General features: G+C 64.6%; 176 protein-coding genes. 93 read left to right on the top strand and 83 right to left on the bottom strand.

The window, feature by feature from the left end:
* The first annotated feature begins 207 nt into the window (after positions 1-207).
* Positions 208-336, top strand: coding sequence for a hypothetical protein (locus tag BMF89_RS22565; RefSeq protein WP_290439659.1), 129 nt, complete (start codon positions 208-210; stop codon positions 334-336).
* Between the two features lie 39 nt (positions 337-375).
* Here the strand turns inward: BMF89_RS22565 and BMF89_RS01545 are convergent, their stop codons facing one another.
* The 3 genes from BMF89_RS01545 to BMF89_RS01535 all read right to left on the bottom strand — a co-directional run bounded on the left by BMF89_RS01545 (position 376) and on the right by BMF89_RS01535 (position 2455).
* A complete protein-coding gene (locus BMF89_RS01545) occupies positions 376-1287 on the bottom strand; it encodes a serine/threonine-protein kinase (protein WP_290439660.1) in 912 nt (303 codons plus the stop codon).
* 74 nt (positions 1288-1361) lie between these two features.
* Positions 1362-1865, bottom strand: coding sequence for a hypothetical protein (locus BMF89_RS01540; protein ID WP_078105316.1), 504 nt, complete (start codon positions 1863-1865; stop codon positions 1362-1364).
* An 89-nt stretch (positions 1866-1954) separates the two neighbouring features.
* Entirely contained in the window at positions 1955-2455 is a 501-nt protein-coding gene (locus BMF89_RS01535) for a MarR family transcriptional regulator (RefSeq protein ID WP_253190646.1), read from the bottom strand.
* Between the two features lie 263 nt (positions 2456-2718).
* On the opposite strand from BMF89_RS01535, the gene BMF89_RS01530 reads away from it, so the two are divergent.
* Complete coding sequence (locus BMF89_RS01530) at positions 2719-3339, top strand: heme-binding protein (RefSeq protein ID WP_366214751.1); 621 nt, start codon at positions 2719-2721, stop codon at positions 3337-3339.
* A gap of 126 nt (positions 3340-3465) precedes the next feature.
* Here the strand turns inward: BMF89_RS01530 and BMF89_RS01525 are convergent, their stop codons facing one another.
* Positions 3466-3819: a TraR/DksA C4-type zinc finger protein gene (locus BMF89_RS01525; RefSeq protein ID WP_078105315.1), complete on the bottom strand. Its 354-nt coding sequence runs from the start codon at positions 3817-3819 to the stop codon at positions 3466-3468.
* Positions 3820-4118: 299 nt separating this feature from the next.
* Positions 4119-5177 carry an LLM class flavin-dependent oxidoreductase gene (locus BMF89_RS01520; RefSeq protein ID WP_078105314.1) on the bottom strand — a complete coding sequence of 353 codons (1059 nt, stop codon included), beginning with the start codon at positions 5175-5177 and terminating at the stop codon, positions 4119-4121.
* A gap of 67 nt (positions 5178-5244) precedes the next feature.
* Between BMF89_RS01520 and BMF89_RS01515 the strand changes: the two genes are divergently transcribed.
* The gene (locus tag BMF89_RS01515) at positions 5245-5469 is read left to right on the top strand and encodes a hypothetical protein (RefSeq protein WP_139359497.1); all 225 of its coding nucleotides are present in this window, start codon (positions 5245-5247) and stop codon (positions 5467-5469) included.
* Positions 5470-6051: 582 nt separating this feature from the next.
* Here the strand turns inward: BMF89_RS01515 and BMF89_RS01510 are convergent.
* Positions 6052-6957 carry a LysR family transcriptional regulator gene (locus tag BMF89_RS01510; RefSeq protein ID WP_078105312.1) on the bottom strand — a complete coding sequence of 302 codons (906 nt, stop codon included), beginning with the start codon at positions 6955-6957 and terminating at the stop codon, positions 6052-6054.
* A gap of 161 nt (positions 6958-7118) precedes the next feature.
* Between BMF89_RS01510 and BMF89_RS01505 the strand changes: the two genes are divergently transcribed.
* The 18 genes from BMF89_RS01505 (at position 7119) to BMF89_RS01425 (ending at position 25516) form a co-directional block, all read left to right on the top strand.
* Positions 7119-8186 (top strand): putative sulfate exporter family transporter, encoded by a 1068-nt coding sequence (locus BMF89_RS01505; RefSeq protein WP_078105311.1) that lies wholly within the window; start codon positions 7119-7121, stop codon positions 8184-8186.
* 198 nt (positions 8187-8384) lie between these two features.
* Positions 8385-10079, top strand: a complete 1695-nt coding sequence (locus BMF89_RS01500; protein WP_078105310.1) for a SulP family inorganic anion transporter — start codon at positions 8385-8387, stop codon at positions 10077-10079.
* 93 nt (positions 10080-10172) lie between these two features.
* On the top strand, positions 10173-10538 hold the full coding sequence (locus BMF89_RS01495) for a PEP-utilizing enzyme (protein WP_078105309.1): 366 nt from the start codon (positions 10173-10175) through the stop codon (positions 10536-10538).
* Positions 10539-10790: 252 nt separating this feature from the next.
* On the top strand, positions 10791-11156 hold the full coding sequence (locus BMF89_RS01490; protein WP_139359496.1) for a hypothetical protein: 366 nt from the start codon (positions 10791-10793) through the stop codon (positions 11154-11156).
* An 11-nt stretch (positions 11157-11167) separates the two neighbouring features.
* Complete coding sequence (locus BMF89_RS01485; protein ID WP_139359495.1) at positions 11168-12079, top strand: V-type ATPase subunit; 912 nt, start codon at positions 11168-11170, stop codon at positions 12077-12079.
* On the top strand, positions 12066-13394 hold the full coding sequence (locus tag BMF89_RS01480; RefSeq protein ID WP_078105306.1) for a V-type ATPase 116kDa subunit family protein: 1329 nt from the start codon (positions 12066-12068) through the stop codon (positions 13392-13394). Before BMF89_RS01485 ends, BMF89_RS01480 begins: the two co-directional genes overlap by 14 nt.
* A complete protein-coding gene (locus BMF89_RS01475; RefSeq protein ID WP_078105305.1) occupies positions 13391-13834 on the top strand; it encodes an ATP synthase subunit C in 444 nt (147 codons plus the stop codon). The genes BMF89_RS01480 and BMF89_RS01475 overlap by 4 nt, the downstream gene beginning before the upstream one ends.
* Before the next feature lie 15 nt (positions 13835-13849).
* Positions 13850-14071 (top strand): V-type ATP synthase subunit F, encoded by a 222-nt coding sequence (locus BMF89_RS22685; RefSeq protein WP_078105304.1) that lies wholly within the window; start codon positions 13850-13852, stop codon positions 14069-14071.
* Entirely contained in the window at positions 14068-14589 is a 522-nt protein-coding gene (locus tag BMF89_RS01465) for a hypothetical protein (protein ID WP_078105303.1), read from the top strand. Before BMF89_RS22685 ends, BMF89_RS01465 begins: the two co-directional genes overlap by 4 nt.
* A 20-nt stretch (positions 14590-14609) precedes the next feature.
* Positions 14610-15953: a V-type ATP synthase subunit A gene (locus BMF89_RS01460; RefSeq protein ID WP_216353767.1), complete on the top strand. Its 1344-nt coding sequence runs from the start codon at positions 14610-14612 to the stop codon at positions 15951-15953.
* Positions 15954-15999: 46 nt separating this feature from the next.
* A complete protein-coding gene (locus tag BMF89_RS22120; RefSeq protein ID WP_216353766.1) occupies positions 16000-16308 on the top strand; it encodes a hypothetical protein in 309 nt (102 codons plus the stop codon).
* Positions 16305-17750: a V-type ATP synthase subunit B gene (locus BMF89_RS01455; RefSeq protein ID WP_078105302.1), complete on the top strand. Its 1446-nt coding sequence runs from the start codon at positions 16305-16307 to the stop codon at positions 17748-17750. Before BMF89_RS22120 ends, BMF89_RS01455 begins: the two co-directional genes overlap by 4 nt.
* Positions 17747-18394: a V-type ATP synthase subunit D gene (locus tag BMF89_RS01450; protein WP_078105301.1), complete on the top strand. Its 648-nt coding sequence runs from the start codon at positions 17747-17749 to the stop codon at positions 18392-18394. Before BMF89_RS01455 ends, BMF89_RS01450 begins: the two co-directional genes overlap by 4 nt.
* The gene (locus tag BMF89_RS01445) at positions 18382-18822 is read left to right on the top strand and encodes a universal stress protein (protein ID WP_078105300.1); all 441 of its coding nucleotides are present in this window, start codon (positions 18382-18384) and stop codon (positions 18820-18822) included. Before BMF89_RS01450 ends, BMF89_RS01445 begins: the two co-directional genes overlap by 13 nt.
* A 100-nt stretch (positions 18823-18922) precedes the next feature.
* Complete coding sequence (locus BMF89_RS01440; RefSeq protein ID WP_078105334.1) at positions 18923-19393, top strand: pyridoxamine 5'-phosphate oxidase family protein; 471 nt, start codon at positions 18923-18925, stop codon at positions 19391-19393.
* Positions 19390-21807 carry a phosphoenolpyruvate synthase gene (ppsA, locus tag BMF89_RS01435; protein ID WP_078105299.1) on the top strand — a complete coding sequence of 806 codons (2418 nt, stop codon included), beginning with the start codon at positions 19390-19392 and terminating at the stop codon, positions 21805-21807. Before BMF89_RS01440 ends, ppsA begins: the two co-directional genes overlap by 4 nt.
* A gap of 39 nt (positions 21808-21846) precedes the next feature.
* The gene (locus tag BMF89_RS01430; protein WP_078105298.1) at positions 21847-22293 is read left to right on the top strand and encodes a universal stress protein; all 447 of its coding nucleotides are present in this window, start codon (positions 21847-21849) and stop codon (positions 22291-22293) included.
* A 64-nt stretch (positions 22294-22357) separates the two neighbouring features.
* A complete protein-coding gene (locus BMF89_RS01425; protein ID WP_078105297.1) occupies positions 22358-25516 on the top strand; it encodes an HAD-IA family hydrolase in 3159 nt (1052 codons plus the stop codon).
* A gap of 208 nt (positions 25517-25724) precedes the next feature.
* Here BMF89_RS01425 and BMF89_RS01420 read toward each other — a convergent pair whose 3' ends face one another.
* On the bottom strand, positions 25725-26006 hold the full coding sequence (locus BMF89_RS01420; protein ID WP_078105296.1) for a DNA gyrase subunit A: 282 nt from the start codon (positions 26004-26006) through the stop codon (positions 25725-25727).
* A 334-nt stretch (positions 26007-26340) separates the two neighbouring features.
* On the opposite strand from BMF89_RS01420, the gene BMF89_RS01415 reads away from it, so the two are divergent.
* The 3 genes from BMF89_RS01415 to BMF89_RS01405 all read left to right on the top strand — a co-directional run bounded on the left by BMF89_RS01415 (position 26341) and on the right by BMF89_RS01405 (position 28732).
* Positions 26341-26865, top strand: a complete 525-nt coding sequence (locus tag BMF89_RS01415) for a flavodoxin domain-containing protein (protein ID WP_078105295.1) — start codon at positions 26341-26343, stop codon at positions 26863-26865.
* Positions 26866-26880: 15 nt separating this feature from the next.
* Positions 26881-27855 carry a 1-phosphofructokinase family hexose kinase gene (locus tag BMF89_RS01410; RefSeq protein WP_253190645.1) on the top strand — a complete coding sequence of 325 codons (975 nt, stop codon included), beginning with the start codon at positions 26881-26883 and terminating at the stop codon, positions 27853-27855.
* Positions 27856-27985: 130 nt separating this feature from the next.
* Complete coding sequence (locus tag BMF89_RS01405) at positions 27986-28732, top strand: glucose 1-dehydrogenase (RefSeq protein WP_078105293.1); 747 nt, start codon at positions 27986-27988, stop codon at positions 28730-28732.
* 61 nt (positions 28733-28793) lie between these two features.
* Here BMF89_RS01405 and pta read toward each other — a convergent pair whose 3' ends face one another.
* The 4 genes from pta to BMF89_RS01385 all read right to left on the bottom strand — a co-directional run bounded on the left by pta (position 28794) and on the right by BMF89_RS01385 (position 34115).
* Positions 28794-30890, bottom strand: a complete 2097-nt coding sequence (gene pta, locus BMF89_RS01400) for a phosphate acetyltransferase (protein WP_078105292.1) — start codon at positions 30888-30890, stop codon at positions 28794-28796.
* Positions 30891-30989: 99 nt separating this feature from the next.
* Positions 30990-32339, bottom strand: a complete 1350-nt coding sequence (locus BMF89_RS01395; RefSeq protein WP_078105333.1) for a phosphoribosyltransferase — start codon at positions 32337-32339, stop codon at positions 30990-30992.
* Between the two features lie 36 nt (positions 32340-32375).
* Positions 32376-33050: a BON domain-containing protein gene (locus BMF89_RS01390; protein WP_078105291.1), complete on the bottom strand. Its 675-nt coding sequence runs from the start codon at positions 33048-33050 to the stop codon at positions 32376-32378.
* A gap of 204 nt (positions 33051-33254) precedes the next feature.
* Complete coding sequence (locus tag BMF89_RS01385) at positions 33255-34115, bottom strand: universal stress protein (protein ID WP_078105290.1); 861 nt, start codon at positions 34113-34115, stop codon at positions 33255-33257.
* A 258-nt stretch (positions 34116-34373) separates the two neighbouring features.
* Between BMF89_RS01385 and BMF89_RS01380 the strand changes: the two genes are divergently transcribed.
* The gene (locus BMF89_RS01380; protein WP_078105332.1) at positions 34374-34844 is read left to right on the top strand and encodes a DUF805 domain-containing protein; all 471 of its coding nucleotides are present in this window, start codon (positions 34374-34376) and stop codon (positions 34842-34844) included.
* Here BMF89_RS01380 and BMF89_RS01375 read toward each other — a convergent pair.
* Genes BMF89_RS01375 through BMF89_RS01365 form a run of 3 tightly spaced genes read right to left on the bottom strand, consistent with a single transcriptional unit; the run spans position 34835 to position 37942 of the window.
* Positions 34835-35338, bottom strand: a complete 504-nt coding sequence (locus BMF89_RS01375) for a MarR family transcriptional regulator (RefSeq protein ID WP_078105289.1) — start codon at positions 35336-35338, stop codon at positions 34835-34837. The two genes, BMF89_RS01380 and BMF89_RS01375, sit on opposite strands and share 10 nt — an antisense overlap.
* Positions 35335-36957, bottom strand: coding sequence for a hypothetical protein (locus tag BMF89_RS01370; protein WP_253190644.1), 1623 nt, complete (start codon positions 36955-36957; stop codon positions 35335-35337). The genes BMF89_RS01375 and BMF89_RS01370 overlap by 4 nt, the downstream gene beginning before the upstream one ends.
* Before the next feature lies 1 nt (position 36958).
* Positions 36959-37942: an ABC transporter ATP-binding protein gene (locus BMF89_RS01365; RefSeq protein WP_078105331.1), complete on the bottom strand. Its 984-nt coding sequence runs from the start codon at positions 37940-37942 to the stop codon at positions 36959-36961.
* A 189-nt stretch (positions 37943-38131) separates the two neighbouring features.
* On the opposite strand from BMF89_RS01365, the gene BMF89_RS01360 reads away from it, so the two are divergent.
* The 9 genes from BMF89_RS01360 to BMF89_RS01320 are packed head-to-tail and all read left to right on the top strand — an operon-like array spanning position 38132 to position 45313.
* Entirely contained in the window at positions 38132-38416 is a 285-nt protein-coding gene (locus BMF89_RS01360) for a hypothetical protein (protein ID WP_078105287.1), read from the top strand.
* The gene (locus BMF89_RS01355; protein ID WP_078105286.1) at positions 38416-39351 is read left to right on the top strand and encodes an FAD:protein FMN transferase; all 936 of its coding nucleotides are present in this window, start codon (positions 38416-38418) and stop codon (positions 39349-39351) included. Before BMF89_RS01360 ends, BMF89_RS01355 begins: the two co-directional genes overlap by 1 nt.
* The gene (locus BMF89_RS01350) at positions 39348-39917 is read left to right on the top strand and encodes a ferric reductase-like transmembrane domain-containing protein (protein WP_078105285.1); all 570 of its coding nucleotides are present in this window, start codon (positions 39348-39350) and stop codon (positions 39915-39917) included. The genes BMF89_RS01355 and BMF89_RS01350 overlap by 4 nt, the downstream gene beginning before the upstream one ends.
* Entirely contained in the window at positions 39914-41137 is a 1224-nt protein-coding gene (locus BMF89_RS01345) for an NADH-ubiquinone oxidoreductase-F iron-sulfur binding region domain-containing protein (RefSeq protein WP_078105284.1), read from the top strand. The genes BMF89_RS01350 and BMF89_RS01345 overlap by 4 nt, the downstream gene beginning before the upstream one ends.
* The gene (locus BMF89_RS01340) at positions 41134-41349 is read left to right on the top strand and encodes a ferredoxin (protein ID WP_078105283.1); all 216 of its coding nucleotides are present in this window, start codon (positions 41134-41136) and stop codon (positions 41347-41349) included. Before BMF89_RS01345 ends, BMF89_RS01340 begins: the two co-directional genes overlap by 4 nt.
* Positions 41350-41386: 37 nt before the next feature.
* On the top strand, positions 41387-42058 hold the full coding sequence (locus BMF89_RS01335; protein ID WP_078105282.1) for a response regulator transcription factor: 672 nt from the start codon (positions 41387-41389) through the stop codon (positions 42056-42058).
* The gene (locus BMF89_RS01330; protein ID WP_078105281.1) at positions 42055-43347 is read left to right on the top strand and encodes a HAMP domain-containing sensor histidine kinase; all 1293 of its coding nucleotides are present in this window, start codon (positions 42055-42057) and stop codon (positions 43345-43347) included. The genes BMF89_RS01335 and BMF89_RS01330 overlap by 4 nt, the downstream gene beginning before the upstream one ends.
* A 59-nt stretch (positions 43348-43406) precedes the next feature.
* A complete protein-coding gene (locus BMF89_RS01325; protein WP_253190643.1) occupies positions 43407-44822 on the top strand; it encodes a ferredoxin reductase family protein in 1416 nt (471 codons plus the stop codon).
* On the top strand, positions 44819-45313 hold the full coding sequence (locus BMF89_RS01320) for an FMN-binding protein (protein ID WP_078105280.1): 495 nt from the start codon (positions 44819-44821) through the stop codon (positions 45311-45313). The genes BMF89_RS01325 and BMF89_RS01320 overlap by 4 nt, the downstream gene beginning before the upstream one ends.
* Before the next feature lie 12 nt (positions 45314-45325).
* Here the strand turns inward: BMF89_RS01320 and BMF89_RS01315 are convergent, their stop codons facing one another.
* Positions 45326-46279, bottom strand: coding sequence for a hypothetical protein (locus tag BMF89_RS01315; protein WP_253190642.1), 954 nt, complete (start codon positions 46277-46279; stop codon positions 45326-45328).
* The gene (locus tag BMF89_RS01310) at positions 46276-46977 is read right to left on the bottom strand and encodes a cytochrome b N-terminal domain-containing protein (RefSeq protein WP_078105279.1); all 702 of its coding nucleotides are present in this window, start codon (positions 46975-46977) and stop codon (positions 46276-46278) included. Before BMF89_RS01310 ends, BMF89_RS01315 begins: the two co-directional genes overlap by 4 nt.
* A gap of 355 nt (positions 46978-47332) precedes the next feature.
* On the opposite strand from BMF89_RS01310, the gene BMF89_RS01305 reads away from it, so the two are divergent.
* Positions 47333-47752 carry a pyridoxamine 5'-phosphate oxidase family protein gene (locus tag BMF89_RS01305; RefSeq protein WP_253190641.1) on the top strand — a complete coding sequence of 140 codons (420 nt, stop codon included), beginning with the start codon at positions 47333-47335 and terminating at the stop codon, positions 47750-47752.
* Positions 47753-47775: 23 nt separating this feature from the next.
* Here the strand turns inward: BMF89_RS01305 and BMF89_RS01300 are convergent, their stop codons facing one another.
* Entirely contained in the window at positions 47776-48657 is an 882-nt protein-coding gene (locus BMF89_RS01300; protein ID WP_078105277.1) for a universal stress protein, read from the bottom strand.
* A 61-nt stretch (positions 48658-48718) separates the two neighbouring features.
* Complete coding sequence (locus tag BMF89_RS01295) at positions 48719-49162, bottom strand: pyridoxamine 5'-phosphate oxidase family protein (protein ID WP_078105276.1); 444 nt, start codon at positions 49160-49162, stop codon at positions 48719-48721.
* 194 nt (positions 49163-49356) lie between these two features.
* Here BMF89_RS01295 and BMF89_RS01290 point away from each other — a divergent pair, with 194 nt between their 5' ends.
* Positions 49357-49605 (top strand): SHOCT domain-containing protein, encoded by a 249-nt coding sequence (locus BMF89_RS01290; RefSeq protein ID WP_139359494.1) that lies wholly within the window; start codon positions 49357-49359, stop codon positions 49603-49605.
* Between the two features lie 18 nt (positions 49606-49623).
* Here the strand turns inward: BMF89_RS01290 and BMF89_RS01285 are convergent, their stop codons facing one another.
* On the bottom strand, positions 49624-52032 hold the full coding sequence (locus BMF89_RS01285) for a phosphoketolase (RefSeq protein WP_078105275.1): 2409 nt from the start codon (positions 52030-52032) through the stop codon (positions 49624-49626).
* A gap of 251 nt (positions 52033-52283) precedes the next feature.
* Here BMF89_RS01285 and mgtA point away from each other — a divergent pair, with 251 nt between their 5' ends.
* Positions 52284-54971 carry a magnesium-translocating P-type ATPase gene (gene mgtA / locus BMF89_RS01280; protein ID WP_078105274.1) on the top strand — a complete coding sequence of 896 codons (2688 nt, stop codon included), beginning with the start codon at positions 52284-52286 and terminating at the stop codon, positions 54969-54971.
* Here mgtA and BMF89_RS01275 read toward each other — a convergent pair.
* A complete protein-coding gene (locus BMF89_RS01275; RefSeq protein WP_078105273.1) occupies positions 54958-56139 on the bottom strand; it encodes an acetate/propionate family kinase in 1182 nt (393 codons plus the stop codon). The two genes, mgtA and BMF89_RS01275, sit on opposite strands and share 14 nt — an antisense overlap.
* Positions 56140-56315: 176 nt before the next feature.
* On the opposite strand from BMF89_RS01275, the gene BMF89_RS01270 reads away from it, so the two are divergent.
* Positions 56316-57173, top strand: a complete 858-nt coding sequence (locus BMF89_RS01270) for a universal stress protein (protein WP_078105272.1) — start codon at positions 56316-56318, stop codon at positions 57171-57173.
* A 20-nt stretch (positions 57174-57193) separates the two neighbouring features.
* Here the strand turns inward: BMF89_RS01270 and BMF89_RS01265 are convergent, their stop codons facing one another.
* From BMF89_RS01265 to BMF89_RS01245, 5 genes are all read right to left on the bottom strand, one after another.
* Positions 57194-57652 (bottom strand): universal stress protein, encoded by a 459-nt coding sequence (locus BMF89_RS01265; RefSeq protein WP_078105271.1) that lies wholly within the window; start codon positions 57650-57652, stop codon positions 57194-57196.
* Between the two features lie 32 nt (positions 57653-57684).
* Complete coding sequence (locus BMF89_RS01260) at positions 57685-59586, bottom strand: heavy metal translocating P-type ATPase (RefSeq protein WP_078105270.1); 1902 nt, start codon at positions 59584-59586, stop codon at positions 57685-57687.
* Between the two features lie 55 nt (positions 59587-59641).
* Complete coding sequence (locus BMF89_RS01255) at positions 59642-60709, bottom strand: zinc-dependent alcohol dehydrogenase family protein (protein ID WP_078105269.1); 1068 nt, start codon at positions 60707-60709, stop codon at positions 59642-59644.
* Between the two features lie 62 nt (positions 60710-60771).
* Positions 60772-61236, bottom strand: a complete 465-nt coding sequence (locus tag BMF89_RS01250; RefSeq protein ID WP_078105268.1) for a pyridoxamine 5'-phosphate oxidase family protein — start codon at positions 61234-61236, stop codon at positions 60772-60774.
* Between the two features lie 63 nt (positions 61237-61299).
* Complete coding sequence (locus BMF89_RS01245; protein WP_078105267.1) at positions 61300-61770, bottom strand: pyridoxamine 5'-phosphate oxidase family protein; 471 nt, start codon at positions 61768-61770, stop codon at positions 61300-61302.
* A gap of 167 nt (positions 61771-61937) precedes the next feature.
* Here BMF89_RS01245 and BMF89_RS01240 point away from each other — a divergent pair, with 167 nt between their 5' ends.
* A complete protein-coding gene (locus BMF89_RS01240) occupies positions 61938-63656 on the top strand; it encodes a GAF domain-containing sensor histidine kinase (protein WP_078105266.1) in 1719 nt (572 codons plus the stop codon).
* Positions 63657-63677: 21 nt separating this feature from the next.
* Here BMF89_RS01240 and BMF89_RS01235 read toward each other — a convergent pair whose 3' ends face one another.
* Positions 63678-64376: a response regulator transcription factor gene (locus BMF89_RS01235; protein ID WP_078105327.1), complete on the bottom strand. Its 699-nt coding sequence runs from the start codon at positions 64374-64376 to the stop codon at positions 63678-63680.
* Positions 64377-64570: 194 nt separating this feature from the next.
* Here BMF89_RS01235 and BMF89_RS01230 point away from each other — a divergent pair, with 194 nt between their 5' ends.
* The 5 genes from BMF89_RS01230 to BMF89_RS22680 all read left to right on the top strand — a co-directional run bounded on the left by BMF89_RS01230 (position 64571) and on the right by BMF89_RS22680 (position 67828).
* On the top strand, positions 64571-65089 hold the full coding sequence (locus BMF89_RS01230) for a universal stress protein (protein WP_078105265.1): 519 nt from the start codon (positions 64571-64573) through the stop codon (positions 65087-65089).
* Complete coding sequence (locus BMF89_RS01225; RefSeq protein ID WP_078105264.1) at positions 65090-65452, top strand: SPW repeat protein; 363 nt, start codon at positions 65090-65092, stop codon at positions 65450-65452. It abuts the gene before it with no gap.
* Between the two features lie 72 nt (positions 65453-65524).
* Complete coding sequence (locus tag BMF89_RS01220; protein ID WP_078105263.1) at positions 65525-66910, top strand: MBL fold metallo-hydrolase; 1386 nt, start codon at positions 65525-65527, stop codon at positions 66908-66910.
* A 40-nt stretch (positions 66911-66950) separates the two neighbouring features.
* Positions 66951-67271 carry a DUF3040 domain-containing protein gene (locus BMF89_RS01215; protein WP_171983362.1) on the top strand — a complete coding sequence of 107 codons (321 nt, stop codon included), beginning with the start codon at positions 66951-66953 and terminating at the stop codon, positions 67269-67271.
* Positions 67272-67681: 410 nt separating this feature from the next.
* Positions 67682-67828, top strand: coding sequence for a universal stress protein (locus BMF89_RS22680; protein WP_366214753.1), 147 nt, complete (start codon positions 67682-67684; stop codon positions 67826-67828).
* A 37-nt stretch (positions 67829-67865) separates the two neighbouring features.
* Here BMF89_RS22680 and BMF89_RS01205 read toward each other — a convergent pair whose 3' ends face one another.
* The 7 genes from BMF89_RS01205 to BMF89_RS01175 form a co-directional block, all read right to left on the bottom strand.
* On the bottom strand, positions 67866-68309 hold the full coding sequence (locus tag BMF89_RS01205; RefSeq protein ID WP_078105261.1) for a pyridoxamine 5'-phosphate oxidase family protein: 444 nt from the start codon (positions 68307-68309) through the stop codon (positions 67866-67868).
* Between the two features lie 30 nt (positions 68310-68339).
* Positions 68340-68783, bottom strand: coding sequence for a universal stress protein (locus tag BMF89_RS01200; RefSeq protein ID WP_078105260.1), 444 nt, complete (start codon positions 68781-68783; stop codon positions 68340-68342).
* A gap of 139 nt (positions 68784-68922) precedes the next feature.
* Positions 68923-69345, bottom strand: coding sequence for an Hsp20/alpha crystallin family protein (locus BMF89_RS01195; RefSeq protein WP_078105259.1), 423 nt, complete (start codon positions 69343-69345; stop codon positions 68923-68925).
* 172 nt (positions 69346-69517) lie between these two features.
* Positions 69518-69946 (bottom strand): pyridoxamine 5'-phosphate oxidase family protein, encoded by a 429-nt coding sequence (locus BMF89_RS01190; protein WP_078105258.1) that lies wholly within the window; start codon positions 69944-69946, stop codon positions 69518-69520.
* Positions 69947-70061: 115 nt separating this feature from the next.
* The gene (locus tag BMF89_RS01185) at positions 70062-71063 is read right to left on the bottom strand and encodes an alcohol dehydrogenase (RefSeq protein WP_078105257.1); all 1002 of its coding nucleotides are present in this window, start codon (positions 71061-71063) and stop codon (positions 70062-70064) included.
* Positions 71064-71139: 76 nt separating this feature from the next.
* Complete coding sequence (locus tag BMF89_RS01180; protein WP_078105256.1) at positions 71140-71817, bottom strand: NAD(P)-binding domain-containing protein; 678 nt, start codon at positions 71815-71817, stop codon at positions 71140-71142.
* A gap of 83 nt (positions 71818-71900) precedes the next feature.
* A complete protein-coding gene (locus BMF89_RS01175) occupies positions 71901-72608 on the bottom strand; it encodes an NAD(P)-binding domain-containing protein (RefSeq protein WP_139359493.1) in 708 nt (235 codons plus the stop codon).
* Between the two features lie 253 nt (positions 72609-72861).
* On the opposite strand from BMF89_RS01175, the gene BMF89_RS01170 reads away from it, so the two are divergent.
* From BMF89_RS01170 to BMF89_RS01145, 6 genes are all read left to right on the top strand, one after another.
* Positions 72862-74556, top strand: a complete 1695-nt coding sequence (locus BMF89_RS01170; RefSeq protein ID WP_078105254.1) for an APC family permease — start codon at positions 72862-72864, stop codon at positions 74554-74556.
* 26 nt (positions 74557-74582) lie between these two features.
* Positions 74583-75134: a hypothetical protein gene (locus BMF89_RS01165; protein ID WP_139359492.1), complete on the top strand. Its 552-nt coding sequence runs from the start codon at positions 74583-74585 to the stop codon at positions 75132-75134.
* A 65-nt stretch (positions 75135-75199) separates the two neighbouring features.
* Positions 75200-76138, top strand: a complete 939-nt coding sequence (locus BMF89_RS01160) for a 5'-3' exonuclease (RefSeq protein WP_171983361.1) — start codon at positions 75200-75202, stop codon at positions 76136-76138.
* A 13-nt stretch (positions 76139-76151) separates the two neighbouring features.
* Entirely contained in the window at positions 76152-76670 is a 519-nt protein-coding gene (locus tag BMF89_RS01155) for an STAS/SEC14 domain-containing protein (protein WP_366214750.1), read from the top strand.
* Between the two features lie 39 nt (positions 76671-76709).
* Entirely contained in the window at positions 76710-78248 is a 1539-nt protein-coding gene (locus BMF89_RS01150) for an EAL domain-containing protein (RefSeq protein WP_078105251.1), read from the top strand.
* A 9-nt stretch (positions 78249-78257) separates the two neighbouring features.
* Positions 78258-79052, top strand: coding sequence for a class I SAM-dependent methyltransferase (locus tag BMF89_RS01145; RefSeq protein WP_078105250.1), 795 nt, complete (start codon positions 78258-78260; stop codon positions 79050-79052).
* A gap of 90 nt (positions 79053-79142) precedes the next feature.
* Here the strand turns inward: BMF89_RS01145 and BMF89_RS01140 are convergent, their stop codons facing one another.
* Positions 79143-79727 carry an XRE family transcriptional regulator gene (locus BMF89_RS01140; protein WP_078105249.1) on the bottom strand — a complete coding sequence of 195 codons (585 nt, stop codon included), beginning with the start codon at positions 79725-79727 and terminating at the stop codon, positions 79143-79145.
* Between the two features lie 122 nt (positions 79728-79849).
* On the opposite strand from BMF89_RS01140, the gene BMF89_RS01135 reads away from it, so the two are divergent.
* On the top strand, positions 79850-80911 hold the full coding sequence (locus BMF89_RS01135; protein WP_078105248.1) for an NAD(P)/FAD-dependent oxidoreductase: 1062 nt from the start codon (positions 79850-79852) through the stop codon (positions 80909-80911).
* 27 nt (positions 80912-80938) lie between these two features.
* Here BMF89_RS01135 and BMF89_RS01130 read toward each other — a convergent pair whose 3' ends face one another.
* On the bottom strand, positions 80939-81967 hold the full coding sequence (locus BMF89_RS01130; protein ID WP_078105247.1) for an aldo/keto reductase: 1029 nt from the start codon (positions 81965-81967) through the stop codon (positions 80939-80941).
* 37 nt (positions 81968-82004) lie between these two features.
* Positions 82005-82889: an aldo/keto reductase gene (locus BMF89_RS01125; protein WP_078105246.1), complete on the bottom strand. Its 885-nt coding sequence runs from the start codon at positions 82887-82889 to the stop codon at positions 82005-82007.
* Positions 82890-83102: 213 nt separating this feature from the next.
* Here BMF89_RS01125 and BMF89_RS01120 point away from each other — a divergent pair, with 213 nt between their 5' ends.
* On the top strand, positions 83103-83984 hold the full coding sequence (locus BMF89_RS01120) for a helix-turn-helix transcriptional regulator (protein WP_078105245.1): 882 nt from the start codon (positions 83103-83105) through the stop codon (positions 83982-83984).
* A 15-nt stretch (positions 83985-83999) separates the two neighbouring features.
* On the opposite strand, the gene BMF89_RS01115 is transcribed toward BMF89_RS01120, so the two are convergent.
* Complete coding sequence (locus BMF89_RS01115; RefSeq protein ID WP_078105244.1) at positions 84000-84302, bottom strand: helix-turn-helix transcriptional regulator; 303 nt, start codon at positions 84300-84302, stop codon at positions 84000-84002.
* Positions 84303-84345: 43 nt separating this feature from the next.
* Between BMF89_RS01115 and map the strand changes: the two genes are divergently transcribed.
* The 3 genes from map to BMF89_RS01100 all read left to right on the top strand — a co-directional run bounded on the left by map (position 84346) and on the right by BMF89_RS01100 (position 87067).
* Complete coding sequence (map, locus tag BMF89_RS01110) at positions 84346-85128, top strand: type I methionyl aminopeptidase (RefSeq protein WP_078105243.1); 783 nt, start codon at positions 84346-84348, stop codon at positions 85126-85128.
* A gap of 205 nt (positions 85129-85333) precedes the next feature.
* Positions 85334-85975, top strand: coding sequence for a VC0807 family protein (locus BMF89_RS01105; RefSeq protein WP_078105242.1), 642 nt, complete (start codon positions 85334-85336; stop codon positions 85973-85975).
* Positions 85976-86056: 81 nt separating this feature from the next.
* Positions 86057-87067 (top strand): LacI family DNA-binding transcriptional regulator, encoded by a 1011-nt coding sequence (locus tag BMF89_RS01100; RefSeq protein ID WP_078105241.1) that lies wholly within the window; start codon positions 86057-86059, stop codon positions 87065-87067.
* Between the two features lie 132 nt (positions 87068-87199).
* On the opposite strand, the gene BMF89_RS01095 is transcribed toward BMF89_RS01100, so the two are convergent.
* Positions 87200-87943, bottom strand: coding sequence for a hypothetical protein (locus tag BMF89_RS01095; RefSeq protein ID WP_078105240.1), 744 nt, complete (start codon positions 87941-87943; stop codon positions 87200-87202).
* Between the two features lie 938 nt (positions 87944-88881).
* Between BMF89_RS01095 and BMF89_RS01085 the strand changes: the two genes are divergently transcribed.
* The 3 genes from BMF89_RS01085 to BMF89_RS01075 all read left to right on the top strand — a co-directional run bounded on the left by BMF89_RS01085 (position 88882) and on the right by BMF89_RS01075 (position 91981).
* The gene (locus BMF89_RS01085; protein WP_139359491.1) at positions 88882-89388 is read left to right on the top strand and encodes a hypothetical protein; all 507 of its coding nucleotides are present in this window, start codon (positions 88882-88884) and stop codon (positions 89386-89388) included.
* A 236-nt stretch (positions 89389-89624) separates the two neighbouring features.
* Positions 89625-90392, top strand: a complete 768-nt coding sequence (locus BMF89_RS01080) for a glucose 1-dehydrogenase (protein WP_078105237.1) — start codon at positions 89625-89627, stop codon at positions 90390-90392.
* Complete coding sequence (locus BMF89_RS01075; RefSeq protein ID WP_078105236.1) at positions 90389-91981, top strand: GMC family oxidoreductase; 1593 nt, start codon at positions 90389-90391, stop codon at positions 91979-91981. Before BMF89_RS01080 ends, BMF89_RS01075 begins: the two co-directional genes overlap by 4 nt.
* On the opposite strand, the gene BMF89_RS01070 is transcribed toward BMF89_RS01075, so the two are convergent.
* The 4 genes from BMF89_RS01070 to BMF89_RS01060 are packed head-to-tail and all read right to left on the bottom strand — an operon-like array spanning position 91978 to position 95145.
* On the bottom strand, positions 91978-93168 hold the full coding sequence (locus BMF89_RS01070; protein ID WP_078105235.1) for a hypothetical protein: 1191 nt from the start codon (positions 93166-93168) through the stop codon (positions 91978-91980). The two genes, BMF89_RS01075 and BMF89_RS01070, sit on opposite strands and share 4 nt — an antisense overlap.
* 20 nt (positions 93169-93188) lie before the next feature.
* Complete coding sequence (locus tag BMF89_RS01065) at positions 93189-93698, bottom strand: aquaporin (RefSeq protein WP_078105234.1); 510 nt, start codon at positions 93696-93698, stop codon at positions 93189-93191.
* 41 nt (positions 93699-93739) lie between these two features.
* Positions 93740-93877, bottom strand: a complete 138-nt coding sequence (locus BMF89_RS21795; protein WP_171983359.1) for a hypothetical protein — start codon at positions 93875-93877, stop codon at positions 93740-93742.
* Positions 93874-95145: a phosphatidylserine decarboxylase family protein gene (locus BMF89_RS01060; protein WP_078105233.1), complete on the bottom strand. Its 1272-nt coding sequence runs from the start codon at positions 95143-95145 to the stop codon at positions 93874-93876. Before BMF89_RS01060 ends, BMF89_RS21795 begins: the two co-directional genes overlap by 4 nt.
* Before the next feature lie 95 nt (positions 95146-95240).
* On the opposite strand from BMF89_RS01060, the gene BMF89_RS01055 reads away from it, so the two are divergent.
* Positions 95241-96161 (top strand): DUF5996 family protein, encoded by a 921-nt coding sequence (locus BMF89_RS01055; protein WP_078105232.1) that lies wholly within the window; start codon positions 95241-95243, stop codon positions 96159-96161.
* Positions 96162-96251: 90 nt separating this feature from the next.
* Positions 96252-96599 carry a UBP-type zinc finger domain-containing protein gene (locus tag BMF89_RS01050; RefSeq protein ID WP_078105231.1) on the top strand — a complete coding sequence of 116 codons (348 nt, stop codon included), beginning with the start codon at positions 96252-96254 and terminating at the stop codon, positions 96597-96599.
* A gap of 142 nt (positions 96600-96741) precedes the next feature.
* On the opposite strand, the gene BMF89_RS01045 is transcribed toward BMF89_RS01050, so the two are convergent.
* Both BMF89_RS01045 and BMF89_RS01035 read right to left on the bottom strand, forming a co-directional pair.
* Positions 96742-97077, bottom strand: coding sequence for a hypothetical protein (locus BMF89_RS01045; RefSeq protein WP_078105230.1), 336 nt, complete (start codon positions 97075-97077; stop codon positions 96742-96744).
* Positions 97078-97763: 686 nt separating this feature from the next.
* Positions 97764-98882, bottom strand: coding sequence for an alanine racemase (locus tag BMF89_RS01035; protein ID WP_078105228.1), 1119 nt, complete (start codon positions 98880-98882; stop codon positions 97764-97766).
* Between the two features lie 219 nt (positions 98883-99101).
* Here BMF89_RS01035 and BMF89_RS22260 point away from each other — a divergent pair, with 219 nt between their 5' ends.
* Both BMF89_RS22260 and BMF89_RS22675 read left to right on the top strand, forming a co-directional pair.
* Positions 99102-99407, top strand: coding sequence for a hypothetical protein (locus BMF89_RS22260; protein ID WP_078105227.1), 306 nt, complete (start codon positions 99102-99104; stop codon positions 99405-99407).
* On the top strand, positions 99296-99745 hold the full coding sequence (locus tag BMF89_RS22675) for a GyrI-like domain-containing protein (RefSeq protein WP_366214752.1): 450 nt from the start codon (positions 99296-99298) through the stop codon (positions 99743-99745). Before BMF89_RS22260 ends, BMF89_RS22675 begins: the two co-directional genes overlap by 112 nt.
* A gap of 33 nt (positions 99746-99778) precedes the next feature.
* On the opposite strand, the gene BMF89_RS01025 is transcribed toward BMF89_RS22675, so the two are convergent.
* The gene (locus BMF89_RS01025) at positions 99779-100681 is read right to left on the bottom strand and encodes an alpha/beta hydrolase (protein WP_078105226.1); all 903 of its coding nucleotides are present in this window, start codon (positions 100679-100681) and stop codon (positions 99779-99781) included.
* 110 nt (positions 100682-100791) lie between these two features.
* Positions 100792-101487: a maleylpyruvate isomerase family mycothiol-dependent enzyme gene (locus BMF89_RS01020; protein WP_078105225.1), complete on the bottom strand. Its 696-nt coding sequence runs from the start codon at positions 101485-101487 to the stop codon at positions 100792-100794.
* 160 nt (positions 101488-101647) lie between these two features.
* On the opposite strand from BMF89_RS01020, the gene BMF89_RS01015 reads away from it, so the two are divergent.
* Positions 101648-102130, top strand: a complete 483-nt coding sequence (locus BMF89_RS01015) for a MarR family transcriptional regulator (protein WP_078105224.1) — start codon at positions 101648-101650, stop codon at positions 102128-102130.
* Between the two features lie 295 nt (positions 102131-102425).
* Here BMF89_RS01015 and BMF89_RS01010 read toward each other — a convergent pair whose 3' ends face one another.
* Together BMF89_RS01010 and BMF89_RS01005 are read right to left on the bottom strand one after the other, a co-directional pair.
* Positions 102426-102974, bottom strand: coding sequence for an NAD(P)H-dependent oxidoreductase (locus BMF89_RS01010; RefSeq protein WP_078105223.1), 549 nt, complete (start codon positions 102972-102974; stop codon positions 102426-102428).
* A 53-nt stretch (positions 102975-103027) separates the two neighbouring features.
* Positions 103028-103738, bottom strand: a complete 711-nt coding sequence (locus BMF89_RS01005; RefSeq protein ID WP_078105222.1) for an SDR family oxidoreductase — start codon at positions 103736-103738, stop codon at positions 103028-103030.
* A 142-nt stretch (positions 103739-103880) separates the two neighbouring features.
* On the opposite strand from BMF89_RS01005, the gene BMF89_RS01000 reads away from it, so the two are divergent.
* The gene (locus tag BMF89_RS01000; protein ID WP_253190640.1) at positions 103881-104459 is read left to right on the top strand and encodes a TetR family transcriptional regulator; all 579 of its coding nucleotides are present in this window, start codon (positions 103881-103883) and stop codon (positions 104457-104459) included.
* Between the two features lie 153 nt (positions 104460-104612).
* Here the strand turns inward: BMF89_RS01000 and BMF89_RS00995 are convergent, their stop codons facing one another.
* Entirely contained in the window at positions 104613-106013 is a 1401-nt protein-coding gene (locus tag BMF89_RS00995) for a glycosyltransferase 87 family protein (RefSeq protein WP_171983358.1), read from the bottom strand.
* Positions 106014-106124: 111 nt separating this feature from the next.
* On the opposite strand from BMF89_RS00995, the gene BMF89_RS00990 reads away from it, so the two are divergent.
* Positions 106125-107342: a molybdopterin-dependent oxidoreductase gene (locus tag BMF89_RS00990; RefSeq protein ID WP_253190639.1), complete on the top strand. Its 1218-nt coding sequence runs from the start codon at positions 106125-106127 to the stop codon at positions 107340-107342.
* The gene (locus tag BMF89_RS00985) at positions 107342-107854 is read left to right on the top strand and encodes a hypothetical protein (RefSeq protein WP_078105220.1); all 513 of its coding nucleotides are present in this window, start codon (positions 107342-107344) and stop codon (positions 107852-107854) included. The genes BMF89_RS00990 and BMF89_RS00985 overlap by 1 nt, the downstream gene beginning before the upstream one ends.
* Here BMF89_RS00985 and BMF89_RS00980 read toward each other — a convergent pair.
* The 8 genes from BMF89_RS00980 to BMF89_RS00945 form a co-directional block, all read right to left on the bottom strand.
* The gene (locus tag BMF89_RS00980) at positions 107815-108579 is read right to left on the bottom strand and encodes a class I SAM-dependent methyltransferase (RefSeq protein WP_171983357.1); all 765 of its coding nucleotides are present in this window, start codon (positions 108577-108579) and stop codon (positions 107815-107817) included. The genes BMF89_RS00985 and BMF89_RS00980 overlap by 40 nt on opposite strands.
* Positions 108576-109277: a DUF2064 domain-containing protein gene (locus BMF89_RS00975; protein ID WP_078105218.1), complete on the bottom strand. Its 702-nt coding sequence runs from the start codon at positions 109275-109277 to the stop codon at positions 108576-108578. The genes BMF89_RS00980 and BMF89_RS00975 overlap by 4 nt, the downstream gene beginning before the upstream one ends.
* Positions 109274-110083 (bottom strand): glycosyltransferase family 2 protein, encoded by an 810-nt coding sequence (locus BMF89_RS00970; protein WP_366214749.1) that lies wholly within the window; start codon positions 110081-110083, stop codon positions 109274-109276. The genes BMF89_RS00975 and BMF89_RS00970 overlap by 4 nt, the downstream gene beginning before the upstream one ends.
* Positions 110084-110157: 74 nt before the next feature.
* On the bottom strand, positions 110158-111222 hold the full coding sequence (locus tag BMF89_RS00965) for an NAD-dependent epimerase/dehydratase family protein (RefSeq protein ID WP_078105217.1): 1065 nt from the start codon (positions 111220-111222) through the stop codon (positions 110158-110160).
* Positions 111219-112184: an MTAP family purine nucleoside phosphorylase gene (locus BMF89_RS00960; RefSeq protein WP_078105216.1), complete on the bottom strand. Its 966-nt coding sequence runs from the start codon at positions 112182-112184 to the stop codon at positions 111219-111221. The genes BMF89_RS00965 and BMF89_RS00960 overlap by 4 nt, the downstream gene beginning before the upstream one ends.
* Before the next feature lie 81 nt (positions 112185-112265).
* Positions 112266-112613: a DUF6510 family protein gene (locus tag BMF89_RS00955; RefSeq protein WP_241708478.1), complete on the bottom strand. Its 348-nt coding sequence runs from the start codon at positions 112611-112613 to the stop codon at positions 112266-112268.
* On the bottom strand, positions 112610-113347 hold the full coding sequence (locus BMF89_RS00950; RefSeq protein ID WP_171983356.1) for a ferredoxin reductase: 738 nt from the start codon (positions 113345-113347) through the stop codon (positions 112610-112612). The genes BMF89_RS00955 and BMF89_RS00950 overlap by 4 nt, the downstream gene beginning before the upstream one ends.
* 10 nt (positions 113348-113357) lie before the next feature.
* On the bottom strand, positions 113358-113951 hold the full coding sequence (locus tag BMF89_RS00945) for a sulfite oxidase-like oxidoreductase (RefSeq protein WP_078105320.1): 594 nt from the start codon (positions 113949-113951) through the stop codon (positions 113358-113360).
* A gap of 188 nt (positions 113952-114139) precedes the next feature.
* Between BMF89_RS00945 and BMF89_RS00940 the strand changes: the two genes are divergently transcribed.
* Positions 114140-115495, top strand: a complete 1356-nt coding sequence (locus BMF89_RS00940; protein WP_078105215.1) for a glycogen debranching protein — start codon at positions 114140-114142, stop codon at positions 115493-115495.
* 17 nt (positions 115496-115512) lie between these two features.
* Here the strand turns inward: BMF89_RS00940 and BMF89_RS00935 are convergent, their stop codons facing one another.
* Both BMF89_RS00935 and BMF89_RS00930 read right to left on the bottom strand, forming a co-directional pair.
* Positions 115513-116586: a DNA polymerase IV gene (locus tag BMF89_RS00935; RefSeq protein ID WP_078105214.1), complete on the bottom strand. Its 1074-nt coding sequence runs from the start codon at positions 116584-116586 to the stop codon at positions 115513-115515.
* Positions 116587-116663: 77 nt separating this feature from the next.
* On the bottom strand, positions 116664-117035 hold the full coding sequence (locus tag BMF89_RS00930) for a hypothetical protein (protein ID WP_078105213.1): 372 nt from the start codon (positions 117033-117035) through the stop codon (positions 116664-116666).
* Positions 117036-117192: 157 nt separating this feature from the next.
* Between BMF89_RS00930 and BMF89_RS00925 the strand changes: the two genes are divergently transcribed.
* Entirely contained in the window at positions 117193-117828 is a 636-nt protein-coding gene (locus BMF89_RS00925) for a dihydrofolate reductase family protein (protein WP_078105212.1), read from the top strand.
* A gap of 21 nt (positions 117829-117849) precedes the next feature.
* A complete protein-coding gene (locus tag BMF89_RS00920) occupies positions 117850-118650 on the top strand; it encodes an NAD(P)H-binding protein (RefSeq protein WP_078105211.1) in 801 nt (266 codons plus the stop codon).
* A 10-nt stretch (positions 118651-118660) separates the two neighbouring features.
* Here the strand turns inward: BMF89_RS00920 and BMF89_RS00915 are convergent, their stop codons facing one another.
* Positions 118661-119398, bottom strand: a complete 738-nt coding sequence (locus BMF89_RS00915; RefSeq protein WP_078105210.1) for a hypothetical protein — start codon at positions 119396-119398, stop codon at positions 118661-118663.
* 194 nt (positions 119399-119592) lie between these two features.
* Between BMF89_RS00915 and BMF89_RS00910 the strand changes: the two genes are divergently transcribed.
* The 4 genes from BMF89_RS00910 to BMF89_RS00895 all read left to right on the top strand — a co-directional run bounded on the left by BMF89_RS00910 (position 119593) and on the right by BMF89_RS00895 (position 121318).
* On the top strand, positions 119593-119919 hold the full coding sequence (locus tag BMF89_RS00910) for a thioredoxin domain-containing protein (protein WP_078105209.1): 327 nt from the start codon (positions 119593-119595) through the stop codon (positions 119917-119919).
* A 62-nt stretch (positions 119920-119981) separates the two neighbouring features.
* On the top strand, positions 119982-120374 hold the full coding sequence (locus tag BMF89_RS00905) for a heavy metal-responsive transcriptional regulator (protein WP_078105208.1): 393 nt from the start codon (positions 119982-119984) through the stop codon (positions 120372-120374).
* 69 nt (positions 120375-120443) lie between these two features.
* Positions 120444-120914 (top strand): cupin domain-containing protein, encoded by a 471-nt coding sequence (locus BMF89_RS00900; protein ID WP_078105207.1) that lies wholly within the window; start codon positions 120444-120446, stop codon positions 120912-120914.
* Positions 120915-120928: 14 nt separating this feature from the next.
* The gene (locus tag BMF89_RS00895; protein ID WP_216353764.1) at positions 120929-121318 is read left to right on the top strand and encodes a carboxypeptidase-like regulatory domain-containing protein; all 390 of its coding nucleotides are present in this window, start codon (positions 120929-120931) and stop codon (positions 121316-121318) included.
* Positions 121319-121323: 5 nt separating this feature from the next.
* Here the strand turns inward: BMF89_RS00895 and arfB are convergent, their stop codons facing one another.
* Both arfB and BMF89_RS00885 read right to left on the bottom strand, forming a co-directional pair.
* Positions 121324-121746, bottom strand: a complete 423-nt coding sequence (arfB, locus tag BMF89_RS00890) for an alternative ribosome rescue aminoacyl-tRNA hydrolase ArfB (RefSeq protein WP_078105205.1) — start codon at positions 121744-121746, stop codon at positions 121324-121326.
* Between the two features lie 48 nt (positions 121747-121794).
* A complete protein-coding gene (locus BMF89_RS00885) occupies positions 121795-122379 on the bottom strand; it encodes an HhH-GPD-type base excision DNA repair protein (protein WP_078105204.1) in 585 nt (194 codons plus the stop codon).
* Between the two features lie 137 nt (positions 122380-122516).
* Here BMF89_RS00885 and BMF89_RS00880 point away from each other — a divergent pair, with 137 nt between their 5' ends.
* The 3 genes from BMF89_RS00880 to BMF89_RS00870 all read left to right on the top strand — a co-directional run bounded on the left by BMF89_RS00880 (position 122517) and on the right by BMF89_RS00870 (position 125145).
* Positions 122517-123389 (top strand): NAD(P)-dependent oxidoreductase, encoded by an 873-nt coding sequence (locus BMF89_RS00880; RefSeq protein WP_078105203.1) that lies wholly within the window; start codon positions 122517-122519, stop codon positions 123387-123389.
* Between the two features lie 8 nt (positions 123390-123397).
* Positions 123398-124429 (top strand): aldo/keto reductase, encoded by a 1032-nt coding sequence (locus BMF89_RS00875; RefSeq protein ID WP_078105202.1) that lies wholly within the window; start codon positions 123398-123400, stop codon positions 124427-124429.
* 71 nt (positions 124430-124500) lie between these two features.
* Entirely contained in the window at positions 124501-125145 is a 645-nt protein-coding gene (locus BMF89_RS00870; protein WP_078105201.1) for a hypothetical protein, read from the top strand.
* A 57-nt stretch (positions 125146-125202) separates the two neighbouring features.
* On the opposite strand, the gene BMF89_RS00865 is transcribed toward BMF89_RS00870, so the two are convergent.
* A complete protein-coding gene (locus tag BMF89_RS00865; RefSeq protein ID WP_253190638.1) occupies positions 125203-126084 on the bottom strand; it encodes a biosynthetic peptidoglycan transglycosylase in 882 nt (293 codons plus the stop codon).
* A 364-nt stretch (positions 126085-126448) separates the two neighbouring features.
* Here BMF89_RS00865 and BMF89_RS00860 point away from each other — a divergent pair, with 364 nt between their 5' ends.
* Complete coding sequence (locus BMF89_RS00860; protein ID WP_078105199.1) at positions 126449-127348, top strand: diacylglycerol kinase family protein; 900 nt, start codon at positions 126449-126451, stop codon at positions 127346-127348.
* A gap of 14 nt (positions 127349-127362) precedes the next feature.
* Here the strand turns inward: BMF89_RS00860 and BMF89_RS00855 are convergent, their stop codons facing one another.
* The 11 genes from BMF89_RS00855 to BMF89_RS00805 are packed head-to-tail and all read right to left on the bottom strand — an operon-like array spanning position 127363 to position 140436.
* Positions 127363-128598: a cytochrome P450 gene (locus tag BMF89_RS00855; protein WP_078105198.1), complete on the bottom strand. Its 1236-nt coding sequence runs from the start codon at positions 128596-128598 to the stop codon at positions 127363-127365.
* Positions 128595-130310 carry an FAD-dependent oxidoreductase gene (locus tag BMF89_RS00850; protein WP_078105197.1) on the bottom strand — a complete coding sequence of 572 codons (1716 nt, stop codon included), beginning with the start codon at positions 130308-130310 and terminating at the stop codon, positions 128595-128597. Before BMF89_RS00850 ends, BMF89_RS00855 begins: the two co-directional genes overlap by 4 nt.
* Positions 130311-130326: 16 nt before the next feature.
* The gene (locus BMF89_RS00845; RefSeq protein WP_078105196.1) at positions 130327-131427 is read right to left on the bottom strand and encodes an ABC transporter permease; all 1101 of its coding nucleotides are present in this window, start codon (positions 131425-131427) and stop codon (positions 130327-130329) included.
* Positions 131427-132536, bottom strand: coding sequence for an ABC transporter permease (locus BMF89_RS00840; protein ID WP_078105195.1), 1110 nt, complete (start codon positions 132534-132536; stop codon positions 131427-131429). Before BMF89_RS00840 ends, BMF89_RS00845 begins: the two co-directional genes overlap by 1 nt.
* The gene (locus BMF89_RS00835) at positions 132533-133471 is read right to left on the bottom strand and encodes an ATP-binding cassette domain-containing protein (protein ID WP_078105194.1); all 939 of its coding nucleotides are present in this window, start codon (positions 133469-133471) and stop codon (positions 132533-132535) included. The genes BMF89_RS00840 and BMF89_RS00835 overlap by 4 nt, the downstream gene beginning before the upstream one ends.
* Entirely contained in the window at positions 133464-134759 is a 1296-nt protein-coding gene (locus tag BMF89_RS00830; protein WP_078105193.1) for a VWA domain-containing protein, read from the bottom strand. The genes BMF89_RS00835 and BMF89_RS00830 overlap by 8 nt, the downstream gene beginning before the upstream one ends.
* Positions 134752-135699: a MoxR family ATPase gene (locus BMF89_RS00825; protein WP_078105192.1), complete on the bottom strand. Its 948-nt coding sequence runs from the start codon at positions 135697-135699 to the stop codon at positions 134752-134754. Before BMF89_RS00825 ends, BMF89_RS00830 begins: the two co-directional genes overlap by 8 nt.
* A complete protein-coding gene (locus BMF89_RS00820; protein ID WP_253190637.1) occupies positions 135683-136603 on the bottom strand; it encodes an XdhC family protein in 921 nt (306 codons plus the stop codon). The genes BMF89_RS00825 and BMF89_RS00820 overlap by 17 nt, the downstream gene beginning before the upstream one ends.
* A gap of 22 nt (positions 136604-136625) precedes the next feature.
* Positions 136626-139019, bottom strand: a complete 2394-nt coding sequence (locus BMF89_RS00815; RefSeq protein ID WP_078105190.1) for an aerobic carbon-monoxide dehydrogenase large subunit — start codon at positions 139017-139019, stop codon at positions 136626-136628.
* The gene (locus BMF89_RS00810) at positions 139016-139552 is read right to left on the bottom strand and encodes a (2Fe-2S)-binding protein (protein ID WP_078105189.1); all 537 of its coding nucleotides are present in this window, start codon (positions 139550-139552) and stop codon (positions 139016-139018) included. Before BMF89_RS00810 ends, BMF89_RS00815 begins: the two co-directional genes overlap by 4 nt.
* A gap of 5 nt (positions 139553-139557) precedes the next feature.
* Positions 139558-140436, bottom strand: a complete 879-nt coding sequence (locus BMF89_RS00805) for a xanthine dehydrogenase family protein subunit M (protein ID WP_078105188.1) — start codon at positions 140434-140436, stop codon at positions 139558-139560.
* 214 nt (positions 140437-140650) lie between these two features.
* Between BMF89_RS00805 and BMF89_RS00800 the strand changes: the two genes are divergently transcribed.
* The 5 genes from BMF89_RS00800 to BMF89_RS00780 all read left to right on the top strand — a co-directional run bounded on the left by BMF89_RS00800 (position 140651) and on the right by BMF89_RS00780 (position 144046).
* On the top strand, positions 140651-140977 hold the full coding sequence (locus tag BMF89_RS00800; protein WP_139359498.1) for a YciI family protein: 327 nt from the start codon (positions 140651-140653) through the stop codon (positions 140975-140977).
* 43 nt (positions 140978-141020) lie between these two features.
* Positions 141021-142361 (top strand): RNA polymerase sigma factor, encoded by a 1341-nt coding sequence (locus BMF89_RS00795; protein WP_253190636.1) that lies wholly within the window; start codon positions 141021-141023, stop codon positions 142359-142361.
* Positions 142358-142696: a YciI family protein gene (locus tag BMF89_RS00790; protein ID WP_078105185.1), complete on the top strand. Its 339-nt coding sequence runs from the start codon at positions 142358-142360 to the stop codon at positions 142694-142696. The genes BMF89_RS00795 and BMF89_RS00790 overlap by 4 nt, the downstream gene beginning before the upstream one ends.
* A gap of 78 nt (positions 142697-142774) precedes the next feature.
* The gene (locus BMF89_RS00785; RefSeq protein ID WP_078105184.1) at positions 142775-143380 is read left to right on the top strand and encodes a DUF1326 domain-containing protein; all 606 of its coding nucleotides are present in this window, start codon (positions 142775-142777) and stop codon (positions 143378-143380) included.
* 72 nt (positions 143381-143452) lie between these two features.
* The gene (locus BMF89_RS00780) at positions 143453-144046 is read left to right on the top strand and encodes a hypothetical protein (RefSeq protein ID WP_078105183.1); all 594 of its coding nucleotides are present in this window, start codon (positions 143453-143455) and stop codon (positions 144044-144046) included.
* Here BMF89_RS00780 and BMF89_RS00775 read toward each other — a convergent pair.
* The 6 genes from BMF89_RS00775 to BMF89_RS00750 all read right to left on the bottom strand — a co-directional run bounded on the left by BMF89_RS00775 (position 144036) and on the right by BMF89_RS00750 (position 150880).
* Positions 144036-145748 carry a CocE/NonD family hydrolase gene (locus BMF89_RS00775; protein ID WP_078105182.1) on the bottom strand — a complete coding sequence of 571 codons (1713 nt, stop codon included), beginning with the start codon at positions 145746-145748 and terminating at the stop codon, positions 144036-144038. The genes BMF89_RS00780 and BMF89_RS00775 overlap by 11 nt on opposite strands.
* Positions 145741-146709, bottom strand: a complete 969-nt coding sequence (locus BMF89_RS00770; protein ID WP_078105181.1) for an MBL fold metallo-hydrolase — start codon at positions 146707-146709, stop codon at positions 145741-145743. The genes BMF89_RS00775 and BMF89_RS00770 overlap by 8 nt, the downstream gene beginning before the upstream one ends.
* Positions 146706-147638 (bottom strand): alpha/beta hydrolase, encoded by a 933-nt coding sequence (locus tag BMF89_RS00765; protein ID WP_078105180.1) that lies wholly within the window; start codon positions 147636-147638, stop codon positions 146706-146708. The genes BMF89_RS00770 and BMF89_RS00765 overlap by 4 nt, the downstream gene beginning before the upstream one ends.
* Before the next feature lie 5 nt (positions 147639-147643).
* Positions 147644-148786, bottom strand: coding sequence for an NAD(P)/FAD-dependent oxidoreductase (locus tag BMF89_RS00760; protein WP_078105179.1), 1143 nt, complete (start codon positions 148784-148786; stop codon positions 147644-147646).
* A 78-nt stretch (positions 148787-148864) separates the two neighbouring features.
* On the bottom strand, positions 148865-149818 hold the full coding sequence (locus BMF89_RS00755; protein WP_078105178.1) for an aryldialkylphosphatase: 954 nt from the start codon (positions 149816-149818) through the stop codon (positions 148865-148867).
* A gap of 51 nt (positions 149819-149869) precedes the next feature.
* Positions 149870-150880 carry a phosphotriesterase gene (locus tag BMF89_RS00750; RefSeq protein ID WP_253190635.1) on the bottom strand — a complete coding sequence of 337 codons (1011 nt, stop codon included), beginning with the start codon at positions 150878-150880 and terminating at the stop codon, positions 149870-149872.
* A 218-nt stretch (positions 150881-151098) separates the two neighbouring features.
* On the opposite strand from BMF89_RS00750, the gene BMF89_RS00745 reads away from it, so the two are divergent.
* From BMF89_RS00745 to BMF89_RS00705, 9 genes are all read left to right on the top strand, one after another.
* Complete coding sequence (locus tag BMF89_RS00745; protein ID WP_078105177.1) at positions 151099-152820, top strand: MFS transporter; 1722 nt, start codon at positions 151099-151101, stop codon at positions 152818-152820.
* A 47-nt stretch (positions 152821-152867) separates the two neighbouring features.
* Positions 152868-154040 (top strand): cytochrome P450, encoded by a 1173-nt coding sequence (locus BMF89_RS00740; protein ID WP_078105176.1) that lies wholly within the window; start codon positions 152868-152870, stop codon positions 154038-154040.
* A complete protein-coding gene (locus tag BMF89_RS00735) occupies positions 154037-154231 on the top strand; it encodes a ferredoxin (RefSeq protein WP_078105175.1) in 195 nt (64 codons plus the stop codon). Before BMF89_RS00740 ends, BMF89_RS00735 begins: the two co-directional genes overlap by 4 nt.
* Positions 154228-155394, top strand: a complete 1167-nt coding sequence (locus tag BMF89_RS00730; protein ID WP_078105174.1) for an NAD(P)/FAD-dependent oxidoreductase — start codon at positions 154228-154230, stop codon at positions 155392-155394. Before BMF89_RS00735 ends, BMF89_RS00730 begins: the two co-directional genes overlap by 4 nt.
* Positions 155395-155767: 373 nt before the next feature.
* Positions 155768-156382, top strand: coding sequence for a TetR/AcrR family transcriptional regulator (locus tag BMF89_RS00725; protein ID WP_078105173.1), 615 nt, complete (start codon positions 155768-155770; stop codon positions 156380-156382).
* Between the two features lie 79 nt (positions 156383-156461).
* Positions 156462-156665, top strand: coding sequence for a hypothetical protein (locus BMF89_RS00720; RefSeq protein ID WP_078105172.1), 204 nt, complete (start codon positions 156462-156464; stop codon positions 156663-156665).
* Positions 156666-156765: 100 nt separating this feature from the next.
* On the top strand, positions 156766-157935 hold the full coding sequence (locus BMF89_RS00715; RefSeq protein ID WP_078105318.1) for a glutamate--cysteine ligase: 1170 nt from the start codon (positions 156766-156768) through the stop codon (positions 157933-157935).
* Positions 157936-157961: 26 nt separating this feature from the next.
* Entirely contained in the window at positions 157962-158402 is a 441-nt protein-coding gene (locus BMF89_RS00710) for a DUF1003 domain-containing protein (RefSeq protein WP_078105171.1), read from the top strand.
* 74 nt (positions 158403-158476) lie between these two features.
* A complete protein-coding gene (locus tag BMF89_RS00705; protein ID WP_253190634.1) occupies positions 158477-159586 on the top strand; it encodes an AI-2E family transporter in 1110 nt (369 codons plus the stop codon).
* A gap of 20 nt (positions 159587-159606) precedes the next feature.
* Here BMF89_RS00705 and BMF89_RS00700 read toward each other — a convergent pair whose 3' ends face one another.
* Positions 159607-160920 carry an alkaline phosphatase family protein gene (locus tag BMF89_RS00700; protein ID WP_216353762.1) on the bottom strand — a complete coding sequence of 438 codons (1314 nt, stop codon included), beginning with the start codon at positions 160918-160920 and terminating at the stop codon, positions 159607-159609.
* A 91-nt stretch (positions 160921-161011) separates the two neighbouring features.
* The gene (locus BMF89_RS00695; protein WP_078105317.1) at positions 161012-161596 is read right to left on the bottom strand and encodes a histidine phosphatase family protein; all 585 of its coding nucleotides are present in this window, start codon (positions 161594-161596) and stop codon (positions 161012-161014) included.
* Positions 161597-162057: 461 nt separating this feature from the next.
* On the opposite strand from BMF89_RS00695, the gene BMF89_RS00690 reads away from it, so the two are divergent.
* Positions 162058-163716 carry a phosphodiester glycosidase family protein gene (locus tag BMF89_RS00690; protein WP_078105168.1) on the top strand — a complete coding sequence of 553 codons (1659 nt, stop codon included), beginning with the start codon at positions 162058-162060 and terminating at the stop codon, positions 163714-163716.
* 10 nt (positions 163717-163726) lie between these two features.
* On the opposite strand, the gene BMF89_RS00685 is transcribed toward BMF89_RS00690, so the two are convergent.
* Positions 163727-164698 carry a magnesium transporter CorA family protein gene (locus BMF89_RS00685; RefSeq protein WP_078105167.1) on the bottom strand — a complete coding sequence of 324 codons (972 nt, stop codon included), beginning with the start codon at positions 164696-164698 and terminating at the stop codon, positions 163727-163729.
* Between the two features lie 145 nt (positions 164699-164843).
* Here BMF89_RS00685 and BMF89_RS00680 point away from each other — a divergent pair, with 145 nt between their 5' ends.
* Entirely contained in the window at positions 164844-165020 is a 177-nt protein-coding gene (locus BMF89_RS00680) for a CsbD family protein (protein WP_078105166.1), read from the top strand.
* Positions 165021-165167 lie beyond the last annotated feature (147 nt).

The raw sequence follows: 165167 nt of genomic DNA, 5'->3' as shown, positions 1-165167 counted from the left end.
CTGAACAACGCGAAGTTCGTTCCCGTGCCATCGAAAGTGGCACCCAACGGGTATGCGGATCCTGGCCAAACGTCCATTCGTGCTCCTATTGCTTGGTCAAACACGGAATCCGGCAGGAACCCACGCACCTGCTCGGATCTGACCCGAATGCGGCCGGTGAGGGCGCCTTCTGTCCAAATTGCTAAGCATACTTACCTTACACGGTGCGTGGATACTCCAGTCCGGGAACAGGCCGAACCCGTCATTCCGGCCGGCGACGTCCACTATCTCGGCCTGGTCCACCAGCGCGGCGACGATGCCTGCCAACGGGGTCGCGAGCCAGCCGCCTCTCTTTGACTCCCGGGGGCTTGATTGCTTTCGTGATTGCTCGTTCGATCAGGCCGGGATTGGTCCAGCCGGTGGTTCCATATGTCGTGCCTGTCTGGGCAGACGGAGCGGGTGGGTTCTGCGTGCCGGTGCCGGGTTGTTTGTGTCTGTGCCGGTGGCCTCGCTAAGGCGCAGGATGATTCCGGCGGCTTTCCTGGCTGAGGGCCGTTTGAGAGGGTCGGGGTTTGTCATGTCGAGCAGTACCCTGGCCCAGCGCCTAGGCACGGTGCCGGGAACACGGGGTTCGCGCAGGGTTCTGGCGACCATCGTTTCCAAAGGTGTTCCCGGGTAGGTTTTGGTGCCGGTGAGGCATTCAAGAGCGACTAGCCCGGTGGCGTAGATGTCGCTTGCCGTGGTCGGCGGGTGGCCGCGGGCCTCTTCCGGGCTCAGGTAGTGGGGTGTTCCGGCGGAAGGACACCGCGCGCGGCGTCTGCCGCTGGTCGCGATTCCGAAATCCGAGAGCTTCGCCGGGCCCGCCGTGTCGTTGCCGGATGAAGCACCGATGAGGATATTTCCGGGCTTAATGTCGTTGTGAATGATGCGTCTGAGGTGTACATGGGCCAGTCCTTCCAGGATGTCGGCCACCCATTTCGCGACGGTTGGGGGGCACAGCGGGCCATTCTTGATGATTGACCGCAGGTCCCCGCCAGCCATTAGCTCCATCACCAAGTAGTCACGCCCCTCCCTGCTGCCCTCGGCAAGCTGGTGACGACCGTGCCCGGTGACGCGCACAATATTTCGGTGCCGTAGCCGGCTGTGGAATTCGATCTCCCGCAGGAAAGGTTCTCCGCTGCGGGATCCCGCGGAACGGAATATCTTCAGCACCACAGAAGAGGCGTTCCAGGTATCAAAGGCCTCCAGGACGTCTGCTTCCGCTCCTCCGCCCAATGACCGACCAAGCCGGTAACGCCCGTCCCACAGGGAGGTCCGCGAAGAAAGCGCTGAGGATATTGCCGGGGGATATCTGGGTACCTGCTCTGCCGGCATCAGGACGTTCACCTCAGCAGGGTTTCGATCTTGGAACCGTTCAACCCGGACGCAAGCGACAGTTCCCCGTACTCCACCCCCGAACCACGAGCCTGGTGCACTGCATGTTCCAGTGCCGCCCGCGCTGCCTCCATCTGCAGCTCCAGCGTCTGGACCCTGGCTGATGCCGATAACACGGCACCCAACAGATCACCGATCTCGGCAAAAATCCGCAACCCGCACCCGCAAGTCCATTCCGGCCACTCGGGTTCCACCGATATCCAGGCCTGCGGCGGAGTTCCTCCTGCGAGACTAAGCGTCATGGCACTCCCGCAGTGAGACGGCCTGTCGACCACCGGCGTTCCGGCGCCGTGTCCGTGCCCACTGTGCCCGTGAACGGCGTATGCCTGATGGTCGAAACGGTCAGGGTCTTCGACCACCAGCGCGAGAACCTGATTGTCTGCCTCCGGCTGAGCCCCGATAGCCGGCGAATCCAGTTCGTCGCTGTCCGGGCTTTCCATAACTGCCGTCATAACAATCTCCTGGATAGTACATATAGCAAGTAGCTTGATGGACTATTTATAAGTGAGCTTACTAAGATTGTCCAGCCGGGGTCAGGAGCTTATTGGTCGATGGTGTCGACTGCTGTTTGCATGCGCCGTAGGAAGTCGATGATGACCCGGACTTCCCCGGCATCAAAGGAACGAGCCACTTCAATCATCCGGGAATGCATTCCACCCAAGGTGCTGCGCACTTCATGGTCGGATCCCGGGGTGGGGCGGAGGATCAGGGCCCGGCGATCGCTGGGATGGGGCTCGCGCCGGACATTTCCGGACGCCACGAGCCGGTCTGTCAGTGCCGTCATCGAAGCGGAGGTGACGCCCAGCCAGGCTGCCAGTTCCTTGGGGCTGACGGCACGCTCTTGGTGTTCGGCTTCGAGCAGGTACCTTAAGGCCAGTAAATCCGTCTCGCCCATCCCCATCGAGGTGCGGGTCCGTCGTCGCATCGCAGCCTCCGACGCCCGGTAGTCCCGGAGGGCGTTCAGCAGGTCAACCGGTCCCGGGTCGGCTTCTTCGGATTCGTACCAATAACCATCGTGAACCTTCCGCGTATCCCCGGCCACGTCATTCCCTTAAGTAGGTAGCTCGATCGTCTAACTATTTAATCGTACGACAAGCGTGTCACGGTCTTCTTGCTGCCGTTGGGGTTCTGGCTGGGATCGGCAGCCGACCGTTTGCGGTATCCCAGGGCAACCAGTCACGGCGAGGTGATATGAGCTGGCCGTGAAAGAGTCAGGGGTCCGACGGTTTGTTTCCCGATCGGCGCGGGTCGGATGAAGCCTCAGGGCAAGAAACCACCCGAATATTCACCACCCCTAGGAACCTCATGGCTTGGGCAACGCCGCCGGAGTACCGTGATGCCATGACGGCGCAGCAGCCCTATCAGATTGTGCGAAGCTACGACGATTTTGAGGTTCGAAAGTATCCCGAACACCTACTGGCCGAGGTCATTGTCAAAGGCACTTTCGAAGACTCCGGCAACCGTGCGTTCCGCTACCTGTTTTCCTATATCAGCGGAGAGAACCGCTCCAGGCAGAAAGTGGCGATGACAGCGCCGGTGGTTCAGGACGCAGCTTCAGAAAAGATCGCGATGACTGCCCCGGTCGTGCAGCAGGGAATCGAAAGGCAGCCGGGTGAGACAGGAGAGCAGAAATACCGGATTGCTTTTGTTCTGCCGGAAGGCTTCACTATCGAGAACGCACCGGGCCCCACTGACCCGAATGTGCACTTGCGGACAGTTCCCGAGAGCCTTGCAGCGGCAATCCGTTACAGCGGGCGCTGGAGCGCGGTGAGCTATCAGCGCCATCTTGAGAAGCTAAGAAGTGCTTTAAGGACGGCTGGACTCACCCCTGCCGGGACTCCGCGTTTCGCCCGGTTTGATCCACCGTTCAAGCCATGGTTCATGCGACGCAACGAGATAGTCATTGACCTGAAGACCCCTGCCTGAGCCGGTCAGGGAAATGCTCCGTGCGTTGATGTGGAGCACTCCTTGACCGAACTAAAATCGAGATATCGCATCCAAGCTGGCGCCCTACTTGAGCTACTCCGACGCCTCTGAAGTATTTGCCTTGGCTTAGCCCTGACCGGACGCGTGCTCTATGCAATACGGAGTCCAAGGCCTTGCCTCCAGGCGACCCTCCGCGATGGACTTGCCGCACACGGCGCACAGTCCGTAACTCCCGCTGGCAATCCGCAGCAAAGCGGCCTCGATCTGTTCCAGGCCCGCCCGGCTCTGCTCCATGAGTGCGGAAGCCTGGGAAAGTTCGAAGGCGATCGTGCTCCCTTCCGGATCGTGTTCGTCGTCGACGTTGGAGTCCTGCCTGGCGACGTTTACCGAAGTGATGTCCCCAAGGAGGGCTTTCAAGAGCGCAACTTTGCGGTCACGTTCCTCCTCAAGGAGTACTCGGAACCGCTTCGCATCGACCATGGGACGAAAGGCTACCGCACAGTTGAGCGCCTATGCTGGTTGTCGTAGTTCGGGTCCGTGGTGCCTAAGATCCAGCGCGGGGTGCCGGTGTGTGGGATCCGGTGCAGGGCAGGCGTTGTTTCATATCAACCATGCGGTGCGTCCCGGCGTCGTCTTCGTCTTTGGACAGTGGGAGATGGCGATTCTTCTTGAGCGGAGAGACCGTTGTGACGATCATTTTCGCTGGCATCCTTTCGCGACTCTGCAGCGCACACCCGCCCGGGAATGCTCAACGTGTGGTCGATTGCAGGCTGTGACGCCTACCGGGGGTCGCGCCGGGCTTCGGTTGGAGTCCATCCCAGGGCTGGACCGAGTTTGCCGGCGATGTCGGTGAGGATCTGGATGTAATCCTCGTGGTCGAAGCTGAAGGGCAGCGCAAACGCCACCTCGTCGACTTCCTGAAATCCTGCGTGTGCGTATAGCTGCTCGGCGATCTCGTCGCTGGTACCGATCAGATCGGCGGCGAACAGCATGCCCCTTGCCCCCTGCGGCGCCTGTGTGCGGGGGGTGCGTTCATCAACATACCGCTGGTATTTGTCCCGCTGACCCGGCGAAGCGGAATCAGTTGGGATCACCACCAGGCCCTGCGACACACGGGCCTGTCCGTGGGCCGGGGCTGACGTTTCAGCGGCTTCACGGAAGGCACGAATCTGCGACTGCTGGATTCGGGAAAAGTCCGGTTCTTGATCCGCTTCCGGAAAGATGACGCTGCTGGAGAGCAGATTGAAGCCGTTCGCCCCGGCCCAGACGGCCGACTTCCTGCTGGCCGCCCCATACCAAAGGCGGTCCCGGAGCCCGGCAGAGTGCGGCTCGACGCGGTTGGAGAATTCCTCGACAACACCCTGCCTGCCGGAAAAGTCCCGCACCTTTTCCCCCGCGATCAGACGGGCAAATCGGTTCAGGCGCCCGTAGCTGAAATCCTCCAGCTCGGAGGAATCCGGGTACAGCTCGTGCTTCACTGTGTCGTAGTGCATCGGTTCACCCACGCTCAGCCCCGGATTGATGCGTCCCCCGGCGAGCAGATCCACGGTGGCCAGGTCTTCGGCGAGGCGCAAGGGGTTTTCCCAGCCCAGCGGGGTTACAGCGGTTCCAAGCTCGATCCGTGAGGTGCGCTGGCTGGCGGCGGCCATCATTGCGATGGGGGAGGAGATTCCGAACTGCAGATGACGGTGCCGCAGCCAGGCACTGTCGAATCCTAGGCGTTCGCCAAGTTCGATGATCTGCAGGGTGGATTCGTGGCCCGAGGCGGGATCGGCCGGATCGAACAGGCCGATAGTGAGGAATCCAAGTTTGCGTAAGGGACGTGAGGTGTCGGGCATGGCTTCCTTCAGGATCGGATACGGCTGATTTCAGACTATGCGCCGGGTCCTGCGGGTTCTTCTGACAATGGGGGAGGTTACCCTTCGTGTCGGCTGTGGTGAGTGGTGCCACGTCGCCGGCGTCGAACGCCTGCCGGAGACGGAGCTCCCTTCACCGGGTGCCCGGGAAACGTCTTCGGACGGCAGTTGGACCTTCTGCCTCATGGTCGAAACGAAGCGCCAAATGGAGTTGGACCGGAACCGCATCGCGCACAGCGCCATTATCCACGTATCAAGCGGCGGCGACTGGTGAGCCTGGACGGATCAGCGAGTCCGTAAACGGCGAGTCGTATTGTTGTGCTCGGGAAGCGCAAGCCGAAAGTTTGCGCATGTTTTCCTTCGACATATCCGGGCATAACGAAGGAGATCCGGTGCGGAAAGATCGTAGGTCCGGCCGATTCGGGCTGTCGTCCATCCTGGTTGGCGTCGGCACTGTTCTCCGCGTAGGCGCATTCGGCTCCGCGATCACCGCAGGACCGGCACTGGGCGCGGTGAGGACCGCGACCGTGCCGGTGGGCGAGACGGTGATCGGATGGGTGTCCAGCCCGAGAGCTACTTCCAGTCAGCGGGCCGATCCTTGAGTCGGGGGATGCGTTGGTGCGATGGCCGTCCGGCGTCGAGGTCAACGAGCAACTTCCTTGAAACCCCGGCAGTCTCCTCGAGTGCCTGCTGCGAAATGCCGGGTTCCTGGCTCGCTGGAACCCGGTTCGAACCCACCTCGGGCACAGTGTTTTCGCAACAAGGGGCCGAGATCCTATCGCCGCCCTCGGACAGGCGCAGGTGTGCTCTGACTGCGGCGCAGCACGTGAAGGTTCCCGAGCGTTGTTTCCGAGGTCTAGTTTCGGGATGTTCTTGGGCCACGAACGAGCCGCACGAGCTCTGCTTCTGGACCTGATAGTTGACGGGGGCCGTTCCACACCGCACGCAGCGCCCGATGAAGGACAAGGTCCTGGACGGGGACGATCTTTAGTTCTCCGGTGTTTACTTGGTCTGCCACTGCAAGGGTGCTCATCACTGAAGGACCCATGCCGGCCAAAACGCTTGTACGGATGGCGGCCGCGCTGCCAAGTTCCAGCAAGGGAGCCGAACGCGGGTACTCGGCCAATGCGAGGTCAAGCGTGATCCGGGTGCCAGACCCCGGTTCGCGGACCAGCAATGATGTCGATGCCAGTTCAGCAATGGAGATCGGCTCCCGCCGTCGGGTCCACGGGTGTTTGGGGTGGACGACGACGACGAGTTCGTCGCGCGCCACGGTGAGGCTGTGCAGGGTGCGGGGGATCGTTGGGGATTCCACGAAGCCGATATCGCAGGCTCCGCTGGTCACATCCTCGAAAACCTGCGCGGAATTGTGGACAAGCAGGTGTATTCGCACTTCGGGGTGCAGCCTTCCAAAGGTGCCAAGCCAACCGGGTACCAGGTGCTCGGCGACAGTCATGCTTGCGGATACCGTCAGTGCGGTCCGTCTCTCGGCGCGCAGGGAATCGGTGGCCTGCAACATCTGCCGTGTTTCCGCAAGGATTCTTCGCGCCCAGTGGGCCACGACTGTGCCTTGGGGGGTGAGTGTGGAGCCTGTTGGACTGCGCTGCAGCAGGGTCATGCCCAGCTGGCGCTCCATCACCCTGATCGATCGGCTCGCGTTGGGTTGGGCAAGGCCCGCTTGCCGGCTGGCTGCGCTGAGGCTTCCGTAGTCATCCACGCCAACCACTAGTTCGAGCACGGTCAGATCGGGCCACTTTGCCATGCGCAAAGCATATAACAGGGAGGATAGTGATGCGATATTGATATATCGCTATGCCAAGAAGGCGGCTATCCCAGAACAAGATCCGGGCCGAGAATTGGGAGAGAGGAGGAGATCCAGCCAGGGCTTGGCGCACGCCGGCTCCGGGAGGATCGCAGACAAGCATGAGACTAGGCGTTGCCACACCCCTAAAGGACGCACGGCAGGGTGCGCTGCTTCCCCGGGGTTTGCGGTACAAATCGTTGCCCGGACTGGCGGCGTCCGCGGCCGCCGTCGTCGTCGCTTGGCTGATCCATTCGACCGTCCCGGTGATGCCATTCCTGACGGTGTCAGTGATTCTGGGAATTCTTTGTGCGAATCTCCCCGGGACCAGCGCGGCCGTGGAAGGAGTCCTGCAGCCCGGCCTGGTGTTCTCCGCCAAGCGGTTCATGCGGTGGGGGATTGTTCTGCTGGGGCTCAAACTAAGCCTTCTCGATGTGGCTGCGCTGGGCTGGAAGACGCTGGCGATCGTAGTTGGCATAGTCCTGCTGACCTTCATGGGAACGCTGCTCCTGGGCAAGGCGCTGAACCTTCCGGGCGATCAGCCCCTGCTTCTGGCCACGGGATTTTCCATCTGTGGGGCCTCCGCCATTGGTGCCATGAGCGGGGTCACCAAAACGGATCACCGCGACACCGTCATTCCAATCGCCCTCGTGACGCTGTGCGGAACGCTGGCGATCGCGGTCCTTCCCGCGCTCAAGGGTCCCCTTGGCTTGGATACTGTCCAATTCGGCTATTGGGTCGGAGCAAGCGTCCACGATGTGGGGCAGGTCGTGGCAACGGCGCAGACGGCGGGCCCGGCTTCCCTTGCCGTCGCGCTCATCGTCAAGCTCACCCGTGTGCTGATGCTTGCTCCGATGGTCACCGGAGCCGCCCTCGTGGGACGCTTCCGCCGCCGTCGGACGGCAAACGGCGCAGGGGATACCGGCATCAAGCTTCCTCCGCTGATTCCGTTCTTCGTGGCGGGGTTCATGGCGATGATCATTCTGCGGACGCTCGGGATCCTGCCGCCTGTTGTCCTGGAAGCTGCCGGCACGGTCCAGGACCTGCTGCTCGCAGCAGCCCTGTTCGGGCTTGGCGCATCAGTGCAGGTCCGGGCCCTGCTCCAGACCAGCGGCAGGGCCATCATGGCAGCGATGCTCTCCTGGGGTCTGATCGCAGCGCTGGCATTCGCCGGCGTGCACATCATCTAGGGCAGGCCGCCACCCAGCCGACGGCGAACAGCGGCATTGGCCCACGAGCTTGCAGCGTCCACACGTATGTCTGCTCCATGGAAGTGCCGATGTGATGATGTTCGGACCTGTCCATCGGCATGGGTTCTGCGTGCCGGTCGTCTTCGCAGCCACCGACCATGGATGGCGGGCAAGGCCATGATGCGACATGATCGGAATATGCGCCCATCCGGAACGTATCCATTCTGGGCGGTCCCGCCAGCCCTTCGCGGCTACAGGATCGAGTGGCTGCGCCACGATCTGGCGGCCGGCGCCGCTCTCTTCGCGATCTTGGTCCCTGCGGGAATGGCTTATGCCCAGGCGGCCGGTCTTCCACCGGTGAACGGTCTGTACGCGACGGTCGTGCCCTTGATTGTCTACGCAGTGTTCGGGCCATCGCGCGTGTTGGTGTTGGGGCCGGATTCCGCGCTTGCCCCTTTGATCGCTGCAGCCTTGGTTCCACTGGCCAGGGATAGCCAGCAGAAATCAGTTGCGCTGGCGGGCCTCCTGGCCATGCTGATCGGCGGCATTTTGCTGTTCGGGGCGGTGCTGAGGCTGGGAATCGTCACGGGACTGTTGTCGAAACCCATCCGGCTCGGCTATCTCAACGGCATCGCATTGCTGGTGGCCGTGTCCCAGCTTCCCACCTTCCTGGGGATCTCCGTGGACGGGGGAACCCCTTGGGAAAGACTCTTCGCCGCCGCGCCGAAGGTGTTTGCCGGGGAAGCCAATGTGACGGCACTGCTGCTCGGCGTGGTCTCGCTGGTGCTCATCTGGATTCCCCGCCGGCTCAAATGGAAGGTTCCGGGTGTGCTTGTTGCGGTTGTTGTGGCCTGCATGGCAGTTGCCCTGCTGGGACTCCACGGGCGTTTGCAGGTCACCGGCGCACTCCCTCGGGGGCTCCCTGCGCCGGCCCTGGGCGGAATTGGCTGGCCTGACGTGCTGGCGCTTTTGCCTGCCGCCGCCGCGATCGCCCTCATCGTCTTTGTTGATACCGGAACACTGTCCCAATCCCTGGCGGCCGCAGAAGGGAGCAAAGTATCCGGCAACCATGAAATGGCAGCCTTGGGTGCGGCGAACGCTGCCAGCGGGCTACTGGGCGGCTTCCCCGTGTCGGCCAGCACGTCCCGCACCCCGGTGGCAGTCGAGTCCGGCGCAAAGTCCCAGCTCACAGGGGTAGCAGGTGCAGTGCTGGTGCTCGGATTCATGCTCGTGGCGCCCGGCGTGACGGACTTCCTGCCCGCAGCAACCCTTGCAGCCATTGTCATCGCTGCCGCGGCAGGTATAGCCGACCCGGGTGGTGTGCGACGGCTTATCGGCATGAGCCGCAGCGAATCGTTGGTGATGCTCGCGGCATTTCTGGGGGTCACCACACTTGGCGTCCTCCTGGGCATCGCCGTTGCCATCGGCTTGGCCCTGTTGGACTTCCTGCGGCGAGCCTGGGACCCCTACCGCACTGAACTGGTGGACGTGCCCGGAGTGCCGGGATACCACGACGTGAGCCGTCATCCGGAAGGGGAACGCATCCCCGGTCTGTTGATCCTGCGCTTCGACGCACCGTTGTTCTTTGGCAACGGAGCCTTGCTGGGGTCATTCGTACGCAACGAACTGGACAAGGCGGCGGACGGCATAGAACGCGTGGTGCTGGCAGCAGAACCCGTGACGGGAATCGACACGACGGCACTGGACGAGTTGGTGGAGCTTGACGAATGGCTGAACCGGCGCGGCGTGGACTTGGTGTTCGCCGAGCTCAAAGGCCCGGTCAAAGACAAACTGCTGCAATACGGCATGGGCTCGCGTTTCTCCTCCGAACATTTCCACCCAACGGTGAGCGAAGCAGTGCGGGCGTTCCAACGCGGGAAGGGGGAGGCATAGTCGCCGTCGAGCGTTTACGGTGACATCTTCAGTCCGGACATTGGCTGCTCTCTGGCTGGATCCCGAAGGAAGTGGCTGATCTGCGGAGGGGTCATGGTGTACGGATTCGAGACCCAGAAGAGGAACATTGACGAGGGGCCGATCCTTCAGGGGTTCCCTGTTAGCCCCGGGCGAGTCACCGCCCCCGCAAGCGTGATCCTCACACCCGGGGACTTCGAGAAGATGATGCCGGACACCATCCTCGTCTGCCCCACGATCATTCCGGCCTGGACGCCTCTCCTCGCCCACGGGAAGGGTCTGGTCACGGACATCGGCGGAGTGGCCGCCCACGGCTCCATCGTCGCCCGGGAGTACGGCATCCCGGCCGTCCTGGGCACGGGCAACGGGAGGGAGCGGATAGTCAGCGGGCAGCGGGTGACCGTAGATGGAGTCGACGGGACAGTCACCTTAGCGGTATAGATACTGCGGCCTTGAGTGCTACCGAGGCGGTGCGGGCAACAGGGACCACGGTCCTGCCGCATCCACCGGGTAAACCGCGACAACCGCGCAGGAAAAGCCTGCCGGGAGGCATGTGCGGTTCATGTCAATCGACCGTGAGCGGGCCTAGACTGTGGCTCTGAGGACTTTTCCGAGGCAGGTGCCATGGCGCGATTGAGTTTTCTCGATAGATTCAGGCCGGCCGGCGCTCCCGGTCCGGCCGGTCCGACTGGCGTGCCCGCTGCTGATAACCAGGGACCGGCGGCAGAACTCGGCCCTGTGTTCGCCGCACTGGCGGGCGACGTCGCATCCTGCGTGGCACTCATTGACGGAGCACGCCTGGATGCGGACCGCGAAGTGGCCAAGGCCCGTGCCCAAGCCGCAGCGATCGTGTCCAAGGCCCGGCTTGAGGCCGGTGCCGAGCGCGCAAAATCCGCCGCGCAGGTTGAGCAGGCTGCGTCGCATCGGGACGCGCAGCTGCTGGAGCAGTCACGTCGGGAAGCCGCGGCATGTGGAGAAGCGGGCTTGGCGCGCATGCCTGCCGTTGTCGCCGAAGTCATTGACGCCTTGCTGGCTCCGCCGGGTGACGGACAAGAATGAAGGCGGATTGGGTGGCTGCGTCGGTGCGTGCCCGCTTGATGGCGACGCGCCGGGTAGGCGCCGGTGCCAGCAGGGAGCTTGCGGCGTGTCCGACCCTCGACGGCGCCCTGTCCTTGCTTGGCTCATCGAGCTACGCCGGCCGGCTCGCGGGAAAATCGGACCTCCGGGCCGCCGAACGGGCCGTCCACGAGACGGTCCTGTGGCAACTGCGGGTGATTGCCGGTTGGCTTCCTGCGTCCGGAACCGCACTTGCCCGGGGAGCCGCCGGGGCCTTTGAAATTGAAAACATCATGGCCTTGGCCAACCAACTTGCTGGTGGAGAAAAGGCACCGGATCCCTATCATTTGGGTGCCCTGGCAACCGCGTGGCTTCGCGTGCAATCGGCAAGGTCGAACGAAGAATTGGCCGCCATTCTGAGCGCCACCGCCTGGGGCGACGTGGGTGGTGCCGGTATGGGTGCGCTGAGGGACGCATTGACCGTCACCTGGATGCGGAGGTTGGCCGTGGTGGCACCTGCTGCACGGCCGTGGTGCGGCGCGGTGTGCGTCCTTCTGGCAGCCCGGATCTTGGCTGTTGACAGCGTGGCGTCGCCGGAAATGGTCCGTCGCCTGTTGCGGCCAGTCATCGGCCGCTCATGGGAATCGACCAAGAGCATCGCCGAGTTCACCTCCTCGCTTCCGCCGTCCTTGCGGGCGGCGGTCCGGGATATTGCCTCTCCGGAGGAGCTGTGGCGCGCCGAGGCCCGCGTACACGCCGCGGTGGAGCGGGACGGTTTCCAGCTGCTTCGTGGTCCGATGCCCGGTCCCGACGTCGTGCTCGGCGCCATTGCCGTCCTGTTCACCGATGGGTGGCGCGTGCGGGCAGCGCTGACCGCCGCCGCTGCGGGCGCCGGGTTGAGCGAGGTGCTCGATGAGGCGGCGTGAATCGGCGTCCCCCGTCCGTATGGAGCGGGTAGGCCTCGTGGTGCCCGAACAGGCCCGGCGAGGCATGCTCGTCGAAGTGGCACGCAGCGAACTCGTCGAACTGGACCTCCCGTATGTTCCGGGAAACAGCGCCGACGAACTGGAGAAGGCAGCAGAGGCCGCGATCGTATCCGGGCCCTTGGCGGCGCTGGTGGGCTGGATGCCCCGATCCGGGATTCCGGAACTCGGGGCAGCCCTTGCACGGATCGGAGCGGCGGTCGTGCCGCTGCCCAGGCCAAGGTGGCTTCAACCGCCCACAATGTTCGACGGCGGGAGCGGCACCACGCGGGTCTCACGGACCCTCGTGGATACTTACGGGACCGTGCCATATGAGGACCTGGATCCCTCGCGCCTCGCCGGAATTGCCTACGTTCTGATGTTCGGGATGATGTTCGGCGATGTGGGACACGGGGCGGTCCTGTTGGCCGCCGGTCTCGTGCTGCGCGGCGGTCGCGTCAAGAAGCTCGCCAAGCTGCAAAGAACCTGGCTTTTCGTGAGCGGCGCCGGGCTGGCGTCCATGGTCTTCGGAGCGCTGTATGGGGAGGCTTTCGGTCCCACAGGCCTGGTGCCCGTGCTGTGGCTGGAACCCTTGGCCAACCCGGTGCCTCTCCTGGTGGCAGCATTGTGTGTCGGAGCGTTCCTGCTTGCCGGCGCCTACGCCGTGGGCACCATCAACCGTGTCCGGGAGGGCGGCTGGGCATACGCCCTCTATGCGCGTTCCGGCGTGGCAGGCTCCCTGCTGTTCCTCGCCGTGGGGCTTCTCGTTTGGGGACTCGGCACCGGCACCGGGCTTCTCACCGCCGCGGCAGCGGTCATCGCGCTCGGCTCGCTGGTCTTCATCTTCATCGGTCTCTACGTTGAGGCCGGAGGAGGGGTCACCGCCGCCTTCCAGGCCGGCGTCGAGCTCGTTGACACTGTGATCCGGCTGGGCTCCAACCTCGTCTCCTTCGCCCGGCTCGCCGCCTTCGGGTTGACCCACGCTGCGCTTCTGACAGTGGTGTGGAATGGGACGACGGCGTTGTGGGCGCCGGATTGGCGCGCTGCCGCTGCGGTCCTGCTGTTTATTGTCGGCAATATCGTGACTTTTGCGCTCGAAGCGCTGGTGGCAGGAATCCAGGCCCTGCGCCTCGAATACTACGAACTGTTTTCACGAATCTTCCAGTCCGAGGGCCGCCCGTTCAAGCCCTGGTCGCCGGAACTCACCGCTGCCGGAATCCCCGGCACCGATAATCCAATTGTCCACTCCGGCACGCAGGCTGAAAGGCAACTCCCGTGAATCTTTGGTTCGGAACCGTTCCTGTCTTCCTCATCGCCGCAACAGGGGCCATCCTCCTGGTCAGACGCTGGCGAAAGTCCGCGTTCAAGGTACTTGCAGCCCTCAATGTCCTCGTGATGGGCGGATCCCTGATATTACTGCTCGGCGCATTGAATGCGCCGCCAGCGGCCGCTTCCGGTGGAGTTGTCCCGGCCCTCGCGGCGGCAGCAACCGACGCGCCCGCAGGCGCCGGCGGCTCCGCACTGATCGCGGCCGCGATCGCCGTCGCAGGCTCGTCAATCGGCGCAGCGTTTGCCGTTGCCTACACTGGATCGGCGGCCCTCGCCGCGATGAGTGAGCGCCCGGAAATCTTCGGTAGGGCCATGGTTGTGGTCGGACTCGCGGAAGGGATCGCCATCTACGGCCTCATCATCGCCATCATCCTCATCGGCAAGGCTTGAGTAAGGGACGCGGAGATGTTTGAATCCATTGCCGCGATCGGTGAACAGGCCCTGCTGAACGGGTTTCGTCTCGCTGGCGTCAGCGTTCTTGCCTGTTCCAGCGATGCGGAAACGCTCCGCGCCTGGCGGGCGCTTCCCACTAATACGGCTATCGTTATCCTGACTCCTGCGTCTGCGCACGCACTGGGTCCCCTCCTGGCTGATCCCCGATCACCCATGACCGTGGTGCTCCCATGACCGGGTTGGCGCCGGAATCCGACGCTGTGTTGCAGCCCGTGCGCGAGGCACTCCGTGCAGCGGCCGAGAAACAGGCCGCTGAGCTCCGCGACGATGCCCGCAGGCAGGTCAAAGCCCTGGTGGAAGCGGCAACGGCCGAAGCCGCAGCGATCCTCGCCGCGGCAGCCCAAGAGGGCGAGTCAGCCGCCCGTTCCGAGGCCGCGCTACGCTCGGCGCGGGTGCGCCGCGAAGCGCACGAGCTGGTCCTTGCGCAGCGCAATTCCCTCCGGCTGGAACTCCACCGCCGGGTGCGGGAGGCCGCGGTCGGGCTCACATCAGACCCTCGCTACGCGAAGTTGATGGCGCGGCTGACGGACCAGTGCCTCGAGCTGCTCGGTCGCGATGCTGTCGTGTCAGAAAGCCCTGAGGGCGGCGTCGTCGCCGAGGCGGGCTCACGCCGTCTGGATCTGTCGCTTCCCGTGCTGGCCGGGATGACCTTGGAATCCGACCCAGGGGCGCGTGCTCTGTGGACCCGGTAGCAGCCAGGAGGGATGGGACCGTGGTGCATGTCAGCGGGCCACTCGTTGAAATAGAAGGCGTTGGCGGGCTGTCCATGCTTGAGTTGATCGCCGTCGGTCCGCGGCGCATCAGCGCCGAAACGGTGGCCGTTTCCGGGACGCGGGCAACGCTGCAGGCGTATGAATACACCGGTGGGCTGAAGGCCGGCGACGTCGCAGTGCCTACCGGCGCCGAGCTTTCCGGACTGATGGGTCCCGGGCTACTTGGGCACGTGTTCGACGGGCTCATGCGCCCGTTGTCGTCGGCAGCGATGTGGCTGACACCTGAGCGTTCGGGATCAGGTGAAGACCCGACGGCGTTGGTCCGCGAATGGACCTTCAAACCTCAAAAGGTGGCTGGCACCTTTGTCAATTCCGGAGACGTCCTGGGTACTGTGCCGGACTCGGGGTCTGTGGAGCACCGTGTCCTGGTGCCGGCAGGCGTAGCGGGTCAGCTTGACTGGCTGGCGCCGGAGGGCCTGGTCCACCTGTTCGATACCGTAGCCGTGATTGCCGGCCACGAAGTGCCACTCGCCGAGCGGTGTCCGGTGCGTCGCCCGCGGCCTTTCAGGTCCAGGCAGACCGGCACGGTGCCGCTGCATACCGGCCAGCGGGTCCTGGATCTGATGTTTCCAGTGGCACGCGGGGCGGCAGCGGCGGTGCCGGGCGGATTTGGAACGGGCAAGACGATGATGTTGCAGCAGATCGCCAAGTGGAGCGATGCGGACGTCATTGTCTATGTGGGCTGCGGGGAGCGGGGCAACGAAATGGCCGACGTCCTCGAAGGACTCTCGCAGCTTGAGGACGGCCGGACAGGCGGGAAACTGATTGACCGCACCGTCATCATCGCCAACACCTCAAATATGCCCATGATGGCGCGTGAGGCGAGCATCTTCACCGGGATCACAGTCGCGGAATATTACCGTGATATGGGTTACGACGTCGTCGTCATCGCGGATTCGACCTCCCGCTGGGCAGAGGCATTGCGCGAATTCGCCAACCGTAACGGTGACCTTCCCGCGGAGGAGGGCTATCCCGCGAATCTCGCCTCGGAGCTGGCCTCTTTCTACGAGCGGGCCGGCCGGGTGACCACGCTAGGCGGGAAGACCGCATCCGTCACCGTGATCGGGGCTGTTTCCCCGCCGGGCGGCGACATGACCGAGCCGGTCACCACCGACTCCCAACGGTTTGTCCGTTCCTTGTGGATGTTGGACCGGGACCTGGCCTATTCGCGGCACTATCCGGCGGTGAGCTGGACCGGCTCTTTTGCCCGCGATGCGGAAGCCCTCGGAATGTGGCACACGGCAAACGGAGACCCGGGCCCGGGCCGCGGCGCTGCTGGCTGAGTCGGACAGGCTGGCCGAACTAGCGGAAATCATCGGGACTTCGTCCTTGCCTGGCCATGAACGGATGATCCTGCTGGGCGGTCGCCTGCTGCGGGACGGAGTGCTGATGCAGAATGCGCTAAGCGTCAACGATGGGTTCTGTTCCGCGGAGAAAGGTGCCGCTTTGCTGGACCTCGCGCTCGACGTCGTCGATGCCTGCCAGGGACTCGTGGAACGGGGAGTGGCAGCCACCACCATCGAGCAAGCCGATCTTGGTCGCGTTCTCCGTGCCCGGGAAGAAACCGGGCCTTCGGATGCGGCGGCCGTCAAAGCCCGAAACGCCGAGATGCTCAAGGCTTTGGATGGCCTGCAATGAACCATGCAAAAGCCACTGAATCGAACGACAACGGCTCGGCACCACCGACCAGTCGCTTCGCCGCGCAGATTTCACATGGGGACGTCAGGGAGCTTCGCGGACCATTGCTCGTTGCGGGCGGGATAGAAGGCGTCGGCTGGGATGAGTTTGCCACGATCGACATGGACGGTGGAGAGCAGCGACATGGTCTGGTCCTTGAGGTCGATCAGGACCTCGCCACGTTGCAGGTGCTCGAAAGTACCGACGGCATGTCGCTGGAAGGGATCCGGATCCGCTTTGAGGGCCGCCCTTTGCACATCGAGGTGGGAACGGACTGGCTCGGGCGTGTCTGCAATGGGCGCGGTGAACCGCTAGACGGCGGACCGCCCGTGACCGGCCCGGAACGCCTTCCCGTCAGCGGCTGGCCGCTGAACCCCGTTTACCGCGAACCGCCCCAGGAACCTGTGCTGACCGGTATTTCCGTCATCGACGGATTGACCACCTTGGTCAGGGGACAAAAACTCCCGATCTTCTCCGTACCCGGGCTACCGCACCTGACACTGGCCACCCAGATCGCTGCCCAGGCGGCCTCAAGCGGCCGGTCGTTCCGGGTGGTCTTCGCTGCCATGGGGTTGACCCATGCGGATATCGCTTATGTCCGGGATCGCCTGGAAAGTCGCTCTGCCGGCGGGGAGCTGGTTCTCTTGCTGAACGCGGCCGACGATCCGGTCATTGAGAGGATCCTCACGCCGCGCATCGCGCTGACCATCGCCGAACACCTCGCATACACCGAAGAATACGATGTTCTCGTCATTATGTCAGACATGACGAGTTACGCCGAAGCGGCTCGTGAGGTGTCCGCAGCGCGGCGGGAAATCCCGGCCCGCCGGGCATACCCCGGCTACCTTTACAGCGATCTCGCAACTCTCTACGAGCGTTGTGGCCGCGTCAAGGGCCACGATGGTTCGGTAACGATCATCCCCGTATTGACGATGCCGGGCGGCGACATTACCCACCCGGTCCCGGATCTGACCGGTTACATCACGGAGGGACAGATTGTCCTTTCGCCTGAAATAGCCGCACGCGGAATATACCCGCCTGTGGACGTCTTGTCCTCCCTTTCGCGGCTCATGCGCCACGGCGCCGGCAAGGACCGGACGCGCGAAGACCACCTCGACGTTGCAGCCCAGGTTCTTGCGGCCATGGCCCGGGCGCGGCAGGCCACCGAACTGGCTGAGCTGATCGGTGCGGCGGCGCTGAGTGAAACCGACCGCAGCTACATGAGGTACCAAACGCTGGTGGAAAACAGTGTCTTTAACCAAGGGCGCGACGAAGCGCGGTCCATGGACGACACCTTGGGCCGGGCCTGGGAGGCGCTGGCGGCGCTGCCGGAACAGGAGCTGACCATGGTGTCGACCGCCCTCCTGGAGAAATATCTTCCCCAACGGAACCACCGATCATGAATGCCATGGGTAGGGCCGCCAAGGTCCGCGTCGAGCGCCGGCTCGTGACAGCCCGCCACGGCGCCCGTCTTTTGGATCGAAAACAGCGCATTCTGGCGGAGGAACTCGAACGGCTCCAGCTTCGCGCCGACCTGACCCGCGCCGAGTGGGAACGGCTGGCGGGGGAAGCCGCGCTTTGGCTGCGCCGCTCCGCGGCCCTGGACGGAAGCGGGCAGATCGCGGCGGCTGCACCGCTGGAATCTGCCGGGGTCCAGCTGCGGTGGGCCATCACGATGGGGGTGCCGTACCCCGAAGATGCGGAGTGGCGGCACCCGGCGGCGCACCCGATGGGCGGGAGCTCGGCCCTTTCCTACACACGCGTCCTTCATCGCAGCGCGCTCGAAGCCGGCGTCCGCCTCGCCGCAGTCCAGCGTGCGGAAATGCTGCTGACTACGGAACTTGCCGTAACCAGGACCCGGCAACGCGCGGTTGAAAACCGCTGGATTCCGGAGCTGGAAAACGAACTGCTGGCCATCCGGCGGCGACTTGAGGCACAGGAACTTGAAGAGGCTCTGCGCCTACGCTGGGCCGCTGACCGTTCGGTTCCGAACAAGGACGGAACGGTCCGCGATTCCGGAGCGGGGAACGTGCCATGGGGGAAGTAATTCTGGTGGCAGTGAACGACTCACGGGCCGCATTCCGCGCCGCCGAGGTGGCGGTCGACTACGCCCGCCGGCTTGGCGCAAACCTGAGGGTTGTGACGGTGGCGGACGAAGGGGCGCTGGGAAAACAACAGGGCGGTTCGGATTCCACCGCGGGAGCGAGACATGCCGACGCGGCAGCCGAGGCCGCCTTCCGCCACGTCGCCGCGCTGGGAGCGGCGGCGGGAGTGCAAGTCTCCCTCGGCCATCGCTCCGGCCGCGTTGCGGCTGAAATCCTCGCCGAAGCCCGTGAAGTAGATGCGGCCCTGATAGTCGTCGCGCTGGTCGACCGTCCTGGTAGTTCAGCACCGTACATTGGAAGCCACACCTTGCGGGTCCTGGAATTCTCCAGCGTCCCCGTGATGGTGGTACCCCTGCGGCCCGGCCCCTGAGACAGGGCTGGCCGGTTTCAAAGAACCCGCGGCACTGGCAGGGATGAATGGGGTCCTTGTGCCCTGTTTCGCGTTGGACCGGATCCCTAGCATGGGCAGCATGACAAACAAAGACAATATCCCAGCAGCGGAAATCCTTGAGCCGCCGGAGTGCTGGAGGCTACTCGCGGAAACGTCGGTGGGACGTCTGGGACTCATCGTGGACGGGCATCCGGATGTCTTCCCAGTGAACTACCAAGTGGACAGCGAATCCCTGCTGTTCCGGACGGGATCCGGAACCAAGCAGGAAGCCCTTGACGCCGATGCCGCAGTCGCGTTGGAGGCTGACAGCGTGAGTGCCGAGTTCGGCATGGCGTGGAGTGTTGTGGTCAAGGGAAAGGCCCAGCGGGAGCCCGGAGCAGGGCAAGCACTCGATTCAATAAGGCGTGCGCTGTTCCCGTGGCAAGGCGTCGGGAAGGACTTTCTGATCAGAATCGTGCCGGAGTCGGTGACCGGCAGGAGATTCACGCTGACTCCGCCCATGAGATGGACGTCGCCCCTCAACGACACCACCCGCGCCGGAATCGAATGAACCCGGGCAGGGGTACCGTTGTGGACGCACGGACCGTGGTCTGGCTACAAGATGTCAGGGCCGCGGACGTGTCGGAAGTCGGGGGGAAAAATGCCTCGTCGGGCGAACTGATCCACGCCTTGACCGGCGAGGGAATACGGGTCCCCGACGGATTCGCGACGACAGCTGCCGCATTTCGGAGCTTTCTGGCATGGAACCAATTGGGGCCCAGGCTGTCCGGGGTCGCCTCGGATTATCAAGCGGGAAAGCTGAGCTTGAGAAGTGCGGGCGCGGCCATGCGAACCTTGGTACTTGGTGGAAAGATCCCCCCTGAACTTGAAGAAGGCATCCGGGCAAAGTACCAGGAACTCGCTGCCCGCACCGGCCGTGAGGAACCCGCCGTCGCGGTGAGAAGCAGCGCGACGGCGGAAGACCTCCCAGATGCGAGTTTCGCCGGGCAGCAGGAAACCTTCCTCAATGTCAGGGGTGAGCAGCAGGTGCTGGACGCTTGCCTGCGCTGCTACGCGTCGTTGTTCACCGATCGCGCCATAACGTACCGCGAGCTGATGAATTTTAGCGAATCCGGCGTGGCGCTTTCCGTCGGGGTCCAGCTCATGGTCCGGTCCGACATCGGGGCGTCAGGAGTCATGTTCTCGCTCGACACGGAAACCGGCTTTCCACGCGTAGCGGTGATCAGCGCGAACTGGGGACTCGGCGAAACAGTGGTCCAAGGCTCGGTCAATCCTGACAAATACGGCGTGTTCAAGCCGTTGCTCGCCTTCCCTGACTACTCACCGATCATCGAGAAGACCAAAGGCACCAAGCTGCGGAAGTTGGTCTACAGGCCAGGAAACGACGGCGGAACGGTCCTGGTGGACAACAGCGAATCCGAACAAGGGGCGTTTGTCCTGCAAGACCCGGACATCGTGCAGCTTGGGCGGTGGGCGGTCCAGATTGAGAACCACTATGGACGTCCGATGGACATGGAATGGGCCAAAGACGGAGAATCCGGCGAACTGTTCATTGTCCAAGCCAGGCCGGAGACCGTCCAGGCCCGCAAGAGCAGCGCAATCCTCGTCACACATCGCCTGACCCAACAGGGTCGCCTCCTGGTAGAAGGCGCAGCCATCGGGGACTCCATCTCCTCGGGACCAGCTTGTGTGATCAAGCAAGCCTCTGACATCGAGCGGTTCATCGACGGCTCCGTGCTCGTCACGGAGCAAACCGATCCTGACTGGATGCCGGTCATGAAACGGGCGCGGGCCATCATTACAGACCGTGGCGGGGCCACAAGCCATGCAGCTATTGTGAGCCGCGAACTCGGTATCACTGCCGTCGTCGGGACTTCCGACGCGACTTCCGTCATTGAGGATGGGCAATCCGTCACTGTGTCGTGCGCCGACGGGGACACTGGGCATGTCTATGACGGGATCTTGGCCAGCGCAACCGAGGAAATCGACCTCGGCACTCTTCCACCAACACGAACCGACGTCATGCTGACGATCGCGAGCCCCGCCGCGGCGTTCAAATGGTGGCGCTTGCCAGCACGGGGCATCGGACTGGCTCGAATGGAATTTGTCATCAACGACATGGTCCGGCTCCACCCGATGGCGTCAGTATTCCCTGAGCGGATCACCGATGCCGGGGAACGCCGCGCGATCACCGAGCTGGCGAACGGCTATGACAACCCTGCCGAGTATTTCGTGGTCACCCTTGCCCTCGGTCTTGCCAAGCTTGCCGCGCCGTTCCATCCGGCTCCGGTCATCGTGAGGTTGAGCGATTTCAAGACGAACGAATATGCGCATTTGATGGGAGGGTCCGTGTTCGAGCAAACGGAGGCGAATCCCATGATCGGCTTGCGGGGCGCGTCCCGCTACTATCATCCGCAGTACCGCCCGGGATTCGATCTTGAGTGCAGGGCAATCAAGCGGCTTCGCGCACATTGCGGGTTCATGAACGTCATGGTGATGGTGCCGTTCTGCCGGACGGTAGATGAAGCAGACCGGGTCTTGGCCGTGATGGCCGAGAATGGCCTGGTACGGGGAAAAGACGGGCTTCAGGTCTACATGATGTGCGAAATCCCGTCCAACGTCATCCTGGCTGAACAGTTTGCCCGCCGGTTCGACGGTTTCTCCATAGGTTCCAACGACTTGACCCAGCTGGTCCTGGGCGTTGATCGTGACTCCGCCCAACTGGCTGCACTGTTTGACGAACGGAACGAGGCCGTGATGACGATGATCAGGGACGTCATCCGCAAGGCCCACGCGTCCGGCATCAGGATAGGGATATGCGGGCAAGCTCCCAGTAACTTTCCGGAGTTCGCTGAGTTCCTCGTTGGTGAAGGAATTGATTCAATCTCACTCAACCCGGACAGCTTCCTCCGCACAGTCCCGCGCATTGCAACAGCTGAGGACCGGCTGCGCAAGAGTGACTGAGCCGTGGGGCGACAGCGAGGGAAGTGAAAGGAAAATGAGATGACCAGTAACGGTCCATTCATGATTGTGGTTGGCGTTGACGGTTCCATACATTCCCAAAAGGCACTTAAATGGGCTTTGGACGAGGCGGGCCGGCGCGACGGCGGGCTTCGCCTCATCACCGCCTGGAGCAAGCCGCCGATGTCCTGGTACCCGGCGGTGCTGGAAACGGCCGTCGGTGAGATCGTGGCCGAGGATTCCCCCGAACGGATTGCAGAGACGGTGCAGGCTGACGCACTGAGAACTGCTGCCGGTGAGGGCATATCGGCCACTGGGCAGGTCGTCCACAATGATTCAGCGGCGTCAGCCATACTCGACGCCGCCAAGGACGCGGATCTAATCATCGTCGGGTCCCGTGGGCACGGCGGGTTTCCGGGTCTGCACCTTGGTTCGGTCTCGACTCAGGTTATCAACCACGCACCGTGTCCTGTACTCGTCGTTCGCTGAGCCAAATCCCTCCCCGGGACCACTACCACCGGCTGCAAAGAGTGATGGTTGGCAGGGTTGGGCCATGACGGAGTCACCAACCGCCGCTGCCGCCTTGTCGCCTTTTGACGTCGTGATCTTTGATCTTGATGGCGTCGTCACAGACACGGCCTCCGTGCATGAGGCAGCTTGGCGGGACCTCTTCAACGCAGTATTGAAGGATGGCCGTATTCCGCCAGAGGTACGGAAGGAGCCTTTCAGCGGCATTGACTACCAGAAGTATCTCGACGGCAGGCAGCGGGAGGACGGAATAGTAGCTTTCCTGGCGTCCCGTGGGATCGAACTGCCGGCGGGTGACGTCTCGGACCCCGCTGCCGCATGGTCGGTCCACGGCCTTGCTGTGCGCAAGAACCAGTTGTTCAGAGAGAGGCTTGGAAACGAGGGCGTGGCGGTCTTTCCGGGGACCGTTGCTCTTCTTGAAAGGCTGCGCTCAGGACGGGTGCCCGTGGTTCTGGCAACGTCCAGCCGGAACGCGTCCGCTGTGCTGGCCGCTGCCGGGTTATCGAATGCTTTCGACCTGGTCATCGATGGTGCGGTTGCCGGCGAGTTGGGGCTTGCGGGCAAACCGGACCCGGCGTTGTTCCTTGAAGTCGTGCACCGGCTGGGAATCGCGCCTGCCCGCGCCGTCGTCATTGAAGATGCCGTTGCCGGCGTGGAGGCTGCGCATCAAGGGGGATTCGGGCTCGTCGTCGGCATAGACAGGACGCATGCCAGGAGGTCGGCGCTGGAGGCGGCGGGTGCCGACGTCGTGCTCGATGACGTGAGCGAGCTGGATCTGGGACGGGTTCTCACCGACCCGTGGCGCTTGGTCTACGAAGGCTACGATCCGGCCCACGAGGGCCACCGGGAAGCATTGACCACGCTCGGCAACGGGTACGTGGCCGTACGTGGGGCTGCCCCGGAGAGCCGGGGGAGCGAGATCCGCTATCCGGGCACGTACCTCGCCGGCGTCTACAACAGGTTGGTGAGTACCATCCAAGGCCAGGCGAGCGAAGACGAACATATGGTCAATCTTCCCAACTGGCTGGTCCTGGATGTCCGGCTGGATGGGACCGACTGGTGGACCCGGGGAGGCCTGAAGATCCGCCGGGAGCGGCGGGTGCTTGACCTGCTTCGGGCCACACTGCGGCGGGAAGTTCTCCTGGAAGCAGCTGAGGGGAGGCGGCTGGAACTGGTTCAGCGCCGGTTCGTATCGATGGCCCAACCTCACCTCATGGCGCTTGAGACAACCATCACAGCAAGGGGCTGGAGCGGGTCCGTGGGTATCCGCACCGGACTGGACACCGGCGTGTCCAACGAAAATGTCCCGGAGGACGCGCTCCTTTCCCACCATCACCTGCTCGTCCTGAAGGGGTCTGGGCCAGGGGAACCGATACCGGTGATCGAGGTAGAGACGAACCAAAGCCATATCAGGGTCGCGACCGCGCTACGTACCCAGGTTTCCGGGCTGGAGGGCAACGGAACGCCCAGTCAGCAAGCCGGAATGTACTATCGTTCGTTCGAGGTTGGGCTGACTGACGGGATGCCGCTTACGGTGATCAAGACGGCGGCAATTGTGAGCTCGCGCGACCGTGCCGTCTCCTCCCCGGCGTCTGGTGCGAGGTTGGTGCTGAGTGCCGCCGGGCAGGGCTTCGACGGCATGCTCGCCGAGCATGAGGCCGTGTGGGGAAGATTGCTGCATTTGTTCGTCGTCACCATTGACGGGAGCCTCCAGGTCCAACTGATCCTGAACCTCCACGTCTTCCACGTATTGCAGACTCTTAGCCCGCACACGGCTGAGCTGGATGCCGGTGTGCCAGCCCGCGGGCTGCACGGGGAAGGTTACCGCGGGCACATCTTCTGGGATGAGCTCTTCGTTCTGCCGTTGCTTACCTCACGGTTGCCCTCTGTTACCCGCTCTCTCATTGACTACCGCTGGCGGCGGCTGCCAGCCGCCCGGGAGGCGGCTGCCGCAGCGGGGTTCCGGGGTGCCCTGTTCCCGTGGCAAAGCGGCAGTGACGGCAGGGAAGAGACTCCGCGTTGGCTTTTCAGCCGAAGATCCGGCCGCTGGGTACCGGACTACTCCCATCTTCAGCGGCATGCCGGCCTGGCCGTGGCGTTCAATGCATGGCAGTACTTTCTGGCCACTCAGGACCGGGCATGGCTGTTGCATCGTGGCGCCGAGCTGGTTGTGGAAGTGGCGCGGCTCGTCGCCTCCATGGCCGAATACGACAGCGAGCAGGACCGCTTCCATCTTCGCGGAGTCATGGGTCCTGATGAGTACCATACGGGCTACCCGGACGACCCTGGCGGGGGATTGAACGACAATGCCTACACAAATGTCATGGCCGCTTGGGTCTGTGAACAGGCCCACGAGATCATGACGATGATTCACGGACACGACCTTGAGGAACTTCGCGGGCGTCTGTCGGTGGACTCGTCCGAGGTGGAAACCTGGCTCCACGTCAGCAAGAGGATATTCGTGCCGTTCGACGCTGAAGGGATCATCAGCCAGTTCGACGGTTACGAAGACTTGCAGGAGCTCGACTGGGAACATTACCGGACCAAGTACAAGAATATCGAACGCCTCGATTTGATCCTTGAAGCAGAGGGAGACAGCACGAACCGGTATCGGCTGGCCAAGCAGGCCGACGTGCTGATGCTCCTGTACCTGCTGGGGGAGCAGGAACTCATGCTGTTCCTCGCCCGGATGGGGTACTCAGTGAGTACGGATCAGCTCGCGGCGACGGTCGAGTATTACCTCGCGCGCACTGCCCACGGTTCCACCCTCAGCCGTGTGGCCCATGCCTCGGTGCTGGCAGCAATGGACCCGGACCGAGCCTGGAGCACCTTCAGGGAAGCGCTCACGGCTGACCTTGACGACACCCAGGGAGGCACCACGCACACAGGTATCCACCTTGGCGCCATGGCGGGGACGATCGACGTTATCCAGCGCAGCTTCGCCGGGTTGAGGATCACCAAGGATGCCCTCGTTTTCTCCCCGAAGATGCCTAATGGGATACGAGCCGTGTCCTTTCGCGTCCGCTACCGGGACCATTTGCTCGAAGTCAGCCTCGACCACAGCACGTTGACTGTCTCGGCCGCACCCGGAGACGCGGCCGGCGTCTGCATCCGGGTCGGTTCCGAGAGGGTCCTCTTAGCCGCCGGGGAGCTCCGGAAGTTCCTCCTGCCCGCACCGGCTTGACCAGGCGAAGAACGTTCTCGGGATTCAATCAGTTCGTCTCAATTTCGGCTTTTCACTGCTCAGCCGGGGTCAGCGTGCCCGATTCTGAAAGGTGGGGGGAGCCTTCAGCGGCCTTCACCGCAGAGTCCTAGGCTAGCTGATTGTGTCATCTGGCTGGATAATCTCGCAGCTCGGTGTTGCTGCAGGCTATTCCGCCAGCCTTAACGCCCTATGGCCCCCCGCCAGACGACAGGTTCGATCTGATTTCTTCCGCCTGAGCAGCAATAAGCCGGCGCCGTTCACGGGTGAACCCTTTGACTTGCATGTCCAGAATTGCCCGGCAGGACAATTCGTCCAGCTCCATCAGTTCCATCAGACGACGGATCGCTTCGTCTAGGTCCTCTGAATCCTCGACCACCTGGAAGACATCCTCCCGCCGGCCCATCGCCTTCACAAGGCCGTCCACCAATCTCAGCTTGTCCTCAGCATGCCTCCGCTGCTCCGCATTCATGCCGCGATCCTCCCATACACGAGTATTTCCGGAGGCGGGAACCGCCGAGGAGCCATCTGTGGGGAGTGGATCAGGGCAGCGGAGAACCGGAACTACCCCATGGACCTTAAGACTGAACGCATCCGGCCCACAAAACATCATGGCCGGTGTCTGCATCCGGGTCGGTTCCGAGAGGGTCCTCTTAGCCGCCGGGGAGCTCCGGAAGTTCCTCCTGCTCGCACCGGACGCCATGGCGGGCTGAAGCCTTGGCATTCGGAGGACCGGGAGGGCGTCGGCAATAGGCCGATGACTTTCGGCTCTGGCAGGGGCCCGTCATCAGGCCCAGTCTTGGAGCATGACCTACCTTGTTGCCTACGCAAGTGCCCTGGGGTCCACCCGGGAAGTAGCTCAACGTGTTGCTTCCCGCATGGAGGTTGCGCTCGGCGACGTCGAATGCCGGTCCGTGGAGGAGGTGGTGTTCGTCTCCCGCTATGAGGGCATTGTGGTCGGCAGCGCCATCCACAACCAGGCGTGGCTGCCCCCGGCTTTGCTGTTCCTCTCACGCCATGAACTTGAGTTGGCCAAGCGACCCGTCTGGGCCTTCAGCGTCGGGATGGCCGACGCGCTGCCAAAGCCGTTTCGTAAGCGCGGTGCAGCGATACAACAGGAGCGGCTCGGAAGAGTCCTGTCCAAGAGAGTCCCGCTTCGCGGACACAAGGTCTTTTCCGGTGTCTACAAGGCCAGGCAGATGCCGGCGCCGCTCCGATTGATGTTCCGGCTCGCCGGCGGCCGCTTCGGGGACCTGCGGGACTGGTCTGCCATTGACGCTTGGACGGATCAGATTATTGCCCGATTCGCAAAACCTCGTTCGCCCCTGTAAGGAATCGCTGCTCCTATGCTTGCTCTTATGGAAGCCCCCCAGCCAACGCGCGCGAAGCCGATTCTTACCCTCACGGTGAACCCGGCACTGGACGTCAGCACTTCGACTGAGCGGGTCTACAGCGGTCATAAGCTCCGGTGCGGCGGCAGCCGCCTCGACCCCGGTGGCGGGGGCATCAATGTTGCCAGGGTAATCCAACGGCTCGGGGGGAATGTCCTGGCTGTATACAGTGCAGGCGGACCCACCGGGGAAGCATACCGGCGGCTGATAGAAGCTGAGCGGATCCCTTCGGTGGTCATACCGGTCCAGGGGGACACCCGACAGAACTTCACCGTGGATGAGGATTCGACCGGGAACCAATTCCGTTTCGTACTCCAAGGCGCGGAGCTCAGCGAAGGGGAGTGGGGCACCTGCCTGGAAGTCGTTGCCCGGTCAGTTCCGGTTGGCGGATACGTGGTGGCCAGCGGCAGCTTGCCGCCCGGAGTTCCGGAGGACTTCTATGCCCGGATTGCCCGCCTCGTGCGGAAAGGCGATGCACGATGCGTTGTGGACAGCTCGGGGCCGGCCCTCTCCAAAGCACTTGCCGAGGGTGTTTTTCTCGTCAAACCCAGTCGGCGCGAGTTGGGCGAACATTTCGGAGCACTGCTTCAGAGTGAAGAAAGCCAGGTCGATGCCGCTTTGGCACTCGTTGCCGACGGATGTGCTGAATATGTTGCGTTGACCCTTGGCGACGCCGGAGCCGTGCTGGCTTCCAAAAAGGGCGTAACCCGTTTGCAGGCGCCGCCAGTGCAGGTGCTCAGCACCGTCGGAGCCGGTGACAGTTTCCTTGGAGCATTCGTGCTGCGGTTGGCGCAGGGGCGCCCTGTTGAGGCGGCCTTCAGCTCGGCTGTCGCGGCGGGAAGCGCGGCCGCGATGACCCCCGCTACGGAACTGTGCCACAGGCATGACGTCGAACGCCTGGAGAAGGAAGTCACTGCCGCAGCGGATTGATTCTGGTGACGGGCCTGTGACTTTCGGCCCTGTCGAGGACCGATGCGCGGGCCCAGTCTTAGATCAAAGCGATCAAGGGTTGAGCCTGAGCTTGCTTGGAGTCCTCGCCGTCACACTGAAGGAGCATCACATGGAACGGGTCATCGACAAGGTTGCGCTGGTCAGCGGAGGCGCACGCGGTATTGGAGCCGCTGTGGCGTCCCGGCTGCACGGTGAAGGTGCAAAAGTTGTCATCGGCGACATCCTGGACGAAGAGGGTAAGGAAACCGCGGAGCGCATGGGCTCGAGCGCGCTCTACGTCCATCTCGACGTGACCAGCCCGCAGGACTGGGAGGCAGCGGTGAGCGCCGCCGTCGAAACCTTCGGAGGCCTGAACATCCTGGTGAACAATGCCGGGATCGTGAACTTCGCCTCCATCGAGGACTACACCCTGGAGCAGTGGGACAACGTCATCGGCGTCAACCTGACCGGCACGTTCAAAGGAATCAAGGCCGCGATCCCGGCCCTGCGGCAGTCCAAGGGCGGGTCGATCATCAACATTTCCTCGATTGCCGGAATCCGGGGTTATGAGCAGATCCCCGGGTACACCGCCTCGAAGTTTGGCGTGCGTGGACTGACCAAGAGCGTCGCGCTGGATCTGGGGCGCCATGGCATCAGGGTGAACTCTGTCCATCCCGGAGTCATCTCCACCCCGATGACGGCCGACATGCCAATGGACATGAGCCACGTGGCGCTCAGCCGGATGGGTCATCCGGGGGAAGTCGCGGACCTCGTCCTGTACCTGGCTTCGAATGAGTCTTCGTTCGTCACCGGAGCCGAGTTCGTCATCGACGGCGGCGACACTGCAGGAACAGTCACCCCGCCTGAGGAAGGGTAGCCCTAACCGTGGCCGGACGAGCGTGCGCGTAGGCAGTGCCCCGGCGCGTTGACAGGCTGCGTCAAGCCTGGCCTCGTGCCAGGGGGTCGGCGACCTGGGACTGTACGGCAGTGATGGCAACAGTGTTGATGATGTCTTCCACCGTTGAACCCCTGGAGAGATCGTTTATCGGCTTGCGGAGGCCTTGCAGGATGGGCCCGACCGCGACCGCCCCCGACGACTGCTCAACAGCCTTGTACGTGTTGTTGCCGGTATTCAGGTCGGGGAAGATGAACACCGTCGCTTGGCCGGCAACGGTGGACGCGGGCAATTTGAAATTGGCAATTGCGGCATCCACGGCGGCGTCATATTGGATTGGGCCCTCAACGGGAAGCTCCGGCCGGGCTGTCTTGACCAAAGCGGTCGCGCGGCGCACCTTGTCCACCGCACCGCCTGTGCCCGAACCTCCGGTGGAGTAGGACAGCATGGCGACCCTGGGCTCCACGCCGAACTGCGCGGCGGTGTCTGCGGATGCAATCGCGATATCGGCAAGTTGCCACTCCGTCGGCTCAGGGATGACGGCACAGTCGCCATACACGAGGACGCGGTCGGGGAAGAGCATGAAGAACACCGATGACACCGTGCGCACACCATCCCGGGTTTTCACGAACTCCAGGGCCGGACGGATGGTATTCGCCGTGGTGTGGGAAGCTCCGGAAACCATCCCGTCCGCTTCGCCCAGTTGAACCATCATGGTGCCAAAATAGGCTCCCTCCAGCATGATTTCCCTCGCCCGGGCCAAGACCATTCCCTTGTGCGCCCGTAGTCGTTGGTATTCCGCTGCATAACGCTCGCGCAAGTTCGACGTTGCCGGATCCACAACAACCAGCCCGTCAAGGTCGATCCCCTGAGCTGCGGCCAACCCATCGACGGCGGCCTTGTTCCCCAGGATGATCAGTTCACAGACATCCCTCCGGTGCAGGAGCTCAGCGGCGCGGAGCACCCTGGCGTCTTCTCCCTCTGTCAGGACGATCCGCCGCTTCTGTACCCGGGCACGCTCGATGAGTTCGTGCAGAAAGCGCAAAGGCGTGACGGTGGTTGGCCTTGGCAAGGACAATCTTTCCAGGACTTCCCGCTCGTCAACGCAGCGCGCCCATGCGCCGAGTGCGGCCGCCACCTTGCGGTGCTGGCCGGCGTGTATTTCGCTGCGCACGCCGGCGGTCAAATGGGCCGCGGTGTACGTACCTTCTTCGCTGGTGAATACCGGAAACGGTGCATGGTTGAGCAGTGGACGGACATGGGCGTCCGCGTCCAACCCTTCGGTCAGGATCATGGCGCTCGGGGTGGGGAATTGGGGCGACAAGGCAGATGCCAAACAAGCAACCATCACATCTGCCCGGTCTCCGGGAACAATCACCAGGTCCCCTGTACCGAGCCCACTCAGGAAATTGCCTACGGTCATTGCGGCCACGGTGACCCGGCCGACGTCGCGGTCAAGCTCTGTGCTGCCGCCCGCGTGGCTCAAGCGAAGCGCAGCCGAAATGTCTCCCACCGTCGGGCGCGATATCTCTGCTATTTCCGGAATGACGTAGACAGGACGTCTGCTGACGCCCGGCCGCAATGCGGCATGAATGTCGCCGACCGTGCTGGCGTCGGCCCGGTTGACCATGACAGATAGAAGGGAGCAATGCATGGAAGCAAGCTCCTTGCGCGCCACATCGACGGCATCGGCAGTTTCTTCGGAAGACAGCCCCTTTGCGCCGACCACCGCCAGCACTGGCAATCCCAGATTGTTGGCAAGCCTGGCATTCAGGTCGAATTCAGCGGCCGCGTCGTGGCCCCTGAGGCCTGAGCCCTCGACGATCACCACGTCACACTGCTTCGCGATCTGGCCGTACGTCACGACGGCGTCCCCGAATATCTCGTCTCCTCGTCCAGCGCCCAACAAGCCAAGCGCCACGGGGAGTGTGATTCCACCCAGGCAAAGGGATGGATTGAGCCCATACATTTCCCGAATCAGGAGAATCATGGGATCGTGGCTGGCGTCGGGGCCTTCCACGATCGGTCGAAAGAAGCCGACCCTATCTGCATGCCGGTGCAGGGTGTCGGCCAGCCCAAGGCTCACCAACGATTTTCCGGACTCCGGTGTGACGGCACTGACGTAGATACCTGTGACCATGCGCTTTGCCCTCCGTCTGCCGCTGATTCGCCCTGTCGTGAGGATCGTCCGGATCTGAAGGATTGGCCAGTGCCAAAGGTCATGCGGAGGCGTGCCTTTTCAGAGCAGCCCACTGGGCGCGGACTCTGCGGCCCGGGCGGAAGGCCCGGGCGGGAGGAGATAGTGGACGAACCAGTGGGCTGCAAGTGACGCGGCGTGGTTGAGTGTTCCGGGTTCTTCGAAGAGGTGTGTGGCTCCGGGGATGATCTCCAAGCGGGTCGGGGAGCGCATCATGGCCATGGCCTGGCGGTTGAGGGCAAGGACCTGGGGATCGGCGCTTCCCACGATCAGGAGAGTCGGAGCGCTCACGGCGGCCAGACGCGGGCCGGCAAGGTCCGGGCGGCCGCCTCGTGAAACAATGGCGGCTATCCGCGCATCGGGTTCGGCCGCGGCCCAGAGCGCGGCAGCGGCGCCGGTGCTGGCGCCGAAATAACCGAGGCGGCTGGCCGAGGTGCCATCGTCGCCGCCTACCCAGAGGGTTGCTGCCGTGAGCCGTTGCGCGAGCAGGGCGATGTCGAAGACGTTCCCCCGGTTGACTTCCTCTGCGGGGGTCAGCAGATCCAAGAGGAGTGTGCCCAGTCCGGCGGCCTGGAGGACCGCTGCGACGAACCTGTTGCGGGGGCTGTGACGGCTGCTGCCGCTGCCGTGCGCGAACACGACGAGGCCGTCGCACCTGGCTGGCAGGTGCAGGGTTCCCTGGAGTCTGAGCGCACCGGAGGGGATTTCCACCTCTTCGTCGAAGCCGGCATGCTCCGTTTTCCCGAGGGAAGGCAGCCGCTGCTCTGCGGCGTCGAGCAGTTGCACGACTTCCTCGTCCCCGGTGGGGGCGAAGTCACGGTAATGGTAGCCGACGGCCTGGAAGTCCTGCGCCGGTACCAGGCAGACGACGTCGTCGGGCTCCGCCAGCGAGGACAGCAGCCGGGCGGGGGCCACCGGCACGGCGAGGATCACCCGTGCAGCGCCCAATTGCCGCGCAACCCGGCAGGCAACGCGCGCTGTCGACCCGGTAGCGCAGCCATCATCGACCACGATTGCCGCGCACCCGTGAAGGTCCCTTCGGGGCCGGCCCTGGCGGTACCTCACAACCCGGGACTCCAACAAATCACGCTCGCGACGTTCGACGGCGCTCAGGTCCTCTTGGGTGACCCCCGTGGCCTCTATGATGTGCGAGTCGAGCACGCGGGCGTTTCCTTCCCCGATGGCGCCCATTGCCAGTTCGGGTTGGAACGGCACGCCCAGCTTGCGCACCACAATGACGTCCAGCGGCGCGTCGAGCACTTTTGCCACTTCGAACGCGACCGGCACCCCGCCGCGGGGCAACCCCAGAACCACCACGTTCTGCCCCTTCCACGGGGCCAGTCGTTGTCCCAGTTTCCGCCCGGCATCCACCCGGTCCCGGAAGTCATGCATCACCATCACCAACCTGTCCGGACCTGCGCCCCTTATCTAGTCCGGGTGCACGTCAAGTTGGTTGTGGACGGCGCTCACGTGGGGTGAGGACCAGGCGGCTTTGCCCGCTGCTTTGCGTTCGTTCCAGCTCGCGACCCTGCCGGTGAGCGTCACTTCGGTCCCGTCGACCGCCACCACGATCCTGTCAGCATCCAGTGCCGCCTGCCGGCCGATGGCGTTCTTGACCCGGGTCTTGGTATCGAAGGCGGATGCGCGGCCCTTGAGAGTGATGAGGTTCTGCACCGACCGGACACCGCGGAGATGTTCGACGGCGTGGGCTGCTGCTTCGCGTTCGTAGTTCCAATCCACGTTCCCGGTCAGGGTGATGGCGTGGTTGCGGACTTCCACGGTGACCGTGCCCTCGGGTACCACCGCGTTTGCCCGGAGCGCACTGAGCGCGGCTTCGGCGATGTCAGTGTCGGTGGTCGGGCCGCCGAGGTAGTGGACGGTGAGTTCATCGGCGAGGGCCGTGACTCCCCGGACCCGTAGGGCCGCCTTCCTGGCCGCCAGCCGGGCCGAGTAGGTGGGAACCTCGCCCGTGAGGGTCACGGCTCCAGAGGTGGCAGCGACGCCGATGTGGGAGGCGTCAACCTCGGGTGTCCAGTCGAGCTCATTCAAGACGGCCTGCTGCAGATCATGGTCCGAGCGCGGCGCATTGGCGAAGGCGGTCATGATGGATCCTTGTCCGCTGCGGTTGATGGGTTCTCAGGCATGGCGCACACTCCTTCTGGCCGGTGGGTGTTTTCATTTCATCCCCAACGCCCGGGACCGGGTAGGGGCATAAGCCCCTACCCGGTCCCGGTGACCGGCGCGCGGCCCGTGCTGTGCTTTTGAAGCGGAAGCGGCTCGGCGGTTGGAAGTGACCGGGCTGGATGTTTAACCCGTGAGTTTTACCCGCCGCACCCGCGTAATGACGGTTGGGCAGGGCAGGGACCTGAGTACGGTGTGGGCAGTCGATCCCATGAGGAGGCGCTTGAAGCTCCCCTTTCCACGGCTTCCCAGCACCAGCATCGTGGCGTTGGCCGCGGCATCCGTGAGTGCTTCCGCCGGTTCGTTGTTGGACAACAGAACCTGGTGGACAACCATGTCGGGGTAGTTTTCGGCCAGACCGGCGACGGTCTCGGCGAGGACGATTCGTTCCTCTTCCAGGATGTCCTCGGCAACGTCGGCCGCCGGCATGGCGCGATGAATGAGCGGCGGCGCGGGGACGGCGTGAACCACTGTCAGCTCCTCGCCGACCCTGTCCGCTTCGGCGGCGGCGAAGGAAACCGCTTGCGTTGATTCTTCGGAACCGTCAGCGCCGACCACAATGCCGCGGCGCCCTGTCATGTCCTGTCCCCCGACCACTGCCACAGGGCACAGCGCGACGGCGGCGATCTGCAGCGCCCTATCAGCGACGGGCCCTCCGGGCCAGTTGTGCCCGGTTCCGATGACGACCATCGAGGCTCCTTTGGACTGCTTCCTGAGCGCCTGCCCGGGGCTACCGGAGAACAGCAAGGTCTTTACCTGGACCGATGGCTCCAATTCGCCTGCATATGCTGCGGTTTTGCTCAGCAGCTCGTTTGCTGCGGTTCTGACCACCTCGCCCGTACTAACTGATTCGTCGAGCCACCGAGTGTCGACCGCGTGAACCAGCAGCACCGGCAGTTTCCGTCGAGCCGCCCGGTCCATTGCCCAAGCCAGCGCGGCCCGGCTCGCCTGGGTGTCAACGACGCCGACAACGATTGGTTTTTTCATGACTCTGTCCGCCTCCATGAAATGTGGCTCCCTCATTCAGGGTGCTCTACGCACCATCTTCTGCTCATTTGGCCCAGCCCGGCAGGGCCGGAAGTCCCGCAGGAGGCGCGCTTGCCGGCACCGGGGCCAGGGATCGAACGCACCCGCGGATCCTAGGCGGTGTCACCTGTCCCAGGCGGGGCTTTGTGCCCTGTTCGGACAGGCGGGACACGGCCTAGCATTCCGGTGTCGAATAGTCTGCATGGAAGGGCTTGAATGATGTCCAGCTATCAGCCCCAGAATCTTCCCCCGGGTGCAGTCCCGCTTGAATTGCCTTACTACGGAGCCCCGCCGGTCGAGGCCGTTAAACGATTCTGGAAAAAGTACGCAATCTTCCACGGCCGCGCTAGCCGCAGTGAGTATTGGTGGTGGTTCCTCGCCTCTGCCATTGTCTCAGGGGTCATCAATGCGGCCGGTGCTACAGGAAACGGCAACACCGGCACCTCGACGGCCCTTGGCGGCCTGTGGTTCCTGGCGACGGTTGTGCCTTCACTTGCCTTGGGCGCACGGCGCCTCCACGACGCGAATCTTAGTGCGCTCTTCTTGTTGCTCGCTCTGGTTCCGGTGCTCGGATGGATTGCGCTGCTCGTGTTTGTGCTCCTGCCGGCCAATCCCAGGGGTCAGCGCTTCGACCGATGGGTGCAGGCATACCCGCCGAACCCTCCGCAGCCGTATCCGCCTCAGGCTTGAGGCCCAGGCGGAGTCGGAGCGGCCTGGACCTTGACCCGCATGTGCTCCCACTCATCGAGGAGTGCCGGCAGCCTGGTCATGAGGAACCGGTAGAAGGCGCCCATCTCGCTCACCCTCGTCCTCGCCGGCGATCCTTCCGGGAGGCTTGACGCTGTGGAGTCGGCGAGCTCAGCCAGGCGCTGGTACACGGGGTTCTGCCGCAGCGAGGCGACGTACCACGCGTTGGCGGGGAGGGCATATCGGTCGCGCCTGCTGCCAGGCTGCGAGACCCGGTGGACGAAACCGACAGTCTGCAAGTACCGCACGGCGCCGGATACCGCGGCGGCGCTCGCGCCCAGTATCTCGGAGAGCTCGGCCGCGGTCAGCGAGCCGTCGTCGGAGACTACAAGGGCCATAAGGGAACGGGCCGGCATCTTGGGGAATCCGGCGGCCGTGAGCACCGCGGCGGACGTCTCGGCGGCGTCGGGCATCCGGGCGATGCCGGAGTCTGTCATGCCGTGCCCACCTCCCGGCGGCGCGCAGCCGCAAGCGCGAGCGCCGTGACCACGGCGGCGATGCCGAGCATCCAGAAACCGCCGCTCCAGTCGGTTCCGGTGCTTGTGGTGACGGGGGTGTGGGTGAAGGGTGAAAGGTCCCGGATCCTCTGGTCGAGGCCGAGCATGCCACCGTAGACGCCGAGGACAACGCCGATGCCCAGGAGCGCCCAGCCGGCAGGGATGGTGGCCCGGGGCCAGACGACGAAGACTGCGGCGGGCAGGGCGAGGTAGATGAGTGCTGCCGGGAGCTGGTCGACGGCAGTTTGCCAGACCTCGCCTGCGGAGCCTGAGGTATCTCCGGACGCAACGAGGGAGGCCCATGCTCCGACGGCGGTGAACGCCATCACCAGCACCACCGAGACCGTGCCGAGTCCGAGGAAGCTGCCCAGCCAGCGCATCCGGCCCACGGATCCGGCCACGACGGGCTCGGCAGTTCCGGCTGCCTCTTCCTGGCGCAGGCGCAGGACGGCCTGGAGGCCGCACGCGGCGGCAAGGATCCCGGCTACCTCGAACAGGGCAGCGACGAGGAGCTGGGTCATGGATGTGCCCTGTGCCTCGATCATGCCGCGAAGCACGGCCGTGATTTGGGGGTTGGAGGTGATCGAGGACTGGATCGCGGCCCCGAGCGAGCCTGTGAGGAGGCCCGTGGCAAGGCCGCCGATGCACCAGCCGATGATCGCGCCCTCCTGGAGGCGCAGAGCGAGGGAGAAGCTCCCGCGCAGCCAGGGCCGGGCATTGGCGCGTCCGGATCGTCCGGCGAGTACGCTCGCACCGACGTCACGGCGGGCCATGAGGGCTACGACGACGGCGGTGCACGCCGCCCCAAGCGCAAGTGGCAGAAGCAGCGGCCACCATCGGTTGCCCGTGTAGGCGAAGGTCTGCTGGCCCCAGCCGATGGGGGAGACCCAACTGGGCCATGCCGCCGTCATGGTCATTCCGTCGGGACTGACGTGTCCGGTCGCGTCGCCGAAGCCGCGCAGCAGGTATGCGAGCATCACGAGCGCCGAAGAAATGCCGTTGGCTCCCCGCGATGTACTGAAGAACTCCGAGGCCAACAGACCCACGCCGAGGAAGGCGAAGCCCACGGCGCCCGTGGCGAGACCGGCCACAAGTGAACCCGCGGGGTCAAGCCCGCCGGCGATGAAGCCGAGAGCAGTGGCCATGGCGACGACCACATTGGCCACCATGGCGTGAAGGACGGTCGCCCCGAGGGGGGCCCACCGCCCTGCGGCGGTGGCGGAGACGATCTCGGCCCGGCCCGACTCCTCTTCGGCCCTGGTGTGGCGGACGGCCATGAACGTATTCATGAGTCCCGCAAGGAGGGCCAGGAACGCGAAAATCTCAAAGAACGTGAACGAATCGAGCGCCGGGCCGCGCGGGAGGCCGCGCAGCACGAGGATCGCGGGCGCCGCGGTCGCGAGCTGCAGCACCTGCGCGCGCGTAGCGTCGTCGCCGAAGGACTTCGCTATGGCCGCGACGGCGAGCAGTGCGAGCCCGCCGATCGAGAGGATCCAGACGATGATCTGCCAGCGGTCCCGGCGCAAGCGCTGCCGGTACAGGATCCACAGCGCGCCCATCTCAGGCTCCCGCCGCGGCGGCTCGATGGCGCCGGTGATGGGTGCCGCCGTCGTCCGCAATCTGCGGGACGGCCTGGGCGACGGTGTCGCCATAGTGGCGAAGGAACAGCTCTTCGAGCGACGGAGGCGCAACGAGCAGGCCTTTGACCCCGAGTGTACCGAGAAGGGGCAGCACCTCGTGGACACGGTCGGAATCGGCGCCGAACTTGACGCGCCCCTCAACCACGGTGAGGTCGTGGACCTGCGACAGTGCGGCGAGGGCATGGGTGTCCACGCTGTCCTGCGCGAAGGAGACCTCCGTGCGGGTGAGGTGGCGCAGCGCATCGAGCGTGCCGCCGTCGACGATCCGGCCGGCGCGGATGATGCTGACGCGGTCGGCGAGCTGCTCGACTTCGGAGAGGATGTGGCTTGAGAGCAGGACTGTCGCTCCGTTCTCGCGCACGATCCGACGGATTTCTCGAGTGAAGGCGGCCTCCATGAGCGGGTCAAGGCCGCTCGTCGGCTCGTCGAGGAGATACAACTCAGCGTCTATGACGAGGGCGGAGATGAGCGCGACCTTCTGGCGGTTTCCCTTCGAATACGCGCGGCCCTTCTTGCCCGGGTCGAAGTCGAAGAGTTCGCAGAGGTGATGCTTGCGCTCCTTGTAGGCGGCGTGGTCCACAGCGCCGTCGCGGAGGCGGGAGAGGAGGTCGATGGCCTCGCCGCCGGAGAGGTTGGGCCAGAGGCTCACGTCTCCCGGGATGCTCGCGACGCGCCGGTGGAGTTCGACGGCGTCTGCCCAGGGACGCATGCCCAGCACGCTTGCGCTGCCCGACGACGGCCGGGCCAGACCGAGGAGGATGCGTAGCGTGGTGGTTTTTCCCGCGCCGTTCGGCCCGAGGAAGCCGTGGATCTCGCCTTTGTGGACCTCGAGGTCGAGGCCGTCGAGCGCTTTGACGCGCCCGAAGTTCTTGTGCAAGTCGACAGTCTGGATGACGGTGTCCATGACCACAAACGTACGCAGTTTTCACAAAATCTTGAATGATCCAAAGGCCCTTGTTTTCCGGCGCGGTCTGTGCGTGGGGTTCAGCATTTCTACACAGCTTCTACACAGGAAACGCTTAGCCGAGGCCAACTCTGGCGCTCCTAGAATTAACACAGCGACATCGGTCAAGCACCAGCCAAGGAGGCTGCCATGAACTCCAGGGAAAGTGGCCACAGGATCGCCCGTCAAGTGACATCGTGGGTGGGTGCCGCGAGCGTGGCCGGCGCCGTGGTCGTCGGTGCGGCCGTCTCGGCTCCGGCCGCGGCAGGCAATACCTCTTCGGGCAATACCTCTTCCGGCGACACGTCTTCCGGCAATACGGGGCAGTCCACCACTCCAAACTATGGCTCGCGCCACCACTACTCATCCACCTCGCCGGTGCAGCCCCTCGGGCCCGGATCAACCGCCCCGCAGGGCCGATCGTCAGGATCCTGATGGTAACGGCGGCGCGGCGCTGGGAGCTATGGGGCACCGAGGCATGTGTCATCGTCACCGAGCCATCGATGCTTGACCGGGCCGTCGATCTATGTCGGGACGTCTGCCACGGCGTTGAGATGGCGTGCAGCCGTTTCCGCGACGATTCGGAACTCATGATCTTCGGCAGCCGGCTATCCGAGGGGCAGGAAATCAGCGACGTACTCGCGGCGATCGTCCGCAGCGCATTGGCTGCTGCGGAAATGACCGACGGGGATGTGGACCCGACAATCGGGAGCGCGCTGCTTGGACTCGGGTATGACCGCGACTTCGCCCTTCTCGACGTGCCCAGGAACCGGGCGGCGGAGCCGCAGGGATCAATTGCCGTGACAACAGTTGCCCCGGCCTGGATCCGCATAGGACTTGCCGGAAACAGGCTTGAAGTGCCCAAGGGCCTCATGCTTGACTTTGGTGCGATCGGCAAAGCCTTGGCGGCCGACTGGGCCGCGCAGCGGATTTCGTCAACGCTTGGCTGCGGTTCGATGGTGAGTCTGGGCGGCGATCTGGCCACCGCGGGGGAGGCGCCCCCGGAGGGGTGGGTGGTGCTGGTCCAGGATTTGCCGGACGATCCTTCCGGCTGCGTCCGCCTGAAATCCGGCTATGCGGTGGCCACATCGAGTACGCAAAAGCGCCGATGGAGCCATTCCGGCCGACAAGTCCACCACATCATCGACCCGCACACGGGATTGCCGGCGGAAGCCTTCTGGAGGACGGTGACGGTGGCGGCGAAAAGCTGCGCGGAAGCCAATACAATCTCCACCGCATGCGTAGTGCGGGGCCGCCGCGCGCCGTCGTGGTTGCGGGACTTAGGCGTGCCTGCCCGCTTGGTCGACAGTGCAGGCAGGGTATCCACTTGCGGTGGCTGGCCTCCAGACGAGATGGCGGGTCAATCATGAACACCGTATTCGATCAGGCTCTTTGGGCTGTGGGCCGAGGCTCCGGCGTCGTGGCCCTCGTGCTCCTGACACTTTCCGTCCTGCTGGGAATTGGCGTCCGCTCCGGGCGGGCTGTCGTGGGGATCCCGCGGTTTGCCGTCACGTTGGTGCACCGCAATGTCTCACTCTTTTCGCTCTTGTTTGTTGTGGTCCATGTTGTGTCCTTGCTCTTTGATCCATTCGCCCAACTGAGGCTGGTGGATTTCTTCGTTCCCTTCCTGGGCGCATATCAGCCGTTCTGGCTCGGACTTGGGACGATAGCCTTCGATCTCCTGATCGTCGTGACGATCACCGCTTTGCTTCGCAACAAGATCGGTCCCAGGACGTTCAAGGCCGTGCACTGGCTGGTCTATGCGATGTGGCCCGTTTCGGTGCTTCATGCCATCGGAAACGGTACGAACGGCCGCGAACCCTGGTTCCTCGTCCTTGCCGTGCTGTGCCTGCTGGCAGTGGGAGGGGCCATCGCGTGGAGGTTGCACGAAGACTTTGTCGAATACCGGAACGTGCGCAGCCAGGAAACCCGATGACGTCGGACCAGAGCACCATAAGCCGCCGGGACCATGTTGCCGGTCCGGCCGGCGCAACACGATTGTTTGCCGCCGGTTCAGCCGATTTGGCCAGCCACGAGGCTGCCTTTGGTCCGCTTCCGGCAATGGACCTGGCCCTGTTGATCGACGAACTGTTGCAGTCCGGGCTGGATGGCCGCGGAGGGGCAGGGTTTGCGGCTTGGCAAAAGTTGGCGTCGGTCCCCGCTGGTGGACGGCGGCCGGTCGTCGTCGCCAACGGCGCGGAAGGCGAACCGTTGAGCCAGAAGGACGCAGCCCTGCTGCACAACGCCCCCCATTTGGTGATCGACGGCATCCTGATCGCAGGCCGGAGCCTTGGCGCCAGGGAATTGCATTTGTATGCCGGCGCGAAGCAGCTGGTTCCCGTCGCCCGCGCTTTGGAAGAGCGCCGGGAGGCGCGTATACGCCTGCACGAAGCACCGGATACATTTATCTCCGGAGAAGCGGCCGCGGCTATCAGTGCTATTTCCGGGGGCCTGGCTATCCCGCGCGACCGAACAAAGCGCCTGAGCGACAGCGGACTGAATGGGCGGCCGACCCTGGTCCACAACGTGGAGACACTGGCGCACCTCGCCCTGATCGCCCGCTTCGGTTCTACGTGGTTCCGCGGCGTCGGAACCGGCTCTGCGCCCGGGTCCAGGCTCATCACCCTGTCCGGGAACTCGGCCGGACCAAGAGTCTACGAGATCCCGACCGGCGTGCACCTGACGGAGATCCTCCTGAGTACCGGTATCGAGCTGCCGTCTGTTCGCGCTGCTCTTGTGGGCGGGTACCACGGCACGTGGCTCGCCGCGGACCAGCTCGACGCACCGTTCTCAAAGGAAGGGCTGGCCCCTGTGGGTGCCAGGACAGGTGCGGGGATCGTCATGACGCTGGACTCCGGCTCCTGTGGCCTCGCGGCTACCGCTGACATTCTGGCCTACTTGTCCGGCCAGTCGGCGCGCCAGTGTGGTCCGTGCACCAACGGCCTTCCCGCGATCGCAAGGCTGTTCGCGCGCCTGGCTTACGGTGACACCAACGGGAAACTTCCGCAGGAGATCAGCCGGCTCGCTGTTCTCGTGACCGGCCGGGGCAGCTGCGCCCATCCGGACGGGACAGCACGGCTTGCCTCCAGTGCCCTGATGGCTTTTGCGGCCGACGTCGAAGCACACCTGCGCGGGCGATGCGAGGCGCTGCGATGACCGAGCGAAAGGTGTCGATGCACATCGACTGGACCCGTTGCGATGGCCGGGGCCTTTGCATCGAATTGCTTCCGGAACTGCTCACCCGCGACGATTGGGGATACCCGCTCGGCCGTGGCGGCTCCGATATCGCCATCCCCCGGAACCTGGAAGACGCGGCCCGGGACGCAGTGGCGCTGTGCCCGGTGCAAGCGCTCAGCCTGCACCAATGACGCCGTTGGCCCCAGCTCCGCCGCCTATACTCCGACTATGAATGAGATGAAGCCGCGCGTTCTTTTGGTCGAGGATGACGTGGAGCTTCGGGCGATGTTGGAGGAGTTGCTGCTTGGCGAGGGCTACGACGTGTCCAGCGCTTCGGATGGACAGAAAGGCCTCCACCTCGCGCTGACCGGGGAGTTCGACGTCCTGGTTCTAGACCGGGGCCTCCCGGTCATGGACGGGTTGAACCTGTTGACGAAACTGCGCAGGGAGGGCGTCGAGACGGCTGCGCTCATTTTGTCGGCATTGGGCAATCCTGCGGACAGGGTCGAGGGGCTCGACGCCGGTGCGGAGGACTACCTGTCGAAGCCGTTCGACGTCGAGGAACTTCTGGCCCGGCTGCGTGCCTTACGACGGCGGCATATCGCCGCCGCGACGACCCTGCGGATCAGTGGTGGTCATTTTGACCTTGAAGCGCGCAGCGTGACCCGCTCTGATGGTTCCGTCGTGGTGCTGTCCGAACGGGAAAGCGCCTTGCTGGAGGAGCTGGCACGCTGGCCGAACCGGGTCTTCGGGCGTGGCGAGATCCTTGAATACGTCTTCCCGAACGCCGAGGAGGCAGGGGTGGTCGATACGTATGTCCATTACCTCCGGCGGAAGCTGGGACGGGGGAGCGTGCGGACGGTTCATGGCGTCGGCTACAGGATCGGTACGCTCGCATGAAGGGCCAAGCCGAGGACGAACTGCAGCGTTCCTCCTGGCGACTGGCCCTGCAGACCGGAGCTTTGTTGGTGCTGCTTTTGGTGGCGATTGCCGGATCGGTACTTTTGATTGTCAGCACGAGCCAGGCCAGCGCAGCCCAACGCCTCCTGACCACCGCCACCGAGCACGTGGACTCGATCGTTGACGCCCCCGCCGGAACCTGGCTCGCGATCTCCAATCAGGGCGTGTTGACGGTGTCCCCGGGGATGCCCTCCGGGCTGCCGGACCTCAAGGCCATCGAGGCGGTCGCCGCCAGCGGAGACGCCGCCCAGGAGGACGTTTCCATAGCTGGCCGCCCGTACACCGTCCGGACCGCCGATTCCGGAAGCCGGGTAGTCCAAGCAGTGTTCGATCGCCACGAGAATCTGGAGGAATTGAATCGGCTGGGCCTGGCCCTGTTGTTGACTTGCGGCGGAGCGGTGGCGTTGGCGAGCCTTCTGGCGGTGTGGTTGGCCCGGCGAGCCATGCGGCCCATGGCCGAGGCCCTCGACCGGCAGCGGCGATTCGTCGCGGATGCAAGCCACGAACTGCGCACGCCGCTGACCTTGCTGAGTATGCGGGCGCAAATGCTGCGGCGCCGTGTGGCATCTTCTCCGCTCCAGGAACCGCCGGCAAGCATCGAGGCGGACGTGGATGCCATGGTTGAAGATTCGCGCTCACTGACCCGTCTGCTCGAAGACTTGCTCATCTCGGCGGATTCACGGAGGATCGAGCTCACGGAGATCGACGTCGTGGCACTGGCGGACGACGTCGTCGAGTCGTTTTCCGTCTCCGCCGCGCGTCGCGATGTCACGGTTGAACGAAGTGGACTAACCGGGCCGCAGGGAATCATTGCCGCTCCAACCGCGCTGCGCCGGCTTTTCGTGGCCCTGCTGGACAACGCCGTCCGTTTCGCCCGGGAAAGGGTGGACGTGGCGGTAACGGCAGACTCGAGGACCCTGGTCATCACGGTCCGCGATGACGGGCCCGGATTTGCCGACGATGTCCGGCCACGGGCCTTCGAGCGATTCGCAACCGCGCCGCCAGCCGACGCCGCTCCGGAGGACGGCGCCGCGGCGCGACACTACGGTCTCGGACTCGCCCTCGTGGCTGAAGTGGCCGCGCAGCACGGCGGCCGGGCGGAAATCGGTGCGCAACCGTCCGGAGCGGCCGTCGTGGTGCATCTGCCGATCCGAACGAACCGAGGGAACTCTCCAGCAGCCGGTTCCTGGTTACGCGCCTTTGTTTCCAGGGTTCGAAGAATGTTCTAAGAACCCGAACCTAGCATTGCGAGCATGAGCAGACCATGGGGCGCCAGCGGAGGTAGCAGATGACGGCCCGGGCCGGAGCGACGGACCGGACGACCACCCAGCGGCGGATGCCGCAACGGGCGCGTTATCTGCGGCGGGCACGCCTGGCGGACTTCTTGGAAACCATCGTCTGGTTGTCGGTCGCCCTCGTCCTGGCACTGTTCCTGGCGGACAGCGGACTGGTGGAGTTCAAGACCGTCCCGGGCGCCTTTACCGCCGTCGGCATCATTGCGGGGCTCGTAGGAACCGACCTGATGCTGATCCAACTCCTCCTTGCGGCGCGGCTCCCGGTCATTGACCGGGCTTTTGGCCACGACCGGGCCTTGTTGGTCCACCAGCGCTTGGGCAAGCCCGTCTTCTACCTCATTTCCTCACATGTGCTGCTGCTCTGGGTCGGCTACGCGCTGACGTCGCGATTGAACGTGTTTGCGGAAATATGGGACATGTTCATCTCGCTGCCCGACATGAAGGTCGCCTACCTGGGGTATGCGCTGTTAGCCATCGTCGCGATCACCTCATTGGTACTTGTCCGGCGGAAGTTTTCCTACGAGGCATGGCATGTTGTCCACTTCCTTGCATATGGCGCCGTTCTTGCGGCCCTACCGCACCAGTTCAGCACCGGGCAATTGTTCGCGGACGGAACCTGGGCGCGCTACTACTGGCTCACGCTCTACCTCGGGGTCGCGGCAGCTCTGCTGGTCTATCGGTTCATCATTCCCGTGTTGCGGACTCTGCGCCACGACCTTCGGGTGAGCAACATCTTCACCGAGGCGCCGGGCGTGTACTCCATCGAGATGACCGGACGATCGCTTGCGGACCTTCGGGTCCGCGGCGGCCAATTCTTCATCTGGCGCTTCTGGTCACGCGGGCTCTGGTGGCACGCCCACCCTTTCTCGCTCTCGGCGGCCCCCGGGGTCCTGCGCCTCAAAGTCACCGTTCGTGAGCTAGGAGGCGGAACCGCCGAATTGAGTGCGCTCCCGATCGGCACCAGGGTAAGCATCGAAGGACCCTACGGACTCTTCACAGACCGGGCCCGGACTACCCGGCGGGCTGTTGCCGTCGCGGCCGGCATCGGAATCACGCCTATCATCTCCTTGCTGGAGCAGGGCGACTTTGCTCCCGGCGAGATGACGGTGATCGTCAGGGCGCCGGACGAGAAGGGTCTGTACCTCTACCGCGAGCTCCAGAAACTGTGTGTCAAGAAATCTGCAACGCTCTACGTCCTGTTGGGGCGTCGGCCGAAAAGGGGCCACGACAGCTGGCTTCCGGCCCGCGAGGCCAGCCACCGCATGAGCCTGTCCACGATCGTCCCCCATGTGCGGGACGCCGACGTGTTCGTGTGCGGACCGAGCGACTGGACAGACCTGGTGGTTGAGGACGCAAGACGCGCGGGCGTGCCCCGGTTCCGCATCCACTACGAAAGGTTCAGCTGGTGAGGGCCCGTAGCGCCGTACTGGCCGGCCTCGCTTCCGCCGCCGTCCTCCTGATCGGGTGGCATGCCGGAAACCAAGCTGATTCCGCATCCAGCCGCACCACAACGAAGGCGGCCAATCCGCCGTCGGGCACCGGAACGCTTTCCGGGCCGGGCAGCCCGACGGCGGGAAGCACCAGCGCCGGTCCCGCGGGCCCGGTCGCTTCCGGTGCGAAAGATGGAACCTTCGACGGCAGCCAGATCCAGACCCGGTACGGCACGGTGCAAGTCCAGGCCGTGATATCCGGCGGCAAGATCGCCGACGTGGTACCGCTGCAGCTCACCGACGTCGGGTCCCTGTCCGGTGAAATCGACCAGCAGGCCGTGCCGATGCTCAAATCCGAGGTGCTATCGAGCCAATCAACAAACGTGGACACAGTGGGAGGGGCTACTTACACGAGCGAGGGCTACCTCAGCTCGTTGCAGGCGGCGCTCGACGCAGCGAACTTCAAGTGAACGCGCGCGGGACTAGCGGTGCTTGTAGTAGTCCCTCCAGATCAAGCGGTGCACGGGTATGCGGCGTGGCAAGGACCTGAGTCCGGGGATGAAGGGCACCAGGGTCAGGAGCAGCGTCAGGATCACCATGGAGAACACCACAAGGACATCGGCGTTCGGCGATGATTTGAACGGTTCCACTTGGTAGAGGGCGGAGAAGAGCCAAAGCCAAGACTGGCCGGGATAGTTCCCGGTTTCATTCATCATTCCCCACTGGTCGCCCGTCAGGTGCTGGGCGTCGGCGAGGCCAGGGAAGTAGGTACCGTCACCGAGGAACAGGATGCTGGCTTTGTAATCGGTGTTGTAGAAGGAGCCCTTTGCGCTCATTACCGGATCAAGTGCGCCTTGCTGCGCCATGGTCAGAAGTGCCCCGGTGAGGGCCGGTACGGGGCCGAAGTCGCCGGGACCCACTTTGGCCGGGTCGTTGTCCGGAGCCTTGCTGAGGGCGTCCGTGTAGGCGGCAGTCCACGCAGTGTGTTGAGCGTCGCTTGCCTTCGTCCATTCCTCGACCGCAGCCGGGGGTGTCGGAAGGGTCTGGAGGGGAGTGATGACGAAGTCGCTTGCGGTGTCGATCGGTAGCCGCACGCCCGAAAGGCTCTGAAGGTCGATAGGGCCGAGTTTTTGCGAGGCATCGGGCGTCGAATTGTAGGGCGGTCCATACCCTGCGGTATGGCTGGTACCGCCAAGTTCTGCGGTTGCCGTTGCCACGAAATCCGCGGGCTGGGCCTGGGCCCATGACTTGAGGGTCACGCTGGGGTCGTCCGGCGAGCTGAAGACTGCTGAGAGCCCAAGGACAAGCAGCCCGACAACCACCAGGCCGACAGCAAGTTCCTTGAACAGGTCGTATTCGCGCAACGTGCCGGTCCATGGCCTGCTGGCGATGTCATTTCGTGCACGCCATGACGTTGACCCTGGAGCCTTGCTCATTTCTTGTCCTCGCTGTCAGTGGCCGGGTTTGGCGCCGTCGATCGTAGCTGGGCATCGGATGCCGCGGCGTCCAACGGGGGCACCACGCCGTGCATCCGAACGAGAACAACGTGAAGGGCGACGACGACGGCGACCACCAGGGGAAGGAGCGTGATGTGCCACATGAGTAGCTGGCCTAGATCGGCGACGTTGAACCATGCACCTATGCCGACCGCGTTGAGGGCGTCTTTTGCCTGGAACGCAATCCACTGCGAATCGAAATTTGTTTGAAGGAGGTATCCGGTAAAGGCGGTGACAATCGAGACGACGAATGCGAGCATCCCGGTGATCCACGTCAGCACCCTGCCGCCCCGCCAGGCAGCCATCCAATATTTGCCCCAAAGGTGGATCACCATGAACATGAAGAACAGTTCAACGCTCCACAAATGGGTGCTGTTGATGAAACGGCCCAGGCCGGAGACGTGGAACCAGGTGGGTCCGTTCAACGCCAGTACGGCACCGGAACCGAGGATATAGACGAACGCTGCAACGGCGCCCATGCCGAAGACGTAAATCCAGGACGATACGTAGCTCGGCTGGCCTTCGGGAAGCAGCTTGTCCGGTGGCAGCCGGCGCAAGGCCCAGCCCCGGGCCTTTCCTGTCCAGGTGGAAAAGCGTGGCTCGTCGTCAGTCGGAACGGGCGCGCGGTCAACCCTCATTTTCGACTCCTTCGGCCTGGAAACGGAACCACCAGAGCGAGAATGAATAGCACGACCATAATCGCAATCACCATCAGATTGCCGAATTGGATGAGGAAGTCACCCCACTGGAAATAGATTCCGGGATCCGGCATTCCAGCATCCGACTGTTCTATTCCGAGCATCATGGCCTCTTTCGACGAAGGGCGTTCCTGAGGGTGAGAACCTGTCCTTAGAACGAAACGCTACAAGCTTGCTGGCCAACAGACACGGGTCCAAGGGCCCTATTGGATAGCGCGGGCGGCGTGCATGCTGGAATGGCTTGGTATGCCGCAATCGAAAGGACCGAACCATGTCACCGGATACCGCAAACCCCGTGGAGGTCCTGAACGAGGAAGAATGCTGGAATATCCTTTTGGGTGCGACGCTCGGGCGGTTGGCATTGAGCATCGCCAATGAACCCGAGATCTATCCGATCAATTTCGTTGCCCACGACCGAAAAATTCTCCTCCGGACCAATCCCGGGGAGAAGCTGTTCGCGCTCACGATCAACGACAAAGTTGCGTTCGAGACGGACGGGGTCGGTAGCGAATCGGTCTGGAGTGTGGTGGTTAAAGGCAGGGCGCGGCAATTGGAATCCGGTGCCGAGATAGAAGCCGCCGAGAGGATTCCGCGCCAACAATTGACCTCTACCAAGAAGCGGGTTTTCGTTGAGATCATCCCGACGTCCATCACCGGAAGGCGCATTCACCGGGGGCCGGAAAGTGACGAGCTGGCCCCTGGCGACTTGTACTGAACAGCACCTGTTCACAGGAGATCTCAGCTGGGCCGGCGCACAACCAGGACCGGGCAGCTGGCGTGATGAAGCACAGCGTGGGCGGCCGAACCGATGGTACCCCGAATGAGTCCGCGTCCTTTGGTCCCGACGACGATGATGGAGGCATCCTGAGCCTCCGCCAGAATCGTGCCCGGAATTGATGAGCCGATCGGAGAGCGTATCTGGAGATCAAGGCCCGGAACTGATTCTTGGGCATTCCGCGCCGCGGAGTCGAGAACCGCCTGGACGAGGAGATCTGCTTGGTCTTGAGTCGGGGTGCCCGTGTTTTGGAGATGGCGTGGAACCCAGTGTTCCTTCCGGACGTGCACCACTCGAAGGGCTGAACCCGCCAATGCAGCCAGGGTGCAGGCGTGCCGAAGCGGTAGTTCCCAGTCGTCGACGTCGACGCCGACGACTACCGGCCCGCCGGGGTGTTCTCCGCGGCGGATGACGGCAACCGGGCAATCGGCTGTTGCCGCGAGCTCCAGGCTGACGGAGCCGATCAGCAGTCCCTTGAATCCCCCTGCGCCCCGGGTGCCGGTAACGAGCAGCGCGGCACCGGAGGAGAGGGTCCTGAGGTGTTCGGCCGGCCATCCAAAGAGCAGCGTCGTTTTGACAGCCAATCCGGGAACCGTGTCATGGACCTGTTCCACGCCATCGGTCAGAATGTCCTCCGCAGCGATGTCCTCCGCCGCCCGTCGCAACCCGCTGCCTTCGACGCCCGGCATCGGACCGGGCTCGGGGGTCATTGCCGGCCACAGGGAACTGTGGACCAAGTGGAGTCTGCAGTTCCGCTGAGCCGCCTGGCGGGCAGCCCAGCGGACGGCCGGGACAGCCGCGGCGGACCCGTCGTACCCAACGATGATTTCTTCCGCGGTATCCATGGTCTCCTTGCCCGTGAGCGTGTATGAAACCGGAATGGCTCCGGGCTCACTTTCGATGGGCTCACTCCAGATGCACGTGGCGTCCGGTGACCCTGTGTGCCTGGATCCGGATAAAGAGGTTCCGTGCTCCACCGGCCCACGGCTCGGCCATGACCCTTCCCCATAGCCGGGTCAGCAGGTCCTGGTCCTCAACACGGGATGAGGCTCCACTGACCAGTACCGACCAACCTTCGGCCCGATCGGCACGTGAATCGTCTATTTGAAAGGACGACCCGAGCGACGGGACTGCCTCGGCGATGGATCCATCTCCCGCCGTACGGAAGTAAATGGACTGGCCGTCGACCAGGTAATTCACGGGGAGGATTACCACCCTGCCTTGCTCAACAAAGCCAAAGCGGCCGGTGGTGTTTGAACGCAGGAGATCCCAGCACTGTTCCTGGCTGAGTTCTTCCGCGACGTGCAGTCCGCCGTCAACGCGGCCTGCGTCCATGCTCGGGAGTGACATGCCTGCTCCTATATTCGATCGTCCGGGACACGATCGCGGGTATGAAGACCCGCAACTCCCTGCAGCCTATTGAGCGCCCTTCTCCTGCTGTAGGGCCGAAAGACCCGGCGGTGTGACTAAATGCCCTGTGGGAGGGATCAGAAACGGGCGACACTGGATGCAGGTACGCAATCGAATTCAAAGGGAGATTGGCCATGATGTGGGGATGGGGTGGAAACTTCGGCACCGGCGGCTGGATTGTCATGGGGCTGATGATGTTGTTGGTCTGGGGTGGCATTGCCACCTTGGTGGTCCTCCTGCTGCGGGGAAACCACTCGGTCGGACGGGGTTTCCAAGGGCCACCCGATGATTCCGAGCGTATCCTCAATGAGCGGTTCGCCCGGGGAGAGATCGACGAAACAGAACTCACGGTTCGCCGGGCTGCTCTCAGGCGCCGAGAATGACCGCCTCTCACACAGACGTCAGGGAACGGGCGGTGTCCAGACCCAGTCCCGGATTTCCGGGAGGTCTTCGAAGTGCTCCAGGATGTAGCGCGTGTGCGCATCCAGCTGCCTGCGGCAGAAGTCGACGAGTTCATCCGCGCCCATGACTTGCCGGTGAACACGGCGCAGCGCTTCGAGGACCAGGTGGTAGCGGCTCATCTTGTTCAGGACCACCATGTCGAAGGGGGTGGTGGTGGTGCCTTGTTCGTTATAGCCGCGGACGTGGAACCGCTCCGGGCGGGGTCTTCCATGCAGGAGTTGGTGCAGAGCCCGGGCGTAGCCGTGCCAGGCCATGATGACTTCTCCGTCTGCCGTGAACAGTTCTTCGAACTTCTCACCGGACAGGCCGTGGGGGTGGGTGTCCCGGGGCGGCAAAATCATGGCATCCATGACGTTGACAACGCGGACCACGAGTGCGGGCAGATGCTCTTGCAGCAACCAGGCTGCGGCCAGCGTCTCCTGGGTGGGGATGTCCCCCGCGCAGGCCAGGACGACGTCGGGCACTGCCCGGGCGCCGTCGGTTTGCTCGTTCCCGGCCCAAGACCAAATGGACGCTCCTGCCGCGGCATGGCGCCTTGCCTCCTCCAGGGTGAGGTACTGCGGGTGCGGCTGTTTGTCCACGACCACCAGATTGACGTAGTCCTTGCTGCGCAGGACGTGGTCGGCGGTGACGAGGAGGGTGTTAGCGTCCGGTGGCAGGTAGACGCGGGTGACCGTCCCTGACAGGGACAGCACCGTGTCGATCAGTCCGGGCCCCTGGTGGCTGAAGCCATTGTGGTCGTTGCGCCAGCAGGTGGAGGTCAGGAGAATGTTCAGGCTCGGCACGGGGGCATGCCATTCAAGTTCCCGCGCATGCTGGAGCCATTTGGCGTGTTGGACGGTCATCGACGCGCTGACCATCGCGAAGGCCTCATAACTAGCGAAGAGTCCATGGCGGCCCGTGAGGAGGTATCCCTCCAGCCAGCCCTGGCACAGGTGTTCGGAGAGGACTTCCATGACCCTGCCGCCCGGCGCGACATGGTCTTCGGCCAGGGCATGGTCGAAGGCCCTGGCCGGTTCCAGGAGGCAGCGGTCGGTGGCCTCGAAGACAGCCCCGAGCCGGTTGCTGTTGGTTTCGTCAGGGCAGAAGAGCCGGAACCGGGGATGGTCGGCCGTAGCGATGTAGATGTCCCGGAGCAGTTCACCCAGGGGCCTGGTGGTCTCGTGGATGCTCGATCCCCGCGGGGAAGCCGGCACCGCGTACCGTTCCAGCTCGGGGATCTCAAGGGCAGTCCCGGTCCCGCCCCGGCCTGCACGGGCTGCGCCCATGCGGAGGCTGCCCTCCGGAGCAAGCGCGGCCAATTCGGTGACGAACCGGCCTGTGTTGTCGAAGAGGGATTCCGGCCGGTACGAGCGCATCCAGGCCTCCAGCTGGGCCAGGTGTTCAGGATTCTCGCGGACGTTTGCCAAGGGCACTTGGTGCGAGCGAAAGGTTCCTTCGACGGGGACCCCGTCCACCACGGCTGGCCCGGTCCACCCTTTGGGCGTCCGCAGGATGATGGCAGGCCACGGCGCCGGGCCGTGCACGCCCTGGCTGCGGGCCGTGGATTGCAGTTCGCGGATGCTCCCATACGCCCCGTCCATCGCTGCGGCGAGGGCGCGATGGACAAATCGGGGATCGTCGCCGGAAACCGTCACCGGATCCCAGCCATGGGCCCTGAGCAGCGCCTCGACGTCCTCGTCAGATCTCCGGCCGAGAACGGTGGGGCCAGAGATCTTGTACCCGTTCAGGTGGAGTATCGGCAGCACGGCGCCGTCCCGGGCCGGATTGAGGAAGGATGGCGCTTTCCATGATGCTTCCAACGGGCCGGTCTCGGCTTCGCCATCGCCGATGACGCAAGCGACGATCAGCCCGGGGTTGTCCATGGCCGCGCCGGTGGCGTGCATCAAGGAGTAGCCAAGCTCGCCTCCCTCGTGGATGGAACCGGGAGTGGCCGGACCAACATGGCTCGCGATCCCGCCCGGCGTCGAAAACTGCCGGACAAGACGCCGGAGTCCTTGGAGGTCCATCCCCACCTTGGGATAGATCTCCGAGTAGGTTCCCTCCAGATAGAGGTTCGCGACGACGGCGGGACCGCCATGGCCCGGACCCGCAACGAAGAGGACCTCCGCTGAGGTCCGCCTGATGAGCCGGTTCAAGTGGGCATAGATCAACGACAATCCGGGGCTGGTTCCCCAGTGCCCAAGGAGCCGGGGCTTGATGTGGTGGGGGAGCAGCGGCTCCCGCAGCAGGGGGTTTTCCTGGAGGTAAATCTGGGCCACCGTAAGGTAATTGGCTGCGGACCAGTACCGGTTCAGTAGCTCGAAGTCCTCGCTCGACGCTTCCGTAACGGAGGTTCCGGTTTCCATGGGTTTGCCTCTTCCGGGGTCGACGGCGTGCCGAATGCACGCGTCTGTGGTGCCTGGGCTGTTCTGGTCTTCACGGTGTCAGATGCACGGCCGGGGCGGTTAGGGCCATAGGGCCCTAGGCTGCGCCGCTGTGGCAGTCTCCATGCAGACGGATCTCCTCTAGAGCACGCGCGGGCTCCAAGTACCTTTCCCAAAGCCTTACCCTTATCCCGGGGCGACTCCCTCAGTCGACGCATTCGAACGGATACGGCATGTCAGATATCAACGTCAAGGAACGGCACTCAATCCAGCTGCCGATCAACGAGGCCGCATGCCTTCCTCTCGACCAAGTGCTCGAACACCTCGGCTCCGACCCAACCGGCCTGCCAAACCAAGAAGCCGCCGCGCGCCTTGCAGAACTCGGCCCGAACGCCGTGCGGACCCACCGGGCCAACGGCTGGGCGGTGTTGGGGCGGCAGTTCGCCAGTCCCATCCTCATCCTGCTGATCATCACGGCCGGCCTGTCCCTGTTCCTGGGCGATGCCACCAATTCGATCGTGATCGGCGTGATCCTCCTGGTCAGCGTGGGCTTGGGCTTCACCAACGAATTCCGCGCCGAACGCGCCTCCGAAGCCCTGCACTCCCGCGTGACCCACCGCGCCACTGTGCTGCGCGACGGAACCACGCAGGACGTCAACGTCACCGGTCTGGTGCCCGGCGACGTCGTACACCTTAGTTTGGGCGCCATCATCCCCGCCGACATCCGCCTCCTCAGCACCAAGAACCTCCTCTGCGACGAAAGCATCCTGACGGGGGAGTCCCTGCCAGCCGGGAAGGATCCGGCTCCTGTGGCGCCCGGCTCGTCCCTGGGCGACCTCGCCTCCTGCATCTTCATGGGAACTGTCATCCAGTCCGGCGGCTGCACGGGCGTCGTGGTAGCGACCGGGGCCCGCGCCGAATTCGGCCGTATCGCGCTGGGCCTGGGAGAACGCCAGCCCCAGACCGAATTCCAGCTCGGGCTGAAGCGGTTCTCGTTCCTGCTTTTGCAGGTGGCTATCGGGCTCACCACGCTGATCTTCATCGCGAACCTGCTGCTGCAGCGCCCGCTCGTCGAGTCGCTGCTGTTCTCCCTCGCAATCGCCGTCGGCATCACGCCGCAGCTGCTGCCCGCCGTCGTGAGCACCAGCCTCGCTACCGGCACCCGCCAGCTGGCCCGGCGGAAAGTGTTGGTCAAACGACTGGTCTGCATCGAGGACCTGGGTGACATGGACATCCTGGTCACCGACAAAACCGGCACCCTCACTGAGGGACGCATCAGTTTCACCGGAGCGCTGCCCGCCTCACCGGAAGTGTCCGACGTCGAACTCGTCACCTTGGGTCTGCTGGCCACTGAAACCGACTATGCCGAGGCCAAGCAATCCACGGCCGGGCAGAACCCGCTCGACGCTGCACTGTGGGAAAGCACCGGGGCCGCAGCCTTTGATCCCGCCCGCTTCGAGCGCCTCGACCTGATCGACTTCGACCACCAGCGCCGCCGCACCAGCGTCCTCGTGCGGGAAGCCGGCGGCCCGGCACGTCTGGTTACCAAGGGCGCCCCGGAAGACGTCCTCGCCCTCTGCGGGCGGACGCCGCCGAATGTCCAGGCCATGCTGGATGAACAGTTCGACGCCGGATCGCGCGTCGTCGCGGTGGCTACCCGCCCCGCCGCGGGGCTGAGCAAGATCACGCCTCCCGACGAAAAGGACCTCGTCCTCGCAGGGTTCCTCGTTTTCCTCGATCGCCCCAAAGCGAACGCGAAAGAGTCACTCGAACGGCTGGCCACGCTGGGCATCTCCGTGAAAATCGCCACCGGAGACAACGCCAAAGTCGCCGAAAAAGTCTGTTCCGAGCTCGGCGTGATTTCCGGTGGAACGCTTGTCGGCGCGGACGTTGACGCTCTGTCCGATACCGAGCTGGCCGCCGCCGCCCGGCGAGCCACCATCTTTGCGCGTGTCTCGCCCGAACAGAAGGCGCGGATCATCACCCTGCTCCGCCAAAGCGGCGGAGCAGTGGGCTTCATGGGCGACGGCGTCAACGACGCCCTGGCCCTTCACAAAGCGGACATCGGGATCTCCGTGGACAGCGCCACGGACGTCGCCAAGGACGCTGCCGATGTGGTCCTTTTGGAAAAGGACCTGGGCGTCCTTGCCGAGGGCGTGATGGAGGGCCGGAGGATCTTCGCGAACACCATCAAATACGTGCTGATGGGAACGTCCAGCAACTTCGGCAATATGTTCAGTGCCGCCACGGCGTCGGTGGTGCTGAGTTTCCTGCCCATGCTGCCGGGGCAGATCCTGCTCAACAACCTGCTCTACGACAGCGGCCAATTGGCCATCCCGGGCGACCGCGTGGACAAGGAACAGCTGCTGGCACCCTCGCACTGGAACATCGCCTTCATCCGGCGCTTCATGTTCCTTTTCGGGCCGATCAGCTCAATCTTCGACTTTGCGACCTTCGCGCTGATGCTTTTTGTCTTCAACGCCGTCCCGGGGGAGTTCAGGGCGGGCTGGTTCATCGAATCCATCGCCACGCAGACACTCATCATTTTCGCCATCAGGACCCGGCGGGTCCCGTTCCTGCGAAGCCGTCCTTCCGTTGGCCTGCTGAGTGCATCCTTGGGCGTGGTGGCCGCGGGGATTTTCCTGCCACTGTCACCGCTGGCGGGCCTGTTGGGCTTCGATCCTTTGCCGGTGCCGTTCTTCCTCGCTCTGCTAGGGATGGTGGTCATCTACATGGTCATGGTGGAATTCGCCAAGAGCTTGTTCTTCTCCCGCGCCGCGCAGCAGTTGCCGGGCGTGCCGACGCGGATCCGGCGTCGGCCGGCTAGCCACCACATCTCCCGCCGCGCCGCCCGCTTCAGCGCACCGGTTGTCGCGGTTGTGCCAAGGCGTCCCGTGCGTCGGCGGCCTAAGGGTCAATAGCGGCGGCCCGTTGACACGCCGGATCATCCGAAAGAACGACGGCGGCTGTCGCCTCCGCGATAGCCCGTTCCTCGTCGCTCGGGACGACCAGGACAGGAAACCTTGATCCGTCGGTGCTGATGATGCGGACGCCGGTTTCGTCAGAGCGGTTCCTGACCTTGTCGATGAAGAGGCCGAGGGGTCCGAGCAGCGAGATGACCTGGGACCTGAACTCACCGGAATGTTCGCCGATACCGCCGGTGAAGACCAAGGCTCCGGCCCCGCCGACCACCATGTTGTAGGCCGCGATGTACTTGGCCAGCCGGTAAGCGGCCATGTCCGAGGCGAGGATCGCACGGGGATTCCCGTGCCGCACACCGTCCTGGATTGAGCGCATGTCGGCTGATCCGGTCAGGCCCAGCAGACCTGCTTGATGGTTGAGGAGGTCATCGATCTCGTCCGGTCCAAGGCCTCTGCGCTGCAACAGCGTGACAATGGACGGATCAAGATCACCGGACCGGGTACCCATGACCAACCCCTCCAGGGGGGTCATGCCCATGGATGTGTCCACGCTGCGGCCCTCCCGAACAGCGGTAACCGAGGCGCCGTTGCCAAGGTGCGCCACTACCGCATTCAACGAGCCCGGCGGGACCCCGAGATACGTCCCTGTATCGCGGCAAACCATCTCCACGGAGATCCCGTGGAAACCGTAGCGCCTGATCCCGTATTTCGTATGGAGCTCCTCCGGGACGGCGTACCGGGAGGCATGGTCGGGAATCGTACGGTGAAAGGCCGTGTCGAAAACGGCTACCTGCGGCGTGCTCGGCCAACGGGCGGACGCGGCACGCATGCACGCCACGCTTGCCGCGTTGTGGAGCGGCGCAAACTCACCCAGTTCCTGGATGGCATCCAGGACGGTCCGGGTAACGCAGACCGGAGAACTGAAGCGATCCCCGCCGTGGACCACCCTGAACCCGATTGCGTCTGGGCGTTCCCCCTCCGTTATGTCCCGGACGGCGGCATCGATCTCGTCGAACACGTTGCCAAGGAAGACGGGATCCAGCGTGCCCCCTTGCGTGCCGTCGATGGCCCGTTCCAGCAGGATCCCGGGCTTAACTTCAGATGTCCCGATTCGACGCAGGTGGTACTTCAAGGATGAGGAACCTGGATTCAATACAAGGATCAGCACGCCGATGTCCTTTCACGAAGACAGCGCGGTACCGGGCATTGGAACGCGATACCCCTCAGGGAACATAACCCGGAAACTGCGTGCGCTGGGAGGGTCTTCCGGCCCTTGCATGTCACCTTTGCAGCCGACGAAACTGGGGAGAGATTGCCGCTGGTTCCAGGAAGGCACGTGCGCTCGTGAAGAAGAATATTCTCGTTGGTGTCGACGGGTCCGCGGTCGGCAGTGCTGCCGTGGACTGGGCCGCCGAACGGGCCAGGGATCTGGGACTTCAGCTCAACCTGGTCCATGCCGTTCCTGAGCCATGGGCGTTCCCGGAGAAGGCTCTCCACGACGCCGCGACCGCACAAGCCAAGGACCTGCTGAAAGGCGAGGCAGCAGGGGTCACCGCGCGGTTTCCCTCCCTTGGGGTAGTTACGACGCTCAGTTCCGGAGAGCCCGCCGAGACCATGCGCAAGCTTTCTGCGGACGCGGAAATGGTCGTCGTGGGAACGGACAGGCGCCCCGGCAACCACGGCGAAGGATTTGGTTCCGTCAGCTTTCAGATCGCGGTCATCAGCCATTGCGCTGTCGCCATTGTGCCTGCGCGTTCAACGCGTGAGTCATCCGGCGTAGTGGTTGGTGTCGATGGCTCCCTGGACTCCGAGCTCGCCGTCGAGTGTGCCGCTGACGAGGCACAGCGGATGCGGCAGGAACTCGTGATCGTCCATGCTGGTAGCGGCCGTGATCCTGCCGCGTCAGGGAGACCGGGGCGCGGGACCGGGGCTGCAGAATCTGGGCTCGATGGGCACGCGCTGTTGTCCAAATCGGTCAAGGGCCTGGAGGAGCGGCACCCGGGTTTGGCCATACTCAAGATCCTGGACCTTGAGCGCGCGCCGGCGGAAGCGCTCCTGGACGCCGGTGCCCGTGCGCGGCTGCTGGTCATGGGCTGCAAAGGAAGAGGCGGTGCCCGCGTGCTGGTCGGCTCCGTGGCTCAGCACGTGCTACTCAATGTCCGGTGCCCGACGCTGATAACGCGTCCCGCCTTGCCAAAATAGCCGCCGGGCGTGCCGCGCCATCAGGTACTTTCAACCTCTTGGCCTACCAGCAGCACGGGGCACTGTGAGTGTGCCGCGCACGCCCGGCTCACGGAACCGATGGCCTGGCCCAGGAACCCGCCTACGCCGTGGCGGCCAACGATAAGGAGTTGGGCGTTCCGGCTCTCCTCGACAAGGACTTTGGCCGGTGCCCCGAACTTGACTGTGATGCTCAGGTTTCCGGGCCTCTCCGCAAAAGCCCGATCCAGCGCTTGTTCTACCAATTGCTTCGCGGATTCCTCCAATTCGCTCGTGAATTTGCTGATCCCTTGCTCCATGCGCGAAGAAAAAAAGAGATCCGGCATGCCGACACATGTGATGGCTTCAAGCGGCATGTCCAGCCGTTCAGTCATCCGCCCTGCCCATCGCAACGCTGCAGACGAGTACTCGGAGCCGTCCACTCCCACAATGATCCGATTCGACGATGGTTCTGTGTTCATTGCTCCACCCTGTCCGGCAGGCGGCTGGCAGGCTAGGGCCGAAAGTCACGGTCCAGTTTTCGGAGCTTCTCAAGGGGAACACGCCCCGTCGATTCGACCCCCGGCATCCGGCTATGCCCCAAGGCCCGGAGCGCATTCAGGATCGTCGCGAGATCGACCAACTCCTGCAGGAGAGCCCCGGCCACTGCCGGCACGAAGCCGTATGCCGCAGCCGCCATCAACCCCACGCTCAGGAGAATGCCTGTCCAGATGCTGGTGCGGGCGATGTGAATGGTGTGCCGGCCGATGTCGACGGCAGCGGCCACCTTGGATAGGTCATCGAGCATGATGACGACGTCGGCAGATTCGCTGGCCGCGGTTGCTCCCCGGGCACCCATTGCTACACCGACGTCGGACGCGGCGAGGACGGGTGCGTCGTTGACTCCATCGCCGACCATCAGGACCGGTCGATCGTTCAATTCGGCGACGGCGGCCACCTTGTCGGCAGGCAGGCAATCGGCCAGGATCCGTGTTATCCCGGCTTCGGCCGCAATATGTGACGCGGTGGAACGGGTATCACCGGTCAGGAGCATGGTTTCCCGCACGCCGAGCCGTCGCAGCGCGGCCAAGGTAGCCACCGCGTTTACCCGCAAAGGGTCGCTCATGATCAGCGTTCCGGCGAAGCGCCCGTCCACGCCGACGTAGATTCCAAGTTGTCCGCTGGCCACGTCTGCCTTTTCAAATCCGCTCGTCGCCGAGCCCACAAAGGCCGCTTTGCCGACCACCACGGTCTGGTTCCCGCAGACAGCCGTCACACCTTGGGTCGCATGCTCGCTGGCGCTGCTGACCGGAAGTAGCGGCAGGCCGCGGGATCGTGCTGCATCGATCACGGAGGCCGCCAGCACATGGGAGGAAGACTGTTCAGCGGACGCTGCGAGTTGCAGTATCCGAGCGGCGGATAGGTCTTGGGCGGCGGTTGGGGAGACCTGTATCGCGTGCAAGGCGGGACGGCCGTGGGTGAGTGTCCCGGTCTTGTCGAAGACAGCCGTCCTGACGCGGGCGAGCTGTTCGAGGGTGCCGGCATTCTTGATGATGATCCCCGAGCGGGCTGCCCTGCTGGTACCGGCAAGGAACGCCACAGGTGCTGCGATCAACAAGGGACACGGTGTCGCAACGACGAGCACCTGGGCAAACCGTTCTGGATCGGCACTGAAGTACCAAGCGATTCCGGCCAGCAGAAAGGCGAATATCGTGAAGGGAACGGCGTATCGGTCGGCAAGCCTGACGGTGGGGGCGCGGCTCGCCGCAGCTTCTTGGACGAGGGCCACGATCCGGCCGTATTGGGAATTCGCGGCGGTGGCGCTTGCAACCATGCGAATGGCTTCTTCGCCGTTGACGGCGCCGCTCAGCAGGGGGTCGCCGGTCTGGTGCTCAACCGGCAGGCTCTCGCCGGTCAGGGAGGACTCGTCGAAAGTCCCGGCGGGGGAGAGCAGGCGTCCGTCTACGGGAACGATTTCGGAGGGTTTGACCAACAGCGTGTCTCCGGCACGGACACTCCCTGCGGGAACCTCTTCCACAGGGTTGCCCGGGGTCTCGCGGTGCGCGGTCCGGGGAGCCCGCTCAAGGAGGGCTTTCAGCTCGTGCGTAGCCCGTCCGTGGGCAAATTCCTCCAGCGCGTCTCCCCCCGTGAGCATCAGCACGATGATGAGTGAAGCAATGTATTCGCCCACCACGAGCGTGCTGACGATCGCCGTTACGGCCAGCAGGTCGATGCCCCACCGTCCTCGGAACAGATCCCGCAGCATGGACACGGCACGGTATCCGGCCACGGCCAGGGCATAGATCGTCGCTGTAGTTTGTGCCGCGGCCGGCTGTCCGAGGCCCAGCACTAGCCCTACGCACGCTCCTGCGAGCATCGTGGCGGCTACCAGCGGAAAACGCCGGATTGTGTCCATCGGAACCGCCGCTCTTGGTTGCCTTTTCAGGGAAGGAGCTTCAGCCGGTGTTTGCCTACTGGTGGGATTCCCGGCTGAGAATGACCTTCAGTGCGTGTGTTTCAGCCGCCCTGGAGAAGGTGTCGTAGGCATCGATGATCTGTGCCAGGGCGAAGTGGTGCGTCGCGAATTTCTCGGCGGGGATCTTGTGCTGGGCCACCAGCCTCAGCAGCATCGGGGTCGTGTTGGTGTTGACGAGGCCCATACTGATGTTGATGTTGCGGATCCAAAGGTCCTGGAGGCGCAGTTCAACTGATTTCCCGTGCACGCCGATGTTGGCCACATTCCCGCCGGGGCGGACAAGGCGCAAGGCCATGTCGAAAGTATCCGGGATTCCGACTGCTTCGATGGCGACATCCACGCCTGCGCCGTCGGTGTAGGACATGACGTCGCTGATCCACGCTGGACCGGAGGGGTTTACGGCCCCTGTTGCGCCGAACTCCCGGGCCCGGGCAAGGCGCCCTTCGTCCGGATCGATGGCGATGATCGTGGCGGCGCCGTGGAGGCCTGATGTGGCTATCGCGGCGAGGCCGATGGGGCCCGCGCCGACCACGGCGACGACGTCGCCTGGCTTGATGCGACCGGCTTGGACTCCGATTTCAAACGCCGTGGGCAGGATGTCGGAGAGCATGACGGCTTGGTCGTCGGTGACACCTTGGGGCAGTTTGTAGAGCGAGTTATCCGCGTACGGGACACGCACGTACTCGGCTTGGGTGCCGTCAATGAGATGGCCGAAGATCCAGCCGGTTCCGGCTTGGCCCTCCTCCCCGGAGCAGTGCGAGTAGAGGCCCTTCTTGCAGTTGCCGCAGTGGCCGCAAGACTTGATGCAGGAAACGAGGACGCGGTCTCCGGTCCTGAACCCGGTGACGGAGGAACCTACTTCGGTGACCGTTCCGACACCCTCATGCCCGAGGACCCGTCCCTCCTGAACGGCCGGAACGTCGCCTTTGAGGATATGAAGGTCCGTCCCGCAGATTGTGGTGGTATCGATGCGGACGATGGCGTCGGTTGGATGGATGACGAGGGGGTCCGGAACGTCGGTCCACGACTTTTGTCCTGGTCCGCCATAGACGAGTGCTTTCATGATTGATCCATTCAAAGAGTGCAAGCGCGGTACCTTCAAGGGCACCGGGAATCGACGGCAAGTCAGTGGAAAAGCTCGGAGCGGGCATCCCACACGGGGGTATCCCAGATGTCGGGTCGGGTGGTCTTGAAACGTCGCCCGGTCAAAGCATCCAAGGTGAGGCGAACATAGTGGCTCTTGCTGCCCGGCTGCCACGGATCGAGGTGGAGGGCGTCGGCGGCTGACTTTTCCTCCCGGTCGACGATGAGGTGCGCCTGGCCGCGGACAACGACGCTCCAGGCCTTCCCGGAGCCCGCGTCGAAGCCGTCGATTTCCAGCGCGCAGGGGCCCCGCATCGAGCTCCAGAATTTCGTTCCGATCCCTGTCCGGAAGACGATGGAGGCGTGGTCCACGATGTAGTTCACCGGGAAGATGTCCGGATGATCCTCGACAATCACGGCCAGCCTGCCAACGGTTGCTTGGCCAAGCAACTCAAGGCATTCCTCAGGGTTCAGTCTTTCGATATCATCCGCTGATTGAGGGTTCATGAGCCTGACGCTACCGGCGGCTGTCCGGCGTCGTTAGGGGCTTTAGGCCCGCCGTGCACCCCATCATTCGAGTCCGGCACGGGTGGCGTCGTCCAGGGGACTCCACCAGGTCAGGGGAGGGGTGACAGTGAAGCGGCGCCCGGTAATCGACGTCGGGACGATGCGGACGAAGTGGTCTTTGCGGCCGGCCTGCCAAGGGAAGAGGAGCAGCCCGACCGTATCGAGCACCTCCTGGGTGAGCTTGATGGCAACAGCCTGCCCTTTCACGACCACGCTCCACGCCACCCCGGTGTCCGGGTTGACGCCGTCGGCCTCCAGCGCAACAGGTGTTTCGCCCAGGGCCGAGTGGAGCTTGGTTCCTTCTCCGGTGCGGAAGACGAGGGTGCCGTGGTCGACCTTGTAGTTGACCGGGAAGATGTCCGGATGATCTACGACCCACACTGCGAGGCGTCCCACGGAGACGCCGCGCAAGAGTTCCCAGCATTGTTGAGGTTGCAGGATCTCTGGCTCCGGTGTTGATGGCTTGTTCGTCATGTCGCAGAGGCTACGCCCTGGGATGAGCGGGAAACAGGGCACAAAGACCCTCGCCCCACGGTCATCTGGGCGAACACGGGACTCGGTAGTAGTCTGGCATCGGATGTGCCACTTGGCGCGACACGGGTACCTGCCCGGTGTGGGCAATACCGCTCGAAAGGCAGTAAATGAACGGCTCTACTCCAGATCCTGTGCGGGCCGATCGCCCGCACGTCCCGGGAATCCGGATCGAAGACCTGCTGAGGGACTTTCTGTCCAGGGCGGGAGAACTCCTCGAGGCCCAGGAGCACATGCGCGGACTGCTGGAAGCTGTTGTCGCGGTCGCCGAAGACTTGAGCCTTGAGGCTGTGCTGGACAGGGTGGTGACGTCGGCCTGCCGGTTGCTTCGCGCCCGCTACGGGGCCTTGGGGGTGATTGGCGAGGACAAGTCGCTTAGTCACTTCGTCACGGTCGGCATCGACGAGGACCTTGCCAGCCGTATCGGCCCGCTACCGACCGGGCATGGTGTCCTCGGCCTGCTGATCACGGAGCCTGCGCCTCTTCGCCTGCACGATCTTCACGAGCACCCCAAATCTTACGGATTCCCCGAGAACCATCCGCCCATGAAGTCCTTCCTCGGTGTCCCTGTGCGCGTTCGCGACGTCGTTTTCGGCAACCTCTATTTGACCGAAAAGGAAGGAGGCGGCGATTTCACTCCGGAAGATGAGGATCTTGCCGTCGCATTGGCCGCCGCCGCTGGTGTGGCCATCGAGAACGCACGCCTGTATGAGGATGCCCGCCGCCGCGCGTCCTGGCTTGAGGCCTGCATGGAAGTTACCGGCCGAATGCTAAGCGATGATCGAATGGCAGAGCCTAACGAGGTAACGCTGGACCTGATTGCGGACAAGGCATTGCGCGAGTCCGGGTCGCAGCTTGCCTTGATCCTGGTCCCGGACGGTGGGGTGGGTTCGTATGCCGTCGCAGGCGCTGCGGGAGCGGGCAGCGAAAGATTCGCCGGGAGCATCCTTCCCATGGATTCCGCGGAGATCAGGGAAGTCGCTGCGACCGGGAAACCAGCCTGCCTGGACGAATACGTCGACATCCTCGGGGGGCCTGCGGGCTTGTCGTTGGGAAAGCTCCTGGCGATCGATCTTAGCGCCCAAGGCGCCCACCATGGACTCCTGCTTCTGGTCCGTGCAAGCGGAACAGGACCATTCGCGAAGACCGATGTGGAGATGGGGGCCGTCTTCGGCTCCCACGTGGCCTTGGCCCTGGAGCTTGACCGAATCCACCGGCTCCGTGAGCAGCTGGTGGTCTTCACGGACCGGGACCGCATCGCGCGGGACCTGCACGACGTCGTCATCCAGCGTCTTTTCGCCGCGGGACTCAGTATCCAGAGTCTGCGGCGGTTTACGACAGGCGAACCCGCTTTGACCCGGATCGATGCGGTCACGGCGGAACTGGATGCGACTATCAGGGATCTCCGAAACACGATCTATTCCTTGCAAGCCAGTTCCGGTGAGCAGGGGTTGCTGAGCAGCCGGATATTGCAGGCTGTCCGCAACGCCACCCGGTCACTGCCATTCGCCCCGCACCTGACGCTCACCGGCGCGGTCGATTCGGTGTTCGACGACGGAACCGTCACCAACGCGCTCGCGGTCATCTCCGAGGGCCTCAGCAACGCGGTCCGCCACTCGGATGCGCACGCCATCAGCGTTTCAGTCTCATTGGAAGGAGGGATGCTGACCCTCATCATTGAAGACAACGGAAGAGGGTTCAGTGATCCCGTTCCCGGGAATGGTTTGGTGAACATGGAACAGCGCGCATTTGAGTTGGACGGCTCTTGCTCCATCAAGAGCGTGCCGGAGCAAGGAACCACGTTGGTGTGGTCGGTTCCGGCCCATTGAAGGGTCAGCGGCGTTGAGCCGTCAGCGGGTTGTTCCTTTGTCTGCCCCTGTACCGTGGGCAAGATACACAGCTGCCTGGGTGCGCCGCTCGAAGCCTAGTTTCGCCAGCATGGAGGACACATAGTTCTTTACCGTCTTTTCGGCGAGCAGCATCTGTTCCCCGATTTGCCGGTTCGTCATTCCCTGGCCGACGAGATCCAGAACCCGCCGTTCCTGGGGTGTCAGTGACGCGACTCTGGGATCAACGTGCCGGGGTTCCGTGAGCCCTTGGACGATCTTTGCCTTCACTCCTGCGTCGAACAAGGATTCGCCGCGGGCCGCCTGACGTAAGGCGCCCAGCAGATCGGTGCCGCCGATCTCTTTCAAGACATATCCTGCCGCGCCGGCAAGCACGGCTCCTCGCAGGGCTTGTTCGTCGTCGTAGCTGGTCAGTATCAGGCAATTCAGCGTGGGGTCAACGGAGCGCACTTCCCGGCAGACCTCGATGCCAGTGCCGTCGGGCAACCGGGCGTCCAGCACCGACACGTCCGGGTGCAACGCCGGAATCCGCCGGGCCGCCTCTTCCGCGGAACCGGACATGCCTACCACCACGAAGCCTTCGCTTTCCAACAGTTCCTCGAGTCCCCGGCGGACAAGCTCGTGATCATCAAGGACGTAGACCCGGATAGGCGGCGCCCCGGCGACTCCGTGGTCGCTTTGGGGTGGTACGGGGCGTTCCATGATCCTCCTGTCCGGCAGCTCAAGGCCGCGGTCCCGCCGGTTCCTCATGGTTGCCCGGCTATGTCATTGTTCACTGCCCACAACCCGTGAACAAGGGCCGAAGGACCCGGGGACGTTCCATGACCTTCGGCCCTGTTTGGCGGCGACTTTCCTGCCCATTCTTAGAGAAAGCGCAGGAAACGGAAGGGAATCCCATGACCACGCGATCCCGGCAGGACAAGATCATCGTCGGCGTCGACGGCTCTGACGCGTCCATCGAGGCCCTGCGCCAAGCCCACCATCTCGCGTCGGCGCTGGGAACCAGCGTCGAGGGCTGGATCTGTTGGGATTTCCCGGTGGGGCATGAGGCCTACGAAATGATGGGGACGGACGGATTCAGTCGCCAAGCATCAGAAATCCTTCGTGACGCCATGACCAGGGCCTTCGGTGCGGAACTGCCCGAAAACGTCCGGAGCAGGCTCGTCCTCGGCGCCGCCCGGCAGTCGCTCATCGACGCCAGTAGATTCGCCTCTTTTCTGGTCGTAGGCCGTCGCGGACACGGCGGCTTCAACGGACTGCTGCTGGGCTCCGTGAGCGCAGCCTGCGTCGCCCACGCCCACTGTCCCGTCCTTGTCGTCCATGCGCCTGAAGCCAAGGAGCATGCCGATCCCCGTTCCGGCGCTACCGGGGCGGCCACCCAGAAAGCAACAACCCATCAAAGGAGCACGATCTAGATGAAAAAGTGGACACGTTGGCAGGACTGGACGGTCATCGCTGCCGGCGCCTATGCCGCACTATCGGTCATGTGGACATCCCAGGGCGGATCGTCCACGGCCTTCATGGTGGTCGTCGGCGTTTTGCTCGTCGCCGCCGGAATCACCAACCTGGCCATGCCCGGGATGCCGGCTGCCGAATGGGCGCAAGCCCTTTTCGCAGTCGTCCTTCTCCTCGCGCCTTGGCTTGGCGGCTTCGCCTCCATGACAGGTGCCGCGTGGAGTGCATGGATTCCGGGCGCGGTCGCCCTCGTTGTCACGGCCCTGGCGATCAAGCCCAGCACGGAGGAATACCGACACCACCACGCGATGCCTGCCGCGTAACCGCGCAACTGCGAACCGGGCATCCGACTGCCGCCGGATGCCCGGTATCCGTCCAACTTGGAGGAGACCATCATGAACGGCAATCATCAGGCGCGCTTGCGGTTCCTGGGAGCGACGGACACTGTCACAGGCTCCCGCTACCTCATTGACTCCGGCGGCGTCCGCGTTTTGGTTGACTGCGGCCTCTTCCAAGGCTACAAACGCATCCGCGACCGCAACAGGATCCCCTTTCCCGTCCCGCCCGGGTCCATTGACGCGGTGCTCCTCACCCACGCGCATCTTGACCACACCGGATATGTTCCGGCGCTGGTCCGCGACGGCTTCACGGGGCCGGTCTACGCTACCCGCGGGACCAGTGAACTGTGCAAGCTGCTGCTACCGGACAGCGGCCACCTTCAGGAAGAGGAAGCGCGTTACGCCGACCACCGGGGTTCCTCGGTGCATGTTCCGGCTCTGCCTGTCTATACAGCGGCCGATGCGGTCAGGTCCTTGAATGCTTTCGAGCCCCGGGACTTTGATGCCCCGCTTGATCTTGGCGGTGGCATCGCTGCCACCTTCCTCCCGGCCGGACACATCCTTGGTGCAGCCCAGATCCACGTCGACGTTGACGGACGCTCCATCCACTTCACCGGAGACCTCGGCCGTGCCGACGATCCTCTCATGTTTCCTCCCCGGGAACTGGAGGCCGCGGACATTCTTGTCACTGAATCAACCTACGGCAACCGGAGCCACCCTGATGAGGACCCGGCGGCCGAGCTTGGCGCGGTCGTGTCCCGCGTTGCCAAACGTGGGGGAGTCATCATGATCGCCGCCTTCGCCGTCGGCCGCGCAGAAACCCTGATGCTCCATCTCTCCCGGCTCCGCCGCAGCGGACTCATTCCAGACATTCCGATCTACCTCAACAGTCCCATGGCCATCGATGCTTCCTACATGTACCGGCAGCACCCCGAGGAACACCGACTCCTCGTTGACGAGTTCGAAGACATGTACAAGCTGGCCACCATGACCCGCACCGCCGACGATTCCAGGCTTCTCAACCTGAGGGGTGGGCCCATGGTCATCATCTCCGCAAGTGGCATGCTCACCGGGGGAAGGATCCTTCACCACCTCGAGGCCTATGGTCCGGATCCGAAAAACGCGATCATCCTCAGCGGCTACCAGGCCGGAGGAACACGAGGCGCCGACCTTGCCGACGGAGCGAAGGAACTCAGAATCTACGGGCAGGACGTCCCCATCCAGGCCGAGGTCATACACATTGAAGGATTCTCAGCGCACGCCGACGCCGACGAAATCATCCGTTGGATGCACGCAGCGGACCAGGCACCGCAGATGACCTATATCACCCATGGCGAACCTGCCGCCTCCGATGCCTTGCGCCGCCGCATCAAACGTGAACTGGGCTGGAACGCCAGGGTTCCCGAACATCTCGAAGCAGTCCCGCTCGACAACCCGCTGTAGCACCGATAGTTTCCACCCACGCCGGCAAAGGAGGCCCGTGATGGCTCTCTCTGAATACGAAAAGAAGACCCTGGAACAGCTCGCCCAGGAACTGGAACGCGATGATCCGAAATTCGCGTCCAAGATGAGATCGATGACTGAGCCAGCTGCCGGGAGGCACGTGGCATCCGGCATCTTCACCGCACTCGTCGGATGCCTTGTCCTGCTGACGGGTGTCGCGGCCCGGGCCCCGGTTTTGGGAATCACGGGATTCATTATCATGGGCACCGGGGCGTACCTGGCCTCGAAGTGTATCGGTTCCCTGAGGTTCCGACGGCGTCCGAGTTCTTCTCCGTCGCTTGGACCCGCGGAGCTCGGGTAGTTCAGGTGGAACCATGAAAGAGCCAATAGTCGTCCGCATCAACGACACCGGATCCAACAAGGCCGCGACCGAGCTTCTGATCAAGGCCAAAGCCCATGCAGCCGGGGTGGAACCGACAGTTGATGTTCGAACCGTATTGATCTCGGGCACCGCAGGGTACGCCCTCCGCAAGAGATCCAAGAAAGCGTCCTTGGTGGTCATCGGCTCCGGGACCCATGTCAGGCCCGGAGGCCGGCTGACCGACCGCGCCCTGCAGATCGCTTCCGTAGCGCTCTGCCCTGTGGCTGTCATCGGAGAAGAGACGGAGAACTCCCGCCGCGGAGTCGTCGTCGGCGTGGACGGTTACCCGTTCTCGTGGTCCACAAAGTCCTGGCCACCGATCCACCGGCCCAGGCCCTCGCTGAAGCCGCATCGACAGCGAAGCTGCTGGTCCTCGGCAGCCGCGGCAGGGCGGACTAAAGCGTCTCCTGCTGGGCTCAACCGCCCATGCAGTCCTTGCCCAACTGGCGTGCCCCACCATCATCACCCGGATACGCCGGGTCAAGAACAGCAAATAGCGCGGACGCCGTCGACGCCTGGCGCCCGAACCCGGATTCAGGCCAGGTGCACGTGTCGGCCAGTCACTACCGCAGCGTGGATCCGGATGAAGTCATTCCTTGGGCCGCCTGCCCAGGGCTCTTCCATGACCTGTCCCCAAAGATAGGTCAGCAGGGCCGGCTCCTCCACGTGTGAGGAAGGACCGCTGACAAGGACCGACCACCCTTCGCTCCGGTCGGGCCGTGTCCCATCAATCTCGAACGATGAACTCAGGCGAGGCACGGCGTCGCCGATGGTACCGGCAGCGGAGGTGCGGAAGTAGATTGCCCGGCCGTGGACGAGGTAGCTGACGGGCAGGATCATCACTCTGTTCTTGTAGTTGAAGCCGAAGCGGCCTGTGTCCTGTGAGCACAGCAACTCCCAGCACCGCTCCTGGCTAAGCTCCTGCGTGACGTGCCGGGCACCGTCGAAGCGGGCCGGATCCATCTCGGGAAGGGACATTGGTTCTCCTCGGGAGTCTCCTCGCGCCGTTCAGCTCGCTTCCGGAGCATGGACAACAAGGACCGGGCAGTGGGCGTGGGCGACGCAGGCGGAACTCACCGATCCGAGCAAGAGCCCGCCAAATCCTCCGTGGCCACGCCTGCCGAGAACGATCATGTCGGCTTCCCGGCTAGCTTCAATGAGGGATTCCCGTGGGTGACCGCGGACAACGCGTGAGACGACGTAGTCCGGCAATTCGGGACCGAACACCTTCGCCAAGGATTCCTTGAGGACCTGGTTGGCACTTTCTTCGAAGTCGTCGATGCCCATGGCCACATAGCCGCCGTAGACCTGGGGGAACTCCCAGTAGGCCGTTGCTATCACTTGAGCTCCCAATGGCACGGCGAGGCTCTGAGCTTGCCTCAGCGCCTCGACGGAGGCTTCCGATCCGTCAACACCAACAACGATCCTGGCTGTGGATGCTTCCCCGCCCATGACTTTCCTCCCGCGATAAGGGTGAATCCGTACCCCGCTAGCGTGGCCCGGGGCTGCCGCGGCTTGTAGGGCCGAAAGTCACAGTCGGGATCCGCGCCAGCCGGAGGCACGGTCCGGCCCGGCGGCAGGACCGTGTGCCCTACTCCCGCGTAATCGGGATCTTGTGAGCCGGGGAGGATTGGACCCTCTCCGGAATCGGGGCCCTCACTTCGAGGACGCCGTCCTTGTATGAAGCGGAGACGTCGTCCTTTTGGACCGTATCCGGCACTGGCAGCCTGCGGACGAAGGAACCATAGCGAAATTCCGATCTGTAGCTGCCCTTGTCCTTTTGCTCCTTCTTCTCCTGCCGTTCAGCCCTTATTTCAAGAAACCCCTCCCCAAGCGTGATTTCAACATCCTTCTCGGGATCGATCCCCGGCAGTTCGGCGCGAACCACCAGGGTAGTGCCTTCAACCAACTGTTCGACCCGGATCCCGGATGCTGCCACGTCACCTTCGAAAAGCCGTTCGATCATTTCAATGGGTGAGCGGCGGTTATCGAACCACCTGATCAAGTCCGTCATGGCTGCCTCCTTGCTTCGATCCGGTCAGGCCGAAACCGGCCTGACTCTTCCAGAATGCGGAGCAGGGGGAGTAGATCCCAGAGTCTTTGGTCCCTTACGCCCCGCCTCCAGGTTCCCCGTGCGGTCAGGGAGGGGACGGTCGGATTCGGGGCAAGGAATCCCGCGGGTTCGATCACTCGGAGGGTGCGTTGATCACGAACCTTCGGCCGCTCAATTCCGCGGGCGTGACCCGGACCAGATGGTCTTTGGTGCCAGGTTCCCACGGAGACAGTTCCATTGCTGCGGACTCCTGAAGTTCGTCGGCTTTCGTGACGATCTCGGCATGACCTTTGACGATGACGCTCCAAGCGATGGTGCCATAGGTGTTGAAACCGTCGGCCTCCAAGGTGATCGTTTTCCCGGCCAGGACTGCGTCCAGTTTGGTCCCCGGGCCGGTCCGGAATATTACCGTCCCCTCGTCAGGCAGGAAATTGACGGGAAAGATCTCCGCGCTGTCTCCAATGACCACGCCAACCCTGGCGACGGAGGCGGAACGGAGGTATCTCCAGCACTCATGGACACTGAGTACTTCGGTATCGGGCCTCGACTCTGAATTCTCCATGTGGCTGAGCCTACAGATCCGGGCCAAGCGGCAATAGAGGAGTGGATCTTTGTGGCGCCACGATTGGCGCCCGTGTCGGGAATGGACACAGGCGCCAACAATGCGGGGGCCTTCGTTAGTCGTTGGTGAGGACGACGCGGAAGCGCGCCAATCCGGACATCATGCGGTCGAAGCCTTCGGCTGCCTTCTCCAGCGGGTAGGTCTCGATCATCGGGGTAACGCCGGTCAGCGCGGCGAAGTGGAGGGTGTCTTCGGAGTCTTTCGCGGTGCCGGAGGCGTGGCCGGCGACGGAGCTGCTGCCCATGACAAGGTCGGCGGCGCTGACGGCGAGGGGTTCGTGCGGGACTCCGACGACGACAAGCCGGCCCCGGGACGCAAGTCCAGGGATGGTGACCGACATGGCCTGGGCGTCGGTGACGGTGGCCAGGACAACCGTGGCGCCGCCGAGTCGCTTGAGTTCGGCCGCGACGTCGGTGGTGGTGCTGTCGATGTAGTGGTGTGCGCCGAGCTCTTTGGCGAATGATTCCTTTTCGGCGCCGCGGGCGATGGCAATGGTTTCGAAGCCCATCTTGGCGGCGAACTGTACGCCGAGGTGGCCCAGGCCGCCTAGGCCGAGGATGGCGACGCGGTCTCCGGGGCGGGCTCCGCTGTGGCGGAGTCCGTTGAAGGTGGTGACTCCCGCGCACATCAGCGGGGCGGCTTCGGCGAAGCTGAGCGCGTCGGGGATGAGGGCGAGGGCGTCGGCGGGGGCGACCAGGTATTCGGCGTAGCCGCCGTCAGAGCTCAGGCCGGTGACCTTTCCGACCGTGCATGCGATGAAGTCCCCGCGCTGGCAGGATTCGCATTCGAAGCATGCCCCGCCGAACCAGCCAACGCCCACGCGCTGGCCTTCAGTCCAGCGGGTGACGCCTTCGCCTACGGACTCCACGGTTCCGGCGACTTCGTGGCCCGGTGTCCGGGGGTAGGAGGAGGACATGCCCGCGGCCGCCATGGAGTCGCTGTGGCAGATGCCATTGGCAGCGACCTTGATCAGGACATGCCCGCGCGGGACCTCGGGAACATCGAGTTCGACGGTCTCAAGGGAGGTTCCGGGGTTGGCGAATTGAACAGCTTTCATAGTGATGGTCTCTTTCTTCGTCAGTGGTGTGGTCGGTCTCGCCCCTCGGGATTGAGGCGCGGTAGTGGTCTGGAGGTTAGCGGACGATCTTGAAGTTGAAGTCCGGTGTCCCAAGGGCGCCCCAGAGGCGGAGCCAGACGGGCAGGAGCATTTCGGTGCCGCGGGCGGTGGTGATGTCGCCGAGGTCGATGACGTCCTGGTGGCCGAAGCTTTTCAGGAGCCCGGTGACGGTGTCCTTGGCGTCGGCGTCGTTCCCGGAGACGAAGACCGTGCCGGCCTCGGTCAGCCGGTCCGGGTGGGTCATGAGGGCTGCGTTCATGGTGTTGAGGGCCTTGACCACCCGCGCGGCGGGAAAGGTGCGCTGGATCTGCTCGCCGAGGGAATCGGTGTCTTTCACGAACAGGGTAGGGGGCATACCGTTGCTGAAATCGAGGGGGTTGGCGATGTCCAGGATGATCTTGCCGTCGAGGTTCCCGGCCCCGGCCTGGGCCAGGACGTCCAGGGAAGCGCCGCCGTTCGTGGCGTTGACGATGATCTCGGCGCCGACGGCGGCATCGGCGAAGGCTGCCAGGGTGATGCCGGGGTTTTCCGCGGCCCAGGCCCCGAATAGTGCGGTGCCCATCGCGTCCGGCTCGGTGCGCGCCAAGGTGGCCTCGGGGTCACGGGTGCCGATGGTGACGGTATGGCCAAGTTCAGCGAGGCGGGCTGCGATGGTGCGGCCTACGGTGCCGGTTCCGAGGATGGCGGTCTTCATGGATGGATCTCCTTGTTCAGTACGGATGGTCCAGTACGGATTGGGGTACGGGAACCGGCTGCGGGAGGTGACTGCAGGAATGGTCAGCGGGTGAGGATTTTGAATCCGAGGTTGCGGCCGAACCCGGCTTCGAAGGCAAGGGTGAACCAGAGGGTGGCGAAGTCGTCGACGATTTTCGCTTTGTCGTTGTTTCCGACCCGAATCGGGCGCAGCCCGGTGGCCGCGATGAGGGCTTCGGCGACGGCTTGGGAGGGGCCCGCGGGCCCGCTGTAGAGGAGGTCGCCCGTTTCTTCACCGTAGCAAGGATCCTTGAAATTTTCCCAACCCAGGCTGTTGAACGCTCGGTACGCCGGGGCGGTGGGGGCGTGTTCGGCGATCAAATCAAGGCTGTTCATGGTCGGGGCGCCGAAGTTGTTGGTGGCGTCGATAACCACCTTGTCCGCCAGTTGCCGGCCGTAGGCGGGGATGGCTTCGACCATGGCGGCGCCGTTGATCGCCCACACGACGGCCTCGGAGGAGTCGATGGCTTCCTCGATGCTCGTAACGCGGGCTCCTGTGTGGCGGGCGTCCTCCAGGCCGTCCCGGCCCGGGTTGCGAGTACCGATGGTGGCCGTGTGGCCTGCTTCGGCCAGGCGGGTGGCGAGTGTCCTGCCGATGATGCCGGTGCCGATGACCGCGACGCGGATGCCGTTCATCTGGGATTCCTCCTTGTTCTGCTGAGTAAGCAGGGCGTCGGTCCGATGTGATGGATCGTTCTCAGATAGTTTGTGACGGAACGATCCGTCTGTCAAACTGGATGCAAGGCAACGGTGGACGAAGGTTCAGGGGGAGTGTGGTTTCCGTGGCACGCAGGAGTGGCGCGCTGCCGGGAACCCGGCTCGGGGCTCACTCCGACCGTCCGGCTTTTCCCCAGCTCAGAGTCCCTTCGGGAAATTTCGCGAGCACTTTAGCGAGTTTCCTCGCGGTGCCTCTTTCCAGTTCGCGGCGGCGTCGCTATCGTCAAAGGATCATGACTGTATGCGACCCTCCGAGGGAGTGGTTTGTATGGCAAGTGAGGTTGTCGTCAGGCCCGGCGAGGGGCGGTTGCATGCCCTGAAAAGGGTGGTCGGGTTCTGGGGATTGCTGTTTGTTTCCCTCGGTTCGATCATTGGGTCGGGCTGGTTGCTGGGTGCCCTCGGTGCGGCGCAAACTGCAGGTCCGGCGTCGATCATTTCCTGGTTGCTCGCGGCGGTCCTGCTGGTGGTTCTGGCCCTCATTCATGCCGACCTGGGGGCGGCCTATCCGGTGGCCGGCGGCACGGCGCGGTACCCGCACTACGCATTCGGTGCCCTTGCCGGATTCACCGCGGGGTGGGCCGGATACCTTCAGGCGGTCACGATCGCTCCCATCGAGGTAGAGGGGAGCATCACCTATCTTGCCAGCGCACCGTGGGCTTCGGGCATCAAGATGGTGAACCCTGACTCCACACTGACCCCCATCGGGTTGCTCATCGCAGTTCTCTCGCTGGCACTCTTCACGGTAATCAATCTCTTGGGCGCGAAGTGGCTCTCGGACAGCAACATCATTCTGGTGATCTGGAAGACCGCGGTTCCGGTCCTCACGATAGTCGTGCTCATCATCCTGACCTTCCACCCGGGGAACTTCAGCCAGGGGGCGGGTGGCTTCGCGCCGAACGGCATTCACGGGATTTTCGCCGCACTTCCGCTCGGGGTGGTGTTTGCGCTTCAAGGGTTCGAACAGGCCGCCCAGATGGCAGGCGAAGCCCGCAACCCCAAGAAGGATGTTGCGCGGGCGATCATCATCGCGATGTTCGTCGGCGCGGCGATCTACATCCTTCTGGAGGTGGCGTTCATCGGGGCCCTCAACCCTGGTGACATCGCTCATGATTGGAAGAACCCGGTGGGAGCCGGTTCATTCGGTCCTTACTACGCGCTGGCGATTGCCGCAGGAGCGGGATGGCTGGCCACCGTTCTTCTGATCGACGCGGTCATCTCTCCAGCCGGCACAGGCTTGGTCTACGTCGGAACCTCCGCACGGATTTCCTACGCGCTCGGCGAGGACGACGCCCTGCCCGGTTCGCTCACGAAGGTCAGCAAGCGCGGCGTTCCATTCGGATCCATCCTGCTGTCCTTCGTGGTGGGGATGATCGCCCTGCTGCCGTTCCCCAGTTGGCAGTCCCTGGTCGGGCTGGTCACCGACGCTACGGCCATCATGTACGCGTTCGCCCCGGTTTCCCTGGGTGCGCTGGTCCGCCAGCACTCAGGGCGCGATCACCCGTACCGGGTTCCGTGGCCGTCGATCCTGACTCCGTTTGGATTCGTCGCCGCCAACCTGATCATCTATTGGTCCGGGTTCGAGGCGATATGGAAGCTGCTGACAGCGATTCTCCTGGGCCGCATCATTTTCGAGATTGCGCTCCGCCGCTCCAAGTCCCTGCAGCAGCGCCGCGACATCGACTGGCGTGCCGCATCCTGGATCTGGCCGTGGCTGATCGGCATCCTTGTCATCGGGCTCCTGGGCCGCTACGGAAGTGGATCGCTCAACGTCCTGCCGGAGTGGATCGACATTCTCTTCGTGGTTGTCTTCAGCCTTATCATGTTCTACTACGCGGTCAGCCTCGCGATGAAGCCCGACGATATTGCGGCCGCCGTGGAGGAAGACGAATTTGAATTCGGATCCATCGACCTTCCGCTCACGCCCAAGGTGACGGGAACGTCGAAACCCTCAGATGAGGGGTGAATTGCCGCGGTTCTGTCGTCAAGCGCTTGGTCGCAGCCGTCACCACCATAGCCCGCGGCGAATCGATTACTTTCTCCGGAAGCGGCTACATCGCCGGCGAAACCATCAACATCACATTCCAGCGGACCGGCGGCAAGAAGGATTCGGATGGAGGGCGGCCAGCTCCGCCGAGCTTCAGCGTCAATGCCGACGGCACGGGCGCTTTCTCCACCACCATTACCTTCCCGGACGGCGGCAACTACATGATCAGTGCCGTCGGCGCCCGATCCGGCAACACGCGCTGGGCAGCTGTGGTGGTGAATTCCGGGAACGGCGGAAGCAACAACGACGGCGGCGGCAACCACGGCGGTGGCAATCGTGGCGGCGGCAACGGCAAGGGCAATTCCGGTCTGGCTGCTGTTTCCAGCATCACAGCCGCCGGCACCGTAAGCGGCGAGGCCAACAACGTTGCCGAGTCCAACCTCGTCCTGTGGTCGCTGGTCGGCGGAGGCACACTGGCCGCCACCGCAGCATCCGCAGCCGTGATTCGCCGCCGCGCCAAGAATACTGAAGCCAAGGCCTGGGCTCCAGGCAAGTAACACGTTTCAGTGGGCAGGCGGCGGGGCGGATCGCCGGATCGGGTTTGTTGATGCAAGGATCGGTTATGCTTCACCGCCTCATGCTCCTCGATACGGCCTCTCTGTACTTTCGGGCCTTCTTCGGCGTACCCGATTCGATCCGCCGGGCCGACGGTACGCCGGTGAACGCAGTTCGCGGCCTGCTCGACATGATCGCGAGGCTTGCCACCGATTATGGGGCGACGCATCTGGTGGCGTGCTGGGACGATGACTGGCGTCCGCAGTGGCGGGTGGACCTCATCCCGACGTACAAGTCGCATCGTGTCGCGGGGGCGGTAGAGGGCGCTCCCGACGTCGAAGTGGTGCCGGACGCGCTGCAGGTGCAGGTTCCGATGATCCGGCGGGTGCTCGGCCTCGCGGGCATCGCCGTTGTCGGGGCCGCGGGACATGAAGCCGACGACGTCATCGGCACCTATGCGAGCCACGCGAAGCTTCCTGTCGACGTCGTGACGGGAGACCGCGATCTGTTCCAAGTGGTCGACGACGCCCGCGAGGTGCGCGCCATCTACACGGCGAGAGGCATGAAGAACCTCGAGATCGTGACCGACGCCGTCGTCGTCGGCAAATATCGCGTGCTGCCCGGGCAGTACGCCGATTTCGCGACGCTGCGCGGCGACGCCTCCGATGGGCTGCCGGGCGTGGCCGGGATTGGCGAAAAGACGGCGGCCTCGTTGCTGGCGGCATACGGCACGCTCGACGCGTTGCTCGCTGCAGCGGCGGATCCCGGCAGCGGATTGGCGGCGCCGGTGAGGTCCAAACTCGCCGCGTCCGCAGACTATCTGGCGGTCGCGCCCGTTGTTGTGAACGTCGTGCGCGACCTCGCACTGCCCACCCTCGAAGAGGCGGGGGCGCGGTTGCGCCCGGTCGACGACGACTCGCGCCGTGAACTTGAGCGTCTGGCTACGGACTGGAATCTCGGCGGCTCGATGAAGCGATTGCTCGACGCTCTCGAACTCTGCCTGTGAGCGGGGGAGGGGCTTGAGGACAAACGCGCGGGAAAGCTACGCTGGCGGGGTCGGCGAAAGATCGGCCCCCGGCGTCGTTTCAAGGGAAGTCGGGAAGCTGGATTACTTTTTGGGAGTTGCCGAAGAGATCGGCGGCTGCCCGGGGGAGGACGTGAGCGTGGTACCGGAGACAGCGGACGGTGAAAAGTCCAGTGTCGTCTTGAGGGCCGACGGACTTCTCCACTTGCGCTGGGCGCCCGGGGTCGCCATTCAGGTTGACGACGCCCGCGAAGCCATGGCGAAAGTCAATGAGCTATGCCAGCAGGAGCAGCATCCAATGCTTGTGGACATGGCAGCAGTCGCTTCCGTAAGCCGGGAGGCCAGGGGCGTGTGGTCTATTCCCTGCGGCGCGTCGCGCATAGCTTTGTTGGGCACGTCGCCCGTGGACCGGGTCCTCGCGAACTTCTTCCTCGGAGTGCACGTCCCGCCTTGCCCGACTCGTTTCTTCACGTCGCGCAGTGAGGCCATGGACTGGCTTGATGCGGGTGCGTGAGCCGCGGATGTGCTTCCGGCTTCTGCACGCTGGGATCGCATGAGCTCGAAAAAGAGCGTTGAGGACCCGCGCCTGCAGCTGCTGGTTGATGGCGTTGTCCGATTGGCCGCGGGTGACCTGGAAGCACGCATTGAACCTTCGTCGCATCGTGACGACATTGATGCTGTCATCACCGGCGTCAACCTGCTTGCGGAGGAACTGGGCCACATCCATGCGGATCTGGAACAGCGCGTGGCCGCCCGCACAGCCATGTTGCGGCGAACGCAGGTCGAGCTGGAGCAGATGGCCAAGACGGATGCCCTCACCGGTCTTGCAAACAGGACGCTGCTCACCGAGCGGATCCAGGAAGCGGTCAGGTCCAGCGCGAACGGCGGAAAAGCTCCGGCCGTGTTGCTCCTGGATCTGGACTCCTTCAAAGCCATCAACGACATCCTGGGCCACAGCGCCGGTGACGCCGTGTTGGTGGAAGTTGCCAAGCGCCTCCGCTCCGCCGTCAGGGCTACGGACACGGTGGCCCGCCTGGGCGGGGATGAGTTTGCCATCCTCATTGCCGCGGCCACGGAAGCGGAGATTCTTCGAATTGCGCACCGCGCATCGGAGTACCTGCAGGACAGCATGTGCATCGGGATGGAAACGGTGTGGGCGATGGCAAGCATCGGCGTGTGCATCGGTGCGCCGGGGTGTCGGGCTGAGGAGCTGATGCGCGATGCCGATATTGCGATGTATCAGGCCAAGGCGCGGGGCCGCAACAATGTCCAGCTCTTCCACCCGGACATGCTCGACGCCGTTCAGGAACGGTCGCGAATAACCGCCGAACTACGCACTGCCGTTGCCGGAGAGGAGCTGGCGCTGCTGTATCAACCGGTGGTCGAATTGGCCTCCGGCCGCGTCATCGGCGTCGAAGCCCTCGTCCGATGGCACCACCCTGTCCGCGGAACCATCATGCCGGGCAGCTTCATTGGCATCGCAGAAGAAACCGGCTTGATCTTTGAGCTGGGACGGTGGGTGCTGCATGAAGGTATTGCCCAAATGGTGCGCTGGAGCCAAACAGATCCGGACCTGCCAGACTATTGCCTGCACATCAATCTTTCTGCCGCTGAATTGCTTCGGACAGACCTGCTGGACGACATCAGGGACACGCTGGCACGGTACGCCGTGGAGCCGCGGCGTTTGGTCTTGGAGATCACCGAGACTGTGCTGATGGCCCGTGAGACCGGACAAGAACAAGTCCTCAGCGGACTCCGGGAGCTGGGTGTGGGGCTGCAAATTGACGACTTCGGCACGGGCTATTCGTCCATCAGCTACCTCAGGTCACTTCCGGCGGACACTGTGAAGGTCGATCAGTCCCTCATCAAGGGCATGGAGTCGGATCCACGGCAGCAAAAGTTCGTCTCTGCGATTCTGCAGCTGATTTTCGCTGCGGGGCTCAACGCCACCGTGGAAGGCATCGAAACCGCCGAGCAGGCGGCGCAGCTGGGGGCCATGGGTTGCCTCTATGGGCAGGGGTACTTCTACGGATATCCGGTGCCTCCCGTGGAAATACCGGATCAGCTCCGCCGGCCCGCACGGCGTCTGTAGAGTTAGCGCATGTCAAAGCTTTGGGACCAGATGCTGCTTGTCCCCACAGTTGTCCGCCTTGCTTCCCGGGCACCCAGAAATCCGGACACAGCGTGGGAAGGATACTGGCGTGGAATCCGCACCACTGGACGTTCCGGGGACGTGCTTTGGGACTCCGGTTCCACGGCCGAGCATGGTCAGTACTCCGACGCGATTGGGGCTCATTTTGATCCGGATCTTCCGGTGGTTGACGTCGGGTGTGGCAACGGCACACACACCCGCTGGCTTGCAGGCATGTTTCCCCGGGTCCTGGGAATCGACGTATCCAAGGGGGCGATCGAGAGGGCCAGCAGGGAAGCAGAAGGCGTCCAAAACGCCGATTTCATGGTTCTGGATGCGGCGGGGGCAGGGGCCGGAGAGCTCTTGCTGGAGCGGCTGGGGCCCGCCAACGTCTTTGTCCGCGGGGTCTTCCACGTCCTGAAACCCGGCAAGCAGGCTGCCATGGCCGCCAACCTGCGGACCGTCATCGGGAACAGGGGCAGGTTGTTGCTGGCTGAAACCAACTTCCGTGGAAACAGCCTCGGTTACCTGACCGAACTCGGCGCCACCCGGCAAAGCATGCCCGTGCAGCTGCGGCGCGCCTTGGAAAACCTTCCACGGCCCGGGCATTTCGGTTCCGCGGAACGCCAGCGCGTCTTTTCGCACTCGGACTGGCGATTGATTGCGGACGGCCCGGTCAACATCGAAGTGGTCCCGATGAACGCCAGCGGTCTTCCGCAGTGGGTTCCGGGATATTACGCACTCCTGTCGGGCACGGAAGATTAGGGAACCGATCACAAACAGGTGTAGCTGCACCGTGTGCGCAACGCGGGGAACGCCGAAATGATGAGGATGCGGCCCGGCACTATCGTCAAGCTATGACGGCTTGGGGCGGGCGCGTACGTGCATCCGCTCGCCCTGCTGCCCGAACAGGCTGATGAATTCGACGGGTTTTCCGTCGGCGCTGGCGAACCAGTGCGGTGTGCGGGTGTCGAATTCCGCGGCTTCGCCAGCGCGGAGTTCGAAGTCTTTGTCGCCCAGCACCAGCCGCAGCCGTCCGTTGAGGATGTAAAGCCATTCGTAGCCTTCGTGAACACGCGGATCGGGTTCGGCTCCGCGGGCATCACCGGCGAGCACCATCTTGAAGGCCTGCAGACCGCCGGGGCGGCGGGTGAGGGGAACGGCCGTCATGCCGCCATGGGTGATGGGCCTCAGGTGAATTCTCGGGTCCCCGGTGGGCGGGGCGCCGACCAGATCGTCAAGGGGAACACCGTACAACCGTGCCAGGGGCAGCAGGATGTCGAGGTTCGGCCTGCGTTGGCCGGATTCCAGCCGGGACAGGGTGCTGACCGATACTCCGGAGGCGGTGGATACCTCTCCGAGGGTGAGATCCCTTTCCGTACGGAGTGCCCGAAGCCGGGGACCGACAGCTCCAAGAACATCGTCAAGCTCATTTGCCATCTCTGCAGTTTGCCATATCAGCAAAGTTGTTTGCCAGGTTCCTCTCGTGGGGTGAAAGCTGGTTTGTAACCGCTGCAGGACGCTGGCGGCGGACTTTCAGGACAAACGAAGGGCACATCAGTATGGACACCGCGCGGTATGACGTTGTGATCATCGGGGGCGGCGCTGCGGGCCTCAGCGCGGCAACGACGCTGAGCCGCGCGCTGCGCTCGGTGCTGGTCATCGATTCCGGAGCACCCCGTAACGCGCCCGCAGCGGGCGTGCACGGTTATCTGTCACGGGACGGTATGAGCCCGTCGGAGCTGCTGTCCATCGGACGCAATGAAGTAGTCTCCTATGGGGGAACCGTCATTGACGGCGAAGCCGTTTCGGCACGGCGCACCACGGATTTATTCGAAGTGATGCTCGGAGATGGCCGCCGGTTCTCCGGCAGGCGCCTCCTCGTCACCACCGGATTGACCGACGGACTGCCTCCCATCGACGGACTGCGTGAGCAATGGGGAAAGGGCGTTGTGCACTGTCCTTACTGCCATGGCTGGGAAATCCGCGGGAAACGGATTGGAGTGCTGGGCAGCGGTCCGATGTCCGTCCATCAGGCACTGTTGTTCAGGCAGTGGTCCCCGGACATCACCCTTTTCCTCAATGACACGGTGGAACCCACTGACGAGGAATGGGACAAGCTCGGCGCCCGGTCCGTGAGGGTCATCGACGGCGCCGTGGCCTCTGTTGACGCTGTCGACGGAGTCCTCGCGGGCCTCACGCTCCGCCAGGGCTCCTCCTTCGATATGCAGGCCCTCGCTGTCGGCACTCGGATGGAGGCCAGGTCCGCGGTCCTGCAATCACTCGGGCTGAGTACTCAGGCGCACCCCATGGGGATGGGGCGGTTTATCGAGGCGGATGCCACGGGTGCGACGGCCGTCCAGGGTGTGTACGCAGCGGGCAATGTCTCCAATGTGATGGCCCAGGTGATCACCGCGGCGGCCGAGGGCGTCATGACCGGTGCACGGATCAACGCCGATTTGATAGAAGAGGAAACCCGGTGGGCTGTCGAGGGGCGGCTCGGTCCCTTCTCCGCGGCCTCGGAAGCCGACGTTTCCACGATCGTGTTGGGTCATCGGCCCAATGGCCTTGACGACGGGCAGGAAACCGCCGACATGCGTCACGGGGCCGCCCTCAAAGAATGAGGGGATCGCGGCGCACCCCCCCCGCCGTCACGGCTGGCGGCGTCGTCGGGCCATTGGTGTGAGTTCGTGGGTTCCGTAGCTGTTGTCGTCGGGGTTGACGGTGACTCCTGGTGCGACGAGCTGGTCGATGCGGTCCAGTACGTCTGTGCTCAGGGTGATGTCCGCGGCGGGCAGGTAGGACTCGAGCTGTTCCATGGTGCGTGGTCCGACGATGGCGGCCGTGACGCCGGGGTGGTTGATCACGAACGCGATGGCAAGCTCGATGAGCGTCATACCGGATTGTTCGGCGAGCTGGGCCAAGTCTTCGACGATGTCGAGCTTTCGCTGGTTGGCCGGGCTGCTCATGTCGAACCGGGCGCTAGGGCGGGCTGCAGAGGTGGGTGCGGACGCGGAGTCTTTGCGCCAGCGCCCGGAGAGCCAGCCTCCGCTGAGCGGGCTGTAGGTGAGGGTGCCCATGCCGTGTCGTTGGACCGTGGGGAGGATGTCTTCTTCGATGCCGCGGACCAGGATCGAGTAGGGCGGTTGTTCGGTGACGAACCTTTCCAGGTTCCGTTCCCGGGATGCCCACTGGGCTTCGACGATCTGGGATCCGGAGTAGGAGGAGGAGCCGATGTAGCGGACTTTGCCTTGGCGGACGAGGTCGGTGAGGGCGCCGAGGGTTTCTTCGACGTCGGTGTCGGGGCTGGGCCGGTGGACTTGGTAGAGGTCGATGTAGTCGGTGTTCAGGCGTCGGAGGGAGTTTTCGGCTTCACGGATGATCCAGCGGCGGGATCCGCCGCGCTGGTTGGGATCGTCTTCGTTCATGGGCATGAAGAACTTCGTGGCCAGAAAGACGTCCTCGCGGCGGCCTTCCAGTGCTTGCCCGAGGATTTCCTCGGATGCTCCGCCGGAGTAGACGTCGGCGGTGTCGATGACGTTGATGCCGGCGTCGAGGGCCCGGTGGATGATCCGGGTGGAGTCGGCGGTGTCGTTGTTGCCCCACGGGCCGAACATCATCGCACCGAGGCATAAGGGGCTGAGCTGCACACCCGTGCGGCCAAGGGAGCGGTACTCCATGCTGGTTCCTTCTCTCTGTCTAAAGCTTCTGGCTGTCTCAGGCTTCGGGGATCACCATGGCGAAACGCTCCTCGCGGGCTTCGTCCGGGTCCGGACCGCTGCGGTTGCCGGTGTCGAGCGCGTCGATGGCGGCGAGTTCGGCCGCACTGAGTTCGAAACCAAAGACGTCGAAGTTCTCGGCGATGCGTGCCGGGTTGGTCGATTTCGGGATGGCGGAGCGGCCTTGCTGCAGGTGCCAGCGGAGCATGACCTGGGCCGGACTCTTGCCGTGAGTGCGTGCGATGGCTGCAATCGCGGGGTCTTCCATGACGTTCCGCCGCTCCTGGCCGCCCCATCCTGGGTAGAAGGTGATCCCTCCGATCGGCGACCAGGCCTGGGTGAGGATGCCGTGTTCGGCGTCGGCGCCTTGGACTGCCGGCTGGGTAAAGTAGGGGTGAAGTTCGACCTGGTTCACCGCCGGGACGACGTCGGTCGAGCCGAGCAGTTGCTCCAGGTGGTGCGGCATGAAGTTGCTGACGCCGATCGCCCGCACCCGCCCGTCGGCGAGCAGGGTCTCCAGTGCTTTGTACGCTGCGATGGTTTTTTCGAACCGGTCCGGGGCGGGCTGGTGAAGGATGAGCAGGTCCAGATAGTCGACGCCGAGTTTGCCGGTCGCTTTGTCCCAGGCGTGGAGCGCCTCGTCGTAGCCATAGTCGCTGACCCAGACCTTGGTCTCGATGAACACTTCTGCCCGATCGAGGCCTGAGCGGCGGATGCCTTTGCCGACTTCCCGCTCGTTGCCGTATGCGGCGGCAGTGTCGATGTGCCGGTAGCCGGCGGCCAGTGCGGCCTCAACGGCCGCCGTCGTTTGCTCCGGGGCGCTTTGGAAGACACCCAGGCCAAGCGCTGGCATTGTGACGCCGTTATTAAGAGTAAGTTCCATGTCCATGCCTTTCACGGTATGCAGTTGTGCGGGGTTGTGGGAGGGCACGTCAGTACCCCCTTGATGTGGGTGTCCGGCGGGGTGGGAGGCTGTTGCGGGCGCAGGTTTCATGCTTTCCATGCAACCGTGATTCCGTGCGGGCGGGGAGTCACGGCCGTTCCGGGTAACGTCAGTGCCTCCCTCGTGCCGTCGACCGGGCGTAGCGTGGATGCCATGACACACAGCGAGGACGTGCGGAAGTTCCTGACCTCCCGCCGGGCCAGGATCACCCCGGATGAGGCGGGTCTGCCGGTCTACGGCGGCAACCGGCGGGTTACCGGGCTGCGCCGGGAGGAAGTCGCGATGCTCGCCGGGATGAGCATCGATTACTACATCCGTCTGGAGCGGGGAAACCTCTCCGGCGCCTCGGACAGTGTCCTTGAAGCCCTCGGACGCGCGTTGAAGCTCGACGACGCCGAAACGGCCCACCTTTTCGATCTGGCCCGCGCCGCCACTGCCTCTCCCCGGGTGCGGCGCCGGCACAGCCCGCAGACAGTGCGGCCGAGCGTGCAACGGGTCATCGATGCGATCACGGCCGCTCCGGCGTGGGTCCGCAACGACCGCGGGGATGTCCTCGCCGCGAATGAGCTGGGCCGTGCCCTGTATCTGGACATGATGGCGGAGGTGGCCGTCCCGCCGAACAGTGCGCGCTTCACGTTCCTGAACCCGAAAGCGCGGGAGTTCTTCGCCGACTGGGAACGCGCAGCGGACGACATCGTCGCTGTGCTGCGCTCCACGGCCGGGAAGAACCCGTACGACAAGGACCTCACGGACCTGATCGGGGAACTCTCGACCCGCAGTGAGGAGTTCCGGACCCGGTGGGCCCGTCACGACGTGAAGTACCATCGCGCCGGCCGCAAACGCCTTCACCACCCCATTGTCGGGGACCTGGACCTGAGCTTCGAGGCGCTGGAACTCCCGGCCGACCCGGGACTGCGCATCAACGTCTACACAGCAGACCCCGGGACACCCTCCGAGGACGCCCTGAAACTCCTCGCCAGCTGGGCCGCCACCCAACGCGACACCACACAAAAAGCGGTCAAGGAGAAGAAGTGAACGCAGTTGCGGGAATTACGAGGCTAAGCGCTCACGTGTCTTGCGATCAGGGAGGGTCGATTCGGCGCCACGTTCGGGCTGGTTGATCTCGGCCCACACCACATCGAGGGAGAGCCCCAGGACCTCGGCGATCGCGGCGATGGTCGGGAAGGCAGGGGTCGCTACGCGGCCCGTCTCAATCTTCCGTAGGGTTTCCGGTGAGACCTGCGCATCGAGGGCGACGTCGAGAATCGAGCGCTGGCCCCTGGCGCGACGCAACAGGGCACCGAGGCGCCGTCCGCGCTCCACCTCGTCTAATGTGAGCGGCAATCTGACCATGGCTCCGATTATACCGGGATAATATGACCGGTATAGTTATTGGATGATTGAGATTCTGAATGCCGCCGAACTGGCACGTGCAAAAGAGACAGGCGCGCTGGTCGCTGACATTCTGCAGACGCTGAAGAGCCGCGCCACGGTCGGCACGAACCTGCTGGACATCGACCGGTGGGCCAAGGCCATGATCATCGAGGCGGGTGCACTGTCCTGTTACGTCGACTACGCGCCTTCTTTCGGTCGTGGACCGTTCGGCCACTACATCTGCACGGGAGTCAACGACGCCGTGCTCCACGGACTTCCACGCAACTACTCGCTTGCCGACGGCGACCTGTTGACTCTCGACCTCGCCGTTTCCAAGGGTGGGGTGGCCGCGGACTCTGCCATCAGTTTCATCGTGGGGGACTCCCGGCCCCCGGCGAGCGTCGCGATGATCGGCGCCACCGAGCGCGCGTTGAGCGCAGGGATAGCTGCTGCCGTGCCGGGGGCCCGCATCGGCGACATCTCCCATGCCATCGGCTCCGTCCTGAGCGAGGCGGGGTACCCGATCAACACCGAGTTCGGCGGTCACGGCATCGGATCGACGATGCATCAGGACCCGCACATTCCGAACACCGGACGGCCCGGACGCGGATATGAACTGCGTCCAGGGCTGCTGCTGGCACTGGAGCCGTGGGTCATGGCGGACACCGCCGAACTCATCACGGACGCGGACGGGTGGACGCTCCGAAGTGCGACAGGCTGCCGGACAGCACACAGTGAGCACACGATCGCGATCACCGAGGACGGGGCTGAAATCCTTACGATGGCGACGCAGGCGCACTCGTGAAGTGAGGCGAGCCTGCGACCCGTTGACGAGGCTTCTTGCACGGACCTAGCATGGCGTTGCTGGCGCATGAAGCTCTCGGTCATGAGCGGAGGAGGAGCTGAAATGGCGGCTCCGGTGATCATCGATTTCGGCGCGGTCGCCGTTGCGGCGATTCCGCCAATCGGGACAATGGAACGGCCCTGTTTCAGTAAATGGACGCGCGCCAATGAACCCTGAGCAAGCTTCGGGACCGTTGCGTCCGACATTCATGATGCGTACGTTGGTGCGCGGCCTCGCCTGGGACGTGGGGGCGCCGCTGGCTGTCTACTACGGCCTGCACCTGGCCGGTGCCACGGACTGGGCTGCGCTGCTGGCGGCGACGGCGGCAGCTGGCTGCCGGCTGTTCTGGACAGCCTCCAAACGGCACTCCCTGAACCCGTTTGCGACGCTGATGGTCATCGTCTTCGGACTCGGGCTGGTTCTGTTCTTCCTCACCGGTGACCCGCGGTTTCTGCTGCTCAAGGATTCGGCAATCACCGGTGGCATGGGCATTTCGTTCCTGGTTCTGGCCGCACTGGGTCATCCCCTGACTTTGCACGCAGCCAAGACGTGGAGACCGGAACGCGCCGCGGAAATGGACCGCGATTTCCACAGTAATCCGGCGGCGCACCGCTGGCACCTGAAGGTCTCCGCCGTTTGGGGTGCGGGACTGATTGCCGAAGCCTGCGTACGGGCCGTCCTACTCTATTTGCTGCCCATTGATGTCATGGTGGGGCTTTCCGCCGCCCTGGCAGTGATCGCTTTCGCCGCCCTCATCGCATGGACAGTCTGGGACCGGAAAAGACGGCAAGCAGCGTGGTCGTCCTGACGGCGTTGTTGTCAGCTCGTCGGAAGCCTGGTGCTCGCGGGGCGTTGCGTGGTTGCGCACCGGATCGACCACAATAGCCCCATGACAAATACCAGCGGGCGCTTGCCACGGCTTGAGGATGTGGCGGAGCGGGCGGGAGTTTCGCACCAGACGGTGTCCCGGGTGATCAATGACCACCCCAACGTGAGCAAGGGGACCCGTGAGCGGGTGGAGGCGGCCATTGCCGAACTGGGATACCGGCGCAATACTGCTGCGCGGAGCCTCGTGACCCGGCGTTCCCGGACCATCGGCGTCCTGGCGAGTGAGCTGGCGCAATACGGTCCGGCGAACACTTTGCTGGGCGTCGAGCAGGCGGCGAGGGATGCCGGCTATTTCGTCAGCATCGCAGCTTTGAGGACCGTCAATCGCGAGGCGATTCTCGATGCGGTCCGGCATTTCCTGGACCAGTCGGTGGACGGGATCGTGGTGATCGTGCCGCATCCGGACACCCTGCTGGCGGTGGCGGAAATGAACCCAGGGGTTCCCGTAGTGGCCGTGGGATCGCTGGGCGACGCCTCCGTCGGCGGAGCCATGGTGGACCAGAAGCGCGGCGCGGAATTGGCCGTCCGGCATCTGGTGGAGCAGGGGCATCGCCGGATCGGGCACGTGGCCGGTCCGCAGGACTGGATCGACGGGGCGGCCAGGGCCGAAGGGTGGAGTGCGGCCTTGCGGGTTGCGGGCCTTGAGGATGACTTGCTGGTGGTGGGGGACTGGAGCGCCGGTAGCGGCTATGAGATCGGCAGGAAGCTCGCCGGTGAAAGGACCGCGACGGCGCTCTTTGTGGGCAATGACCAGATGGCGTTGGGCGTGCTGCGTGCGTTCAACGAGGCCGGTGTCCGCGTGCCCGGCGATGTTTCGGTGGTGGGTTTCGATGACCAGCCGGAATCAGGGTTTTTCACGCCGCCGTTGACCACGGTGCGCCAGGACTTCGAGGAACTCGGGCGGCGCTGCATGGATCTCATGCTGGGCGGCATCGAGGACGGGAACAACGTCGGCACCACCGTGGTGGAGCCTGAGTTGGTGGTTCGCCAAAGCACGTCGGCCCCCGCCTGACCGCCCCGCGGTAGCCACGGCACTAGGGAACGTTTCCGGTCAAGGCCCGGGACGCGGGAGTCCTGACGGGAAGCCGGTCCGATCTGCGTGCGTTCGTGAGGGCAAGTATCCGGATTGAAAGCCAGGACAGTGTCAGCCCTCGTGGTGGCGGGCGGTTGCTTGCCGGGCCAGTTCCACCGCGGTCGCGCTCATCTCCTCGGAGAGCTTCAGAACGTCGTACATGCCTCCCACGGTCCGGTCTCCGCTGTTGGCAGTGATCCGGGTCCCGCCGACGATCTCTTCAATCCGAAAATGGAGGCCCGTCACCGATTTCATATAACGGGCTGCGTCCTTGTGGGACCAGGTTCCTCCGTTCCATTCCCTTTCTATCTCGACCCACACGTCCTGGCCTGCCGTCGTCACGATCAGCCCGGGCTGACGGAAGACCCGGGCCAGGGACTCCAAAGCGAATTCGAGGGTCAACGCGGTGGTCCATTGCTCCTTGTGTTGGAAGCGCTCGGCAATAGTCCTGAACTGCAGCAGAGTCCACAAGCCAACCATGTTCGGCCACAACGCCGCTGTGATGAGAGCCTTGGCGCCGTTCGTGAATCCCCAGGCGACTGCGGCGGTTCCGGCCACGGCAATAGCGGCCAGCGCAATACGTCGGGCCCGCCCTGGAGCCATCACCATTTGAGATGCCTTGCGCCAGCCGCTGGCGAGATAGATGCCTGCGCCCAGTGTGAACAGCGCCTGGATTCCGTACAAGGCATCCAGAGGAATATCAGCCCAATGCTCGCGGCCGGACGCGAAAACCATGAACAGCGAGAGGATCGCCAAGGCCATGATGACCAGTCCGCCGCAGATCCGGATCCGCTTATCGCGCGCCGAGGGCTGCATGCCTTCATGTCAGCACGTGGCACTGGACTTGTCCACGTGCTTTGGACGCGATTCCTGGCAAGACAAAGTCGATCCAGATCCTAGATCCGGGAATTAGCCTGGCTCTGAACAGGATGCCGCTTCCGCCGCGCCTGGGTAGGGGCTACTGTTTGTTCAATTCAGCCAAATAGGCGTGTGGGGGGCAACCATGATGGCGTCAAAGGTCCGGAGAGGTGTAAATCGGCGGGACCGTTGCATGGAAGGCCGTCCAGTGCCAGCCGCGGCTACGGCCACGTCGGTCCTGCTGATAGCCGGTCTGAGCGCGTGTTCCTACTCGCCACAATCCGAGACAAGCCCGGCAGCGCTGACTGGGGCCTCTTCGACAGCGGCTGACCTCCAGCAAGTCATGGGGCTCAAGCCCGCTGGAACGGTGCTTGAGGGATCGGGAGGACTTACCGGCCCACCATCGGCATTCGCAGTCGGGTATAACGCCGTGGGCAGCGGGGATTACTCGGTGACCGCGGCCTGCGCAGGCGCACCCCAGGCTTTGCTGACTGTTTCCCAGCAAGGCTCCAGCAGCAGTTCCAAGGTGAGTGTTTCGTTTTCATGCGGGAGCCCACACATGGAGCTGATCTACTTTGTGGTTGGGCCTGTGTCGGCCCAGGTCGCTCTCCCCTCGGGAACCGTCGGGTCTTCGGACGCCCACGCCGAGATCAGGATCACGAAGCACTCACCCTGAAAAGTTCCAATGGGTGCGGGTATGCGCGCTCTCCGTCGCTGTTCTCAAACAACCGATGATTATTGCGTGGGTCTCGCCGATGCCGACACATCGTTGAACTGAGCGGGAGCGCAGGCGGCAATCGGGTGAAAGTGCCCCGGAAAGCCTTCCTTCGGGTGAGAAACGGCGCCACCATGGAGGAGAGCGGAACCCGTCCAACGACGGAACGGAGAGACCGGGCGTGGATGAGCAGAAATCCCATGGACGTCGAAGATTCCCGGGGTGGGAAGTCGGGCCGGCGGCGGTCGGACTGGGGCTGGCAGCCCACCTGGTCTCAGGTGGAGTATCTCCCGGAGCCCCGGTGCTGATCGCATTGACGGCTCTGCTGAGCATGTGCGCCTCGCTGGTGTCCCGGATATATCTGCCGAACTGGTTGTTGCTCATCCTCTGCGGCGTGACCCAGCAGGTTCTGCATCTGGCTTTCGACCGGCTCTCCGGAAACTTCACGGTTCCGGCACCCGCCCAGCATCAGCATGGGGTGACGGGATTTCAGCCTGGGCAGTTGACCGCAGTGCCTTTCGTTTCGTCCGGGCACTCACCGGATTTGATGCTGGACACGCACGTTGCCGCTGCCTTGCTGACAGCCCTGATAGTCGCCCGGGCGGACATGTCGGTTACGCGGGCGTTGGCCTTGTTGCATCGCACGCCTTCCGGAGGTCCAAGCAAAGCCCATGCAGGGGATCCTTGAGCCAAACTCCACCAGCCATGAAGAGCTTCCTCACCGCGAGTTGAAGCGAGCCCCAAAGGGGTGCCGGCTCCGGTGGCGTGTCGCGCCCGGCTGGACCGTTGTGGCTGCCACCCCATATGCATCCAGCTGGACTGGGTACCATGAGCCCTACATCCACACCGGACGCTCCCGGACCATCATCATCCGGTTCAAGCGCCTGGCATCAGCCGGAGAACTCAACAGGACGGAATACAGCCATGCTCCTGAAAGACAAGACAGTCATAGTGACGGGCGGCAACAGTGGAATCGGTGAAGCGATCGTGCTCGCCGCGGCGGCCGAGGGCGCCAACATTGTCATCGACTACGTAGCGCACCCCGAAGAGACCTCATCCTTGATCGCCCGCGTCGAGGAGGCTGGCGGGAAAGCTGTCGGACTCGAAGCGGACATCAGCTCGCTCGCGGGTTTGCAGGCACTCGTGCAAAAGGCAGTCGAAGCCTTCGGCAGCTTGGATGTGCTCGTTAACAATGCCGGGATCGAAACCCGGACCTCAGTGTTGGAAACCTCGGAGGAGCAGTACCAGAAAGTACTCGACATCAACCTCAAGAGCGCTTTCTTCGGCACCCAACTGGCGGCGAAGCAGTTCATCCTCCAAGGCCGTGGCGGGGTGATCTTGAACATTTCCTCCGTCCACGAGGATTGGCCGATGCCCGGCAACACCGCCTATTGCGTCTCGAAAGGCGGGATGAGGATGCTCACGCGCACGGCCGGTGTTGAACTTGGCGAGCACGGTATCCGTGTCCTCAACCTGTGCCCCGGCGCGGTGGAAACTCCCATCAATGCCTCCACCATGGCTGATGCCGGGAAGCTGAAGTCCCTGAATGCTGCCATACCGCTCGGACGCATGGCAAAGCCGGAGGAAATCGCCCGCATGGCCGTTGTCCTTGCCTCCAACACGTCCGCCTATGTGACCTCGACTTCCGTCTTCGTCGATGGCGGCATCATGCAGGGGAGCGTCGGCCTGTGAACGCGCACTCCACCGACGCGGGTGACGCCTACGACGTCGTCGTCATTGGTAGCGGACCCGCCGGCGGCACCCTTGCCGGCAGACTGGCCAGGACCGGCAAGCGGATCCTGCTCCTGGAACGGGGCGATTACCTCAAGCGCGAGCGGGCCAACTGGGACTCCCGCGAGGTGTTCGCCAAGGGCCGCTACACAGCAGCCGAAACCTTCTACGACCGGACCGGCAAACCGTTCCATCCAGGGTTGCACTATTACGTAGGCGGCAATTCGAAGGTCTACGGGGCTGCGCTTTTCAGGCTTACCCCGGAAGACTTCGGACAAATCCGCCACCACGGCGGGATCTCGCCGGCATGGCCCATCAGCTATGCAGATCTTGAACCCTACTATGTCCAGGCTGAACACCAGTTCATGGTCCACGGCCTGCACGGCGAGGATCCCTTCGCCGGGCCATCGAGCCGCGACTATGCGCACCCGCCGGTGAAGCACGAACCACGGATCCAGGAACTCTCCGAAGGGCTCGAAAAACTCGGACTCCACCCTTTCCACCTGCCCCTGGGCATCAATCTGGATCAAAACCCGGACGGCACTGCCGCGGTTGGCTCCGTGTGCATCCGCTGCGACCGGGTTGACGGCTTCCCTTGCCTCCTGGGCGCCAAGTCCGATGCCGAAACCGCGGCCGTGAGCCCCGCATTGGCCGCGCACCCAAACCTGACCCTGATCACCCGGGCCACCGTCCAGCGCCTCACAACCGATGAGACCGGCCGCACCGTCACGGGGGTCCACGCAACCATGGAGGACGGAAGCGCCCGAACCTTCGTCGGAGACATCGTGGTCCTTTCAGCCGGATCGATCCTTTCAACGGTGCTGCTGCTTCAGTCAGCCAACGAGCGGCACCCCCGCGGGCTGGCGAACAGTTCCGACGTCGTTGGCAGGCATTACATGCGGCATAACAACGTCGGTTTGATGGCCGTGTCAAAAGACCCCAATCCCACCGTGTTCCAGAAGACATTGGCCCTGAACGACTTCTACGGTCCCAGCGCGGAATGGGAATATCCGATGGGGAATGTCCAGATGCTGGGCAAATCGGACGACTGGCAGATCAAAGCGGAAGCGCCCAAGCCGTTCGGGCTTGGACCGTCCGCCGCTTTCGGGGCGGTCGCGTCGCACGCGCTCGACTTCTGGTTGGCGGGGGAAGACCTTCCCTTGCCCGAGAGCCGGGTGACGCTGCGCGCCGACGGGTCCGTGCAGCTGGCACTTCAGCCCGACAACAACACCGAGGGCGTCAAACGACTTCGGAAAGCGTTCGACGGCGTCCTGAACAGACTCGATGCACGTTCGACTTCTTTCGCGCGCAGCATCTACCCCCACAAGGACATGGACATCGCAGCCACCGCCCATCAGGCCGGAACGGTCCGCTTCGGATCCGACCCCGCGGCTGCAGCCCTGGATCTGGACTGCAAAGCCTACGACCTTGACAACCTCTACGTCGTCGACGGCAGTTTCATGCCCTCCATCGGCGCGGTGAATCCGACTTTGACCATCATCGCCAACGCTTTGCGCGTCGCCGACCGCATCGCCGAGCGCATCCTCTAAGGTGCCGGGGTCCAGTTGGTGCCGCCGTCGGCGGTGGTGTACCGGGTGGTGAGTGTGGTGCAGCCGGTCTTCCCGTCAGTGCAGGTGGTCTTGGTCGCGTCGACGAGGCCCTTGGCGGCGTCTCGGAATTGGATTCCGAGCGAGTTAGCCCCTAAGGGGATCCCCGACGTCGCGATCGGCTGGAACTGGGCGTCGGCGGTGACCTTGAGTAGCTGTACGGCGCTGGTCACGATGGCGGCGTCGCTGCCGTAGGTGCTGGCGAGGCCGTTGAGCGGCCCGGGGGCGATGTTCGGGAGCTCCGCCGAGGCGCCCTTTTTGAACGTGGCGCCGTCATGCGTCACGTAGACGGTCGCAGTGCTTCCGGTTCCATTCGGTGCTAGTGCGACAGCTGCGACCCCGCTGCCCAGTTGCAGCAGCGAGACCGACGGGGCGCCCTGATACCCCGGTGGCGGCACCGATCCTTGGACGCTCGGGCTGATGTCGGTGAAGGAATGCCCGTTATCGGTGCTCGACCACAAGTGGGTGTCCATCGATCCGCCGCTGACGAGCAGGGCGGATCCGGCCCATGCGGCATGCGATGCCTGACCCGGTAGGGACAACCGCTTCAGGGCACCGCCCGACGTCGAGACGTAAGCGCCCGTGTAGCTCGACTCTGTCGCGCCTCCCTCGTGCGGCGGTCCGACGATCCAGTGCTTGCCATCACCGGACAGCGACACGTCGACGTACGGCACCGGGGTCGCCAGCTCAACGTGGTTGCTCGTCCAGGTGGCTCCCGAATCGGAGCTGTGGGCCACCACCAAGGTGCTGCCCTGCAATCCCGCCTCCACGATGACCGATCCGGCCTGGGCTATTGAGCGTCCCGCGCTCGGCGCCACTGGAAACGTGACATCCGGCCACAGTGCTGCTGCGCCAACCGGGATTGTCGATCCGATCAGCCTGATCGGATCGCCCGGGACACCGGAAGGGCTCGACGGCGGCGGCGAACCTGGACTCGAAGGAGACTGGGACGAGGTCGTCGGGATGCTCGGCCCGGGAGGCGATGGCAGCGGACCGTCGACGCCGGCCCGCGGCTGGTTGACCAGGAACGCCGCCACGATCGTGGCGGCCACAGCCGCCGCAGCCACGGCTGCCAAACGCCGATTCGCGGTGAGCCGTCCGGCCGCGGTTTCCCCATCGCTTGTGCGCATACCAGTCCGCCCTCCCCGGCTCAGCCGCTCAGGGAGCCCTGGGCGGCTTTTTCGGCGGCGGCCCTGCCGCCCCGGCCCCGCAGGACATGCGCTATGGCGACTGCGAGGAGGGCCCCACCGATCGGACCGGTGGCGTAGATCCAGTATCGGCTGAAGTCACCTGTGATCAGGTCGGGGCCGAACGACCTGATTGGGTTCATCGACGCTCCGCTGACCGGGCCACACCAAAGCCCGGCCATGACGATGTAAGCGGCGATTCCGAATGCCGACAAGGCGCCGACGTTCTGCGCCCCGGAGGCGACGGCGAGCACGGTGCTGACGAGTCCCGCAGTCAGCAGGACTTCCAGGGTGAAAGCCTGAAAATCGGTGAATTCCGGGCCCGGAACGGTCATCCCGTCCTTGCCGTAGTGGCCGAACACGGCCAGGAGCGTGGCGGACGCGAGCGCCGCCCCGGCAGCCTGGACGAGGATATAACCGGGAACTCTCGGCCAGGGGAAGTCCCGGCGCAGGGCGAACGCCAGAGTCACCACGGCGGATTATCCTCTCCATCGCGGGGGACGGCTAGCAGAACTCAGTTCCAGAAGTTGTCGAGCTCCGCGGCGAGGCGACGGCCCTGATCCCGGGCGGCGCGAGCTGCGGGAGCACGCGACCCCGGATCCAGCGGATTGACACCGATTGCCTCCAGCGACGCGGCGTCGGCATTGATCATGCGTTCTCCTCATGCCTGGCGGTGGCAAGCTTCGACCGGACCGGCACGAGGGGTGCGTGCGGATTCTGCGGTTGGGGGATCGCGGTGAGAGCGAACTGGTCGATAGCGCCGGGCCGGAAAACGAGGCACTCTGTGGAGCCGCCGAACTGGAAGTACCCCAATTCGTCGCCCTTGTTCACGTGGTGGCCCGGGACGATCTCCGGATCGATGACGCAGGACGAGACCTCGACCATGCCCACGGGTATCACCGCCATGAGGCCGATGACTGGGTCGTCGGCCTGGATCAGGATGATCGCGCGTGCCGCGACATGGGCCAGGTATGACTGCGAGAGGGTCGGCTCGACGGCGTCGGGCCCTTCTGATTCTGCCTCGGAGAAGTATGTACCGTCCTTGAGGTACGCCCTCACGATCGTTCCGGCGACGGGCGCGTGCCACCGGTGATAGTTCAGTGCGCTCAGGAACGCCTGGTACACCGTCCCGCCAACAAAGTGCTCCACCGATTCATCCCGGGCGAGCAGGTCCTCGAGTGAGTAAGGCTGGTTCTTGACCCAGAACCGGCTCTGGCGTTGAACGTCGGAGCTTATCTTGTAGGGGGTCGATTCGCAGGCGCTGACGATGATTTTGTCGTCTTCGGGTGCAGCAACGGGTCTGGAGGTCGAGGTGAGGCGGCGGGTGAAGAAATCATTCCACGACGTGAAACCCCAGTGCTCGGCGAGGGGATCATGTTCATAGTCGTCCATCCCGACAACCTGCCGCGCCTTCTCCGACATCCAGCCGGACGGCGAGTCGTTCAGCACGTACAGCGAGTCCTCGCTGCTTAGGAACTCGCACCAGGCATTCAGTATCTTTCGGAACATGGCGACGATTCGAGGATCGCGATGGGCGGCGAACCCGGCCTCGGTTCCCATGGTCCAGTCAAGGATCGCTGTCAACGGCGTGGTGACCATGCCACCTTCGCTGAACTCCGGGGCGGTCGTCAGCACCTCGTTGATCAGCCGGAGCATCTGGTCAACGCTTGTCAGGTGCCGTTTGCGGTAGGGCTTCGACTTGGGAACCTGCTCGATCATATCTGTCATGTAGAGGCGGACAACCGGATCGCCGGCGATAAGCTCCTTGAACTCCGCGATCACGGGATGCAGAGGAGCATCGTCGCCCCGGGCCTCCGCCCGTTCCCGGTGGCCGGCAATCCAAGCCTCAAGCTCGTCCTGTCGCTCGGGCAGCCAGCCACCCGATCGGCGGACACGGTCAGATGAAGAGTTGATAGTCATAGCGCCGAGCCTACGCGCCCTCGACCGGGGCGGGCGATGGGAAAGCGTCGGAGAATCCCCGGCGGTCCGGCCGGCAGGAGTGGCACAATTGTGAGATGGCTCACCCGGAATGGCCCGAGCTTCGCGCCGATGAGTGGACCCCAACCAGGGAGACAGTGCACATGTGGACCCAGATTGTGGGAAAAATCCGTATGGCGCATGCCCCGATGTTGAACCACTGGTGGCAGGTAACGTTGTACGTCACCCCGCGCGGACTGACCACGTCAGCGATCCCGTACGCCGGCGGTGCGTACGACATCGAATTCGATTTCCTTGACCATCGGCTGCATATACGTGCCAGCAACGGGACGTCGGCATCCGTCGTCCTCGAAGCCAAGTCGGTGGCCGAATTCCACTCCGAAGTATTCGAAGCCTTGGGTAGGCTCGGTATCAAGGCGACCATCCGCGGCATTCCGAACGAAGTGGACCCGGCCATACCCTTTGCCCAAGACTTTCAGCATGCCTCCTACGACCCGGAGGCTATTCGGTTGTTCTGGAGGCAATTAGTCCAGTCGGACCGGGTTTTGAATGAATTCAGGTCGCGATTCCGGGGCAAAGCCAGTCCCGTCCATTTCTTCTGGGGAGGCATGGACTTGGCACACTCCCGCTTCTCCGGGCGGGGCGCGCCTATTCATCCCGGTGGTGTCCCGAACTGCGCCGACTGGGTGATGGTGGAGGGCTATTCCCACGAGCTCAGCAGCTGTGGGTTTTGGCCCGGGGGAGGGGACGAAGGAGCCTTCTATGCATACTCTTATCCAGAGCCGGCCGGTTACGCCGAATATGTCAACGACGCCGATGGCGCCTTCTATAGCAGCGATGGCAAGTTGTACCTCCTCCCGTACGAGAACGTCCGAACGGCGTCGGACGCTGACAAGACGCTGTTGCGGTTCCTGCAATCCACCTACGAGGCGGCGGCTGAAACGGGACAGTGGGACCGTGCCGCACTGGATGTGGATCCGGCCCGTGGGCGGCGCTGACGACGATGCCGACATTCCTTCGGCGCGGAATGGCTGTGGGCGTAAAGTAGTGGGTGGCCTAGAGGCACTCCAATGCGAGGGAAAGCCGCAATGAATGCATATCAAGGAATCGACGTTTCGATTCCACCCAGCGGGCCGGGCTGTGTTGAATGCGAGGCCAACAGGGGCTGGTGGCTGCACTTGCGGCGCTGCGCGCAGTGCGGGCACATCGGCTGCTGCGACAACTCGCCCGGGCAACACGCCACGGCCCATGCGCAATCCAGCGGCCACCCGGTCATCCGCAGCTTTGAACCGGGCGAGGACTGGTTCTTCAACTATCCGGACTCGGCATTTTTCGCCGGACCTCAGCTTGAACCACCGGCGCATCATCCTCTCGATCAAAGCGTTCCGGGCCCGGCCTCACGCGTCCCGACTGACTGGGAACAGCGGCTGCATTGACCGGGCGCACGCTTCCATGAGGACGGAGACGCTCAAGCTCGGATTGTAGGCGTCAGGCCAAAAGCTGTGCGACCAACTCATCGCTCGTAAGGATGGCGTGGGCATAGGTGGGCCGGTTGATGGCGTGAGCGGAGTGCAGGGATTACGGGCTGAACGCCGAGGTCGCGTCGGTGACTTCGGCCAGAAACCAGTCCGGGGAGCTCGGATTCCGCTGCAGATGGAAAGTACGCAATGCGGAGTTGGAGTTGCGGCGGACCTGTACCCGCCAGTGTTCAACGGATGCGAAGTCTTCGCTGTCGTTGGCGGCCGGGTCGCTGCCATCCGGCCAACCTCCGCGCCCGAACCAGTGCGCGGCGTCGGCGTCGGGATCCACGGCCAAGATGCTGCCGTCATATCGGACGGCCAACGGGATGCCATCGGGGCTGAAGCGGACGGCGATCTCTTCTAGCGTGTGTACGGCCTCGGCAGTGAGTGTCATTGATGTGTTCTTTCCCGGGTTTTACGGCGCGCCGTTGTCATGCGGGCTTCGCGAGGGCTGACTCGGTTGGGTACGCACTCTTTTAATCGTCTGTGTCCACGGAAAAGGTACGCCCTCTGCAAAAGTGTTTAGGTCATTGAAGCGTGAGGACGTGGGCAGAAGAGCACCCGACAGGCAAGAACAGGGCAGATAATAATGCCAAGCGATCCGTCGCAGGGCCCTATCCGGGAGGCGATGAAATGATGGCGGAGATCATTCTCCGACTGCTGGCAGAGCTGATCCAGGGATGGTTCGATTGGCGCCCGACGCCTCGCCAGCGTGTCTTAAGGGCTCTGGCTCTGTCCAGGCAGCCTGTCCTGACCCTGGAACAGGGGAAGTTCGGGCGGAGGTGGCTCACCTACGGCTTGGCACATGTTGCGGACCTCGGGCTTGAATCCCAAGCCGGGGAGATTCAGAAGGCGCTGAGGCGTGTTGCATCTTTCCCCTGGGAAACCAAGCAGTAGGGCTAGTTGCTCCACGAAACCCTCAATCCCGGGTTTTGCGGCCGGCGAACCCGTCGATCAGCGCCGTCAGGATGCGGTCCAGCCGTGGCTGCACGTCCACAATGTCGGGTGTCAGGTCTGGCTCGCGTTCGTACGGGTCCCGCAGCGGCGGTGAGACCCCTTAAGCGGCGTCGAACCGGCCGTTTAGAACACAGGCCGCCAGGTCTCGACGGCGTCATTGCTGACGGCCACGACTTCGCGCCAGCGGTCGAACAGCGAGCAAGGATGGGAGATACCCAGGTCCACGATGTCGCCGACCCGCAGCCCTTCGGCATCGTCAACGATGGCGTGGTGGTCGAAGAGGCGGGTCAGCGTGGCGCCTGCACCGGCATGCAGGAGGGCCCCATCGCGGTACCGGGAAACGATCACCGGCAGGCCGGCGTCGTACGCCAATTCGCGCTTGCCCGCGTTCAGGACCACGCGCCCGGGTTCCGGGGCGGAGATGACCAAAGCCCGCACCACCGCTGCGGCGGTGAGGCCGGGGACTGGCGAGACGCTCTCGTAGGTGCCGTGGTCGTGCACTACGTAGCAGCCTGAACGCAGCACATTGACGGAGGCGTTCTGCGGCAGGAAAGCGGCCGCACGGTCCTGGAACGCCGAGCCGCCGTTGGTGAAGACCGGGAGCTCCACCTCGAAGATGGGGTGCAGTTCATCGAAAATGTCGCGGGCCAAGCGGCAGTGCGAATCGATCCCGGCCAGGTTCTCATCCGTCCGGGTGTTCGGTGCCACGCCCTCGTAGGCGCTGACGCCGGCCAGCAGCAGCCCGCTGGCCGCGCGAATCTCCGCCGCCAGCGGCCCGGCTTCGGCCGCGGTGCGGATCCCGGTGCGGCCGCCGGGAGTTCCGACGTCGATCAGCACCTTCAGGGCCTGTGGCGACTCTTCGAATACCTCGGCCATGGCCTGGACACCCGCCGCCGAATCGGCCAGGCAGTAGATTTCCAGTTCCGGCGAGGCGGCCAGCCAGGCCCGCAACTGCTCGAGGTGGCCGCGGAACAGTACCTCGTTCGCGATGAGGATCCGGGCGGCTCCCCACTCGATGGCCTGCGCGGCCTGCGCGGTTGTCGCCACGGTCACGCCCCAGGAACCGGGCAGCTGCCGGCGGACAATCTCACCTGTCATGGTGGTCTTGATGTGTGGGGCCAGCACCATGCCGTGCTCACGTGTCCAGCCCTCTTTGATGCCGATATTGCGCTCGACGGCGGCAACGTCCAGGAGCATCTGCGGCAAGGTGCGGAGCGGGAGGGCAGGATCAAGGTGCGGCATGCGGTTCTTTCAGTATGGTTCGGGAAGCTGGGTACCCCGAGATCCTATCCGGGTTCACTAACTAGAGAACCCTCGACGGATCGCGGCGAATGACAGGTAGCGGCCACTCGGGCGGTAACCGGGTGGAGTGAGTATGGTCTTTCACGTGTCAGACCGTTCAGGCGCATCGCCGCGTGGCCGGCTGCCACGAGCTGAGTCCAGGCCTTAGGAGGTCACATCATGTCAGTCATCATTGCGACCAAGATTTCCGGTGACACGAGCGTTTTTGCAAAATCGCTTGAGGAACGCGCGGACGAGTACCGCCAATGGGGCGAGCGCGGCCGGGCGGCAGGAGCGATCCACCATCAGTTCGCGGTGGGGGACGGGTTTGTCCTCGTCGTCGATGAATGGGAATCGACAGAGGCATTCCAGAAATTCTTCGGGGCCTCCGAAATTCAGGCGTTCATCGGCTCGGTCGGCGGAGATCCGAACGTGGCCCCCGAAGTCACCGTCGGGGAATCCGTCGACTCCGCGGACAAGTACTAACGGACTCCCTGCATGTCGGTTACCGTCACCGTCCAGGCTGTCCTCCCGCGCACGCTGGCCGCCGTCCGGCGCAAAATCGCGCCGGACGAAGTCGGTTCGGCGTCGAAGTCACCCGCACCTTCGAAACAGCGGGCGAGGTGTACGCGAGCGAAACGCCGGGAGGCGAAGCTGCCGTGGCAGTCCACCACGGGCCGTACCACCGCATGACCGAGGCGTACAAGGCGATCGAGGCGTGGATGGCGGCGAATCATAGGGAGTCTGCCGGGCACTCCTGGAGATCTACGCCAATCCGACCCCAGATCCGACTGACACCGAAACGACAGCCGTGCACCTGCTGAAGTAGCACGGACCGTTCGCGCGCCCGGGACTCTTCACCGGGACCACAATTCGTCGATCAGCCGGTGAACGTGATCCGGCTGCTCGATGTGGGCGAAGTGGCCGCAGCGCGCAAAAGTCGCCAAGCGGGTTTGGGGGACCACCACAGCCAACCGGGCCAGGTCGGACTCGGGTGTGAACACATCCCTGTCGCCCCGGATCGCCAGGACCGGACAGAGGATGCCGCGCCACTGGCCGAAATCGTAGTGGGCGGCGGCCCGGGCGGCAGCGGAGAAGCTGGCGGGCCGGGCATCGTCGCCGAGCTCCCTGAACACGGCCGGGGGTATGGCTGCAGGATCTGCGAAGAACGGGGACATCAGCGGCCGCATCAGGGGCGTGGTGGCGATGGTACGGACCACAGCCGTCCCTGCCGCGCCGAGGGCGGCCATGGAGCGCATGGCCAGAAGCATGCCGGTGAACGCCGGGAATTTGTAGAGGCCGCGGAGTGGCGCGCCGCAGGCGTCGGACACACTGAATGTGGTGGCCGAAATGGCGGCTACCCCGGCGGTCTCCTCCGGCCATGCCGCAGCCATGTGCAAGGCCAGGAAACCTCCCATGGAATGGCCCACGAGTTTCCACCGCCTGTAGCCGAGCGCACTCAGTGCCCCGACGACGGCGCGTGCCATCGCCTCGATGCTGAATTGTTCACGCCGGGCGCCTGCCGTGGATTCGCCCCAGCCCGGCAGGTCGATCAAAACCCGGTCATGGGCCGTTGCCCTGGCAAGCAGTGATTGGAAAGTTGTCCATGACCCCGCGGCTCCGTGAAGGTAGACCTCCGGGGTGCCGGATTCGGCCCTCGGCCCGTGGGTGCCCTGCTGGACGCGCACCATGCAGGGACCCAACTCGGTGGGAAGGATATGCCGCCGCAGCGTAGGGGCGTTTTTCTGTTGAACACTCATGGTCGCCTTCGCTCTTGCTCGTTGACAGTGGTTCGTAGCCGGGGAGGTACTGGACTGGATCCACTTCGACGAGCTGGTCCACGATGCGCCGTATGCCGGCAGCCTGGTGGTCAGGGGGTGAGCGGACCTCGCAGGACGCGGACCGCGAGGGCCTTGTCCCCTTCGATGGACGCTGATTCTGCGAGGTTGGAGCGGCCCCAGAGACCCAGGTACATCCCAACCGGCGTCGAGGAAATCGAAGCTTTGGCGTCCCCTTCGCCGATTTTCCAGCGGCCGGCCCCGGCTACCTCGAAGGTCACCGCGCCCTCTGGCTGGGGCATCCGTCCGAGGCGGAGCTGGCGCGGGGTGAACATTGTGAGGATCTCGTCGATTCCGTCGAGCAGGAAATCGGCTGAGAAAGTGGGGTCCGCCAAGCCCGATGCTTGGCAGGCGTCGATGAGGTGCACGGCGTGTTCATGCGCCTGGCGTCGACGCCAGAACCCGGCCGTGCGCGGGGGAGGGCCGAAGTTCCAGCATGGTTCTTCCGGATCGAGCGCCGACATCGTCCCGAGGAAAGCGTCCTCGCCCTCGAGGAACCACGCTACGGCGCCGGTGGCCGGTGGGACCGGTTCTTCGGCGACCTTGCCCGAAAGGACTATTTCGCCCGCCCAACGTTCAATGGAACCCAGATGCCCGAAGAGATCCTTGAGGTTCCAGCCGGGACAAGCCGGCACGGGACGAGTCAGAACGTCCTCGGGCTGGCGTGCCAGGAGGCTAAGACGGTCCAGGGAGCTGATCAACTCGGGAAGATAGAGGTCCGGCGACATGTCTCGAGCATAACGGGCGATGCGGAGGATTCTTTCCGAGCCCGCCCAACGCCAGGACCGCTCATTTCCTGGCTACTGGGTGAGGCTAAGGTCTTTGCAAATCACGGTATGAAGGATTACTCAGCCTGCACATAGGAAGCAGGCTTACTATGGTGGGACCATGCCGGACCTAAACGACTGGACGACTCCACGGTTGCTCTCAACGGCAGCGCGATTGGTCGAGCATGCCTGGAACGAGGAGCTTGCCGTCCTGGGCCTGACCCATGCGGGCGTTATCGCGCTCGAAGTTCTCGATGCGGAAGGGGCCATGGTCCAGGCCAGGCTTTCGGCCAAAGTCCAGGTGCAGGCGCAGACCATGGGACAGACACTTTCCAGGCTTGAGGCGCACGGGCACATCACCCGGGAACGTAGCCGCCTGGACGGGCGTTCGCAAAGGGTCGCAGTTTCGGAGCTGGGGAAAGCGGCCCTTGTCCAGGCTCGGGAGATTGACCGGAGCCTGACTCCCGGCGTCGACATCGGGGTGGAGGAACTGCGCGACAAGCTGACGGCCGTGATCCGCTGGCTCGGGTCTGCCCGTTGGGGCGAAGAGAAGCCCGAGCGGGCGCCGATCTCAAAGGACACGGCCCTGCCCGAGCAGAGCTGAGTACCGGCTACGTATCCCTTCACGGAGTTTGGGAGGGGCCGTCGGAGTGGCCGGGTACGCTGGCGGTGCTGCGGGAGATCCCCTATCACGGCGCCGGGCATCCGGATCCGGCCGAAATGGAAGCTGCCCGGAAGGACTTCATGGCGTGGCTCGGCAATGCCGGTCCGGCCGTTACTGATCCCGGTGCGCCGCTGGGCTTTGCTGGCCAGGTCGCCAGACGGAGGGTGAGGGGCCCTTCGGTTCCGCTCCGGGATTCCCCAGGGTCTGGCAGACTTTCGCCAGGACGGGGGGCCGGTCAGCGGCCGGCAGTTGCGGGAACAGCCGAAAGCAGTTCCCGGTAGCGGGTCGCATGGGCCGCCAATTCTTCATCCGTCACGCGCGCAGCCGAATGCAGGACCAGCGGTTCCTCCAACTCCAAGCCGCAAAGGTGCGCGGTGGCTTCCATGGGCCGCAATAGCTCGGCCATGGTGAAGCGGTTGTTTCCCGAGGGCGCGTAGGACGACTCCGGACCGCCGGTCGAGATGGCCAGGCGCAGGCGCTTTCCGTGGAGCGCGTCTCCGCCGGAACCGTAAGCGAACCCGTAGGTGAGCACCTGGTCCATCCATTCTTTGAGGACGCCCGGAACGGAATACCAATGCCACGGGAACTGGAACACGATGGTGTCGTGCTCGCGCAGAAGCCCCTGCTCCCGGATGGCGTCGACGCGCCGGTCCGGGTAAGTGGCTGAGAGATCATGGACGGTGACGTTTTCGACGTCCTTGGCGGCTGCGGCGAGGTGTGCGGTAATCCTGGATTTTTCCACATCAGGATGGGCAACGACGACGAGAGTGCGGGAGGGGGTCATGGAAGGTTTGTACGTCTTTCAGGATCGGAGCCGAGGGCGGGTCGGATGGCGAATCAGCTGACGTGGACTCCGCCGTCGACGTCCAGGACTGTGCCCGTGATGAAGGTGTTCCCCATGAGGAATGTGGCCGCGGTGGCCACGTCCGAAGGCAGCCCGGCACGGCCGGCCGGCACGCTCGCCGCGTAGCCGCGAAGCATGCCTTCGCGTATTTCTTCGGGCATTCCGGCGTAGGCCGGGGTGTCCACCAGGCCGGGGGCGATCACGTTGACGCGGATCGGGGCGAGATCGATCGCATTGGCTTTGCCGAAGGCCTCGAGCGCCGCGTTGATTGCGGCCATCATGGGACGCCCCGGAGCGTGCTTGCGGCTGGCGGCCCCGCCCACAAGGGTGATGGATCCGTCCTTGGCGATGCGGTCGGCTGCCGCGCGCACCGCTTCGTAGTAGCCCCAGAACTTGATGTCCATGAAGGGCCGCACCTGCTCGGAGCTCAGCTCACGGATTCCGCCCATGGCGCCGGGGCCGGCCGAGAGCACCAAGTGGTCGAAGGCCCCGATCCGTTCGAACAGGGACTCGACCGAGGACGTGGAGGTGAGGTCCACGTGCTCAATCGCCACCCCTGTGGGGAGGTCGGCACTCCCGGTATTGCGCGCGGCGGCCGTGACGCGGGCGCCTTGTGCCGCTGCGTGCTCGACGACGGCGCGTCCGATGCCTGAGGTGCCTCCGATGACGAGGACGTGCTTCCCGGCGAAGTTGTAAGAGCTCATGGGGTTCTCCCGTAAGTAGGGCGTCGATCAGATGTGACGGATCGTTCTCAAATAGTTTGTGACGGAACGATCCGTCTGTCAAACTGGATGCAAGGCAACAAAGGCAACAGCGGACGAAGGTTTCAGAAGGAGTGTGGTTTCCGTGGCACGCAGGAGTGGCGAGGAGAACCGGCGCAATGTGCTCGAGGTGGCGACGCGCCTTTTCTATCAGCAGGGGATCAGGGCGGTCGGGATGGACACCGTGGTCAAGGAGTGCGGCGTGGGCAACGCCACGATCTATCGCCAGTTTCCCACCAAGGACACCCTGGCCACCGCCTATGTGCAGGGGCGCGCGGATGCCTGGTTCGAGCGGATGGAGCAGGCCGCCGGGGAAGCCTCGTCCCCGGCGGGCAAGTTGATGGCGGTTTTCGAAGTGCTCGCGGGGGACACAGCCGGTCCCGCGTATCGCGGGTGTCCGATGCTCAACACCAACACCGAGTTCCCCGAGGGGCGGCACCCGGCGCACCTCGTCGCCGTCGGGCACAAGCAGCAAGTGCGGGACTGGTTCCGATCCCTCGCGTCCGACGCCGGCGCGCAGGACCCCGGGCAGCTCGCCGATGAACTGCTCATCGTCCTCAACGGCGCCTACGCCACCGCGGCCGTCCTCGATGGCGCCACCTACGGCCGGCGTGCCCTCCGCCTTGCCCGGTTCCTGATCGAAGACTCCTGCCCGGGTTCTTAGGACCGTCCGGGCCGGTTGGGGAGTCAGGTAGTTTCGTACTGCGTGCGAAGTTGTGCCAGGCCCTCGCGGCTCCGGGACTTGATCGATTCCGCGCCCGGGACGTGCGCTTGCACGGTGTGCGCACCGGGGCCACATCAGATGGCTCCACAGACGTCATGTGATCGACGACCGGAATTGCCGCGACCGTCGCCTCACCATGGCGGCTACCAGCAAGAGCACGACGGCGGCGCCCAGGCCCAGTCGCGCCGCCAATTGGCCGTAGGGTTCCGCTCCGGTGAAATACATCAGTGCCAGCACAGGAGCGATCGCCGTGAACTCGTAACGAGCGCTCAGCACCACGAACGGCAGGAGCAGGAGCGCATACCAGGGGTAGCTCGGCGACACGATCAGCAGCGTTCCTCCGACCATCAAGACCTGCCCGCCCCAAGGCCGGGCGGCGTCGGTGGTCCGCCACACGTAGAGGGCCAGGCCGAGCAGCAGCACCAGTGCGGCCGGTCCTGCCCAACCGGCCGGGAGCAGCAGCTTCAACAAGGTGAATCGCGGACTGTCCTGCCCGTCATAGCCCTCCGATCGAAGGTATTCGGGCAGATAGCCGAGTACCGCCCAGCCGCTGGCGAGCACGTACGGGACGTACGTCACGGCAAAGGTTGCCGTGGCCGCGGCGACGAAGCGGACCGGCCTCCGATACAGCAGGGCCGGGGCGCTGATGACGGGAATGAGCTTGGTCGCAACCGCCGCGCCAAACGCCACTCCGGAAGCCAGGGTGCGTCCGCCCACCAACAACAATGCTGCCGCCAAGGCCAGTGCGGTGCCCAGCGCGTCCACGTGAGCGCCATTGATGGCCTCAAAAGCGACCAGCGGAGACCATCCCCACCACACCGCTTGGTGTGCGGGCCGGCCGGTGCGGCGCAGGAACGCAAGCAGCGCCACCGTCACAGCGAGACTGAGGAGCAGCCCGGCCAGCTGGAAGGCGACGAACCCCACCTCGGAGCCAGGGATGAGCCGCACCGCCAGGAAATACAACTCTGCCGCTGCGGGATACACGGTCGGTACGGTGGGCCTGTTGATCGCCGTGCACAGGGTGCTCCCGCCGGGAATATTGGATGTGGTCTCGGTGCCGGTCGGGAAGGGATTGGTATGGCACGTTCCGTCCGGCCCGGCATCCTGGAATAGCCAAGACGGCCGCAGCGGCCGCAGCGCCTCGTCCGCCGGAACGTGGGCATAAGGGGAGATCCCGGCCTTTTGAACGATGCCGTCCCACGCATAGCGGGCGGAGTCGTTGCTGGTGGCGGGCGGGGCGGCGATGGCTGCTATTCCCACCAGGAGGGAGCCCAGGAGCACGACGGCGGCCGCGTACCGCGCCGGGATCCGGCGCGCCACCAGTGCTGCCGGGACGAAGACGGTCCAGGCCGCGAGCGTGCCAAGGGGGGAAACCCACTCCGCCGACGGATCCGCAGTGACCGTCCACCAGACGACGACGGCGAGCAAGGCCACCAAGGCGAGCGCCACCGCAGCCGAAATACCGGACGCGCGCCGGGGTATTGATTCGCTCACCCTTTGATCCTGCATCACTCGCGGGCCGGGGGCCACGAACCCAAGGGACCGTTTGCGTTTCGTAAGGTCTGGACCGGGACGACCGATGGGTCTTGGTGGTCTGATCAAAGTATGGACAGATTGACCACTTTCCTCCAACAGCGGATGGAAGCGGTGAATGGACGGTTCTCTTCGCCTTTGCGCAGCAGGCGGCTGACGGTGGTGCTGGGCCGTTGGCTCGGCCTTGCCTTCACTGTGTGTTTCCTGACCGGACTGTTCAGCCACTTCCTGCAGGATCCGCCGGCTTGGATGGTTTTCCTTACCCGTCCCGCGTGGCTGTACGTGGCTACGCAGGGCATCCACGTCACCACCGGGATAGCTTCCATCCCGCTCCTGGCAGCCAAGCTTTGGTCCGTCTACCCCGAACTCTTGCGCTGGCCTCCGCTGAAATCCGTGGTGCATGCACTCGAACGCGCCTCGATTGCGCTCTTCGTGGCCGCTTCCCTCGTGGAAGTCACCATCGGCTTGCTCAACACTTTCCAGTGGTATGCGTGGCCGTTTTCCTTCAGGGATGTCCACTATTGGCTGGCCTGGGTCATCATCGGATCTTTGGCGCTCCACATCGCTGTGAAGATGCCCCTCATCCTGGCTCATTGGAGCCGTAGATCGGACGCGGCCGCCACCGCCGCCAACGTTGGGGAGGTTTTGCCGGACAGCAAAACGGTTCCGGCCGCGGTGAAGCGTGGAACCGGGAACGGCTGGAGCCGCCGGGGGTTCCTTGCGGCACTCACCGCCGGCACCGGCGTCGTCGTCTTGACGACGGCCGGCCAGTCGTTCGCTTGGCTGTCGGGCCTGAACCTCTTCGCGCCGCGCCGCATGGATACCGGCCCGCAGGCCGTACCCATCAACAGGACGGCAGCCCAGGCCGGTGTGGCGGACGCTGCGCTGGCCCCCGACTGGGTGCTGACAGTGTCCTCGGGATCGGTCCAAAAGACGTTCACGCTGGCGCAGCTCGCGGCCTTGCCGCAATACAGCTACGGCTTGCCCATCGCCTGCGTGGAGGGCTGGAGCCAAGGGGCGCAATGGCGTGGGGTCCGGATCCGGGACCTGATGGCAACGGTGGGCGCACCCGTAGATGCTGAGCTGCAGGTTTCCAGCATGGAGAAGGGCGGCGTCTATGGGCGTTCCTTCATGCCCGCCGCATACAGCCAGGACGAGCAGACATTGCTGGCACTTGAGCTGAATGGCAAGCCACTCGACCTCGACCATGGCTATCCGGCACGCATCATCGCACCAGGTCGGCCGGGAGTGCTGCAGACCAAATGGGTGCATAAAGTGGAGGTGATCTGATGCGGCTTCCCTTGGTGGGTGCAGCGGCATCGTCAGGGCGCAAGACTCTCTGGTGGGTGCGGGCAGCACTTGGCGCCTTGGGCGTGGCTGCCCTCGGGTATGCGCTCTTCGGATTCCTGGCCAACGTGCCTCCCGCCCAGCTGATCGGTGTGGCAGCGTGGCTTGCCGTGGCGTTGTTGGTGCACGACGGCATGCTGGTCCCGGTGACAACGGTGGTCGGTAGCGGATTGTCGAGGTTCACGTTTGGGCTGTCCCCTGTCCAGCAGGGGATAGTGCGCGGCGCGCTTCTGGTGGGTGCGGTGGCGACCTTGGTCGCGGCCCCGCTGATCCGTGCCCAGCAGGTGCTGCAGCCGAGGGGGCCGGGCAGCGGCGTGAACAACACGGTCCTGCAGGGGGACTATGCGCTGGCCTTGGGTGTCTTCTGGGTGGTCCTGGCGGTCGCCGCGGCCGTTGTTGTGGCCGCCGTCGGACTTTACGGCCGCCGTTCCAAGGTCAGGAAGATCCGGTCCTGAACGGTCCGGGTGGCAACCACCTTGAGCCCGGCCCGGGCCGCGTGGCGCGCGAGCGCTTTTTTGCCTGCGCGGGCCCAGGGAAAGGCCGCGCTGGCACGTCCGTCTGAATCCTCCAGCACCGCCAGATAGGCCACGTCGAGAAAATCCGGTGCTTCGGCTTCCGCCAGTACTTGGCCGTCCGGGGCAAGCAACGAGGAAACACGCTCCAGCAGTATCCGGATGTTTCCACCGATGCCGATGTTGCCATCCAGTAACAAGGCCGAACCCCAACCCCGTTCGTGCGGGACGGGGTCAAAGATGGAGCCCAGGACGGCCGCGCCGCCGCGCTCGGTGGCCAGCTTCACGGCGGCGGGGCTCGAATCGACACCCATCGAGGCCAAGCCCAGTTCCCGGGCGGCCTCCAGCATCCGGCCTGGGCCGCAACCCACATCGAGGACGGGCCCGCGGAGGGTGCGGAGCAGCTCGCGCTCACTTGTGGTGGCCGGGCCGGACCAGGAGAGCATGTTGAAGTGGACTGGCCCGATGCCCTCCGGCAAGGCCGATTCCGGTCGCAACGTCAGTCGCCCCACTCCGTGGGGCAGGCTGCGGGCGTAAGGCTCGTAGCCGCCCTGTCCGAAGAGCGCTTGGCCAAATAGAGCCGGTCCAAACAGGGCGCGCGGGCGGGAGCCCGCAGCAAAAGCATCGGCGCGGGCACCGGGATCCCTCGGGACTGTGTGGATGCTCATGTCAAGGCAGCCCATGGCGTGGGTGCGGCGTCGGAAGGCGCCGTCCTTGTCCATTCCGCCGGCAGTCCCTCGCTCAGGAGGTCCACTGCGCGGGCAAACGGGCTTCCGCTGCATTCCCACGCGGCAGCCACAGCATCGGGAAAGTAGTCCACATCCCTGAGGACGGGCAGCACGCCCACGTGCAGGCCGGCTCCGGCCAGCCGGCCCCATTGCTGCGCCCCGGTGTGCGGGGTGGACATGTCCACCCCGCGGAGCAGGCCGCCGTCGGGAGTGTACAGGCCCAACGCCCAAAAGCCACCATCCGACGCCGGGCCGAACCAGGCGCGGCGGGGTGCCGGGGCGGGGGTTTCCCAGTCCGCAAGCAGCGGGGCCAACTGCTCGCATCGTAGCTGGGGCGTATCCATGCCCAGAATCAGCAGGGGTCCCGCAGTGAGCGAACAGATGGCCGCCAGTCGTTCGTCCAGGCCGCCGGCCCCTTGGGGGAAGACTTCAAAACCGGCAGCGTCCGCGTGGTGCGGCGTGCCGTCAAACACCAGCAATCGCCGGGCCGCGGGAAGGGCCCGTACGGTTTCCAGCGTCTGGCTCAGGCTCGTCTGGGCCAGGGCTGCGGCCTGCTCCGGCTTGAGCGGGGGAGTGAGGCGGGTCTTGACCTTGCCGGGGCTGCATTCTTTGGCAATGACGGCGACGGTGAGATTCACGGCGTCGCTCCGTGGGCATCGGCCGGTCCGGCGGCCTTCGTCGCCTCAGTCCGCTGCGAAGCGGCGGCCAACTGGGTCCCCATGTCGTTGAGGGCCGTGACGGTTCCTCGGAGTGTCCCCGTGACCTTGGACTTCCCCAGCCGCGGCGCATAATCGACAGGGACCTCGGCCACGCGCCAGCCGTCCCGGTGGGCCTTGAGGAACATCTCGAGCGGATAGCCGCTGCGCCGGTCCCTGAGGTCCAGTCCCAGGAGTGCGCTGCGCCGGGCAAGGCGAAGTGGGCCAAGGTCCGTGATGGCGATCCCCGTGGGCCGACGCAACCGCCAGCTCAGGGCCCGGTTGGCCAAGCGGGCGTGAAGCGGCCAAGCGCCGGACGCCGGACGCCTGGCACCCAGCACCAGGTCGGCGCGACCGGTGCGGACGAGGTCAAGCATCGGGGCCAGCTGGGCGGGGTCCAGCGACCCATCGCAATCGCAAAAGGCCACAAACTCCGCCGTGGCCGCGAGCAGTCCGGCATGCGCTGCCGCGCCAAAGCCGCGCCTCGGTTCCTCGACCACGGTGGCCCCCAGACCGGCGGCCAGCCCTCCGGAGCCATCAGTTGAACCGTTGTCCACGACGATTGCGCGGTACCCGGGCAGCAAGGCTCCGAGCACCATGGGAAGGGCCGCACGCTCGTTGAGGCACGGAAACACCACGTCCACGAGTGCGGCGGGTGGGCCTCCGTCGTCACCCGCCGGTCCCTTGCGGATGCCGGCCATGCCGATGCCATCGTTCGAGCCGCGCGAACCGCTTTGCACTTTCTCCACCCTTTGACCGTAGAATCCGCAGGCCCGGTGCGACAGGCGGATTTCCTTACGGAACCGGGACGTTTGCCGCCGGCCTAGCTAGGATCCCCGCGCAACGGCGCGGTGGCGAACTCGCGCATTCCGTCCTCGAAACCTTGCGTGGGGATCCAACCGAGCTCTGCCTGGGCCCGGGCGGAGCTCGCGGTGATATGCCGGACGTCGCCTAGCCGGAAACCGCCGGTGACCACAGGTTCGGGCGCCCCGCTCACGGAACTCAAGATGGCCGCCACCTGCCCAATGGTGTGGACTTCAGAGGCGCCGATGTTGTACGCCCGCAGGCTGCCCGAGGCAATCCGGCCCCCTGCCAACGCGTCAATGGCCAACAGATTCGCCTCGGCAACGTCCCGGACATGGACGAAACTGCGGCGCTGGCCGCCATCCTCGAACACCCGCACGGCCTCGCCGCGGGCCAAGGCAGAGCGGAACAGACTGGCTACGCCCGCGTAGGGGGTGTTCTTGGGCATGCGGGGGCCATAGACGTTGTGGTAGCGGAGGGCCACGGCGGTGCCTCCGGTTGCGCGCGCCCATGCGGAAGCCAGATTTTCCTGTGCCACTTTGGAGGCGGCATAGACGTTCCGCGGATCCATGGCCGCGTCTTCGCTGACCAGCGCCGGCCGGAGCAGCTCGCCCGTGGCAGGGTCGCGGGGATCGAAGATTCCGTGCTCCAGATCCTCCACCAGGCGCGGGCCAGGGCGCACCAGCCTGCCCGCCGCGTCGGTGTAGGCGCCCTCGCCGTAGACCACCATGGACGAAGCCAGGACGAGCTTGCCAATACCTGCAGATGCCATGCCTGACAGGAGCACGGCCGTGGCCAGGTCATTGTTGCGGATGTAGTCCGGCGCGTCGAAGAAGTCGACGCCGAGGCCCACTTTGGCGCTCTGGTGCACGACGACGTCGACGTCCGCGAGCGCTTCTGCCACAGTGGCTGGGTCTCCGACATCGCCCGCCATCAGGTGCGCCCCGGGAATTCCTTGCGGCCGATCGGGGTGTACTGCGTGATCCAGTGAATCCAGGATCCGGACCTCCCAGCCGCGTGCCACGGCTGCCTCTGCAATGTGGCTGCCGATGAAACCGGCCCCGCCCGTGACCAATAGCCTCACGGCGCTGTTCGCCCCGTGCCGGGGAGGACCGGGCCGTCGCCGCCGGGGCTGGCGGTGCCCATCACGGTGGCCACCGCGGCAGGCGGCATGGGAGCCATCCGCCACGGCGCGTCGTCGTCCGCTGGATCGGCGCCAGTGATCTCCTCGGACACCGTCCGCACCGCGTCGGACAACACCGCGAGGATCCGCGGTTGCGCCCCCGCCAGCCGGCCCAGCACCAGGTCCGCCGTGACTGGTTCGGAGCCATCGTGCCCGGTGTCGGCATCGGTAACGAATGCCAGCGCGGCGAAGTGCATGTTCAATTCAGCCGCGAGCATGGGTTCCGGGTATTGGGTCATGCTGATCAGATGTGCGCCTGCCTGGACCAGGGCCGCGGACTCAGCCTTGGTGGAGAATCGCGGACCGTTGATGACGGCCACGGTGCCCGCCCCGGCGAAGTCTTCCCCGTGCCGCTGCAGGGACGAGATGAGCGCTGCGCGCAACGCGGCACTGTAGGGCTCGGCGGCGGGAAGGTGCTGCACTCCGGTGGGCGACGAGCCGTCGTAGAAGGTGTCAGCCCGTCCCCAGGTCTTATCCAGGACCTGGTCGGGTACGGCAAAAGTGCCGGTTCCGTGGCTGGAAACCAGTCCGCCCACGGCCGCGGAGGAGATGACGGCCTCCACGCCGAGGCTCTTGAGGGCCCAGAGGTTGGCGCGGTAGTTGATCTGCTGTGGTGAAACGCTGTGCCCGCGGCCGTGCCGGCTCAGGAATGCGACCACCGGGCCGCCGTCGCCGTCATCGCTGCCGAGGCCGTCCCGCGCGGCGAGCCTTGCGACCGTCACGGCACTGGAAGGAGGCCCGAACGGCGTCGGGATGTCCAGCGTGTCGAGCACGACGGCCCCGGGCAGCCTGTACAGGCCGGTGCCGCCTATGATTGCGATCCGTGAGCGGGGTTCTGCGGTGTCTTCCGGGAGCAATGACATGACCCCATCATGCCAATGCAGGCCCGCGCCGTCGCGGGTGGAATCCTTACGTGTCCGGAACGCGTACTGGTGCGAATCGCCCTAGCCGTCGCGGTCGATGTGCAGGTAACTGAGTCCGCTCACATCGAGCCAGTATCGCGTGGGCGTCTCCACGAGGCGGAGCAGCACGCCCTCGCAGGAAGCGCAGCGCACAACGATTCCCGGCGCGTCGACGTAGACCATCGTTTCAGCGAAGACGCGGACCGCTCCGCAGTGCTTGCACCGCCCGATCGCGGCGACGATATCGAAGCGGAAGAGTTCCCAGAGTGGTCCGGCCAGCGCGTTTCCGTCCAGGTGGGGTATCGCATTGCCAGTGGTTCCCGCGATGTCCTGATCCGCGAAGCCCGGATCCATTGCGCCCGGAGAATCGGGCCCATTGTTGCCATTCACCCGGTTCCTCCTGTTCCGCCGAAGCGCTCGGTCTTGATCGACTCGGCGGGATATCCCGCTTGCACGAGCCATTCCGCGACCGTTTCCACGAAGACGGTCTGGCCGCAGATGAAGACGTCCGGGGCACGGCCCTTCGGCAAAATGTTGGCCAGCAGGGTTTCCGCCGTGAGCCGTTGCGGGGCAGCCGGCCAACCCTCCGGGACCTTACGTGTGTATACGTAGTCGATGGTGAGCTTGCCGGATTGCCGGGCCAAGGTGAGAAGTTCTTCCCGATAGAACCCCGCTTCGGGTGACTTGAGCGAATAGAGCAGCCGGAACTGCGCAGGATTCTCCGAAGCATGGTGCGCGCGGATCATCGACATGAGCGGCACGACCCCGGATCCTCCGGCAATCAGTTGAACCGGGTTCGTATCCGTTGGTTTCCAGACGAACCAGCCACCCACAGGTCCGCGGATCTCCAGATGGTCTCCGACGGCCAGTTCCCTGACCAGATAGGGGGAGACTTCTCCGTTGGCCAATTCGTCAACGGTGATCTCCAAGGTTTCGTCCATGCTTGCCCGCGCCACGGAGTACGAGCGGACGGCCGAATACCCGTCGTCTGCGGTGAGGCGGATGTCGATGTGCTGTCCGGCGAGGTTGCCGTTAAGGCCGGCCGCCCGGAGCCCGATGGTCCGGGCGGTATCCGTTTCGGGCATGCTGCTGACGACGTCGGCCACGCGCCATTGCGTGCTCATCGGGCGCACCTCATGAGTAGCGCTCCTCGCGCCACGGGTCGCCGTGGAGGTGGTAGCCGTTGGATTCCCAGAAACCAGGAACATCATCCTGGGTCAACTCGACGCCGTTGATCCACTTTGCGCTCTTCCAAAAGTACAAATGCGGCACCAGGAGTCGGGCGGGTCCGCCGTGGGCGCGATCAAGCGGCTCGCCTTCGAACTCCCAGGCCACCCACGCCCTGCCGCCCAGAAGGTCCGCCAAGGGGACATTGGTTGTGTATCCGCCGTAGGAGTGGGCCATCGTGAACCTGCAGCTTGTTTCCACGTTTTCAAACAGGGAATCCAGGGACACTCCACGCCACGTGGTGCCCAGCTTGGACCAGCTGGTTACGCAATGGATGTCCGTATGGATGTCGGTTTGGGGCAATGCCATGAAAGCGTCCCAGGACCACGCATGGCGCTGCCCTGCCTCAGTGGTGATGAAGAATTCCCAGCGGTCAGGGGGGATCCGGGGAGCGGGGCCTGCGGTGAGGACCGGGAAGCTGCCGGTCTCGTATTGGCCCGGCGGCAACGCGGGATTGCCGCTCTGCCGTCTTCCATGAAATCCAGAAGAGATGATGCCCACCATGTACCTCCGATGCGGAGACTCACGCCGGCTGTGCCCGGTTCCCCCACGATAGGGCAACGGCCGGGCGCGGTCTAGGTACCTGGCAAAGCCTGACCGGGTCACGGCCGCTGCAGTAGCTTGGTAAGTGTCGTGCACGCTTTCGCGCAGGCACGGATCCGCACCAAGCCAACGGCATCGGAGGCCACATGAACACCACTCCTCGCGTCAGTGTGCAGGACCTTCACAGGGCAGCAGCCGAGGTCCTCCGGCTCAACGATCTGGGCACCATGACCACTGCGGCGCCCAATCTGTACCCCCATATGTGGAGCTGGGACGCAGCCTTCGTAGCCATCGGACTGGCGCGGATCAATGTCCCACGCGCCATCACGGAACTCCGGACCCTGCTGGCCGCGCAGTGGTCCACGGGAATGATCCCGCACATCGTTTTCAGCGAGAACAGCACCGACTACTTTCCAGGTTTTGACCGTTGGGGCACGGAGTCCGCCCGCGCACGTCCTTCCGGCATCAAGAGCAGCGGCATTTGCCAGCCTCCCGTCCATGCGATCGCCCTGCGCCAAATCCTGGACCGGGGGCGGGCGAACGGCGGCGCCGACCAGGAAGCGGCAGAGACCTTCCTCGCCGAATCCTTCGACGGCTGGCTCGCGTGGCACCGGTGGCTGGCCACTGTGCGTGACCCGGACGCCGCAGGGCTGATTGAAATCCATCACGGTTGGGAGTCCGGATTCGATAATTCCCCGCGCTGGGATGGGCCCTACGCCCGTGTCCAGGCCGGTACCGTCCCCGCTTTCACGCGGCGTGACACCCTGCATGTTGCAGACACGGGCGAACGGCCCGATGACAGCGAATACACCAAGTATCTGTGGCTCGTTCAGCAGATGGCTTCCGTGGAGTACGACGACGAGGCCGTGCGGAACGTCGTCGACTTCCGGGTGCGGGACGTCTTCTTTTCCGCGATCATGGCTGCTGCCAGCGATGTCCTCGCCGCTCTGGGCGAAGAGATCGGGCGCAGCTCCGATGCCGGGGAGCTGCGGGATTTCGCGCGGCGCTTCCGCGACGGGGTGGCGTCGACGATTGATCCCCTGAGCGGCCTTGCCCGCGACTACGACATCCTGGCCGGGGAGTGGATCTCTACCGACACCGTTTCCGGATTTGCCCCGCTGGTGTCCGGAGGCGGGGAGTCGTTGCTCGCGGCGCAAAGGAAGCTCCTTCTCGGGCCGGACTGGATGGGGCATCCCGGGCTGCGGTTTCCTCTCCCGCCGTCCACCTCGCCGTCCAGCGCAGCCTTCCGACCCCGGACCTATTGGCGCGGCCCCGTCTGGCCCTTCCTGAATCTCCTTCTTGGTTGGGCCTCGCAGCGTGACGGGCAAAACGAGATCTACCAAGCGCTCAAGGCCGCGTCACTCGATCAGTTAGCCGACCTCCGGTTCGGCGAATACTACGAACCCTTCACCGGAGAACCGCTGGGGAGCCTGAATCAGGCGTGGACAGCCGCCGCCTGCCTCGAATGGATCGGGCCGGATTGGCAGGTGCGGACCGCATAAGGAAGGGAACGACGGCGTCACCAACCGCCGCGCGTGGGCGTGTGTCCTTTCCGGGCATCGTCGGGCATTGCCATTTCGGCCCGCAAGCCAAGGAGCCGGATCGGACGACCGGCCTCGATTCCGGCTGCGAGGTCCATGGCCCGCGCGAGGATTTCGTTCCGGTCGAATGTCTCCGGAATCTTCTTCCCCTGGGTCGTGGTCAGGAACGGCGCGTACCGGACCTTCAGGGTCAGTCCAATGACGGCCCGTCCTTCGGCCTCGACGTCCTCAAGGACATGCGCTGTCAGCTCGCGCACAGCGTCTGCCACTTGGGCCGGTTCGATCAGGTCGTGCTGGAAGGTGGTCTCCCGGCTATGTCCGCGGGCAACCCACGGGGTGTCATCCACAACGCTGGCGCCGTCGCCTCGTCCGAGCTGCGCATACCACGGACCCATCTTGGGGCCGAACTCCGGGACCAGGTCCCGGGGATCGGACGCGGCGAGTTCGGCGACGGTGCTGATGCCGAGTTTCGCCAGCCTGGCGGACACCCTGGCGCCGACGCCCCACAGGTCCTTGGTGGGCCGGCTGCCCATGACGTCGAGCCAGTTCCCGGCGGTGAGGCGGAAGACGCCGGCCGGCTTGCCGAACCCGGTGGCGACCTTGGCCCGGACCAGGGTGTCGCCGATGCCCACGCTGCAATGGAGTTCCGTTCGCGCCAGGACCGCGGCCTGAACGAGGTGGGCGTAGGCTTCCGGATCCTCCGTCTCAACGCCCACAAAGGCTTCATCCCAGCCCAGCACCTGCACGGTGGCGCCGGGCTGCGCGCGCAGCGTGGCCATGACCGCTTCAGATGCTGCGAGGTAAGCCTCGTGATCGACGGGCAGGATCACGGCGTCGGGCACTTTCCGGGCCGCAATGCGCAGGGGCATCCCGGAACCCACACCGAACGCCCGGGCTTCGTAGGACGCTGTCGACACCACAGCCCTTTCCGTGGGGTCGCCCCGGCCGCCGACAATGATCGGCTTGCCGGCAAGCTCCGGCCGCCGGAGCACCTCGACGGCCGCGATGAACTGGTCGAGATCAACGTGCAGTACCCACGGGATTCCGCTCACGGCACTAGTCTGCCGTAAACGTCCCCGCCAAGCATCGGATTCCGCCCGGCTTGAGTTCTGTTGCTTTCGGTCCTATCTCAGTAGTCCCGCTCGTCGAACAGGAGCGCCACGCAGTCGGTGTAGTGGGTCAATGCGTCTGCGAAAGTGAGAAGTTGGAGTACGCCGCCGCCTGCGCCAGCCTTTTCGGTACCAGCATCCTCGGAGCGGCAGAGAAGTGGCTCGCAACTCGTTCCGTTCGCGGTGAGGATTGCTATTCCCCACGGATGGCTGGGATCGGTGACTGCGATGCCTGCTGCGTCGAAGGTGGCGCGGAGGACGTATCTTGTGACTGTCCTCCACGACTGGAGGAACTGCGGACGCAACTGTTCAATGGGTTCGTCGTCGTTGCTGCCGTAAGCGCGCCCCAAGTCAGTGGATAGCTTGTCCCACTCCTGGGCGTCGCGGACCATGAGGTGGCCGGCGGCCTGGAGATCCGTCCGATTTTGCTCGTGAGGAGGTCCCTTGAACCTCCGACCGCTCCGGGGATAGCATGGCCGCCACCGGACCCGTCCGTTCCGGGCCTTGCGGCCGGGCGGGACCGACGTCGATCAACTTCGAGGAGGCGGCATGGGCGAGACAACTGCGGCTGCGTCCTCAGCGGAGCTGATGGTCGACTTGATCATCTCCCTGGACGGGTATGCCTCGGCCGTGGGATGGCCCGGCTGGTGGGGCCTGGAGGGGCCGGAATACCTTGACTGGCTTCAGCAGGAGGGGCAGAAGGGCTACACCTTCCTTCTCGGGGCGAACACCTACCGGCTGATGTCCAGGATGTCCGAGGAGGCCGCGGCCGCGAGCTCGGGATTCTCCGATGATGAGGGGGCTACCCTCACCGGCCTTGCCGCCGTGCCGAAGATCGTCTTCTCGTCCACGTTGCAGGCGCCCCTGACGTGGCCGAACTCGGAGCTTGTCACCGGGGACGCGGTCCAGGCTGTGGCGGAGATGAAGCGGACCCGGACAGGACCCTTGAGCACTCTGGGGAGCCTCAGCTTGTGCCGGTCACTGCTGAGCGCCGGACTCGTGGACAGGTTCCGTCTGGTCGTTTTCCCCGTGATCACAGGCAGCACCGGTCGGGAGCGGATCTACGACGGCTATCCGGACGTTTCGCTCGAGATGGTGGAGAGCAAGACCTTCGATGGTCGGCTCCAGCTGCTCGAGTATGTCCCCACGGTACTCAGCGGTCCGCCGGGCAGCGGCGCGGTGTGAGCCAATACGACGGGAAGCGGTGTGAGTTCGACGATCTTGGTGACGGGTGGTACCGGCACGCTTGGCCGGCTCGTGGCTTCGCGCTTGCGTGACGCGGGTCACGCCGTGCGCGTGGCGGGTCGTCATGCCCCTCCACCGGGGCACGACATCGACTTCGTGCAATGTGACCTCGACACTGGCGACGGAGTCGAAGCCGCCTTGAGCGGTGTCCGGACAGTGGTGCATTGCGCGGGCGCCCAGAAGGGCGACGGCGACAAAGCCCGCCTCCTCGTCGCGGCGGCTTCCCGCGCCGGAGTGACGCACCTGGTGTTCATCTCCGTCGTGGGGGCGGACACGATCCCGGTCAGGAGCCGCTTCGACCGTGCGGCCTTCGGCTACTTCGCGTCCAAGCGGGATGCGGAGGACGTCGTGGCAGGATCCGGGATCCCCTTCAGTACACTCCGCGCAACCCAGTTCTTCGAACTGACGCTGCTGACCGCGCGCGCTATGGCGAAGCTTCCCGTCATTCCCGTGCCGAAGGGCTTCCGGTTCCAGCCGGTGGACGCCGGCGAGGTCGCGGACCGGCTCGTGGAACTCGCCCTCAATGAGCCGGCCGGCCTGGTGCCCGATCTCGCCGGGCCGCTCTGCTATCCGATGCGAGACCTCATCCGCTCATATCTCTCCGCGGCCGGTCAGCGACGCCTTCTCCTTCCCGTTCACATGCCGGGGAAGGCCGCCAAGGCGATCAGGGAGGGTGCAAACCTGTCCGAGGATATGGCCGTCGGGCGGAAGACCTGGGAGGAGTTCCTCACTGAACGGGTGCCCGGTGTCGTCGGGAGGTGACGCGGCGGGTTCAGCGCGGGGCGGCATGCCTGGCCCGCGCCGCCGGTTCAACGAAGTCCACGGCATACGGTTTGGTGGCGGAGCGCTGCAGCGGAGGTCGTAAGCGCACCTGATAGGCGCCGTTTCGGAACTTGTAGCGGGGATCCATCTGGATCACCAGGAGCGGCTCCTGGCGGGAAGCATCCACCCGCAGCAGCATTCCGTGCCGTCGACCATCGACGAGCAGCGGGGTAGCCGGCTCGACGGCGGTTTCCTTGAGGAGCTCTTGATATTTTGGCCCCGCCGCCAAGAACAGGACTCCGTGGGAGAACCCGACGACGCGTAACGGGATGACCCGGTCAGGCTGCCGGGTGGGTTGGGGATGTCTTCCGTGTTCGTGCACGGGAGGCTCCGTGGCCGAATTCAGGGATCGATCGCATTCCCGGCATCTGGTCCGCATCCCGACGTCGGCCAAAAGGGTCACGAGCAAGCCTCGGGGGGCGCTGCTCCATTTCTCGGCGACGACGCGGCACCACGCCGGGTGGTACTCCTTTTCGTATTTCATGACATAGACCTGATCTTCGCCGAGGAGGGGCTTGCCCTCCCGCCGTGTGGCCGGCTCGACAGGCTTGATGGCGCCGAGGCCTTTGGCATCTGCGCGGCCCGCGTCACTGCCCTTGAGGTACGTGCGGATCCAGGGACTGAATGATCGTTTTGGGCTGGGAATTGCGGGGCCTTCCTGTGCGGAGGGAATGCGTTCTTCCCTCATTACCCCCTACCTAGCTTGATGGCTTTTCGTGCGACTCGCCAGTCCGGCCGCCCGCCGTCCCCCTTGACTTTTCCCTTGGGGGAAGGTGCGAAGGTGGAGGGCACGGCAGGCTTCCAGTCGGGGTGACAGCGAAGGGGACGGAGCGCAGGAGTAGTCCGGCATCACAGATCGGGCCATTCAATAGGGGGAAAAGCATGGCAAAAACCAAGGAAGTCACCGACGCGTCCTTCGACGCCGAGGTGCTGAAGTCACCCAAACCCGTCGTCGTGGAATTCTGGGCGGGTTGGTCTGGACCCTGCACCAGGCTCTTCCCGGTCCTGGAACAGCTCGCGGTGGAATACGCCGACAAAATCGATGTCGTCCAAGTCAACGTCGACGAGAATCCCGAAACCGCGGTTGCCTTCGGGATTAGCTCTGTTCCGTCGGTGTTCCTGTTCAAGGACGGCGAACGCAGAATCTCCGTGATCGGGGTGGGGGCGAAGAGGTACTTCGAAATGGAGTTCGCTGAATACTTGCGCTAGTCCGCCTTCACCCCTTGAACGCCTTCCCCTACAGTGGAGGTCAACGGGGGAAGACGAGGTGCATGGTGCGAATCGGTGAAGCTGCCCAGGCGGCGGGTATGACCAGCAAGGCCTTGAGATTCTATGAAGAGCACGGTTTGCTGCCTGCGGCGAAGCGCACTGCCAGCGGATACCGCGATTACCCGGACGAAACCATCAATCGGCTCGACTTCATCCGCCGTGGGCGCGCCGCAGGACTGGCACTCGCGCAGATTCGTGAAATCCTGCTTTTGCGCGACGCAGGCCGCGCCCCTTGTACCCATGTTCGCGACCTTCTGGCCGGGCAGTTGGCCGACCTCGACGCGCAGATCGCCGACCTCGTCGCGCTGCGCGCCACCGTCGCCGGATACCACGCTGCCGTGGCTGCCGCGGATCCGGAGGCGTGCGACGCCGATAGAATCTGCAGCTACCTCTGACCACTCCATCACTACTGACGCGCCTATCATTGTCTCAGGGGTGCCGCCACTGCTTCGCGGAGGATGAAAATGAGCCCTGACTCACAGCCGAATTGGCGCGACCACGGAGTCAAAGTCATTCCAGGTTCGCAGCTCGATCCGAACACACCCCAAACCCCTGGCATGGCGAGAGCCGCGGCAATCACGCATGCCCGGGCGGGAGCCAACAAGCTGTGGGCGGGCACCGTCATCATTGATGCCGATGCCAAGACCGGGGCCCACCATCACGGGGAACTGGAAAGCGTCATCTACGTCGTCAGCGGCCGGGCACGCATGCGGTGGGGAGACAGCCTGGAGTTCGTCGCCGACGCGGGGCCGGGCGACTTCATATTCGTTCCGCCGTTCGTACCCCATCAGGAGATCAACGCAAGCCAGACCGAGGCTCTCAGCTGCGTCCTTGTCCGCAGCGGCCAGGACCCAATAGTCATCAACCTGGATATCGAGTCCGCTGAGCCACCGGAAGTGGTCCGGTGGATCGATCCCCTTCACCCTGCTCCCTGAATCGACACATATTGGTGAGTGCCGTGAAGCGATTCCTCGTGACCCTGCTGGCCGCGGCCCTGTGGTTGGGCGGATGCGCCGGTCCGGGAGGTCCGGACGCGGGGCATACCGGCGTTGTCACCGGCGTTGTCCTGACCGCCCCGGTATGTCCCGTCGAACGTGTCGGTCAGGAGTGTCCGCCGCGCCCCGTCTCGGGCGCCGCGGTTGTCGCCTTGGACGGGGACGCTGTCCGAGGCTCGACACGGACCGACGGCACTGGTTCCTTCCATCTCACGCTGCCTGACGGTCGTTACGTGATCAAGGCGAGCAACATCGGCGGTTACCTTTCGACGGCGACCCAGACGGTGGTCATCTCGCAGATCCCCGTTCATGTCACGCTGGTTGTCGACAGCGGGATTCGCTAAGCGAGCTACTCGGCGGACGGTCGCTTTCGTTGTTGTTTCGTCGCCGCCCGGTGTTCCTTTGCGACCCGGTGCCGACGCTTCGAGCTCCGGGTGGGTTTGCTCGCCCGTCGGGCAGCCGCTTCGGGAGCAAGACCCTCCGCCACGAGGCGCGAGAGCTTGGCCAGTGCGATTTCGCGATTCCGCAACTGGGACCGTTGCTCGGAGGCGGCCACGGTGATCACCCCGGCGACGATACGGGGTCCAAGACGCGTGACCAGCAGCAGCCGTTGGTCATCGGAAAGCGCTGCCGAGTCGGCGACATTCCATGACAGTTCGACGCGGCTGTCCGAGGTGTTGACGTGTTGACCGCCAGGTCCTGACGAGCGGGAGAACCGCCAGCCGAGTTCCGACGTCGGAATCGTGAGCGCGGGCGACACTTCGAGATCCATGCTGCAAGCGTTTCACGATATGGGCGGGAACACCCGCCCCGCTGCTTCTCAGCTTCCGGAGGCCTTCGCCGCTTTGATCGCGGCTTTGGCAGCCTGCTTGTTGGCGCGAACTTTTCTCAGTGACTCCGGATCCACGATGTCGGCGACAGAAAGAAAAGCGCTCTCCTGGCCGTACGCGCCGGCAGCCTCGCGCCAACCTTGTGCCTGGAGTCCACGCTGCTTCCCGAGCAGTGCCAGGAAGATTTTTGCCTTTTGCTCTCCGAAGCCGGGCAATTCCTTCAACCTGCGGAGCACCTCCTGGCCGTCTGGGTTGTCCTGGGTCCAGATGGCAGTGGCGTCTCCATTCCAATCGCGCTGAACGGTCGCGGCGAGATCCTGGACGCGGCCGGCCATCGAGCCGGGGAAACGGTGGACGGACGGACGCTCCTTGAAGACCTCAACGAAACCTGCAGGGTCGTATTCGGCGATTGCGGCAGGGGACATGGATCCGATGCGCGTCCGGATCTTTTCGGGTCCGGCGAAGGCAGACTCCATGGTCACCTGTTGGTCTAGCAGCATGCCGATGAGAAGTGCGAACGCGTCATCGCTGAGCAGCTGGTCGGCGGCGGGGTCGCCGGTAATGTGCAGTTCCATGCGCCCATCCTCCCACTTTGACAAATCGCGCGGGAGCGGGTGCCTGACGTTCCTAGGATCCGGAGGGCCATGCGCAGGAGCCGGTTTCTGCCCTAGTGTCGATGAGGAGACCAGCAAGCCCTATCGAAGGAGTACCGATGAGAATTGCAGTGACGGGTGGAAGCGGAAAACTGGGCCGGCACGTGGTGCGCCGGCTGAGCGGGGACGGCCACCAGGTGTTGAACCTGGACCGTGCGGGCGAAAGGAGTCCGGGCCTGGCGATCGTCGACCTGCGCGACTATGGCCAGGTGCTGGATGTGTTCCTGGGCCTGGACGACCGGCACAGCGGCTTCGACGCCGTCGTGCATCTGGGGGCCATCCCAGCACCCGGCATCGTCCCGGATGTCGCGACATTCGAGAACAACATGCTCTCGACGTACAACGTGTTCCAAGCGGCCCGCCGGGCCGGGATCAAGAAGATTGTCTACGCCTCGAGCGAGACGGTGCTGGGACTACCGTTCGACGTCGACCCTCCCTATATCCCGGTGGATGAGGAATACCCGGCGCGGCCCGAAAGCACCTATTCGCTCGTAAAGCACCTGGAAGAGCAGATGGCCATCGAGTTGACGCGCTGGGACCCTGAGCTGAGTATCGTGGGGCTCCGGTTCTCCAATGTCATGGACGTGGAAGACTACGAGCGGTTCCCGTCCTTCGATGCCGACGCGAGGCTGCGTAAATGGAACCTATGGGGTTACATCGACGGCCGGGACGGCGCGCAGGCCGTGGCCCGGGCCCTTGAATACGGCAAGCCCGGATTCGAGGCGTTCATCGTGGCGAACGCGGACACCGTCATGAGCCGGTCCAGTGCCAGCCTGGCTGCGGAGGTGTTCCCTGATGTGAAGGTGGTCAAGGACCTGGAAGAGCACGAGACCATGCTCTCCATCGACAAGGCCAAGCGCTTGCTCGGGTTCGAGCCCGAACACACATGGCGCACCTATCATTCGAACCGCACTACCCCCGTCGAGGATTGAGGAACAGCATGCAATACCGCACTTTGGGCAACAGCGGCGCCGTGGTTTCGAACTACGCGCTGGGAACCATGACTTTCGGAGCCGAGGCAACGGAGGAAACGTCCCGCGCCATCCTGGACAGCTACGTCGAGGCAGGCGGCAACTTCATCGACACCGCCGATGTCTACAGCGCCGGCGCATCGGAGGAGATCATCGGCCGCTGGCTGGCCGAGCGGCCCGACGCGCGGGACCGCGTGGTGCTGGCCACCAAGGGCCGCTTCCCCATGGGTACGGCACCGAACGACGTCGGCACCTCCCGCCGCCACCTCACCAGGGCGTTGGACGATTCGCTGCGCCGTTTGGGCGTGGAGCAGATCGACCTCTACCAAATGCACGCGTGGGACCCCATTACGCCGTTGGAGGAGACGCTGCGTTTCCTGCACGACTCCGTGAGCAGCGGCAAGATCGCGTACTACGGTTTTTCCAACTTCCTGGGGTGGCAGTTGACCAAGGCCGTCCACGTGGCCAAGGCCTTTGGCTGGAGCGCGCCGGTGACGTTGCAGCCCCAGTACAGCCTGCTGGTCCGCGAAATCGAATCGGAAATCGTCCCGGCATCGTTGGATGCCGGCATCGGGCTGCTGCCGTGGTCACCGTTGGGTGGCGGATGGCTCTCCGGTAAGTACAAGCGCGACGTGCCGCCCACCGGCGCCACCCGCCTGGGTGAAAACCCGGAACGTGGCATGGAGGCATGGCAGGCCCGCAACGACGACCCCCGCACCTGGGACGTCATCGGGACAGTCGAAAAGATCGCAGCGGATCATGGCGTCAGTGCCTCCCAGGTTGCACTCGCGTGGTTGGCGGACCGGCCCGCCGTGACCTCCGTGATCCTCGGCGCCCGCACCACGGAGCAGCTCGCGGACAACCTGGCCGCGGCAGACCTGGAACTCAGCTCCGAGGAAACCAGCCGGCTCACGGAGGCCAGCCAACCGCGCGTCGGCGTCTATCCGTATGGTCCGATGGCGCAGAACCAGCGCAGCCGGAAGATCGAGGGTGGCCGGTAACGCACAGCGCCGGGCGCCGTAGACCTCCGACGCCGATTGCCCACAACGCGGGACAGGCGTTGAATGTGGCTATGGTCGACTGGGTATTGCTCTCCAACCTCGGCACCGCGCTGGGCACGACTGTTCTCGCCGTCGCGACGTTCATCTCCACGAGATCGGCCAACCGATCGGCGCGGCTGGCCGAGCGCGCCCTGCTGAATGGATTGCGCCCCATCCTGCTGCCCTCCAACTCGTCTGACGCGCCCCAGAAGGTGCGGTTCATGGAAGGCAAATGGATGGTGGTGCGCGGGGGCCATGCCGCTCTCGAGATCAGCGACAACGCTGTGTACCTGCTGATGTCGGTGCGCAATGCCGGCGCGGGCGTGGCGATCCTGCACGGCTGGCACCTTCCACCAGACTCCAGGGCTCCGTTGTCGCCGGTGGAGGAGTTCCACCGGCTGACCCGGGACATCTACGTGCCAGCCAACGACGCCGGATTCTGCCAGGTCGCGATCCGGGACCCGGAGTCGGCCGACTTCCGTAACGCCATCGCGGGAGCGGCCGGCGAGGGCTTCGCCGTCGACGTGCTCTACGGAGACGCCGAGGGCTCGCAGCGCGTTGTCTCCCGTTTCTTCATCACCCCGGGACCCGCGGGCGCCGGCCACGACGACGACGTCGACTGGCTGCTGATGGTCTCGCGCCACTGGAACCTGGACTTGCCGGCGCCGCGTGGCTGAGCCCGGAGCCTCGTGTCGGGGCGGGATTTGGTCCCGGTTCGACGCCGGTAGGCACACCTAGCCGGATTCGCCCTGAATGCGGTCCTTCACGCTTTGGGGCATGGTCGAGCATGCGTCGTTGTCGGAGCGCTGGCCGGCATGGCTGTCCGCAGTGTCCGAGATGCCGATCGTCCCAACGGCTCCTTGCCATCCGCCCAGGCCGACGAGCTGCCGGGGGACCCAGACATTCGCGGCCCCGTTCACAAGGTTCCACACGGCGGGGTCGACGCCCGCGCCCAGGTAGATGCCTCCCTTGGGATCCCGCTTGACCAGGTCCGGCAGCGGAAGGACGCCCATCAGCTGGGCGGATTGATAGTCGGTCATATTCCACGGCGGTGTTCCGAAGTAGTACCAGCTGGCGGCGCAGACGCCATACAGATGGGGGCCGAACTGGGCATAGTTCAGGTACAGCTCCAAGGTGCGCTGAGGGCTCAAGGTGTAGCTGAACTGGGTTGCCAGGACAGCTTCAATGCCCTTCCGGACGGCGTTTTGGTCGTCCCAGAGGAAGATGTTCTTGACTAGCTGCTGGGGGATCGTGGAACCGCTCGGGTCGGGCTTCCCTTGGAAATATGCCTGGGCCCTCGCCTGGAGGTCGCCGAGGTCGAAGGCCCCGCTGCGTGTGCCGAGCTGTTCGTCTTCGTGGGCGATGGTCGCGGCCAGCAAGTGCCGGCTCATGTGGTTGATCGAGACGAACTGGTAGACGTTGGGTTCACCCGCCTCCAGCATGTATGCGGTGCGCGCCGGCGTCACGCCCATGCTGAACATGAAGGCGATGATTTGGACCAGGACCAGCGGGGTGATCAGGGCCAGCAAGAGCTTGCGGCGCCATTTCCGTTTGGATCGCTTGGCCTTCCTGCCGTTTGCAGGGGCCGGCGGTTGGGCTTGGTCAGGCTCCGTCACGGGCCGGTTCAACGGGTCCTGCACCGCCCCCTCCGGCTCCATGGCGACAGGCACTGGGTAGCTGGTGACTTTAGCCCGCGCCTGAATAGTGCGGCCCGCAGAAGGACGGCGCCCTGGCTGCGGACGCCGAGGCGAGGTCGGTGGTGTTGGATTGTCCATCGGTCTGCTTTCGCTTCTCGTCCCGCACGGAACCCCTGAAAGGGGTTGAGGATGGCACGAAAGTCTACCGGGCCTTGCTGGTTGTTCAGTTCAGCCAGGCGCGCTCAGCCGGGTGAGAGCAGTCCTCGCCGCCGGCCCGTAGGGTGCGGCGGAGGATTGTAAGTACACTTAGCGAAGTGATCACGAGCGAATATCGGAGCGGCACATGACTTCTGCACGGACGTTTGAATCGATCGTCATCATTTTCAATCCCAACAGCACCGGGGATGCGCGCAGACTGGCCGAGGGTCTGCAGAGTGAGTTGAAGGGTCTGCTGAGCTACCCGGTGGACATCAGGCTCCAGCCGACCGCCCGCGCCGGGCATGCCGTCGAGCTGGCGCGGGATGCCGTGAGCGGCGGCGGGGACGTGTTGGTGGTGTCCGTCAGCGGTGACGGCGGCTACAACGAGGTTGTCAACGGCGTGATGCAGGGCGGAAATCCCCAGGCCGTCTGCGCGGTGCTTGGGGCGGGCAATGCCAATGACCACCGGCGGAGCACCGGCACCCAGCCGCTCGGTGAAGCGATCGCCGCGGGCAGTGTGCGGAGCATCGACTTGCTGCGCGTCCGCACGGGCAAAGGATCGGACTCGCCCGCGGAGTACGCGCACTCCTATGTTGGTTTTGGACTGACCCCGGTCGTGGCAATTGACCTGGAAAAGGGCAGCAAGGGGGCCCTGAAGGAAATGGTCTCCGTGATGCGGACCTTCTCCAAGTTCGAGCCCTTCGAAATACGCCAGGCCGACGGCAAGCGGCGCCGTTTGGACAGCCTCGTGCTCGCCAACATTCCGGAGATGGCGAAGTACGCCACGCTCAGCGACGCGGACGACAAGCTCGCTGACGGCAAATTCGAAGTGGTCCTCTTTGCCCACAGACCAAAATGGCGGGTCCTCTTGATGGCGCTGCGGGCCGCCACGATGGGCCTGGGGGACCAGCCCAGCATGAGCAGCTATTCGTTCACCACCATCGAGCCGCTGGCCTATCAGATCGACGGCGAAGTTAAGTCCGTTGATGCGAACGTCCCTGTCAGAATCGAGTGCGCTCCGGCGGCCCTCTCCACCCTGGGATAGGACGGCGCGGGGGCCTAGCGCCGCGCCACGACGCCGTCGATGTCGATCGGCAGGTGCGAAGGCCCGCGCAGGAACGGGCTTGGCCGGTAGCTCGGCGGATCCTCCACGAGCCGCGGGTTCTCGAGCCTGCGGGCAAATGCCGTGAGTGCGGTCTGCGCCTCGAGTCGCGCGAGGGGGGCGCCAAAGCAGAGGTGGATCCCGCCGCCAAAGCCCAGATGCTGGTTGTCGCGCCGCTCCGGGATGAACTCGTCGGGGTCGGCGACGTGGGCGGGGTCGCGGTTTCCCGCGGCCAGGAGCAGGGTGATCGAGGAGCCCGCCGTGATAGTCGTTCCGCCGATGTCGATATCGTCGAGGGCTGTGCGGAACGGAATGAAATGGACCGGCGGCTCGTAGCGCAGCAGCTCCTCGACCATCGGGATGGCCAGGTCCGGGTCGTTTCGCAGCCTCTGAAGTTCGTGCGGGTGGCGAAGCAGGGTGAGGATCCCGTTGGAAATGAGGTTCACCGTGGTTTCGTGTCCGGCAATGAGCAGGAGAAGTCCGGTGCTGACCAGCTGATCGGCAGGCATGCGGCCTTCAGGGCCGTCATCGGTGGCAAGCGCAGAGAGCAGGTCGTTTCCCGGGGCCTGGCGGTGGGCTTCCACCAGTTCTTCCATGAAGGCCCTTAGTTCCTTGCCGGCTTCCGCCCTCTTCTTCTGTTGCGTTTCCGGGTCGAGCCCGGGGTCGGTAGATTGCAGGGCGACTTCCACCCAGGCCCGGAACCGGTGTTCGTCTCCGGGGGCTACGCCGAGAAGCTCGCAGATGATGGTGACGGGCAACGGGTATGCCAGTTCATCCACGATGTCAACGCTGGTCCGGCCCTCCATCTTGTCGATCAGGTCCGTGACGATGTCCGTCATCCTTGGCTCCATCCCGGCGACGCGGCCCGGCGTCGTGGGTGGGCCGAAGTGTCGCATGGTGATTCGCCGGAACTTGTCATGGTCGGGCGGGTCCATGCTCAAGAACGTCGGAGACATGCCGGGGCCGTCTCCGTTCTCTCCGGCTGCCGCCGCGGCTGCGACCGGGTTGTGGCTGAAGTCGGAACTCACCCGGGGGTCATGCAGGAGCGAAGCGATCTCTGCGTAGCCGCTGGCAACATACGCGCCGTCCTGAAGCCTGGCCACGGGCGTCCGGCGGAGCTCAGCGTATAGCGGGTAGGGATTGGCCCTGTGTGAGTAGTCGAGGATCTGTTCCCAAATGTTGTCCACGGTCATGGTGACCCCTCCTTTGTCCTCGCGGCGCTTTCCGCCGGTCTGCGTGACGGTGTTTCGCCGGCGGCGGGGTTGGTCAGCCTCGCCCGGCGTTCATTCGGATCGTGTCCGGTGACGACGACGGTGGCGTCCTGCGTGGGGCTGGGGGCGGCTTTGAACCCTGCCGGCACGGGATCGGCATGGGCTGCTTCGTCGATGTGGTGGAATGACGGCGGGAACGGGGCTGCTTGCTCGATCAGCGGTTCGTAGAAGTCGAGCCACTTGTTCTGGTTGAAGGCGACCGCCGCCACGATGCGGCCCTTGTATCCGTAGACGGCCAGGAATCGCCGCTGGGCCACCGACCCTTGGACGATGGCGACCTCGTCGGCGGCCGAAGGCACTCCCACGCTTTTGATCTCGGTGCCGAATTGAACCGACCAGAATTTCGGCACCGCCAAGTGCGGCCACCGTTCGGTCTCCCGGCTGACCATGTTGTGCGCGGCGACTTCGGCCTGCGAGATGGCGTTGCCCCAATGCTCGACGGCGAGGTATTGATATCCGTACATCGGCTGCGGTGCGCGCGCTATGTCGCCGGCGACGAAGACGTCGTCGGTGACCAGTCCGTTCGCGTCGAAGGCGCGGCAGCCGGCGTCGCACGCGACGCCCCACACTCCGCATGCCAATCCGGAATCCGCGAGCCATTCGACATTGCGAACGGAACCCAGCGCGGCCACCGCGACGTCGACTTCAAGGGTTGTTCCGTCCGACAGGACGGCACGGCGCAGCTGTCCCGTGGCATCGCCTTCAAGGGACGTGACCCGGACACCGCAGCGCAAATCCACGCCGTTCTCGAGTTGCAGTTCGCCGGCTATTGCGCCGATTGTGCCTCCCAAGGCAGCGACGAGCGGAGCCGGACCAGCCTCGGCGACGGTGACCTGCAGGCCCAGTTCGCGGCACACGGAAGCGACTTCGCAACCTATGAATCCGGCGCCGATGACCAACACCCGACGGGGATGGCCTGCGAGGAGGTGGCGCAGGGTGGCGGAGTCCTCCTGGGTGCGCAACGTCAGCACTCCTGCAAGGGCGGCCTCCGCCGTGTTGGGCCAGGGACGGGAGCGCAGGCCGGTGGCAATCAGCAACTTGTCGAAGCCGATCCGGTTGCCGTCGGCGAGTTGGACCTGCTTGGTCGCCAGATTGAGGCTGGTCGCGGCCACGCCCAGCCGCCAGGTGGCGCCGATGTCCCGGCGCTGGGGCAGTGAAGTGTCCGCCGACTGGAATGCCCCTGCCAGGAGCTGTTTCGACAGCGGCGGCCGGTCGTAGGGTTCGTGCGGTTCCTCGCCGATCAACGTCAGGGAGCCCGTGAAGCCCTCCTCACGCAGCGCCTCTGCGGCGTGGAGTCCCGTCAGTGAGGCTCCGACGATGACGATCCGTCCGGTTTTCTTGAAGGCGCCTCCGTTGTTGAGCACGGGGTCGGACATTCCGGGCCGCGTGCTTGTTTGGTAAGCCCTGTCCGGACCGGCCCGTCCATCGAGGGTGCCCGGGACGGGCGGCTGTTCGAACCGGATGGCCTGGACCGGACATGCAGCGGCAGCGCGCCGGACCTTCGTGCCCTGTGCGTCGTCGGGATCCGGGTCGTACGTGAGCGCCTCGTCTCCCTGGATCGTGAAGACATCCGGGGCAAGAAAAGCGCACTGGGCGTAACCCTGGCATTTCGTGAGATCGACGACGATCCTCATGCCGAGTTTCTCCTTCCTAGTAATCGACGAGCCGCCGTCTAAGGGACACCGTCCCTAACGCGAGCCCGACGGCGGCTGTCCCCATGAGCACCGCGAAGTCGCGGCCCAGGTTGTCGGTCGACTGGTAAAAGATCGCCGCCTCGAGCGCGTCCACGCCGTAGAAGGTCGGGGTGAAGTGCGCTATGGCCTGGATCCATCCGGGCAGGAACGCTGCAACACTGATGCCTCCGCTGAGGAAGAACAGGTAGATCGATAGGTTGATTCCGGCCCCGGCGACGGCTGAGAAGCGCCGCAGCGCACCTCCCAGGGCAGTGCCGAGCCCCGAGGCCGCCAGCGCGATCAGCCCGATCGCGGCCAGCGCCGGCAACCAATACCAGCCGGCAGGCCGGAGGACCCCGAAGGCGAACGACAAGACCAGCACCACCGCCGCCACAAGCATCGTCGTGACCCAGCACGCCAGGATTTTGCCGATGATCAAGGTGCCGCGGGCGATCGGCGAGAGCAAAAGGGCCTTGATGGTCAGATCCTCGAACTCACGGGCGGCGGCCAGTCCGCCGTTCACGATGCCCATGATCGTGAGCAGGAGCACCAGGATCGGCACGAGCTGGAACTGGACCAGGTCGACGTCGTGCGGCCTCAAGTCAGATTCGGCGACGCCCACCATGATCGGCGTGTCCGGCTGGCCGGCATAGAAGGTGGTAATCGCAGCGGGAACCGAGCGGCGCAGATCGTTGGTGAAGTCGAGGTTCAGGTTGTTGATCTGCACGCTGACGGGGTCGGGCCGCTGTGCCCGGTAGTCGTCGTCGAACGTGGCCGGCACGGTAATGACCGCCGCAACCTGAAGGGTGTCCAGCAGGTGTGTGGCTTCAACGGGGTCCGCACGCTGGACGCGGAAGGCATCCGAGTTCTCGAGGATCGAGACGAGTCGTTGAGCCTGCGGTCCGCTGTCCTCCACCACCAGCGCCACCGGGTTGCGGCCCACCGCACCGGCCACCACGAAGATGATCAGCATGAACGCGACAGGCGGCAGCAGGCTGGCCAGAATCGCCGACGGCGTCCGGAACCAGGTCAGGATGTCTTTCGCCGCAATGGCGAGCGCGGCACGTCCGGCGGCCATTAGTGCCTCGCCCCCCGCCGGCCGAACACGAAAGCCGCGCACCCGATGGCCACCACGGTGAACGCTGCCAGCACGATCGCGTCGACAGCCAGGCCTTGCGGAGCAGTCTGGTAACCGTGGAAGGCGTGCTGGAAGGCCGCGATCGCATACGTGAGGGGCGATATCGCGGCGATCGCGCCCGGGATGGCACCCAGCCAGTTCGCCGGCCCGAACGGTCCGCTCAAGAAGAACAGGGGAAGGACAGCCGCGATCGACAGGGGGATTGCCTGCTGTCTCCTACGGACCAGCGTCCCGACAAGGACACCGAGGGCGAGGAAGGTCGCAAGAATCAGGAGTCCGAAGCCCACTACTTCAAGGGGATGGAGCGGGCGGACTCCGATAAAGAGGACCACGACGGCGAGTAGCAGCAGCGCGGACGCCGAGGCGAGGACTGCGGCACCAAGTACCTTGCCCACACCGATGGTCAGACGGCTCACAGGCGCCAGCGCGAGTTCCTTGATGGTCCCGAGCTCGTAGTCGCGCGCCGTATTGACGCTGCCCTGCAGTTGGGACGCGAGCATCAGGCCGGCAACCATGATGCTCACGGCGAGGTAGGGAATGTAGCCGGTGTCCTGGGCCTGCACATCGGACTCGCGGGCTGTCACCACCACCTGCTCGGGGAAGGCATCCGCGTAGAAGGACGTGATGGACAGCGGAACGGCCCGCCGGATGTCGTTCGTGAAGTCGACGTTCAAGTTGTTGACTTCCACCGGAATCTCGATGCGCTCTCTGGCGGCGAGGGCGGCGTCGAACCCTTGCGGCACGGTCACGACGGCGACAATGCCGCCGGAGCGGATCTCCCGTTCTGCATCGGCGGGGGTCGCGGTGTGGATGATGAACGAATGCGCGCCGTCCATGGCCTGGACGAAGCGTTCCGCGAGCGGACCATGGTCATTCATCACCACGGCGATCGGTGCCTGGCCGCCGCTGATCGCGAAGAGCAGGAAGAGAAGCAGGAAGTTGATCGGGATGAGGACGCCGATGATCGCGAACAAGGGTTCCCGGAGGGTCAGGCGGATGTCCGTTGCCGCGACGGCCCGGACCACACGCAGGTCATGGCGGAGGCTCATTCCCGAAGCTCCTTGCCTGTCAGGCTCAGGAAGACCTCGTCGAGGCTCGGCTCCCGGCTCTGGATCTCCTCCAGGCTGGTCCCACCGACGACGGCGGTCACCACCCTGCCGGTGGCATCGGCGCCGCCCTCCACCGTGACCTTCAGCGAGCCGTCGGAAGCAATTGCCGAGACAACGCCGGGGAGCGCGAGGACCGTTCGAACGATCTCCTCCCCGGGCGCAGGATGCGTGCGCATTTCAAGCACCGTGTCACCGAAGCTGCGCCGCAGTTCGGATGGCGAATCGAGCGCTACCAGCCGTCCGCGGTCGATGATGGCCAAGCGATCGCACAAGGCGTTGGCTTCCTCAAGGTAGTTGCTGGTGATGAGTACGGTGGTGCCGTGATCCTTGAGCTCGAGGATCCGGTCCCAGAGGGCATGCCTGCTTTGCACGTCGACGCCGAGGGTCGGTTCGTCGAAGTAGAGCAGCTCGGGTTCGTGGAGCATGGCCCGGACCAATGCGAGCCTTCGCTTCATGCCGCCGGAGAACGTTGAAACGCGGCTCTTCCGGCGTTCCACCAACTGCGCAAGCTCAAGCAGCGACGTGATCTTTCTCTCGAGGCCATGCCTGGGCACGTCGAAGAGGTCGGCATGAAACCGGAGGTTGGCCTGCGCGGTGAGTTCCTCGTACAGGGCGTTCTCCTGCGGCACTGTCCCGAGCGAGCGCCGGATCCCACGCGGATCCTTGAGCAGGTCGACGCCCAGAACCGTGACGTGGCCGGCGCTTGGGCGGCTGAGGCCGCTGATCAGGTCGATGGTGGTCGTTTTGCCTGAGCCGTTGGGTCCGAGGAGGCCGAAAATCTCCCCGCGTTCAACCTGCAGGCTGAGGTCGTCGACGGCGGTGAGGGAACCGAACCGCTTGGTCACGCCAACAAGCTCTATGGCCGCCTCAGTCATGCTTTTCCTTTCCTGAACTGTTCAGTTGCCCTGCGCGGCCGTTTCCGCGGCCCCATGCCGGACGTGACCGCTGCGCGCGGATGGCGGTTGCGGCTTCCGCCAACGCGGCGTAATTGTGGCCGCTGACGAAGGCGTCGCAATAGGGCAGCGCAGCGGCCATGCCACCTGCCAGCGGTTGGAAGTCCGTCCCCGCCTTCCTCGGATTGACCCAGACGATCCGGAAGGCAAGGCGCCGCAGCCTCGCCATCTGGGCGTCCACCAGTTCCGGTGCGTCCTGGGCCCAACCGTCCGAGAGCACCACAACCACCGCACCCCGTGCCAATCCACGGCGTCCATGGCCATCGATGAACCGTTGGAGGCTCTCCGCAAGGCGGGTGCCACCCGCCCAATCCCGGGCGGCGGCGGCTCCCAGCGCCAGGGCTTCGTCAGCGTTGCGGTTCGACAGCTGCCGGGTCAGCCTGGTCAGCCGGGTGGAAAACACGAAAGCTTCGGCCTGGGCCCCGGCTACTGCGCCTTGAAGCAGGGAAAGGAAGACCTGCGTGTACGGTTCCATGGAGCCGGATACATCGCACAGGAACACCAAGCGGCGCGGACGCGGACGACGGCGGGCATAGACAAGGGAGCTCGCGTCACCGCCGCTGCGCCGGGCCGCGCGGATGGTGCGCCGGAGGTCCAGCTTGGCGCCACTGCGGGTCGACTGGCGTGTCCTGCGGCTTCGTCGCTCCGGGGTAGCCAGCATGATGCGCCGCACCAGCTGGCGCACGCGGGCTGTTTCCTCCGGGGTGAGCTCGGCGAAGGACTTCTCATGCAGGTGCTCGTCAGGGGAGGCCATCGCCAGGATTGCCTCGACCCAGGGTGCGTCGGATTCGCCGTTCCCGCCCTCCACGCCGGGGGTGGCGACGGGTGTCCGCGACGACGGGACGCGGCTGCCCGCATGAGCGGATAGTCGTTCGGCGGGAGCAGCCCGGATGTGCTCGGCCGCGCGGACTGCCGGAGGGCTGTTGGCATCGCCGCGGGTGTCCGCTGGATCGAGGATCCCGTCAAACGCGGCAGAGAAGACGGCATCGAATACCGGCAGTTGTTCGTGCGAGGAGACGAGGGCCACCCGGCACGTCCAGTACAGCGGCTCACGCGCGCGAGGGGGAACGAGCCTGAGTGCCTGTGCCAGCCAGGCCGCGCGATCAGGAGAACCCGGCAGCCCGGCACGGCGTAGGGCCGTGCTGAACCCCACCGCCAAAGCCGCGGCATCGACGTGCGCCAGGCCATTCCTGAGCGGGTATTCAGTCATGGCTGCCGGCCACCCACGCCGGGCCGCGTGCCCAGGCCATGTCCAGATCGTCGCGATTCTTCAGGACCGAACCCCAGGTCTGTTTCACCGCGGCCGGGTCCAGCCGTTCCACGCCAAGCACCGTGAGGGCGGCCACCCAGTCGATTGCCTCCGCGATCCCCGGGGGTTTGGCCATGTCCAGGGACCGCAGCCTCGTGATCGCGGCTGCGGTGTCCAAGGCGAGCGGCTCGGCGCTCCCGGGCACCCTGCGCCGCACGATCGCGGCGATGCGCTCGGGCCGGGGGTAGTCAATCCAGTGGTAGAGGCAGCGCCGGGTCAGCGCGTCGTGCAGGTCCCTCGTCCGGTTGGAGGTCAGGACGACGACCGGCGGATGCGTGGCCCGGATAGTGCCCAGCTCCGGGATCGTCACTGCGGCCTCGGCCAGCAGCTCGAAGGTGAAGGCCTCGAACTCAGCGTCCGCCCGGTCGATCTCGTCCAACAGCAGGACGGCCGGGCGCGGCCCGGGATGCTCGATCGCCTTCAGCAGCGGTCGACGCAACAAATACTGTTCCCCGAAAAGATCAGCCTCCTCCACGCGGACGTCCCGGACCTCGGCCAAGCGGATGCCCAGAAGCTGCCGTTGATGGTTCCACTCGTACAGGGCCTCGCCTACATCTATGCCCTCGTAGCACTGCAGACGGTACAGGGGAGTGCCAAGCACCTTGGCCAGGGCCTTCGCCGCCTCGGTCTTCCCGACGCCGGCCTCACCCTCCAACAGGATGGGTTGCGGCAACCGGACGGACAGGAACAAAGCGGTCGCCAGCCCGACGTCGGCAAGGTAGTCGCCGTCGTCGAGGGCGGACATGAGCGCGGAAACATCCGGGACAAGCCGCCGCACCTCGTCTTCCGCGCCCGCGCGCGCCGCTCCGGCGGCGGCGGGGGGTTCACGACGCGGTGGCATAGTGTTCCGGATCGGCGAGGAAGGCCCTCCGGCATCCAGCGGAACAGAAGTAATACGTCGTTCCTGCATACTCGGCGTGCAACGTCGACTCCACAGCTGCGACGCCCATGCCGCAGACGGGATCCACGGCGTCCGCAGGTTCGGCGCTCGCCGGAACCGGATCCGCCGTCGCAGTCTCCGCCGCCGCAGCCTCAGCGGACCTGCCAAGGTGGCGCACGGACACAAGTTCCGCCAGTATCGACAACGCGATTTCGGCAGGTGTCCGGCCGCCCAGCAGCAGGCCCGCCGGGCTGTGCACCTGCGCCCGCTGCTCGTCGTCGACGTCGAGCGAGGCCAGGACGGCCGCGCCGCGTGTGCGGCTCGCGACGAGGGCGACGTACGGTACCCCCAGCCGGAGCGCTGCCTCCAACGCGGGCTCCTCGTCCCGACCCTGGGACGCGACGATGAGGGCGGCGTCGTCGGCCCGCGGCTCAGCAGCGGTTCCGTCGCTGAGTTCCATGTCCAGGTCGAGGATGGCACCCAAGGCAGCCAAAGCCTGCGCCACGGGGGTTGCACCGACCACGACCACCCGGGGAGCGGGCATGTGCGGCTCAAGGAAGATCTCCACCGCGCCGCCGCTGAGGCAGGGGTTGGCGACCTCGACGGCGCCCTCCTCGCGGGTGCGGGACGGTTCGCCGGGAACAACGCGGAGCAACAACGGTTCGTGCTTGGACAACGTCTGCAATCCGTATTCGCGCACGGAAGCCTCGACGCATGTGCCCCCAAGGAACCCGTCGATGTCCCCGTTGGCCAACACCAGGGCGGTGTCCCCGGCATGGGCACTGGTGGGATGCTGCGCGCGCACTACCGTGGCGCGCACAAACGGTTCCCGACGTCCTACCAGTTCCTGAGCCCTCGCGGCCAAGGCTTCTCCATGCAAGGGCATGTCACACCGGTGGCCTGGCCCGGCCCTGCATGGCCTCCCACACCCGGGCCGGCGTGCACGGCATATCCATGTGGGTCACGCCGTACGGCCTCAAGGCATCCACGACGGCGTTGACGATGGCTGGAGGGGATCCGACCGTGGCCGATTCGCCGATGCCCTTGGCACCGATGGGGTGGTGCGGGGACGGTGTGACGGTGAACCCTGTCTCCCAGTCGGGGACTTCCATCGCCGTCGGGATGAGGTAGTCCATGAAGGATCCGCTGAGGCAGTTGCCGTCCTCGTCGAACGCGATGATTTCCATGAGCGCCATCCCGACGCCGTCGGTCAGCCCGCCGTGGACCTGGCCTTCGATGATCATCGGGTTGATCCGGGTTCCGCAGTCGTCCACCGCGATGAAGCGCCGGACCTTGACGTGGCCGGTCCCGGCGTCGACGTCCACCACGCAAATGTAGGCGCCGAACGGGAACGTCAGGTTGGGAGGGTCATAGGTCACCTCCGCGTCCAGGTTGCCGTCGATGCCCTCCGGGAGAGCCACTGTGCCGTGGGCGCCGAACGCGATCTCGGCGATCGTCTTGCCGGCGCTTGGATCGCCTTTCACGAACCAGCGGCCCTTTTCCCACTCAAGGTCCTCGGGCCGCGTCTCAAGCATCGCCGCCGCAATGAACCGCGCCTTATCCCGGACCTTCCGCGCCACCAGCGCCACCGCGCCGCCGCTGACCGGCGTCGAGCGGCTCCCATAGGTGCCCAGGCCGAAGGGCGTTTGGTCGGTGTCGCCGTGGACGACGTCGATGCTCTCCGGCGGGATGCCGAGCTCCTCGGCCACGATCTGGGCGAACGTGGTCTCGTGGCCCTGCCCCTGGCTCTGTACCGAGATCCTGACGACGGCCTTGCCAGTGGGGTGGACGCGGAGTTCGGCGCCGTCGGCCATCCCGAGTCCGACGATGTCGAAGTGCTTGCGGGGCCCGGCGCCGACGGTCTCGGTGAAGAAGGAGACGCCGATGCCCATGAGCTCGCCGCGCTCCCGCTTTTCGCGCTGCTCGCGCCGGAGGTCCTCGTACCCGGCCATCTGCATGGACAACCGCATGGCGGGCTCGTAGTTGCCGGAGTCGTAGACCCAGCCGGTCTTGTTGGCGTACGGGAATTGTTCCGGCTTGATGAAGTTCTTCAGCCGAAGCTCTGCCGGATCCATCTCCAGTTTCCGGGCCAGGATGTCCACCATGCGCTCCACGAGGTAGACAGCTTCCGTCACGCGGAAGGAACAGGCGTAGGCCACACCCCCGGGCGCCTTGTTGGTGTAGACACCCGTGACCTTGCAGTAGGCCGCCTTCAGGTCGTAGCTCCCGGTGAAGATCGAGAAGAAGCCGGCCGGGGTCTTGGTGGGCTGCGCGGTCGCGTTGAAGGCGCCGTGGTCTGCCAGCACACTAGTCCGGACTGCCAGGATCTTGCCTTCCTTGGTGGCTGCGATCTCGCCCTGCATGATGTAGTCGCGGGCGAACGACGTCGACATCAGGTTTTCCGAGCGGTCCTCCACCCATTTGACCGGCTTGCCGGTGACGATCGAGCCGACGACGGCCAGGACGTAGCCGGGATAGATGCCCACCTTGTTGCCGAAGCCCCCGCCGATATCGGGGGAGACGATCCGGATCTTGTGCTCCGGAATGCCGGCGACTATCGCGTACAGCGTCCGGTGGGCATGAGGGGCCTGGGTTGTTTCGTAGAGCGTCAGCCTGCCGTCGATCGGGTCGAAGTCCGCCACGGCACCGCAGGTTTCCATGGGTGCAGGGTGCACTCGCGGGTACACGACCTCCTGGGCGACGACGACGTCGGCGGCGGCGAACACCGCCTCGGTTTCAGCGGCATCGCCGATCTCCCAATCGAAGATCCGGTTGTCCGTCCGGCCCTCGATATCGTCCCGGATGACCGGCGCGCCGGGGTCGAGGGCGTGGCGGGCATCAATCACGGGTGGCAACATGTCGTATTCGACGTCGATCAGCTCGAGGGCGTCCCGGGCGGCGTAGCGGTCCTCGGCGACGACGAAAGCGACCTCCTGGCCCTGGAAGCGGACCTTGTCCGTGACAAGGACTGCCTGCACGTCCGCCGACAGGGTAGGCGCCCACGCGAGGTTGAGGGCCTGCAGGTCCTTGCCGGTGATGACCGCGCGGACCCCGGGATGCGCCAACGCTTCGGACGTGTCTATCGACACCAGGCGGGCATGCGCGACGGGTGCGCGCAGGATGGCTCCGTGCAGCATGCCGGGCAACACGATGTCGTCGAGGTAATTGCCCTTGCCGCGGACGAACCGCGGGTCCTCTTTGCGCTGGAGGCGGCCGAACCCGATCGGGCGGCCCGGGTCTCCGGCCGCCGGGTTGGGTGCATGCTCCTGGACGGTGGTCATGCCGTCACCTCTTCCGCCGTGGTGCCGCCGGCACCGCCGTCGTCCGTCCCAGCGTCAGCCTCCGTGTCCCAACCAGGCGGGTGGGCTGCGGCCCATTGCACCGAGCGGACGATCGTCGCGTACCCGGTGCACCGGCAAATCTGCCCGGAGATGGCTTGGCGGATTTCGGCGTCGTCGGGATGCGGCTTGCGGTCCAGCAGGGCCCTGGCGGTGAGCATCATGCCCGGAGTGCAGAATCCGCATTGCAGGCCGTGTTCCTCCATGAACCCTTGCTGCACGGGATCGAGCGTGCCGCCGACGGCCAGTCCCTCGACGGTCCGGATGTCGTGTCCGTCGGCCATGGCTGCCAGCACGGTGCACGACTTCACCGGTTGTCCATCCATGAGGACCACGCAGGTTCCGCAGTTGCTCGTGTCGCATCCCCAGTGCGTGCCGGTCAATCCAAGGTTTTCGCGGATGAAATGGACCAGCAACACGCGGGGTTCGATCTCCCGGGTCACCTCGTCCCCGTTGACCGCCATGCTGATCTGCATTGCCTTCAGCCTTCCTGTCCACCTGCGGCACGCGCACAAGCACGGCGCAGGACCCTGCGGGTAAGTTCGTCGGCCAGGTGCCGTTTGTAGTCGACCGGCCCACGCTGGTCGTCCACCGGGTGGCATGCGGCGGCTGCGATGCGTGCGGCTTCGACGAACAGCTCTTCATGCGGCTGTTGTCCGAGGAGCACGGCTTCGGCCTCGGGAATAGTGCCGTCCAGTGCGACCGCCGTCAGCCCGATTGCGGCTTCCTCCACCGTGCCGTCTTCGGAGAGGCCGACGGCGGCCCCGGCCGCGACGACTGCCCAGTCACCCACCCGCCGTTCCACCTTTTCGTAGGCGCTGCCCGAGCGCGGGCGGATCGCAAAGCGGACTTCGTACAACAGTTCGTTTTGCGCCACGGCGGTTTCGTAGGGGCCGCGGTGGAAATCCGACATCGGGACGATCCGTTCGCCGTCGGGCCCGCGGATCACGGCCTGGGCGCGCAGAACATCGCAAACGGTAGAGAGGTCTTCCGCCGGATCGGCCTGGCAGAGGGAGCCGCCGATTGTTCCGCGGTTGCGGACCACAGGGTCCGCGATCACCTGCTCGGCGTCGTGAATGATCGGGAAGAGATCGGCGACGTCGGCGGACTCGAGGAGCGCCGTGTGGCGGGTCAATGCTCCCACGCGCAACTCTTCACCCTCCCGGCGGATGAATTCCAGTTCCGCCAGGTCGTTGATGTCGATGAGCCACTCCGGCCGCGCCAGGCGCAGCTTCATCATCGGCAGCAGGCTGTGTCCGCCTGCGATGATGCGCGACTCGGGACCGTGGCGTTCGAGGAGGGCCAGCGCGTTTGCGACGTCACTCGCGCGCTCATAGTCAAATGGAGCCGGAATCTGCATTGTCCACCCCTTAGGGTCAGACGTCCTGCAGCCCGCAGGACGCGAACCTATGATCAGTCTTGCCCCCGTCATTGTGGGTGTCAACATGGTCAAGGGGGCAGGATCACGGCCTTTTTTGCTTGAAGAAAAGAATTTCCGTGGCAGTGTCCTTTTCGCGGGGTCCCGCCCGTCGTCATGGTGTATCAACCGATAAAAAGGAGTCATCGTGGAGTACATGCTTTTCATTTGCAGCGATCCAACAGCGCCGGAATATGTCGCCGCCGAGGACAATATCGAGGAATGGGTGGCCGAGATGGAAACCCGGGGCGTGAGCCGCCACGGTGACCGGCTGCGCCCCGTCGAGGACGCGACCACCGTCACGGTGCGGGCGGGCGAGGTGGTTGTCTCGGACGGCCCGTTCGCGGAGACAAAGGAATGGATTGCCGGATACGACATCATCGCGTGCGCCGATCTCGATGAGGCCATTGAGGTGGCGTCAAAGCATCCCATGGCACGATTCGGCAAGATCGAGATCAGGCCAGTGTGGCCGCTCGGGCTGTAGCGGTACGCCCGGTGGCCGGCGTCGTGAACCTGGGAGGGGAGACGTGGCTTCAGGACTGACGGATACCCGGACCGCCGTCGAGGCCGCCTCCTCCGGGCAGACCGCGCGCATCACCGCAACACTCATCCGCGTGACGGGCGACTGGAGCCTGGCAGAGGATTGTGTCCAGGACGCGTTTGCGAAGGCCCTCGTCGACTGGCCCGAGCACGGCATTCCGAGGAATCCCGGGGCCTGGCTGACCACTGTGGCTAGGAACAGGGCAATCGACCGGATGCGGAGTGCCGCGAGCGAAAAGAGGGCGGTCGGTGAACTGGCGATCATCGCCCAGCTCGAAAGTCTGGAAGAACGGGGTGGCATTGATCCGGGCGCGGAAGACGACCGGCTGCGCCTGATCTTCACGTGTTGCCACCCCGCCCTCCCGCTCGACGCGAGGGTTGCGTTGACGCTGCGCACCGTCGCGGGGCTGACCACGGGTGAGATTGCGCGCGCGTTCCTCGTCTCGGAGGCAACCATGTCAAAGCGGCTCGTCCGCGCACGGGCAAAGATCCGCGACGCAGGAATCCCGTATCGGGTACCGCCGCCGGAGCTGAGGGCTGAACGCACGTCCGGGGTCTTGGCGGTGCTCTATCTCATGTTCAACGAAGGCTATTCCGCCACGGGCGGTGAATCCTTGATCCGCGAGTCCCTTGCCCTGGAAGCGATACGCCTCAACCGCTTGCTCGTTTCGCTGCTCGCCGGTTCCCCGCAAGAACCGGAGGCTGCGGGTCTCCTGGCCCTCATGCTGTTCCACCACGCCAGGCGGAGCACGCGAACTGACGACGCGGGGGACTTGGTGACATTGGAGGAGCAGGACCGCGGCTTGTGGGACCACGCTGAGATTGCCGAGGCCGTTGCGCTCCTTGCCGCGGCCGAACGGCTTGGAATTTCACGCCGTTCCCGGCCGGGGAGCTACCGTGTCCAGGCCGCGATTGCGGCGTGCCATATGACCGCCCGCACCGCTGGGAGTACAGACTTCGCCCGGGTGGCCCTGCTGTACGACTCCCTGGCGCAGATTGCGCCGTCGCCGGTTGTCGAGCTCAACCGCGCTGTCGCCGTCGCGATGTCCCAAGGTCCCGAAGCCGGGCTTGCCCTCATCGAGCTGCTGGACCAGTCGCGGTCGCTCGAGGGGTACTACCTTCTGCCTGCCGCGAAAGCGGACCTCCTGAGGCGGCTCGGCCGGAGGTCGGAGGCGCGGGACGAATACCAACGGGCCTGCGAACTCGCACCATCCGAGGCGGAACGCCGCTACCTTGGCAGGCGCCTGGCGGAGACTAGTTCTTCGTCCTCGTCCTTGTCTGAAGCCAAGCGGAACAGCCGCACCCCTGCCATTAAGGAGAAAAAATGAAACACCTCTTGCTGATTCAAAACAACTTCGACACCTGGAACGCGCTTCCCGCGTCCGAAATCGACGCGATCATGGAGGCGCACACCTCCTTGCAAAAGGAACTCAGGGCCTCCGGAGAGTTCGTGGAGGCTCATGAATTGGGTGAGGAAGCGAAGTTCGTGAGAAACAGCGGCAGCGGGCCTACGGTGACGGACGGCCCGTTCATCGAAACGAAGGAAATCGTGGCCGGCTACTACGTGGTCGACTGCGTGGACATGGCCCGGGCTGTGGAAATTGCGGGCAAGTTCGGGGAGGCCAGGCTGTGGCCGATCGAGGTGCGTCCCATGGATCCGTGAGGGATCCGGAGAGCGTTGACACTTTTCCGGGCCACGAGGAGACTTTTTCTGGGGATGCCTCGTCGAAAGGAGCCCCAGATGTCGTGGCACGTCGAGGGTACGTATTTTGAGAATTGCAACTGCGACATGGTCTGCCCGTGTTCCACTTCCGGGTTGACCGCACCGGCGGACAACGATCGCTGCAACGTGGCCCTCGCCTTTCACGTGGACACCGGCGAGGTGAACGGCGTCGACGTCGGGGGCCTGACGGTCTGCGTCGTCGCCGATACACCCGCCCTCATGAGCGACGGGGGATGGAAGATCGGCGTTCTGATGGATGCCGCTGCCTCGCCGGAGCAGGCGGAAGCGCTCGGTGCCGTCTTCGGTGGACAGCTCGGCGGACCAATGGAGGGCCTGACGCCGTTGATCGGTGAAATGGCGGGAATGGAGTCCCTGGAAATGGCCTACACCGAGGATGGGCGTTCGCACCAGGTCCGCATCGGCAGCGCCGTCGACATGGCTGTGGAGGACTTCGTGTCTCCGATGGATGCCACGGGACTCGGGGTGAAAATCAGCGGAATCGGCTTCCCGGCCGACACCCTGGCGGCGGGCACCGCCAGCACGGCCCGCGTGGACGTGTTCGGGATGACCTGGGACAACGCAGGGAAGAACTCCTTCTCGGCTCCGTTTGCGTGGTCGGCATAGGCACGGCAGGGGATAGCCGTCCATGGCGGCTCTTCCCTCGCCGTCAGCGCTCCGGGCTGCAACGGGGTGGTTATGAGTTATATCGCAGTGAGCAGGCGTACGGCTCGACGCCGCGAGTCCGAACAGGCCACGCGCCGGCTGGTTGTCATCTTGAGCATTTCGGCGGCCGCGGCGTGGCTGGCTTCCGTGCTGATGGTGGCGACCACGCACGTAGTCGGCGTCATTCACACCTACGCGCTGATCGCCCACATTCTTGCCATGGTGGTGTCCTTCGGCGCCATCCTCCTGGTGGACTGGCACGGGTTCCTGTGGCTGATTGGCAGGCGTGGACTGGCCGAGACACTCCGGCTCGACGGGGCCGCGACACCGCTCATCTGGGGTGGACTCGCCGGCCTGCTGGGGAGCGGAGTCTTCCTTGACGCCCGCCTGAGCAGCCCCTTGACGGACGTCAAGCTGCTGGCCGTGCTGGTCCTCACCTTGAACGGCATCATGCTCATCCCGCTTATGAGGCGGCTGGCACACCTGCCGCCTTCGGCATCGTTTCTGGATCTCACCCAGGGCCAACGCTTCCACATGCTCTCGTGCCTGGCCATCTCGCAGCTGTGCTGGTGGACAGCGATCGTCATCGGATTCATCAACGCCGCTTCCCAGCCACTCACGTCGTGAACGGCAAGACGAGCCGCGACGGGTGGGCGGCGTCGCGGTAGATCTTGTGCGTGACGGGGCGGCCCACCGGCAGATGAAAGGCGTCAGGCGGGAGCAGTGCGTTGTGATCGTCGGCCAGCGGCTCATTGTTGGACAGTTCAACCGTGAGGCGATGGCCTGGTTTGAAACTGTTCGCGAACGGGTAGAGGCGCAGTACGTACTCCTCGATCGCCCCGGCCTCCACGGGCACGGACCGGGTGTGCGGGTGGTACGGGTTCCCCTCAGTGGTCCGGTCATCCAGCTCGCGGTGCGAGGCCTTGAGGTATCCAGTGGTGATCAGCTGCCGTTGCCCGTTCGGCGCGGAGTCCCAGAGCCGCAGGATGAAGTTTGTGTCGGCTTGGTCGATTTCCGCGAAGATATGGGCGGCGCCGGCGCCGATGAGTTCAGTATCCTGCTCGAACGGGTCGGTGCTCCACGAGAGGATCTCCACCTTGTCCGTTACCGTTAGCGGGGCTTGATAGAAACCATCCGGGGCTGCGTACTCGGCACCCATCGGCTCAGGCTCTTGCGACAGCTTGTGGCGAGGGCGGAAGTAGAGGGACGTGTATTCGATGTCCTTCGGCGGCCACTGCCCGGCGGTCACCACCTCGCGCGAGCCCTCCACGAAGACGCTGACCGGCGGCTCGTCCATGACCCCGTTGTCGATGCCCTTGATCCAGTAGTCATACCACCGGAACATTTTGTCGTGCTCCTCGATGAAGGGACGCGATTGCATGGGCGGGTAGGGGCCGATGGTCAGCTTTTTCGGCCCTTTCAGCGCGTTGTACAGCTCGATGGTGCCGTCCAGGGTCCACCCGCGGCCCTGGTCGAGCTGCAGCCAGACGGGGATGTCGATGTTCGGGGCCAGCGTGATGGGGTTGCGCTCTTCGTACCATTCGCCGTCCAGCTCGTTCATGACGATGTCGAACCAGGCCTCATGGTTCTTAGGGTAGTTCAGCAGGTGGACGAGGTTCGGCCAGGCACCGATGTCCGGGTCCTCAAGGCGCATGGCGACGAGCTTCTTGAGTTCCCCTGGGGAATACGTCTCGATCATGCGGGATTTGACGTTGTCGGTGAACGCCCAGCCGGAGTCGCCTCCACGGCCCTCGCGGGCGGCACGCGGCATGAACCACATGATGCCGCCGTGGTACGTCGTTTCGTAGAAGTCGTAGTGGCCGCCGGAGACGAAGATCGCCTTGAGGTGCGGCGGACGCTCGGCGGCCGCCAGCACCTGCATGGAACCGAAGTAGGAGATGCCCACCATGCCGACGTTGCCGTCGCACCAGGGCTGCGCGGCGACCCATTCGATGAAATCGTAGGCATCCTCGCCGAGCGGGACACCGCCGGCGTTGTAGTTGCCGATGTGCTCGCCGCCCGAGAAGCCCGAGCCGCGGAGGTCGCCGATGACGTGGACGTAGTCTTCCTTCACGATCCTGGCGATGTCCCCGGCCTCGATGCAGCCGTCCCACATGGGGCTCGGCCGCCGCTGCGGGGGAGTAGTGAGGGCGAGCGCCTGCAGTTCCTTGCCGTACGGACTCAGGGCAACCAGGGCCGGCCGCGGCTTGTCTTCGGTGCCGTGGTAGGCGTCCGCCGCGAGCTCGACGCCGTCCCGCATCGGGACCCGAAGGTCCTTGCGGACAGCTATGGATTGCCCGCTGGCATTCAGCAACTGAAAGTCATCCATGAGTGGTGGTCTCCTCATCTTCGATCAAATGGTCCAGCGACGTGCGGTACCCGTGCAGGGTGGTGAAGAACGGGGAGGGCTCCAGCCTGGGATCTCCTTCGTATCCAAGCTCCTTGGCCGCGGGCGCAAAGGGGGAGTAGGGCGAGTCCGTATCCTGCAGGCCCAAGGTCAAGCTGGCACACGCCGCATTGTTGACGCGGGCCTCGATGTCCAGGCTCCCCTGGAGCGCTTCCCTGGCCTGTTCGGCGTCGAGCTCCACGCCGTAGGGCGTGCCGTCCCCGCGGCGATAGGGGTGCCCCAGGTACAAGTGCCCGGGACGGACTTCATCGCGCAGGTATTCAAGGCTCGAGCGGTAGGCGGCCGGATCCACGAACCCGGGGAAGCCGTTGGCCGCGCCATGGACCTGGACCGCGTCGCCGACGAAGACGTCATTCTGCCCGTCGAGGACGTAAGCGACCGACCCCGGGGTGTGGCCCGGGATCGAGTGGACCGACACCGTGACGCCGCCGCCCAGCGGGATGCTCTCGCCGCCCCGCACCAGCAACGTCGGCTCCATCTCGCCCGAGATCACGGCATTCGTGGCCGCGGTGAGCTTCGCTTCGCCGTCGGGATCCTGCACATACTGCGCCCGCCCTGAGAGGTATTCGTCCACATGGGCCCGGCGCGAACGGAGCAACGGTGCGTCGGCCTCATGGATGACCACCCGGGCGCGCCGCCCGGTGAGCTCCCACAAGGCGTAGGCGCCGCCGATGTGGTCGATGTGCCCGTGCGTCAGCAGGATCCAGCGGACGTCCTCGATCCGGCGTCCGATCGCCTCCAGCGCCGGCATCATGCCTTCAGCCGGGGAGGAAGCGATCCCGGTATCGACGATGGCCGGTTCGGCGGCGTCGATGAAAAAGCTATAGAGCCCGAAGCGGCCCCACGGCGAGACGAGCGGATGCACAGCGACCGGGGTCCTCATTGTCCAGCCCTCGCGTTCAGGAATTCCGCTGTCTCCTCGAATGCCCGGTAGAGCTCCGGGATCCAGGAGGAGTGCTGTACGAAACCATGGTTGGCGCCGGGGTAGCGCACCACTTTCGCTTCGACGCCGGCCTCCGCCAAGCGCCGGCCGTAGAGTTCGCCCTCATCCCGGAGCGGGTCGTGCTCGGCCGTGATGACCAGCGCCGCCGGCAGCCCGGCGAGATCTTCCCGCTTCATGGGGGAGACGCGCGGGTCCCCACGATCGGCCCCGCTCTCGAGGTAGAAGGAGTTGAAAGGCTTAAGGCCCGCTGTCTCCAGGCCGTACCCTTCGGCGTTCTCGCGCAATGAGGGGTACCGCTCGACGTCGAAGTCCAGGTCCAGTGAGGGGTAGAACAGGACTTGGTGGGTGATCCGGTTGAACCCGTCGTCGTGGGCCATCGCGGCGACGGCGGCGGCGAAGTTGCCGCCGGAGCTGTCGCCGGCGATGGCGAGGTTCTTCCCGTCCCACTTCAGGCTTCCACCTTTCCCGGCCGCCCAGCGGACCACGGCGTAGCAGTCTTCGAGTCCTGCCGGGAAGGCGGCCTCGGGGGCCAAACGATAGCCCACCGAGATGACCTTGTGCCTGGTTTCCTGTGCCAAGGCCCGTGCTACGTGGTCGTGGGTGTCCAGGCTGCCCAGGAAGAAGGCGCCGCCGTGGAAGTACACCAGCAGGCCATAGGAGTCGGCCTCCATCGGCGTGTAGATCCGCACCGGCACCTCGCCCGACGGCGTCACGGCTGTGGCGTCGTCCACCGAGTACAGCGGTAGCCGCTCCGCCAGCGGCGGGACCTGGGCTGCCTCCCCGGCGCGCAGTGCGCCGGGGTCCAAGGGGGAACCATCGGGTGCCGGCAAAGTGGCCAGGACCTTGGCGATTTGCGGGTGGATGGCCATGGCTTTCAGGCCCTCGCTTCTGTTGTTGCAGGCGTGCTGGAGGGCTTTTGGGACGTAGGTTTCTGCCCCGGGAAGACATCGTCGACTTCTTCCTCGCTCCAGCCTTGGCGGGAAATGCGCTGGAGCTCGTCCGTCACGGGCTTTCGGGTTGCCTGGAAGAGGGCCAGCGCCTCCTTGACCGTCTCGGCCTGGCCGAGCGCGTCGGCGAGCGCGCCCGCATCTTCGATGGCGGAGTTCGCGCCTTGTCCCTGGTGGTGCAGCATCGAGTGCGCCGCGTCGCCCATGAGCACCACGGAGTCGGTGTGCCATGAGTCGACGGGGTCGATGTCGTAGACGGCACGGATGTTGACCGTGCTCATGTCGAGGCCGCGCGTGATGTTCACGATGCGCTCGTCGAATCCGCGCACGGTTTCCAGGAGGCTTTCCTTTCCTATTTCAGGCGCCCAGGTACCGTCCGGGTTCAGGGCAGTGATGTCGAAGGACACCTGGTTCCGGTGGCGAAGCGGCAACAGATAGACCTTGGTGCCCTTGCCGATGTACATCCGAAGGTTGTCGTCGACCACCAGTCCGTGGGCGTCGTCGGCGGAAATGACCACGCGATAGGCGTGCTCTCCGGAGAACACGGGGCCCTTGTCGCTGAAGAGCTGCTCACGCACCACGGATTTGATGCCATCGGCGCCAACCACGAGGTCTGCCTCGACAGTGTTGCCGTTGGTGAAGCTCAGCACGGAACGGCCGTCCCTTTCCTCGATCCTCTCGAGCTTGTGGCCCAGGTGCACCATTCCCTCCGGGAGCACGCCCAGCAAGGCTTCGATGAAGTCGCCGCGGTGGATGAGGTAGGTGTGGGCCTGTCCGCCGAACTCCGGCCAGGTGTCCTTCATGATCGGAACACCTGCGGCCGTGAGGATTTCGAAATAGTCGCTCGGCGAGCTGACCTTGGCGATTGCGTCGAAGATGCCCCACGTGCTGAAACGATCCATCGTGGCGGGACGCAATCCTATGCCGGCGCCGACCTCCCGCATCTGCGACGCTTGCTCATACACGTTGACGTTCGCACCGAGCAGGCTCAGGGCCTTGGCCGCAGCTGCGCCGCCATACCCTGCGCCGATGATGGCGATATTGAGCTTCTTGATATCTTCAGATTTCATTGCGTGGATCACTTTCTGGACTCTTCCTTGGCGGAGGCCAAGTCTGGCGAAGCGGTAGCTTGGGGTGCCTGACCGACGTCAGGCGTCCAGCGACAGGAAGTCGGCCGGGTTGTCTTCGAGCAGGAGTTTGAGCGTGGCGTCGTCGATTCCCGCCGCGCGCATGTCGGGGATCATGTCCTCGAAGATGTAGTTGATGGTGTGGCCTTTCACCCCCGGCCAGCCCAGCGGGCTGCAATTCGCGTCTGCCGACACGAGGAGCTTGTCCGCGTAGCCCTTGTTCACGAGGCTGACGAAGTGCTGCATGCGTTCGGCGCGCTTGCGGCCCCAAAACGGGGGATCGGGAAGCTCCAGGTCGTAGCCGAAGGTATCGAAGCCGATTCGGCCGCCCTGCTCGTAGATCCAGTCGTGCGGCGTGATCGGAGCGTTCAGTCCGTCGTCGGCGTGGCCGAAGAGCACGCGGTCCAGGGAGAGGCCCTCTTCCTTGAAGATGGACACCGCCGGTTCGGGGTCGATGGCCAGGTGAGTCAGGATGGGCGCGCCGGTGACGACGGCGGCGCGGGCCGCGGCCCGGTAGATGCGTTTGTCCAGGGCTGTCATCCGTCCACCGCGGCTCACGCCGACCTTGATGACGCCTGCCTTGGCGCCGGTGTTTCCGATGCCCACCGTGATCTCGTGGATGAAGACTTTCGCAAGGTAGTCAACGGTGGCGCGGGAAAAATGCGGCAAGGCCGTGTCGCCGCCGACGAACCCCGTGCTGGCCACAATGTGCACGCCGGTTTTCCGGGACAGCGACTTGTAATAGTCGACGTCGCGGCCGTTGCAGATACCCGTGGCATCGACGAAGGTCCCGCCGCCGTATTGCCGGAACTGCCGCAGCTTGGGCACGGTTTCTTCGTAAGCCTGTTCCGGGGTTTTCCACCATTTGGTGTCGAGTTCGGAACCGGGCATGCCGTAGCCGATGTGTTCGTGGACCGCCACGATTTCCAGTTCTTCGGCCGGGATGGTTCCCAGCACTGTGTTGACCTTGGTCATTCGTTCACCTCGGGGGTTCTCAAGCTTGTTGGGGGTGGGTCGTCGGCGTGGTTAGCGCACCGTGAGCAACCGGCGTGGATTGTCCACAAGGATGCGTCGGGAGTCCTCATCGCTCAGGCCGCAGGCTTTGAGGTAGGGCACGAACGTGGACAGCACGTGGCTGTAAGGCAGGTTGTACTCGGGGAGTCCCTTGGCCACTCCGATCGAGTTGCCGGAAAGGATGATCTTGTCGGCGTGGCCGGCATGGACGAGCTCGAGAACCAGGGCGGTGCGTTGGTCGTCGCTGAGGTAGCCCGGATGGTCGTTCAAGCCCACGTGGTCGATGCCGACGAATGCTCCGCGGCGGGCCACCTCAAGGGCGGAGCCCGCGGCGTCCTTGCGGTCCAGTTCGCCGACGAGCACCCGTCCGGCGTCGATCTGCTCATCCAGGACGATGTCCAGATCGTGCAGGGCATCGGCGCCGAAGCGGATGGAGACCGGAACGCCGGTGTCCTTGGCGGCGCGGGCGGAGCCCCGGAACAGGCTCTCCTCGGTGGGGGTCATCCCGGCACGGTCGGCGATGGTGGCAACGATGCCTGCGGGGGCACGGCGCTCAAGCCGGGGAACCACCATCCCCTCGCTGACCTCCTTGCCGAAGAGCTCGGCGAACTTTTCGGCCGGCCACGGGGTGGGCGGGTTGGTTTGCGGCGTCAGGAAGTAGCCGCCGAGTTCTTCTTCCGGGCCCAGGCCTGTGGAAGCGACGATGTGGACGCCCGTGGATCGGGAAAGCGCCTCGTAGAGCCTGAGGTCGCGGCCGTGGAACATTCCGGTGCTGTCGACGATCGTTTGGCCGCCGTGCTCGCGGAACTCGGTGAGTTTCGCGGCCAGGGCCTCGAAGATCCCGGCCCGGTCCATGGAGATGTCCGGAGCGTATTGGGCGCCCGGGAGTACGGACAACAAGGCCTCATGGACCGCCACGACGCCGAGTTCGGAAGCAGGTACGGGACCCAGGACCGTGTTGACGGTTTGCCCGCCGGGGGCAGCAGTCTCGTCGGCGGTGCCGGCGGGGGTGGTGTGACTCACGGGGCTTCTCCCTATAGATCGGGTTCGGAATGCAGGGACGCCGCGGAGTGTGACCATGCCGTCGCTCCGTTGCGGTGCTGCCAGCATCACATTTTCCTTTACATCATGTCAAGAAAATTATCTGTGAGAATTTTCCTTGACACACTGTAAGCAATAACTCCACACTGTCTCATACAGTCCCTCTCCGCCAGATCGACCGGAACAAAGGAGTTTCATCGATGAGTCAGCCCATTTCCGTGCAGAGCCGCGGCTCTGCACGGGCCACTTTCGTCGCCGCCTACAGCGCGGTCACCCTTGCGCAGATCACCAACGCGTTGCCGGGAGCCCTGAGCGGCACGTTCGCCGTCGAATTCCACACCTCGGGCGCCGGTCTGACCTGGATCGCGGGCATGTTCCTCATGGGCATTGTGGTCTTCGAGCTCAGCTGGGGACTCCTCGGCGACATGTTCGGACGCAAGAAGCTTCTCTATGCCGGCGCTGCCGTCAGCATCGTCGGCTCCGTCATGGCCGCGATGGCGCCCTCCACCGGGATCATGATCGCGGCGCAGGCCATCGGCGGGATCGGAGCCGGCATCCTGTTTCCCATTTCGCTCTCCATGATCGCGGCGATTACTCCCGACCACCGTGCCCGGGCGAAGGTCATCGCCACCTGGGCCGGATTCCTGTCACTCGGCGCGGTGATTTCCCCGGTTCTCGCTGGGTTCACGGCGCAATTCTTCACCGTGGCGGGGCGTGGGCCCGGCGCCCCGAACACCTTCAGCGGCTGGCGGGCGGCGTATTTGATCGCGGCAGCTGTTGCCGTCGTCGTGCTTCTCATCGCGGTCCGGGCGAAAGATTCCGCGGCCGCCGAGGGGCGCAAACTGGACATGCCCGGCCAACTCACCCTCGCCGTCGGCCTCATCGCCGTCCTGTACGCCACGGTGACGGCGGTTGACGCCGGCTTCGGCAGCGCGCAGGTGATCGCAAGCTACATCGCGGGAGGAGCCCTGCTGCTCGCCTTCGTTGTCATCGAGTCACGCACCGCGCAGCCGCTGATCCACCTCTCGCTGTTCAAGAACCGCTCCTACTCGATCACCGGCGTTGTGGCAGTCACCGGGATGTTCGCCTTCCTCGCCATCTGCTTCAGCACGAGCGTCGCCGTCAGCGGCCTGGCCTTGGCCGAGACTTGGAAGGTCGGAGTCCTGTTCGTCTTCATCCAAGGCCCGGCGTTCGCCTTCATCCCGGTTGTCGGGTGGCTCATTCACCACGTCGCTCCACGGTGGGTGCTCACTGCGGGGTTCGCTTTCATGGCCGTCTCCGGTTTCTGGCTCTCCACGTTCGCCCTCGGCACTCCAGAGACCTTCGGTGGCACCCCGTGGACGGCATTCATCCCGCCGCTGCTCTTGCTGGGTATCGGCTTCGCCCTCACGGTCGGTTCCGTGACGGCCGTGGCCATCAACACCGTCCCGGCCGGGCAAATCGGCATGGCCTCCGCCACCACGAATCTCCTGCGCGACCTTGGCTTCGCCCTTGGCCCGGTCATCGGCTCGGCCATCGCCTTCGGCATCGGAGCCACAGTCTTCGCGGGTCCCCTTGCCGGGATCCTCGGGGCGGCAGGCATGCCCGCAGATGCCGTGGCGGGACTGGCGCACGTTCCGCCCTTGGGTTTCCTCTCAGGCTGGGATGGCGTCGTCGCCCAATTCTCCGGCCAAGCAGCGGCGGGCGGCGCACCCGCGCAGGCGGTCGACGGCATGGTCAAGGCCCTCACCGCCGCCAAGCCGCACATCCAAGGGGTCGCAGGGACGTCCCTCGGCCAAGGCTTCCAGACCGTCTACCTCTGCGCGGGCATCGCGGCGACGCTCTCCGCAATTCTCACACTCTTCATCTCCGCGCGGTCCTCGGCGCCTGCCGCCGACGCCGTGGCGGAGACCACCGAAGCAAGCGCCGAGGCCGCCGTCTAAGTCCTCCGCCGCTGACCCGACCACTTACGAACCGCAAGGAGAACACCATGAATGCACCCATCGAGTCAGACATCGACATTTGGGACGACGACATCCTCGTAGACCCCTATCCCAGCTACGCTGCGCTCCGCGAGCAGGCTTCCGTGGTCCACCTTCCTCAGAACGATCTCTACGTCCTGACGCGCTACGATGCCATCCGCAATGCGCTCGGCGATCCGGAGGCCTTCTCGTCCACCAGCATCGGATTCAACCCCATGGTGAACGAGGCGCTTCAGGGCACCTCCCTGGCCTCCGACCCGCCGATGCACACGCAGCTCCGCGCCGCGCTGTCGCAGAACCTCACCCCGCGGGCCCTCCGCGGCCTCAAAGTCGTCATCGACGAAAAGGCGGACAAACTCGTCGCCGAACTGGCCGCGAGCGGTAGCTTCGAGGCAATCGATGCCCTGGCCCGGGCATTCCCGATCGAAATCGTCGCAGACCTCATTGGCTTCAGCGGTCATGCCAAGGAGAACATGCTGCGCTGGGGCCAGGCAGCGATGCAGGTCATAGGTCCGTTGAACCAGCGCACCCAGGAGAGCTTCCCGATCGCCGGCGAGCTCTACGGTTGGTGCTCATCGGTTACCGCGGACGACCTTGCTCCCGGCTCCATCGGCCGCGGCATCTTCGACGCCGAGACACGCGGGGACATTCCGGCGGGCTCCGCGGGCCACATCATCCACCAGTACCTGGGAGCCGGCGTCGACACGACCATCGCCTCCACTGGCAACATCGTCGCGCTCTTCGGCCACCACCCCGATCAGTTCGAGCTGGTGCGGGCGAACCCGGACCTGGTTCCCGCGGCCTTCGCCGAAGTGCTGCGCTATTGGGCGCCGGTCCACATTTGGGGGCGCAAGGCTACCCGCGACGTGGAGGTCGATGGAGTCACCATTCCTTCAGGCGCCCAAGTGGGTATCCTCTTCGGTGCCGGCAACAGGGATCCTCGCTATTACGCGAACCCCGACACCTTCGATGTGAAACGCAACCCCGTGGACCACCTCTCGTTCGGTTACGGACCGCATGGCTGCGCCGGCCAGGGACTCGCGAAACTCGAGGCGCATGCGGTCATCGAGGCGCTTGCCCGCAGGGTGAAATCCCTCACCCTCTCCGATGGGGTCCGCGAGCCAAGCAATATTACGCGGAGCTTCGAGGCGCTCCAGGTTGAAAGAGTGGTGGCGGCATGAGGATCGAACTGGACCGTCCGCGGTGCGAAGGCCACGGCCTGTGCGAAGAGGCCGCGCCCACGCTGATGCACCTGGATCACGACGGCGAATTGGTCATCGATGTGCCGGTCGTGGAGGGGGCCGGGCTTGATGCCGCGAAGGCAGCGGTCCGGGTTTGCCCGGTCGCGGCACTCCGATTGGCTGCGGCATGACCATGCGCAGGATCGTGGTGGTCGGCAACGGCATCGCCGGGCTCACAGCCTGCGACTCGCTGCGCGCGGCGGGCTTCGATGGCGAATTGACCGTGGTCGGCGCCGAGCGCCATCAACCGTACAGCCGTCCCGCCCTGTCGAAGGCTCTGCTGCACGGTACAGAAGGGAACGGAATTGACGCTCTCCAGGCGCACGAACTTCCCGAGCCGGGCCACGGGGCGATCGAACTGCTGGGCGTGAGCGCCATGGGACTGGACGTCGACGCACGGCTGGTCCGTCTGGATGGAGGCGATGCACTGCCGTACGACGGCCTCGTCATCGCCTCCGGTTCCCGGGCGAAGCGACTCGCGGCGGGAGCGGACGGTCATGGCTCCGCCCGGGAACTCACGCTGCGCACCATCGACGATGCGATCCTGCTCAAGGAACGCCTGGCATCGCGTCCCTCGGTAGTCGTGATCGGCGGTGGGCCACTCGGAATGGAGGTCGCCTCGGGATGCTTGCACCTTGGCTGCGACGTCACGCTTGTCGCCGACGCCAAGCCCCTAACGCGCCAGCTTGGCGACCACCTGGCGGAGGTGTTCACCTCCGCTGCCATCCGGCGTGGAGTGCGCGTGGTTGCCGGCGGGAAAGCCCGCCTGATGGACTCCGACGGCGGGGCGCGGGTTGCGCTGTCCGACGGCACCGAGCTTTCGGCCGATCTGGTGGTCACCGCCGTCGGCGACGAGCCGAACACTGGCTGGTTGGCTGGCACGCCACTGCTTGCCGACGGGTCGCTGCGGGTCGACTCGCGTGGCAGGCTCCGGCCGGATATCGTCGCCGCCGGAGACGTCGCGTACTTCCCGAGCAGCCGCGGGGTACGGCGAGTGCCCTTATGGACGAGTGCCATCGACCAGGCCAAGGCTGCCGCCGTCGGACTGCTCAAGGGCGACGCGGCGCCACGGTTTACCTTCCAGCCATACTTCTGGACGGAGGCCTTCGGCTTGTCGCTCAAGTCAATCGGCTTCACGCCGGTGGCCGGCGCACCGGACTACTGCGAGCAGGGGGAGGGCCGCGACTCGATGCTCCTGCGCTGGACGAACAAAGACGGTTCCGGGACCGCGGCAGCGATCAACTATCGGATCCCGGTCCCGAAATTGCGTCGCCTGGCCGACGCCGGCCCCTAACGGAACCAGCGGCGGCGCCTCAACCGGGACGCTCGCTCACATATACGCCCAAATCCCCGGACCCTCGCTCACATGATGTGAGCGAGCGTCCGCAGAAAACACCCCAAAGGTGAGCGAGCGTCCGGGGAGGAACGGCGCACAGGCACGACGACGGCGGAACGGAACTGCCGCCGTCGGGCCCTGACACACCGGTCCCGGCACCTAACCCCGGACGCGCGCTCACATATACGCCCAAATCCCCGGACGCTCGCTCACATATATGGCCAAATTCCAGGACGCGGGACCATCTTTACGGCATGTCAGGCCGCTTGGCGACGTGCATCCTTTGTTCTTCCTCCGCACAATTGCCGCACACCACGGTTAGGATTGACCCATGTCGTCGTTGCGAGAAGCCCAGAAGCAGCTGACCCGCGACATGATCGTGGAACGGGCGCTCGAACTCTTCACCGAGAAGGGCTACGCTGCCACCACGATCGATGAGATCGCCGCTGCTGCAGGCACCACCCGCGTGACTTTTTACGCTTACTACCCCTCGCGAAGTGACCTGATGCGGGACTTCATGGCGCGTGTCAACGCCGTGCTCGACCGCGCCGACGGCCCCGACAAGGCGTCTACCGCCGTCGAGCTCGTCGACGTGGTACGGGAGGGCAAGCTACCGGGCATCCTTGGCTGGCTGGAGTCGCGTGCTGCGCTCTGGCCGGTCTTCCGTCCGTACCTCGATGTGCTGGACGAAGCCGCTGCAGTCGATCGCGAAGTGCGGACCCTAGTGGATGGATGGCATCAGGAAGTGATTTCCGACATCGTCCGTGGCATGCAGCTGGCCGGGCGCTTCCCCGAAGAAACGCACCACATCCGCGGAACACTCGCCTTCACCCAGTTGGACTACGTCGCGACGCTCTGGACGCGCCGCAAGCTCGAACCAAACCGCGACCACGCGCTCGAAGTCCTCGCCGACAGCTGGTACCACTTGCTCTGCGATGAAGGATAATCAACCTCTACGCAGCTGCTCAGCTGGTCTTTGTGCTTCACAGGAGTAGCGTTTGCCTTGGCTGAGGATAGGGGTCCACATGAGCTACAAGTATCGAACCGTCCGCGTTCGCGGCACCGAGTTGGTAGGAACCATCGCCCGGAAACACGGCAGCGCGCCGGAGATCTACGAAACCTCGAAGGACGCCAACACATCGGTTGTTCCCGTGTACTTCCAGGCGACCGGCGAGATCCGATTCTTTGACAGGTCGGTCCTGGAAGACGTCGTGACGCCGGCCAGCTAGCAGCACTTGCGCGCCTCGGAGACAGACGAAAGACGTTTTATTTTAGAGGTCCTGCGACTTGTGGTCATCGGCGGCAGCTTTTGTGGCCCACACTTGGCAAGTGCGTACATTTGGCGTTGAAGAAGAATTCCTGATCGTAGATCCTGACAACGGCAGTCCCGTGCCCCTCGCCGGCGATATGCTGCGACTTCATGGCGCCGGTCCCCAGGGCGTGGCTCCTCCTTTCGGCCCGACGCTGGCGATCGAGCTTCAGCAGGAGCAAGTCGAAGTCATCACCTCCCCTCACAGCAGCCTGAGTGCACTCGGCGCTGAAATACGGGCCGGACGTTCTTACGCCGATTCGCTCGCTCTGAAGGCGGGCGCAAGAATTGCCGCGCTCGCGACTTCGCCGCTGGCGGTCACACCGCATGCGACAAACACCGAGCGCTACGACGCCCTCCTGGAAAAGTTCGCTATGACTGCCAGAGAGCAGCTGACCTGCGGATATCACGTCCATGTTTCCGTCGATTCGGACGAGGAAGGCGTCGCAGTGCTGAACCGTATCCGGTCCTGGCTTCCGGTACTGACTGCACTGAGCTCGAATTCGCCGTTCTGGAACGGGGCCGACAGTGGTTACGCCAGTTTCCGGACCCAAGCCTGGAACCGATGGTCCAGCGCCGGTCCCACCGATGTCTTCGGATCAGCCGCGGCTTATCACTCCTTGGTGGCGGACCTGTCGGGTACCGGGGTGGTCATGAACCCGGACTTTGATGCAAGGCTTTCCGTCCGGCATCCTACAGTCGAGATCCGTGTGTCGGATGTTTGCCTTGATGCCCGCGATTCCGTCCTGATTGCGGCCTTGGTGCGTGCTTTGGTGGAGACTGCCGCCAGGGAATGGCAGTCCGGCCAACTGCCGGACATGGTTTCTGCCACGGTCCTGCGCCAGGCCACGTGGCGGTCGAGCCGTTTCGGCCTGCACGGGGCGCTGCTCGACCCGATAACCCACAAGCCCGCTACGGCAGCGCATGTCCTCGGTGCACTCCTCTCCCACGTCCGCGATGCCCTCGAAGAGACCGGGGACGCACTCTACGCCAAGCACGGTTTGCAGAGGATCTTCAGCCAGGGCACGGGAGCCGCCCGGCAACGGCAGGCCTACGAACGCACCGGCAGCCTCGCCGGAGTCGTCGCATATGCGACGGGCGTCACCCACCTCGACCCCGCTGATCACCAGCACAACGGCGAACCGTACCTCGCTTCTGAAGCAGGGACTGCATCGCTCGTTGCGGGCTAGCTGGGCGTGCCCCGTTAGGGTGAGGCATGAGCGATAAGGGAAAGAACTGGCACGAAAGCCACAAGGAATCACTGACGAAGGGTCAACGCGCCGCGGATGTCATGCGCAACGGGATGGGCAGTTGGCCGTTCGTCGGCGGGTTTGTCGGGTTCATGATTCTCTGGGCGGCCATCAACAGCTGGGCGTTGGCGAACAACTCGTGGGATCCATATCCCTACATTTTGTTGAATCTCTTCCTCTCGATGCTGGCAGGGCTGCAGGGAGCCATCCTCCTCATCGCCGCCAAGCGCCAGGATGCGATTGCCGCGGTGATGTCCCGGCACGATCATGACACCAACCTGAAATCCAAAGAGGAAATCGACCTGCTCATGGCCATCAACAGCCAGCAACTGGAGATCCTTCGGGAACTTCAGGAACTGGCAGCCGCAGGGAACACCCGGATCGACACAAGCGCGGGCAAGAGCTAGGAACGTTCTTAATGCACGATGGCGAAAGGCACGACGGCGGGGCATCCGCGCCGGAACCACCAGGAAGGAACTCCATGACTGAACGCAATGACTCGCCGAACAAGCCCAAAATGTCAGCGATCTGGTCTGACGGCCTGGGCCGCGCCGGGATCCGTTCGGCACAGATGCTTCTGGTTATCACCTTTGTTTCGGTGATGGTGTATGCGATGACCAGGGTGCCGCTCGTCATGATCCCGGTCACCATCGCCCTCATTCTTGCCTCCGCAATCTCACCTCTGGTGCGTTGGCTGACTGACCACCGATGGCCACGTGCCCTTGCTGTCGCAGCATCGTTCGTGGGGATCCTTGCAGTTTTCGGCGGGGTCATCACCGGAATCGTCTTCCTTATCAGGGCGCAATCCAAGGAACTTGCCGTGAAATTCACTGCCGGTATCGACCAACTGCACCAGTTCCTGAACAACGCGCCCTTCCGAGTCAGCGACGAACAACTCCGCTCCGTGGCCGATTCCATCCAGCGCTTCTTCACGAGCAGCAGCTTCGGCGCCGAAGCGCTGACCGGCGCCCGTACGGTCGGTGAAATCCTGGCCGGCCTGGTTCTCATGGTGGTGATCTTGTTCTTCTTCCTCAAGGACGGCGAGAGGATCAGGACGTTCCTGTTCGGATTCCTTCCGGCGGCCCATCGCGGAAAGGCGCACCTGGCTGCGGAACGAAGCGCCACCGTGCTGGGTGGCTATGTCCGGGGCACAGCCCTGATCGCAGCAGTGAACGGCGTGATCATCGGGACCGTCCTGGCTATCCTCGGTGTCCCGCTCGCCCTGCCCCTGGGCGTTTTTGTGTTCATCGGCGGGTTCATTCCCATCATTGGTTCCACTGCGGCAGGTACCCTCGCCGTAGGTGTCGCCCTGATCTCGAACGGTCCGGTGACCTCGCTCATCGTCCTCGCTGTTCTTGTGGCGGCCAACCAGCTTGAGCACCATTTCCTCCAACCCGTTCTGATGGGCAAGGTCCTGAGCATTCATGGACTGGCCATTTTGCTGGCATTGGCCATCGGCACGATGCTCGCAGGGATTATCGGTGCCTTGTTGGCAGTGCCCACCGCAGCTGTTGCCTGGACCGCCATCAAGACGTGGTCGGGGCGCGGTGAAGCGGCGGGCATCGAGTCCGGCGATGGAACCGTAGCCTGAACAGAACCCAGGGCCAAATGCTACGGTTGCGCGAGGAGCTCGTCGTGTAGCTGCTGCAGGTGGGACGGTTGTTCTGCCAGTGCCCGCGTGGTCGGCGGAGGAGCAGGTGCCTGAACGCCCGCGAGGGGGTCGTCGGTGCGGGGGACGGCGAGGCTCAAGGCCCCGCCGACGTCGGGCGCCGCTGCATCCCGGTGGGTGAGGGGCGGCAGATTCCATCGATGTTCGACGGTCGCCAGGATGCTGGTGTGATCGAGCGGGACAGGACCTGGAGCCCGGAAGACGGTGCCGCCCGGGATGAGCGGACTGATCAATACCGTCGGCACCCGCACGCCGAACCGGGTGAAATCGAAGCCGAATTCCCCCGGTGTGTTGTCCGGCGGCGTGGCGCCCCACGGCGGGGCGACGTGGTCGTAGCAGCCCCCATGTTCGTCATACGTGACGATGAGCAGGGTGGAGTCCCACGCCGGCCCGTCGTGGACGGCGCGATAAGCGTCGAGCAGGAACTGCTCGCCGAGCGCGACGTTGTAGTTGGGATGTTCGCTGTTGCCCGTCGAGGACCAGGAAGGCTCAAGGAACGCGTACGCGGGCAGCTTGCCGGCCGCAGCGTCGGCTTGGAAGTCCGTGAACAGGCCACTGTTCGACGCCGGAGCGTGCCGGGTGTCGTCGAAGTCGAGTTTCGTCAGGGGCGACGCGGTTTCGCCGTAGATCTTCCACGGAATCCCGTGGTTGCCCAGGTGCCCGAAGATGCTCGGCACGGTGAACCGCTTGGCCTTGTCATCCAGGTTGCCCTGGCTGGTGCCGGCGCAGGCGAAGGCCCGGTTGGGCATCGTCATGGTGGGAGCTGACGCGAACCACGCGTCGCAGACGGCGAATCCCTTCGCCATTGCCGACAACACGGGCAGGGCTTCCGGAGTGAAGCAGCCCATGATCATGTGCTCCGTTGTTCCCGGCACCACATGCCAGCCCTTGGCCAGGTTGTCCTTGATGGCGCCGGCATAGTTGCTCACAAAGCCGGTCATGGACGGAACCATCCCCGCTTTCGGCGCGGCGGCGGTGCCATAGAGCTGTTCGTTCGTTGCCTGGTATCCCTCTCCGGGGTCGGCGCCCGGCATGAAGTAGACGTCAGGGGTGGAGGGAAGCAAGCGATAGACGCCCACTTGACTGCCATCGGTTCCGGGGCAGGACTCCGTGCCCGTCAAGCCCTCGAACGGGTCGCCCGCGGGGGAAACATTGCCGGAATCGGCATAGAGGTATCCGAGCATGTGATCGAATGAGCGGTTTTCAAGCATCAAGACGACAATGTGCTCGACGGCGTTGAGACCGGTTGCCGCCACGCTGACCATCCCCTTCGGAAAGAGTTCCTGTGCGTGCTGAACAGTCTCCCACGCCGCTGTCCTGGCGGATATGCCTTCGGTTCGGCGGTGTTTAGCCGGGAACGTTCGCCATGACGCGTTCACCATTGAAGTATTCAAGCCGCCACCCGTCAATGGCATGGTGGTGGGCAAGGTTGAGCACGGCATTGTCGATGCTGTCCAGGGTGCGGCCGACTGCGCGGCCGAGGCTCAGACGGAGCAATGTCCCATGGGCGACAACAAGCACGCGTCCGCCGCGGAACTCTTCGGCCAGGGCTTCCAGCGCGGCCAAGCCGCGGGATGCTGCTTCCTCTTCGCTTTCCGCGCCGCGGAAGCCTCCGGGAATGCGCAGTGCGTCCAGTTCTGGTCCTGCGCGCAGGCCCTCGGCAGGCCCGAAGCGGCGCTCGGTGAGCTCAGGTATGTGGCGGTCCACGCTCAGCCCCAGCCCTGCAGCAATCAGCGCGGCGGTTTCCGCGGCCCGGCTCAGGGGGGACGACACGACGGCGTCCCACTCGTCACCGGAGAGGACAGCGACGGCGTCGCGCGCCTGGCCGCGGCCGACGCCGTTCAGCGGAATGTCGGTGGATCCCTGCAGCCGGCGCTGGGCATTCCAGTCTGTCTGGCCGTGGCGGACGAGGGCAAACGTAGTATGGGGCATGCTGTCCATTCTGCCTTGAGTCCTGCGACGTGGCGCCATGCCGGAATCCGGGATTCCACCGAAGATCTCTCGGTTAACCCCTATAACCCTTTCATTAGCCGGCTGTTCATAATATTGTGCGTGTGGGGACTGAGGGGCAGCTCGTACCCACGCCAATCTGGACAAATATCAAGGGGGAGTTGTGTCCAACAGCCAGCAGTCGCCTGACGAGCCACACGACGTATCGCAAGGTGATACTCAAGAGTCGTATATGGACGCCGCGGCGCCCAAGGATGGTTCCTTCGACCCCGTGCGGTTAAGCCGGGTTCCCAGGCCCACCGTCGGGGTCTGGCGGAACCGGGACTTCTGGCCGTAGGGACCATGCCGCGTACAAGTGAACGTGGCATGAAGGTTCGGTCAATAGGCGTCGTCAACCCGTAAAACCGGCCAGGGCGAGGGCCCGGTCTTTATACGGTGGACGCATGAAGGATTTCCTTAAGCACCGCACTGCCCTCACTGGCGGACTGGTCGTGGCCGTCGTGTCGGCGCTCCTCAGCCCGGTGAGCCCAGCCCAGGCGGATGATGGCCGGATTGGTGACAACGGTACGGATCAGAGTTCCCACCTCAACCTTGGCGCCGCCGACCTTCCCGAGAGCCGGACGGTGACGACCCTCGCCCCCGGCGTTACGCTGACCAAAATCAGCCGCGGCGGAGCGGACTCTTCGCTTTTCTGGACGGCCGAAGTGGCCATCCCCGCGGATTCGCCGGATCCGGATGCTCCGACGTCGGCGCTCTCAAGCCAGGACACCGCCGAGCGCACGGCGGACAAGCTCAAGGCTGCCGGCATCGATGCCCGCGTTGAACATGTCCAGTCTCCGCAGCTTGCCGACGCCGGAGGCGATCTGGGTTACCGGGTCCGTGCCGGCCACCTTGCCGCGCAGGCCGACGGCGCGGCCCTCGTCGCACAGATCAAGGCCGCCGGTTTCGCCTCCTCCGTGATCTACACCGGGTGGGATGGCGACGCCGGAACCAGCACCACGACGCGCGGACCGTGGAACCTTGACGTTATCACGGTCGACCCGGGGAAGTACCAAGGCCAGCTCGCCGCTTCGTTCGGCCCGGATCTTGAGAAGCGGGAGACGACCAGCCAGCTGGCATCGGACGCCCACGCCCTCGCGGCTGTCAACGCGGGCTTCTTCGTCTTCGACCCGAAGGCCGGCGCCGAAGGTGACCCCGCCGGCGTCGGTGTGTACGGAGGGAAGGTTCTCAGCGAAGCCGTGGCGGACCGTCCGGCCTTCGTCATTGACGGAAAGAAGAATTCCAGCAGCATCCAGCGGCTGACCTGGGCGGGGAAGGTCTCCGCCCCTTCCGGGGAAGCCACTTTGGACGGCATCGACCGGGTACCCGGCCTGATCCGCAACTGCGGAGGCGCCAACGACCTGCCTACCTCAGGCCCGCTCCAGGACGTGACCTGCACGAACTCCAACGAGCTCGTCACCTTCACTCCGGAGTTCGGTCCGACCACGCCTGCCGGGCCAGGCCTTGAAGTGATGGTAGACAGCCATGACACCGTTACCTCCATCGCCGAAACCCGTGGCGCGGCCGTCCCTGCGGGCGGACACACCATCCAGGCCACCGGAACCGACGTCGCACGGCTCCGCGCCCTCGCCCCTGTAGGCGCGAAGCTGAGGATCGACGCCGGACTGCTCGGCCAGGACGGGAAGCCCTTGCACACGAACAAGGCCACGAGCGTGGTCAACGGCGGCCCGCTGCTGGTCAAGGACGGCAGTGAAGACGTGACGGTGCGGCATGACGGCATGGTGCACCCCAACGATGGAAACAGCTTCTACTACGGTTGGGTCCACAAGCGGAACCCCCGGACCTTCGCCGGGACCGACGCGCAGGGCAGGACCATGCTTGTTACCGCGGATGGACGATCGACTGCCTCGCTGGGACTGAGCCTGAAGGAAGAGGCGGACGTCGCACTCTCGCTCGGCATGGTCCAGGCCATGAACCTCGATGGCGGAGGTTCAACAACAGCGGTTGCCCAAGGGAAGGTCCAGAACAGCCCGTCCGGCGGATCGGAACGTGCCATCGGGGACGCGCTGCTGGTGCTTCCGGGCCGCAAGGACGGACAGTAGGGCTCCCGCGCTAGATCCAGTCCCGCTTCTTGAAGGCGAGGTACAAGAAGATCGAACCGCCGGCCATGAGAGCGCAGGACAACCAGAGGCCGTAATCGCTCTGGAAGCCGAAAAAGGGCACATTCTGTCCGAAGAAGCCGGTCACGGCAGTCGGGACGGCGATGATCGCAGCCCAGCTCGTGACCTTCTTCATGACCAGGTTCATCTGGTTCCCCTGGATGCTGATGTGGGTTTCCAGGATGGTCGTGACCAGGTCGCGGAGCGATTCCGTCCACTCCGAGGCACGAAGCACGTGGTCGTATACGTCCTGCAGGAAGGGCTGCATCGCCGGGCTGCAGCCGACCAGGTCCTCCCGCCGGAGGAGGGTGTTGAGGACTTCACGCATGGGCAGGACGATGCGGCGGAGCCGGACGAGGTTTTTGCGGAGTTCGAAGGTCTTCCGCTGCAGGTCGTGGTCAGGGGAGTGGTCCTCGAAGAGCGACTCCTCGAGGGCGTCGATGTAGCCATCGAGCTCCTGGACGGCGTCGAAATGTCCGTCGACGATCATGTCCAACAGGCCCCAGAAGAGGAATGGCACCCCGTGCTGCGCCAGGTCGGGTTCGGCGTCCCAGTATGCCGTCAGCTTGTCGGTGTCGAACTCGGGCCCGTGCACGGTCACGAGGGCGTTGTGGGTCACGAATGCCGAGAGCTCGACGACGGCCAGTTCGCCGGTGCCGGGCTGCAGCGCCGCCTGGTAGGCCGAGAGGAACAGATGGTTCGGGTACCGGTCCAGTTTGGGCCGCTGGAAGTCGTGGACGGCATCCTCGACGGCGAGGCGGTGGAGCCCATATACCGTTTCGACGCCGAGCAGGTCATCCGCCGTCGGGTCCGTGTAGTCGATCCACAGCACCACGTCATCCTGGCGGGCCAGGGCTTCGATTTCGTGGGCGCGGACGTCGTCGCGTTCGAGTTTGCCTTCGCGGTATAGCCGTATGAACACCATCCGCCCCATGGTACGGGACGAGAATCCGTGCTTCCTGAGTGGTGCGGTTTCCCGGCGGGGACGTGCCTTGCCGGACTTCCGTCCCTACAATTTAAGTGCGGCCTCACGGTGTCGTGCCGCGGGCCGCCGACTAAGGAGAGCCATCATGGGTTGGGGTGAGAGGATCCATCACGCTGCCGGGAAGCTCCATGGCAAGGCCACGGAAGCGGCCGGCGAGGCCACCGGCAATGATCGGCTGAAGGCTGAGGGCAAGTCCCGTCAGGTCAGGGCCGATCTGAAGCTGGCAGGCGAAAAAATCAAAGGCACCTTCAGGAAGCACTAGTCTTCCGACGCCGACAGCAGGGCGCGGGGGGCGGCGGCCCCCCCCCCCCCCGGGGGGGTTGTGGTGGGGGGAAAAAGAGGAGGGGTAGGGCCCCCCCCCCGCAAATGTTGAAAGGCGGGGGGGGGGGGGGGGGAAAAGAAAAGGGTA

The organism is Arthrobacter sp. SRS-W-1-2016 (genome assembly GCF_002009585.1).
Taxonomy (GTDB): domain Bacteria; phylum Actinomycetota; class Actinomycetes; order Actinomycetales; family Micrococcaceae; genus Arthrobacter; species Arthrobacter bambusae_A.
This window is presented reverse-complemented; position numbering and strand designations above follow the sequence as displayed.

Coding starts and splice junctions, on each gene's coding strand:
- BMF89_RS00745 (WP_078105177.1), top strand. CDS start 151,099: ATGAGTCAGCCCATTTCCGTGCAGAGCCGCGGCTCTGCACGGGCCACT.
- BMF89_RS00840 (WP_078105195.1), bottom strand. CDS start 132,536: ATGAGCCTCCGCCATGACCTGCGTGTGGTCCGGGCCGTCGCGGCAACG.
- BMF89_RS01440 (WP_078105334.1), top strand. CDS start 18,923: ATGACAAACAAAGACAATATCCCAGCAGCGGAAATCCTTGAGCCGCCG.
- BMF89_RS01315 (WP_253190642.1), bottom strand. CDS start 46,279: ATGAGCAAGGCTCCAGGGTCAACGTCATGGCGTGCACGAAATGACATC.
- BMF89_RS00990 (WP_253190639.1), top strand. CDS start 106,125: ATGGACAGATTGACCACTTTCCTCCAACAGCGGATGGAAGCGGTGAAT.
- BMF89_RS01395 (WP_078105333.1), bottom strand. CDS start 32,339: ATGCATGACTTCCGGGACCGGGTGGATGCCGGGCGGAAACTGGGACAA.
- BMF89_RS01220 (WP_078105263.1), top strand. CDS start 65,525: ATGAACGGCAATCATCAGGCGCGCTTGCGGTTCCTGGGAGCGACGGAC.
- BMF89_RS01235 (WP_078105327.1), bottom strand. CDS start 64,376: ATGGAACGCCCCGTACCACCCCAAAGCGACCACGGAGTCGCCGGGGCG.
- BMF89_RS01230 (WP_078105265.1), top strand. CDS start 64,571: ATGACCACGCGATCCCGGCAGGACAAGATCATCGTCGGCGTCGACGGC.
- BMF89_RS00725 (WP_078105173.1), top strand. CDS start 155,768: ATGTCGTCGTTGCGAGAAGCCCAGAAGCAGCTGACCCGCGACATGATC.
- BMF89_RS00780 (WP_078105183.1), top strand. CDS start 143,453: ATGAGTTATATCGCAGTGAGCAGGCGTACGGCTCGACGCCGCGAGTCC.
- BMF89_RS01425 (WP_078105297.1), top strand. CDS start 22,358: ATGACGGAGTCACCAACCGCCGCTGCCGCCTTGTCGCCTTTTGACGTC.
- BMF89_RS00760 (WP_078105179.1), bottom strand. CDS start 148,786: ATGAAATCTGAAGATATCAAGAAGCTCAATATCGCCATCATCGGCGCA.
- BMF89_RS00835 (WP_078105194.1), bottom strand. CDS start 133,471: ATGACTGAGGCGGCCATAGAGCTTGTTGGCGTGACCAAGCGGTTCGGT.
- BMF89_RS01420 (WP_078105296.1), bottom strand. CDS start 26,006: ATGAATGCGGAGCAGCGGAGGCATGCTGAGGACAAGCTGAGATTGGTG.
- BMF89_RS01465 (WP_078105303.1), top strand. CDS start 14,068: ATGACCGGGTTGGCGCCGGAATCCGACGCTGTGTTGCAGCCCGTGCGC.
- BMF89_RS00885 (WP_078105204.1), bottom strand. CDS start 122,379: ATGGAACTGCACATTACCGGCGACCCCGCCGCCGACCAGCTGCTCAGC.
- BMF89_RS01145 (WP_078105250.1), top strand. CDS start 78,258: ATGTCAAAGCTTTGGGACCAGATGCTGCTTGTCCCCACAGTTGTCCGC.
- BMF89_RS01140 (WP_078105249.1), bottom strand. CDS start 79,727: ATGGCAAATGAGCTTGACGATGTTCTTGGAGCTGTCGGTCCCCGGCTT.
- BMF89_RS01310 (WP_078105279.1), bottom strand. CDS start 46,977: ATGAGGGTTGACCGCGCGCCCGTTCCGACTGACGACGAGCCACGCTTT.
- BMF89_RS00690 (WP_078105168.1), top strand. CDS start 162,058: ATGAAGGATTTCCTTAAGCACCGCACTGCCCTCACTGGCGGACTGGTC.
- BMF89_RS00810 (WP_078105189.1), bottom strand. CDS start 139,552: ATGCAGATCAGCATGGCGGTCAACGGGGACGAGGTGACCCGGGAGATC.
- BMF89_RS01190 (WP_078105258.1), bottom strand. CDS start 69,946: ATGGAGAATTCAGAGTCGAGGCCCGATACCGAAGTACTCAGTGTCCAT.
- BMF89_RS00785 (WP_078105184.1), top strand. CDS start 142,775: ATGTCGTGGCACGTCGAGGGTACGTATTTTGAGAATTGCAACTGCGAC.
- BMF89_RS01500 (WP_078105310.1), top strand. CDS start 8,385: ATGCGCCCATCCGGAACGTATCCATTCTGGGCGGTCCCGCCAGCCCTT.
- BMF89_RS01170 (WP_078105254.1), top strand. CDS start 72,862: ATGGCAAGTGAGGTTGTCGTCAGGCCCGGCGAGGGGCGGTTGCATGCC.
- BMF89_RS01285 (WP_078105275.1), bottom strand. CDS start 52,032: ATGGAAACCGGAACCTCCGTTACGGAAGCGTCGAGCGAGGACTTCGAG.
- BMF89_RS01410 (WP_253190645.1), top strand. CDS start 26,881: ATGCTTGCTCTTATGGAAGCCCCCCAGCCAACGCGCGCGAAGCCGATT.
- BMF89_RS01055 (WP_078105232.1), top strand. CDS start 95,241: ATGGCTCACCCGGAATGGCCCGAGCTTCGCGCCGATGAGTGGACCCCA.
- BMF89_RS00915 (WP_078105210.1), bottom strand. CDS start 119,398: ATGAGGGAAGAACGCATTCCCTCCGCACAGGAAGGCCCCGCAATTCCC.
- BMF89_RS01525 (WP_078105315.1), bottom strand. CDS start 3,819: ATGGTCGATGCGAAGCGGTTCCGAGTACTCCTTGAGGAGGAACGTGAC.
- BMF89_RS00695 (WP_078105317.1), bottom strand. CDS start 161,596: ATGCCCCATACTACGTTTGCCCTCGTCCGCCACGGCCAGACAGACTGG.
- BMF89_RS01105 (WP_078105242.1), top strand. CDS start 85,334: ATGAACCCTGAGCAAGCTTCGGGACCGTTGCGTCCGACATTCATGATG.
- BMF89_RS01330 (WP_078105281.1), top strand. CDS start 42,055: ATGAAGGGCCAAGCCGAGGACGAACTGCAGCGTTCCTCCTGGCGACTG.
- BMF89_RS00740 (WP_078105176.1), top strand. CDS start 152,868: ATGAATGCACCCATCGAGTCAGACATCGACATTTGGGACGACGACATC.
- BMF89_RS01370 (WP_253190644.1), bottom strand. CDS start 36,957: ATGGGCGCGCTGTGGATCCTGTACCGGCAGCGCTTGCGCCGGGACCGC.
- BMF89_RS01100 (WP_078105241.1), top strand. CDS start 86,057: ATGACAAATACCAGCGGGCGCTTGCCACGGCTTGAGGATGTGGCGGAG.
- BMF89_RS01045 (WP_078105230.1), bottom strand. CDS start 97,077: ATGACACTCACTGCCGAGGCCGTACACACGCTAGAAGAGATCGCCGTC.
- BMF89_RS01115 (WP_078105244.1), bottom strand. CDS start 84,302: ATGGTCAGATTGCCGCTCACATTAGACGAGGTGGAGCGCGGACGGCGC.
- BMF89_RS00860 (WP_078105199.1), top strand. CDS start 126,449: ATGACTTCTGCACGGACGTTTGAATCGATCGTCATCATTTTCAATCCC.
- BMF89_RS01300 (WP_078105277.1), bottom strand. CDS start 48,657: ATGGATACCGCGGAAGAAATCATCGTTGGGTACGACGGGTCCGCCGCG.
- BMF89_RS00705 (WP_253190634.1), top strand. CDS start 158,477: ATGACTGAACGCAATGACTCGCCGAACAAGCCCAAAATGTCAGCGATC.
- BMF89_RS01455 (WP_078105302.1), top strand. CDS start 16,305: ATGAACCATGCAAAAGCCACTGAATCGAACGACAACGGCTCGGCACCA.
- BMF89_RS01225 (WP_078105264.1), top strand. CDS start 65,090: ATGAAAAAGTGGACACGTTGGCAGGACTGGACGGTCATCGCTGCCGGC.
- BMF89_RS01005 (WP_078105222.1), bottom strand. CDS start 103,738: ATGAGCTCTTACAACTTCGCCGGGAAGCACGTCCTCGTCATCGGAGGC.
- BMF89_RS01095 (WP_078105240.1), bottom strand. CDS start 87,943: ATGCAGCCCTCGGCGCGCGATAAGCGGATCCGGATCTGCGGCGGACTG.
- BMF89_RS01070 (WP_078105235.1), bottom strand. CDS start 93,168: ATGCGCACAAGCGATGGGGAAACCGCGGCCGGACGGCTCACCGCGAAT.
- BMF89_RS01430 (WP_078105298.1), top strand. CDS start 21,847: ATGACCAGTAACGGTCCATTCATGATTGTGGTTGGCGTTGACGGTTCC.
- BMF89_RS01180 (WP_078105256.1), bottom strand. CDS start 71,817: ATGAAGACCGCCATCCTCGGAACCGGCACCGTAGGCCGCACCATCGCA.
- BMF89_RS01350 (WP_078105285.1), top strand. CDS start 39,348: ATGAACACCGTATTCGATCAGGCTCTTTGGGCTGTGGGCCGAGGCTCC.
- BMF89_RS01125 (WP_078105246.1), bottom strand. CDS start 82,889: ATGGAACTTACTCTTAATAACGGCGTCACAATGCCAGCGCTTGGCCTG.
- BMF89_RS01015 (WP_078105224.1), top strand. CDS start 101,648: ATGCCGGACCTAAACGACTGGACGACTCCACGGTTGCTCTCAACGGCA.
- BMF89_RS00685 (WP_078105167.1), bottom strand. CDS start 164,698: ATGGTGTTCATACGGCTATACCGCGAAGGCAAACTCGAACGCGACGAC.
- BMF89_RS00770 (WP_078105181.1), bottom strand. CDS start 146,709: ATGAGGACCCCGGTCGCTGTGCATCCGCTCGTCTCGCCGTGGGGCCGC.
- BMF89_RS01405 (WP_078105293.1), top strand. CDS start 27,986: ATGGAACGGGTCATCGACAAGGTTGCGCTGGTCAGCGGAGGCGCACGC.
- BMF89_RS00815 (WP_078105190.1), bottom strand. CDS start 139,019: ATGACCACCGTCCAGGAGCATGCACCCAACCCGGCGGCCGGAGACCCG.
- BMF89_RS01250 (WP_078105268.1), bottom strand. CDS start 61,236: ATGAACCCTCAATCAGCGGATGATATCGAAAGACTGAACCCTGAGGAA.
- BMF89_RS00825 (WP_078105192.1), bottom strand. CDS start 135,699: ATGCCACCGCGTCGTGAACCCCCCGCCGCCGCCGGAGCGGCGCGCGCG.
- BMF89_RS01375 (WP_078105289.1), bottom strand. CDS start 35,338: ATGACAGACTCCGGCATCGCCCGGATGCCCGACGCCGCCGAGACGTCC.
- BMF89_RS01050 (WP_078105231.1), top strand. CDS start 96,252: ATGAATGCATATCAAGGAATCGACGTTTCGATTCCACCCAGCGGGCCG.
- BMF89_RS22685 (WP_078105304.1), top strand. CDS start 13,850: ATGTTTGAATCCATTGCCGCGATCGGTGAACAGGCCCTGCTGAACGGG.
- BMF89_RS01205 (WP_078105261.1), bottom strand. CDS start 68,309: ATGTCCCTTCCCGAGATGGATCCGGCCCGCTTCGACGGTGCCCGGCAC.
- BMF89_RS01120 (WP_078105245.1), top strand. CDS start 83,103: ATGACACACAGCGAGGACGTGCGGAAGTTCCTGACCTCCCGCCGGGCC.
- BMF89_RS00790 (WP_078105185.1), top strand. CDS start 142,358: ATGAAACACCTCTTGCTGATTCAAAACAACTTCGACACCTGGAACGCG.
- BMF89_RS01355 (WP_078105286.1), top strand. CDS start 38,416: ATGGTAACGGCGGCGCGGCGCTGGGAGCTATGGGGCACCGAGGCATGT.
- BMF89_RS00735 (WP_078105175.1), top strand. CDS start 154,037: ATGAGGATCGAACTGGACCGTCCGCGGTGCGAAGGCCACGGCCTGTGC.
- ppsA (WP_078105299.1), top strand. CDS start 19,390: ATGAACCCGGGCAGGGGTACCGTTGTGGACGCACGGACCGTGGTCTGG.
- BMF89_RS01245 (WP_078105267.1), bottom strand. CDS start 61,770: ATGACGAACAAGCCATCAACACCGGAGCCAGAGATCCTGCAACCTCAA.
- BMF89_RS00960 (WP_078105216.1), bottom strand. CDS start 112,184: ATGTCATTGCTCCCGGAAGACACCGCAGAACCCCGCTCACGGATCGCA.
- BMF89_RS01160 (WP_171983361.1), top strand. CDS start 75,200: ATGCTTCACCGCCTCATGCTCCTCGATACGGCCTCTCTGTACTTTCGG.
- BMF89_RS21795 (WP_171983359.1), bottom strand. CDS start 93,877: ATGATCAATGCCGACGCCGCGTCGCTGGAGGCAATCGGTGTCAATCCG.
- BMF89_RS01360 (WP_078105287.1), top strand. CDS start 38,132: ATGAACTCCAGGGAAAGTGGCCACAGGATCGCCCGTCAAGTGACATCG.
- BMF89_RS00855 (WP_078105198.1), bottom strand. CDS start 128,598: ATGACCGTGGACAACATTTGGGAACAGATCCTCGACTACTCACACAGG.
- BMF89_RS01505 (WP_078105311.1), top strand. CDS start 7,119: ATGAGACTAGGCGTTGCCACACCCCTAAAGGACGCACGGCAGGGTGCG.
- BMF89_RS00765 (WP_078105180.1), bottom strand. CDS start 147,638: ATGGCCATCCACCCGCAAATCGCCAAGGTCCTGGCCACTTTGCCGGCA.
- BMF89_RS00710 (WP_078105171.1), top strand. CDS start 157,962: ATGAGCGATAAGGGAAAGAACTGGCACGAAAGCCACAAGGAATCACTG.
- BMF89_RS01385 (WP_078105290.1), bottom strand. CDS start 34,115: ATGAAAAAACCAATCGTTGTCGGCGTCGTTGACACCCAGGCGAGCCGG.
- BMF89_RS01025 (WP_078105226.1), bottom strand. CDS start 100,681: ATGAGTGTTCAACAGAAAAACGCCCCTACGCTGCGGCGGCATATCCTT.
- BMF89_RS00845 (WP_078105196.1), bottom strand. CDS start 131,427: ATGGCCGCCGGACGTGCCGCGCTCGCCATTGCGGCGAAAGACATCCTG.
- BMF89_RS01480 (WP_078105306.1), top strand. CDS start 12,066: ATGAGGCGGCGTGAATCGGCGTCCCCCGTCCGTATGGAGCGGGTAGGC.
- BMF89_RS01185 (WP_078105257.1), bottom strand. CDS start 71,063: ATGAAAGCTGTTCAATTCGCCAACCCCGGAACCTCCCTTGAGACCGTC.
- BMF89_RS00775 (WP_078105182.1), bottom strand. CDS start 145,748: ATGGATGACTTTCAGTTGCTGAATGCCAGCGGGCAATCCATAGCTGTC.
- BMF89_RS01415 (WP_078105295.1), top strand. CDS start 26,341: ATGACCTACCTTGTTGCCTACGCAAGTGCCCTGGGGTCCACCCGGGAA.
- BMF89_RS01265 (WP_078105271.1), bottom strand. CDS start 57,652: ATGAACACAGAACCATCGTCGAATCGGATCATTGTGGGAGTGGACGGC.
- BMF89_RS00950 (WP_171983356.1), bottom strand. CDS start 113,347: ATGAGCACGCAATGGCGCGTGGCCGACGTCGTCAGCAGCATGCCCGAA.
- BMF89_RS00800 (WP_139359498.1), top strand. CDS start 140,651: ATGCTTTTCATTTGCAGCGATCCAACAGCGCCGGAATATGTCGCCGCC.
- pta (WP_078105292.1), bottom strand. CDS start 30,890: ATGGTCACAGGTATCTACGTCAGTGCCGTCACACCGGAGTCCGGAAAA.
- BMF89_RS00910 (WP_078105209.1), top strand. CDS start 119,593: ATGGCAAAAACCAAGGAAGTCACCGACGCGTCCTTCGACGCCGAGGTG.
- arfB (WP_078105205.1), bottom strand. CDS start 121,746: ATGGATCTCGAAGTGTCGCCCGCGCTCACGATTCCGACGTCGGAACTC.
- BMF89_RS00850 (WP_078105197.1), bottom strand. CDS start 130,310: ATGAGGATCGTCGTCGATCTCACGAAATGCCAGGGTTACGCCCAGTGC.
- BMF89_RS01130 (WP_078105247.1), bottom strand. CDS start 81,967: ATGGAGTACCGCTCCCTTGGCCGCACGGGTGTGCAGCTCAGCCCCTTA.
- map (WP_078105243.1), top strand. CDS start 84,346: ATGATTGAGATTCTGAATGCCGCCGAACTGGCACGTGCAAAAGAGACA.
- BMF89_RS00980 (WP_171983357.1), bottom strand. CDS start 108,579: ATGAGCATCCACACAGTCCCGAGGGATCCCGGTGCCCGCGCCGATGCT.
- BMF89_RS01335 (WP_078105282.1), top strand. CDS start 41,387: ATGAATGAGATGAAGCCGCGCGTTCTTTTGGTCGAGGATGACGTGGAG.
- BMF89_RS00730 (WP_078105174.1), top strand. CDS start 154,228: ATGACCATGCGCAGGATCGTGGTGGTCGGCAACGGCATCGCCGGGCTC.
- BMF89_RS00925 (WP_078105212.1), top strand. CDS start 117,193: ATGGGCGAGACAACTGCGGCTGCGTCCTCAGCGGAGCTGATGGTCGAC.
- BMF89_RS01515 (WP_139359497.1), top strand. CDS start 5,245: ATGGGGGAGGTTACCCTTCGTGTCGGCTGTGGTGAGTGGTGCCACGTC.
- BMF89_RS01215 (WP_171983362.1), top strand. CDS start 66,951: ATGGCTCTCTCTGAATACGAAAAGAAGACCCTGGAACAGCTCGCCCAG.
- BMF89_RS01240 (WP_078105266.1), top strand. CDS start 61,938: ATGAACGGCTCTACTCCAGATCCTGTGCGGGCCGATCGCCCGCACGTC.
- BMF89_RS01530 (WP_366214751.1), top strand. CDS start 2,719: ATGGCTTGGGCAACGCCGCCGGAGTACCGTGATGCCATGACGGCGCAG.
- BMF89_RS01150 (WP_078105251.1), top strand. CDS start 76,710: ATGAGCTCGAAAAAGAGCGTTGAGGACCCGCGCCTGCAGCTGCTGGTT.
- BMF89_RS00905 (WP_078105208.1), top strand. CDS start 119,982: ATGGTGCGAATCGGTGAAGCTGCCCAGGCGGCGGGTATGACCAGCAAG.
- BMF89_RS01060 (WP_078105233.1), bottom strand. CDS start 95,145: ATGACTATCAACTCTTCATCTGACCGTGTCCGCCGATCGGGTGGCTGG.
- BMF89_RS01290 (WP_139359494.1), top strand. CDS start 49,357: ATGATGTGGGGATGGGGTGGAAACTTCGGCACCGGCGGCTGGATTGTC.
- BMF89_RS01200 (WP_078105260.1), bottom strand. CDS start 68,783: ATGGGCGGGGAAGCATCCACAGCCAGGATCGTTGTTGGTGTTGACGGA.
- BMF89_RS01495 (WP_078105309.1), top strand. CDS start 10,173: ATGGTGTACGGATTCGAGACCCAGAAGAGGAACATTGACGAGGGGCCG.
- BMF89_RS00875 (WP_078105202.1), top strand. CDS start 123,398: ATGCAATACCGCACTTTGGGCAACAGCGGCGCCGTGGTTTCGAACTAC.
- BMF89_RS00805 (WP_078105188.1), bottom strand. CDS start 140,436: ATGCAGATTCCGGCTCCATTTGACTATGAGCGCGCGAGTGACGTCGCA.
- BMF89_RS01135 (WP_078105248.1), top strand. CDS start 79,850: ATGGACACCGCGCGGTATGACGTTGTGATCATCGGGGGCGGCGCTGCG.
- BMF89_RS00680 (WP_078105166.1), top strand. CDS start 164,844: ATGGGTTGGGGTGAGAGGATCCATCACGCTGCCGGGAAGCTCCATGGC.
- BMF89_RS00940 (WP_078105215.1), top strand. CDS start 114,140: ATGAACACCACTCCTCGCGTCAGTGTGCAGGACCTTCACAGGGCAGCA.
- BMF89_RS00830 (WP_078105193.1), bottom strand. CDS start 134,759: ATGACTGAATACCCGCTCAGGAATGGCCTGGCGCACGTCGATGCCGCG.
- BMF89_RS01325 (WP_253190643.1), top strand. CDS start 43,407: ATGACGGCCCGGGCCGGAGCGACGGACCGGACGACCACCCAGCGGCGG.
- BMF89_RS22260 (WP_078105227.1), top strand. CDS start 99,102: ATGTCAGTCATCATTGCGACCAAGATTTCCGGTGACACGAGCGTTTTT.
- BMF89_RS01260 (WP_078105270.1), bottom strand. CDS start 59,586: ATGGACACAATCCGGCGTTTTCCGCTGGTAGCCGCCACGATGCTCGCA.
- BMF89_RS00900 (WP_078105207.1), top strand. CDS start 120,444: ATGAGCCCTGACTCACAGCCGAATTGGCGCGACCACGGAGTCAAAGTC.
- BMF89_RS00880 (WP_078105203.1), top strand. CDS start 122,517: ATGAGAATTGCAGTGACGGGTGGAAGCGGAAAACTGGGCCGGCACGTG.
- BMF89_RS01510 (WP_078105312.1), bottom strand. CDS start 6,957: ATGGCAAAGTGGCCCGATCTGACCGTGCTCGAACTAGTGGTTGGCGTG.
- BMF89_RS01380 (WP_078105332.1), top strand. CDS start 34,374: ATGTCCAGCTATCAGCCCCAGAATCTTCCCCCGGGTGCAGTCCCGCTT.
- BMF89_RS01445 (WP_078105300.1), top strand. CDS start 18,382: ATGGGGGAAGTAATTCTGGTGGCAGTGAACGACTCACGGGCCGCATTC.
- BMF89_RS01010 (WP_078105223.1), bottom strand. CDS start 102,974: ATGACCCCCTCCCGCACTCTCGTCGTCGTTGCCCATCCTGATGTGGAA.
- BMF89_RS00870 (WP_078105201.1), top strand. CDS start 124,501: ATGGTCGACTGGGTATTGCTCTCCAACCTCGGCACCGCGCTGGGCACG.
- BMF89_RS01450 (WP_078105301.1), top strand. CDS start 17,747: ATGAATGCCATGGGTAGGGCCGCCAAGGTCCGCGTCGAGCGCCGGCTC.
- BMF89_RS00985 (WP_078105220.1), top strand. CDS start 107,342: ATGCGGCTTCCCTTGGTGGGTGCAGCGGCATCGTCAGGGCGCAAGACT.
- BMF89_RS01035 (WP_078105228.1), bottom strand. CDS start 98,882: ATGCCGCACCTTGATCCTGCCCTCCCGCTCCGCACCTTGCCGCAGATG.
- BMF89_RS01195 (WP_078105259.1), bottom strand. CDS start 69,345: ATGACGGACTTGATCAGGTGGTTCGATAACCGCCGCTCACCCATTGAA.
- BMF89_RS01520 (WP_078105314.1), bottom strand. CDS start 5,177: ATGCCCGACACCTCACGTCCCTTACGCAAACTTGGATTCCTCACTATC.
- BMF89_RS01340 (WP_078105283.1), top strand. CDS start 41,134: ATGACCGAGCGAAAGGTGTCGATGCACATCGACTGGACCCGTTGCGAT.
- BMF89_RS00755 (WP_078105178.1), bottom strand. CDS start 149,818: ATGACCAAGGTCAACACAGTGCTGGGAACCATCCCGGCCGAAGAACTG.
- BMF89_RS00930 (WP_078105213.1), bottom strand. CDS start 117,035: ATGGTCCGCGACGCCCAGGAGTGGGACAAGCTATCCACTGACTTGGGG.
- BMF89_RS00720 (WP_078105172.1), top strand. CDS start 156,462: ATGAGCTACAAGTATCGAACCGTCCGCGTTCGCGGCACCGAGTTGGTA.
- BMF89_RS01295 (WP_078105276.1), bottom strand. CDS start 49,162: ATGTCACTCCCGAGCATGGACGCAGGCCGCGTTGACGGCGGACTGCAC.
- BMF89_RS01540 (WP_078105316.1), bottom strand. CDS start 1,865: ATGACGGCAGTTATGGAAAGCCCGGACAGCGACGAACTGGATTCGCCG.
- BMF89_RS01345 (WP_078105284.1), top strand. CDS start 39,914: ATGACGTCGGACCAGAGCACCATAAGCCGCCGGGACCATGTTGCCGGT.
- BMF89_RS01390 (WP_078105291.1), bottom strand. CDS start 33,050: ATGACCGCCTTCGCCAATGCGCCGCGCTCGGACCATGATCTGCAGCAG.
- BMF89_RS01080 (WP_078105237.1), top strand. CDS start 89,625: ATGCTCCTGAAAGACAAGACAGTCATAGTGACGGGCGGCAACAGTGGA.
- BMF89_RS01365 (WP_078105331.1), bottom strand. CDS start 37,942: ATGGACACCGTCATCCAGACTGTCGACTTGCACAAGAACTTCGGGCGC.
- BMF89_RS01020 (WP_078105225.1), bottom strand. CDS start 101,487: ATGTCGCCGGACCTCTATCTTCCCGAGTTGATCAGCTCCCTGGACCGT.
- mgtA (WP_078105274.1), top strand. CDS start 52,284: ATGTCAGATATCAACGTCAAGGAACGGCACTCAATCCAGCTGCCGATC.
- BMF89_RS01255 (WP_078105269.1), bottom strand. CDS start 60,709: ATGAAAGCACTCGTCTATGGCGGACCAGGACAAAAGTCGTGGACCGAC.